165 protein-coding genes, 1 tRNA gene, 22 pseudogenes and 1 other annotated feature are annotated in these 168546 nt (G+C 40.6%); of the genes and pseudogenes, 161 read left to right on the forward strand and 27 right to left on the reverse strand.

Annotation, left to right across the window (positions count from 1 at the left end; all coding sequences use genetic code 11):
- From JCM10991_RS11870 to JCM10991_RS00115, 22 genes and pseudogenes are all read left to right on the forward strand, one after another.
- On the forward strand, window positions 1-297 hold a 297-nt coding region (locus tag JCM10991_RS11870), incomplete at its 5' end, for an LPXTG cell wall anchor domain-containing protein (protein WP_035187678.1).
- A 141-nt stretch (window positions 298-438) separates the two neighbouring features.
- Window positions 439-621 (forward strand): hypothetical protein, encoded by a 183-nt coding sequence (locus JCM10991_RS15595; RefSeq protein WP_025020202.1) that lies wholly within the window; start codon window positions 439-441, stop codon window positions 619-621.
- Between the two features lie 46 nt (window positions 622-667).
- Window positions 668-960, forward strand: a pseudogene (tnpB, locus tag JCM10991_RS11875) (IS66 family insertion sequence element accessory protein TnpB).
- A gap of 55 nt (window positions 961-1015) precedes the next feature.
- Window positions 1016-1248: pseudogene (locus tag JCM10991_RS15060) on the forward strand (transposase domain-containing protein).
- Window positions 1205-2152: pseudogene (gene tnpC / locus JCM10991_RS11885) on the forward strand (IS66 family transposase); the annotation flags it as partial. The pseudogenes JCM10991_RS15060 and tnpC, both read left to right, overlap by 44 nt.
- Window positions 2152-2637: a GmrSD restriction endonuclease domain-containing protein gene (locus JCM10991_RS11890; RefSeq protein ID WP_035191247.1), complete on the forward strand. Its 486-nt coding sequence runs from the start codon at window positions 2152-2154 to the stop codon at window positions 2635-2637. The pseudogene tnpC and the gene JCM10991_RS11890, both read left to right, overlap by 1 nt.
- Window positions 2615-2860: a hypothetical protein gene (locus tag JCM10991_RS00035; RefSeq protein ID WP_023860170.1), complete on the forward strand. Its 246-nt coding sequence runs from the start codon at window positions 2615-2617 to the stop codon at window positions 2858-2860. The genes JCM10991_RS11890 and JCM10991_RS00035 overlap by 23 nt, the downstream gene beginning before the upstream one ends.
- Window positions 2861-2876: 16 nt before the next feature.
- On the forward strand, window positions 2877-4184 hold the full coding sequence (locus JCM10991_RS00040) for a nucleotide-binding domain-containing protein (RefSeq protein ID WP_023860169.1): 1308 nt from the start codon (window positions 2877-2879) through the stop codon (window positions 4182-4184).
- 341 nt (window positions 4185-4525) lie between these two features.
- Window positions 4526-4732 carry a hypothetical protein gene (locus JCM10991_RS00045; protein ID WP_023860168.1) on the forward strand — a complete coding sequence of 69 codons (207 nt, stop codon included), beginning with the start codon at window positions 4526-4528 and terminating at the stop codon, window positions 4730-4732.
- Between the two features lie 554 nt (window positions 4733-5286).
- Window positions 5287-5679: an IS110 family transposase gene (locus JCM10991_RS00055; protein WP_023860167.1), complete on the forward strand. Its 393-nt coding sequence runs from the start codon at window positions 5287-5289 to the stop codon at window positions 5677-5679.
- A 243-nt stretch (window positions 5680-5922) separates the two neighbouring features.
- Entirely contained in the window at window positions 5923-6234 is a 312-nt protein-coding gene (locus JCM10991_RS00060) for a hypothetical protein (RefSeq protein ID WP_025020205.1), read from the forward strand.
- A gap of 205 nt (window positions 6235-6439) precedes the next feature.
- Window positions 6440-7399: an acyltransferase family protein gene (locus tag JCM10991_RS00065; RefSeq protein WP_162149478.1), complete on the forward strand. Its 960-nt coding sequence runs from the start codon at window positions 6440-6442 to the stop codon at window positions 7397-7399.
- Window positions 7400-7469: 70 nt separating this feature from the next.
- Window positions 7470-8081 (forward strand): DUF1349 domain-containing protein, encoded by a 612-nt coding sequence (locus JCM10991_RS00070; protein ID WP_025020207.1) that lies wholly within the window; start codon window positions 7470-7472, stop codon window positions 8079-8081.
- Window positions 8082-8219: 138 nt separating this feature from the next.
- A complete protein-coding gene (zwf, locus tag JCM10991_RS00075) occupies window positions 8220-9686 on the forward strand; it encodes a glucose-6-phosphate dehydrogenase (RefSeq protein ID WP_023860162.1) in 1467 nt (488 codons plus the stop codon).
- A gap of 41 nt (window positions 9687-9727) precedes the next feature.
- Window positions 9728-10813, forward strand: coding sequence for a DNA polymerase IV (gene dinB / locus JCM10991_RS00080; protein ID WP_025020208.1), 1086 nt, complete (start codon window positions 9728-9730; stop codon window positions 10811-10813).
- A 79-nt stretch (window positions 10814-10892) separates the two neighbouring features.
- Window positions 10893-12239 carry a DEAD/DEAH box helicase gene (locus JCM10991_RS00085; protein WP_025020209.1) on the forward strand — a complete coding sequence of 449 codons (1347 nt, stop codon included), beginning with the start codon at window positions 10893-10895 and terminating at the stop codon, window positions 12237-12239.
- A 257-nt stretch (window positions 12240-12496) separates the two neighbouring features.
- Window positions 12497-15141 (forward strand): annotated as a pseudogene (alaS, locus tag JCM10991_RS11895) (alanine--tRNA ligase).
- Between the two features lie 38 nt (window positions 15142-15179).
- The gene (locus JCM10991_RS00095) at window positions 15180-15446 is read left to right on the forward strand and encodes a hypothetical protein (RefSeq protein ID WP_025020210.1); all 267 of its coding nucleotides are present in this window, start codon (window positions 15180-15182) and stop codon (window positions 15444-15446) included.
- Between the two features lie 112 nt (window positions 15447-15558).
- Window positions 15559-16482, forward strand: coding sequence for an L-lactate dehydrogenase (locus JCM10991_RS00100; protein WP_025020211.1), 924 nt, complete (start codon window positions 15559-15561; stop codon window positions 16480-16482).
- Window positions 16483-16582: 100 nt separating this feature from the next.
- Window positions 16583-16954 (forward strand): TetR/AcrR family transcriptional regulator, encoded by a 372-nt coding sequence (locus tag JCM10991_RS00105; protein WP_025020212.1) that lies wholly within the window; start codon window positions 16583-16585, stop codon window positions 16952-16954.
- Entirely contained in the window at window positions 16944-17294 is a 351-nt protein-coding gene (locus JCM10991_RS00110; protein ID WP_025020213.1) for a PH domain-containing protein, read from the forward strand. Before JCM10991_RS00105 ends, JCM10991_RS00110 begins: the two co-directional genes overlap by 11 nt.
- A 73-nt stretch (window positions 17295-17367) precedes the next feature.
- Window positions 17368-18279 (forward strand): DMT family transporter, encoded by a 912-nt coding sequence (locus JCM10991_RS00115; RefSeq protein ID WP_025020214.1) that lies wholly within the window; start codon window positions 17368-17370, stop codon window positions 18277-18279.
- A 149-nt stretch (window positions 18280-18428) separates the two neighbouring features.
- Here JCM10991_RS00115 and JCM10991_RS00120 read toward each other — a convergent pair whose 3' ends face one another.
- Window positions 18429-18803 carry a DUF4828 domain-containing protein gene (locus JCM10991_RS00120; RefSeq protein ID WP_023860153.1) on the reverse strand — a complete coding sequence of 125 codons (375 nt, stop codon included), beginning with the start codon at window positions 18801-18803 and terminating at the stop codon, window positions 18429-18431.
- Between the two features lie 226 nt (window positions 18804-19029).
- Between JCM10991_RS00120 and JCM10991_RS00125 the strand changes: the two genes are divergently transcribed.
- From JCM10991_RS00125 to JCM10991_RS00135, 3 genes are all read left to right on the forward strand, one after another.
- Window positions 19030-20031: a Gfo/Idh/MocA family protein gene (locus JCM10991_RS00125; RefSeq protein WP_025020215.1), complete on the forward strand. Its 1002-nt coding sequence runs from the start codon at window positions 19030-19032 to the stop codon at window positions 20029-20031.
- 24 nt (window positions 20032-20055) lie between these two features.
- Window positions 20056-21360: a DEAD/DEAH box helicase gene (locus JCM10991_RS00130; RefSeq protein WP_025020216.1), complete on the forward strand. Its 1305-nt coding sequence runs from the start codon at window positions 20056-20058 to the stop codon at window positions 21358-21360.
- A gap of 49 nt (window positions 21361-21409) precedes the next feature.
- Window positions 21410-21483: transfer RNA gene (locus JCM10991_RS00135), tRNA-Arg, on the forward strand.
- A gap of 70 nt (window positions 21484-21553) precedes the next feature.
- Here the strand turns inward: JCM10991_RS00135 and JCM10991_RS11900 are convergent.
- A pseudogene (locus JCM10991_RS11900) lies at window positions 21554-22788 on the reverse strand (aminopeptidase).
- A gap of 113 nt (window positions 22789-22901) precedes the next feature.
- On the opposite strand from JCM10991_RS11900, the pseudogene wecB reads away from it, so the two are divergent.
- Window positions 22902-24043, forward strand: a pseudogene (wecB, locus tag JCM10991_RS11905) (non-hydrolyzing UDP-N-acetylglucosamine 2-epimerase).
- Between the two features lie 47 nt (window positions 24044-24090).
- On the opposite strand, the gene JCM10991_RS00150 reads toward wecB, so the two are convergent.
- From JCM10991_RS00150 to JCM10991_RS00160, 5 genes are all read right to left on the reverse strand, one after another.
- Window positions 24091-24573: a GNAT family N-acetyltransferase gene (locus JCM10991_RS00150; protein ID WP_025020217.1), complete on the reverse strand. Its 483-nt coding sequence runs from the start codon at window positions 24571-24573 to the stop codon at window positions 24091-24093.
- Between the two features lie 63 nt (window positions 24574-24636).
- On the reverse strand, window positions 24637-26016 hold the full coding sequence (locus tag JCM10991_RS16325; protein ID WP_369384670.1) for a YfhO family protein: 1380 nt from the start codon (window positions 26014-26016) through the stop codon (window positions 24637-24639).
- Window positions 26001-26489: a hypothetical protein gene (locus JCM10991_RS16330; RefSeq protein ID WP_369384671.1), complete on the reverse strand. Its 489-nt coding sequence runs from the start codon at window positions 26487-26489 to the stop codon at window positions 26001-26003. The genes JCM10991_RS16325 and JCM10991_RS16330 overlap by 16 nt, the downstream gene beginning before the upstream one ends.
- A gap of 107 nt (window positions 26490-26596) precedes the next feature.
- Entirely contained in the window at window positions 26597-27529 is a 933-nt protein-coding gene (locus JCM10991_RS16335) for a YfhO family protein (protein WP_369384672.1), read from the reverse strand.
- Between the two features lie 86 nt (window positions 27530-27615).
- Entirely contained in the window at window positions 27616-28065 is a 450-nt protein-coding gene (locus JCM10991_RS00160; protein ID WP_025020218.1) for a flavodoxin, read from the reverse strand.
- Window positions 28066-28198: 133 nt separating this feature from the next.
- Between JCM10991_RS00160 and map the strand changes: the two genes are divergently transcribed.
- Window positions 28199-28996, forward strand: coding sequence for a type I methionyl aminopeptidase (gene map, locus JCM10991_RS00165; RefSeq protein ID WP_025020219.1), 798 nt, complete (start codon window positions 28199-28201; stop codon window positions 28994-28996).
- A gap of 274 nt (window positions 28997-29270) precedes the next feature.
- Window positions 29271-30143: a UTP--glucose-1-phosphate uridylyltransferase GalU gene (galU, locus tag JCM10991_RS00170; RefSeq protein ID WP_023860144.1), complete on the forward strand. Its 873-nt coding sequence runs from the start codon at window positions 29271-29273 to the stop codon at window positions 30141-30143.
- Window positions 30144-30181: 38 nt separating this feature from the next.
- On the opposite strand, the gene JCM10991_RS00175 is transcribed toward galU, so the two are convergent.
- Window positions 30182-30940, reverse strand: a complete 759-nt coding sequence (locus JCM10991_RS00175; RefSeq protein WP_025020220.1) for a carboxymuconolactone decarboxylase family protein — start codon at window positions 30938-30940, stop codon at window positions 30182-30184.
- Between the two features lie 161 nt (window positions 30941-31101).
- On the opposite strand from JCM10991_RS00175, the gene JCM10991_RS00180 reads away from it, so the two are divergent.
- From JCM10991_RS00180 to JCM10991_RS11915, 3 genes and pseudogenes are all read left to right on the forward strand, one after another.
- The gene (locus tag JCM10991_RS00180) at window positions 31102-31665 is read left to right on the forward strand and encodes a TetR/AcrR family transcriptional regulator (protein WP_025020221.1); all 564 of its coding nucleotides are present in this window, start codon (window positions 31102-31104) and stop codon (window positions 31663-31665) included.
- Between the two features lie 9 nt (window positions 31666-31674).
- On the forward strand, window positions 31675-31854 hold the full coding sequence (locus JCM10991_RS15340; protein WP_156409488.1) for a hypothetical protein: 180 nt from the start codon (window positions 31675-31677) through the stop codon (window positions 31852-31854).
- Window positions 31827-32231, forward strand: a pseudogene (locus tag JCM10991_RS11915) (aldo/keto reductase); the annotation flags it as partial. The gene JCM10991_RS15340 and the pseudogene JCM10991_RS11915, both read left to right, overlap by 28 nt.
- A gap of 77 nt (window positions 32232-32308) precedes the next feature.
- On the opposite strand, the pseudogene JCM10991_RS11920 reads toward JCM10991_RS11915, so the two are convergent.
- A pseudogene (locus tag JCM10991_RS11920) lies at window positions 32309-33038 on the reverse strand (DUF554 domain-containing protein).
- A gap of 304 nt (window positions 33039-33342) precedes the next feature.
- Between JCM10991_RS11920 and JCM10991_RS11925 the strand changes: the two are divergent.
- The 26 genes and pseudogenes from JCM10991_RS11925 to JCM10991_RS00315 all read left to right on the forward strand — a co-directional run bounded on the left by JCM10991_RS11925 (window position 33343) and on the right by JCM10991_RS00315 (window position 53112).
- Window positions 33343-33590 (forward strand): annotated as a pseudogene (locus tag JCM10991_RS11925) (IreB family regulatory phosphoprotein).
- 12 nt (window positions 33591-33602) lie between these two features.
- Window positions 33603-34046 (forward strand): Holliday junction resolvase RuvX, encoded by a 444-nt coding sequence (gene ruvX / locus JCM10991_RS00200; RefSeq protein ID WP_023858983.1) that lies wholly within the window; start codon window positions 33603-33605, stop codon window positions 34044-34046.
- A gap of 11 nt (window positions 34047-34057) precedes the next feature.
- Entirely contained in the window at window positions 34058-34351 is a 294-nt protein-coding gene (locus tag JCM10991_RS00205; RefSeq protein ID WP_023858982.1) for a DUF1292 domain-containing protein, read from the forward strand.
- Between the two features lie 56 nt (window positions 34352-34407).
- Window positions 34408-34653 (forward strand): DUF1292 domain-containing protein, encoded by a 246-nt coding sequence (locus JCM10991_RS00210; RefSeq protein ID WP_025020222.1) that lies wholly within the window; start codon window positions 34408-34410, stop codon window positions 34651-34653.
- 63 nt (window positions 34654-34716) lie between these two features.
- Window positions 34717-34998: a cell division protein ZapA gene (gene zapA, locus JCM10991_RS00215; protein ID WP_023858980.1), complete on the forward strand. Its 282-nt coding sequence runs from the start codon at window positions 34717-34719 to the stop codon at window positions 34996-34998.
- Window positions 34998-37358, forward strand: coding sequence for an endonuclease MutS2 (locus JCM10991_RS00220; protein ID WP_025020223.1), 2361 nt, complete (start codon window positions 34998-35000; stop codon window positions 37356-37358). Before zapA ends, JCM10991_RS00220 begins: the two co-directional genes overlap by 1 nt.
- Window positions 37359-37569: 211 nt before the next feature.
- Window positions 37570-37803 carry a DUF1146 family protein gene (locus JCM10991_RS00225; RefSeq protein WP_025020224.1) on the forward strand — a complete coding sequence of 78 codons (234 nt, stop codon included), beginning with the start codon at window positions 37570-37572 and terminating at the stop codon, window positions 37801-37803.
- Window positions 37804-37821: 18 nt separating this feature from the next.
- Complete coding sequence (gene murA / locus JCM10991_RS00230) at window positions 37822-39126, forward strand: UDP-N-acetylglucosamine 1-carboxyvinyltransferase (protein WP_025020225.1); 1305 nt, start codon at window positions 37822-37824, stop codon at window positions 39124-39126.
- A gap of 136 nt (window positions 39127-39262) precedes the next feature.
- Window positions 39263-40252: a rod shape-determining protein gene (locus JCM10991_RS00235; protein WP_025020226.1), complete on the forward strand. Its 990-nt coding sequence runs from the start codon at window positions 39263-39265 to the stop codon at window positions 40250-40252.
- Window positions 40253-40262: 10 nt separating this feature from the next.
- Window positions 40263-40511 (forward strand): membrane protein insertion efficiency factor YidD, encoded by a 249-nt coding sequence (gene yidD / locus JCM10991_RS14740; RefSeq protein ID WP_173391348.1) that lies wholly within the window; start codon window positions 40263-40265, stop codon window positions 40509-40511.
- A gap of 23 nt (window positions 40512-40534) precedes the next feature.
- Window positions 40535-40759, forward strand: coding sequence for a DUF2969 domain-containing protein (locus JCM10991_RS00240; RefSeq protein ID WP_023858974.1), 225 nt, complete (start codon window positions 40535-40537; stop codon window positions 40757-40759).
- A 149-nt stretch (window positions 40760-40908) separates the two neighbouring features.
- Window positions 40909-42068: pseudogene (locus tag JCM10991_RS11930) on the forward strand (FtsW/RodA/SpoVE family cell cycle protein).
- Window positions 42069-42078: 10 nt separating this feature from the next.
- Entirely contained in the window at window positions 42079-42435 is a 357-nt protein-coding gene (locus JCM10991_RS00250; RefSeq protein WP_023858972.1) for an arsenate reductase family protein, read from the forward strand.
- Window positions 42436-42524: 89 nt separating this feature from the next.
- Window positions 42525-43844, forward strand: a complete 1320-nt coding sequence (locus tag JCM10991_RS00255; protein WP_025020227.1) for a bifunctional folylpolyglutamate synthase/dihydrofolate synthase — start codon at window positions 42525-42527, stop codon at window positions 43842-43844.
- Window positions 43837-44496: an HAD family hydrolase gene (locus tag JCM10991_RS00260; RefSeq protein WP_023858970.1), complete on the forward strand. Its 660-nt coding sequence runs from the start codon at window positions 43837-43839 to the stop codon at window positions 44494-44496. Before JCM10991_RS00255 ends, JCM10991_RS00260 begins: the two co-directional genes overlap by 8 nt.
- Before the next feature lie 49 nt (window positions 44497-44545).
- Complete coding sequence (gene radC, locus JCM10991_RS00265; protein WP_023858969.1) at window positions 44546-45223, forward strand: RadC family protein; 678 nt, start codon at window positions 44546-44548, stop codon at window positions 45221-45223.
- 83 nt (window positions 45224-45306) lie between these two features.
- Window positions 45307-45516, forward strand: a complete 210-nt coding sequence (locus JCM10991_RS00270) for a cold-shock protein (RefSeq protein WP_025020228.1) — start codon at window positions 45307-45309, stop codon at window positions 45514-45516.
- 162 nt (window positions 45517-45678) lie between these two features.
- The gene (locus JCM10991_RS00275; protein ID WP_025020229.1) at window positions 45679-46683 is read left to right on the forward strand and encodes a rod shape-determining protein; all 1005 of its coding nucleotides are present in this window, start codon (window positions 45679-45681) and stop codon (window positions 46681-46683) included.
- Window positions 46684-46759: 76 nt separating this feature from the next.
- Window positions 46760-47611, forward strand: coding sequence for a rod shape-determining protein MreC (mreC, locus tag JCM10991_RS00280; RefSeq protein WP_025020230.1), 852 nt, complete (start codon window positions 46760-46762; stop codon window positions 47609-47611).
- 10 nt (window positions 47612-47621) lie between these two features.
- Window positions 47622-48134 (forward strand): rod shape-determining protein MreD, encoded by a 513-nt coding sequence (gene mreD, locus JCM10991_RS00285; protein ID WP_023858965.1) that lies wholly within the window; start codon window positions 47622-47624, stop codon window positions 48132-48134.
- Window positions 48135-48150: 16 nt separating this feature from the next.
- Window positions 48151-48828: a septum site-determining protein MinC gene (locus tag JCM10991_RS00290; RefSeq protein WP_023858964.1), complete on the forward strand. Its 678-nt coding sequence runs from the start codon at window positions 48151-48153 to the stop codon at window positions 48826-48828.
- A 19-nt stretch (window positions 48829-48847) separates the two neighbouring features.
- Window positions 48848-49657: a septum site-determining protein MinD gene (gene minD, locus JCM10991_RS00295; RefSeq protein WP_023858963.1), complete on the forward strand. Its 810-nt coding sequence runs from the start codon at window positions 48848-48850 to the stop codon at window positions 49655-49657.
- 52 nt (window positions 49658-49709) lie between these two features.
- Window positions 49710-49954: a binding site (T-box leader), on the forward strand.
- Window positions 49955-49995: 41 nt separating this feature from the next.
- Window positions 49996-50648, forward strand: a pseudogene (locus tag JCM10991_RS11935) (amino acid ABC transporter permease).
- A 17-nt stretch (window positions 50649-50665) separates the two neighbouring features.
- Window positions 50666-51307 (forward strand): amino acid ABC transporter ATP-binding protein, encoded by a 642-nt coding sequence (locus JCM10991_RS00305; protein ID WP_023858961.1) that lies wholly within the window; start codon window positions 50666-50668, stop codon window positions 51305-51307.
- A 14-nt stretch (window positions 51308-51321) separates the two neighbouring features.
- Window positions 51322-52165 (forward strand): annotated as a pseudogene (locus JCM10991_RS11940) (amino acid ABC transporter substrate-binding protein).
- A 17-nt stretch (window positions 52166-52182) separates the two neighbouring features.
- Window positions 52183-53112, forward strand: coding sequence for an alpha/beta hydrolase (locus tag JCM10991_RS00315; protein ID WP_025020231.1), 930 nt, complete (start codon window positions 52183-52185; stop codon window positions 53110-53112).
- Window positions 53113-53225: 113 nt separating this feature from the next.
- On the opposite strand, the gene JCM10991_RS14745 is transcribed toward JCM10991_RS00315, so the two are convergent.
- Window positions 53226-53303, reverse strand: coding sequence for a hypothetical protein (locus JCM10991_RS14745; protein ID WP_420323915.1), 78 nt, complete (start codon window positions 53301-53303; stop codon window positions 53226-53228).
- A gap of 209 nt (window positions 53304-53512) precedes the next feature.
- Here JCM10991_RS14745 and JCM10991_RS15995 point away from each other — a divergent pair.
- The 29 genes and pseudogenes from JCM10991_RS15995 to recD2 all read left to right on the forward strand — a co-directional run.
- A pseudogene (locus JCM10991_RS15995) lies at window positions 53513-54153 on the forward strand (amino acid kinase family protein); the annotation flags it as partial.
- 390 nt (window positions 54154-54543) lie between these two features.
- Window positions 54544-54711: an ACT domain-containing protein gene (locus JCM10991_RS16000; RefSeq protein WP_263640273.1), complete on the forward strand. Its 168-nt coding sequence runs from the start codon at window positions 54544-54546 to the stop codon at window positions 54709-54711.
- Entirely contained in the window at window positions 54708-55067 is a 360-nt protein-coding gene (locus JCM10991_RS00330; protein WP_025020232.1) for a hypothetical protein, read from the forward strand. The genes JCM10991_RS16000 and JCM10991_RS00330 overlap by 4 nt, the downstream gene beginning before the upstream one ends.
- 163 nt (window positions 55068-55230) lie before the next feature.
- The gene (gene mraZ, locus JCM10991_RS00335) at window positions 55231-55656 is read left to right on the forward strand and encodes a division/cell wall cluster transcriptional repressor MraZ (RefSeq protein ID WP_023858956.1); all 426 of its coding nucleotides are present in this window, start codon (window positions 55231-55233) and stop codon (window positions 55654-55656) included.
- A 9-nt stretch (window positions 55657-55665) separates the two neighbouring features.
- Window positions 55666-56619: a 16S rRNA (cytosine(1402)-N(4))-methyltransferase RsmH gene (rsmH, locus tag JCM10991_RS00340; protein ID WP_023858955.1), complete on the forward strand. Its 954-nt coding sequence runs from the start codon at window positions 55666-55668 to the stop codon at window positions 56617-56619.
- A gap of 14 nt (window positions 56620-56633) precedes the next feature.
- Window positions 56634-57002: a hypothetical protein gene (locus JCM10991_RS14215; protein ID WP_025020233.1), complete on the forward strand. Its 369-nt coding sequence runs from the start codon at window positions 56634-56636 to the stop codon at window positions 57000-57002.
- Window positions 56999-59140: a PASTA domain-containing penicillin-binding protein gene (locus JCM10991_RS00350; protein WP_025020234.1), complete on the forward strand. Its 2142-nt coding sequence runs from the start codon at window positions 56999-57001 to the stop codon at window positions 59138-59140. Before JCM10991_RS14215 ends, JCM10991_RS00350 begins: the two co-directional genes overlap by 4 nt.
- Before the next feature lie 17 nt (window positions 59141-59157).
- A complete protein-coding gene (mraY, locus tag JCM10991_RS00355) occupies window positions 59158-60126 on the forward strand; it encodes a phospho-N-acetylmuramoyl-pentapeptide-transferase (protein ID WP_023858952.1) in 969 nt (322 codons plus the stop codon).
- Window positions 60127-60151: 25 nt separating this feature from the next.
- On the forward strand, window positions 60152-61519 hold the full coding sequence (murD, locus tag JCM10991_RS00360) for a UDP-N-acetylmuramoyl-L-alanine--D-glutamate ligase (RefSeq protein WP_023858951.1): 1368 nt from the start codon (window positions 60152-60154) through the stop codon (window positions 61517-61519).
- A pseudogene (murG, locus tag JCM10991_RS11955) lies at window positions 61520-62613 on the forward strand (undecaprenyldiphospho-muramoylpentapeptide beta-N-acetylglucosaminyltransferase).
- 19 nt (window positions 62614-62632) lie between these two features.
- Window positions 62633-63499, forward strand: coding sequence for a cell division protein FtsQ/DivIB (locus JCM10991_RS00370; protein ID WP_025020235.1), 867 nt, complete (start codon window positions 62633-62635; stop codon window positions 63497-63499).
- A 155-nt stretch (window positions 63500-63654) separates the two neighbouring features.
- Window positions 63655-65022 carry a cell division protein FtsA gene (gene ftsA / locus JCM10991_RS00375; RefSeq protein ID WP_025020236.1) on the forward strand — a complete coding sequence of 456 codons (1368 nt, stop codon included), beginning with the start codon at window positions 63655-63657 and terminating at the stop codon, window positions 65020-65022.
- A gap of 17 nt (window positions 65023-65039) precedes the next feature.
- Window positions 65040-66266, forward strand: coding sequence for a cell division protein FtsZ (ftsZ, locus tag JCM10991_RS00380; protein WP_023858947.1), 1227 nt, complete (start codon window positions 65040-65042; stop codon window positions 66264-66266).
- 29 nt (window positions 66267-66295) lie between these two features.
- On the forward strand, window positions 66296-66778 hold the full coding sequence (locus JCM10991_RS14220) for a cell division protein SepF (protein ID WP_023858946.1): 483 nt from the start codon (window positions 66296-66298) through the stop codon (window positions 66776-66778).
- The gene (locus JCM10991_RS00390) at window positions 66775-67032 is read left to right on the forward strand and encodes a YggT family protein (RefSeq protein ID WP_025020237.1); all 258 of its coding nucleotides are present in this window, start codon (window positions 66775-66777) and stop codon (window positions 67030-67032) included. The genes JCM10991_RS14220 and JCM10991_RS00390 overlap by 4 nt, the downstream gene beginning before the upstream one ends.
- Before the next feature lie 17 nt (window positions 67033-67049).
- Entirely contained in the window at window positions 67050-67838 is a 789-nt protein-coding gene (locus tag JCM10991_RS00395; protein ID WP_023858945.1) for a YlmH family RNA-binding protein, read from the forward strand.
- A gap of 31 nt (window positions 67839-67869) precedes the next feature.
- A complete protein-coding gene (locus tag JCM10991_RS00400) occupies window positions 67870-68595 on the forward strand; it encodes a DivIVA domain-containing protein (RefSeq protein ID WP_023858944.1) in 726 nt (241 codons plus the stop codon).
- 290 nt (window positions 68596-68885) lie between these two features.
- Window positions 68886-71677, forward strand: a pseudogene (gene ileS, locus JCM10991_RS11965) (isoleucine--tRNA ligase).
- A 116-nt stretch (window positions 71678-71793) separates the two neighbouring features.
- Window positions 71794-72774 (forward strand): diaminopimelate epimerase, encoded by a 981-nt coding sequence (gene dapF, locus JCM10991_RS00410; RefSeq protein ID WP_023858942.1) that lies wholly within the window; start codon window positions 71794-71796, stop codon window positions 72772-72774.
- A 1-nt stretch (window position 72775) separates the two neighbouring features.
- Window positions 72776-72910 carry a hypothetical protein gene (locus JCM10991_RS16340; RefSeq protein WP_369384673.1) on the forward strand — a complete coding sequence of 45 codons (135 nt, stop codon included), beginning with the start codon at window positions 72776-72778 and terminating at the stop codon, window positions 72908-72910.
- Window positions 72911-72915: 5 nt separating this feature from the next.
- A complete protein-coding gene (locus JCM10991_RS11970) occupies window positions 72916-73311 on the forward strand; it encodes an NUDIX hydrolase (RefSeq protein ID WP_369384674.1) in 396 nt (131 codons plus the stop codon).
- A gap of 9 nt (window positions 73312-73320) precedes the next feature.
- On the forward strand, window positions 73321-73524 hold the full coding sequence (locus JCM10991_RS00420; RefSeq protein WP_025020238.1) for a hypothetical protein: 204 nt from the start codon (window positions 73321-73323) through the stop codon (window positions 73522-73524).
- Window positions 73525-73541: 17 nt separating this feature from the next.
- Window positions 73542-74231 carry a 5'-methylthioadenosine/adenosylhomocysteine nucleosidase gene (locus tag JCM10991_RS00425; protein WP_025020239.1) on the forward strand — a complete coding sequence of 230 codons (690 nt, stop codon included), beginning with the start codon at window positions 73542-73544 and terminating at the stop codon, window positions 74229-74231.
- Between the two features lie 81 nt (window positions 74232-74312).
- The gene (locus JCM10991_RS00430; protein WP_025020240.1) at window positions 74313-75476 is read left to right on the forward strand and encodes a cysteine desulfurase family protein; all 1164 of its coding nucleotides are present in this window, start codon (window positions 74313-74315) and stop codon (window positions 75474-75476) included.
- A complete protein-coding gene (locus JCM10991_RS00435) occupies window positions 75476-75820 on the forward strand; it encodes a DUF1831 domain-containing protein (RefSeq protein WP_023858937.1) in 345 nt (114 codons plus the stop codon). The genes JCM10991_RS00430 and JCM10991_RS00435 overlap by 1 nt, the downstream gene beginning before the upstream one ends.
- Before the next feature lie 124 nt (window positions 75821-75944).
- On the forward strand, window positions 75945-77072 hold the full coding sequence (mnmA, locus tag JCM10991_RS00440; RefSeq protein ID WP_025020241.1) for a tRNA 2-thiouridine(34) synthase MnmA: 1128 nt from the start codon (window positions 75945-75947) through the stop codon (window positions 77070-77072).
- Window positions 77073-77189: 117 nt separating this feature from the next.
- The gene (locus JCM10991_RS00445) at window positions 77190-77843 is read left to right on the forward strand and encodes a histidine phosphatase family protein (protein WP_025020242.1); all 654 of its coding nucleotides are present in this window, start codon (window positions 77190-77192) and stop codon (window positions 77841-77843) included.
- Complete coding sequence (locus JCM10991_RS00450) at window positions 77843-78502, forward strand: tetratricopeptide repeat protein (RefSeq protein ID WP_023858934.1); 660 nt, start codon at window positions 77843-77845, stop codon at window positions 78500-78502. Before JCM10991_RS00445 ends, JCM10991_RS00450 begins: the two co-directional genes overlap by 1 nt.
- An 11-nt stretch (window positions 78503-78513) precedes the next feature.
- Window positions 78514-80946, forward strand: a complete 2433-nt coding sequence (recD2, locus tag JCM10991_RS00455; RefSeq protein WP_023858933.1) for an SF1B family DNA helicase RecD2 — start codon at window positions 78514-78516, stop codon at window positions 80944-80946.
- Window positions 80947-81122: 176 nt separating this feature from the next.
- Here the strand turns inward: recD2 and JCM10991_RS00460 are convergent, their stop codons facing one another.
- From JCM10991_RS00460 to JCM10991_RS00470, 3 genes are all read right to left on the reverse strand, one after another.
- Entirely contained in the window at window positions 81123-82067 is a 945-nt protein-coding gene (locus JCM10991_RS00460; protein WP_025020243.1) for a diacylglycerol/lipid kinase family protein, read from the reverse strand.
- Between the two features lie 140 nt (window positions 82068-82207).
- Entirely contained in the window at window positions 82208-83884 is a 1677-nt protein-coding gene (gene rnjA, locus JCM10991_RS00465; protein WP_025020244.1) for a ribonuclease J1, read from the reverse strand.
- A gap of 1 nt (window position 83885) precedes the next feature.
- Window positions 83886-84098, reverse strand: coding sequence for a DNA-directed RNA polymerase subunit epsilon (locus JCM10991_RS00470; protein ID WP_023858930.1), 213 nt, complete (start codon window positions 84096-84098; stop codon window positions 83886-83888).
- 189 nt (window positions 84099-84287) lie between these two features.
- On the opposite strand from JCM10991_RS00470, the gene JCM10991_RS00475 reads away from it, so the two are divergent.
- Window positions 84288-84758, forward strand: coding sequence for a hypothetical protein (locus JCM10991_RS00475; RefSeq protein WP_025020245.1), 471 nt, complete (start codon window positions 84288-84290; stop codon window positions 84756-84758).
- A 39-nt stretch (window positions 84759-84797) separates the two neighbouring features.
- Here the strand turns inward: JCM10991_RS00475 and def are convergent, their stop codons facing one another.
- Window positions 84798-85358, reverse strand: coding sequence for a peptide deformylase (gene def / locus JCM10991_RS00480; protein ID WP_025020246.1), 561 nt, complete (start codon window positions 85356-85358; stop codon window positions 84798-84800).
- Between the two features lie 93 nt (window positions 85359-85451).
- Between def and JCM10991_RS00485 the strand changes: the two genes are divergently transcribed.
- From JCM10991_RS00485 to JCM10991_RS11980, 12 genes and pseudogenes are all read left to right on the forward strand, one after another.
- The gene (locus JCM10991_RS00485; protein ID WP_025020247.1) at window positions 85452-85727 is read left to right on the forward strand and encodes a UPF0223 family protein; all 276 of its coding nucleotides are present in this window, start codon (window positions 85452-85454) and stop codon (window positions 85725-85727) included.
- A gap of 14 nt (window positions 85728-85741) precedes the next feature.
- On the forward strand, window positions 85742-86518 hold the full coding sequence (locus JCM10991_RS00490; RefSeq protein WP_025020248.1) for an inositol monophosphatase family protein: 777 nt from the start codon (window positions 85742-85744) through the stop codon (window positions 86516-86518).
- Between the two features lie 113 nt (window positions 86519-86631).
- Window positions 86632-88473 (forward strand): translational GTPase TypA, encoded by a 1842-nt coding sequence (gene typA / locus JCM10991_RS00495; RefSeq protein ID WP_025020249.1) that lies wholly within the window; start codon window positions 86632-86634, stop codon window positions 88471-88473.
- Window positions 88474-88602: 129 nt separating this feature from the next.
- A complete protein-coding gene (locus JCM10991_RS00500) occupies window positions 88603-89859 on the forward strand; it encodes an FtsW/RodA/SpoVE family cell cycle protein (RefSeq protein WP_051527925.1) in 1257 nt (418 codons plus the stop codon).
- 123 nt (window positions 89860-89982) lie between these two features.
- A pseudogene (locus JCM10991_RS11975) lies at window positions 89983-93413 on the forward strand (pyruvate carboxylase).
- 3 nt (window positions 93414-93416) lie between these two features.
- On the forward strand, window positions 93417-93740 hold the full coding sequence (locus tag JCM10991_RS00510; protein WP_025020251.1) for a YlbG family protein: 324 nt from the start codon (window positions 93417-93419) through the stop codon (window positions 93738-93740).
- A complete protein-coding gene (gene rsmD, locus JCM10991_RS00515) occupies window positions 93737-94300 on the forward strand; it encodes a 16S rRNA (guanine(966)-N(2))-methyltransferase RsmD (protein WP_023858921.1) in 564 nt (187 codons plus the stop codon). The genes JCM10991_RS00510 and rsmD overlap by 4 nt, the downstream gene beginning before the upstream one ends.
- The gene (gene coaD, locus JCM10991_RS00520; protein WP_023858920.1) at window positions 94300-94788 is read left to right on the forward strand and encodes a pantetheine-phosphate adenylyltransferase; all 489 of its coding nucleotides are present in this window, start codon (window positions 94300-94302) and stop codon (window positions 94786-94788) included. The genes rsmD and coaD overlap by 1 nt, the downstream gene beginning before the upstream one ends.
- A 318-nt stretch (window positions 94789-95106) precedes the next feature.
- Window positions 95107-96042 carry a ribonuclease Z gene (gene rnz / locus JCM10991_RS00525; protein ID WP_023858919.1) on the forward strand — a complete coding sequence of 312 codons (936 nt, stop codon included), beginning with the start codon at window positions 95107-95109 and terminating at the stop codon, window positions 96040-96042.
- 12 nt (window positions 96043-96054) lie between these two features.
- Window positions 96055-96861, forward strand: coding sequence for an SDR family NAD(P)-dependent oxidoreductase (locus tag JCM10991_RS00530; protein ID WP_023858918.1), 807 nt, complete (start codon window positions 96055-96057; stop codon window positions 96859-96861).
- Between the two features lie 18 nt (window positions 96862-96879).
- A complete protein-coding gene (gene recJ, locus JCM10991_RS00535; RefSeq protein WP_025020252.1) occupies window positions 96880-99243 on the forward strand; it encodes a single-stranded-DNA-specific exonuclease RecJ in 2364 nt (787 codons plus the stop codon).
- A gap of 17 nt (window positions 99244-99260) precedes the next feature.
- Window positions 99261-99778, forward strand: a pseudogene (locus tag JCM10991_RS11980) (adenine phosphoribosyltransferase).
- Window positions 99779-99845: 67 nt separating this feature from the next.
- Here JCM10991_RS11980 and JCM10991_RS16345 read toward each other — a convergent pair.
- Window positions 99846-100811 carry a YfhO family protein gene (locus JCM10991_RS16345; RefSeq protein ID WP_369384675.1) on the reverse strand — a complete coding sequence of 322 codons (966 nt, stop codon included), beginning with the start codon at window positions 100809-100811 and terminating at the stop codon, window positions 99846-99848.
- A gap of 49 nt (window positions 100812-100860) precedes the next feature.
- Window positions 100861-102476, reverse strand: a pseudogene (locus JCM10991_RS16350) (YfhO family protein).
- Between the two features lie 210 nt (window positions 102477-102686).
- Between JCM10991_RS16350 and JCM10991_RS11990 the strand changes: the two are divergent.
- From JCM10991_RS11990 to JCM10991_RS12010, 9 genes and pseudogenes are all read left to right on the forward strand, one after another.
- Window positions 102687-104749, forward strand: a pseudogene (locus JCM10991_RS11990) (peptidoglycan D,D-transpeptidase FtsI family protein).
- A 105-nt stretch (window positions 104750-104854) separates the two neighbouring features.
- Entirely contained in the window at window positions 104855-105619 is a 765-nt protein-coding gene (locus JCM10991_RS11995; RefSeq protein WP_035187692.1) for a YveK family protein, read from the forward strand.
- 11 nt (window positions 105620-105630) lie between these two features.
- On the forward strand, window positions 105631-106350 hold the full coding sequence (locus JCM10991_RS12000) for a CpsD/CapB family tyrosine-protein kinase (protein WP_035187695.1): 720 nt from the start codon (window positions 105631-105633) through the stop codon (window positions 106348-106350).
- 110 nt (window positions 106351-106460) lie between these two features.
- The gene (rpmG, locus tag JCM10991_RS00565; RefSeq protein WP_023858911.1) at window positions 106461-106610 is read left to right on the forward strand and encodes a 50S ribosomal protein L33; all 150 of its coding nucleotides are present in this window, start codon (window positions 106461-106463) and stop codon (window positions 106608-106610) included.
- A 53-nt stretch (window positions 106611-106663) separates the two neighbouring features.
- A complete protein-coding gene (locus JCM10991_RS00570; protein ID WP_023858910.1) occupies window positions 106664-107212 on the forward strand; it encodes a 5-formyltetrahydrofolate cyclo-ligase in 549 nt (182 codons plus the stop codon).
- 1 nt (window position 107213) lies between these two features.
- A complete protein-coding gene (locus JCM10991_RS00575) occupies window positions 107214-107876 on the forward strand; it encodes a rhomboid family intramembrane serine protease (protein WP_035187699.1) in 663 nt (220 codons plus the stop codon).
- Between the two features lie 33 nt (window positions 107877-107909).
- Window positions 107910-108119 (forward strand): YqgQ family protein, encoded by a 210-nt coding sequence (locus JCM10991_RS12005; protein WP_023858908.1) that lies wholly within the window; start codon window positions 107910-107912, stop codon window positions 108117-108119.
- 24 nt (window positions 108120-108143) lie between these two features.
- Entirely contained in the window at window positions 108144-109100 is a 957-nt protein-coding gene (locus JCM10991_RS00585; RefSeq protein WP_025020254.1) for an ROK family glucokinase, read from the forward strand.
- 31 nt (window positions 109101-109131) lie between these two features.
- Window positions 109132-109461 (forward strand): rhodanese-like domain-containing protein, encoded by a 330-nt coding sequence (locus tag JCM10991_RS12010; protein WP_369384676.1) that lies wholly within the window; start codon window positions 109132-109134, stop codon window positions 109459-109461.
- Window positions 109462-109640: 179 nt separating this feature from the next.
- Here the strand turns inward: JCM10991_RS12010 and JCM10991_RS14750 are convergent, their stop codons facing one another.
- Window positions 109641-109817 (reverse strand): DUF3042 family protein, encoded by a 177-nt coding sequence (locus JCM10991_RS14750; RefSeq protein ID WP_023858905.1) that lies wholly within the window; start codon window positions 109815-109817, stop codon window positions 109641-109643.
- A gap of 157 nt (window positions 109818-109974) precedes the next feature.
- Between JCM10991_RS14750 and miaA the strand changes: the two genes are divergently transcribed.
- From miaA to holA, 10 genes and pseudogenes are all read left to right on the forward strand, one after another.
- Window positions 109975-110913, forward strand: coding sequence for a tRNA (adenosine(37)-N6)-dimethylallyltransferase MiaA (gene miaA / locus JCM10991_RS00600; protein ID WP_025020255.1), 939 nt, complete (start codon window positions 109975-109977; stop codon window positions 110911-110913).
- 1 nt (window position 110914) lies between these two features.
- Window positions 110915-112185: pseudogene (locus tag JCM10991_RS12015) on the forward strand (methionine gamma-lyase family protein).
- A 78-nt stretch (window positions 112186-112263) separates the two neighbouring features.
- Window positions 112264-112650, forward strand: a complete 387-nt coding sequence (locus JCM10991_RS00610; RefSeq protein ID WP_023858902.1) for a MerR family transcriptional regulator — start codon at window positions 112264-112266, stop codon at window positions 112648-112650.
- Between the two features lie 29 nt (window positions 112651-112679).
- Window positions 112680-114023, forward strand: coding sequence for a type I glutamate--ammonia ligase (gene glnA / locus JCM10991_RS00615; protein WP_023858901.1), 1344 nt, complete (start codon window positions 112680-112682; stop codon window positions 114021-114023).
- Between the two features lie 114 nt (window positions 114024-114137).
- The gene (locus JCM10991_RS00620) at window positions 114138-114860 is read left to right on the forward strand and encodes a helix-hairpin-helix domain-containing protein (protein WP_025020256.1); all 723 of its coding nucleotides are present in this window, start codon (window positions 114138-114140) and stop codon (window positions 114858-114860) included.
- A gap of 39 nt (window positions 114861-114899) precedes the next feature.
- Window positions 114900-115373: a ComE operon protein 2 gene (locus JCM10991_RS00625; RefSeq protein ID WP_035187701.1), complete on the forward strand. Its 474-nt coding sequence runs from the start codon at window positions 114900-114902 to the stop codon at window positions 115371-115373.
- Between the two features lie 9 nt (window positions 115374-115382).
- Window positions 115383-115661 (forward strand): hypothetical protein, encoded by a 279-nt coding sequence (locus JCM10991_RS12020; RefSeq protein WP_035187703.1) that lies wholly within the window; start codon window positions 115383-115385, stop codon window positions 115659-115661.
- Window positions 115607-116302: a ComEC/Rec2 family competence protein gene (locus JCM10991_RS14225; RefSeq protein WP_051527926.1), complete on the forward strand. Its 696-nt coding sequence runs from the start codon at window positions 115607-115609 to the stop codon at window positions 116300-116302. The genes JCM10991_RS12020 and JCM10991_RS14225 overlap by 55 nt, the downstream gene beginning before the upstream one ends.
- Window positions 116303-116438: 136 nt before the next feature.
- The gene (locus JCM10991_RS14230) at window positions 116439-117605 is read left to right on the forward strand and encodes a ComEC/Rec2 family competence protein (RefSeq protein ID WP_162149479.1); all 1167 of its coding nucleotides are present in this window, start codon (window positions 116439-116441) and stop codon (window positions 117603-117605) included.
- Window positions 117606-117637: 32 nt separating this feature from the next.
- Window positions 117638-118669 (forward strand): DNA polymerase III subunit delta, encoded by a 1032-nt coding sequence (gene holA, locus JCM10991_RS00635; protein WP_023858897.1) that lies wholly within the window; start codon window positions 117638-117640, stop codon window positions 118667-118669.
- A gap of 38 nt (window positions 118670-118707) precedes the next feature.
- On the opposite strand, the gene rpsT is transcribed toward holA, so the two are convergent.
- Window positions 118708-118962: a 30S ribosomal protein S20 gene (rpsT, locus tag JCM10991_RS00640; RefSeq protein ID WP_023858896.1), complete on the reverse strand. Its 255-nt coding sequence runs from the start codon at window positions 118960-118962 to the stop codon at window positions 118708-118710.
- A gap of 277 nt (window positions 118963-119239) precedes the next feature.
- Between rpsT and rpsO the strand changes: the two genes are divergently transcribed.
- The 10 genes from rpsO to JCM10991_RS00690 all read left to right on the forward strand — a co-directional run bounded on the left by rpsO (window position 119240) and on the right by JCM10991_RS00690 (window position 131546).
- Entirely contained in the window at window positions 119240-119503 is a 264-nt protein-coding gene (gene rpsO, locus JCM10991_RS00645; protein WP_023858895.1) for a 30S ribosomal protein S15, read from the forward strand.
- Window positions 119504-119754: 251 nt separating this feature from the next.
- Window positions 119755-120627, forward strand: a complete 873-nt coding sequence (gene dapA / locus JCM10991_RS00650) for a 4-hydroxy-tetrahydrodipicolinate synthase (RefSeq protein WP_023858894.1) — start codon at window positions 119755-119757, stop codon at window positions 120625-120627.
- An 11-nt stretch (window positions 120628-120638) separates the two neighbouring features.
- Window positions 120639-122450 (forward strand): ribonuclease J, encoded by a 1812-nt coding sequence (locus tag JCM10991_RS00655; RefSeq protein ID WP_023858893.1) that lies wholly within the window; start codon window positions 120639-120641, stop codon window positions 122448-122450.
- A gap of 46 nt (window positions 122451-122496) precedes the next feature.
- Window positions 122497-123393 carry a hypothetical protein gene (locus JCM10991_RS00660; protein WP_025020260.1) on the forward strand — a complete coding sequence of 299 codons (897 nt, stop codon included), beginning with the start codon at window positions 122497-122499 and terminating at the stop codon, window positions 123391-123393.
- Between the two features lie 200 nt (window positions 123394-123593).
- Window positions 123594-124781 carry an elongation factor Tu gene (gene tuf / locus JCM10991_RS00665; protein ID WP_023858891.1) on the forward strand — a complete coding sequence of 396 codons (1188 nt, stop codon included), beginning with the start codon at window positions 123594-123596 and terminating at the stop codon, window positions 124779-124781.
- Window positions 124782-124957: 176 nt separating this feature from the next.
- A complete protein-coding gene (tig, locus tag JCM10991_RS00670; protein ID WP_025020261.1) occupies window positions 124958-126262 on the forward strand; it encodes a trigger factor in 1305 nt (434 codons plus the stop codon).
- Between the two features lie 133 nt (window positions 126263-126395).
- Window positions 126396-127625 carry an ATP-dependent Clp protease ATP-binding subunit ClpX gene (gene clpX, locus JCM10991_RS00675; RefSeq protein WP_025020262.1) on the forward strand — a complete coding sequence of 410 codons (1230 nt, stop codon included), beginning with the start codon at window positions 126396-126398 and terminating at the stop codon, window positions 127623-127625.
- 78 nt (window positions 127626-127703) lie between these two features.
- Window positions 127704-129125 carry an NADP-dependent phosphogluconate dehydrogenase gene (gene gnd / locus JCM10991_RS00680; RefSeq protein ID WP_025020263.1) on the forward strand — a complete coding sequence of 474 codons (1422 nt, stop codon included), beginning with the start codon at window positions 127704-127706 and terminating at the stop codon, window positions 129123-129125.
- 206 nt (window positions 129126-129331) lie between these two features.
- Window positions 129332-130018 carry a response regulator transcription factor gene (locus JCM10991_RS00685; protein WP_023858887.1) on the forward strand — a complete coding sequence of 229 codons (687 nt, stop codon included), beginning with the start codon at window positions 129332-129334 and terminating at the stop codon, window positions 130016-130018.
- Window positions 130019-130079: 61 nt separating this feature from the next.
- Window positions 130080-131546, forward strand: coding sequence for a sensor histidine kinase (locus tag JCM10991_RS00690; protein WP_439645934.1), 1467 nt, complete (start codon window positions 130080-130082; stop codon window positions 131544-131546).
- Between the two features lie 190 nt (window positions 131547-131736).
- Here the strand turns inward: JCM10991_RS00690 and yidC are convergent, their stop codons facing one another.
- Both yidC and JCM10991_RS00700 read right to left on the reverse strand, forming a co-directional pair.
- On the reverse strand, window positions 131737-132675 hold the full coding sequence (yidC, locus tag JCM10991_RS00695; protein WP_023858885.1) for a membrane protein insertase YidC: 939 nt from the start codon (window positions 132673-132675) through the stop codon (window positions 131737-131739).
- Between the two features lie 86 nt (window positions 132676-132761).
- Entirely contained in the window at window positions 132762-133046 is a 285-nt protein-coding gene (locus tag JCM10991_RS00700) for an acylphosphatase (protein WP_023858884.1), read from the reverse strand.
- 109 nt (window positions 133047-133155) lie between these two features.
- Here JCM10991_RS00700 and JCM10991_RS00705 point away from each other — a divergent pair, with 109 nt between their 5' ends.
- The 15 genes from JCM10991_RS00705 to recN all read left to right on the forward strand — a co-directional run bounded on the left by JCM10991_RS00705 (window position 133156) and on the right by recN (window position 145702).
- Window positions 133156-134316: a hydroxymethylglutaryl-CoA synthase gene (locus JCM10991_RS00705; protein ID WP_023858883.1), complete on the forward strand. Its 1161-nt coding sequence runs from the start codon at window positions 133156-133158 to the stop codon at window positions 134314-134316.
- 81 nt (window positions 134317-134397) lie between these two features.
- Window positions 134398-135270, forward strand: a complete 873-nt coding sequence (locus tag JCM10991_RS00710) for a hypothetical protein (protein WP_023858882.1) — start codon at window positions 134398-134400, stop codon at window positions 135268-135270.
- Window positions 135271-135280: 10 nt separating this feature from the next.
- Window positions 135281-136264, forward strand: coding sequence for a hypothetical protein (locus tag JCM10991_RS00715; protein ID WP_025020265.1), 984 nt, complete (start codon window positions 135281-135283; stop codon window positions 136262-136264).
- A gap of 17 nt (window positions 136265-136281) precedes the next feature.
- Window positions 136282-136734, forward strand: a complete 453-nt coding sequence (locus JCM10991_RS00720) for a hypothetical protein (RefSeq protein WP_025020266.1) — start codon at window positions 136282-136284, stop codon at window positions 136732-136734.
- 4 nt (window positions 136735-136738) lie between these two features.
- Window positions 136739-137800, forward strand: a complete 1062-nt coding sequence (locus JCM10991_RS00725; RefSeq protein WP_025020267.1) for a M24 family metallopeptidase — start codon at window positions 136739-136741, stop codon at window positions 137798-137800.
- 72 nt (window positions 137801-137872) lie between these two features.
- Complete coding sequence (efp, locus tag JCM10991_RS00730; protein WP_023858878.1) at window positions 137873-138430, forward strand: elongation factor P; 558 nt, start codon at window positions 137873-137875, stop codon at window positions 138428-138430.
- A gap of 23 nt (window positions 138431-138453) precedes the next feature.
- The gene (locus JCM10991_RS00735; protein WP_023858877.1) at window positions 138454-138885 is read left to right on the forward strand and encodes an Asp23/Gls24 family envelope stress response protein; all 432 of its coding nucleotides are present in this window, start codon (window positions 138454-138456) and stop codon (window positions 138883-138885) included.
- Window positions 138885-139289 (forward strand): transcription antitermination factor NusB, encoded by a 405-nt coding sequence (gene nusB / locus JCM10991_RS00740; RefSeq protein ID WP_023858876.1) that lies wholly within the window; start codon window positions 138885-138887, stop codon window positions 139287-139289. Before JCM10991_RS00735 ends, nusB begins: the two co-directional genes overlap by 1 nt.
- Window positions 139290-139385: 96 nt before the next feature.
- Complete coding sequence (gene folD, locus JCM10991_RS00745) at window positions 139386-140219, forward strand: bifunctional methylenetetrahydrofolate dehydrogenase/methenyltetrahydrofolate cyclohydrolase FolD (RefSeq protein WP_025020268.1); 834 nt, start codon at window positions 139386-139388, stop codon at window positions 140217-140219.
- Window positions 140220-140223: 4 nt separating this feature from the next.
- Complete coding sequence (gene xseA / locus JCM10991_RS00750; RefSeq protein WP_025020269.1) at window positions 140224-141564, forward strand: exodeoxyribonuclease VII large subunit; 1341 nt, start codon at window positions 140224-140226, stop codon at window positions 141562-141564.
- 1 nt (window position 141565) lies between these two features.
- The gene (locus JCM10991_RS00755) at window positions 141566-141784 is read left to right on the forward strand and encodes an exodeoxyribonuclease VII small subunit (RefSeq protein ID WP_025020270.1); all 219 of its coding nucleotides are present in this window, start codon (window positions 141566-141568) and stop codon (window positions 141782-141784) included.
- Between the two features lie 2 nt (window positions 141785-141786).
- The gene (locus JCM10991_RS00760) at window positions 141787-142671 is read left to right on the forward strand and encodes a polyprenyl synthetase family protein (RefSeq protein WP_025020271.1); all 885 of its coding nucleotides are present in this window, start codon (window positions 141787-141789) and stop codon (window positions 142669-142671) included.
- A gap of 19 nt (window positions 142672-142690) precedes the next feature.
- Complete coding sequence (locus JCM10991_RS00765) at window positions 142691-143524, forward strand: TlyA family RNA methyltransferase (protein WP_023858871.1); 834 nt, start codon at window positions 142691-142693, stop codon at window positions 143522-143524.
- A 13-nt stretch (window positions 143525-143537) separates the two neighbouring features.
- Entirely contained in the window at window positions 143538-143990 is a 453-nt protein-coding gene (locus tag JCM10991_RS00770; RefSeq protein WP_025020272.1) for an arginine repressor, read from the forward strand.
- Window positions 143991-144013: 23 nt separating this feature from the next.
- Window positions 144014-145702, forward strand: coding sequence for a DNA repair protein RecN (gene recN / locus JCM10991_RS00775; RefSeq protein ID WP_025020273.1), 1689 nt, complete (start codon window positions 144014-144016; stop codon window positions 145700-145702).
- A 78-nt stretch (window positions 145703-145780) separates the two neighbouring features.
- Here the strand turns inward: recN and JCM10991_RS00780 are convergent, their stop codons facing one another.
- The gene (locus JCM10991_RS00780) at window positions 145781-146434 is read right to left on the reverse strand and encodes a LexA family protein (RefSeq protein WP_025020274.1); all 654 of its coding nucleotides are present in this window, start codon (window positions 146432-146434) and stop codon (window positions 145781-145783) included.
- 226 nt (window positions 146435-146660) lie between these two features.
- On the opposite strand from JCM10991_RS00780, the gene JCM10991_RS00785 reads away from it, so the two are divergent.
- Window positions 146661-146924 carry a DUF896 domain-containing protein gene (locus JCM10991_RS00785; RefSeq protein WP_023858867.1) on the forward strand — a complete coding sequence of 88 codons (264 nt, stop codon included), beginning with the start codon at window positions 146661-146663 and terminating at the stop codon, window positions 146922-146924.
- A 92-nt stretch (window positions 146925-147016) separates the two neighbouring features.
- On the forward strand, window positions 147017-147241 hold the full coding sequence (locus JCM10991_RS00790) for a YneF family protein (protein WP_023858866.1): 225 nt from the start codon (window positions 147017-147019) through the stop codon (window positions 147239-147241).
- A gap of 35 nt (window positions 147242-147276) precedes the next feature.
- Here the strand turns inward: JCM10991_RS00790 and JCM10991_RS00795 are convergent, their stop codons facing one another.
- The gene (locus JCM10991_RS00795; RefSeq protein WP_025020275.1) at window positions 147277-147918 is read right to left on the reverse strand and encodes a lysophospholipid acyltransferase family protein; all 642 of its coding nucleotides are present in this window, start codon (window positions 147916-147918) and stop codon (window positions 147277-147279) included.
- 93 nt (window positions 147919-148011) lie between these two features.
- Here JCM10991_RS00795 and JCM10991_RS00800 point away from each other — a divergent pair, with 93 nt between their 5' ends.
- From JCM10991_RS00800 to JCM10991_RS00825, 6 genes are all read left to right on the forward strand, one after another.
- A complete protein-coding gene (locus JCM10991_RS00800) occupies window positions 148012-148767 on the forward strand; it encodes a tRNA1(Val) (adenine(37)-N6)-methyltransferase (protein ID WP_025020276.1) in 756 nt (251 codons plus the stop codon).
- Window positions 148754-149053, forward strand: coding sequence for a GIY-YIG nuclease family protein (locus JCM10991_RS00805; RefSeq protein WP_025020277.1), 300 nt, complete (start codon window positions 148754-148756; stop codon window positions 149051-149053). The genes JCM10991_RS00800 and JCM10991_RS00805 overlap by 14 nt, the downstream gene beginning before the upstream one ends.
- 79 nt (window positions 149054-149132) lie before the next feature.
- Window positions 149133-150128: a D-2-hydroxyacid dehydrogenase gene (locus JCM10991_RS00810; RefSeq protein ID WP_025020278.1), complete on the forward strand. Its 996-nt coding sequence runs from the start codon at window positions 149133-149135 to the stop codon at window positions 150126-150128.
- Between the two features lie 172 nt (window positions 150129-150300).
- Window positions 150301-151089, forward strand: coding sequence for a 30S ribosomal protein S2 (gene rpsB, locus JCM10991_RS00815; RefSeq protein WP_023858861.1), 789 nt, complete (start codon window positions 150301-150303; stop codon window positions 151087-151089).
- A 97-nt stretch (window positions 151090-151186) separates the two neighbouring features.
- The gene (gene tsf / locus JCM10991_RS00820; protein WP_023858860.1) at window positions 151187-152215 is read left to right on the forward strand and encodes a translation elongation factor Ts; all 1029 of its coding nucleotides are present in this window, start codon (window positions 151187-151189) and stop codon (window positions 152213-152215) included.
- Between the two features lie 73 nt (window positions 152216-152288).
- Window positions 152289-152741: an ASCH domain-containing protein gene (locus JCM10991_RS00825; protein WP_023858859.1), complete on the forward strand. Its 453-nt coding sequence runs from the start codon at window positions 152289-152291 to the stop codon at window positions 152739-152741.
- 59 nt (window positions 152742-152800) lie between these two features.
- On the opposite strand, the gene JCM10991_RS00830 is transcribed toward JCM10991_RS00825, so the two are convergent.
- Window positions 152801-153268, reverse strand: coding sequence for a universal stress protein (locus JCM10991_RS00830; RefSeq protein WP_023858858.1), 468 nt, complete (start codon window positions 153266-153268; stop codon window positions 152801-152803).
- Window positions 153269-153281: 13 nt separating this feature from the next.
- Window positions 153282-154853 (reverse strand): Nramp family divalent metal transporter, encoded by a 1572-nt coding sequence (locus JCM10991_RS00835; RefSeq protein ID WP_025020279.1) that lies wholly within the window; start codon window positions 154851-154853, stop codon window positions 153282-153284.
- Window positions 154854-155044: 191 nt separating this feature from the next.
- On the opposite strand from JCM10991_RS00835, the gene JCM10991_RS14235 reads away from it, so the two are divergent.
- The 8 genes from JCM10991_RS14235 to JCM10991_RS00875 all read left to right on the forward strand — a co-directional run bounded on the left by JCM10991_RS14235 (window position 155045) and on the right by JCM10991_RS00875 (window position 163380).
- Window positions 155045-156103: a helix-turn-helix domain-containing protein gene (locus tag JCM10991_RS14235; RefSeq protein WP_025020280.1), complete on the forward strand. Its 1059-nt coding sequence runs from the start codon at window positions 155045-155047 to the stop codon at window positions 156101-156103.
- The gene (locus tag JCM10991_RS00845; RefSeq protein WP_025020281.1) at window positions 156072-157541 is read left to right on the forward strand and encodes a RecQ family ATP-dependent DNA helicase; all 1470 of its coding nucleotides are present in this window, start codon (window positions 156072-156074) and stop codon (window positions 157539-157541) included. The genes JCM10991_RS14235 and JCM10991_RS00845 overlap by 32 nt, the downstream gene beginning before the upstream one ends.
- 101 nt (window positions 157542-157642) lie before the next feature.
- The gene (locus JCM10991_RS00850) at window positions 157643-158203 is read left to right on the forward strand and encodes an SAG1386/EF1546 family surface-associated protein (RefSeq protein ID WP_023858854.1); all 561 of its coding nucleotides are present in this window, start codon (window positions 157643-157645) and stop codon (window positions 158201-158203) included.
- Window positions 158204-158254: 51 nt separating this feature from the next.
- The gene (gene cmk / locus JCM10991_RS00855) at window positions 158255-158929 is read left to right on the forward strand and encodes a (d)CMP kinase (protein WP_023858853.1); all 675 of its coding nucleotides are present in this window, start codon (window positions 158255-158257) and stop codon (window positions 158927-158929) included.
- 87 nt (window positions 158930-159016) lie between these two features.
- On the forward strand, window positions 159017-160192 hold the full coding sequence (gene rpsA, locus JCM10991_RS00860; protein ID WP_023858852.1) for a 30S ribosomal protein S1: 1176 nt from the start codon (window positions 159017-159019) through the stop codon (window positions 160190-160192).
- Between the two features lie 98 nt (window positions 160193-160290).
- Complete coding sequence (gene der, locus JCM10991_RS00865) at window positions 160291-161601, forward strand: ribosome biogenesis GTPase Der (protein ID WP_023858851.1); 1311 nt, start codon at window positions 160291-160293, stop codon at window positions 161599-161601.
- Window positions 161602-161772: 171 nt separating this feature from the next.
- Window positions 161773-162048 carry a non-specific DNA-binding protein Hbs gene (hbs, locus tag JCM10991_RS00870; RefSeq protein WP_023858850.1) on the forward strand — a complete coding sequence of 92 codons (276 nt, stop codon included), beginning with the start codon at window positions 161773-161775 and terminating at the stop codon, window positions 162046-162048.
- Window positions 162049-162114: 66 nt separating this feature from the next.
- Window positions 162115-163380 carry a tetratricopeptide repeat protein gene (locus JCM10991_RS00875; RefSeq protein WP_025020283.1) on the forward strand — a complete coding sequence of 422 codons (1266 nt, stop codon included), beginning with the start codon at window positions 162115-162117 and terminating at the stop codon, window positions 163378-163380.
- 15 nt (window positions 163381-163395) lie between these two features.
- Here JCM10991_RS00875 and JCM10991_RS00880 read toward each other — a convergent pair whose 3' ends face one another.
- The 3 genes and pseudogenes from JCM10991_RS00880 to JCM10991_RS12035 form a co-directional block, all read right to left on the reverse strand.
- The gene (locus JCM10991_RS00880; protein WP_023858848.1) at window positions 163396-164223 is read right to left on the reverse strand and encodes a site-specific integrase; all 828 of its coding nucleotides are present in this window, start codon (window positions 164221-164223) and stop codon (window positions 163396-163398) included.
- Window positions 164224-164356: 133 nt separating this feature from the next.
- The gene (locus JCM10991_RS00885) at window positions 164357-165148 is read right to left on the reverse strand and encodes a hypothetical protein (RefSeq protein WP_023858847.1); all 792 of its coding nucleotides are present in this window, start codon (window positions 165146-165148) and stop codon (window positions 164357-164359) included.
- Between the two features lie 12 nt (window positions 165149-165160).
- Window positions 165161-166587 (reverse strand): annotated as a pseudogene (locus tag JCM10991_RS12035) (C69 family dipeptidase).
- 144 nt (window positions 166588-166731) lie between these two features.
- Between JCM10991_RS12035 and thmT the strand changes: the two are divergent.
- Together thmT and lysA are read left to right on the forward strand one after the other, a co-directional pair.
- Window positions 166732-166923, forward strand: a pseudogene (gene thmT, locus JCM10991_RS00895) (2-hydroxymuconate tautomerase); the annotation flags it as partial.
- A 59-nt stretch (window positions 166924-166982) separates the two neighbouring features.
- Window positions 166983-168281 (forward strand): diaminopimelate decarboxylase, encoded by a 1299-nt coding sequence (gene lysA / locus JCM10991_RS00900; protein WP_025020284.1) that lies wholly within the window; start codon window positions 166983-166985, stop codon window positions 168279-168281.
- Window positions 168282-168546: the final 265 nt, after the last annotated feature.

Here is a 168546-nt window from a genome sequence, read left to right on the forward strand (position 1 = left end):
TACTTAACCGATGATGAAAAGAGTCAGGTTAAGGACAATGTCCAAAAGAGTAATTCGAATGGCAAAGTTACTAACGTTGACGATCAAGGCAATACTACGATTGAACCGGCCAAGATGGTCAGCGTCAAGGAAGCTGCGCCTGCTGAAATGACTGCCCAAAAGGCTGCGCAAGCTCAAGACCAGCTGCCGCAAACCGGTGAAGACAATTCCAAGGCCGCCTTTGGCTTAGGACTTGCTTCTATTCTTGGCGGGATCGGCATCCTGGGTGCTTTCAAGCGCAAGAAGAAGGAAAACTAAATAAACCCGAAAAAGGCAGATAATCTCAAGAATTGAGGCATCCGCCTTTTTTTCGTAAGCGCCCAATAACACGGTATCTATTACCCGCCGGCCAATAGTCATATACTGTTCTTAACAATTGAATAGGAGGAACACGATATTATGACTAAACATCCAATCGTACCGCTCGAGTTGCCGAAGGACAGAATCAGGCCCAGGAATAAGCTTCCAAAGAACAGGCTTGTCCTTAATCTGAAGTCCAATGGGGTTGAGCTGTCATTTTACAGTGATGCCACTAGAGAGCTTATGCTCGAAGTCGTAGACAGGTTCTTGAGCCATGATTAATCTGGCTGAATTAGGTCGAGTGTTCATTGTTTGCGGTAAGACCGACATGCGACGAGGAATTGATTCGCTTGCTTACATAGTTAAGAAGAGCTTCAATCTCGATCCATTCTCCGGATGCGTCTTCTCTTCTGCGGCAGCCGAAGAGATCGCTTTAAAGCACTTTATTGGGACGGCCAGGGCTTCTGTCTGCTCTATAAGCGCTTCGAGAACGGGAAGCTGGCCTGGCCAAACAATGAAGACGAAGTTCGAGAGTTGTCCGATGAACAAGTCATGCGCTTGATGCAGGGCTTTACCATTGATCCTAAAATTAATATCGCAAGAGCTCGTGAATTGTATTGATTTCACGAGCTTTTCTGGTATTCTCATGATTATGAATCAAGGAGGGACAATAACCATGACCGAAAAAGAAACCTTAGCTTTAATCGAAACGCTTAAAGCAAATAACGAAGAATTGCTCAAGCAGGTTGCCCTTCTTACTGAACAAGTTGCTTATTTGACTAATAAGCTTTACGGCAAGTCTTCCGAAAAGAGAGCTGTCAACCCAGATTAGCTGAGCCTCTTTGAAGAAGACAACGCTCCCAAGATGACGAGGACTTGCCCTCGCATTACCGAAACTATTACCTATAAGAGACGCAAGCAAGTCGGCAGAAAGCAAGATATCTTAGACTCTCTGCCGGGCGAGGAGGTTCATTACCAGTTGGATGACCTTACCTGCCCAGACTGCCAGCACGAACTGAAAGAGATCGGCAGCTTCTGTGCTAGACAAGAGCTACTCTACATTCCAGCCCAAGTTAAGAGAATCGATCATATCCAGCACTCTTACAAGTGCCAGCACTGCAGTGATAAAGCACCAGCCGACAAGATTATCAAAGCTCCTGTACCCAAGGCTCCGTTAACCAACAGTCCTGGCTCAGCTTCTTTGATCGCTGATACGATCTATCAGAAGTATGTTCTCAAGGTTCCTGCCTACCGACAGGAGAAGGACTTGCGGCGTATGGGCCTTCCGCTTGATCACAAGACGGTTTCGAATTGGCATATCAAGGTTTGTGAGTACTACCTCTCCAGCCTATACGAGCTCTTGAGAAAAGAGCCGCTAAAGCTGGATGTCATTCACGCAGATGAGACACCATATCGAGTCTTGGATAGCGAGAGGGCCAAAGACTACATTTGGACCTTCTTGTCAGGCAAGCATGCCGAGAAGCCGATTGTCCTACATCACCATGGATCACGAAAAGGCGCGGAAGCGTGGGATTTCCTCACAGGCTTCAGCGGATACCTTCATTGTGATTAATATCCTGGCTATTTACGATTAAGCCAGCAAGATGTGACTCTTGTTGGCTGTATGGCTCATGCAAGGCGGAAGTTCCATGATTCCTTGCCTAAAAGAGAATCCGACGCGACTTCGGTGGCTAATCAAGGGATCCATTACTGTAATCAAATGTTTAGCCTAGAGCGCGCCTGGGAAGACCTTTCCGCCGAAGAGAGGTACGAGAAGCGTCAGTCCGAATTAAGACCTCTGCTAGAGAAGTATTGCGTCATATTAATGCCATGGACAGTCGAGTGGTTTATCCTTACTTTTTCACGATGCTGGAGATGGCTTCAACGGGTGAAGTTAGTCAGGATAATGTGGTTGAAGTTGCTCGGATCATGGAAAGCTATCTTTTCCGACTGAAGGTCTGTCAACTCCCTACTAATGGGTTAAATCGCACAGTAATTGCCTTGTGTGATAAGACAAAGGCAGCTGGCGATTATCGGGCAAGGTTAGTTTCATTACTGAATGCTTCCTTCCCGGATGATAAAAAATTTGCGGACAGTTTGATGAATGTTAACTTGTACAGTTTACGAAATAATCTAGCTAAATTAGCATTAGTAGTTCTAGAAGAATCGCGAACTAAGGAAACCATCGACTTTGATGATGCTCAGGTTGAACACATTATGCCACAACGGCTAAACAATGACTGGCGAATTGAGCTCCCTAATGCTAACCGGATTAATGAAGATATGGAAGATACGTGAGGAATATATTTCATTATTAACTGATTTTACATCGTTATCTGAGTCAGTAATAATAGATAAAAGAGATGCTTTATTATTAAAAACTGCAGAAATATATGATGCTCAATTACAAATATCAGATGAAGCGTATAATCGAGCACAAAAAGCTTTAAAAGATGATGAAGAGCAATTCTTTACACAGATAGAACTTAATAAGATGCTTCCTAAACATCTTAGAAAATAGGAGCTGATAGCTGAAGATGTCCTTAGCAAATGATTTTGAAAGTTTTTGTAACTCTAAAAATTTTGAGTTATCTGACGAGATGGATACTACAATTAAGGAGATAACTAAAAAATTAAATTCAAAATACTATGATTTGAGCAGTGAAGAAAAAGATCATATGTACATTGTAGGTTCGATGGGGAGAATGACGGCTGTTAAAAATAGCAGTGATCTGGATCTATTATTCGATTTACCGAATTCACTTTTTTCAAAATATGATAGTTATGAATCAAATGGTCAATCTGAATTGCTACAGAATGTGAAAGAAATACTGAAGGAACGTTATCCTAAAACTTTTATAAAAGGTGATGGACAAGTTGTAGTTATTGAATTTACGAAATACACTGTTGAATTAGTTCCAGCTTTCAAGCAATCGAATGGAAGATTTAAATATCCCGATACACATAATGGTGGAAGTTGGAAATATACTGATCCGTTAAGTGAACAAAAAGAATGTATGGAATCCTCCAAGAAGTCTTCTGGGGCATTTATTAATTTTTGTCACATTATTCGTGAGTGGAAGAATAATGAGGGATTTAAATTTGGTGGTCTATTAATTGATACATTTGTATTTAACTATCTTAATAGTTGTACGTTTGAGGATGACTATTCTTTTGATAATTATTTAGAAATTTTCAAGAGTATTTTAGATTATGTAGGAAAATTAGATAAAAATCAAAGTTACTGGTATGCGTTAGGTAGTAATCAGAAAATTTTTAATAATAGCAAGGGTAATTTTGTATCAAAAGCAAAAAAAACATTAAAGCAGATTCAAGATGCCGAGAGCAATGAAGATGATATGAATAATGTTCTTAGGGAAATATTAGGTAATGATTTTCCTAAGTCTGAGAGTTCAAAATTTCTAACTGAAGAATCGCTAGCGTTCAAAAAAGCATATGATAATACAGAAGAATTTATTGAAGATGTATTTCCGGTTGATATACGTTATTCACTTCAAATTGATTGTCGTATTTCTCAAAACGGTTTTAGAACGTTCTGGCTACGTAAATCTCCAAATATGTATATTGGTATCAAAAAAGAGCTAAGGTTCTCAGTAACTAGTACCGATTGTCGAGATTATGATGTTTTTTGGAAGGTTAGGAATGTTGGAAACGAAGCAATTAGAAGAAATTGTATTAGAGGGCAAATAGTAAAAGGAAATAATCAAAAGATAGAACATTCACAATTCAATGGGAACCACTACGTTGAATGTTATCTCGTAAAAAATGAAGTATGTGTTGCACGGTCTAGAATAGATGTTCCAATCAGTACATTATTTAATTGACTGTTTCCCTCAATCCGATATAAACCAAATTGGTCCATCAGACACAAGTGTGTTCGTGATGGGCCAATTGTGGGTATTAGCGGTAAAAAGTTGAGTGATGCTAGGAACGTTGATTTGGCAGCTTTCGGTAATGTCTTAGGCTAGACGGCAAGGGTACCGGGACACGTTAAATCCGTAACCGTCCTCGAACGCACACAATTTGATTAAAAATTGGTGAGGGGTTGAATGGCCCACTGTAACATATATCCAGTTAATGCTGATGTTGAGGCACAGTGATTTGTCTATTATCACTAGTGTCGCATTAAAATAAAGCACTTCAAGGGCGCAAGCAAATTATAACCATGCTAATGAGGCGTTATGCTACCCAAGATGCAGTCAAAAAAGCACAAGCAGATTTAGAAGTTAAACAAGCATATCTTGACAGTTTGGCAAATGCGAAGGACTATAACAAAATAGTACAAGCCCAGCTAGCAACAGCTCAAGTGGCTAAACCAATTTTGAAACAAGTAGCCCAAGTAGCTACAAAGAAGTCGTTTTCTAAGCAATGACCGCAAACTGTTGAAGCAAAAGTAAGTAGTTTAGTTGTCGTCTACTTACTTACTTTAACAACGATGTTTGCAACTACTTTTGGTTGGCATAAAGACGAGAAAGAATAGTCTTTAGAATTAAAAATTCTATTATACAATGATGACAAAAAAGCTGAAAACTAAAAAAGGCGCTACCCTAAGGATAGCACCCAGCACTTAATTAGTCTTCAAGCCAAGACTTGAGTAACTTCTTAAGTACCTTTTTGATTGTACCAACTGGCACAATGATGAATAAAACGTAAATTGACATCAGGAGTTTTCCTCCTCCCTAGTGCTACGGGTTGGTTAGACCTAACGCACAAATGGTTGGGCTGGTTACCTAACTGTAAGCGTGGGGACTAGCGAAAGTTAGTCCTTTTTTTGTGTCTAGTTACTTAAAGCCAATATGACGTGCAACAAAAAAATATATATTTTAAGCAGCTAAGATATGAGTTCGGTAATCAATCCGTGAAATCAGGCCATTAAAGAAATCTATCAAAGAGTTTGACAAGGCGATTGAAGACCTTGTACAAACAATGTCAGAATACAAGTGTCTGGAAAGTATCCCGGGCGTAGGCCCGGTTTACGCAGGTGGTATTCTAGCTGAAATTGGTCAAATTGATCGATTCGCAGACCAAGCCAACTTAGCGAAATATACTGGATTAACCTGGAAAAAACACAATTCAGGTAAGCGTCAATCAGAAAATACTCCCCTTATGCGAACGGGTAACCATTTCCTGTGGTATTACTTAGTTGAGGCCGCAAACTCGGTTATAAGGTATGTGCCGGAGTATAAGGCATTCTATCAAAAGGAAGCAGACGAAGTCACCCGCAATAAATACAAACTAGCAGTCACAATGACCGCAAGGAAATTTACGCGCTTGGTGTACACTCTACTAAGTGAACACCAACTCTATGTGCCAAAGTAGGTGAATGGAGATAAGAACTAATTTCTTATGCGTATAACTCCTTAATCAGTTCATAAAAGCGCTTTTTACGGCTGATCTTATTTGAGTGCACCCTAATTTAGGTTTTACTTTCAAAAATAAGTTAAACTTTTTCTTGACTTATTACTGATGTGCTTACCCAATGCTATTCGCTAAACTTAATGACATTGTATGTAGTAGTTGGTGTATAATAAAGGCAAAAATAATTGAAAGGATAACATATTTATGGAACTTAAAGATTTTACCGAAAAAGAGCAAGAACAAATAAAAACGGGATTATCGACGGCGGTGATTGATGATAAGGAAGCGGCTGATAAAATTTTAGCGTTGGTTCCAGCAGGCTGGATTAGAAAAATTCCTTTCTTTGTCCGCAAACATGCGACGACTAAAACAGTTGAAAGAATTAAGAACCAGAATCCGGAACTATATGCTGTTGCTAAACGACCTGGCGAATTACCAGAGAAAGAACGTGAAGAGCTTCGGCAAATTATTACCGGGATTTTTGAAGAAAAGATGAATAAACACAAGATTAAGTAAATAACGAAACTTAGAAAAGTTTTGCAATTTAAAGCCTTAAGAAATTATATTTTCGAAAATATTGATTTCTTAAGGTTTTTGTCATTGCTAGTTCTAAAAATTATTGGAAAAGCTAATTATTTCCAGTTTCTAGTTGGCTAGAAGGTAGTTTATTTGGAACTATGGTAAAATGGAAAAGATTATTAGCGATTGGAAGGAAAAAGTAATGCATAAAAAAGAAAGAATAGAATGGGTCGATATGGCCAAGGCGCTTGCAATTTTGGGGATGATTGCCGGTCACGAGCTAAATTCAGAAGGATTCTTGGCGTCTTTGATTTATTGTTTCCACATGCCAATCTTTTTTATTTTATCAGGCTATACCTCACGGCCAGTAACAACTTGGGCGGCTTGGGGTAAGAAATTCTGGAAATCTTTTAAGAAAATCTATTTGTTGGCGGTCATAGTGCTCTTAGTGCAAATGGTTTTAGCTAACATAGTTGGTCATGGCGATTGGGCACAACTGAGTCAATCTTTTTTGCGGAATTGGTATTGGGCCTCGAATAATAACCAAGTGGCGAGTGTAGGAGTTATGTGGTTCCTATTTGCGTTTTTCTATGGAATTTTGGTTTATGATGGTGTCGGCGTCTTAGTTTCAAACTATCGGTATGCCGGTCTAGTGTACCTAGTTTTATCTGCACTCGGGATGGCGATAGCGTTTAAAGTGTGGCTACCTCAAGATTTGGATTTAGCGTTAGTAATTCCTTTCTTCATGTGGTTTGGTCGCTGGCTGAGGGAAAGTCATTTTATTGGGTCGAAGTTAGCACGTTATGTGTTAGTAATTTCTACTGTGATTTGGATTTTAGCGGGACAGCAAAGATTTCACATTGAAATTTCTATTCGTCATTATCCAGGCTTTTTCCTATCAGTATTAGTGGCATTGCTAAGTAGTTTGGTAATTATCTACGTGTCACGGGGAATTTTATGCTTACCTTATGGTTCAAAATTATTAGTTTTTGGGCGCCATACACTCCTATTGATGTGTATCCACTCCCTTGATTTGTACTGGACCTGGTGGGGCGTTTGGGTTAATGGACCTTGGAAGTTAATTCTACGTGTGGCATTAGATTTAATGATATTTACGCTTATTTTAGGTTTTCGTCAGCTTTGGCAACGGAAAATTAAATAAAACTAATGCAAATTGTGTTATAAAAATTATTGCTTGGTAAAATCAAATAACTAATTTGGGAGGAAAAAGTTTGAAAATTAAAGCAACAGAATGGTACTGGATACGGGCGCCACGGGAATATGAAATTACCGATGAAAAAATTAAAATTGTAACCGAACCGGGGACGGATTTGTGGCAACGGACTTATTATCATTTCCGTAATGATAATGCACCGGTTTTACAGGTGAAGACTACTGAAAAAATTTTTTCTTTTGTGGTGAAGACTAATTTTGCCAGTCATCACCGTTTCGATCAATGTGGTGTAGTTATGTATTTGGATAGCGATAACTGGTTGAAGGCCTCAATCGAATATGAAAGCGCAGACTTTCAACATCTTGGTAGCGTTGTAACTAATCAAGGTTATTCGGATTGGGCCACGACTGAGATTCCTGCGAATATTAAATCTATGTGGTATCGTTTCAGTCGCCGAGGGGCTGATTTTCGCTTGGAATGCTCGGAAGATGGAGTGACTTTCAAGCAAATGCGGATTTGTCACATGTCTCAAGTTAAAAATGAAATTAGTTTTGGAGTGTATGCTTGCAGTCCAGAAGATTCATCTTTTGTAGCGGAATTTACCAATTTTGAAATCATGGATTGTCAATGGTTAGCTCACGATGGTCAGGCCCCTGATGTGGAACAATAAATTTATTAATATTTTGGTAAGTAACTCATGGGGACTTTGAGCTAAATTACTTGTTTTATTAAGAGATAATTAGTAAAATAAAAGTTAGATTTAGCCAGTAATGGTAGCAATAAAAACAGAAAGTGGTGCTTGATTACTATGAGAAAAGAAGAAAAGGCGCTCATCGTTATCTTTGGGGGGACGGGCGACTTAGCGCAACGCAAGTTATACCCTTCCTTATTTAATTTGTATAAACGGGGCTTTTTAAAAGATAATTTCGCAGTAATTGGAACGGCACGCCGTCCTTGGAGTGATGACTACTACCGTGAAATTATTATCAATGCGGTGGGGGATGCCGAAGATATCAATGGCCAAGCAACAGACTTTGCCAGCCACTTTTACTACCAATCACATAATGTCAATGATACAGAACACTATGCAACTTTAAAGCAATTGGCTGATAAGTTGGATGATAAGTACCAAATCGGTGGTAATCGCGTCTTTTACTTAGCGATGTCACCAAGTTTCTTTGGGACGATTGCCGCACACCTCAAGTCCCAAAACCTAAAGACAACGACCGGTTACAACCGTGTGATTGTTGAAAAACCATTTGGCCACGATTATGAAAGTGCCATGGTCTTAAACGAAGAAATCGCCCAAGCTTTCCCCGAAGAGGAAGTTTACCGTATTGACCATTACTTGGGTAAGGAAATGGTGCAAAATATTCCTGCTATTCGTTTTGGAAATAATATTTTCAATGCCTTGTGGAATAACCGCTATATCAGTAACATCCAAGTAACCTTGTCAGAATCCTTAGGGGTCGAAGAACGGGGCGGTTACTATGATACGGCGGGGGCTTTACGCGACATGATTCAAAATCACACCTTGCAAATTGTGTCCTTGCTGACCATGTCAGCGCCTGTCAGCTTCACGGATACCGATATTCGTAATGCTAAAATCAATGCTTTAAAGTCTTTACGAGTTTACAAGCCGGAAGAAGTAGCGCAAAACTTCGTCCGTGGTCAGTATGGTCCCGGTTCTGATAAACCTGGCTATCGCCAAGAAGATATGGTGGATGCAGACTCTATGACCGAAACTTTTGTAGCTGGGAAATTGGAAGTCAACACTATGGATATGGCTGGAGTACCGATTTATGTTCGGACTGGGAAGCGGATGCGTGAAAAAGCAACCCGCGTGGATGTAGTCTTCAAACAAGTACCAAATAATGTCTTTGGTGAAGGTGATAATACCTTACGTCACGATGTCTTGCACATCATGATTGATCCAGAACCGAAGTTGAGCTTACAACTCAACTCAAAGACCATTGGTCACTCTTATGAATATGATACGAATAGTTTGAACTTAAATTACAGTGTGCCTGCCGAGCAAAGGGCCAACATTCCAGAAGCTTATGAAAAATTAATCTTGGATGTTTTACAAGGCAAAGCCTCAAATTTTGCTTCTTCCAAGGAATTGGAATACTCCTGGAAGTTCATTGATTCTGTGCGTCAAGCTTGGGATAAGAATATCGATGATATGATTTTTCCTAACTATTCATGTGGGAGTATGGGGCCAAAAGCAGCAGATGCGCTCTTAGAAAAAGATGGTAACCATTGGGAATTTTAAGGTAAAGCCGGCCGCAGGGTCGGTTTTTTTTGGAGGAAAAATTGGAAACTCGAAAAATTATTCATGTGGATATGGACTCCTTTTATGCAGCTGTCGAGATGCGGGATAACCCGGTTTTATTTCAAAAACCTCTGGTAATTGGGCGTGATCCCAAACATTCCAATGGTCGTGGTGTAGTGGCGACAGCCAACTATGTAGCCCGGGCCTACGGGGTTCATTCAGCCATGTCAACAGCTCAGGCTGCCAAGCTCTGTCCGGATGCCGTTTTTTTAAACCCAGATTTTGAAAAATACCGTCAAATTTCCCAGGAAATTCATGCGATTTTCCACAGCTTTACCGATGTCATTGAACCGGTAGCTTTGGATGAAGCCTATCTGGATGTGACTCATAATAAGCGTCAGCTTGACTCACCGGTAGTTTTAGCCCATCAATTACAACAAGAAATTTATCAAAGTCTGCGCTTGACTTGTTCGGTAGGGGTGGCCCCTAATAAGTTTTTGGCCAAGTTAGCTAGTGAATACAATAAACCTATGGGTTTTACCATGATTTCTCAAGAAGATATTGATGCTTTTCTCTTGCCTTTGCCGATTGGAAAGTTCCGCGGAGTGGGGGCTAAAACTAAAGAGAAAATGGAAAAACTAGGCATTGAAGACGGAGCGGATTTACGGGCCCAAGACTTAAACTTCTTAACGCAACATTTTGGTAAACAAGGCTTCTTCTTTTACAATTGTGCGCGTGGGATTGATGATCGGCCAGTCCAGGCCCAGCGACAGCGTAAATCTCTTGGATATGAACGGACCTTTGATCAGGGTTTAACGACCTTGGTGGAGGTTAATGACTTTTTTAAGCGTGCAGCTAGCAAGATTGTTGCCAAGTTAGAGGAAAAGAAGTTACGAGCCCAAAGCTTGGTGGTAAAAGTGCGTAACAGCAATTTTGAAACGATGACTAAGCGTTATAGTCAAAAAGATTTTCTGGAAAACGATGTCGAAATCCTGGTTGCCCGAGCAGAGACGCTCTTTGAAGAAATTCAGGTTAGTGAACCTTACGATGTCCGCCTTTTGGGTTTAACAGCAACTGGTTTAGAAGAAAAGCAAATTGAAAACATTACCTTAGACCTTTGGGGCTAGCTTGAAATCTGGGGCTTTTTTGGGTAAAATTAATTAGTTAGAGTAAAAAGAACGAAAGTAGATATATAAGGAGTAAACATTGAAATTTACAGAATTTAATTTAAAGCCGTTCATTAACGAGGCTTTACAAGCGATTGGCTTTAGCGAGCCTACACCGGTGCAAGAACGCTTGATTCCTATGATTCGCAAAGGAAAAAGTGTAGTCGGTCAATCCCAAACCGGTAGTGGGAAGACTCACACCTTCTTATTACCCATCTTCAACAATATTGATGAAGATTTAAATAAAGTTCAAGCCGTTATCACAACACCAAGTCGGGAATTAGCCTACCAAATCTACGAGGCTGCTAAGCAGATTGCAGCCCATAATGATAAAATTTCGGTTCACAACTATGTGGGGGGGACGGACAAGAAACGGCAAATTGAAAAACTCAAGCACAGTCAACCTCAAATCGTGATTGGAACACCGGGACGGATTTTAGATTTGGTGCGGGAAAATGCTCTAGATATTCACAATGCCCACTACTTGGTTGTGGATGAAGCGGATATGACTTTGGACCTAGGATTTTTGAAGGAAACGGATGCCATTGCGGCGACTTTACCACAAGACTTACAAATGTTGGTCTTCTCCGCTACTATTCCGGAAAAATTAAAACCTTTTTTACGGAAGTATATGTCTAATCCGGTGATTGAAGTCATTGAAAATAAGACCGTAATTTCTTCGACAATTGACAACTGGTTGATTTCTACCAAGGGTCGTGACAAGAATCAATTAATTTACCAGCTCTTAACGATGGGAGAACCTTATTTGGCTTTAATTTTCGCCAATACCAAGACTAGAGCAGATGAGCTAACAGATTATCTGCGTAAACAAGGGCTCAAGGTTGCCAAGATTCATGGGGGTATTCAACCACGAGAAAGAAAACGAATCATGAAAGCTGTGCAAAACTTGGAATACCAATACGTGGTTGCCACTGACTTGGCGGCCCGCGGGATTGATATCGAAGGGGTTTCTCACGTGATTAATGATGACTTGCCTGAAGACTTGGAGTTTTTCGTGCACAGGGTAGGGCGGACCGGTCGGAATGGTATGTCCGGAATTGCCATGACTTTATATGCGCCTAATGAAGAAGATTTGATTGAAGAACTCGAAGAGATGGGGGTTAACTTCAAGCCTAAGAAATTAGTCAACGGTGAAGTGGTGGATTCTTATGATCGTAACCGTCGGGAAAAACGTCGGACTCGTAAGCAAAGTGTGGCCGGAGAGCTGAAAGGAATGATTTCCAAGGCTAAGAAGAAGAAAAAGCCAGGTTACAAGAATAAGATTAAGCGCGCCATCAAGAAGAATGAACAACAACGGCGTCGGATTGAACGACGTCAAGAGATGCGTGCTATTCGTAAGAAAAATAAAGCAGAAAATCGTTACTAAAAGAATTGACAGTGAGCGGATTTTTTTCTATACTTGACTGTATTGTAAGACATGTTAATTAAAGTATGGCCTTCAAGAAAGGGTTCGGTTGCTGTGAGAACCTAGGCGCCTTAGTTAATGCTCCTTACCTAGTAAATATGTAAATAAAAAGCTTAAAGAGGCAAACGAAACATCGTTGGCAAGTAAGGTGGTACCGCGCTTAGGCGTCCTTACTTTTCAACGGTGTTTTTTCTTTTTAAGTCCAGAAAGGAAATATCATGAAACAATTAACCAGTGCCCAAATTCGGCAAATGTACCTTGATTTCTTTAAAACTAAGGGTCACGACATCATGCCTTCTGCACCTTTAGTGCCTAAGGATGACCCAACTTTACTTTGGATTAACTCCGGAGTTGCCACGATGAAGAAGTACTTCGACGGTTCTGTTGTACCTAAGAACCATCGGATGACTTCTTCCCAAAAATCAATTCGGACTAACGATATTGAAAATGTAGGCCACACTGCTCGCCACCATACTTTATTTGAAATGTTGGGGAACTTCTCCATTGGCGATTACTTCAAAAAAGAAGCCATCACTTGGGCTTGGGAACTCTTAACTAGTCCAGACTGGTATGCTATTGAACCAGAAAAACTTTACGTGACCGTTTATCCTAAAGATACGGATGCTAAGCGTATTTGGTTAGAGGAAGTTGGCTTGCCTGAAGACCATATTGTGGAAATGGAAGATAATTTCTGGGATATTGGGGAAGGTCCTTCTGGTCCCGACTCCGAAATTTTCTTTGACCGTGGGCAAGAATTCTCTGACGTGGCTGAAGATGACCCTGAAAACTATCCTGGTGGTGAAAACGAGCGTTATTTAGAAATTTGGAACATCGTCTTCTCCCAATTTAACCACAAGCCAGATGGTACTTACGAAGATCTTCCTCACAAAAATATTGATACGGGGATGGGACTTGAACGGGTGGTTTCTGTCTTCCAACACGCTAAGACTAATTTTGAAACTGACTTGTTCTTACCAATCATTGACAAGACGGCTGAATTATCTGCAGGTAAGCACTATGGGGATGATGCTACTGCTGACGTGTCCTTTAAGGTGATTGCCGACCACGCGCGGGCGGTGACATTTGCCATCGGCGATGGGGCTTACCTTCCAATGAAGGTCGCGGTTACGTTATCCGGCGTTTAATCCGTCGTGCTGTGATGCACGGGCAAAAGTTAGGCATTAACGGGGCTTTCTTATACCAATTAGTACCTGTCGTTGGTAAGATTATGGAATCAGCTTACCCAGAAGTCTTACGTGATGCGGAATACATTCAAAAGGTGATTCGCATGGAAGAAGACCGTTTCCAAGAAACCTTAAAAGATGGGGTTGCGATGTTAGATGACTTAATTGCTAAAACCAAGGAAGCCGGTCAATCCGTTTTACCAGGTAAGCCAGTCTTCAAGTTATACGATACTTACGGATTCCCATTTGAATTAACAGAAGAATATGCTAATGACGCAGGTTTAACGGTGGCTAAAGATGAATTTGACGCCGAAATGCAAGCACAAAAAGACCGGGCCCGCGCTGCACGTTCTTCAGCGAAGTCCATGGGTGTCCAAAATGCCCTCTTGACTGATATCACCACGCCTTCTGAATACGTAGGTTACAGCAAGTTAGCTTGCGATGGTATCTTAGAAGACATTATCTTTGAAGATGAATTAGTGGACAGCTTAGCTGCTGGCCAAAAAGCGCAAGTCATTTTTGATAAGACTCCATTTTATGCTGAAATGGGGGGACAAGTGGCTGACACTGGTTTTATTAAGAATGCTGAAGGTAAGACTGTTGCTCAAGTTGAAGACGTGCAACACGCACCAAACGGGCAAAACATGCACACAATTATGGCGTTAGCTGATATGACTAAGAAGTCCAGCTACCGCTTAGAAGTAAATGTAGAACGCCACGACAAGGTGAAAAAGAATCACACGGCAACCCACCTCCTAGACCAAGTTTTACGCGACGTCTTAGGGAGTCACACCCACCAAGCTGGTTCTTTAGTGGAACCAACTTACTTGCGTTTTGATTTCACTAATTTAGGAGCCGTAACGGAAGAACAATTAGCCAAAGTTGAAGCTATTGTCAACGAAAAAATCTGGGCGAATATGGCTGTGGAAACGGTTGTAACTGACTTAGAATCCGCCAAGAAGATGGGGGCAATTGCCTTATTTGACGATAAGTATGGTGATGAAGTGCGCGTCGTGAAGGCTGGCGACTACTCTATGGAATTCTGTGGGGGAAACCACGTGGATAACACCAATGAACTTGGTTTATTCAAGATTGTTTCTGAATCAGGGGTCGGCGCTGGTGTCCGTCGGATTGAAGCCGTAACTTCCAAGGAGGCTTATGAATTCTTAGAAGGCCGTAATCATTTACTCCAAGAAGCCGCTACGCTAATGAAGGTTGCACAAATTAAGGAAGTGCCTAACAAGGTTCAAGCCTTACAAGCCCAAATCAAGGAATTGGAAGCTACGAAGCAAGCTTTGGAAGACAAGTTTGCCAGCCAACAGGCCAAGTCCGTCTTTGAAAATGTGCAAACGATTGGTACTTACAGTTTGATTGCTTCCCAAGTTAACGTTTCTGGGATGAGCCAATTACGTCAATTGGCTGATCAATGGAAGAGCCAAGGTTTGTCTGATGTCTTAGTCTTAGCGACTGCTGTAGATGGCAAGGTGAACTTGATTGCTGCGGTGCAAGATGAGGCTGTTAAGGCTGGTTTAAAGGCCGGTGACTTAATCAAGACCATTGCACCACTTGTTGGTGGTGGCGGTGGGGGTCGTCCTAACATGGCCCAAGCCGGTGGTAAGAAACCAGAAGGAATTGACCAAGCTCTAGCCAAAGCTAGTGAATGGTTAGCAGAAAAATAAAAATTATTATGGGAAGAGTCCTTGGGGGCTCTTTTCGTATGAAAGGACAAAAGATGAAGCCAGAAGAATTATCACAAAAGTTACAATACCAAACCCAAAAAGAAGTCGATGAATTACAAACAATTTTGAACAAGTTAAATGGGATGAGCTTGGTTTTAAGTAAGGCCATGAAAAATGGGGTCGTGGTTGATAAAAAAGCTTACAATGACTTCGCCCAAAAATATAATGATTTAGTTAAGGCGGTTGATTTTGATTTAAAACGCGCTAAATTACGTCAAGCCAAGACTTTTGACTTGGAAAAATAAATTTTTGCATCCTGGCTTACGCGGGATTTTTTATTAAATGAGAAAAATTTATTGTTTTATGATAAAAATGAGTGTATTATGAGATAAACTAAAAGAAAGAGGAGTGATTTAGATGGCACGAAAAATTGGTGTAATCGGAATGGGAAACGTAGGGGCTGCGGTGGCTCATTATGTTGTGTCTGCTGGCTTTGTGGACGAACTCGTTTTAATTGATAAGAACAGCGCTAAGGTGGAGGCTGACGCCCTAGATTTTCGGGATGCCATGGCTAATCTTCCTCACCGGATGGATATTTACACGAATGATTATCAAAAACTTGCCGATGCGGATGTAGTAATTTCCGCCCTGGGGAACATTAAATTGCAGGACAATGCTGGTGATGATCGTTTCGTCGAATTACCTTTTACCAGCAAGAACGCCCAGGAAGTAGCTCAAAAACTTAAGGCGGTTAATTATCAAGGTAAGATTATTGTCATCACTAATCCAGTCGATGTAATTACTTCTATCTTTCAAGAAGTAACAGGCTTACCTAAAAATCACGTGATTGGGACGGGGACGCTTCTTGATTCAGCCCGGATGCGACGAGCCGTTTCCGAACAATTAGGGATTGATTCACGTTCCGTGGTGGGTTACAACTTAGGAGAACACGGAAATTCCCAATTTACTGCCTGGTCTACAGTGCGAGTTTTAGGGCAGCCTATTACTGAACTTGCCCAAGGTCGGGGCTTGGATTTGGATGCTTTGGATCATGAAGCTAAAGTCGGGGGCCATACGGTCTTCCACGGTAAAAAGTACACCAACTATGGGGTGGCAACGGCAGCTGTTCGCTTGGCCAACACCATCATGTCCAATGCCATGACTGAATTGCCAGTTTCCAACTATCGGGAAGAGTATGGATGTTACCTCTCATATCCTGCTATTGTGGGAGCCGACGGGGTGGTGGAACAACTCCAGCTTGATTTAACAGCGGAGGAATTGAAAAAACTTCAAGTTTCTGCGGATTACATCAAGACCAAGTATCAAGAATCTATGGCTTAGGCCAGAATGAAGTCAGTTACGGCTGGCTTTTTTATGTGAATTTTTATTTATTTGTTCAACAAAAATTGACTGACTGGTCAATAAATAATACCATTGATTTATGGGAAGAAAGAAAAAATTTGATCAAAACTTGGTTTTAAAACAAATCACGCAGGTCTTTGTCCGGTATGGATATGAGGCGACCTCTATGGATAATTTAGTTCAGGCCACGGGTGTCTTGCGGGGAAGCTTATACGCTGCTTTTGGCAGTAAATTGGGTATGTTTCGGGCGGCTTTAGCTTGGGAGGAGAACGAATTAAGCGACCAATTGATTCTAATTGCTATGATGGAGTTGAGTGCTCGTGACTCCCAAATTAAACGGATGGTTCAAATATGGTACCAAAAACAAAATGCGACCCAAGTGACCATGAAGTTAGGGCAACTGATTTTAGCCCGCAGTCAAATCTTAGGAGTTGATAGTGATGAAGAATAAAGTTGACATTCAAGGTGATAAATTAATCGTGGCACCGCAAGGATTGCATAAAATCTGGGCTTTAAAAGGCCAAATCACGTTGCCACTCAGTCATGTCAGGGGGGCAACTTTAGATAATGGTATGCTCTTAGAAAAGAGGGGGCTACGTCTGGGCGGAACGGCTATTGGGGGATATTATGCCGGAACTTTTGTGAAAGCTGGTGAAAAAGTTTTCTATAATGCAAATCTAAAAGACCAAGTGGTGGTCATTACTTTGCGTGATGAGGACTATACCTCTCTGGTTTTAGGGGTAGAAAATCCTCGAAAATTGGTGGATGAAATCAATAGTCAGCTAACTTAAAGTGCGTTATACTAAGAAGGCCGGGTTATAAACGCGGCTTTTTTGAATTGGTGAGAAAGGATGAAAATAACTTGTGAAAAAACTCAAAGGAATTTTGATTTTGCTATTAGTAGCTTTGATTTGGGGTGTGGCCTTTGTCGCCCAGGATAAGGCCGGAGATGTCATTGGGGCCTTTACCTTTAATGCGTCCCGGAATTTCTTAGCGGTTGCCTTTCTAGGAATTTTTCTCTTAAAGCGTAAGAGTCATGGCCAATTACCTCCGGCTAGCAAGCAATTGTGGTTAGGAGGACTTTGGATTGGACTGGTCTTGTTCATTGCCGAAAGTTTCCAACAATCAGCGATTGCTTCCTACCCAGCGACCGCTGCGGTTTCAGGACGTTCTGGCTTTTTAGCCTCAACCTATGTAATTTTTGTGGCTGTAATGGCTTGGATTGTCGGACGCAACCGAAATTTTTTAACTGCGGTTGCTGTAGTTTTAAGTATCTGTGGGATGTACTTTTTATGTTTGACCCGAGGCTTAAATGAAATTTATTTTGGCGATATTTTAAATGTCGCCTCGGCCTTCTTCTTTGCCCTCCATATCCTGGTTATTGACCGCTATCGCAGGTTGGACAGCTTGATGATTTCTTGTCTCCAGTTTGTGGTGGCTGGGAGTCTAGCTCTACTTTGTGCCTTAGTTTTTGATAGTTTGACTTGGGCTAACTTCCTCGAAGCTTTAGTTCCAATTATTTATGCCGGAGTTATTTCTAGTGGTGTGGGTTATACCTTGCAGATTGTGGGGCAAAAATATGCTGATCCAGCTTCCTCAGCCTTGGTTCTAAGCTTAGAGTCGGTTTTTGCGGCCTTAGCGGGCTTTATTCTTTTAGGGGAAGTATTAACAGGCCGTGAATTTTTCGGAGGTATTCTGGTTTTTCTAGCAGTGATTTGCGCCCAAATACCGGATATCCTGATGGTTTATCGCAATCAAAAAAATATGCCAAGATAAAAGGCTGAAAGTTACGTTTTTAGCGTTCTTTCAGCCTTTTGGTAATTCCAATAACTACGGGGAGGGAGCTTGTTTTTCGCAACTGCAATTTATTTCTACCGTCATAGCGAATACTTGCAAGCAAAATAAAAAAGCCAGCAATTGCTGACTTAAGCTAAAGGTGAATCTCCTAGCTGGTAGACGCGATTATCGGCTTCATCGTAAACACTAATGGGATGATTATCTACGGCATCAATTCGTAGTTGGTAGCCGTAGTTATCTAAAAAAACAAGTTCTTTGTTATCAATACTAATGACTTTTCCGGCGAGTTGACGTCGGTCTAAAGAAATCGTTAAATCGGCGCTTATTTCTAAGTGATGTTGGCGTCCATTTTCTTCATCAGTAAAAACCCAGTTACCAACATAAATTAGAGGTATAGTGGCTACAGTAATTTTAGCAACGTGCTTATTAGAACGGTGCAACACGTTTTTAATATGTTCTAAAAAAGGTACTCTAGCCACGACAATACCGCCTTTCTCTTCCATCAATAAATCCCCCTGTGTCCATAAATGGTTATGTACTAATTCTAAAATTATTTATACCTATCATATACCACTTGTCTTCGAAGCAAAAGGGGGGAACGTTTTTTTAGCAATAATGAAACTTTGTCATAAAATTGACATTGAAACCGCTTTATATAATAAAAGATTTTAGTGGGAATTTCTGTTATAATTTAGCTGAAGAACTTTTTTGAATAGTGAGGTTAAATCTATGGTAAAATTAGGAGTTATCGGAACAGGAGCAATTGCCTTAAGCTTTGTGAAAGCTGCTAGAAGTGCAGATTATTATAAATTAACAGCGGTATATTCCCGGCGCCAGGAAAGCGGTCAAGCCTTCGTTGAAAAGACAGGATACCCAGCGCAAACGTATACTAGTATACAGGAATTTTTCCAAAAAGGTGATTTTTCAGTGGTTTACATTGCTTCACCCAACAGCTTGCACTTTGAACAAATCAAGTTGGCCTTGGAAGCAGGTAAAGATGTGATTGTAGAAAAACCAATGGTAATTAACCCAAAGCAAATGGCGGCCGTAAAGGATCTATTAGCCCAACATCCTGAAAACTACCTTTTTGAAGCTGCTCGACATCTACATGAACCAGCCTTTCAAGTGGTTCAAGAAGCCGTGGCGAGCCTCGAAATGAAGCAAGGGGGGCACTTAACGTATATGAAATATTCCTCCAAGTATGATGCCTATTTAGCTGGAGAAGAACCTAACGTCTTTACCACTAAATTTGCCGGAGGAGCTCTCCAAGACCTGGGGATTTACTTAGTTTATGATGCTGTGGCTTGGTTCGGTAAACCGGCTAGTGTGGAATACAAGGCCCACATGTTGAAATCGGGCGTGGATGGTAGTGGGGAGGCTATCTTACACTATCCTGACTTTGATTTGATTTTACATGTTGGTAAGACGATGAACTCCTACCTTCCTGGTGAGATTTATGGTCGCAAGGAAACGATTGTTATGGATAATGCGGCTGAATTGACGGACGTTAAGTTAGTAGGTCCACGGGCTGAAGTTAAAATTGGAGGTCGATTAGTGGATGAAAATCCGCTCTTAGCTGAAGCAATGGTTTTTGGAAAAATTTTAGTTAACCGAGATCAACCTGAAAATCGTCAGAAAGCAGCCCAATGGTTGGCTTTAGCAGAAGAAGTCAATCAGGTTCTTTATGACCTTCGGCAAAGTGCCGGCATTGTCTTCGATGACGAAAAATAGAGAGAAAAGGATATATTAAATATAATGAATCCAAAATTTGAAGCAAAATTTACTGCGGAAGGTTTTACGCGCCTAGCGCCTATTCAAACCGCCGTCTATGATGACTTACGACAAGGTAAAGATGTCTTGGGTCTAGCGCCGACGGGATCGGGGAAGACTTTGGCATATACCTGGCCTTTATTAGAGCAAATCTTGCCGGGTGATGGAGTGCAATTATTGATTTTAGCGCCATCCCAAGAATTGGCCAGTCAGATTACCCAAGTAGTACGGACTTGGGCCCAAGTCTTAGACTTAAGTGTCTTAGCTATTATTGGGGGTGCTAATGTTAAACGGCAACAAGAAAAGCTTAAAAAACGCCCCGAAATTATTGTAGGGACACCAGGGCGCTTGTTGAACTTAGCCAATGACAAAAAGTTAAAGCTTCACAAGCTTCAAGCGGTCGTAGTTGATGAAGCCGATGAAATGTTGGCGCAAAAGGAAACCTTGGCTGATGTGCGGGATTTAGTAAGTCGCGGTCCCGCAGATAGTCAATTAGCTTTCTTCTCAGCCACTACCACGCCGGTTTTAGATGAATTACATCGTTGGTTTGGTGTTGATGTAGTAGTTAAAGATGTACGCAAAATTGACGACACTCAAGGTGAAGTAATGCACTATTTGATTGAAACTCCCGTACGTAAGCGGACAGATGCCTTGCGGCGTTTAGCCAACTTGGATGACTTTGCGGGGTTAGTCTTTGTTAAGCAAACGTCAACCTTAAAAGAAGTAACCGATAAGTTACGGCATCATAAAGTACCGGTAGCTTCTTTATCAGGTGAAGGTCGGCAAGTTGAACGTCAACAAGCCTTAGCAGCTTTAAAAAGTCGCAAAATTAAGCTTTTGATTACCACAGATATTGCTGCCCGCGGGCTGGATATTCCTAATTTACCCGCTGTGATTAATTATGATTTACCGCGTGACATTAATACTTACATTCACCGTAGTGGACGAACTGGCCGGATGGGCGCGACCGGGATGGTGATTAATCTAGGAAATGAGCATGCTTTGCGGAACTTTCGGCAAATTTTGCGGACTGGTGACTATCGCGTTAGTCCGGCTTTCTTAATGGCAGGACATCTGGCCCTCCGAGATGAGATTGGATACTTGGACGCCCGTACAGGTGATCCATTAGACTTGCAAACGCAAACCTCCAAGCCAGCCATCAAAAAAAACAAGGTTAAAAATAAGGCCCAAGTTGATACCAAGATTGCGGAAGTCAAGCCTAAGCGTAAGAAAAAGCGCAAGCGGGACCAAAAGAATAAAGGGATGCGTCGTAAAAAACAAACAGACTAAACCTTGACTTTAAAAAGAAAAATTTTTATACTATAAGAGATAATAGTATGTATCTGTAGCTCAGCAGGATAGAGCAACCGCCTCCTAAGCGGTAGGTCATCGGTTCAATTCCGATCAGGTACATTGATTATTTCTGGTTAAATACAAAAAAGCTATCCGTTGAATGGATAGCTTTTTGTGTAGGCAATTTTATTTAAACCCAGTCCCCATTACGAAAGACCGGGATGATAGTACCATCTTTTTTGATACCGTCAATGTTCATTTGGGCAGACCCCACCATGAAGTCGACGTGAGTTTCTGAAACGTTAAGACCGTGCTCCATTAACGTTTTATCATCCATTTTCGTCCCACCTTGGACATTAGTTGGGTAGGCGGATCCCAAAGCGAGATGGTCACTAGCATTTTCATCAAAGAGGGTGTTGAAGAAGGTAATCCCTGATTGCGAAATTGGAGAAGGATCAGGAACTAGGGAACTTCCCCTAAGCTTTTGGCCCCCGGAATTGTTAAGAGGTGATCGAGAACTGCTTGGCCTTTTTCAGCCGTGGCTTTGATAATTTGACCATCCTTAAATTCAAAACGCATGCCTTCTAAGACAGAACCTGCGTAAGAAAGGGGTTTAGTAGAGCAGATATAACCATCGATGCGATGGCAATCGGCAGCGGTGAAGACTTCTTCAGTTGGCATATTGGCCATAAATTCAACACCGTCACTGTTCAAGGAACCAGCAGCTTCCCAAATGTGATTTTCAGGTAAACCAACTGTGAAGTCAGCCGTTGGTGCGGTGTAGTGGAGGGCGGAGAACTGTTCTTGGTTCAACCATTCAGCTTTAGAACGTAATTTTTGGTCGTGGGCTTGCCAAACAGCGACGGGGTCGTCACCTTCATTGAGGTGGCAAGTCTTAAAAATTTCTTCCCAGAGTCGGTCGACACTTTCTTTTGGACTAAGGTCGGGGAAGACTTTTTGAGCCCATTCTTGACCAGCAGCGGCCACGACGGTCCAGCTCAAATCATTGTTTTGGGTAGCCTTGCGGACAGGTAAGTTTGCCTTGCCAAGGGCTTTTTGGTAGGCACCAATGCGACTAGCCTCGACACCCCCTAAAGCGTTAGGATCATCAGACATAACTGAAATCCGAGCAGCTTTGTGTTCGGCGATGTATTGAGCTTCAGCTTTTTGGTAGTCAGGAATATTGGTCAAAAATTCTTCCGGGGCGTTAGTCAAGAATTGGCGGGTGTTAAAGGAATCAGACCATTTCACAATCACCTTACCAGCGCCCAATTTGTAGGCTTCTTCAACAATTAAGTGAGCTAATTTTTGTTGGCTCACAGAAATGTAAAGGATGACCACTTGCTGGGGTTGGATGTTAACCCCAACTTTGGTAATCAGTTGGGCGTATTTAACTAGTTTTTCATCAAAATTAGGAATAGACATGAAATCACTCACTTTAATTTAATTGTTTGTCTAATTAAATATATCATGAAAGCGCGCATTTTGGCAATAAGCTTGCTATAATAAAGACAATAGTAAATACGGAGGAATTTCTGATGCAGAAAATTAAAGTAATGACGGTCTTTGGGACTCGTCCGGAAGCCATCAAGATGGCCCCTATTGTCAAAGCGCTTCAAGAAGATGAACGTTTTGAGGCTATTACCACGGTGACCGGCCAACACCGCGAAATGTTAGACCAAGTCTTAAAAATCTTTGCTATCCAACCTGATTATGATTTAGATATCATGCACCATCAACAAACATTAACAGATATTACGGCTAACGTCTTAATCAAGCTTCAAGCAGTCTTGCAAGAAGCTAAGCCTGATATAGTCTTAGTTCACGGGGATACAACGACGACCTTTGCTGCTAGTGTGGCTGCTTTTTATCAACAAATTCCCTTGGGTCATGTGGAAGCGGGCTTACGAACTTGGGATAAGTATGCACCTTATCCGGAGGAAATGAATCGGCAAATGACGGATGTGTTAACGGATTTGTACTTTGCACCAACTAGTTTGAGCCAAGAAAACTTGCTCAAAGAAGGTCACTATCGAGATAATATTTATGTTACAGGGAACACAGCTATTGATGCCCTGAAACAAACGGTTAGTGCTGATTATCAGCATCAAATTTTAACAAACTTAGATCCTCAAAAGAAGTTGGTCTTAGTAACTATGCACCGGCGGGAAAATCAAGGCACACCAATGGAAAGGGTCCTAACGGCTTTACGTCAAGAAGTGGAAGCCCATCCTGAAATTGAAGTTGTTTATCCGGTTCACCTTAGCCCAGTTGTCCAAGAAGTCGCTCACCGTGTGTTAGGTAATCATCCTCGAATTCATTTGATCGAACCGCTCGATGTTTTAGATTTCCATAATCTTGCGGCTCATGCTTACCTGATTATGACGGATTCTGGTGGGGTCCAAGAAGAAGCCCCTTCCTTAGGCAAGCCGGTTTTGGTCTTGCGGGACACTACTGAACGACCAGAAGGGGTAGCGGCTGGAACTTTGAAAGTCGTGGGAACCCAACCCGATAAGGTCAAAACTGCTCTAGAAGGGCTTTTAAATGATGAAGTGGCTTACCAAAAGATGGCCCAAGCAAGAATCCTTACGGAGATGGCCAAGCTTCTACACGCATTTTACAAGCGATAGCTCACTACTTTAATAGGCGAGAGCCGGCTCCTAACGCTTTTGAAATTTAAGTAAAAACAGGAAGGTTATGCAGACCTTCCTGTTTTTGGGTTACTGATTAAGTTAAATTTTTCAGAAAAAAGTAGTCCATAGTTGGGTGGACTGTTTTTTGTAAGGGCCTTTCAAGTTCGCTAAAGCCTAGCTTGCGGTAGAGGTGCAGAGCTATCTGAAGGTTGGAATGAGTTTCCAGGTAAAGTTGTTGGTAGCCGGCACTCTGCGCTGCATTCATGACATATTCCATTAAGATATAGCTAAGTCCTTGACCACTAACCGCAGGGTCGAGGTAGAGCTTCTGTAATTCAGCAATATGATGATGCGTATCATAAGCGGCAAACCCCGCTCCGCCACAAACCTGTCCCATTTCATCGCAGATAACAAAATAAGCACGATCAGCTGTGACCTGGTAGAAGCGACTAAGATGGTCGAGTTCGGAATCGAAATAGGCTGTTCCGGGGATATCTAAATGATGTTTTTTCAATTGTTGGCGGATGATGGCGGCCATGGCAGCATCATCATTAGCCGTGATAGGACGAATAAGCATAAAATTAAATTCCTCCACAGATTTTTAGCTTTATTCTAAGAAATATGTGTACAAATAGCAAGGCTAAACTGATTTTCTTCTACGGTTAAACAGACTAATCAAAGCGCTGATGGCTAAGAGTATTAGCCCCAAGCCACTGAGATAGAAGCCGGCCTTCAATCCAGGAATGGTGTAACTAAATTGCACTCGGTGTTTTCCTGGTTTTAACTTCACGCCAACAAAGGCTTGGTTGGTTTTAAGCACTGTTTGCTTGTGGTTGTCTACCTTAACTTGCCAGGCAGGACTGTAAGGAATAGAGGAAGTTAAAATTCCCGCATGATTAATGGTGATATTTCCTGAGAAGCCAGTTGGTGTAACCTTAAAGTTTTGGAGACTATGTCTTTGAATGGCCTGGACTTGTTTTTGGTAGCTGGAGTTTTCTCCTAATGGCAAGGCCACAAGTTTAAGTTTGAAGTCGTAGTGGCCGAGTTTGGACGGTGTAAAAGTGATACTACTTGGTAATTCACTAAAGGATCCAAGGTTGACGGTCCCGTTTTTAATAACTTGGTAAAAGGAGGTTGAACTTTGTTTTCTTTGCACGATTTCTTCCGTTCCATTACGAGTTTCAAAGGCTAATGTGTAACTAGGGTCAGGTGAGCCCTGTAAGATGTGGTAGTGGAAGTATTTATATCTTAATGCCAAAAGATTTTGGTCCATGAATCCATTGGTTTGGGCGTAGTAGTTGTTACGCTTTTCTAAAGCCAATTGTTCTTGGAGACTGAAAGGATGGTATTTAATATTGGTCACTTCGAGATGAATTTCACTGTTGGCCAATTTTTTTAAGAGCTCTTGGCGATCTTTAGCGCTGAAGTCTTTTGAAGTTGGTGCCACTAAGATTTGATAGCGTTCATTAGTATCTTCTTTAATGAGGTCTTGGCTACTGATACGGTTGCCACGACTCGAAACAATTTTGATAGGAACTTCGATAACTTGTGATGTTACATCTTTTAAGTTTTTCTTAGGTAAATTTTGGCTTGCCTTTTGACTCACCAGGACTCCTTCAGCCAAGGCCCGTTCCTTTTGCGAGGCTGTTAATTGGCGGTAGTGTTGAGGCGTGAAAACTTGGTTTTGGAAGTAAACCAAAGGGAAGGCTAGGTTTGTGCGATAACGGCGGGTTTGTTGGTCATGACTACTTTGACCATTAACATCTGTAATTTTCCGGCTCGTGCGATCTAAAAAGTAATTGGCTGGGACTTTTTGGGAGTTATCACGGTTGATTTTACTAAAGATATATTGGACTCCTAAGAAGTTGTTCAAAATGCTACGGTCATCGACTTGTTGAGTCGGCCGGGTCGCTTCGTATTGAATGTTTTGTAAGGACCGCATGAAGTTACCTAGATACTTGTTTTGTAAGGAGTAGTAGGAAGTGATACTGTGTACACTGGCATTTAGTGTGTTATACATATCATAGTTAGCTCCCAAATAGTAGTTGTGGAGATGGTTGATACTCGGTAGTTATCTGAAGCAGTAAGGTCGCTGTCTAAGCCATCGTAACGGTTATTGGCGAGTTTTTCGTAAGTTCCAGTGGCTAAGGCCTCGTCAGTGAAACCACCGTTATAAGGTGCTTCGTAGTAGACGATGTTAAGCAGTAGGTTAATCAAAACCAAACCGGTTAAGGTCTGGGGGTGTCTATTTATCTGGTAAGCTTGAGCGTAAAGAAAGCCAAGGGTCACTAAGAGGAAAATAATCGGAATAAAGATTTTTTGATCATTGTCAAAGAAATAATTTCCACTAATCCAGATAAGATAAACTAGGGTTGCCAGACTAAAAATTTTTAAGGTTCGAGCTGATAAGTTTGGTGCTTCTTCTAGTAAGAGACAGACCGCCAATGCCATAGGTAAGCACAGCATTAAAGACCAACGATTGGAAGGCGACATGCCTCCGTTGAAAAGGGCTCCAAAGAATGGTAAGAGAAACATAACTAAACTTAAAGCGAAACTCGCACATAAAATTGGATAGCGCTTGGCGTGGATAACAACATAGGTTACGGCATAAAAGGCGATACTGGCAAAGCTAGAGCAGACCAGAAGTAAAAGTCTCGATTGCCCCCATTAATAAGCTGGCTTGGTAAGGCCAGGTAGTAATAGAGTGGATAAAATGTCAAACCATTAGCAAAAGAGGCCGCTGCCCGCGTTGAGGAAGTCACCGCGTATAACTCGGGAATGAGTAAGCCTGCCGCTAGTAAGAGGGCAATGATAGTTGCCCAAGCGAGTTTGGCGAAAACCTGCGGGTAATTTAAAGTGTGCCGGTAAGTGAAGCCCACGCGCAAAGCCAGGTATAAAAGTGCCCCAATACCTAACATAAAAGCAAAGTAAAAGTTACTGATTAACATCCAGGTAAAAACTGCCAAGAGGGGCCAGGCTGACTTCTTTTGTAGGACCCGCTCAATCCCCCAAATTAAGAGAGGAAAAATGATAAAGGGTGTTGTAAAGAAGGGGTGGGCAACACTGGCGTAAAGGACGAAGGCGTTAAAGAGATAAACCCCAGCTCCGGCTATTAGATTACGTTTTTGAAAATTAAAATGGCTGGCCACAAAAATAAAGGACAAGCCGGCAAAATACAGGCGCAAGCCGATTAAAGCCTGATAGGCCACTACTAAGAATTTGGCCGGAATTAACAAGGTTAAATAATTAAATAGGTCGCCAATTACGTAGTAGGAGTAGACTTGGAAGGTATCTGATCCCAGTCCCATCTTTAACGACCAGGTGGTCAGATTGGGATGCTTCCAAAAGTCTAGGACTAGTTGTCGGTAGCTTTCCAGTAAGGGCAGGTGCTGGTTAGCCGCATCAATATCCCAAATTAAAGCATGACCGGTAATTAAGTAAGTTCCATACATAAAAAAAGCCCCAACTAAAAAGAAGAGGGTGTAACTTAGATAAAGTTTGGAACGCTTCTTTTTCTCAAATGAAAAATGCACAAAAAAACCTCCTCGTGAGTTTGTTTTCATTTTAACCTAAAATAGGTCAGAAGAAAACTTAGGGGAGGTTAAAAAAGCATTAATTCTTAAGCGTCTACAGCTTGGGCTAATTTGTGGGCGAAAGCTTCCAAAGCGTCGATGTCTTCTTGATCGGCTTCTAAGTTAATCTTGACGGCGTCAGCTCCCTTAGTGGCTCCAGTTTTGGCTAAGGCTTCGTCAAACAAATCAACAGCAGTACAGTAGTATTCTTCATAGAAAACGTCACCAGAACCAGCAACACCGTAAACTTTACCGGTTAAGTCAATGTCAGCTAGGTCTTCATAATAGTCTAACCCTTCATCAGGTAAGGCCCCTTCATCATAAGTGTAGGGGCAAATCACAACCAAATCAAACGCTTCTAAATCAGCGGGATCTTCTTGGGAAATTTCTTGCATGTCGACGTCTAGGCCTTCGTTTTCTAAGGCTTCGGAAATAATATCAGCGACGTCTTCGTTATTACCAGTGATGGTCGCGTATAAAACTTTGGCACTTGCCATGTAAATCCTTCTTTCTTTTCAAAAACTTGTACTTCCATTTTATATTGTTTACTGTAAAAATGAAAGGTGCCACTTTCTAAAAATTAGGTTATAATAATAGATGAGTTTTAAAAATCAGAAGGGAAGAGAAAGTATGATTACAATCAAATCACCACGTGAAATTGATGAAATGGCAAAGTCAGGTGCGATTTTAGCTGGTATGCATCGTGGTTTACGTGAAATTATCAAGCCTGGCATGTCTTCATGGGAAATTGAAGAATTCGCTCGTAACTATATTGAAAGTCATGATGCGATTTGTGAGCAAATCGGTTTTGAAGGGTATGAATATGCTACTTGTGTGAGTGTAAATGATGAAATTTGTCATGGTTTTCCTCGCAAAAACCTTATTCTAAAAGATGGTGACTTAATCAAGGTAGACACGGTGGTTAACTATCACGGTGCTATGAGCGACTCTTGCTGGTCATATGTAGTGGGTAAGTCCACGCCAGAAATCGATCGCTTAATGGAAGTAACTAAAAAAGCCTTATACTTAGGAATCGATCAAGCTCAAGTTGGTAACCGTATTGGTGATATTGGGGCAGCTATTCAAAAGTATACTGAAGAAGAAAATGGTTATGGTGATGTCCGTGATTTTATTGGTCATGGTATTGGGCCTACCATGCACGAAAGTCCTAATGTACCGCACTATGGGGTTGCTGGTAAAGGTCTGCGTCTGCGTGAAGGAATGACTATCACGATTGAACCCATGATTAACACTGGTACTTACGAAATTGCTATGGATGACCCTAGTGGTTGGGTGGCCCGCACGGCAGATGGTGGCCTATCTTGCCAATTTGAACACACCATTGTTATTACTAAAGATGGTCCTAAAATTTTGACCTCCCAAGATCCAGAAATGGATGCCAAATACCTTTGGAAACCAGCAGAATAATCATCCCATGATTAATCTTTAAATAATAACGTATTATTAAGTTAACCAATTTTAGCATGAAGTAAAAAAGCTGAGATTGGTTTTTGTTGTTTATATAAAACAATAAAAGAAGTTGCTGAAGAGTAAAAATATGGCTCCTTTAAAGTAGTGAAGAATAAGTGAAATGCTTATTCGAGGTAAGGAAACGCTTATAAAAAACTTGTTATTACCGAAAAATTTGGCTATAATGAATAGGGTTTAAAGCCAATTAGTTTGTTAAAGGAGTACATAATTAATGAAAGTTAGAAAAGCTGTGATTCCAGCTGCGGGGTTAGGAACACGATTTTTACCTGGGACTAAAGCCCTCGCTAAGGAAATGTTCCCAATTATCGATAAGCCAACCATTCAATTTATTGTTGAAGAAGCTAAAAAATCAGGGATTGAAGATATTTTGGTGGTTACTGGGAAGGGGAAACGTCCCATTGAAGACCACTTTGATTCTGTACCTGAACTGGAACAAAACTTGAAAGAAAAAGGTAAAGATGACCTCTTGGAATTAGTCCAACAAACAACTGACATCAACCTCTACTTCATTCGTCAATCTCACCCACGTGGTTTAGGGGATGCTGTTTTGATGGCGAAGGACTTTGTGGGTGACGAACCTTTTGTGGTTATGTTAGGTGATGATGTCATGGATGACAAGGTTCCTTTGACCAAGCAATTGATTGACCGTTATGAAGATACGCACGCTTCAACTTTAGCAGTGATGAAAGTACCTCACGAAGAAGTGAACAAATACGGGGTTATTGACCCAATTTCTGAACCAAAATCTGGTTTATTTGATGTGAAACAATTCGTCGAAAAACCAGATGTAGATAAGGCTCCATCTGATTTAGCCATCATTGGGCGCTATTTATTAACTCCAGAAATTTTTGAAATGTTAGAAACCCAAGCACCAGGGGCAGGAAATGAAATTCAATTAACGGATGCTATTGATCGTCTTAACAAGATTCAACGTGTCTTTGCTCATGAATTCAAGGGTGACCGCTATGATGTGGGCTACAAGTTTGGTTACTTAAAGACGTCTATCCAATACGGTTTAACACATCCTGAAGTTAAAGACGAATTGAAAGCTTACATTAAAGAAATCGCAAGTCAGTTAGATTAAAAAAATCCTCCTAGTTTTTGACTGGGAGGATTTTTTATTTAGGCTAATTGATTGTAATCAGCGTCAGAGACAGGTTCTAACCATTCATTGCTGGTGTTTCTTCCATCAATTTCAAAGGCTAAGTGGCTGAACCAGGAATCTTTAGCGGCACCGTGCCAGTGTTTAACGTTAGCAGGAATGTGAATAACATCACCAGGTCGCATTTCGATGGCTTTTTTACCGGCTTCTTGGTAGTAGCCACGCCCACCGACACAGACAAGCATTTGCCCCCCGCCTTGGTCGGCTTTGTGAATGTGCCAGTTATTACGACAGCCCGGTTCAAAGGTAACGTTAAAAATTGGTACTTGTTGGTCAGAAACTGTAGCGAGGTAGCTTTGGCCGACAAAGTATTGGGCATAGGCATCGTTGGGATCTCCAATAGGGAAAAAGATTGAGGCTTGGTATTGATCTTTAGCGCTTGGGGTAGCAGCATCTTCTTGCCAGACTTCTTTAGCTAAATTGAAGGTGGCCCAACCCTTAGGCCAGCCACAATACATGGTAGCATGGGTGATAATTGCTGCAATTTCTGCTTTCGTAACACCATTTTTCTTGGCATTTTCAAGGTGGTATTTTAGCGAAGAATCTGTAATGCCAGAGGCCATTAAAGTGACTACGGTGATGATGCAACGAGTCTTTGAATCAATCGTAGCCTCATTCCAAACTTGGCCGAATAAGATATCATCATTCAGGGAGGCAAATTGTGGGGCAAAGTCCCCTAATTGGTCCCGTCCTGCAGTTTGCACGATTTTTTTCGTCATAACAAAACATCCTTTCCAAAAAATAATACCCACGTGTTGCTTTTCTTTGTCGTCTTAACTATAATGCAAATTGAAGAAAAGAACAATTGCCAAATTTTAAAAGATGGGGTTTATACCACGTTTTAAAGAAAATGGATATTATTTACGTGAAAGGAAAAAATATGAGTAAGACAGATTTAAGGATTGTTAAAACGCAAAAAGCAATTAAGGAAAGTTTCAAAGTTTTAGTCTGTCAGGAAGGGATTACCAAAATCACGGTAAAAGAGCTCGCGGCTAAGGCCAAGATTCACCGCAAGACTTTTTATCTGCATTATGCGAATTTAGATGCATTGTATGAAGAAGTAGTACAGGAGCTGGCCCAAGCTTATTATGCAGAAATTGATCGCTTACCAGTTGGTGCAGATTTTACCGAAGTGAACCGGGTTTTTTTTGAATTTGTTTGTCAGCAAGATAAGTATGCAGAAAAGTTGCTTTGCGACCCGGGTTACCGTCAGTTTGCAGATCAACTATTTACCATGACGCTTTCTCATAATCGCCAGCGTCACAATCCTTACCAAAAGTATCGTACTCTCGAGCAAAATATTATCAACAACTTTTTGGCTTTGACGTCGTTAAATTTGTATCGTCAATGGGTCAAAGATGGTAAACAGTTAGCGGTTGAAGATTTAATTGCTTTGTCGGGGCAGTTATTTACACAGGGAATTTCCAGTTTGAATTTAGTTTAGGGAGTAGTAATGAAAAAGCTAAGTTGGACTAATTTTTTAGTTAGGATATTTAATCGCCCCTGTACTTGGTCGGTTTTAGCCCAGCAAGTTGAGCAATTACTGGCTGAAGGCTGGGATATTCGTGCAGTTTGGACCTACATTATGTGCGATCGCCAAGACAGTTTACGCCTAACCACTTGGAGGAACTAATTGCTGATAGTAAAATTAAGCCCATGGTGAACCAAATTGAAGTTCACCCAGGTTGGCCTCAAATGGAAACTATCCAATATTGTCAAGCCCATGACATTCTAGTTGAAGCTTGGGCTCCATTAGGGGAAGCTGCCTCCTTGAATAATGAAATTATCGTTCAAATTGCTGCTAAGTACGGCCACACCCCAGCTCAAGTATGCTTACGTTGGGGGATTCAACAAGGAATTTTACCATTGCCTAAGACAGTACACCAAGGTCGCATGGAAGAAAATACCAAGATTTTTGATTTTGAATTGACCGATGCTGAAATGGCGATTATTGGTTCTTTACGGAACTTAGGTGGTCAATGCAAGGTTCCAGATCAAGTCGACTTCTAGACAAAAATAGAATAATAATTACTAGCTAGCAAAAAAGTAGTGGAAATGTTGGACTTCCACTACTTTTTTTATAAATTTTAGCTAGCTAAGGCCGGTAGAATAAACGTGGTCCATAACCAGGTGAAAGGCATGACTAGGACCATGGCTGGAATCATATCAGCAATCGGGAATATTTTGATTTTGGCCATGCGAAAACCAGTCGCTAACATTAAAAAGCCACCACAGGCCTTGAAATCTGTAATCATATCGCCACTGGTCAAAGGAAAGATGAACTGGGCCAAAATGAAGAGAGCGAATAAAACGATAAATTGGGGTAAGGCAACCAAAGAAACTACATAGCCTAAATTGCAGGCAAAGATTGCGGCGGTGAATAAATCTAAAATTGCCTTAGAAATTAAAATCGAATTATCGCCAGTCATTCCGGCAGTTAAAGCTCCGTAAATTCCCGTCCCGCTCGTACAGAAAATTACGATGGCAGTTACTAACTGGTTAACAAAGTCATATTCATTGAGACCGAGTTTTTCGGTGTGGATAAACTTGGTAACCGGTGTTTGCAAGAGGAGAGCTCCTTTATCGAAAAGTTGTCCCAAGTGGGAAATTAGTCCGATGGCAGTCCCTAAAATTAGGGCAAAAATGACTGCAGGCATATTCTTCATGGGTGCAATCGCCATAATACCCATGCCCATAGCGCAAATCCCAAAAATTAAATTTAAATTACGTTTAAAATCTTCACTTAAGTGTGGCCACCCCAAGCTCCTAGGAGCCTCCGAGTAAGACTGCTATCGTATCAATGATGACACCTACCATATTTAGCTACCTCCCAAATTGTTTACAACTAATGTAGCAAAGTTTCCGTATCCAAAGCAATTCAAATTTTCGTGCTAAGCATTGAAAAAATAAAAGAAAGCCCCTGACGTGGTGTGCTTTGAGGGGATGCTAAGTACTTACATAAAGAGAAGAGGCAACTATCTGGCGGTGCTGAAGGCGTGCTAGGTTGGAAGTTAGGTAATTCTAAATAATTACAAGTTGGTTACAAGGAGACTTTTTAATTGTTACAAGGCGAAGATTTTAGTAGAATAAAAGGTGGAATTTAAAAATGGGGGTGCGTACAATGAGTTCATTAGATGAGACAATGTATTTTGATTATAATGATAAACGTGAAAAAGATGTTCGCGAAACATTAGAAACTGTATATACCGCTTTGGAAGAAAAGGGTTATAACCCAATTAATCAAATTGTTGGTTACCTCTTATCGGGAGATCCAGCCTACATTCCTCGCTCAACAACGCCCGTAATTTAATCAGAAAGCATGAGCGTGACGAAATCGTTGAAGAATTAGTCCGTTCCTACTTAAAATAAGGAGCAAGTTAGATGGGACGTTTGATGGGTTTAGATGTCGGTTCTCGCACGGTCGGAGTCGCCGTCAGTGATTTATTGGGCTGGACTGCTCAAGGAGTCGAGATTATTCCAATTGATGAAGAAAATCAAATTTTCGGTTTAGACCGGGTGGCAGAATTAGTCAAAGAACACAACATTAGTGGTTTTGTCTTGGGTTTACCTAAGAATATGAATAATAGTCTAGGTCCACGGGCTGAAGCTAGTCAAGCTTACGGCCAAATGTTGACAGAAAGATTTGGCTTGCCCATTGATTTTCAAGATGAGCGCTTGACCACCGTACAAGCTGAAAGAATGTTAGTTGAAAAAGCTGACACTTCACGTAAAAAAAGAAAAAAAGTTATCGACAAGTTAGCCGCCGGGTTGATTTTACAAAATTACCTCGACAGTCAGGGTAAACTTGTTGATTTGATAAAATAAGGAGATTTTCTATGGCACAAGCAAATAATGATAACGAAATGATTACTTTAGTTGATGATGAGGGTAACGAAACTTTATTTCAAGTTTTATTTACATTCACTTCAGAAGAATACAACAAATCATACATTTTATTAGTTCCTGCCGGTTCTGAGCCTGATGAACAAGTCGACGTGCTGGCTTTCTCATTTAATCCAGAACAAGACGGAACAGCAACGGAAGCTGATTTATTTGATATCGAAGATGATGAAGAATGGGCCATGGTAGAAAACGCCTTAGACCAATTCTTAGAAGAAGAAAGTAAATAACATGGCAGAAAAATTATTGACTGGTACGGGATAAAAATAAGGACGGTTTAGTTACTTTGGTTAGCGATCAAGGAGAAAAACAAGATTTTCAAGAAGTCTTTACTTTTGCTTCCGACCAACATGGGAAGTCATACATTTTATTAACTGCTTTAGAAGAAGATGCTGAAATCTTAGCCTTTGCTTTTGCGGATACCGAAAGTTGGCAAGAACAAGAAGCCGATCTCTTCGAAATCGAAAGTGAAGAAGAATGGCAAATGGTCGAAGATGTAATGACCACCATTTTAAACGGTGAAAATCTGTAATATGACGGGTCTCCTTTTTAGGGGACCTTTTGCATTATTTAAACGAGATAAGGATAGGTAATCATGACAGAAAATAAGCGACGTTTTAAAGTAGAAATTGATGGACAAACATATACTATTATCGGGAAAAGTAGCCCTGAACATATGCAGGCAGTCATAAAACTGGTTGAAGAGCAATTAGGGGCTTTGAAGGAAATGATGCCATCATTAACGAAGGAGAAAGCGGCGGTGCTATTAGCAATTAATGCGGTCTCAGACCAATTAAAGAAACAAGCGGAATTAGAAGAACTTAAGACCTATCTGGCAAGTCTCGAAAAGCTGAATAATGAGGAGGTTAGTGATTAGTGAATCAAAAAGTTTTAGCTACGTTGGAATATTACAAAATTCGGGAATTTTTAAGTGCTAAAACCACCACCGAAATGGGCCAAAATCTGGCTAATCACCTGGTTCCAAGCCAAGACTATGATTTAATTTGTGAAAATCTTGCCCAAACCAAGGAAGGGGCTGATATTTTACGTCTCAAGGGTGGTATCCCTTTGGCAAATTTAAAGACCGTTACCCCCCAGCTTAAACGACTCAAAATTGGGGCAGTTTTGAATGGAAAAGAATTAGCAGCCATTGGGAAAATTTTGCGTTCGACCAGTGAAATACGCCGTTTCTTCAAGGAAATTACTACACCCGAAGTACCTTTGCCTACGTTAAACCAATTATTAATACGTCTAGAAAGTTTGCCTGAATTAACCAAAGTGTTGAATCTTTCCTTGGAAGATGATGGGTATGTGCGCGATGAGGCTTCACCTTTATTACGGTCATTGCGTCGACAAATTTCAGGTACTGAAGATGAAATTCGCCAGCGCCTGGTTTCCTTTACCAAGGGCAGTCAAGCTAAGTACTTGACCAATGCTGTTGTTACCATGCGTGATGATCGCTATGTAATTCCGGTTAAGACCGAGTATAAGAAGCATTTTGGGGGGATGGTCCATGACCAATCTGCTTCAGGAGCGACAGTTTTCGTAGAACCTAAGGCAATTGTGGAGTTGAATAACCGTTTACGCCAACAACAAGCCAAGGAACATGAAGAAATTTTGCGAGTTTTGCGGGAATTATCCCAAGCAGTTGCACCATATACTGAAGAAATTGATCAAAATATGCGTATTTTAGGTCAATTAGACTTTGTGAATGCTAAAGCCCGCTATGCTGCAGACCTCAAGGCAACACAACCAGAATTATCTGCAGAAAATGACATTTACCTCCGTCAAGTCTGGCACCCCTTATTGGATGCCAAAAAGGCGGTCAAAAATGATCTAGCCATTGGAAAAGATTATAAAGCAATCGTGATTACCGGACCTAACACTGGGGGAAAGACGATTACTTTGAAGACCTTGGGCTTAATCCAATTAATGGGACAATCTGGGCTCTTTATTCCGGCTGGTGAACATAGTCGGATTGGGGTCTTTACTGAAATTTTTGCGGATATTGGGGATGAACAATCAATTGAACAGAGCTTATCCACTTTCTCTTCCCACATGGTTAATATTGTAGAAATACTTAAACATGTCGATGATAAATCCTTAGTTCTCTTTGACGAATTGGGGGCTGGAACCGATCCGCAAGAAGGGGCCGCTTTGGCTATTTCGATTCTGGATGCTGTTGGGGCTAAAGGTTCTTATGTGGTGGCGACTACCCACTATCCTGAACTTAAGGCCTATGGTTTTGAAAGACCAGAGACGATTAATGCCTCTATGGAATTTGATGTAGAGACCCTTCAGCCCACTTACCGGCTTTTACTCGGAATTCCTGGTCGTTCTAATGCTTTGGAAATCTCTCTACGCTTGGGTTTAGATACTATGGTCGTGGAAGCGGCTCGCCAATTGACCAGTCAGTCCAGTCAAGATCTCAATGAAATGATTGCGGACTTGGTCGAAAAACGTCATACGGCTGAAGAAGAAGCCATCAGTCTGAATAAGTATCTAACTGAAGCCGAGAAATTACACAATGATTTACGCAAAGCTTACAATAATTTTGTCTCTCAAAGGGATAGCCTTTTGAACCAAGCCAAGGCAAAAGCTAATGAAATCGTGGAAAATACGCGTAAACAAACGGCAGATGTGATTTCCGACTTGCATAAGATGCAACAAAGCGCCGGTAATGGGGTTAAAGAAAATGAACTAATTGATGCCAAGACTAGGTTGAACAAATTGGAACAACCCATCCATCTCCAGAAAAATAAGGTTTTACAAAGAGCGAAAGCCAAAAAAATCTTTAAAGAAGGTGACGAGGTTCTTGTCAAGTCCTATGGTCAACGGGGAACGCTGATGAAAAAGGCTGGTAATCACGTTTGGGAAGTACAAATTGGGATTTTGAAGATGAAGCTTGATGAAGCTGACTTAGAAAAAATTGCAGAAGAAAAACCACAAAAGACGGTTAACCGTGCTAGTGTAAAGCGTAGTCGTTCAGTGCGGACTTCAGCGAGCTTAGATTTGCGGGGTAAACGCTATGAAGAAGCTATGAATGAAGTCGACCGCTACATTGACGAAGCTATTATGGCAGGCTTCCCTTCTGTGACAATTATTCATGGCAAGGGGACCGGAGCTTTACGGAAGGGAATTACTGAGTATCTACAGTCTAACCGTGCTGTCAAACACTTTGAATATGCACCGCCAAACGCAGGGGGCAATGGTGCTACGATTGTTTCTTTTAAATAAGTTGATAACCCTTGAACAGTAGGGATGCTGTTTGAGGGTTATTTGTTACAAATGTTTGATATGAGTCTAATCTTTTAAAGATACTAGAAATTAAAGCACTTTATGTTGTGGGCGATATTTAAATATTAAAGTTTGAAAAAGATTTAAAAATTATAAACTGACGAACTAGGGAAAATATGCTATGATTAGGATGATTTGGAGTGAAAATATTATGCAGTATCAAGGAATAACCGCACTGATGACTCTCGTGAGTCATTTTGCATTTATTTTACTAGCTTTTAGGGGATTTCAGGCATTACGTTTTGATCGTTATGTCAATCAAGAAAAACAAGACCACTTTAAAGTGGTGATTGTGTTGGTGTCTGTAGCAATTGGATTTTTATGTAGTTCATTCTTTTTAAGTGTGATTGAAAATATTAAAAATCTGGGTTATTTAATCAAGTAGAGGTCGGAGGATTTTTCTTTGGAAAAAATTATTGTAAGAGGTGGTAATCGTCTTGAAGGGACTGTCGAAATTGAAGGGGCCAAAAATGCGGTTTTACCAATTTTAGCAGCGGCGATTTTACCTAGTGAAGGACGCACAACTTTAATCAATGTGCCCATTTTATCTGATGTATACACGATGAATAATGTGATTCGGTTCTTAAATGTTGAGGTGGGTTTTGATGAAGCTAACAAAACTATCGAACTGGATGCTAGTGGTAAGTTATCTTATGAAGCGCCATTTAAGTATGTTTCGAAGATGCGTGCTTCTATCGTGGTCTTAGGCCCGCTTTTGGCGCGCTTGAAGCACGCCAAAGTCGCCATGCCCGGGGGATGTGCGATTGGCTCAAGGCCAGTGGACTTGCATCTCAAAGGTTTAGAGGCCTTAGGAGCGGAAATTGAACAACACGATGGTTTTATCGAAGCTAAAACCACAGGCTTAAAAGGGGCCAACATTTACTTGGACTTCCCAAGTGTGGGGGCAACCCAAAATATTATGATGGCTGCGACCTTAGCCGAAGGTGAAACTATCATTGAAAATGCTGCACGTGAACCCGAGATTGTAGACTTAGCAAATATTTTAAATAAGATGGGTGCCGATGTCCGTGGCGCTGGAACTGAGACCTTAAAAATTCGTGGGGTTAAGCAACTTCACGGGGTTAAACACGCGGTGGTACAAGATCGGATTGAAGCTGGGACCTTTATGGTTGCTGCGGCCGTAACTCAAGGAAATGTTTTAATCAAGGATGCAATCTTAGAGCACAACATTCCTTTGATTTCGAAAATGGAAGAAATGGGGATCCAAGTTATTGAAGAAGAAGCTGGTTTACGAGTAATTGGACCTGAAAAGCTCAAGCCTGTTGCGGTCAAGACTTTGCCACACCCCGGCTTTCCAACGGATATGCAACCACAAATGTCAATCTTACAATTGTGTGCTGAGGGGGCTAGTTTATTGACAGAAACTGTTTTTGAAAACCGCTTCATGCACTTGGAAGAAATGCGGCGTATGAATGCAAACTTCAAGGTCGAAGGCAACAGTGTCTTACTTTACGGTCCTGCTAAGCTTGGAGGAGCAGAGGTTGCTGCCACTGATTTACGAGCAGCAGCGGCTTTAGTGATTGCTGGTTTAGTGGCTAAGGGAATCACGCAAGTTACCCATTTGGAATACTTGGATCGTGGTTACTATAATTTTCATGGGAAATTAGCGGCTTTAGGTGCACAAGTTAAGCGAGTTAATGATATTACTGCCGAAGGTGAATATATCGTTAATAAACAAAGGGTTTAGTTAGGAGGGGTGATGAAAAATCAGCCCTTTTTTACTCAGTTCATGTTATAATAATATGATGTAATGAAAATAGTGTATGCTTAAAGAAAATTGCAAGAAAGGAAGGCTACCTGAAAGACTGGTAGTAAGGAGTAATATGGCAAATGATATTGGAATTGATTTAGGAACTGCCAACGTCCTAATCAACGTTCAAGGTAAGGGAATTGTCCTTGATGAACCATCCGTGGTGGCAATTGATACTAAAACGAATAAAGTCCTCGCCGTAGGTTCAGAAGCCTACAAGATGGTCGGACGGACTCCAGGAAGTATTCGTGCAATTCGACCTTTAAAAGATGGGGTAATTGCGGATTTTGATATGACCGAACAAATGTTAACTTACTTTATCAAAAAGTTAAACGTCAAAGGCTTCATGTCAAAACCTAATGTGTTAATCTGTTGTCCAACTAATACCACGGATATTGAAAGAAAAGCTATCCGTCAGGCCGCTGAAAAAGCTAACGGTGGGGGAAAAATTTACTTAGAAGAAGAACCAAAGGTTGCTGCTGTGGGGGCTGGTTTAGATATTTTCCGTCCTTACGGTTCCATGGTGATTGATATTGGTGGTGGAACGAGTGACATAGCCGTCCTTTCCATGGGTGATATCGTTGTATCTCGTTCTTTGCGGATTGCGGGGGATCGTTTAAACCAGGATATTGCTAACTATATCCGTAAAGAACGGGGACTAATCATTGGTGAAAATACCGCTGAAAAGGTAAAAAAGACGATTGGAACAGTTTTAAAGGGGCATCGCAATGAAGAAATGGAAGTGCGAGGTCGGGACATGGTTAATGGTTTACCACAAGCGATTAAGGTCACATCTGATGAAATCGAAGTTGCCTTACACGATACTATGATGGCGGTTGTTTCTGCAACACATGATGTTTTAAGTGAGACGCCACCGGAATTAGCTGCCGATATTATCGATAGTGGGATTGTTTTAACTGGTGGAGGTGCAATGATTGATGGCGCCGCTGAACTGTTATCAGATGCCTTAAGTATTCCTGTTAATGTAGCTGAAACACCACTAGATGATGTAGCTGTTGGTACGGGGATTTTGTTAGAACAAATTCAAAGTGGTAAGCAATAAGATGAGGTTATTGCGACAATTTCTGATTTTACCAGTGCGGTTTTATCAAAAATGTATTTCACCATTGACACCACCATCATGTCGTTATTACCCGACTTGTTCAAATTACATGGTAGTGGCAATTGAAAAACATGGCTTTTTAGGGCTTATTATGGGATTAAGTCGGATTCTACGTTGTAATCCTTTTGTCAGAGGTGGAATTGATTATGTACCAGAACATTTTTCTTTGGTACGTAATCCTAATAAAGAAGAGAAGTAAGGTTAATGAGGAGGACTTTTTAAGTGTCAAGAAGAGAAAAAAATGTTGAAATTACTGAAACAGAAACTGTTGGAGTGGATGGTAATCCAGCGACAGAATTGAAGTTGGGCACTGAATCGTTAGGTTTGGTGACAGAAGATGGGGGTAAGACGGTTGCGGTCTTACCTTCGGGAGAAAAATTTCGCGTTTCTTCTCAAAGTGAAGCCATAACTTTATTAATTCGCGATTTTCACTTACACCGCGGGTAAAAATATTCTTAAGTTTGCCGACTGTTCCTTCTTTTCAGTCGGCTCTTATGTATAATTAACTTAAAATTTTGTCGTGTGCATCTATGCATAAAGGAGTTTTTTTAGTGAATACCAAAAATTTACATCGCGTTAAGGATGACGATGTTGAAATGCGTATTGACTGGGGGATAGTCTTTTGTATCCTGGTCTTAGCTGTAATTGGGATGGTTTCCCTTTATGTGGCTTTAAAACATGGGACTAGTACAGTTTCGATTTCGCGAACTGTTATTTCACAACTGATTTGGTATACATTAGGGGCTATTATGGTGGCTATCATAATGCAATTTGATGCTGAACAGCTTTGGAAGATAGCTCCTTTGGCTTACGGAATCGGGATTACCCTCTTAATATTAGTACTGTTTTTTTATAGTCGTTCTTATGCTGCTAACACGGGGGCTAAGTCTTGGTTTGCTTTAGGACCTTTTACTTTCCAGCCGTCCGAAGTTATGAAACCAGCCTTTATTTTAATGTTGGGGCGAGTCGTCACGCAACATAATTCCGAGTATGAGCATAGTTGGGAGTCCGACTGGTTGTTAATTGGAAAAATGTTAGCTTGGACTGCACCGATTGCCATCTTATTAAAGCTTCAAAATGACTTTGGGACTATGTTGGTGTTTATTGCTATCTTAGGTGGGGTCATTTTGATGTCGGGGATTACCTGGAAGATTATCGTACCAGGTTTTGCCGGAGCTTCAATTATCGGCGGTTTAGCTATTTTCTTAGTAGTTTATGACCGTACGCTCTTGGAAAAAATTGGCTTTGCAACTTACCAGTTTAAGCGAATTGACTCTTGGTTAAATCCTGCTGGTAGTACCAGTGGGGATAGCTATCAGTTATGGCAAAGTATGAAGCCATTGGTTCTGGCCAACTGTTGGGTAAAGGATTTAATGTTTCTAATGTCTACGTACCTGTACGAGAATCAGATATGATTTTCTCTGTAATTGGCGAAAATTTTGGCTTTATTGGCTCTTGTCTCTTGATTTTCATTTATCTTTTATTGATTTTCCAAATGATTCAAGTGACCTTTGATACCAAAAATGAATTTTATGCTTATATTTCAACTGGGGTTATCATGATGATTTTATTCCATGTTTTTGAAAATATTGGGATGAATATTGGTCTGTTACCTCTAACTGGGATTCCTTTACCTTTTGTCAGCCAAGGGGGGTCAGCCCTTTTGGGAAATATGTTGGGGATTGGTTTCATTATGTCGATGCGTTATCACTATAAGAGCTATATGTTCTCAAATAATGAGATTGAGTTTAGATAGGGGGGTTCTTATGACGATGTTTTACTGTTATAAGCGTTGTTCGACGTGTAAAAAAGCCCAAAAGTGGTTAGATGACCACCAAGTGAGCTATGAAAGTCAAGATTTGGTGGATTTTCCCCCAAAAAAAGCTGATTTAATTGCTTGGATGACCAAGTATCAAGACCGAGGAATCCGTTACTTTTTTAATACCAGTGGTCAAGATTATCGCAAATTAGGTCTCAAAGACCGAGTAACGGAGATGACCATAGAAGAAGCAGCGGAAATGATGGCGCAAAATGGTAAACTTATCAAGCGTCCTCTGATGGTCAATGAGCACGCCTTAACTTGTGGTTTTAAGGAAGAAATTTATCAAGCGACCTGGTTATAAGAAAGAGAAGTCTAGGAATTCTAGGCTTCTTTTTTGCACTTTGGTAAGCTATCCAGTAGAATTAAGAATTAAGAATGGATGGTGATAGCATGTTTGTAAGAGATTATCAAGCTGCTTTGGATTTTATTCATGGTCGCACAAAATTTAAGAAGAAACCAACCTTGACGACTATGAAATTACTCATGGAAAGATTGGGGAATCCGCAAGAACAGTTGAAGGTTATTCACGTGACAGGAACCAACGGGAAGGGATCGACGACCGCTTTTATTCGGGAGCTACTCTTAGCTCACGGCTTTGAAGTTGGGACCTTTACTTCGCCTTTTATTGTAAAATTTAACGAAAGAATTGCCTTAAATGGTCAGATGATTAATGATGAGACGCTAGTGACTTTGGTGAATCAAGTCGGTCCTGTGGTAGCTGAGTTAGATGCTGAGCTTGGTGAACAGGGGCCGACCGAATTTGAAATCATTACTGCTCTAATGTTTACCTATTTTGGTCAGATAAAACCAGATTATGTTGTGGTTGAAGTGGGACTTGGAGGCTTGTTGGACTCAACAAACATTATTCAGCAGCCACTGGTTTCTGTAATTACCACAGTTGGCTATGATCATGCACAAATTCTAGGGTCAACCTTGCCGGAGATTGCTCAGCAAAAAGCGGGAATTATCAAGGCGAGTTGTCCTCTTGTTTTGGGTAAGGTTAGTCCTGAAGTCGCTCAAGTGATTAAAGCAGTCGCACGTGAGAAAAAAGCACCATACTATCAATTAGGCCAAGCATTTAAAAATCAAGCAACGGGGCTTAAAGATGGGCAAGAAAGCTTTATTTACAGTGATGATAGTTTTCATAAATTAGCCTTAGCGAGTGGTTTGTTGGGAGCTTACCAAGTTGATAATGCAACTTGTGCGCTTAAAGCCGTGAGTTTAGTAGCACAAGCGGAAAATTTTCAGCTTCAAACTAAACTTGTGAAGTTGGCCTTAGCACAGACAGCTTGGCCAGCACGGATGGAAAAAATCTTTACTCAGCCGCTAGTCTTTTTGGATGGAGCTCATAATCTAGCGGCTTTTGAAGAATTAGCAACAATGATTAAAAGTCATTTTAATGCCAATCACGTCTTCTTGATTTTAGGAATCTTAGCTGATAAAGAGCCCGAAAAAATGTTGACGATGATGGCTAAATTACCGAATGTCCAGTTGATTTTGACGGATTTTGATGCTTATCGTCAAGTTGCTGACCCGCAAAAATTAGCCACAAAATTACCACAGGCACAAGCCATCAGTCCGTGGAAAATTGCTTTTAAAACAGTGGTAACCGAACTTTTAGCAGATGAAAGTGATGTGATTATCTTTGCGGGTTCGCTATACTTTGTTTCAGAGGTACGTGCTTTTTTCAAGGAGGAAATGGATGAATAATTTAAAATTAATGTTATTTGACATGGATGGGGTCGTCTTTGATTCTGAGACTTTGTACTTTAACGCTAATCGAAATGTGGCTAAAAAGCTTAACATGTCTGGCTTTAACCTTGATTATTACCAACAATTTATTGGCGGTGGTGATGGTATGATGGTTGAGCAGATGACCCAGGATTATGGTAGTCGCGATTTGATTGAAGAGTTCATGGAACTTAGTCGTCAAGAAGTTTACTCTTTGGTAGAAATGGGACAACTCGCAGTAAAGCCTGGGGTTCGAGAATTGGTGACAGCTTTAAGGGAACATGAGATTCCGGCCATTATCGCTTCTAGTAATAATTTATCGGAAGTCAATTTTTTTATGGAGCATACCCAAACCACAAAATTATTTGATGATATTGTGACTGCAGATGATGTGGAAAAGACCAAGCCGGCACCTGACATTTTTTTAAAAGCTTGGCAAAAAGGTGGGCAACCGAATAAAGAGCATACCTTAATCTTGGAAGATTCTCTAAATGGGGTTAAGGCCGCCAATAATGCTCAGATTCCAGTAGTTATGATTCCGGATTACATTCAACCGAATGACTATGTGAAGCGACATACCGTTCAGGTTCTGGAAAATATGTACGTTTTAAAAAAATTTTTACAAATTTAACAAGTTTTACTCCCTTTTTGCGTATTTATATAATAAGGGGGTATTTTTAATGACGTTAATTAATGCATATCGACAAGATGATGTTGTTACCAAATTAACCAAGTGGGGTAGTGATTCTCTTAGCCAAAAAGAAATTTTACATTTTTTACTGGAAACCATGATGCCCAAACGTGTTGCTGCTAAAGTTGTGGCTAATTATTTTGAAAACTACAGTCACATTGCTCAACTACGAAATTTTACACCAGCTATGTGGCGTGGATTGATTGATGATGATCGTTACTGGCCGGTGCTAGCTATTTTACAAGCTTTTGCTCAAGCTTATCAAAAGCGACCTAAAGTCTCTTTGGGTGAAGTTTGTTCTAGTCGCGAAGTTGGCAAGTATATGAGTGAACGTTATGGTTTTGAAAAGCAAGAGCATTTGGTGGGACTATATTTAGACACTAAGAATCAAGTGATTGCCGAAAAAGTTATTTTTATTGGAACTCTGAATTCTGCTACAGTCCATCCCCGTGAAATTTTCCGAGAGGCTTTGGCGCATAGTGCAGCCCATGTGCTTATTGTGCATAATCATCCTTCGGGTAAGGTCACACCTTCAAAAAACGATTTACACTTAACCAAGCGCCTGGTGGATTGTGGGGAACTGTTGGGAATTGATCTTTTGGATCATATTATCGTTGGTGATAGTGACTATCTCAGCTTACGAGAAGAAGGAATTATAAAAAGTTAGTAAATCTTACAAATTCTGAGATTTTTTATGCAAAATCTGCTAAACTATAACCTGAAGTCTAAGAATGTTGCGAGGAAAATAAAATGTTAACAGGAACTGTAAGTCGCTTTAACTCAGATAAAGGTTTTGGGTTTATTGAGCTTGACGGAAATAAAGCTAATCCCATTTTTGTATATCGTAGTGCGATTATGACAGCTACCCGAACTTTAGCTAAAGGACAAAAAGTTAGTTTTCAAGTTGTACGTGGTTTAAAGAACGTGCAAGCCGTAATGGTCAAACCGATTGAGGATTAAATAATCATTAAGATTTGCGCCAAAAAAGACACAGAGACTGTTTATTTAGTATGCTTAGAATTGAGCTAAAAATAGTCTCAGTCACCACCTTAAGTGTGGTATAATTAATCTAGTATAAAGTGAAATAGTGCCATAATAGGCCTTGTGAAGGGATGGGAAACATTGTTCGGATTAGGAACAAAAAATATCGGAATTGATTTGGGTACTGCAAATACGATTGTCTACGTTGAAGGCAAAGGGATTGTTTTACGTGAACCTTCCGTGGTAGCAAAAAATGTTAGAACAGGTGAGATTTTAGCTGTTGGTTCAGATGCTCGGGATATGATTGGGCGGACACCTGGCGATATTGTCGCAATTCGTCCTATGAAAGATGGGGTTATCGCAGATTACGATACCACGATTGCAATGATGCGTTACTACATGGAAAAAGCCCTAGGAAACCGGGCAATGCACCCATATGTAATGGTGTGTGTGCCAAGCGGTGTTACTGAAGTTGAGAAGCGAGCCGTCATTGATGCTACTAAGGTAGCCGGGGCGCGTGATGCTTTTGTTATCGAGGAACCATTTGCGGCTGCTGTCGGGGCTGGTTTACCAGTAATGGATCCTACGGGGAGTATGGTTGTAGATATCGGTGGGGGGACTACTGATGTGGCGACTATTTCTTTAGGTGGGATTGTGTCTAGTCGTTCTATTCGGATTGCAGGTGACAAAATTGATGAAGCTATCACTTACTATGTACGTAAAACCTATAACCTTTTAATCGGTGAAAGAACGACTGAACAATTAAAGATTGACGTAGCTTCAGCTTCAGTAGATGCAGCTAAGGAATTAGAAGCGCAATCTATTCGGGGACGTGACTTGTTGACAGGGTTACCTAAAACTATTGAAATTCAACCGGTTGATGTGGCAGAAGCTATTCAAGAATTTGTGCAAGAAATTATTACAGCTGTCAAGGAAACTTTAGAGGAAACATCTCCAGAAATTTCCGCTGATGTGATTGACCACGGAATTGTCTTAACTGGTGGGGGAGCACTTTTACGTAACTTACCAGAAGTGATTGGTGAAGCTACTGAAGTACCAGTTTTCGTTGCGACTGATCCACTTGATTGTGTGGCCATTGGGACTGGTGAATCTCTCAAGAGTATCGAAGTTATGCGAAATAAGTAAGACTGGCGATTAGTCATGGCAATTAAGAGGTTGGAAAATCGTCCAGCCTCTTAATTTTTTGAATGGAGACTAAAAAATGCAAAAATCTTTTTTTAATAGAAATTTGGTCGTAATTTTAGTAGCGCTTATTTTCTCTTTCTTACTCATTGCTTTTTCGATTGGGATGAGAAATAATAGCGCTGCTCCTAGTTTTATCCAGTCTTTTGGAAATGACGCGAGTGCTGTGGTTGATCGGGTTGTCACGTGGCCGATTGCAAAGGTCAAAAATGTGGGGACTACGCTTTCGAGTTTAACAGATACTTATCAAGAAAATAAGCATTTGAAAAGCCAATTGAATACGCTAGCGCAGACCAAAGCGGAAAATCAAACATTACGGCAAGAAAATAAAAATCTAAAAAAACAAGTTAACCTTAACCGGACTTTGACCGACTATGGCCGGATTTCTGCTTATGTAATTACACGGAGTCCAAGTAGTTGGCAAAATCAAATTGTAATTAGCGAGGGTTCTAACGCTGGTGTTACAAAAAACTCTGCTGTCATGGTGGATCAAGGTCTGATTGGTCGGGTGGTAGAAGTTAATAAGTTGAGTAGTAAAGTGGAGCTGATTTCGACCACCAATGATAGCGCCAACCGTTTTGCCGTCCAATTGACCAATAGTGAAGGTCAAGTAGTCAATGGTTTAGTCACAGACTACGATAAGGACAAAGGGCAAATTGTGATGGGGCAAGTTACCCGCAATGTAAAAATAAAAAAGGGCACACGAGTGATTACCTCAGGTTTAGGTGGTACTACACCTAAAGGACTATATGTTGGTAAGGTAGTTCGAGTTTCTCAAGCAGGCGACAGTTCGAATACTAAAATTTACATTCAGCCAGCGGCCGATTTAAATAATTTGTCTGCAGTAACGGTTGCCAAAAGAGCAGATTAGGTGGGATAATATGAAATTAAAAATGTCTTATGTTTTTCCTTTAGGCCTCTTTTTGGCGCTTTTCTTGGATGGGAGTTTAAGTTATGTGGCCTCGGACACGCTATTTAATACCCAAGTTGAGATAGAAAGTCGCTTTATTTTATTATGGTTGGTCTTAGCAATTTGTTTTGTTCCTGATCTGGCTCATCCATATTTTTGGGCAACATTTGCGGGTTTGGTATTTGACAGTTATTATACTAGTATTTTAGGGATTATGACCGTGATTTTACCATTGGTAGTTTACCTTACTAAGGAGACGATGGCTTTTTTTAAAACCTCATTTTGGGTAGTTTGTTTGATGTATTTTATTGATGTTACCGTTGTTTCATTAGGTTTTTATTTATTCAATAACTTGATTGGTTTTACAGCGGGTAGTCAAGCAGACTATATTTTAAAGGTTTTGTGGCCAACCTTGACCTATAACATGGTCTGTTTTTTATTCTTATACTGGCCACTAAAAGAATTATTTACAAGGGTTAAGTAAGTGAAGAAGGTGCAAAATGAAGGCAGTTGTTTTAAAAGGCCGGACCGACGGCTATGAAATAAAAATCGCGCCCACTGCGGAATTTAAAATGGTAGTTGTTGAGTTAGAAGAGTTATTAGCGCACCTGGCTCAGGAAAATCGGACCAAGGATGGAATTTTAACTTTCCAAATTACCACGGGGCAGCGTTTATTCTTACCAGAAGAAAATCAGCAAATTGAAGCAGTTTTTGCGAAGTATGATAATTTGAAAATTCATAAGATTTCAGCTGATGTAATTCGCAAAGAAGATGCCTTAGAATTTATCGAAAAGCGTAATATTAAGCTAAATGGTGATACGGTCCGCAATGGCCAAGTGCTTGATTTACAGGGTGATGTCCTATTTGTGGGACAGGTACACCAAGGGGGGCTTTTACGAACAACGGGTAGCTTGTACATTTTAGGTAAAATCGAAGGGATTGTCCATGCAGGGTTTAGCGATAACTCAGCGGCGGTAATTATCGGTGAACTGGGATCTGCGCAACAAATACGAATTGCGGATTTGGTGGAAATCGTTGCCGACCATCCCCAAGAAAATTATGCGAAGAAGCAAGTAATCTACGTATCTGACTTACATAGTTTTGAAAGAACGGAGATTAGTGAATTAAGGACGCTCCGACCAAAGTCTTTTGTGACGATTGGTGCGTTGACGTTCTGAATTATGAGGAGGCCATTTTATGGGAAGAGCAATTGTTGTTACATCAGGTAAAGGTGGTGTAGGTAAGACGACCACTACGGCTAATGTGGGGACGGCTTTAGCCTTAATGGGCAAACGGGTCTGTTTAGTCGATTTAGATATTGGTTTACGTAATTTAGATGTGGTTTTAGGCCTAGATAACCGCATTATCTACGATATCATGGACGTAATTGAACAAAGAGCAAAATTACGTCAAGCTTTAGTTAAAGATAAGCGTTTCGAAGATAAATTATATCTCTTACCAGCAGCACAAAATACTGATAAAGATGCCTTGCAACCGGATGAGGTGAAGGCGATTGTTGATGAATTAAAAGAAGAATTTGATTATGTCTTACTTGATTGTCCTGCCGGGATTGAGCAAGGATTTGCTAATGCAGTTGTCGGGGCGGATGAAGCTATTGTGGTTTCAACTGCGGAAATTCCTTCCGTGCGGGATGCCGACCGTGTTGTTGGGCTGTTAGAAAAGTACAACTTAAAGGCTGCGCCAATGTTGGTTATTAGTCGGATTAAACGTCACATGGTAAAAAATGGTGAAATGATGGATGTTGATGAGATTACTCAACATCTTGGAATTCGCCTTTTGGGGATGGTCTTTGATGACGAAGGTGTGATTAAGGCTACTAATACCGGGGAACCTGTAGTGATGGATGAACAAAACATGGCTTCCCAAGGATTCCGGAATATTGCCCGGCGTTTAGAAGGTGAAACCGTCCCTTTAATGACAATGAAGGAAGAAGAGAAACAGCAGAGCTTCTTCGGTAAGTTGACAAGTTGGTTTAAACGAAACTAAATGTTGACAAAAGCAAAAATTGTCGGTAAGATTGACTTAATAAAAAATTCAGACAAAGACATCGAATAGAAGAGTAGTAGGACCGCTATTAGACTAGAGAATTCTGATCACCGGCTGTAAGTCAGAAATAATATGTGCTATGAACCACATCTAGGAGTTGTTAATTTGAACTTTAGTAGGATTGACCGGTCGTGCCCGTTACTACACAGACTTATCGCCAATGGCTGATAAGTTACTGAGCCTATTTTCGTGAGAAGATAGGGCATTGAGGTGGTACCGTGCGTTTGCGCCCTCTTGAGGAAACTCAAGGGGGCCTTTTTGTTTAGGAGGAGATTAAGATGAATTTAACATATATTTGGGAAATTTTGCCTTCACTGTTAAGTGGGGCAAGCTTAACCTTGCAATTATTTTTATGGACCTTAGTGGGATCAGTACCGTTGGGATTAATCGTGGCCTTAGGTTTAATGTCCAAATTCACCCCCTTGCGTGAATTATTAAAATTCTATGTGTGGTTAATCCGTGGGACGCCACTTTTATTACAATTGATTTTTGTCTTTTATGGTCTACCGATTCTTTCTAGCGCCCTAACCTTACCTCGTTATGAGGCAGCGGTAGTAACCTTCATTATCAATTACGCTGCTTACTTTGCGGAAATTTTCCGGGGAGGTTTACAATCGATTGATAAGGGGCAATACGAAAGTGCCAAGGTTTTACGCTTAAACTACTGGCAAACAATTCACAAAATTGTAGCCCCCAAGTCTTTAAAATTGTCTTACCTTCCGTAGGTAACGAAGTTATTAATCTGGTTAAGGATTCTAGTTTAGTTTATGTTATTGGTTTGGGAGATTTATTACGGGCCGGAAATGTAGCCACAACCCGAGATGTAACCTTGGTACCTTACATTGTAGTCGCAATTATGTATCTTTTAATGACGGCGATTTTATCTTACCTCTTGCGGAAGATTGAACAACGTTATAGCTATTGGAAATAAGAAATGAGGTGGACCGAATGTTAGAGTTACGCGAAATTGTGAAAAAATATGGTGATCGTACCATTATCGACCACCTTAATTTAGAAGTCAAAGATGGTGAAATTTTAACCATTGTGGGTGAATCCGGTGGTGGAAAGACGACTTTGTTACGGTGCATTAGTGGCTTAGAAAAAATTAACAGTGGGCAGATTTTAATTGATGGTCAAAATTTTGACCCTTACCAAGCTAGTGATGATTCCGTGATTGGAGTCGTTTTCCAAGATTATAACCTTTTCCCTCACATGACAGTGCTAGAAAATATTGCTTTAGCGCCAATAATGGTTCTCAAAAAAAATAAAGCCATAGCTCACCAAGAAGCTCAAGAACTATTGGAACGTTTATCTTTGGGGGATAAGGGGCAGCTTTATCCTTATCAATTATCTGGGGGCCAAAAACAACGGGTTGCGATTGCGCGAGCCTTGGCTATGAAACCCAAGATTCTTTGTTATGACGAACCAACTAGTGCCTTGGATCCTAATTTAACCAAGGCGGTGGAAGAAATTATTTTAGACTTGAAAAAATCGGGGATGACCCAAATTATTATCACGCACGATTGGGATTTTGCTGAAAGAGTTTCTGATGAAACCTTAACCGTGAAACCACTCAAATTTGCTGACTAAGTGGGGTGGATAAAATGCAAGTAAAAATCAAAAAAATCATCTGTGCGCTGGTGCTCCTAGCTCTGACAGTTACACTAGCTGCTTGTAGTGATGTAACTAAGCGGCTGATAACACTGATACCTGGTCCAAAATTGAAAAGCGGGGCAAGGTAGTTATTGGTTTAGATGATAGTTTTGTCCCTATGGGTTTTCGGCAAAAAGATGGTCGCCTAGTGGGCTTTGACGTTGAGTTAGCACGTGCCGTTTTCAAACGCCTTGATCTCAAGGTTTCTTTCCAAACCATTGACTGGTCTATGAAAGAAACTGAATTGCGTAATGGGACGATTGACATGATTTGGAATGGTTATACTAAAACCAAGGCTCGGGAGAAAAATGCGACTTTTTCACATACTTACCTTAATGATGAACAGTATCTTGTGGTTAAAAATAACAGTCATATTACCAACCTCGAGGAATGAAGGGGAAAATTTTAGGGGTGCAAACTGGTTCATCTGGTTATCAAGCTTACACGGATTATCCTAACTTATTGAAAAAATACGTGGGTTCAACTGTGCAGTATGACAGTTATAACAATGCCTTTTTAGATTTGAATGCCAAGCGAATTCAAGGGCTCTTGATTGACAGTGTTTACGCTAATTACTATATTGCTCACCAAAAAGATGCCTCCAGTTATCGGAAAATAAAAGTGGGTTACCCTAAAGAGGAATTTGCCGTGGGAATGCGTAAAGGCGATGAAACATTAGAAAAAAAGGTTAATCGAGAGTTGCAGCGGATGGCCCAAGATGGTAGCCTAAAAAAATTAGCCCAAAAATGGTTTGGTTCCTCCAAAGAAGTAGCTTATCAGGATTTATTAAAATAAAGTAAGAGAGGAAAAACATCGTGAAAAATAAATGGTGGCGCTATTTATTGGGTGCTTTGGTAATAATTTTGTTGGGGGGTCTGGCTTACGGTAGTAACTACCTTGTGGATTTTGCTTTTACACGTAAAGATCCAACGCCGAGTATTGCTAAGAAAGAACGGGTCTTGGTTAGAGATCAGGCTTGGTTAAAAAAAGTTAGGAAGCAGACCTGGACCCAAATGGCAGCAAACAGTGATTTAAAACTCAAGGCAACTTATGTGCCAGCGACCAAAAAGACCAATAAAACGATTGTTGTAGCGCATGGCTATCATGAAAATCATGGGCGCATGGCCTCATATATCCGTATGTTTCATAATTTAGGCTATAATGTCTTAGCTCCTGATGATCGGGGGGCAGGACAAAGTCAAGGAAAGTACACAACTTTTGGTTGGTTAGACCGTTTGGACTATGTGAAGTGGATACAGCTGGTAGTCAAAAAGACTGGACAAGATGCGCAAATCGGTCTTTTTGGAGTTTCGATGGGTGGTGCTACCGTCATGATGACTAGTGGGGAAAGACTTCCTCGGCAAGTAAAGGCGATCATTGAAGATTGTGGTTATGACAGTGTGGAAAATGAATTGACATATCAATTAAAAAATTTGTTCGCTTTACCCAAGCAACCACTTATTACCACGGCTTCTTGGGTGGCGCGGTTTAAAGTTGGTTTTGACTTTTTACACGCTTCAGCAGCCGAACAATTAAAGCACAATCATTTGCCAATTTTCTTTATCCACGGTGACCAGGATAAATATGTACCAACCAAGATGGTTTATCAAAATTACCGCGCAAGCCAAGGACCAAAGCAACTATGGATTACCAAAAAGACTGCACATGCTATGTCTTACTATAATTATCCTCATGTTTACCGTACGAAAACAGCTGCGTTTTTTGCCAAATATCTAAATTAAAAAATCACCTGGTTTGAGTGCCAGGTGATTTTTGTGTCTTTTAGTATCATGGCAGTATCTGACTGCCAGTGCTAGAAGCTCGGTACTTCAGCACCGAGTTCATTCACGATGGTTTAGAAACCAAGGGTTTGTGCTAGTGGTAAGAGTGCGGCTAATAGAGTGATTAAAATCATTACCCACACGAAAACCATAGTAATTTTTTGAAAAGTAGATTTCTTCTTTTTTTTCACGGTGCTGTCCCCAATCGTAGATTTAGATTGTTTTTAGTATAACATAGAAAGAAAAAAATTCAAAAAATAGTCTGGATTAATAGGTGAACTATTGACAGCGATAGGCTAGTAATGAGAAAATTATTTCGTATTAATGAGATTTTAATTTAAGCAGAGAAGAGGGATGGCAGATGAAGATTATTGTCAAAAAATTTGGTGGTACTTCAGTTCAAGATGATGAGGCGCGCAAGCAAGCCCTAAAACATGTGGCTTATGCTGTGGATGAGGGTTATAAAGTTGCCGTTGTTGTTTCAGCAATTGGACGACAAGGTGCGCCTTATGCGACGGATTCTTTACTGCAATTAGTCGGCGGTAAGGCCACCAAGTTAGATAATCGAGAATTGGACATGGTGGTTTCGATTGGTGAAGTTATTTCCGCAGCAGTTTTCACCCAATTGGTGAAAAAGAGCGGATTTAAAGCGACGGCTTTAACTGGTTCGGAAGCGGGAATTCGTACGAATAATGATTACCAAAACGCTAAGGTGCTAAATGTTGAAGTTCAAAACGTCATGGAAGCGTTCGAGGATCATGATGTAGTAGTGATTGCTGGTTTCCAGGGGCTTTCCAATGAAGGACATGTGACAACCTTGGGGCGTGGGGGTCGGATACGTCAGCAGCTTTATTAGGTGTGGCTTTGCAAGCTAAGCGTTGTGATATCTTTACGGATGTTTCGGGAATGATGACCGGAGACCCCCGAATTGTGGAAAGAGCTCGTTATCTTAAGGAAGTTTCTTATGACGAAGTGGTTAACATGGCTCATGAAGGGGCTAAAGTTATCCACCCGCGGGCTGTTCAAGTCGCCCAGCAGGGACATTTACCGTTAACCATACGTTCGACTTGGGATGCTGTTGATGAAATGGGGACTTTAATTTCTGATCACAGTCTCGGAATTCAGCATTACCGTTCGGTTACTGGGGTAGCCCATCAAACTGGTTTAACGCAATTTAAAGTTTCGACTCAAGCACACACGAGTCAAGAAATTTTTAAGCTTTTGGCGGATAACCACTTAAGCGTGGATTTTATCAATATTAATTTAGATGGCATTGTCTTTAATTTAACGGAAAAAGAAGCGCAAAAAGCCATCGATTTATTTACCCAAGCAAATATTGAAGCAACTTATACAGAACACTGTGCCAAAGTTTCGATTATTGGAGCCGGGATTATGGGGACTCCGGGGATTACGGCTAAGATGGTCCAAGCTTTAGCACAAAATCGAGTAAAAATTTTACAAACGACGGATAGTTACACAACGATTTGGGTCCTAGTCCACGAAGATCAACTGGTGGCAGCGGTTAATGCCCTTCATGATTCATTCTTGGTGGAAGCATGATTATTGATTGGTATTTGAGTGCTCTTAGTTTAATTATTGCGTATCTTTTGACCAAGCTGGTCTTGCCTAATTTTAGATTCTGGCCGCGGTGGTTACAACCGTTGGATAGCTTAGGGGCAGCGAGCCTCATTATCTATTTTATATTGGCACCGACTTTTTTTGGCTTTTTAGCCCATGCAATTTTAGTATTGGCAGCGAGTGTGTGGGGGATTTTTTTGACCCTCTTTACAGCTCTTAGTCAAGGGGATGTTATTTATCATCGTTTTTGGTTTGCTTATTGGCGAACTATGTCGTTACTTTTGTTAATTAATGCGTTAGTCATGATTATCACGAAAGCAATTCTTTTTTATTTATAATTTCTAAATGTTAAGAAATCACTGATGTTTGAGTCAGTGATTTTTTGCATTTTAGTAAAAAAAGTGTAACAGCGGAATGTTTTTGGGGAAATGCGGTGGTTAAAAGTGGGGAAATGTGGTAAGATTTAGATATTAATTTTAGTTTATAAGGGGAAGACCGGCTATGATGGGTGAATTTCAACATAACATGGATCAAAAGGGCCGGTTAATTATCCCGGCAATTATCCGCCAGGAAGTGGGGACACAGGTTGTTTTGACTCGTGGCATGGATGGTTGCTTGTATGGTTACCCTGCTAGTGAATGGGAAAAATTATCTCAACAGCTGGCAGAGCTTCCGCTAACATCTAAACAAAATCGAGCCTTTGTCCGCTTTTTTTATGCAGCCGCAGTAGAAAGCGAGTTTGATAAGCAGGGCCGAGTCATTATTTCCCAGGCCTTAAGGACTTATGCCGGCCTGGAAAAAGAATGTATTGTCGTGGGAATGTTCAATCATTTAGAAATATGGTCTAAATCAAGATGGGACGAATTTAACCGGCAGACTGCAGCTAGTTTTGATGAGCTGGCAGAAAATATGGAATTTAATCTATAAGGAGTAGAAATGGCAGATTTTGAACACATAACTGTACTATTAGCAGAAACAGTCGATAATTTAAAAATTAAGCCAGCCGGTGTATATGTGGACTGTACCTTAGGAGGCGGGGGCCACACTCAAAGAATCTTAAGTCAACTGGGACCAAAGGGACGCTTGTTTTCTTTTGACCAGGATCAAACTGCCTTGGATTACAATCAAATTCAATTAGCTGATGAGATTGCTAGTGGACGTTTGACCTTGGTCAAAAGTAATTTTAAAGACTTACAAGCGCAGTTAGCTTTGCAGGGGATTAGTCAAGTTGATGGGATTATCTATGATTTAGGAGTTTCATCACCACAATTTGATGTTGCCGACCGAGGTTTTTCTTATAAATATGATGCGGTCTTGGACATGCGAATGAACCAAGAGCAAGCTTTAACTGCTAAGGAAATTGTCAATCAATGGTCATATGAAGAGTTGGTGCGAATTTTCTTCCGTTATGGAGAAGAAAAGTTTGCCAAATCAATCGCTCGTCGAATTGAACAAGCCCGTCAAAACGAAGAAATTGTGACTACCGGGCAATTAGTGGAATTAATTAAAGCTGGGATTCCTGCAAAAGCACGGCGTAAGGGAGGACATCCTGCTAAACGGGTCTTCCAGGCTTTGCGGATTGCAGTTAATAATGAATTAGGGGTTCTTGAGGAGTCTTTGGCACAGGCTTTAGATATTTTAGCCTTGGATGGGCGGATTTCGGTGATTACTTTTCAGTCTTTGGAAGATCGTTTAGTTAAATCGATGTTTAAAGAAAAGTCGTCTTTACCAGATTTACCTAGTGGTTTGCCGGTAATTCCTGAGGAGTATCAACCTGAATATAAATTAATCACGCGTAAGCCAATCGTACCAAGTAAAGAAGAATTAGCTGCCAATCATCGGGCACATTCAGCTAAGTTACGCGTTATTCAACGAGTTAAGGTGAAGTAAGGAGAGGGAAAACTATGTCACAGCAAGCGGCAAGGAAGTTAAATCAGCAGCCACAGCAATCAGCGAACGTTAAATTTCAGAAAAAACATATTAAAGGAGAAACAATCGTATCACGCTATCTAGTTCCGAATACGTTCCTTTTTGTAACTGTACTAGCGGTAAGTGTGGCATTAGCGATTTGGACAGTATGTTTAAGTGCTCAATTGACTAGTGCCCAAAGTAGTTTACAAGCAGTTACACAAAAAACGATTCAGTTACATGAAAAAAATGTAACGACGAGTCAAACGGTCAGTGAACTATCTAGTCGTGCTCGACTCGAAAAGATTGCCAAAAAAGCGGGCTTATCGATGAAAGAAAATAGTACGAGGAACGTGACTAAATGAATAAGAAAATGAAGCGAACAGTTGAAATCGAACAAACCAAAACACAAAAAGTATCCGTAGGAATTGTGCTTCTCTTGTGTGTGTTAGTAGTTTTTTTGATTTTTATCTGTCGTTTTTTTTATATTGCTACCACACATAAGGTAAACCGACATAATTTAACGACAGAAACAAGACAACTCTACACCTCCAAAGAAGATCTCCAGGCTAAGCGGGGAACAATTTATGATGCCAATGGTAATCCGATTGCCCAAGCTACGACAACTTACTCTTTATACGTCGTTTTATCCCACAAGGCTAAAGAAGGTAATAAGATTTTCTATTTACCTCAAAGTAAGAAGAAAGAAGCCGCAAAAGTGATTTCACGCTATATTGATTTGCCTTATAAGCGTGTTTATAAGCTCTTAAATCCAAAAAATAAGAATATCTACCAGGTGGAGTTTGGAAATGCCGGAAAAAATTTAACGCAAAAAACCAAGAAAAAAATTGAAGCTGCCGGTTTAACGGGGATTAGCTTTGATGCCCAACAGTCTCGCCTTTATCCGAACGGTATTTTTGCGTCACATATGATCGGTTATACGACCACGATTGATGAAACTATTACTGGTACGATGGGAATTGAAAAGATTTTTGATAAGGAACTAAGTGGAACTAATGGGATTAAATTCTCTAATAGTGTAAATGATAAACAAGCTAAAAATAAGTCAAAGGTGGCCCAAGATGGCTCGGATGTTTACACAACCTTAGATACTCAGCTACAAACTAGCTTGGAAAATCTTATGACTAAGGCACAAAAGAAGTATCAACCTAAGCAAATGGTGGCAATATTAATGGAAGCTAAGACCGGGAAAATCGTCGCAGTTTCTCAACGACCATCTTTTAATGCCCAAACTAAAGTCGGCTTAAGTGAGATGTGGCGGAATTTAATTTTAAATGATACTTATGAACCTGGTTCAGTCATGAAAATTTTTACCACGGCTGCAGCGATTAATAGTGGAAATTATAATGGTAATGCTTATTATAATTCAGGTACTCTACAGATTGGTAATTCACGAGTTTACGACTGGAATCGCGTTGGTTGGGGAGCAATTACTTATGATCAAGCTTTTATTCGTTCGTCGAATGTCGGGATGGCCATGCTAGAAAAAGCCATGGGTAAGAGTTTATGGTTGAAATACATTAAGAAGTTTGGCTTTTTAAAGCAAACTGACTTTAAGATGGGGACTCAAAGTAGTGGTTCCATTGCTTATAAGTATGGATTTGATCAAGCAAGTACCTCCTATGGACAGGCGATTAATGTAACTCCTATTCAAATTATGCGAGCGTTAACAGCTATTTCCAATAATGGGGTGGAATTAGAACCTTATATGCTTGAAAAAATGGTTAACCCTAATACCAAAAAGGTCACGCAAATTGGTAAAAAGACGATTTATGGACGTCCGATTACCAAGACAACCGCTAAAGAGGTCAGGAATTTAATGGCCCAAGTCGTGACTGACAAAAATGGTACGGGGCAAGCTTACGCATCTGAAGATTTCCAAGTTGGAGTTAAAACTGGGACAGCCCAAATTCCTGCCTCAAGTGGGACGGGGTATTTAAGTGGGGATTTAAATTATGTTTTCTCCGTAGCAGGAATGGCACCCATCGACAATCCACGTTATGTCTTGTATGTTGCCATGAAACAACCGCAAACTTTTGCGGGTAAAGGGGCAACTAACATGTTAGCATCTATTTTTAATCCGCTAATGTCTCAAGCAATTGGTAAGACAAAAACCATTAATCAAGAGGCCACTGTGGCGGTAAAAGATGTTCGAGGCTTAAATACTAGTCAGGCTCAAAAGGCGCTGACTACGCAAGGTCTGACAGTTTCTGTAGTTGGTCAAGGACGCCATATTGTGAGTCAATCAGTAGCTGCTGAAACTAATTTAGTAAAAAATGGCCGGGTAATTTTAGTTACGAATGGTCCCAAAACCATGCCGGACTTGAAAGGGTGGTCACGTAAAGATGTAGCAACTTTAGCTAAGATTTTGAAACTTAAAGTTACTTACTATGGTAGTGGGTATGTGAATGAACAAAATATCTCAGAAGGAACTGAAATTAATAGTAAAGATGAGTTAGTCGTAAACTTAAATAATGATTAGGGATAAAGGAGAACAAAATGACTTTGACACAAATTGTCGTGCCGTTACTAGTAAGTTTTATTTTAACGGCCATATTTTTACCAATTTTTATTAATTATGCACATCGTAAAAAACAAGGACAAATGATTCGAGACGAAGGTCCCAAGTGGCATGCTCAAAAATCAGGGACACCAACCATGGGAGGTTTTGTTTTTAACCTGGTAATCTTTATGACTGCTATTGTGGTACCAATGATTTTTCACCAATTGAGTAGTCAATTATTAATTTTGGATTTTATTCTCTTGATGTATGGTTTTATTGGTTTTTGGGATGATTCCATTAAACTTTGGAAAAAGCAAAACGAAGGTTTTAAACCTTGGCAAAAATTACTTGGTCAAATTATTGGGGGTCTCATTTTTTTAGTGGTTTACTGGCATGAGAATCTACCATTTTCCTTAAATTTCTTTGGTTTTGAATTACCTTTAGGTATTTTTTATGGAATCTTTGTTTTATTTTGGCTAGTTGGCTTTTCTAATGCTGTAAACTTGACGGACGGCTTAGATGGTCTGGTGGCTGGACAAGCAAGTATTGCTTTTGCTGCTTACGGAGTGATTGCTTACTTCCAAGCGCAATATGACGTCTTACTCTTCTGTGTGACAGTGATTGGAGCATTGTTAGCCTTCCTAATTTTTAACCATAAACCAGCTAAAGTTTTCATGGGTGATATGGGGTCTTTAGCTTTAGGGGGGGCTTTGGCAGCAGTTTCGATTCTTTTACATCAAGAATTATCTCTACTTTTTATTGGGATTATCTTTGTGTGCGAAACAGCTAGCGTTATGTTACAAGTGAGCTACTTTAAATTGACGGGTGGTAAGCGTCTCTTTAAGATGAGTCCGATTCACCACCACTTTGAATTATGTGGCTGGAGCGAATGGCGTATTGATTTAACTTTCTGGGCCGTAGGTTTGCTTTTTGCCTTAATTACTGATTGGATTATCTTGCACTAGGTGCAGTAGAAAGAAGTTTTTGGAAATGAAAAAAGTAACAAAATATCAAGATAAAAAAGTACTAGTTATCGGCTTGGGTAAAAGTGGTTTAAATGCAGCTAAGTTACTCTTACGTTTAGGAGCTCAGGTAACCGTTAACGATAAGAAGGAAGCTAGTCCGGAAGTGCAAACTCAGCTAACTCAAATGGGGGTTAGAGTCGTGACTGGTAGTCATCCCTTGAGTTTATTAGATGGCTGTGACTTAATTGTTAAAAACCCTGGGATTCCTTATCGCAACGAGTTAGTGGCAGCTGCTCAAGCACAGGGTCTACCGATTTTGACTGAACCCCAATTGGCTGCGGATATTTTAGAAGGTCAATTAGTTGCCATTACGGGGACCAACGGTAAAACTACTACGACAACCATGATTACCGAAATGTTGAATCAAGCGCGTCCTAACCACGCCTTTAAAGCTGGAAACATTGGGATTGCCGCTAGTCAAGTTGCTCAAGAAATTGGAGCGGATGATGTGATGGTAACGGAACTTTCCAGTTTTCAATTATTGGGGATTACTGATTTACACCCGCATATTGCGGTGTTAAATAACCTGTACGAAGCTCATACTGATTACCATGGTAGTCGCGAGGAATACGTGAAGGCTAAGATGCGGATTACCATGAATCAAACTGCTGATGACTATTTTGTGGTTAACTGGGATCAGGAAGAATGGCGAACTTTAAGCCAAGCATCTTCGGCGCAAGTCGTGCCATTTTCGCGGCAAAATCTCAGTCAAGCGGGAGCTTATGTCAAAGATGGAACCATCTATTTTCGTGATGAGGCCATTATGCCAGTAACGGATGTGAAATTACCAGGTGAACATAATCTTGAAAATGCTTTAGCAGCAACAGCCGTGGCGAAGTTAATGGGGGTTAGTGCTCAAGCAATTCGCCAAGTCTTAATGAATTTTGGTGGGGTAAGGCACCGAACACAATATGTGGCAACATTTAAAGAGCGAAAGTTTTACAATGATTCTAAGGCAACCAATATGGAGGCCACTGAAAAAGCTTTATCCGGCTTCAAACAACCAGTTGTTTTATTAGCAGGTGGTTTAGACCGAGGCTTTAGCTTTGAAGCTTTAGAACCATATTTCAAAAATTTACGAGGGATTGTTTTATTTGGTGAAACTGCTGACCTTTTGGAAGAAGCAGCCCAAGATGCCGGAGTTTTAAATATTGTGAAAACGGAAAATGCGGTGACAGCAGTACCTCTGGCTTACCAAATGAGTCAACCTGGTGATGTAATCTTATTATCACCGGCTTGTGCTAGTTGGGATCAATGGCCTACTTTTGAGGTCCGTGGTGATCGTTATATTGAGGCGGTTGAAGAACTGATAAAGAAAGAGAGCGAAAAATAAATGCGTTTGTTAGTATCCGGTGGGGGAACGGGAGGTCACATTTACCCAGCCTTGCATTAATTGAGGATTTAAAAAAACAAGATCCAGATGCGGAGGTCCTGTATGTCGGGACTGACCGTGGTTTAGAAACTAAAATTGTGCCTGCTGCGGGAATTAAACTCAAAACTCTACACATTCAAGGTTTCAAGCGTTCCTTGTCCGTAGACAACCTTAAGACCATTTACCTCTTTTTAAAGAGTGTGCGTGAGTCCAAAAAAATTATCAAAGAATTTAGACCTGATGCTGTTATTGGTACTGGAGGGTATGTTTGTGGGGCAGTAGTCTATGCTGCTGCCAAACTTAAAATTCCTACAATGATTCATGAGCAAAATAGTGTGGCTGGGGTGACTAATAAATTCTTGAGCCATTTTGTTGACAAAGTTGGGATTTGTTTTGATGATGCTAAAAAAGCTTTTCCGGCAACTAAGGTGGTTATGACTGGTAACCCCCGAGCACAACAAGTAGCACAAATGCAGGCGACAGGTCGGTTAGTCAGTGAATATGGCTTAGCTGCTAATAAAAAGACCGTCTTAATTTTTGGCGGATCACAAGGAGCGCCTAAAATTAATGAAGCAAGCTTGCAAGCGTTAGAGTACTTTGCCGATAAAGAATATCAAGTACTGTTTGTCACGGGTCAGAAACGCTATGATCAGATTATGGCTGATAATCGGACTCAAGATTTACCAGCGAATGTCTTCATTGTACCTTATATTGCAGATATGCCAGCTATCTTACCTGAATTATCCTTGATTGTGGGGCGTGCCGGGGCTACAAGTTTAGCTGAAATTACGGCTTTAGGTTTACCGTCAATTTTAATTCCAAGTCCGTATGTAACGGCGGATCACCAAACCAAAAATGCGCAAAGCTTAGTTAATAAACAGGCAGCTTTAATGATTCGTGAAGATGACTTGAATGGTGAAACCCTTGCGCAAACAATTGACCGACTCTTACAAGATGAAAAACAAAGAAAGCAAATGGCGCAAAATGCTTACCAAGTTGGTGTAAGGGATGCTAGTGACCGAGTTTTACAAGTCTTAACGTCAATTAAAAAGTAAAAAGGGGAGAATAACTGAGGTGCGAAAAAAAAATAAGGATGATGACTTGTTGCGTAGCGAAGATGATTTGTCTCCCTGGGAAAAGGCGCGATTATCCCATGCAGAAAAAGAGTCATTGCAGAAAGTTACGAGAAAAAAGCATTACAAAATTTCTTCACCACAGCTAGCGGAGTTCCATTTACCTAAATTTGGGGCACTAAAGGAGAGACGTCTAAAAGAGGGAAGTAAGCGTTTATTAATTTTGTTTCTTTCTTTAACGCTATTAGCCCTATTATATATTTTACCAATTTTTCGAGTGGAAAAAGTAACGGTTAAGGGAAATACTATGCAGTCTGATGCAATGGTAATAAAAGAGGCTCAGCTAATTCCGAAAATGTCATTATTTGAAGTGTTGTTCAGAGAAGGTAAGATTGCTAGCAATCTCAAGCAGGCCTTTCCAACCATTGAGACAGCTAATCTAACTATAGGGTTAGGACAAGTGCAGGTTGTTTTGAAAGAAAAAAAGACCGTTGGTTATATGGTTAAAGCTAGTAAATTATATCCAATAGTTGAGAAGGGGATAGTTGCTTCTAAGGCTTTACCAGATCAGCCGGCCTCCTTACCAATGTATTATGGTTTTAAAAAGGAAATTGCATTACAAAAAGTGGTGCTAGAGGTGCAAAAATTCAAGCCCAATATTTTAAATTTAGTTTCTGAAGTACATGCTAGTCCGACTAAATCTGATCCAGATCGTTTGAAACTTTACATGAGTGATGGTAATCAAGTGGTAGCGACTCGCAAAACCATGGCTCAAAAAATGAAATATTATGCTAAAATTGCTAGCCAGATGGATCAAGCTGGGGTAATTAATTTTCAAGTTGGGGCATACTCTTATTCTTATCATTAAAATTGTATAAAATAAGTAAGATTTTAGCTTTGCAAATTGATAAAAATTGGTAAAATAACCAGTAAATGTGGTAAAATCTAAGTATTAGGATTATGCTAATTATTGAAAATAAAAATTTATGAAAAAAACTTTTATTCGAGTAGGAGGCCGAGTTAGTGAGTAATACTAATATGTACGTAGGGTTGGATATCGGGACTACTTCGATTAAGGTCATTGTTGCTGAAGACGTTAAAGGTCAACTTAATGTGATTAGTTATGGCAATGTTCGCTCTAAGGGGCTGAGTCGAGGGGTAATTGTCGATATCGACCAAGTTGTTGGGGCGATGAAAGAAGCAATCAAAGACGCCGAAGAAAAGGCTAATGTTTCTATTGATGAAGTAATTGTTGGGATTCCAGCTAATATGCTTCAAATTGAGCAATGTCGTGGAATGATTACCTTAAGCGATAACAATAATCGGTCACGTGAAATCACGGAAGATGATGTGCGCGCAGTGGTACAAGCTGCTATGACGCAAAGCCTTCCACCTGAAAGGGCAGTAATTGATGTGGTTCCGGATGAATTTATCATTGATGATTACAGTGTAACTGACCCCCGCGAGATGCAGGGGATGCGCCTGGAAATGAAAGGTGTCTTGTACACTGGTTCAGCAACTATTATTCATAACATTCGGAAGTCAGTCGAAAAAGCGGGAGTACGGATTAATGAAATTGTTGTGGCACCAATAGCTAGTGCCCAAGTTGCTTTATCAGAAGATGAGCGTAATTTCGGGTCCATTTTAATTGACTTAGGAAGTGGGCAGACCACCGCAGCAGTGATTCATGATCATAAGTTGAAGTATACTTATGTTGATCAAGAAGGCGGTAATTATATTACCCGTGATATTTCCGTGGTTTTAAATACTTCTCCTGCTAATGCGGAAAGATTAAAAACAACTTATGGTTATGCTTTGGCTTCGATGGCAGAAACAGAAGAATCTTTTTCTGTCCAAGTTGTGGGTCAGCAAGAACCTGAAATGATTACAGAAGAATATCTAGCACAAATTATTGAGGCTCGTTTACGGCAAATTTTTGGTAAAATTTACCAAGCTTTAGATGGAATTAATGCCTTATCAATGCCAGGGGGAATTGTGCTGACCGGTGGTGGTGCTGATATTTGGGGAATTAAGGAATTAGCTGAAGAAATTTTTGGTGTCAGGGTGAAAATTTACCGTCCTGAAGAAATGGGCTTACGTACACCAACTTTCACACAGGTTATTGGTTTGATTGAATATGGTGTTCGCCAAAGTGAAATTAACCATCTGGTAAGAAGTGTGGTGCATAACACTTCCTACAGACCAAACATCAAATCAGAGCCGGTGGATGATAGTAATCAGGAGTTAGTTCATTACCAAGAAGAACCAGAAGTTGACTATATAGCTTCACCTGCTGACGAAGAATTTCAAGCAATAGATGATGACAATCTAGCCAAGAAGGGTATCCGTGATTGGAAGTTCTTCAAATGGTTCTCAGAATTATTTAAATAAATCAAGGAGGTAAATTGATGGGTATGGAAGGTTTTGAATACACATTAGATGCAAATGAAGAAAATCAAGCAGTTATTAAAGTTATTGGGGTCGGCGGTGCTGGCGGTAACGCCGTAAATCGGATGATTGCAGATAACGTACAAGGAGTCGAGTTTATTGCTGCTAACACTGACGTACAAGCTTTAAAAAATTCTAACGCTGAAGTAAAAATTCAACTTGGACCTAAATTAACTCGCGGTTTAGGAGCGGGTTCAAATCCTGAAGTTGGACAAAAAGCTGCCCAAGAAAGTGAAGAAGCTTTAGCCGAAGCTTTAGCTGGTGCCGACATGATTTTCGTAACTGCCGGTATGGGTGGTGGTACTGGGACCGGGGCGGCACCAGTGATCGCTAAAATTGCTAAAGAACAAGGGGCGTTAACGGTTGGGGTCGTAACGCGTCCATTTATGTTTGAGGGTCCTAAGCGTGCGCGCTTTGCTGCTGAAGGTGTGGCCCAAATGAAAGAACATGTGGATACCTTAGTGATTATCGCTAACGACCGCTTGTTAGAAATCGTGGATAAGAATACACCAATGTTGGAAGCCTTCAAAGAAGCCGACAATGTCTTACGTCAAGGGGTACAAGGAATTTCTGACTTGATTACTTCTCCAGGTTACGTTAACTTAGACTTTGCTGACGTAAAGACTGTGATGGAAAACCAAGGTTCAGCCTTGATGGGGATTGGCCACGGTGAAGGTGAAAATCGGGTAGAAGATGCCACTAAGAAGGCCATTTCTTCACCATTATTGGAAGTTTCTATCGATGGTGCGGAACAAGTCCTCTTAAACATCACAGGGGGCTCAGACTTCTCCTTAATTGAAGTTCAAACGGCTTCATCCATTGTTTCACAAGCTGCAACTAGTGACGTTAACATTATCTTCGGGACTTCCATTAATGAAGACTTGGGCGATGGTGTGATTGTAACGGTGATTGCTACAGGAATTGACAAGGAACATAAAAAACCAGTTAAAAAAGAAGTACCGGTAAGACGTCCGCGTCCAAGTCAAGCTCAAGCTAGCCAAGACCCATTGAGTGATTGGGATTTAAGTCGTGTTAACAACCAAGCCTCTAACCGTCCTCAAAGAGACGCTGATTTCCAAAACATTGAAAAGCAACAATTCAATGTTTTTGGTACTAGTTCTTCTCAAGAAGATGAAGCAACGCAAGGTGATGACGTTGATACACCACCATTCTTCAACCACCGCTAAACTGGTGGTGCTAGAAAGGATGCGATAAGATGGCTAGTATATGGAATAGAGTTAGTAACTGGATGTCAGGAAGTAACAACTATGATGATGGGTATGACCAATTTGAAGAAGTGGAGGCTGCAGATCCTACACCAATTTTTACTAATCAACCCGACCTTAAGGTGAATCATAGTGAAAGTCGCATGATGATTCATAGTAAAGAAAACAATAAAAAAGTAATGCAAAATATTAAATTATTTGAACCAAGGGTCTTTGAAGACATAAAAGGCGTTGCTAACTACGTTATTAAAGGTCAAGCTGCAATTGTTAGTGTACGAAAAGTTGATGCGCCAGTAGCACACCGTCTTCTAGATTTTTTGAATGGCGCGGTATTTGCGATTGATGGGAAGGTAACGCGTCTGAATGATGAAATTTTCCTATGTACACCAAGCAACTATATGGTTGAAGGTGATATGAATCGTGAAACGCAAAGACATATTCGTGAGTTGAGAGCAAATGGAGGAATACGTTGATACTATTATTAGTGGCATATTTTTTCCGTTTTTATGAACTTGCAATTGTTGCTTATGTGCTTTTATCTTGGTTTCCCGGCGCATATCAAACCACCTTTGGACGAATTTTAACCAAGTTGTGTGAACCATATTTGAGTATTTTTCGGTTTATTCCACCAATCCTTGGTTTAGATTTTTCACCCTGGGTGGCCTTGATAGCTTTGCAGTTTGTGCAAATGGGAGCAGTTGGACTTTTGACAGGATTTGGACTGTAGCATTAAAGGCAAGATAAATGGAAATAGCAGTTAAGCAACATTATCGAAAAGAAGAGGAACCATTGCTTGAGGAGTTAAGTGAACAACTCAAACGGGCACAGGATGAATACCGCCCTATTTTGACACGTTTCCTTAATCCGCGGGAGCGGTTCATATTGGAGCAACTAAAAGGGCGTTTTAGCGATGTTAAGGTAGCTTATGCAGGAGGATATCCGGAGGCGGAACGGAAACGAGCTTTGCTATATCCGGAATATTATCAACCAGTAGTTTCCGACTTTGAATTGGCGTTAATTGAGGTGGATTATCCAACTAAATTTGCACAACTGAGTCACGGTCAAGTTTTAGGTAGCTTAGTTAACATTGGATTAGAACGTCAGGTTCTGGGGGATATCATCACAGATGGTTTACGTTATCAATTTGTAACTCAAGCAAATTTGGCTAGTTACTTTTGTAATCAGGTCCAAGCTATTGGAAAGGTTAAAGTACGTCTTAAGGAAGTTGCTCTAGAAACCTTGGTAACTGCTCTGGACGAGTGGCAGGCTGAAACAATGACCGTGACGACAATTCGTTTAGACGCAGTAATTTCGCATGCATATCATTTTAGTCGTCAGGTGGCGAAGGAAATGATTAAGCAAAAAAAAGTTCAAGTTAACTGGATGATGGTAGAAAAACCGGACTATGTTCTAGCGCAGGCCGATATTATTTCAGTTCGTGGCTTTGGTCGGATTCGTCTCGATCAACTAATGGGACCTACCAAAAAAGCTAAGCAACGCTTAGCAATTTCAATTTTAAAAAAGAAAAAGTAAAAAAGTTTAAATACGATGGAGGTGTTAGGGAATGGCACTTACTCCCTTAGATATTCATAATAAAGAGTTTCATGTTAAATTACGTGGTTACGATCAAGACGAAGTTAATGATTTCTTAGATCAAATCATCAAGGATTATGAATTAACTTTAAAGGAAAATGACCGTTTAACAGAAAGTTTAAAGCAAAACCAAGAAAAATTGAAGTACTTCAATGATTTGAAGGATTCCTTGAATCAATCAATTATCGTGGCACAAGAAGCTGCTGATAAGGTTAAGGCTAACTCTCAAAGAGAAGCGGAAATCATTAACCGTGAAGCTCAAAAGCAAGGGCAAGATATTATTGACGAAGCCAATGAAAAAGCTCGCCAAATTGTTGATGAAGCTTCAACTAAAGCTAAGAAGTTAGCTGTTGAAACTGATGACTTACGTAAGCAAGCCCGCATCTTCCGTCAAAAGTTACAAGTCATGATGGAATCACAATTAGAAGTGGTGAAAGGTAGCGAATGGGACGAAATTCTCAAGCAAGGTGATACCAGTAATTACCAAGAAATTCGGGAAGCAATTCGTAACGATGAAAGTCTTGACAACTTAGATGAAGACGCGGTAAAATCAATGGCAAGTGATGTTGTGGTTAACAGTGGCGATGATTTTGCCCCTGAAGCAGCAGACAATGAAACTGTCGTCGTCTTTCCAGAAGGCAGTGATGACCAAGTCGATACCGGCTTTGCCGACGAGGACGTCATCGTTAAAAACTAAAAAATAAACGGTACTATGAACGCGAAATGAAACGCATAATTCAAGCGAGCTGGTGAGGGTGAAAGACTGGCAATTCCCTGTGTGATTTTTATCATCATAGTGAAACTGCTGGACTGAACCGAAGTAAGTTCAAACGATTAATTGGCGTTAACAATTGCAAAGGAAGCTTTGTTAGGTAACTGAGAAAGCTTTGAATTTGGGTGGTACCACGAAAATCTCGTCCCTGTATGGGGAGGAGATTTTTTTAGTTTTAGCTGGAAATCCAAATTTAAAAGAAAGAAGGAAAATTGATGAAAATCAAAGAAACCCTTAACTTGGGTAAAACTAAGTTCCCAATGCGTGGTAATCTTCCGGTTAAGGAATTAGAACGCGAAAACCTTTGGGAAGAAAACAAAGTCTACGAACAAAGACAAAAATTAAACGAAGGCAAACCAACTTTCGTCTTACATGATGGCCCTCCATACGCCAATGGTAACATTCACATGGGTCACGCCATGAACAAGATTTCCAAAGATATCATTGTCCGTTCTAAATCAATGATGGGCTTCCGCTCGCCATACGTTCCTGGTTGGGATACTCACGGTTTACCAATCGAACAACAATTACAAAAATCAGGGGTTGACCGCAAGTCAATGTCTGTTAACGAATTCCGTGAATTATGTCGTAAGTATGCTTTAGAACAAGTCGACAAGCAAAGAAAAGACTTTAAACGTTTAGGGGTAGCCGGTGAATGGGATAACCCATACTTGACCTTGAATCCTGAGTTTGAAGCACAACAAATTCGGACTTTCGGTAAGATGGCGGAAAAGGGTTTGATCTACAAGGGGCTTAAGCCAGTTTACTGGTCATGGTCATCTGAATCAGCTTTAGCCGAAGCCGAAGTTGAATATCAAGACCTTTCCTCCCCAACTGCTTTCTACGGGGAACAAGTCGTAGATGGTAAGGGTCTTTTTGACGAAAATACTTACTTTACAGTGTGGACAACGACTCCATGGACCATCCCTGCTTCTGAAGGGATTACGGTTGATGCTGATTTCGACTATGTTGTAGTTAAACCAGCCGGTATGGACAAGAAGTTTGTCTTTGCTTCCGAATTAGTGGATGCTTGTGCTGAAAAATTTGGTTGGGAAAACTTTGAAGTAGTGCAAACCGTTAAGGGGCGCGATATGGAATACATGACCGCCCAACACCCATTCAACCCTGACGTGAAACTCTTGGTGATGTTAGGTGATTTTGTGACTACTGACTCTGGGACTGGTTTGGTTCATACGGCGCCAGGTTATGGGGAAGATGACTACAATGTTGGGATGAAGTACGACTTACCAATCTTTGCACCAGTTGATAATAAGGGTTACTTAACTAAGGAAGCTGGAGCAGATTTTGAAGGGGTCTTCTACGAAGATGCCAACCAAGTGGCTCTAAAGAAGCTTGAAGACGCTGGTCTTTTAATTTTACAAGAAGACTTAGTGCACTCCTACCCATGTGACTGGCGGACTAAGAAACCAATTATCTTCCGAGCAACCCCACAATGGTTTGCTTCGGTGGACAAGATTCGCCAAAACATTTTAGATGCCATTGATGAAGTACAATTCTTCCTGGTTGGGGTCAAAAGCGTCTTCACAACATGATTCGTGACCGGGGCGACTGGGTTATCTCTAGACAACGTGTTTGGGGTGTGCCATTACCAATCTTCTATGCTGAAGATGGTGAAGCAATCTTAGATAAAGATGTTATTGCTCACGTGGCTGACTTGGTGGAAAAACATGGTTCTAACATTTGGTTTGAAAAGGATGCTAAGGACCTCTTGCCTGAAGGTTACACCAATGAACACTCACCAAATGGGATTTTTACGAAGGAAATGGACATTATGGATGTGTGGTTTGACTCTGGTTCATCCCACCAAGGTGTCTTAGCGCAACGTGATTATCTGACACATCCAGCTGATATGTACTTGGAAGGTTCTGATCAATATCGTGGTTGGTTCAACTCTTCCTTGATTACTTCCGTGGCTGTAACTAATCACGCGCCATATAAGCAAGTCTTATCACAAGGTTTCACTTTAGATGGTCAAGGTCGAAAGATGTCCAAGTCTTTAGGAAATACCATCGTACCGAGTGAAATTATTGACAAGATGGGAGCCGAAATTATTCGTCTCTGGATTTTATCTGTTGATACTTCTGCTGACGTACGAGTTTCAATGGATAGCTTTACGCAAATTTCTGAAAGCTACCGGAAATTCCGGAACACTATGCGGTTCATGTTAGGTAATACTACCGACTTCAACCCTGAAACTGACCGGGTAGCCTACGAAGATATGGAAGCCGTTGACAAGTACATGACCATTAAGTTAAATCAATTTACTAAGGAAATCTTGGATGCTTATGCAAACTACGAATTCATGTCCATCTACAAGCGTTTGATGAACTTCTTAAACGTTGATTTATCAGCTTTCTACCTGGATGTAGCTAAAGACGTGGTTTACATTGAAGCGGAAAATTCCAAGAAACGTCGCTCTATGCAAACGGTTCTTTACGATGTTTTGGTTAACTTAGATAAGTTAATGACCCCTGTTTTACCACACACGACTGAAGAAATTTGGCCATTCCTGAAGGAAGCCGAAGAATTCGTGCAATTATCAGAAATGCCAGAAGTTAAGCACTACGATGGAGAAGCCCAAATTTTAGCCAATTGGACCAAGTTCTTCGAATTACGTTCAAACGCTATGAAGGCTTTAGAAGAAGCCCGCGATGCGAAGTTAATCGGGAAGTCTTTCGAAGCTTCTCTTAACCTTTACGTTTCTGACGAAGTGAAGGCAGAACTTGAAGCCTTAGATACTGATGTGCGTCAAGCCTTAATTGTGTCTAGCTTAAATGTCTTACCATTAGACCAAGCACCAGCTGAAGCGAGTGACTTTGAAGACGTAAAAATTTTAGTGGAACACGCGGAAGGTGAGGTTTGTCCACGTTGTCGGATGATTAAGACTGACGTTGGTTCAGATGCTGATTTAGCAACGCTTTGTGCCCACTGTGCTCACATTGTTCGTGAAAACTACCCTGAAGCCGTTGCTGAAGGTTTAGAATAAAATTATAGAAATCCTACCCTTGAGGGTGGGATTTTTTTGAGGAGTTAAATTCGCAATTTAAGGCTATTTTTGGTATGATTAAAACATTGAAATAAGTAGAATTGAGGGTGAAAATAATGGAATTTGTAAAGGTTCATGGTTCGAATAACGACTTCTTTATCTTAGATGAAGAATTGCCTGGTCAAAAAATCAGCGACCAAAAATTACGGCAATTGGCCCAAAAAATCTGTGATCGTCAAACGGGTTTACACGGTGGGGCCGATGGAATTTTAGATATTACCGCTGGTCACGTTGGCACTCAAGGTCGCATGCGGGTCATTAATGCTGATGGGAGTGAAGCTAGCATGTGTGGTAATGGTTTACGAACCGTTGCCCGTTACCTCGCTCAAAAGAAGGCACAAGATGAATTCAAGATTCAAACTATGTATGCGGACCTTGACGTCAAGGCAGCTGGTGAATTTTACCCTGGAGTACCCGCTTATGATGCCGAAATTTCGCCTGTTTCCTTTAAGGCGGAAGACTTAGGAATGCACCTAGGTCAGGACAAGTTAATTGATCAAGTGGTACCCGAATTTGATCCAGAACTACGCTTTTCAGCAGTGGCCGTACCTAATCCACACTTGATTGCCTTTGTGGACCATAAAACAGTCATAGGTAATAAGTTAGGTGAATTGGCTTCTTACCTCAATGATGGTCAAAACCCTTATTTTCCAGATGGAGTCAACGTTTCCTTTGTAGAAGTTTTAGCTCCAGGAAAGATTTTTGTCCGGACTTATGAACGGGGAGTTGGTTACACTAATGCCTGTGGAACGGCCATGTCAGCTTCAAGTTTGATGTATGTGCTCTTATTTGGTGAACAAGTTCAATTAGAAGAAAGAATTACCGTGTTAAATCCTGGGGGAATGGTTAACACCATTGTCCACCAAAAGGAGAGTGGGACTTACTACATGTCCTTGATAGGTAATGCAACTGAAGTCGCCCAAGTCGAAGTAGATTTAGCCGCAGCCTTAGCGGGTGACTTTAGCCAGGCTAAATGGAAAGCCACCGGTGAACAAGCCCAATATGAAGCTTTTGTTAAAGAGGTCACGGAGGGATAAGATGGAATTTGAAGAAAAAGTTATCGACGTGGAACATATTTTTGATGGCCACATCGTGGATTTAGATGTTGAAACGGTCCTGACTCCTGAAGCCAGAAAGCCACCCGAGAAATTGCTTACCATGCCAATGCGGTAGGGGTAGTGATTGTTTCTGAGGACAACAAGATGCTGTTAGTGCGACAATGGCGGGCACCTTTACGGCAAGAAACTTTGGAAATTATTGCGGGCAAGTTGGAACCCGGTGAAAATGAAGCGAGTGCCGTGGTACGGGAATTAAACGAAGAAGCCCGCCTCCAAGCTCAAAGTGTGGAAAAGCTAACCAGTTTTTATGTTTCACCAGGCTTTACCAATGAAAAATTAACGCTATACCATGCTAGCGGCTTGAGCCCTGTAAGTGAGAAATTACCTCAAGATGAGGGCGAAATTCTTAACTTGGAATGGTTAGATATTAAGGAAGTCCAAGTAGCGATTGCTAAGGGCGAAATCTGTGATGCTAAGACTATCATGGCTGTGATGCTATGGCAAAGCTTACAGTAGGTAACGCGGATGGAAGAAAGAAGAACGCGTCGCTACCAAGAACAGGCGGAAATTAATGAGCCGCTTAATCGGACCGAAAGTCGGCGTCAAAATAGATTGCGCAGTGAAGAAGAAAAGACCCAAATTTTAAAGCGGAAACTTGATATTGTAATTGGAATTTTGAGTTTACTCATCATCTTAACTTGGCTCTTTATGCGCTTTATTAATTTTTAGAAATAGAGGAAGAAAAAGTGAAATACGGAATTATTTGTGCCATGGAAGAAGAAATTAAAGAACTGTGTGCGCACCTTGAAAATAGTCAAGTCAAAGACATTGGTGGCAGTGAATTTTACACGGGCCAAATTGAAAATCAAGAAATTGTCTTAGTTCGGGCGGGAATTGGTAAGGTTCAAGCCGGGGTTACCACGGCCTTGTTAATTGTCGAGTTTGGAGTTGACTGTGTGATTAACTCGGGTTCTGCCGGTGGGATTGGCCAAGGCCTACACGTCGGGGACTTAGTGGTTTCAACGGGGGCAGCCTATCACGATGCCATGGCGACGGTCTTTGGTTACGAACCGGGGCAATTACCACAACAACCACGCATTTTTACCGCCGATGAAGTTTTAGTCGCGCGGGTTATCCAAGCGGCTCAAACTACGGGTTTAACGGTTAAAGAAGGTTTGATTGTTACTGGGGATCAATTTATTTCTAGTCAAGATCAAATTGACCAAATTAAGGATATCTACCCTGAGGCTTTGAGTTGTGAAATGGAAGGAGCAGCAGTGGCTCAAGTTGCTTACCAATACCATAAGCCTTTTGCTATCATTCGTGCGATGTCAGACGTAGGTGATGAGGAAGCGGGCCAAAGTTTTGATGAATTTATTGTTGATGCCGGTAAGCGTTCAGCCAAGATGACTTTGGCTTTACTTGCCCAAAATTAAGAAATTAGCTATAATATTGGCACTGAATAAACGACCTTTAATCGTGGCTTTCAGCAATTTAGCTTAGTAAGGAAGTTTAAAATGGAACACATTTATTTTGATAATGCCGGGACGACACCTATGCACCCGGAAGTTATTGCAACTATGACCAAGGCAATGACGGAAAATTTTGGCAATGCTTCGGCGGTGAACTTTTACGGTCGCCAGGCTCGGGGGCTTTTAGATCAAAGTCGCCACACCATTGCTCAGTCAATTAACGCCCAAAAGGATACTGAAATTGTCTTTACCAGTGGGGGAACGGAAAGCGATAATACTGCCATTACCCAAGTGGCACATGCACGCAAGGCAGCGGGACGGCACATTATCACCAGTCAAATTGAGCACGAGGCTGTGCTCAAACCCTTAGAAGCTTTGGAAGAGGAGGGCTTTGAAGTAACCTACTTACCTGTGGATGAAAACGGGGTAATTTCTTTAGAACAATTGAAGCAAGCTTTGCGGCCGGATACTATTTTGGTGACAATTATGATGGGAAATAACGAGGTTGGTAGTCAGCAATCAATCCAAGCGATTGGGGAAATTGTGGCGGAATCTAACGCTCTCTTCCATACCGATGCGGTGCAAGCTTATGGGGTGTCAGAAATTGATGTGCAAGCGATGCACATTGACTTGCTATCAACTTCTGCACATAAAATTCAAGGGCCTAAGTTTTTAGGCTTCCTTTATCGGCGGGATGGTATTAACTTCAAACCGTTACTCAAGGGGGGCGACCAAGAATTAAAACGGCGGGCAGGAACAGAAAATGTACCGGCTATTGTTGCCTTTGCCAAGGCGGTTGAAATTGCCCAAACTGAAAAACAAGCTCACATTGCTCACTACCGGAACTTAAAACAAACCTTGGTTGATGGTTTGCAAACAGCGGGAGTGGACTTTGAAATTAACGGTCACTACCAAAATGGTGAGTTACCCCAAATCATCAGTTTATGGTTTAAGGATTGCCCAAGCGATTCACTTTTAACGAATCTCGATTTAGGTGGGGTGATTGCTGCTGCCGGTTCTGCATGTACGGCTGGTTCGCTCGAACCTTCCCATGTTTTAGCAGCCATGTATGGTAAAAATAGTCCACGTGTAGGTGAAACGTTACGCTTCTCCTTCGGAGCGCAAAATACCGTGGCAGAAGTTGAACAAGCGGTTGCTGCCTTAGTCAAGGTAACGACGCGTTTGAAGCAAAGAAAGGAAAGAAGATAATGGCATATGGTAAAGAAGCAAGTGTCTTAGGTAGTCAAGATAAGTATCGCCTAAGTGATAATATCAAAAAATATAGTTTGTTAGATGTGGGATTCATGCAAAGTAAAGGGGGAAAGTTCCAATTAGAACGTTCCTTAGATCCTTTTTCTCCTTATAACCAAGGTTACAAGTTAAAAGTAGTGATTGCTGCCGATATGCAAACTTTTAAACTGGCAACCGTGACTGCCAATGGGATGCGTGAAGTTAATATCTACAAGTCTAAAGAGCGTGAAGAAAGTGAAAAACAATTAAACTTTATCTTAGCTGAATTATTAGATAGAAAGATTTTAGAGAAAGTTAACTAATGCTTCTTAAAAGTAAGTAAATAAGGTTGCACTCTTTATAAAAAGCACGTATAATATCAAGTACTGAATAAACGACCTTCAAATCGTGGATTTCAGAATCTTATTGAAATGATGGTGAATATTTATGACAGATAACAGCAACACGCGTGTTGTTGTCGGAATGAGTGGTGGGGTCGACTCTAGTGTGACGGCCTATCTACTCAAGCAACAAGGTTATGATGTGGTTGGCGTTTTCATGAAAAATTGGGACGACCAAAACGATAGCGGGGTATGTACCGTAACCGAGGATTATCAAGATGTAGCCAAGGTGGCTAATCAGTTAGGAATTCCTTACTACTCAGTAAACTTTGAAAAAGAATACTGGGATCGGGTGTTCACTTACTTCTTGGATGAATACCGCGCGGGTCGCACTCCTAACCCTGATGTAATGTGTAATAAAGAAGTTAAGTTTAAGGCCTTCTTAGATTATGCGATGGAACTGGATGCTGACTACATCGCCATGGGTCACTACGCTCAAGTTAAGCGCGATGAAGATGGTACGGTGCACTTGATGCGTGGAGCCGATAACAACAAGGACCAAACTTACTTTTTGAGCCAATTGTCTCAAGAACAACTCCAAAGAGCTATGTTTCCTATTGGAAATATGGAAAAATCTGAGGTACGGCGCATTGCAGAAGAAACCGGTTTAGCTACAGCTAAGAAAAAGGACTCAACTGGAATTTGTTTTATTGGTGAAAGAAACTTTACCAAGTTCTTGAGCGAATTCTTACCAGCCCAACCTGGCAAAATGATGACCGTTGATGGTGAAGAGAAAGGTGAACACTTTGGTTTGATGAACTACACCATTGGTCAAAGAAAAGGTCTTGGTATCGGGGGAGATGCTAAAAGTAACGAACCCTGGTTTGTTGTCGGTAAGGACCTTGAAACTAACACTTTGTTAGTAGGGCAAGGTTACCATAATGACCACCTTTATGCCACAAGCTTAGATGCTAGCAAGTTGAGTTTCGTGACCGATATTACCAATCGTGGTCAAGAATTCCACTGTACGGCTAAATTCCGTTACCGCCAAGTTGATAGCGGTGTAACGGTGAAATTTAACGATGACCGGACTGTTGCGGAAGTTGTCTTTGATGAACCAGTGCGGGCTATCACTCCTGGTCAAGAAGTGGTCTTTTACGATGGCCAAGAATGTTTAGGTTCTGGTACGATTGACCATGCTTACATGAACGGTGAATTACGTCAATACGTTTAATACTTTAACGAGGTTGGAGCAATCTGGCCTCTTTTTTATATGGTTTTTAGCTTGTCGCTAGCCCTTTTTTTTGTAATAATGAAAGAGAATAATTAAAAATTAGAAGGGGACTTTATAGTGACAAAACTATTTTTTGTACGGCATGGAAAAACTGAATGGAACCTTGAGCGTCGCTATCAAGGCGCTCGGGGCGATTCTCCTTTGCTTGACCAAAGTTATCAAGAAATTAAAGAATTAAGTCAATATCTGCAACAGTTTGAATTTACTAAGGTCTATGCAAGTCCAATCAAGCGTGCGCGGATTACAGCTCAAGAAATCCTTAAGCATCTTAATAATCCACCACGGTTACAACTTGACGATGCTTTTAAAGAGTTTAACTTGGGAAAAATGGAAGGAATGAAGTTTAGTGATGTTAAACGTGAATTTCCCCATGAATACCAGGCCTTTCGTCATGATCCTAGTAAATATCGGGCTGAAGTTGTTGGTGGTGAAAGTTTCCAAGATGTTTTTAATCGCATGACCCCCAAGATTCAAGAGATTTGTCGCCGTTACCCTGAAGCTAATATCTTAATTGTTAGCCATGGGGCGGCCTTAGGAGCTGAAATCCGTCACTTGTTGGGTTATTCTTTAGAACATTTGCGGGACAAAGGAGGACTTAGTAATACTAGCACTACGATTTTAGAAAGTCATGACGGGCAAAGTTTTACTTGTTTAGCCTGGGATAAGGTAGACTATTTAAGTCGGCAGTTAGGAAAGGATGATAAGGTCTAATGGTGAGAAAAGAAAAACAGCAAAAAGCTGAAACTTTAGTGCATGAGCTAATTGGTAAAATTGACGCGGATCCAGAAAACGCGCAAAATTACTATAATTTAGGCAGTGCTTTAGTTGAAATGCAAAGTTTTCCGCAAGCCGAAGAATTATTCCGCCGGGCGTTAAGCCATTTTACAGATGCTAAAGACCGTGATTTATTAACTTATGGCCTTGGGAATGTCTTGTATGCGGCGGAATTTTATGTGGAGGCTAACCAAGAGTTTGCTAAAATTCAAGATAAGAAACTTAAATTAGATGCTCAACTGATGCAAGCCCAAGGTTTCTATGCCCAAAAGCACTACCAACAAGCCTTTGCCTATGCTTTAACGGTTAGTGAACAAGCACCTAAAAATGAAGTGGCCTTACTACTTTTAGGAGATTCTTTATTAGCTCTAGGACAATTAAATCAAGCTCAAGAGTATTACCAAAAAGTTTGGAACCTAAATTCCCAAAGTGCACCGGCAGCTTTTCATCTCGGTTTGATTTTAGTGACGCAAGGAAAAATTCAAGCAGGACAAGCGTATTTTGCTAAGGCCAAGGAGTTGGATGGTCTTTATTATCAAAAGCAAGAAGGTCGTCTTGCAGATTTAGAAAAGGTTATGCAAAAAAATCAGCTATAGGGGGAAAGAAAATGGTAATAACTGAACCCAAGCAGTCTCAAGTTGTCGGCACAATTAGTCGCATGATTTTTGAGTCTAAGGACAATTTTTTTAAGATATTAGTTGTAGACATCAAAGAAGTAAATTTTGAATGGTCACTGCCAACAATTACTGTGACAGGGAGTTTTCCTGAAATCGAAGCCCAAAGAGAATACGTTTTTTACGGTGCTTTAGTGGAACACGGTCGTTATGGCCTGCAACTCCAGGTTCAGGGTTATGAAGAGAGTCTCCCTAAAACTAAGGATGGCCTCATAGCTTATTTAAGTAGTGATGAATTTCCAGGGATTGGGAGGAAGACTGCGCAAAAAGTCGTTACAGTTCTTGGAGAGCAAGCTATTCAAAAAATTCGTCAGGACTATCAAGTTTTGGCGCAAGTTGACATTTCTCCTGCTCAGGCACAGGCGTTAACTGAGGGACTTAATAAGTTGGACGATAGCTTTAGTGAAATTTTATTGTACTTAAATGGTTTAGGGGTTTCTACACGGATGGTTGAAAAAATCTATAACCACTATCATACAGAAAGCCTTAGTGTGGTAAAGGATGATCCTTACCGCTTAGTGCGTGATATCAAAGGTTTTGGTTTTAAGTCTGCCGATGACCTTGCCTATGCTCAAGGAATTCAAGAAACAGACCCTGTACGTTTACGTGGGGGGTTACTGCAAACCTTGTTTGAGACGTGCCATACCAGTGGTGATACTTATTTGATGGCTGAAGAACTTCTAGATAAAGGGGCTGAATTATTAGCAACAACCATGCCACCTGAAAAGATGTATCCAAAGTTAGCGCAGGAATTGGCACAAATGCAAGAAGCTGGGGATGTAGTTTTGACAGAAGATCAAAAAGTATATCTTAAGACTTATTATATTAGCGAAAAAGAAATAGCTCTAAACCTACAGGAACAAGTTCGTCGTCTCCAAGATACTGATTTTCCTAGCCAAGAAGAAATTACAGACCTAGTAGCTGATTTTGAAGCAGAACAAGGGCTTGCTTATGGTGATGAACAAAAGCAAGCTATCTATCAAGCCTTAACAAGTCCAATCTTTCTTTTAACTGGTGGTCCTGGAACAGGAAAGACGACGATTATTAATGGGATTGTCCATTGTTACCAAAAACTCCACCCTCAAGCTGAATTAGCTTTAGCAGCACCAACTGGTCGGGCAGCTAAACGGATGGCTGAAACAACCGGTTACAAGGCGAGCACCATTCACCGGTTGTTAGGGTTGGGTCTAACCTCTAACCAGCGACAAGATTTGGAGGAAGAGGAACAAAATTTAGTGACAGAACCATTTTTGATTATTGATGAAAGCTCGATGATTGACACCCACCTGATGCGGACTTTGACCAGTAATCTTGGTGAAAAAACCCAACTTTTATTTGTGGGAGACAAAGATCAATTACCCTCAGTCGGTCCTGGACAAGTTTTTGCGGATTTACTGGCCAGTGACATTTTTCCTAAAGTTGAACTACGTCAAATTTACCGTCAAAAAGAAGAATCAACGATTCCGGTGTTAGCTCAAGCTATTCAAGCGGGTAAGTTACCGGAGAATTTTACTCAGACGCAAGTTGACCGGTCTTTTTTGGCTAATAGTGCGGGGCTGATTCCTGTACGTTTGAAGAAAGTTATTGAACGAGCTTTGCAAAGTCAGCTAAAGGCAGATGATATTCAAGTATTAGCGCCCATGTATCGTTCGGAGGCAGGAATTGATAATCTGAATCATGAGCTACAAGAGATTATTAATCCGCGTCAATCGTCGGGACAAGGTCAGCTGAAAAAAGAAGTGGAAATTAATAATTTTATCTTGCGGATTGGGGATCGTGTTTTACAAAAGGTTAACCAACCGGAAAAAGGTGTTTATAATGGCGATATTGGTAAAGTAGTGGGAATTGAACTGGCGGAAGATCACCAAACTGCTAAGCAGATTACGGTGGACTTTGATCAAAATGAAGTGGAGTACAAGCCTAATGAATTTTCTGAATTAACTTTGGCATATTGTTTATCGATTCATAAGGCGCAGGGAAGTGAATTTCCGGTTGTAATTTTGGTAATGGTAGATGAGTTTAGTCGCATGCTAAATCGCAATCTCCTTTATACCGGAATTACGCGTGCCAAGAATAAATTAGTCATGATGGGACAATTATCAGCTTACCAAAGAAGTGTGTCCACAACAACTGGTCAAAGAAAAACCGGATTGATAGCTAAATTACAGCAGATTTTTAACGGTGAATTGGCTCTGACTACAGGACAAAAGCAGGTTCAAAAAGTAGTGGTTACTCCTATTCAAGAGGGAGTTGATCCTGTAGTTGAGTTACAAGCGGAAGAATATTGTTTGACGCCTGCGTTGGCTATGTCAGAACAAATTGACCCTATGATTGGGATGGAAGGTTTAACCCCGGAAAATTGTTAACTAAAATGAGGCTTTTACTATTTTGGTTATTTCCATACACGCCAACTTATCAGTTCAACTTTAGAAGTATTGTTCACAGTTATCATATCAATAGAAAATAACCTTGTTGCATTTTTATCGGCAACAAGGTTATTTTTTAAAGATTTTAGATTATATCATAGTTACAATTGAGTGGGTTAACTTTGTGAGGAAAACCAAAATGGGTAGTAATCAATTTCAAAATTTAGGTCATAGTAACGATTGGATTCCTCTTGTCCGTCGATTTCTCCAAATTCAAGGGAGTTAATGATGAGATGTGCACGTTTACTGGTAAATTGTTTGAGAGAAGGTAATCTAACATGTTTGTTCATACGGGCCATTAGTGCTAAAAAGAGAAATTTGAAGATATTCATCTTTTCAGCTACTAAGAACTCCAACTGCCCATCGTTAGCGTGACCCAAGGGTACCTGTAGGTGAGTACGTGGATCAAAGCAAGGTTGGTGAGTGTGGACACTTACCAGGTAAGCTTTCTTGAAAAATTCGTATTGACCATTGATACGTAAAGTAACCGAGAAACTTTCCTGGTTCATATAAGTCTTAAGTAAATTATATAAATAACCGATTAATCCGAGATGCAATTTGTTAAAAAATAAATTTTCTTGGGCATTAAGACTAGCAAAATAAGCTTCCAGTCCGATGTTGTAGCTACTTAAAAAATAACCTTCAGTTTTATGGGTTGTTTCTATATAACTGCCGATATCATAGTTGATAGCTTGTTGGGTAGTTATAATTTGCTTGAAAGCAGTTGAAGGGTTGAGAGAAATTCCCATATTTTTAGCAAAGGAATTATTTTTACCAGCCGGAATTAAGGCCAATGGCAATTGTCTTTGACTGTGTTTTTTCAGGGCGTTAAGACTATCATGTAGGGTGCCGTTTCCCCCAATCACCAAGCAAATCGTTTGCTCAAGTTGATAATCAGTTTTTTTGAGGAAAGAGCGCACTAAAAAATCAATATTATGGTTACATAAGACCGCTTGATACATGTAATTGCCACTTTGTAAAAGGGGTTCAATCTTTTCCCAAGTTTTTTGACCTAGACCGTGATTGGCCTGGGGGTTAACAATGATAAAAAATGATTTCACGGGTGGTTAGGTATCTAGGTGATACCACTCCTCCTTTCTAGCGTAAATACTTCCTTTAACATTATAGCGAAAAAACATGAAAAAAGAAGTAATTATTAGAAATAATTAGAAAAAACCAGCAACGTGGCTGGTTTTGAAATTTATAAAGTAATCAACATTGGTAAAATCATGGGGTGACGTTCGGTTTGTTCGAATAAGAAAGCCTGTAAGTCATTTATGATAGCTTCTTTTAAAATTGCTTCTGAAACCCTATCGGCCTTTAAAACTCGGTTAATGGTTCGAAATAAGCGACGTCGTCCATGATTGATTAATTCCCCTGATTCACGCATATAGATAAATCCACGAGAGAGGAGATCTGGTCCGGCTAAGATTTCGCGTTTTTTCATATCAATGGTTGCAACGACTACCACTAAGCCTTCTTCTGAAAGTATACGCCGGTCGCGTAAGACGATATTACCGATGTCACCGATTCCGGAACCATCAACATAGACATCACCGGCTTGGATGTGCCCAGCTACGCGAGCTGAGTCCTTAGTAAGGGCTAAAACGTCCCCATTTTCCAAAATGAAGGAATTTTCTTTTGGTACGTCACATTTTTCAGCTAATTCAGTGTGAATTTTTAGCATTCGGTATTCTCCGTGAACAGGCATGAAAAATTTAGGTTTCATTAAACGAAGCATTAGCTTTTGTTCTTCTTGACCACCGTGACCGGAAGCGTGAATATTGTTAACTTTTCCGTGGATAACAGTCGCACCGGCTTCTTCCAATTCATTAATCACCTTGTTTACACTTAAAGTATTCCCAGGAATTGGTGAGGAAGAAAAGACTACCGTATCACCAGGTTGAATGTTAACCTGACGGTGAGTTCCGTTAGCAATTCGACTTAAAGCAGCCATTGGTTCACCTTGCGAACCAGTACATAGAATCATGACTTGGTTCGCAGGTAGACTATTGATTTCGCGGGCATCCACTAAGGAATCATCCGGAATATCAAGGTAGCCTAATTCTCGTCCATTAACAATCGCAGCTTCCATGGAGCGTCCAAAGACGGCAATTTTGCGACCTTTAGCGATAGCGGCTTCTGTAGCTTGTTGGACTCGAGAAATATTAGAAGCAAACGTGGCAAAGATAATGCGACCTTCAACTTCTTCGAAAATGCGACGAATAGAGCGTCCTACCCAACGTTCAGACTTAGTGAAGTTTGGTACTTCGGCATTGGTTGAGTCAGATAGTAAACATAAGACACCTTCGGCTCCTAACTTAGCCATTTTTTGTAAATTAGGTGGTTGATTTGTCACAGGTGTTAAGTCAAATTTGTAGTCTCCTGTAGCAACAATCGTTCCAGAGGGAGTCCTAATAGCCGCTCCTAAAGTATCAGGGATGGAGTGTGTCGTGCGGAAAAATGAAACACTGGTTTTACGGAACTTCAAGACGCTATCTTCGTTAATTTCATGAAGTTCAGTAGTTCTCAATAAACCGTGTTCCTCAAGCTTGCTTTTAATTAAAGCTAAAGCTAAGGGACCAGCATAAATGGGCATGTTAACTTGTTTTAAAAGATAGGGAATCCCACCAATATGGTCTTCATGTCCGTGCGTAATCACCAATGCTTTAATCTTGCTTTGATTATTGATGAGGTATTGGTAATCAGGAATTACGTAATCAATTCCCAAAAGGTCATCTTCAGGAAACTTAATTCCCGCATCTACCACGATAATTTCGTCTTGGAATTGAATGGCGTAAGTATTTTTTCCGATTTCCCCCAAACCACCTAAAGCAAAAACGGCGGTTTCGTTATTTTTTACGTTCAGCTTTTTCATATTAAAGCTCCGTAATCTTGAAGTTAGGGCTTTCCTTTTCGTAATTTAAAGTATCTTCGTCTAAACCTTCAATGAATTCCACATTGTATTCAGTTTTAGATTCTACTAAAAGGCGCGCGTTGACTTTGCTATCTGTATCTAAATATAAAACCTCAGTATTTTCACGGCGAGGATTAATCCGTTTGCTTGGTTGGTAGTAAACTTTAAAAATCATGTCTAGTTAAAAACTCCTTTAAAAATATGGTTTTAGGCTAAAAGCCTAGGTCCGCACGAGTCAAGTGACTCCACAATGTTAATTTTTATTTTAGCACAGTTTAGCTATTAAGTATAGAAGTTAGCTAAAAAGATGGCATCTCTTGTAAAAGATAGTATAATAAAATTAAGAAAATGTGGGGTGGTAAAGATGCAAGCAGTAATTGCGCTGGTTTTGGTGGGTGTCTTCGTTTTTTGGTTAATAACCGTCTGGCGAGTAAAAAAACGCAAGCAATCCTTATTAATCATTAAGGCTCAAAGTAGACAAGAAACAATTCCCGCAGTGGAGCAAGCTTTTGTGGCGACAATTGCTCAGCTCAACATGGAAAGGGACGTTTTATCTTCTTTAGCTCAAAGTCAAGATGTTGCTAAGATCTGGGGGCTACGGGTTTTGGCCTTCGAATTTGAGTGTGAGGTGTCTCCAAACTTTGAAAAACATCTCACGCAGTTTAGCGAACTTCTTGAAGCACAACTTAAAACACAAAAAGTTGCCATACCTGCTTTTAAGAGCTTTGCTTTAACCGATATTTGGCTACGTGACGGGAGGTTACATTTTGATGTCGCCGAAAATAAAAATGAAGATACTGCTGCCTACATTCGTGATGTTAAACGCGTAGATTAGAGTAAAGAAAAAAGACCGCCAAAGCGGCAGTCTTTTTCTTTATTCAAGAATTAACATATCTTTAGGTGCTTGCAAAGGATTTTCCTTGTTAATGTGATCGTAGAAGAGAATTCCATTTAAGTGGTCAATTTCGTGTTGTAACACAATAGCAGGGTAATCGCGGAGACGTTCGATGTGCTCATTGCCATCGAGGTCGTACCAGCGCACCTTAATACGATCGTGACGGGGTACATAACCCGGCACTTCACGGTCGACAGATAAGCAACCTTCACCTTCGCCTAAGGCCACCATTTGGACGGATTCACTGAGGATGGTTGGGTTGACTAAGACGTCTTTGAAAATTGGTTCATCGCCGGCTTCAATTCCGGGAATCAAAACCGCCGTCATGCGGATTGATTTGTCAATTTGAGGGGCGGCTAAACCAACGCCAGCACGTAAGTGGTATTTAGCCGCGATTTCTTCATCTTGGCTATTTTCAAGAAATTCCATCATTTCATGGGCGGTTTGCTTAATCTCATCACTGAGTGGGAAAATTAGCTTTTCGGCCCGTGCCCGCAAGGTAGGGTTACCTTCGCGGATAATATTGTCCATTGTAATCAAAGTAATTACCTCCCGTTTTTTCTTCTCAATCATAGCATATTTTCATAAAAAATGTGAGTAAATATACTTAAGTAATTTAAAGGAGTGATTTTTATGACAGACAGTTTTGCATATCCCTTGCGTCCCGAGTGGACCACCGCCGAAATTATTACGGTGAGCGCTTTTTATACCGCAGTAGAAAAAGCTTATACACAAGGCATTAATCAAGAAGAATTTATGACTAAGTACCAAGCCTACCGGCAAGTCGTCCCCGCAATCATGGATCAAAAGCAACTAGATCGGGAATTTTTGGAAAATTCAGGTTTTAGTATCTATCAAGCGACGAAGGTAGCCCAAAGTAATACGAAGAAAACTCTACGGTTAAGTTAGAAAGAGCGACTTTTATGAAAGAAGATTTTCAAAAAATTAATGCGCAAATTATTATCATGATGAAAGCAGGACGAAAAAAAATCCTCGCTAAACAAGCTAATCCGAATGTAGCCACTAAAAGCTCGCGTTTAGATTTGGTAACTGACATCGATCGAATGATTGAAAAGTTTTATGAAAATGAAATTCACCGTCATTTTCCCGCTGCTAAAATTTTAGGGGAAGAAGGCCTCAGACAAGAGGGAATGTTAGAGTATTCGGGGTTATTTTTCGTCATTGATCCTATTGATGGCACTATGAATTTTGTAAAACAAAAAGAGCACTATGCTAGTATGGTGGCGGTTTATGCTGGAGGCCAGCCTGCATTGGCCTACATTTATGACATTGTTAATGATAAGCTTCTTTCTGGTGGTCCGGCTTTAGGTGGCGTTTTTTGTAATGGTGAGAAGATTACAGCGCCCGCAGATTTACCGTTAAGTGAAGGTTTATTTGGGGGATCGTGGCCTATGGTGATCAATAATTATCATGGTGTGCAAGCAGCCATTAAGCAGAGTAGTGGTTTGCGTATTTACGGTAGTGCTGGCATTGAATATCTACATGTCATTTTAGGTCAATGTGTTTGTTATTTATCGCATTTACGTCCCTGGGATTTTTTACCGGGAAAAATTTTAGCAGAAAGCTTGGGCTTAAGCGTGGTAAATATTGACGGCAGTGAGGTAAATGTGTTATCATCAAATGATGTATTAGTGGCGCCAAAGCGTGTGTGTGAAGAAGTTTTGCAGCTTCTTTCATAAAGACCAAGGCCCGCCTGAACTTGCTTTCAAGTGATTCGGCGGGGATTTTTATAAAAAATAGTGAAAGCACGTTAGGCAGCCAAAAGTTCTGAATATTGAAAGGAAGAAAAACAGTGAAAACACGTGATGACATTCGCAACGTTGCGATTATCGCTCACGTTGACCACGGTAAAACAACCTTGGTTAACGAATTGTTGAAGCAATCAGATACTTTAGATGAACACATGGAAATTGGCGATCGGGCCTTAGACTCCAATGATATTGAAAAGGAACGTGGGATCACTATCCTTTCCAAGAACACCGCGGTTCGTTACCAAGGTAAGCAAATCAACATCTTAGATACTCCAGGACACGCCGATTTCGGTGGGGAAGTGGAACGGATTATGAAGATGGTTGATGGAGTGTTATTGATTGTCGATGCTTTTGAGGGTACCATGCCACAAACGCGTTTTGTGTTAAAGAAGGCTTTAGACCAACACTTAACCCCAATTGTAATTATTAACAAGGTTGACCGTCCGGGTGCTCGTCCTGATGAAGTAGTTGATGAAGTACTTGACTTATTCATCGAATTAGGGGCTGACGAAGACCAATTAGAATTCCCAGTGATTTACGCTTCAGCAATGAATGGGACTTCATCACTTGACTCTGACTTGGCAACCCAAGAACATACTATGGATCCAATCTTTACCACAATTTTGGACACAATTCCAGCTCCAGTGGATAACTCAGACGAACCATTGCAATTCCAAGTGGCCATGCTCGATTATAACGAATTCGTTGGTCGGGTTGGTATTGGTCGTGTCTTCCGTGGAAAGGTTAAGGTTGGGGACCAAGTTACCGTTATGAAACTTGACGGTTCTCAACAAAACTTCCGGGTTACAAAACTCTTTGGTTTCTTTGGTTTACAACGGGTTGAAATTGAAGAAGCTAAGGCCGGTGACTTAATTGCCGTTTCCGGAATGGAGGACATCTTCGTTGGGGAAACTGTTTGTCCGGTTGATAATCCAGAAGCTTTACCAGTTTTACGGATTGACCCACCTACTTTACAAATGACATTCATGACTAACACTAGTCCATTTGTTGGTCGTGAAGGTGATCACGTGACAGCGCGTAAGTTAGAAGATCGTTTGAAGATGCAATTGCACACAGATGTTTCCTTACGTGTTGAAGATACAGAATCTCCAGATGCTTGGGTGGTTTCTGGTCGTGGGGAATTACACTTATCTATCTTAATTGAAACTTTACGGCGTGAAGGCTTCGAGTTAGCCGTATCTCGCCCTAAGGTTATCTACCGAGAAATTGATGGGGTTTTATCTGAACCGTTTGAAAGTGTAATTATTGACACACCAGATGAATACTCTGGGGCAATTATCGATTCCATGGCTCAACGTAAGGGTGAAATGACCAACATGGAAACTGGTAACAACGGTCAAACACGGATTACTTTCTCAACACCAACGCGTGGTTTGATTGGTTACGACAACCAATTCTTATCGATGACACGTGGTTATGGAATTTTGAACCATACTTTTGAAGAATACAAGCCAGTGATTCGCAACTGGGAACCAGGTCGTCGTAATGGTGCCTTAGTTTCAATCAACCAAGGTAAAGCAACGACTTACGCGATTATGGGGATTGAAGGTCGTGGTGTGATTTACGTTGATCCAGGTACAGAAGTTTATGAAGGGATGATTGTCGGACAATCATCACGAGAACGTGATATTTCCGTTAATATTACTAAGGGTAAAAACATGACAAACGTCCGTTCTTCTAACAAGGACCAAACTGCCACGATCAAGAAGCCAACACACTTGACTTTGGAAGAATCCTTGGAATTCTTAAATGAAGACGAATTGTTGGAAATTACGCCAGAAAGCATCCGTTTACGTAAGCGTATCTTAGAGACCAACGCGCGTGAAAAGGCAGCTAAGGCGGCTAAACGTGCTAATAGCTAAGACTTTTAAAGAAAACCGTTCTCAATATGAGAGCGGTTTTTTGTGGTGGGAAGATACTGGCTTATGATATACTTAAAAAAGAGTCTAATTTGACGTAAAAGAGATTGATAATGTAAGGTGTTAAAATTTATGAAACAAATTAAACCGGATTTCAAACGTGTTAAATATAGTGATTTTTGGCTCATTGGAATGATGATCATTTTAATGTTTATTGGTCTGGTGATGATTTATTCTGCCAGCTCGGGTCAATTAGCTTTGGCGAAAGAATCACCGACAACTTATTTAAGAAAACAAGCAGGATGGATGGCAATGTCTTTGGTAATTTTTGTTATTGCCTCGTATCGTCCTCAAAATTTTCGTGGGCGTTTTCCACTTAACTTTCTTTTAGTTATTTGTCTGACGGCTTTACAATTAGGGTTGGATCTTATTGGTCCACGAATTAATGGGGCAGCTGGTTGGGTTGCCCTGGGACCTATTAGTTTTCAGCCTGCTGAATTTTTAAAACTGATTAATGTAATTTATTTTGCAGAAGTTCTACTAGGTAAAAGTAAAAATATGAAATGGTTAACCTTAGGGATTTTTGTTATGCAAATGATTGCTATTTTAGCGGCCCCCGATTTAGGCGGATTGGCAATTAATTTGATGATTTATCTAGTTATGTTAATAGCTGCGCTTAAAATTATTTTTCGCTGGCGCTTTATGTGGGGAGTAATTCCGGTGATTATAATGATTTATATTGCGACTTATATTGCATCGGTGAAAAAGTTCGTGCCATTTATCCCAGCTTACCAAGCTGAGCGCATCAAAAATTTTACTAATCCTTTTGACTATGTGCAAACTTCAGGTCGACAGTTAGTTCACTCCTATTATGCTATTAGCAATGGTGGCTGGACGGGTGTCGGTATTGGCAATTCGATTGAAAAGCAAGGATATTTGCCCGAACCATATACTGATTTTATCTTGTCTATTATCAGTGAAGAATGGGGGGTAATTGGGGTAAGTCTGATTTTATTACTTCTTGCGGGACTCATTTGTCGCATTATTATTCTGGGTTCACGCACCAGAAGTCTCTATAATACTCTAGTTTGCTATGGGATAGCCACCTTTATTTTTACCGGAGCGGTTTTTAATATCGGTGGAATGTTAGGAATGCTGCCTTTAACTGGGGTGACGTTACCTTTTATTTCTTACGGAGGGTCGAGTTTGTTTGTATTAACGTTGAGCCTTGGAATTGTTAATAAGATTGCGATTCAAACTAAATTAGGTGAAGATGAGCTTGAACAAAGAGAAATATTAAGATCGCTTCGCCCTCAAGGTACTCAAATGTCAGTAAAACGTCGGCCACAAAGACCGGTTAACCCGAGTCAAGGACCAACACGACGTTAGAAATAAATACTTCTTAGTAGGAGAATTTATTTTGCTAGGACTACAAGAAGATGAGTTTATAAATTGAATTGTAAAGGAGGTGTAGGGTAACTTATCATTTTTTTGGTAAGAACCCTGTGAACGATGAAAAAAATTTTAATTGCTAATCGTGGCGAAATTGCGGTCCGCATTATTCGTGCCTGCCAAGAGCTAGGTTTACCAACTGTAGCGGTTTATGCTAAGGAAGATGAGTACGGAATGCACCGTTTTAAAGCAGACGAAGCTTATCTCATTGGGGAAGGGAAAAAACCTACAGAAGCCTATCTCGATATTGATGAAATTATTCGGGTAGCGAAACAAACCGGTGCGGATGCAATTCACCCTGGCTATGGTTTCTTATCTGAAAATGCGGAATTTTTAAAGAAATGTGTTGCTAATAATATTACCTTTATTGGACCTGATTTAAAACACCTCGAAATTTTTGGAGATAAATTAATTGCTAAGCAAGCAGCTCATGCAGCTGGATTAAAGACTATTCCTGGAAGTCAAGATCCGGTTAAATCTGTCAATGATGTTCGTGATTTTGGAAGAAAACATGGTTACCCTATTATGATTAAAGCTGCTCTTGGTGGTGGGGGCCGAGGAATGCGAATTATTCACAGTGAGGCCGAACTAGCGGAAAGCTATGATCGGGCTCGGAGTGAAGCTATGCAATCATTTGGGGATGATGAACTCTATATTGAAAAGTACTTGGTTAACCCTAAGCACATTGAAGTACAAATCTTGGCTGATAGGTATGGCAATACCTTACACCTTTTTGAACGTGATTGTTCGGTGCAAAGACGGAACCAAAAAGTGATTGAATTTGCTCCTAGTGTCTTACCAGATAAACGTCGGCAAGAAATTTGTCAAGCAGCTGTAACTTTAGCTAAAAGTGTGGGTTATTACAATGCGGGAACGGTTGAATTCTTAGTTACAGATGATGATTTTTACTTTGTAGAAGTTAATCCTCGGATTCAAGTTGAACATACGGTAACGGAAATGATTACTGATATTGACATTGTTCAAGCCCAAATTCAAATTGCTGCAGGAAAAATTTATTTACTGAGATTGGTTTACCACACCAAGTAGATTTGAGTTACCGAGGAGCAGCTATCCAATGTCGGATTACAACTGAAGACGCGGCGAATAACTTTTTACCAGATACTGGAACGATTGAAACCTACCGTTCACCAGGTGGCTTTGGAGTTCGGTTAGATGGGGGAAATGCCTACACTGGAGCGGTTATTACGCCTTACTTTGATTCCTTATTAGTCAAGGCTTGTGTACATGCGTTGACTTTTCCTGATACTGTGGCGAAAATGCGTCGGGTTCTACAGGAATTTCAAATTCGGGGGGTTAAAACTAACATTACCTTTATGGAAAAAGTGTTAGAAAATTCTGAATTTATTAACGGGCAAGCCACTACAACCTTTATTGACCAAACTCCTGAGCTTTTTCAAGCTACAGAGTTGGAAGAAGAGGAAAAAGAACAAGATAGATTCATTGATTATATCAGTGATGTTACAGTAAATGGCTTTCCAGGTGTTAAAGCACGACCAAAATTAGAAATTCCTGAAGTCCACTTTGAAACGGATTTTGTTAGGTTAAATACTACACCAACAGCTAAGGATATCTTGGCCCAAGAAGGCGCTGAAAGCATGGTAGCTTGGATTAAAAATCAAGACAAAGTGCTCCTAACAGACACGACTATGCGGGATGCTCACCAAAGTCTTTTTGCAACACGGATGCGAACAAAAGATATGTTGCCAGCAATTGAAAATTATGAAAAAGCTTTCCCTAAACTTTTCTCGGCTGAAGTTTGGGGAGGTGCGACCTTTGACGTGGCTTATCGTTTCTTGAGTGAAGACCCTTGGAAACGGTTAAAGACGATGCGTAAAAAAATGCCACACACACTCCTACAGATGCTTTTACGGGGGTCTAACGGGGTAGGATATATGAACTATCCTGATAATGTTTTGCAACGCTTCATTGAGAAGGCTGCTGCTGATGGGGTAGATGTTTTCCGAATTTTTGACAGTTTAAACTGGATTGATCAAATGGAAAAACCACTGGCGTTTGCTCGGAAGACAGGTAAGATAGCTGAAGGGGCGATGTGTTACACTGGTGATCTTTTATCGCCAAATGAAACGAAGTACACCTTGGATTACTACCGTCACTTAGCAAAGCAGCTAGTTGATGCTGGGGCACAAATTGTAGCGATTAAAGACATGGCTGGTCTTTTGAAGCCACAAGCAGCCTTTGAATTGGTGGGACAATTAAAGACGGATTTGGATGTGCCGGTTCATGTCCACACCCATGATACGACAGGTAATGGGGTAGCTACTTTGGTGGAAGCAAGCAAAGCTGGTGCTGATATTGTAGACGTTGCTTCTTCGGCCTTGGCAGGAACCACGAGTCAACCAAGTATGGCGTCCTTCTACTATGCTATGGAAGGCAATGTAAGGCAACCAGAGCTAGCAATTGACAATATCGAAAAGATTAACCAATATTGGTCACAAATCAAGCCACTTTACAAAGATTTTTCTAATAATGTGACAGCACCACAAACGGATATTTACCAAACTCAAATGCCGGGGGGACAATACTCTAATTTGCAACAACAAGCGAAATCCTTGGGGATTGACAACTTTGAAGTTGTAAAGAGGAAGTATCAAGAAGTTAACGAGCTTCTCGGTAATATTATTAAGGTAACCCCTAGTTCCAAAGTGGTAGGTGATCTAGCCTTATTTATGTTACAAAATGATCTAAATAAAGAAACTATTTATGAGAAGGGGAAGACAATAGATTTCCCTAAATCAGTGGTAGATTTCTTTGCCGGTGATTTAGGTCAACCGGTAGGTGGTTTTCCAACCGAACTGCAAGCACTGGTCTTAAAAGGTAAACAGCCAATTACGGTCCGGCCAGGTAGTCTAGCACAACCCTACAATTTTGATGAAGGTAAGCGAGAATTAGAAGAATTTTTGAAACGTCCAGCTAGCGAAGAAGAAGTATTATCTTATGCTCTGTACCCTGAAGTATTCAAGACTTATATTACCAACAAGCGGCGTTTTGGCCAAATCCAGCGTCTAGATACGACCACTTTTTATCAAGGAATGCGAGTTGGTGAAACTATGCACTTTGAAATGGGGCCAGGCAAGACTATGTTGATTACTCTGGATTCAATTTCTGAACCTGACGAAAAAGGGATGCGTAATATGTTCTATTCTGTTAACGGTCAAGTCTTACAAGCCACGGTGAAGGATCAAAGCCAAAAAGTTACTGAAAATGCGATTCCTAAGGCAGATTTGAGTGATGAAAGTCAAATCGCAGCTACTTTAAGTGGATCGGTCTTGAAAGTACAAGTTCAAGAAGGTGAAAAGGTCAAGTTAGGCCAAGAATTAATTATTACTGAAGCCATGAAGATGGAAACGGCGATTAAAGCCCCATTTGCTGGGATAGTAAAACGGATTTATGTTAAAAATGGTGATACGTTGGCGAGCCAAGACCTCTTAATGGAAGTTCAAAAGGATTAGGATGTGGAACTTTTGGAAGAATTTGTAGCCCAAAAAAGACGGGGAATCTTTGTTTACTTACAGCATCTCAAGCAAAGTAAGCAGATGCGTCGTTTCGGTGCTATTCAATATGTTTCTCGTAAGATGAAATATGTCTTACTTTATGTAAATGAAGAAGACGTCGAGAAAACCGTAGCGCAACTACGTAAGCTACGTTATGTTAAGGATATCATTTTGTCACCACGTCCAGAGTTGGTGACGGATTTTGAAAAAATGATTGGGACCTTCAAATTAACCGCAGAAGATCAAGAAAAATTTGTAAATAAAGGTGAGAAGAAAGAATCATGAGAGTAATCGCTGGAAAATATGGTGGACGCCGCCTCAAGGCGGTACCGGGGATGCAAACCCGTCCCACAACCGATAAGGTCAAAGAATCAATGTTTAATATTATGGGACCTTATTTTGCGGGTGGGAAGTCGTTAGACTTATTTGCCGGCTCTGGTGGCTTGTCAATCGAAGCTGTTTCCCGCGGAATTGACCACGCAACTCTGATTGACCGTCAATACCAAGCTGTTAAAACGATTAAGGAAAATATCGCCGTTACCAAGGAAGAAGATTGCTTTCAGGTGTTTAAAGGTGATGCTTTTAAGGTCATGGAACGTTTGGCTTTGGCTGGAAAAAGTTATGATTTGGTCTTCTTAGATCCACCTTACAAGAAGCAGCAAATTCTAGTCACCATTGAAAAATTGGTGACCTTAAACTTGTTAAATGAGGATGCAATAATTGTTTGTGAAACCGATGAAGACGCTCATTTACCAGGTGAATTAACCGGTTTTGAATGTTTCAAACAGGTTAATTATGGAATTACCTACTTAACTTATTATCGGTATTTAGGTGGTGAAGTTTAGTGAAAGCTATTTTTCCAGGAAGCTTTGATCCTTTAACTAATGGCCACTTAGATTTAATCAAACGGGCAAGTCAGCTTTATGATCAACTTTTAGTTGTTGTGGGCAATAATACCAGTAAAAAAGCGTGGTTTAGTCCGACAGAAAAACTTGTCTTGTTACAAGAAGCCTGTCAAGGGTTAGATAATGTGTCTATTCAAATTTTACCGGCAGACTTAACCGTAAACTTGGCCCGCGAAGTCGAGGCTCAAGTGATTATACGTGGAGTTCGCAATCACCAGGATTTTGAGTACGAACAAACGATTGCTAACTTAAATAAGAAATTAGCGCCTGAAATCGAAACACTCTTGTTATTTGCAGATGAAAAGTATACGGCCTTATCTTCCTCGATGCTCAAGGAGATTGCCCGTTTTGGGGGTGATATTTCTGAATTAGTGCCTTCCGTGGTTGTTAAAGCCATGCAGGCCAAGCTATCGGGAATGGAAGTTTAATGTAATGGGTTAATTGTAGAATCCTGTGGTCAACCCCTAAATGACAATTTTTAGTCAAGTTTAATCAATCTAAGAATTAAGCCAAAATTCTTAGATTGTTTTTTAATACATTTAAATATTTGAATTGATAAAAAGGGGAAATTTACCCAGAAAAATGCATAAAATAACCCCTTTAAATTATATTTAAAAAATTAAATTTATAGAACCATAAAATTTCGTTAAAGAATTTAATTGGCATATTACGTGGGAAAAATGGTAAAATATAATGTGATGCGTTTTGCGTAGAGAAATCCTTTAGAAAGTGTAGGAGAATATCTAATGGAATTAGAATTTTTAGGAACTGGGGCTGGCTCACCCGCTAAATTTCGGAATGTGACTTCAATTGCTTTGAAACTTCTAGATGAAAGTAATGAAATTTGGCTCTTCGATGTCGGTGAGGGCACCCAACACCAAATTTTAAAAACAACAATTCGGCCACGAAAGGTTGATCGAATTTTCATCACGCACTTACATGGAGATCACTTGTTTGGTTTGCCTGGCTTTTTAAGCAGTCGTTCCTTTCAAGGTGGCGATCAAATGGGGCCACTAACGATTTATGGGCCTAAAGGGGTCAAAGAGTTTGTGCAAACGAGTTTACGCATTTCCCAAAGTAAGTTATCTTACCCCATTAATTATGTTGAATTAGAAGATGAAGGGGTCATTTTAGATACGGACCGTTTCACCGTGGAATTTAAGAATTTAGAACATCGGATTCAAAGTGTCGGTTACCGTGTGGTGGAAAAAGATTATCCTGGCGAACTTTTAGTTGATAAGTTGCGTGCCGACCAAGTTCCTGCCGGCCCGCTTTACGGGCAATTGAAGGCAGGAAAGACTGTGACTCTACCAGACGGCCGTGTTTTGGATGGTAAGGACTACTTAGGTGCAAACAAGAAAGGTCGAATTATTACCATCTTAGGTGATACTCGTCAAGTACCCAATATCGAAACTTTGGCTCAAGATGCCGATATTTTGGTGCATGAAAGTACTTTTGGAAAAGGTGAGGGTAAGTTAGCGCGTAACTACTACCACTCAACTTCCGTTCAAGCCGCAACCGTTGCCCAAAAGGCTGGCGTCAAACAGTTGTTACTGACGCACATTTCTGCTCGGTATGTGGGGCCTTTGGTGCATCGGTTAGAAAAAGATGCTCAAGCGATCTTCGCTAATACCAAGGTGGTACGTGACTTTGATGTTTACCAGGTGCCGTTTCCCAAATAGAAAGGAAAGACAATGACATATCGACAGTTAAAAGATTTGACCAACCGTGTGGCGTTGGTCACTGGAGCTTCAGGGGGCTTGGGCGAACAAATTGCCTATGAATTAGCTCAAAGAGGCGCTATTGTGGTGGCCTGTGCCCGCCGGATGGAACAGTTAGAAAATGTAGTTGCCAATTGCCAGGCCTTATCTGGAAAGTTGGCTTTTGCTTACCAATTAGATGTAAGTAATCCTGAACAAATTGAATCCGTGGTGACCAAGGTGGAGGCTAAAGTCGGTCCAATTGACGTTTTGGTTAATAATGCCGGCTTTGGAATGATGGAAACTGCCTTAGATTTTGACATGAGCATTGCAGAAGAAATGTTTCGGGTCAATGTCTTAGGTCTTATGTATATGACCAAATACACAGCCTTACAGATGGCAAGTCGTCAGCGTGGGGCAATTGTCAACATTGCCTCCATGGCTGGGAAAATTGCCACTCCTAAGGCCAGTGTTTATTCCGCTAGTAAGTTTGCGGTTTTAGGTTATTCCAATGCTTTGCGCTTGGAACTTAAACCCTTAGGAATTTCCGTTTTAACCGTAAATCCAGGACCAATCAAGACACATTTTTTCGACCGAGCTGATCGCTCTGGTAACTACTTGAAAAGTTTGGGGAGTTATGTACTTGACCCGCAAGTGGTGGCCCACAAAATTGTCAAAGCTATTGGGACAAATAAGCGTGAAATCAACCTCCCTAAGAGTATGAATGTCGCACATCATCTCTACCAGGTTTTCCCACATATAGGTGATCATTTAACTGGGGGAGTTTTTAATAAAAAATAACGAGAGGGGATGCTTTGGGTGGAAGCAAAATATACGTGGAAGATAATGTCAGCTAACCAAGACCAAGCCAATGAACTAAGCCGTGAGTTAGGGCTTGATCCTATTATTGCCCAACTATTGGTTGCGCGGGGTTACGAGGATGTAGCTAGTGCGCAGGCCTTTTTAAAGCCGTCACCGGACGGTTTTTACGATCCATTCTTATTACATGACATGGATCAAGCTGTAAAACGGATTCAAATAGCTGCGGAAAAGGGCGAAAAGGTTGTTGTCTATGGGGATTACGATGTTGATGGTTTGACCAGTACGGCCATTGTTTATGAAGTGCTCAAGGAAATGTTGGGGATGGATGTCTCTTACTACATTCCAGACCGTTTTCAAGATGGTTACGGACCTAACCTTGCAGTTTACGAGCGACTGATTGATGAAGGTAACCAGCTAATTATCACTGTGGATAACGGGATTACGGGAAGTCAAGCCGTAGCCTATGCCAAAAGTCGCAACGTTGATGTGATTGTGACTGATCACCACGAATTACCCGCCCAATTGCCTGAGGCTTACGCTGTGGTACACCCTCGTTATCCGGAAAGTGAATATCCGTTTGGTGGCCTGTCTGGGGCCGGGGTGGCTTTCAAATTAGCTTCTGCCCTCTTAGATGAAATTCCGGAAGATTTCTTGGACTTGGCGGCCTTAGGAACTGTCGCGGATTTGGTGGAACTTAAGGATGAAAACCGACTTTTGGTAACTTTTGGGCTTCAAGCTTTAAACTTAGGGCAAAGACCGGGACTGGCTTATCTAGTATCGGAAATGGGTAAACACCTCGGGGACCTGACGGAAAGCGATATTGGCTTTGGTTTGGGTCCGCGCTTAAATGCTCTCGGGCGGATGGGTAATGCTCAAGAAGGAGTCGAATTTCTGACGACTTTAGATGATCAAAGAGCCCAAGAACTAGCTAAGAAGCTGCAAGCCTTGAATACTAAACGGCAAGAAGTCGTGGAACAAATTGAAGCTGAAGCTTTGCAAAATTTGGAAGATAGTCATTTGGTGAACCTGGTGGCTGGTCCTGACTGGAATGAAGGCGTGGTCGGCATTGTGGCTAGTCGCCTGGTGGAAAAGACGGGGAAACCAAGTCTAGTTCTTAGTCTTAAAGATGATATTGCCAAAGGTTCGGGGCGGTCGGTGACAGCCTTTAACCTCTTTGAGGCTTTGGATGGACATCGGGACATCATGGAAAAATTTGGGGGGCACCACATGGCTTGTGGCCTGACAATTAAGGAAGAAAATTTGCCCAAACTTCAAGAAATCTTAGATCAAGCGGCCCAAGCTGTTAACCTCGAGCAGGCTAGGAAGCCTGAATTAACTCTAGCCGGAATTTTACCCTTGGCTAGTGTGAATTTTGAATTGGTGGATAGCCTCAAAGCTTTAGCACCATTTGGAGTAGGTAACGAACAACCCTATTTCGGCTTAACAGATTATCAGGTTCAAAGTACTCGTCAGTTAAGTGAGGGAAAACACCTTAAGCTACAATTGGCGAGTGCAAATCCGCTTAAACCTGCTCAAATGGATGTCATGTTCTTCAAGGTGGCTGACCAAATTGAAGCCATGACCAGTCAGGTTGATCAACTAGAATTTGTCGGTCAATTGGAAATCAACGAATGGCAAGGGCGACGCAGTTTACAAATGTTAGCAACTGATTGGCAAATTGCGACAGAAACGGCCATTAGTCTCAAGGAAGATACTAGCATATCAGAAACTGGGGTGCGCGTCGTAGACGGCCGAATGGCTTCCGGGCAAGATTTACTTGAAATTTTGCAAGCAGGAGGTAATTTTTTGATTTTTGATACTAAATTGCTGGAACGTTCTCGCCAGGTCGTAACGAATAACCAAAGTTTTATGGTGGGCCCCAGTGAAATTGCTCAACTAACAGAGGCTAAAGGAGTGACTTTCGTGGATTGTCCGCCCGATTTAGCTACCTTAAGTGAGGTTTTGGGTCAGTTAAAGTGTCAACAAATTAACCTAATTTTTTATAGTAAGGATAATTTAGCCAATTATCAGTTACCACAGCACGCAGAATTTGGTATGATGTATAAGTACCTGCTCCGGCATGGCGAAATTTATCGTCAAAGTCTAAATCAACACGCCCGAGCGTTGAAGATGTCACGTTCAAGATTAAATTTCATCTTAAACGTGTTTTTTGACGCCGGATTTGTTAAAATAAGACAGGACAGAAATTCTTTTTGGATTGAACCTAGTGAAACCAAAAAAGATTTAATTCAGACCAATGTATATCAACAGCAATTAGCACGGATCAAAGTCCACCAACAATTGCTAGCAAGTACTAGTCAAGACCTAGAAAATTGGGTCTTGGCACAGATGGCGAAATAAAGGAGAAATTTCAATCTATGGCAGTAGATTTACACAATTATGTCGCAAGTATTCCTGATTACCCCGAAAAAGGTGTTGTTTTTCGGGACTTATCCCCATTAATGGCTGATGGCCAAGCTTACAAGCAAGCCACTGACCAAATCGTTCAATTCGCACGGGACAAAGGTGTTGAAATGATTGTGGGACCTGAAGCGCGCGGTTTTATCGTGGGTTGTCCGGTTGCGTATGATTTAGGTGTTGGTTTTGCGCCAGCTCGTAAGAAGGGTAAGTTACCACGGGAAACTGTTAAGGCAGAATATGCTTTAGAGTACGGGACTTCCGAACTTCATATGCACAAAGATGCCGTGAAACCGGGTCAAAAAGTGCTCATCACCGACGACCTTTTGGCTACAGGTGGACTATTAAAGCCACTATTGATTTAGTAGAAAGCCTCGGGGGAATCGTCGTGGGTTGTGCCTTTTTAATCGAATTAGATGCCTTAAACGGTCGTGACAAGCTTGAAGGCTACGACGTTCTAAGTTTAATGCACTACTAAAATTAGACTCCTTCGAGTCGTAAAAGAAAAAGCTATGTTGTCTAGATTGGCAACATAGCTTTTTAAATTAGAATTTATGGACAGGTCGGGCTAAAAGTAGAAGTATCATCCAAGCACAAAGGCTAAGGGCCAGGCCTAAGTTGAGGTAAGGTGGCCAGTATTTAAGAGTAACGGTATGCTTCCCCTTGCCGATGTCGAAGGCTAAAAAGGTATCTTGAACCTTGTAAGTGTTAACCTGTTTACCATCAACATAGGCTTGCCAACCTTTAGAGTAAGGGATGGTAGTTGTGAAAATTTGGTCATTGTCTAAAATTTTGACTGAACCGGTGAGGTAACGTTGGTTGTATTTCTTAATATGCCAAGCTTGTTTTTGAACTTGCTTAAGCTTGGCGGTAACGGTTTGTTTGTCCAAAGAATAGAGGACAAAGTTGTTCAAGTAGAGATTATTCTTCTTGAGGCGAGCAGTAATGGTAACTTCTTGATTTTTTTGAAGGTTTCCCACGTTAAGAACCACTACATGGCGGAAGGTTTCGTAATGGTTGAGCTTGCGGTTACCTAGATAAAAGTCAACGTAATCACTACTAAGTCCGTTACCTAGGGTTAAGTAGTAAGGATCGTCACTCTTAGGGATGAATTTGAAGATAATTTGGGCATTTTTGCTTTTGTCCAGTCGTGAAATTTTCGCTCCGGTTAGGGTAGTAGCAGTGTTAGTGTTTTGGAAGATAACTTCCGAGAAGTTCTGAGCTTGGAAGTAGGCTGTTGTAGGCCACGCTCCAGTCACAGCATTAAGCCAGCTCGTTTGGTAAGTGATAGGGGCGTTATAGAAAGGTTTGAGTTGCTTCAAGGCTTTATTAGCCCCGTAACCAAGCGAGGTAGCATAAGGGTTTTGATAGATGGCTGTTTGATTTAAATCAGCGACTGGTTTATAATCTTTGAGATTGTAACTTTCAGTCAAAGGGTCGAGGTCAACATGACTATCGTTACTTTGATTACGATCATTTTTTTGGTGGAAGTAGTATTTCATATCCAGCAAACCATCGCTAATTAAGGTGCCATTAGCGTAAGTTACATAATTATCCCCGTCAGTTTCCGATTTGACCGAAGAAGTCGGGGATGGCTTTTTCTAAGGCCGAGGAGAAGTAAGCTCCCCCGTTGAAGCCTTGAGCCAGTCCGTCATTTTTCGTTCGAGCATAGGTTTGCCCCGTGCGATATAGGCCGGTATCAAGTTCTTTGAGTTTTCGACTATCTGCTTGGAGGGCCGCGCTAGGTACGCTGTATTCGGCAACACTGAGGTAACTGAGGTTGTTCAAAGAAAAGACGGCGTTAAGCATCATTTCCGTGATCACCACGATATATAAGCAGGCATTACGCTGCTGGCTAGCGCGCCGATTTTCTGGCTGAATTGAAAAAATTAAGAGAACAATCACAGCTAGGAGCGCCGAAAAAATCAAAGTTGTTGTCGTAGCATAGGAGAACTTCTTGAGTTGATCCCAGGTGTAAAGAACAATACCGGCTTCCAGAAAGAAGGCGAGCCAAATTAACATGTAATGTGGCGCAAAGTTTGGCTTAACAAAAGTCTTGGCCGCCAGGTAAATCATCCAAAAGGATAAGAGATAGCTGAAGCGGTAAGGGTACCAGACTGGAAATTGCATTCCGTGCCAAAAAAGGTCTAAGGGTTCAAAGAACATAGAAACCACCAAGAAGACAGAAATTAAAAAGGCACAGATTCTTTCCCGATAACTGAAACGCTTGCTAAAAAAGTAGGTCACAAATAAAAAGAGGACCAAAGATCCGACGAAAATATTGGGGTAACCAGAAGGCATCTGTTTGAAGTTAAAGGATCCTAGCGTTAACTTAGATAAAATTTTCAGGGGGTTATACTCAATTTTAGCGTGGATAACACTCTGGGAGTATTGTCCCTTGCTGGCTTGGAGTGAAAAGAAGGTTGGTAACAAGACCAAGGCCGCACTGGCACCTGCAAGTAAGGAACGACTGGCAAAAAGCCAAAATTGTCGGAAACTATTTTTCAAATTTTGGAAATGCGCGACTTCATAGTAAATAAAGAAGAGCACCAAGAAAATGGCAATCATGTAGCCCATGTAATAGTTGGCAACCAACATTAAGGCTAACCACCAGGCATAGGCTACCCCATGATCGCGGTCTAGTAAGTTTAATAAGCCTAGTATAATTAAAGGTAAAAAGACTAGCGCATCGAGCCACAAGAGATTTAATTGGTTGGCAATCCCCCAGCCCATCAAGGCATAAGAGGTCGCAAAGACCGGTACCAGGATACCACTTTGGATTTGTCTTTGCACTAAAAGGCGACCAAAGGTATAACCAGCCGTGGCGTATTTGAGTAAGGTCAAGACCATGACTCCGGCCATAATGCTTTTGTCTGGGAAAAAGAGTAGGACTAAGTTGAAAGGTGACAACATATAATAAGCCACTCGCCCAGCATCTCACCTCCGATAGCTTTGGAAAAAGAGTAGAAAAGACCACTGGGGTCATGGAGGATGGTTTGACGATAATATTGGAAGAAGTCGACATATTGTTGACCTAAATCAACAGTTAAGAGACTTTCTTTTCCAAAAGGATACATTTGACGGTAAACAAAATAGCCTAGCATAAGCACCAAAGGCCCCCAAAAGCTCAAAAGGAGCGGGTAATTCCGGCTAAAATATGTACGCAATTTCGACATAAAAACACCTCAAAAAATCATAACATAAAAATTTATTACTTTAAGGATAGCACATTCTTTACTATTTGCGTCCTAAGAATTTCGTAAGAGCGAATTAAGAATTTTAGAGTTTTTTAAGGGCAAAAGCTATAACACCTGGTGCGGTTTGTGGTAGGATAGTAGAGAGTAAGAAGACTCAAAACATGTTTTGAGAAAGATTGGAGAAAGAACGTGAAATTTTTTACGAACAAACCCAAAGACGGAAGACGCCAAAATCCGAACCGTTCCCACATTCCCTTCCGGCTTAACTTTTTGTTTTTAATTGTCTTCTTGTTATTTGCCGCCTTAATTGGGCAATTGGCCTACCTCCAAATCCTCCATGGAGCCATGTTTGAAAATGAGGTAACAAGTGCGACAACAGAAACAGAGACACAAAATGTGCAACGGGGGCAAATTTATGATGCCACCGGGCGGGTCTTAGTTAGCAATAAGTCCTCTCGCGCCATTGTTTATACTAAGCCCACCCACGTGACGTCCGAGCAGTTGTATGCGATTGCCACAGATTTAACCAAGTATATCACTGTGGATACCGATGATTTGTCTGAATCTTACAAGGTCGATTATTATTTAGTGAAACACGAAAAACAAGTTAATAAGCATATTCCGAGGGCAGATAGTTTGAAGGCTAGTGACTTATATCGGGCTCAAAGTAAATATATTCGTGAGGCCAACCTAGTTGATGACCTCAGTCCTAAGCAAAGAGAAGTAGCCCTTTTGTATGGAAAGATGAATGGCGCTTACTCCTTATCTTCTGTCTATTTGAAGACGTCTGGTGTGACTTCCAAAGAAATGGCTTTGGTTGGTGAGCACCAATCAGAAATGGCTGGTATTAGCGTTGGAACTAGCTGGAAACGTAACTATCCTAATGGTAAGGCAGTTCAATCTGTGATTGGGACGGTGACAAGTGAAAAGTCTGGTTTACCAGATAATTCCTTAAATCAGCTTCTAGCCCAAGGTTATGCCCGTAATGATAGTGTAGGTTCAACCTACATTGAATCCAAGTACGAAAATGTTTTAAAAGGAACCAAAAAGACTATCATGGCTGAAACTCGTAATGGGGAACTCTTAAAAAAGACTACCCAATACGGGGGAAAAAAGGGGGATGATATCGTCTTGACCATCAACTCTAAGTTCCAAAAGGAAGTCCAAGATATTGTTGAAACGCAGGTAAAAAATAACTTGGGAGGCAACCCTTATATGAACGGGGGCTATGCCGTAGTTATGAATCCTTATAACGGGAATATTTTGGCCTTAGCTGGCGCAACCCACAATATTAAAAAAGGGACCGTGACTGAGGATGCTTTAGGGACGATTAATAAATCATTTGTTATGGGATCAGTTGTCAAGGGAGCTATGGTGATGGGGGGCTTGACCTCTGGAGTTATCACACCTAATAATAGTTCCTTAGTTGATTCACCGATTAAGATCGCGGGGACCCTGCGAAATCATCTTGGTTTAACAAGTCTGGTTCCGCTACGATGCCTTTGACTGCCTCCCAAGCCTTGGCGGTATCCTCGAACGTTTACATGATGAAGTTAGCCATGTTAGAAGCCGGTTTTGACTATCAACCAGGAACGGCTTTGACAATGAGTCCCAAGATTTTCCAAAAATTACGTCAAAACTTTAAGCAGTTTGGCTTGGGGATTAAGACTGGAATAGATATTCCCGGTGAAACTTCGGGCTACGAAGGACCGGGCGGAAAAGCTAATATCGGGAAGGCTTTGGATATGTCCTTTGGGAACTATGATGCCTATACTACGATTCAATTAGCCCAATATGTTGCCATGATTGCTAATGGTGGTTATCGTATCCAACCACATATTCTTCAAGCCATCCGTGAATCTAGCAAGAGTGGGAAGTTAGGTCGCACAGTTTACCAACACGGGCCCAATGTCTTAGGTTCTTATACAGCTAGCAAGGATGAATGGGATGTCGTTAAAAGTGGGCTCTACCAAGTTGTGCACTCTAGTTTGACTTATCGGACAGGTGGGGCTTTAGCAGATATTAAACCGGAAGTTTCGGCCAAAACCGGGACAGCTCAAACTTTTTATGGTCAAAATGAAACAACAACTTTGAGTGCAGTTTCCTATGCACCGTCAGAGAATCCGCAAGTCGTCGTAGTAGTTGCTTATCCGGGGATTAGTGCTGAATCTTCCGGAATCAATACCACCACGGTTAAGCAAATTTATGAAGCTTACTGGAAAGATGTTCAAGATACGAAGAATCTTGATTAAAAAAGATAGACAAGATTGTCTATCTTTTTTTGATACTTGCGAAGATTTATGCTAAAATTGAATAGTTAGTTACTACGTGAAATTAATAATTAGGAGAGAATTTTAATGAAAGACAATACTAGTCAAGAAACAGTTATTGACTTGTCGCAAATTATTAAAGCCCTCAAAGATGATTTAGCCAAAATCATCGCCTGGGCGGTGGCAGGACTCTTAGTCGCTATCGTGGTGGTGACTTTCTTTATTACCCCTAAGTATAGCGCTACGATTGATTTGTTAGTTAACCAAAAGGCCGACAACACTGCGACCCAATATACGGCCCAACAAGCTGACTTGCAAGCTATCAATACATACCAAGATGTTTTGAAAAAGTCGGTGATTTTAACACCCGTTTTAAAACAAGTCCGCAAGACCGATAACTACAAGGGGAACCTTGGGAGTTTACAAAGTTCAGTGACTGTATCCAATACGACCAACTCTCAAGTGGTTTCAGTTACAGTAGAAGATACGAATGCTTATACGGCAGCTGATATTGCTAACACTATTGGAGATGTCTTTACGGAAAAAATTAAGAAGATGATGAAAGTTGACAATGTAACCATTGTTACCAAGGCTAAAGCTAATACCAACGCAACTTTCCCTAATAAGAAGCTTTTTGCAGCGGTAGGTTTAGTTATAGGGGCCTTAATCGGGATGGCCATTGCTGTAATTAAGGAATTAACTAATACCACGGTTAAAGATTCTGACTTCTTAACAGATGATTTAGAATTAGTTAATTTAGGGACAGTTTACCATATGGATAGCGAACGGAACTTATTCAATGTATCCTCAATTAAGGGTAGTGAATACACGAGTTCTAATCGTCGGGTATAAAGGAGTTTATGATGGCGTTTTTTAAGAAAAATAAAGATAAAATCGATAATACCAGTATGGAAAAGGGGGTTAAATTGATCACCGTGGCGGAACCGAACTCTGTCATTACGGAACAATTTAACACCATTCGGACTAACATCCAATTCTCTAGCGTAGATAAATCCTTCAAGACCTTGATGATTACCTCATCATTGATGTCTGAAGGGAAGTCTACTGTTTCGGCTAATGTGGCGGCTTCCTTTGCTAAGCAAGGTTTACGTGTGCTCTTGGTGGATGCAGACTTACGTCGGCCGACGATTGCCTCAACCTTTGGGATTTCTAGTCCCCAAGGTTTAACCAATTACTTGACGGAACAAAACTTTAATATTAATAATATTATCTATGAAACATCTGTGGATAACCTTTTCGTAATGCCTTCGGGTCCTATTCCACCTAATCCATCAGAATTGATTGGTTCTAATAAGATGCAACACTTGGTGGCGGTTTTGGCTGATCAACTAGACTTGGTTATTTTTGATGCCCCACCAGTCTTATCTGTGACGGATGCTCAAATTCTCTCCACTTGTGTGGATGGAACCATCTTGGTGACACGCGCTGAAAGGTCTGAAAAAGATGCAGTGCGCAAAGCAGTTGAATCTATCAAGCATGTTCAAGGCCACATTATTGGTGCTATCTTAAATGATGTGCATGGTAGTGATGGTGCCTACGGTTATGGTTACTACGCCAAGTAAAAAAGACAAAAAAATACTGGTAATAAAGATTAAAAAATGATATAGTATTTATGTTAGAGCCGAAGTTTTTACTTCGTGCGAATTAGTAAGTATAAGGGAGGTCAGAACAGATGCGTAACAACATTACTTTAGAATGTACAGAATGTCACGAACAAACATACCTTACAAATAAGAACAAACGTAACAACCCAGATCGTTTAGAACTTAAGAAGTACTGCCCACGCGATCGTAAGGTTACTTTACACCGTGAAACAAAATAATTAACAGCAGGCTTTGGTCCTGCTTTTTTTATTGATAACAATGAGGTGGTTATATGGAAAAAAAGCAAATTCGGCAAGTCCAACTTCAAAAACTAGGCCAAGCTGCTAACTCTTGGGCTAAAACTGCCCAGGAATTGGATTTATATCAACAGTTACTACAGACGCCGGAATGGCAAGCGGCCCAAAGTGTCGGTTTAGTTTTAAGTGAAAAAGTCGAAATCGATACTAAACCGCTAATTTTAGCAGCGCAAAGCCAGGGCAAAAAGGTCGGTGTGCCGAAAACCTATCCTGATTTTCAGATGGAATTTATTTATTTAGAAAAGACGACGGAAATTATCCGCACTAAATTTGGCGTACTCGAACCTAAGGACGGGCAGATTATTCCTAAAGATCAGTTAGATTTAATTATTGTACCAGGGCTTTTATTTACTAAACAAGGTGATCGAGTTAGTTTTGGAGGAGGCTTTTATGATCGCTACCTCCAAGATTATCCCGGTCATACTATTGCTTTAGCTGAAGATTTACGTTTGACAAACCAAATTATCTGGCCGGTAGAAACCACTGATATACAGATTCACAAAATTTTAACAGTAGGTGATTAGAATGCGACCTAGTAAAACAATTTGGGTGACCCAAAGTTTGATTGTTCTCAATCTTTTAGTTTATTTAGCCGTTTTGATTTTCTCTAACTTTCACCTTTCGACTTTGGCTTTGATTACCGCCGGAGCTAAGTATGGTCCTTCCATCTACCAGGGTCAATGGTGGCGGTTGGTGACTGCCGTTTTCCTGCATGGAAATTTGGAACACCTCTTGATGAATATGTTGACCCTTTATTTTATGGGGGGCTATATCGAACGTTTCTTTGGACACATCAAAATGTTAGCCCTTTATTTTATCGGCGGAATTGCCGGCAACATTGCGAGTTTGTCTTTTAGTCCGTTGACCGTGTCAGTGGGGGCTAGCGGGGCGGTTTTTGCCTTATTTGGGGCCTTTCTCATGTATGGTCAGTTTCATCGTGATAATGGACCACTATGGTCTTTGACCCGCCAGTTTGGACTTTTGATACTCTTGAACTTTATCTTCATCGGAGCCAATATCGACTGGCAAGCCCATCTAGGTGGTTTATTGGCCGGATACCTGACGGCTTATGTTTTATCATATCCTGACTTGATAAGTAATTGTCCCCCTAAAAATCAGCGTATACTTGCCGGACTTGTACTAATAATAATTTATCTACTTTTGTACATCAAAGGTTTAAATTATTGAGAAAATCCAGTATAATTGAGAGGTGACGTGTTCATGAAGGACTTGTATGATGTACAGCAATTGCTGAAAAGTTTTGGAATTTTTGTTTATGTTGGCAAAAGAATGTGGGATATTGAATTGATTGCCTTAGAACTCGACCACTTACATGATTCTCAGGTGATTGATGATCAAACTTTTGTGACGGCCAAGATGATTTTGGCGCGTGAACACCGCAAAGAAGAACAGCGTGAGAAACGCAAGTAAAAGATAATAAGGAGTAAATAGCTGATGGATAAGAAGTTAATTGGGGTTGACCTTGGTGGGACAACTATTAAATTTGCCATTTTGACAGAAAATGGTGACATTCAACAAAAGTGGAGTGTTGAAACAAATATCTTAGATGAAGGTAGCCACATCGTGCCTGATATCGTAGCTTCCATTAACCATCACCTTGACCTCTACAAGATGGACAAGGACCAATTTATCGGAATCGGGATGGGGACTCCCGGGACGGTTGACGTGGAAAAAGGGACGGTCGTTGGGGCCTACAACTTGAACTGGAAGACCCTCCAAAATGTTAAAGCCGAAATTGAAGCTGGCACAGGCATTAAATTTGCGGTTGACAACGATGCCAACTCAGCTGCTTTAGGTGAAAGCTGGAAGGGTGCTGGTGACAATGCCAAAGAAGTAGTCTTTGTAACCTTAGGGACTGGTGTTGGTGGCGGGGTTGTCACTGACGGAAAATTAGTCCACGGGATGGGTGCCGGTGGTGAAATCGGCCACATTAATGTTCACCCAGGTGGTTTCGAATGTACTTGTGGAAACAAAGGTTGTTTAGAAACTTATGCTTCCGCAACCGGGGTGGTCCGGGTAGCGCGTGCGATGGCGGAAGAATTCGCTGGTAAATCCCACCTTAAAGAAGCTGTCGACAACGGTGAAGAAGTAACTTCAAAATTAGTCTTCGATTTGGCTAAGGATGGAGACAAGTTAGCGGATATGGTTGTTGACCGTGTATGTTACTACTTAGGTTTAGCTGCGGCTAACTTAGGTTCAACCTTAAACTCAATACATTGTTATCGGGGTGGGGTATCTGCGGCAGGTCGTTTCTTATTAGACCGTGTAGATAAGTATTTCCAAGAATTTGCCTTCCCGACGGTACGGACTTCAACAACTTTGAAGTTGGCTGAATTAGGAAATGATGCTGGGGTTATTGGAGCCGCTTCATTAGCCTTACAATTTAAGTAAAAAAGTTTATTAAGCAAAGGGAGGTGGAATTGTGTTTGCAGCAATTTCAACAATAACGGCCCTAACGATTGTCTTATGGTTAATTTTAGCTTGGATTATCGGAGTCCAAATTTACAATTGGTTGGTCGGTCGTAAAGTTTCAAAAGTGGTAGAAAACGAAGAGTTCAAGGCGGGTTTACGCAAAGGTCAAGTTGTCGACATCCGTGAAAGTGCCGATTTTGAAGCTGGTCATATTTTAGGGGCGCGCAGCATGCCGTATAGCCAATTTGCCCTTTATGAAAATGCCTTACGCAAGGATAAGCCGGTTTATATTTACGATCAAAACCGCTCCCTTTGCGTTCGAATTGCTAAGCGTCTTTAATAAAAAAGGTTTCAATGAAATCTACATTTTAAAAGGTGGCTATGCCAAGTGGGATGGCAAGACCAAAAAAGCTAAATACTAAACTGAAAGTCAGGATGAGCCTATCTTGGCTTTTTTGGTTATCATTGGTAATTAAACAAAGCCAGACTTCACAAATGAGTCTGGCTTTGTCTAGTTTTTTAACCTTGGTGAGCGGAGCGGCTCTTGCGTAAGGCACGCCGCCGGTGTTGGTCTAAGATTTCTTCTCTTTCTTCAATTGGTTCAACCACTGACTTTTTGAATGCGTAAAGGCAACCAGCTAAAGTCCCGAGTGTAGCTGCTACACCGAAAAGAGCACCACGAGTAAAGTTTTTCATACTTTTTTCCTCCTTCGAGTTATTACTTTTATTATAAAACGATTCCACCTTGAATAGCTAGAGAAAACCGTTAATTTTTCCCAAAGATTTCTGCCCAAAAAGCTAGAAAAATGCTACAATAAGTAACGATTATATCCACTGAGAAAGGAAAGAAAAATTGAAACAAAAAATTGTTTTAATCGTGGGCCCAACCGCCGTGGGGAAGACGGCCTTATCTTTGAAATTGGCCAGGCATTTCTCTGGCCAAATTATTTCCGGCGACTCCATGCAGGTTTACCGCGGTTTAGATATTGGCACAGCTAAGGCTACTCCCGCCGAACAAGCTCAGGTCCAACACTATCTTATCGACTGTCAGGAGATTGACCAACGTTGGTCGGTGGCCGATTTTATCCAAGCGACAGAAGAACTAACGGCTCAAATTAGTCAAGCCGGCGACTTGCCTCTCTTAGTTGGGGGGACGGGTTTTTATCTCCAGGCGTTACTAGATGGTTACCAACTCGGTGGTGATAAATTCGACCAAACGGACCTGGCTTATCGTGAAAAATGGCAGGCTTTCGCTGAAGAAAAGGGCAGTCAAGCTCTTTGGGACAAACTCGATGAAATCGATCCACAAGCTGCCGCTAAGATACCGGTGCGCAACCGCAGTCGGATTATTCGGGCGTTGGAAGTCTATGAAAAGACCGGGCAACGCTTTTCAGACCAAGCAGACCAACCCAATCCTCACTTTGAGGCATTTATTATCGGACTTAATACTGATCGCGCCTTACTTTATGAGCGCATCAATCAAAGAGTGGATCAGATGTTTGCAGCAGGTCTCCTGGAAGAAGCTCGGAGACTTTACGAAGCGGGGGGCTTAGCCTTGCCTGCTGGTAAGGGAATTGGCTACAAGGAACTGTATCCTTATTTTGAAGGTCACATCAGCTTAGAAGAAGCCAAGGCGGACATCAAACAAAATTCTCGCCGTTATGCCAAGCGACAATTGACTTGGTTTAGAAACAAGATGCAGGTTAACTGGTATGACCTGGTCTTACACCCAGAAGATGAAAATAAAATTATTAAGGATTTAACGGCTTGGTTAAATCCAAAGGAAGGATAATATGCAAACAATTAGTTGGAAACAAGATTTACCCCAAGAATTACAAGTTAAGGTGGCGGAAGTCGAAAACCAAATCGCACCGCGCTTAGAAGAAATGGACCAAGTGGCCCTCTATAACCAACAACGTGTCCTCCGTCTCTTTCGCAAACACCGTGTATCAGAAGAAGACTTAGTTGGCTCGACGGGGTATGGTTACGATGATATAGGTCGCGAAAAGATTGAAAAAATCTACGCAGACTATTTTAAGACGGAAGATGCCTATGTGCGGCCGCAAATGGTATCAGGGACCCACGCCATTCATACGGCCTTTTACACGACCTTACGCCCTGGTGACACTCTTTACTACTTAACGGGAACACCTTATGACACCATCCAAGAAGTTATCGGGATTGCCGGCGATAATCCTGGGACGATGAAGGAATTTGGAATTAATTTCAAGGCCACCGAATTACTAGATAATGGTCAAGTAGACTATGAGAATGCCCGTAAGGTTTTGGAAACAGACCAATCCATAAAAATGGTCGCTATTCAACGTTCCCGTGGTTACTCCACTCGTGATAGTTTTGTGGTGGCTGAAGTTGCAAGATGATTAAGTTCGTTAAGGAGATTAACCCCAATTTGGTAGTCTTCATTGACAATTGCTATGGTGAATTTACTGAATACGAAGAACCAACCTTTTATGGGGCTGATCTCATGGCTGGTTCTCTCTTTAAAAATGCCGGGGCTGGTATTGCCAAAGGGGGAGCATTCCTAGTTGGACGGGCGGACTTGATTCAAGCCGCCGCCGCGCGTTTAGTGGCTCCTGGGGTTGGTAAGGGCGAAGGTCCAACTTGGGGTTACATGCGTGATATCTACCAAGGTTTCTTTATGGCGCCACATACCACTGTACAGGCTATTAAGGGGTCCATTTACACAGCTGCGCTTTTAGAAAAGGTCGGCATGGAAGTCTCACCAGCCTGGGATGCGCCACGGACAGATTTGGTACAAACGGTAATTTTTCACGAGCGTGACGCTATGATTAATTTCTGTGCGGCCATCCAACACTACTCAGCGATGAACTCCTACGTTGATCCGGTACCGTCCTTTATGGAAGGTTATGAAGACGAAATCATTATGGCTTCGGGGAGTTTTATTGAAGGTTCTACGGTCGAATTATCTTCCGACGGTCCTTTGCGTGAACCATTTGCCCTTTATATTCAGGGGGGCTTATCGTACGAACATGTGAAATTAGCCATTACCAACGCCGTGAACGAAACATTTTATACTATGTAAGAAAACGTTACATGAAACGCTTGACAAGTATTGGTCTGCTTGTTATGATAAGCATGTAATTCAGTAAGGAGTGCAGATATGAAGGAAAAAGAGCTTCGACGCTCACAGGCTGTCTTACCCATTGGTACAGTAATGAAATTGACGGACCTTAGTGCGCGTCAGATTCGTTATTATGAAGAACAAGGTTTGGTGGTTCCCCCTAGAAGTGAGGGTAACCGTCGCATGTATTCATTGAACGATATTGATAAATTGTTAGAAATCAAGGATTACCTGGCTGAAGGCATCAATATGGCGGGCATTAAGGAAATCTATGCCCAAGAAGCTGCCAAAAAGGCAAAGCTTCAAGAAGAAGCTAAAAACCGGGTGATGACGGATGCTGAAATGCGTCGCGTTTTGCAAAAAGAGTTTATTAATGTTAGTGGGTTGGGCAAGCCAACGACTTTTCCGCATAATCAACATCTCTAAGTCAACTTATTACGCAAGGAGCAATTATAATGGCAAAGAAAGTTTTTACTAAGGACGAGATTCGTCAAGATGTTAAGGAGAAACATGTTAAATTCCTACGGTTAATGTTTACTGACCTTTATGGAACGATTAAAAATGTGGAAGTACCTATCAGTCAATTAGACAAGGTCTTGGATAACAAAATGATGTTTGATGGTTCTTCGATTGACGGTTTTGTTCGGATTGAAGAAAGTGATATGTGGTTATACCCTGATCTTTCCACATGGATGATTTTCCCATGGGGAAACGAACATGGAACAGTGGCGCGCTTAATTTGTGAAGTTTACAATGCGGATCGCACACCGTTTTATGGGGATCCGCGGAATAACTTAATCCGTATTTTAGATGAAATGAAAGAATTAGGTTTCACGGACTTTAATATCGGACCTGAACCAGAATTCTTCTTATTTAAGATGGATGAAACTACCGGTCGTCCAACGACCCACTTAAATGACAAGGGGAGCTATTTTGACTTGGCTCCGATTGACTTGGGAGAAAACTGCCGGCGTGATATCGTCTTAGAATTAGAAAAACTTGGCTTTGATGTGGAAGCTTCCCACCACGAAGTCGCTCCTGGCCAACATGAAGTTGACTTTAAATATGCAGACGCCTTGACTGCATGTGACAATATCCAAACCTTTAAATTGGTTGTGAAAACTGTGGCGCGTAAGCACGGTTTACATGCAACCTTTATGCCCAAACCTTTGGAAAGAATCAATGGTTCTGGGATGCACTTAAATATGTCCTTATTTAATAAGGACGGTAATGCTTTCTTTGATGAAAATGGCGACGAACAATTATCAGATAATGCCCGTCATTTCTTAGCAGGGGTGTTGAAGCACGCCCGTAGTTACACAGCTTTGATGAATCCATTGGTGAACTCCTACAAGCGTTTAGTGCCTGGCTACGAAGCACCAGTTTACGTAGCTTGGTCTGGTCACAACCGTTCTCCATTAGTGCGGGTTCCTGTTGCTCGTGGTGCTTCTACCCGTTTGGAATTACGTTCCGTAGATCCATCTGCTAACCCATACTTAGCTGTGGCCGCTGTTTTAGCCGCTGGGTTAGATGGGTTAAAGAACAAATTAGAAGCACCATCACCGGTAGACCGCAACATCTACTCCATGACTCAAGAAGAACGGGAAGCCAACAACATTGCCGACTTGCCATCAACCTTACACAATGCCTTAAAGGAATTGCGTACTGATGATGTGATTAAGGAAGCTATGGGGCCTCACTTGTACTCGAACTTTATGGAAGCTAAGCGTCTGGAGTGGGATGCTTATCGGTTAGAAGTTTCCCAATGGGAACTTGACCAATATCTCGAAATGTACTAAAAGTAATGGAAACCTAGTCGTAACATGACGACTAGGTTTTTTTGTGCAAAAAATTGACTTTTTTGTCAAAAAATAATTTTTTTTGCGTATTTAATATATAGAGGGGGTGTTTTAATGGAAGAACTCAAAAGTAAAATTTGGGAATTTTGGCAAGCTAAGAAGTTACCGCTAATCTTAGGACTCAGTGCTATTTTCTTAGTTGGCGGATGGTTTTATCTGATTCGGAGCCCTGCGGAGAGCACGGATTATAGTCTCGCTTCAGCACAGACTGAGACATGGGGTGCTAGCGCAGAAACTAGCGTGTCAAGTTTGTCTTCAAATTCCGCTTTTCCTGTTAGTAGTGAGGTGACAGAAAGGAAAATGATTTATGTTGACGTGAAGGGGGCGGTTAAAAAGCCTGGTGTTTATAGGCTTTCGAATCTGGCTCGAGTGAGTGACGCGGTAGCCAAAGCTGGCGGGGCTACGAAGGACGCATGGTTAGATCAAGTAAATTTAGCCTATCATTTAGAAGATGAGATGTTGATTTATGTACCGACTAATGGGCAAACGGATTTGCCGGATTCGCAGGCCTTAGTGGGGCAAAATCAAGCTAATTTAGCGACAAGTAATACGGATAAAAGTAGTAATGCTAGTGATCAAACAGGTGATAAGATTAATTTGAATACTGCAAGTAAGGAACAATTAATGACTTTAAGTGGCATTGGTGATAAAAGAGCTGATGATATTATTGCTTATCGGCAAGAAAACGGGGGCTTTAAGAGCCTGGAAGATTTACAAAATGTGAGTGGTATCGGTGAAAAAACCTATGCGAAATTGGCCTCACAATTAGTAATCTAAGGGAAGTATGTTATACTTAGAAAAAACGGGGTGAAAATAATGCAAGAAAGAATTCCTTGGAATCAATATTTTATGCTACAGGCCAGTATTTTATCCATGCGCAGTACCTGTCAACGTTTAGCCGTAGGGGCGATTTTGGTACGTGACCAAAGAGTAATTGCTGGTGGCTACAATGGGGCGGTTTCGGGTGATGACCACTGTATTGATGTGGGGTGTTACATGGTAGATGGTCACTGTCAAAGAACCATCCATGCTGAAATGAACGCCGTTTTACAGTGTGCTAAGTTTGGAATTCCTACTAACGGGGCCGAAGTTTACGTGACAGATTTTCCTTGTTTGCAATGTACCAAGATGCTCTTACAAGCCGGAATTACCAAAATCCACTATTTAAGAAATTATCACAATGATTCTTACGCAATGCAGTTATTACAAAAGAAAAAGGTAACTGTGCAACAAGTTAAAATTGATGACCAATATCTAGAAGATGTTGGTCAGATTACCCAAGAAAATTAGGTAAACTAGATGCGCTGTTTTTTTAGCGCAGTTACCGCAATTATTACCTGTTTTTTCGTGATTAAGCCCCACCTCTTAATCGGGGTGATTGCCTTATTGTGGGGATTACGCGTGTTAGCTACTCGTGATAAAAAAATCATTTTGCTAGTTACGGTGACCGCTGTGGTCTTTTTAGGTGTAGGCTGGCAAGAAAAACGAACCGTTCAAAGTCAAACACCACGGGAAGTCCAAAAGTGCCAGGGAACCATTCGGTCTATGCCGATGGGGTCAAAGTTAACGGTGACTTAGCGACTTTTACGGGGGTTTGGTTAGAGAAAAAACAAAAGGTGCAACTGTACCTTTACTTGAAACAAAAATCCCAGCAGTTAGCATTAAAGAAACTAGCTAAAGGTGGGAGGTACGCTTTTACTGGTCAAGTCCAAGCTTTTAGCCCTCCTACCAATGAAAATCAATTCGATTATCAATTTTTTATGCGTAGTAAGCAAACGTATCTTAGTTTACGGGCGGATAAATTGAGACGGGTGGGTGATTTAAAGGAAAGGGGATTAACGTTAGCCACCATCCATGCTTGGCGACAAAAGAGTGCCTTGGCTTTACAAAAGCTACCGCAACCCCTGAGTTCCTTTGCTCAGTTGCTCTTAATTGGGAGTAGTGAGGTTGAATTTCAGACCACCCTTAATCAAATCAAGAAATTGGGACTTTTGTATCTCTTTTGTCTTTCTGGGATGCATGTTTTTTACGTGGTAGGGTTCTTGCGCACTCTAGCGAAATTTTTCCGGCTAAAGCCAGGGTTAGAAAATCTCCTATTAGTCGTGATGTTGCCTTTTTACGCTTTGTTAGCGGGAGCTTCAACTAGTCTTTTAAGAGCAGTGGGGATGGTATGGTTCCGGAGTTTAAGTCAGCTGGGATCTAGAAAATTATCACGCTAGAAGCCTGGAGCTTAGTTGGTTTGCTAACTTGTCTTTGGCGTCCATTAAGTGTCTTTAATCTAGGAGCCAAATGAGTTATCTTCTAACTTTACTATTAATTGTGGTCCCTGATAAAGTGGCCTGGCGGCAAAATTTAATGCTTAACTTATTTTCGATTCCCTTACTCTTATATAGTAGCTATCAATATAGTTTGTGGACAATTTTGTTGAGTTGGTTATTTGGACCGCTGTTTACCTACGGAATCTTACCGACAGTGCTCTTGGGAACTTTTCTACAACCAATACGCTCCTTTAGTAATCGTCTTTTGTGGGCTTTATGTCAATTATTTGCCAGATTAGATCAGCATGCGGGGTTAGTGACCTATGGTAAGCCTGCCTTAATTAGTGTTTGCCTTGTCCTGTTCATGCTGCTATTATTAAAAGTGCATCCTCATAAGCACTATTATCGCTGGTGCATACTTCTAGTTGTGAGTTTAAACTTTATGTGGTTGCACTATCCTTGGCACGGAGAAATTGTTTACTTTGATATTGGTCAAGGTGATTGTACTTTGATACGCACAGCTCGTAATCGGCAAGTTATTTTAGTCGATACCGGTGGTAAGGTGTCTTTTCAAAAAGAAACTTGGCAGACCCGGCAAAGTAAAACCAATGGTCAAACTGTAGTGGCTAATTATTTGTTGAGTAAAGGAATCAATCATATCGATGATTTAATTTTAACTCATCAGGACACTGATCATGTAGGGAACTTTCCTAGTATCAGCCAAGAAATCAAGGTGAAGCAAGTTTGGATTCCGGCTGGTATGGAGCAGAGCTCTTCTTTTCAGCGGCGCTTAGTGGCCAGTCGGATTCAGCCTACACAAGTCAAAGGTATCACGACTCAGCATCATTCTGGGTGGCCGGCTAATTTATCCTTATTACATCCTTTCCAACCAGGTAAAGGGAGTAATGAAGACTCTATTGCCTTTATTTACCGCTATTATGGGATTAATTGCTGGTTTTCTGGTGATTTAGACCGTAATGGTGAAAAGCAAATTTTACAGCAGCATCCTACTTTACGGGCCCAGATTTTAAAAACTGGTCACCATGGGAGTAAGACTGCTACAGATCCGAGTTTAGTTGCGGCTTTGCAACCTAAATTAGCGGTCATTTCGGCTGGCCGGAATAATCGTTATGGTCACCCCAACCAAGAAACCTTGGCAACTTTAAAAAATTATGGGGTGCCTTACTTAAATACTGCTCATAGCGGAATGATTAGTTTACGAATAGTAAAGGGTCGACCACAAGTAAGCACTTATATAAAGTAATGAATAAGTAGAAAAATTGAAGGAGGCTTTTGATGAAAGTTTGGGAATTAGCATCAGTGTTGCCAAAAGGTTCCTTGGCACCGGTGTATTTAATCTTAGGCCAAGAAGAATACTTGGCGCAAAGGGCCTATCAACTATTAATGCAGACTATCCCGGAAGAAGAACAAGATTTAAATATCGGTCAATACGACATGGAAGTTACACCGCTTTCTGAGGCAGTCAACGATGCCATGTCCATTCCTTTTTTTGGGGAACGCCGGCTCGTCTTTATTAACCGACCTTATTTTTTGACCGGGGAAAATAAAAAGGTTCCTTTTGAACAAGATATTGACAGTTTAGTCAAGTACTTACAACAACCAGAAGAGACCACAACTCTAGTCATTATGGCACCTTATGCGAAATTAGATGAGCGTAAAAAGGTTACTAAGGTTTTAAAAAAGCAAGCTGTCTTGATTGATGTTAATCCTTTACAAGAAAATGAAGTACGGAACTATTTGGATAATGAATTAATGCAAGCTGGTTATCAGATGCAACCGGTCGCTTTTCAAAGTCTCTTAGAAAGAACTGATGCTAAATTATCTTTGATTATGGCCGAGTTGCCTAAATTATTCTTGTTAGCCCAGGACGATAAGCTTATCACCCAGGATCAAGTTGAACGGATGGTCAGCCGCTCTCTCGAGCAAACTGTCTTTGACTTGGTAGAATTTGTCTTGCAAAAGCGCCTACAAGATGCTTTGACTCTATATCATGATTTGCTTTTACAAAAGGAAGAACCGCTCAAAATTAATGCAATTTTATTGGGACAATTTCGACTATTACTGCAGACGGCCGTTTTAAAGCGGAGTAATTATGACCAAGGTAGTATTGCTTCTTCCTTAAAAGTCCACCCATATCGGGTTAGTCTTGCCTTAAAAAAACTTCGCTACTTTCGAGTAGGAGATTTAAAACGGGCTTATTTAGGTTTAGTTGGTATTGAAGAACAGTTGAAATCAACTAATCAAGATCCAGAATTACTATTCCAACTGTTCTTATTAAAATACACCAATCAAAAGCAAAGCGCATAAAAAATCCCTTGCCCAACGGCAAGGGATTTTTAAGCTTATTATTTAGCTAAGCGAGCAGCCATGCGTGACTTGTCACGAGCAGCCTTGTTAGCCTTGATTAAACCTTTTGATTGTGCTTTATCAACAGCTGATACGGCTTGGTTGAATAATTCTTCAACGTTGTCGGCACCTGCAGTTTTAGCTTTTTCGAATTTCTTGATAGCAGTACGCATTTTGCTTAATTGAGCAGAATTCTTAGCGTTAGCTTTTTCGTTTGTGCGTACACGTTCGATAGCTGATTTGATGATTGGCATTAATTTCACCTCCAAGTTATGATTCCATTTTCGGTCTCACATAATTTCAACATAAATCATTATACAAGAGGCCCGCAAACATTGCAATAAAAAAATTCGGGAACTGTCAAGAAAATTTCCTTGACAGTAATTGTATAAAAAAGTTCTTGCATTTAAAGTGGAAAAACGTTACACTAAACTGGTATTAAAAATACAAACCATTAACTTAGTTTAACGACGACACCGACGTTTTACCCGGTTGATGGCAATTATTTATTTGAAAGGTGGATTTCCCATAATGGAAAACATGACTAAAACAGAAATTATGCAAAAATACGCACGTCACGAAGGCGACACAGGTTCAGCTGAAGTTCAAATCGCTGTCTTGACTGCAGATATCAACAAGTTGAACGAACACATTCGTCAACACAAGAAAGACCACGCTTCACAACGTGGTTTGATGAAGAAAATCGGTCACCGTCGTAACTTGTTAGCTTACTTACGTAAGACTGACGTACAACGTTACCGTGAATTAATTAAGAGCTTAGGCTTACGTCGTTAATTCACTGGGAGGGACTTTCCTTTAGGGAAGGTTCCTCTTTTTTTGTGATAAAATCGAAAAATCAGCCAAACTATGATATAATTAATACTCAATGTAACAGTTAAAAAATAGGGTGCTTTGAAAGGTCACACAAACGATTAGAAGGTTTCTTCAATTACTCGCTCATTACCGTCAAAATGACGGGAAGTTGATTTAATGCTTCTTTGTTTAAGGGGACTTTTAAAGTATTCCCATGAGGAAAGGTTGATAATATGGATTTTACACAAGCCAAGGTCGTTACCGCAATGGTAACGCCATTTGATGATGATAATCAGGTGAGTTTTTCCCGATTAGAAAAATTAATTAATTATTTGATTGCCACAGGCAGTCAAGGAATCTTAGTTAATGGGACAACAGGTGAAGGCCCCACCTTAAGTCACGCTGAAAAGATAGCTTTGATTGAAGCAACGGTCAAGTACGTTGCAGGACGGGTTCCGGTGATGGTTGGAACGGGGAGTAATGCTACGGCGCAAACGCTCGAATTTACCCATGAAGTAAGTCAAATTTCTGGGGTTGACGCAGTTTTAGTTGTGGTACCTTACTACAATAAACCTAACCAAGCCGGCATGTTAGCTCATTTTACTGCAGTAGCTGATGCAAGTAACTTGCCAGTCTTTATTTATAATATTCCTGGTCGGACTGGAGTTAAGATGGAAGTTGAAACGGTCGTTACTTTGGCCAAGCATCCTCGAATCGCGGGGATTAAGAGTTGTACAGGGGTAGAGGATTTAGCCTTGTTGGTAGAAGAAACGCCAGCAGATTTTCTTGTTTACTCGGGTGAAGATGCAGAAAGTTTAGCAGCAGCGGCGATTGGTGCACAAGGAATCATTTCCGTGGCGAGTCATATATATGGCTCTGAAATGGTGCAAATGTATGCAGCTTATGCCGCAAGGGAAAATGAGGTAGCGGCGCGTTTAATGCGGCAATTAACACCGAAAATGAAGTTGCTTTTCTCATATCCGTCACCAACACCGGTAAAAGCAGTCTTAAATCGATTGGAAATACCAGTGGGGAAAACACGTTTGCCTTTAGTAGATTTGACGGATGAACAAGCACAAAAGTTGATGCTTGACTTAGGATTATAAGAGGAAGTAAAATGAGCACAATAAAAATTGTCCCACTTGGCGGGGTGCGAGAAAACGCCAAGAACATGTATGCCGTCGAAATTGACGACCGAATTTTCATCTTAGATTGCGGGTTAAAATACCCTGAAAACGAACTTTTAGGGATTGATATTGTGATTCCTGATTTTGAATACTTGAAGCAAAATAAACGTCGTATTGTCGGGGTTTTCTTAACGCACGGCCACGCCGATGCTATTGGGGCCTTACCATACTTTGTTTCAGAGTTTAACGTTCCAGTCTTTGGTTCTGAATTAACTTTAGCTTTGGCCAAAATTTACTGTGAAAATGAAGGACTAACTAAGAAGTTCGGAGATTTTCATGTGATTAATGCGGAAACTGAGATTGAATTTGGTGATGTGATTGTTTCTTTCTTTAAGACGAGCCATTCGATTCCTGAATCCTTAGGGATTGTTTTGAAGACAGACGAAGGTAACATTGTTTACACTGGTGACTTTAAGTTTGACCAAACTGCGGCAAAGGGTTACCAAACTGACTTAGGGCGCTTAGCCCAAATTGGTCAAGAAGGCGTGTTAGCGCTTTTGTCTGATTCTGCCAACGCTGATAACCCGACCGAAATTGCTAATGAACAAGAAGTTTACAATTTCATTAGTGAAACTTTCGAATACCGTCCAGGACGAATCGTAGTCGCCTGTGTCGCTTCCAATATTTTGCGGGTGCAACAAATTTTAAATGCAGCTGCGGAAAATGAACGTAAGGTGGCTTTAACCGGGCATGATATCGAAAAGATTGTGCGTACAGCTATGCAAAGAAAGAAACTAACTTTGCCAAGCGATGATTTATTGATTGATATTAATAAGATTGATGACTACGCGGATGATGAATTGGTAATCTTGGAGACTGGTCGTTCGGGTGAACCACTCAAATCTTTACAGAAAATGGCTTTGGGTCGTCACCGTTATGTCAACTTACATGAAGGCGACCAAGTTTTGATTACGACCACGCCATCGCATGCCATGGATACCGCCATGGCTCGAACACGGGACTTAATTTACCGCTCTGGGGCCGATGTGCGTTCGATTTCCGAAGAATTCAATACTTCTGGTCACGCTAGTCGTAATGATTTACAGTTACTGATGAACTTGTTGAAGCCAGAATATGTCTTTCCAATTCAAGGGGAATATCGTTTGATGGCGGCTAATGGTCGTCACGCTCAAGAATTGGGAATTCCAGCCGAAAATGTTTTTCTCCTAAACAAGGGAGATGTGGCCGAATATACTAATGGCAAGATGTTAGTCGCTTCTTCCGTTGAAGTCGGGGATACAATGATTGACGGAATTGGGGTCGGTGATATTGGTAATATTGTTTTACGGGACCGGAAGATTCTTTCAGAAGATGGAATTTTTGTGGCTGTGGTAACCATCGATCGACGCAAAAAGAAGATTGTTGATACACCTAAATTGACTTCAAGAGGCTTTGTTTATGTGAAAACTAGTCGTGATCTAATGACGGAAGCCAGTGAAATTGTCAAAAAAGCTGTGCAATCTAATTTAGATAACAAGGAATTTGATTGGTCTCACTTAAAGCAGGATGTACGTGAGCAATTGAACCGGTTCTTATATGAACAAACTAAACGGCGTCCAGTAATCTTGCCAGTCATTATGGAAATTAACCAGTACCGTAACTTTGGCAAGAAAAATAGCAAGAATAACTTGGAAAGTAAGAAAAATTCCAAGATAAAAGCTAGCAAAAAAAGTATGAAAAAATCAGCCAAAGATAAAAATAAACAAGTTAAGCCCAACCGAAGTGTTAATAAGCGGGTTTAAAGTAAGTAGCTCCTAACTCAGGAGCTATTTTAAATTGGAGGAAAAAATGGATGGATTGAACGCTCGAGCCCAGGCAGCTTTGAAAGCCCAAAATTATCTACAAGCCAGTCAATTATATGCGGAACTCTATGCTAAGAAGCCCAGTTTTCGCCATAACTACCAGTTGATGGAGAGTCTTTATTTGGCTCAAGAGTATGCCCAGGCCTTTGAAATTAGTCAAGAACGCCTACAGGATTATTTGGCGGATAATGAGTTTTTGCCACGCTTTTTGAAGGTGGCAGTCGCTGCCCAACGGAATCTTTGGTTAGATATTTTATTCGCTAGTCTTAAACCTTATTTAACAGCTACTGAAGAAAGTATGTGGCAAAAAACAGTGGCTCGAAGTCGGGGTGAATTTTCTGCATCCTATCAAAGTCAACATACTACAGTGATGAAGCAACTACAATATTTGGGAGCGGAAGATATCTTTGAACAACGTGCAAGTTTACAAGCTGCGCAAAAATTAACAGGGAGCGAATTTATTGAAGCAACAAAAGGTGCACTTAGCGATTGCAACGTGGCTACCTTAATCCGGATTGAGATTTTACGTAGCTTGGTTGAACTGCAAAGTAAGCAATCAGTTAAATTTTTAACCGTGACGGGCGGCGAAAGTGAGCTGCTACCGGCAGAACTCCCTATGTTGGAGGGAATTTCTGATTATCAAGCTTTAGCCCAGCAAATTCAAAGTAGGCTTAGTCAAAAAGGTCAGAACTATCTTTGGCAAATTTTAAATCTTAAGTTGTTATTGCTGTGGCCCGAAATTGTGCAGCAAAAAATTACTTGGTTAGACCAGGCCGAAAAAGCCCTCGCGATTCTGTTGCCCGAGGAAGAAAAAATTCAGATGGAAAGTGACTTGAAACTAGCACTTTTACTTGAGAAAACACTTACAGAGTGGGAAAAATAAATTTTTTCAAAAAAAGAAGCTTTTTCTGTTTACAAAAGGAGCGAAGGTCTATATAATAATTCAAGGAAAACTTACTTAGTAATAAATTTCTCTAAACAATTTTGTTGGAATTTAGCTAGGAAAGTAGTATAATAAAATCAAAGAATTATCGGCAATTTAATTGCAGGTTATTCTTGCAAAATATCAGGAGGTTCGTTTTAATGGCAAAAGAACATTACGAAAGAACAAAACCCCACGTTAACATTGGTACTATTGGCCACGTTGACCACGGTAAAACTACATTAACTGCAGCTATCACTAAGGTGTTATCTGAAAAAGGTTTGGCTGAAGCATCTGACTACGCTTCTATTGACGCTGCTCCAGAAGAACGTGAACGTGGTATCACTATCAACACTGCTCACGTTGAATATGAAACAGAAACTCGTCACTACGCTCACATCGATGCTCCAGGACACGCTGACTACGTTAAGAACATGATCACTGGTGCCGCTCAAATGGATGGTGCAATCTTGGTTGTAGCCGCAACTGATGGTCCTATGCCACAAACTCGTGAACACATCTTATTGGCTCGTCAAGTTGGTGTTGAATACATCGTTGTGTTCTTAAACAAGTGCGACTTAGTTGACGATGAAGAATTGTTAGACTTAGTTGAAATGGAAGTTCGTGACTTATTATCAGAATACGATTTCCCTGGTGATGACATTCCTGTTGTTCGTGGTTCTGCTTTGAAAGCATTGGAAGACGATGCTGATGCAAAGGCTAAGATTCAAGAATTAATGGACATCGTTGACGAATACATCCCAACTCCAGAACGTCCAACTGACAAGCCATTCTTGATGCCTGTCGAAGACGTATTTACTATCACTGGTCGTGGTACTGTTGCTTCTGGTCGTATCGACCGTGGTACTATCGAAGTCGGTGAAGAAGTTGAAATCGTTGGTCTTAAGGACGAAGTATTGAAGACAACTGTTACAGGTGTTGAAATGTTCCGTAAGACTCTTGATAAGGGTGAAGCCGGTGACAACATCGGTGCCTTACTTCGTGGTGTTGACCGTGATCAAATCGAACGTGGTCAAGTTTTAGCTAAGCCAGGCTCAATCCAAACTCACAAGAAGTTCAAGGGTGAAGTCTACGTCTTATCTAAGGACGAAGGTGGTCGTCACACTCCATTCTTCTCAAACTACCGTCCACAATTCTACTTCCACACAACTGACGTTACTGGTGTTATCGAATTACCAGAAGGCGTTGAAATGGTTATGCCAGGGGATAACGTTACATTCACTGTTGAATTGATTGCCCCAGTTGCCATCGAAAAAGGTCTTAAGTTCACTGTTCGTGAAGGTGGCCGTACTGTTGGTGCCGGTGTGGTTTCAGAAATCGACGACTAATAGTTGTTTAAAAAAGTCCGTTTTACGGGCTTTTTTATTTTGCCTTCCAAAATAAAAGTGGTTGAAAGATGTAAAAATAGAACTGCAAATATTTACAAAAGGGCTTTTCTAGGTTAAAATTAAATAGTATGCAATTACTAAGATTGTAAAAATACAATTTTAATGGAGGAAACATAATGTCTACTAAATGGGAAAAACAAGAAGGCACTAATGAAGGTCAATTAACTTTCGAAGTGCAACCAGAAAAAATCAAGGAAGGTTTGGATATTGCGTTCAACCGGGTGAAGAAGAACTTAAACGTACCTGGCTTCCGTAAAGGTAAAGTTTCACGTCAAGTTTTCAATCGGATGTACGGTGAAGAAGCTTTATACGAAGATGCTTTGAATGCAGTTTTACCAGAAGCTTACGCTGCGGCTGTTGCTGAAGCTGATATTAAACCAGTTGACCAACCTCGTATTGATGTTGAATCAATGGAAAAAGATGCAGCTTGGGTTTTAACTGCTAAGGTGACAGTTGAACCAGAAGTTACTCTAGGTCAATACATGGACTTAGAAGTTTACCGTCAAAACACTCGTGTTTCTAAAGCTGATGTTGAAGCAGAATTGGAAAAACGTCGTAATCAGTTAGCTGAATTAGTACTTAAAGAAGATGCTGCAGCTGAAAATGGTGACACAGTGGTGATTGACTTTGAAGGTAAGGTTGATGGTGTAGCTTTTGATGGTGGTAAGAGCGAAAACTACTCACTTGAATTGGGTTCTGGTTCCTTTATCCCTGGCTTTGAAGACCAAATCGTAGGCCACAAGGCAGGCGAAACTTTCGATGTTAACGTTACTTTCCCAGAAGATTACCAAGCTGAAGATTTAGCTGGTAAGGACGCAGTCTTTGAAGTAACTGTTCACGAAGTTAAGACTAAAGAATTACCTGAATTAGACGACGAATTTGCTAAGGATGCCGACGAAGATGTTGACACTTTAGAAGAATTAAAGACTAAGATCACTGATGAATTGAAGAAACAAAAAGTTGCTGCCGCTAAAACTGCAATTCAAGATGAAGCGGTTGAATTGGCAGTGGAAAATGCTACAATTGCTGAAATTCCAGAAGCTATGATTCATGAAGACGTACACCGTCAAATGGAACAATACCTAGCTGGTATGCAACAACAAGGTATCTCACCAGAAATGTACTACCAATTAACTGGTACAACTGAAGATGACCTACACAAACAATTCGAAGATGGTGCAGAAAAGCGCGTTAAAACTAACCTTGTTTTAGAAGCTATCGTGAAGGCTGAAGGTATCGTGGCTAGCGAAGAAGAAATTGCAGCTGAAATCAAGAACTTAGCTGGTCAATTTGGTATGGAAGAAGCTGCAGTTCGCTCTGCATTATCAGACGACATGCTTCAACACGATATTGCTGTGCGTAAAGTGGTTGAAAAGATTGCTGACTCAGCAAAGCAAACTCGTAAGAAGGACGAAGAATAAAATTCTTCCCTAAAAATCACAGCGGGGCTGTCCTGCTGTGATTTTTTAAGTTAAGCAAGCTTTTTATTAGGCAATGTGACAAATATTTGTTAGAATATGCTTAACATACAAGAAGATATAAGGTGGTAAGAATATGTACGACAATCCAGATGAACAAGAAGCAGTAGTATGCTCCTTTTGTGGTAAAACTGAAGATCAAGTCAAAAGTATGATTTCCGGTCCTGGAGTTTACATTTGTAACGAATGTGTGGACTTAGCTCAGTCCATGCTTGAAACAGAAAGTCAAGAAAAAGCAACCCCATCTATGAGCGAAGTGCCAACACCCAAAGAAATTGTAGATACTTTGAACCAATATGTGATTGGGCAAGATGAAGCCAAAAAAACTTTGGCTGTAGCGGTTTACAATCACTATAAGCGTATCAATGCTAACTTAACCAGTGATGATGAAACTGAATTGCAAAAAAGTAATATTTGTTTAGTCGGGCCAACAGGTTCTGGGAAGACCTTCTTAGCTCAGAGTATGGCCAAAATTTTAAATGTGCCTTTTGCCATTGCTGATGCTACGACTTTGACCGAAGCAGGCTATGTCGGAGAAGATGTGGAAAACATCCTTTTGAAGCTTTTACAAAATGCCGATTATGATGTGGAACGTGCCCAACGGGGAATCATTTATATCGATGAAATCGATAAAATTGCTAAAAAAAGCGAAAATGTGTCTATAACTCGGGATGTTTCTGGTGAAGGGGTTCAGCAAGCTCTATTAAAAATCTTGGAAGGTACTATTGCTAATGTACCGCCTCAAGGTGGAAGAAAGCACCCCCAACAAGAATTTATTCAAATCGACACCACTAATATTTTGTTTATTGTGGGGGGAGCATTTGATGGCATTGAAACCATGGTTAAGAACCGTTTAGGAGAAAAGACCATTGGTTTTGGGACTGATAATAAGCAAGAATTTGATGAGTCTAAAAGTATTATGCAACAAATCATTTCGGAAGACTTGTTGAAGTTTGGTTTAATTCCCGAATTTATTGGACGTTTACCAATTTTAACAGCTTTAGAAAAGTTAACAGAGGCTGACTTGGTACGGATTCTAACTGAGCCACGCAATGCTCTGGTTAAGCAATACAAGAAGTTACTCGCCTTAGATGATGTGGAATTAACCTTTGAACCAGCGGCCTTAGAAGCTATGGCTAGCTTAGCTTTGGCCCGTAATACGGGGGCCCGTGGTTTACGTTCTATCATCGAAGATACCATGCGTGATGTGATGTTTGAAACACCAAGTCGTGATGATATTAAAGAAGTGGTCATCACGCCCACAACGGTTAATGAGGGGACCGCGCCAGAAGTTGTGCTCAAATAAGGCTTTACTTGAAACTATGGCAATATTATAATTAAATTTGAGTCTAAAGACTACTTAATACGCAGGAGGCAAATGCACATGGATAAACCACAAATTGGGGTTATTGGAATGGCCGTGATGGGTAAAAACCTGGCCTTAAACATTGAAAGCAGAGGATATACTGTTGCAATTTTCAACCGGACCGCTGCTAAGACGGAACAAGTGATGCAAGACCACGCTGATAAGAAGTTGGTACCTAGCTACACTTTAGAAGACTTTGTTAACTCGCTCGAAAAGCCACGTCGAATCTTATTGATGGTTAAGGCTGGGGCACCAACCGATGCCTTTATCGAAAAATTAGTGCCATTGTTGGACCAAGGTGATGTCTTAATTGATGGCGGAAATACCTACTTTGAAGATACGATTCGTCGTAATAAAGCCTTAGACAACTCTGGTATTAACTTTATCGGGATGGGTGTTTCCGGTGGGGAACTGGGCGCCCTCCAAGGTCCTTCCTTAATGCCAGGTGGTCAAAAAGATGCCTATGATTTGGTAGCGCCAATTTTAGAACAAATTTCTGCTAAGGCAGAAGATGGCAAGCCATGTGTAACCTACATTGGGCCTAACGGTGCTGGTCATTATGTCAAGATGGTTCACAACGGAATCGAGTATGGTGATATGGAATTAATTTCTGAAAGTTACAACTTATTACGGAATGTTTTAGGTTTATCTGTGGAAGAAATTTCTGACATTTTCCAAGAATGGAAACAAGGCGAATTGAGTTCTTATTTGATTGATATCACTGCAGATATCTTAACTCGTAAGGATGATTTAGGTTCAGACAAGCCGATTGTGGATATGATATTAGACCGGGCTGGTAACAAAGGAACTGGTAAGTGGTCATCACAATCTGCACTTGAATTAGGGGTGCCACAATCATTAATTACTGAATCAGTTTACGCTCGTTACATCTCAACTTTCAAGGATGAACGGGTACAAGCTAGCCAAGTATTAGCAGGTCCAGACTTCCAATTATCGGATGCCGACAAGAAGGACTTGGTTGAAAAGATTCGTCAAGCCCTTTACTTCAGTAAGATTATGTCTTATGCACAAGGGTTCGAACAATTACGAGTAGCGTCTGCTAACTACGAATGGAATTTACAATTTGGTCAATTAGCCGAAATTTGGCGTGAAGGTTGCATTATCCGAGCTCAATTCTTACAAAAGATTACGGATGCCTTTGACAAAGATAACGAATTACAAAATCTCTTGTTAGATGATTACTTCAAGGATATTGCAGCTAAATACCAAGCGGCAGTTCGTGATGTGGCAGCCTTGTCAATTAAAGCTGGGGTGGCTAGCCCAGCTTTTGCAGCAGCTATTACGTATTATGATCAATACCGTTCAGCTGTATTACCAGCTAACATGATTCAAGCTCAACGTGACTACTTTGGGGCCCACACTTATGAACGGACTGATCGTGAAGGTATGTACCACTACCCATGGTATGAAGAACAATAAGAAGTTTTTAAGGTAAAGGGACGTTTATTAAGCGTCTCTTTATTTTTTTATGAGGAGATATCTTATTATGTTCGGACGGTAAATTCTGCTTAAAATTAGGTTTTTCCCCAAATATGTATATCAAAAATAGCCAAAAAATGTTAAAATTTAATGTATAGTTTGATTAGACTGATGAAAATTTAAAAATGGAAAAGGAGCAATTATAAATGAGCAAAATTTTAATTGTCGAAGATGAAAAGAATCTTGCACGTTTTGTTGAACTTGAGTTACAACACGAAGGTTACGAAACTAAAGCCTGCAAAAATGGTCGGGAAGGGCTTGAAGCAGCTTTGGAAGAAGAATGGGATGCCATCTTGTTAGACTTAATGCTTCCAGAATTAAATGGTTTGGAAGTTTGTCGTCGTGTACGTCAAGTTAAGAATACTCCAATTATTATGATGACGGCTCGTGACTCCGTTATTGACCGTGTTTCTGGACTTGATCACGGGGCTGATGACTATATTGTGAAGCCGTTTGCAATTGAAGAACTATTAGCTCGCTTACGGGCCGTTTTACGCCGGGTTGACTTAGAAAGTGAACAAAACGCTTCTAAGCAGACAACGGTCACTTATCGTGATTTAACGATTGAAAAAGAAAATCGTGTGGTTCGTCGGGGTGATGAAATTATTGAACTGACAAAGCGTGAGTACGAATTGTTATTAGCCTTGATGGAAAATATCAACGTTGTTTTGGCTCGTGACGTTCTTTTAAAGAAAGTATGGGGTTACGAAACACAAATTGAAACTAATGTGGTGGATGTTTACATTCGTTACTTACGGAATAAGATTGATGTTCCTGGTGAAGATAGTTACATCCAAACTGTACGTGGGACTGGTTATGTTATGCGTTCCTAAATGGAAATTTGGTGATTAAGTCATGCAAAGCAATCAAGAAGAAGTCCCACTTAAGAAGTTTATGTCCTTAAAACTAAAATGGTCAGTTGGCCTAGGAACGGGTGTCTTGGTTATTTTTACAATCTTTGCTATCTTGTTGTACCAAAGTTTTGCCACTTTGCTCTTACAACAAGAAAAACAATATGCCCGTTCTGCTATTTCGACGACCGTCGTGCGGTTAGAAGCACTCAATAGTGAGCTGACCACGACTAAAGTTAAAAAAGAACTGATGGCAAATATTCAAGCCTTTACAAATGCTCGTGAGAATGAAAGTACTAAGAGTTTACCTTTTTATTCGGATTCTGTTTTTGTGAATCTGTCCCGCAAAAATATCGGGATTAGTGTTTACAATCTTTCCGGTGACGAGGTTTTTGCATCGCGGAAGGCTCAAGTTAAGTTTAATAAGAATAACGATATTCAGAGTCGTGTAATCAAGAAAAATGGTCATACCATTTATGCGACGACCGAAAAAGTTCGCTCCAAACAAACTAACCAACTTCTAGGTTATGTACAAGTGACTAACAAGCTAACTGATTATGACACCACTATGAATAAGTTGATGTTGGTCTTTATGATTTTTGGTTTGGCCGCAGCCTTGATGACGGGATTGGCATGTTACATGTTGACCAACTGGCTCTTACGTCCAGTTGATCATTTGAATGAAACAATTGAAGAAATCAAGGTGGATAAAGAAGGGGATGCTTTGGCCAAAGTGCGAGTGCCAATCTCCAGTCAAAATGATGAATTAACTCAGTTAAGTTTGATGTTTAACTCCATGTTGGATCAAATGCAAGGTTATATTGAACAACAACAGCAATTTGTCGAAGATGTTTCCCATGAATTGAGGACGCCAGTGGCAATTATTCAAGGACACTTGGATCTCTTATCACGTTGGGGGAAAGATGATCCTGAAGTGCTTGAAGAATCTATTTCTGCTTCTCTACAAGAAATTTCGCGGATGAAGAGTTTGATTCAAGAAATGTTGGATCTTTCTCGGGCTGAACAGGTGGAAATCAATTTTAAGAACGAAGAAACTGATGCCTGGGAGTTAGGGTTACAGGTTTTTAATAATTTCCGAATGATTCATCCTGATTTTACCTTTGTTTTAGATAATGACTTGAAAAAAGACACTATGGTACAAATTTATCGTAACCACTTGGAACAAATCATGATTATCCTCATGGACAATGCGGTGAAATACTCCCGTGAGCGCAAGGAAGTACATGTCTCCTTATCGCGTGATAGTAAATATGTTCAAATTGCGGTGCAAGATTTTGGAGAAGGAATTTCTGAAGAAAATCTCAAGAAAGTTTTTTCTCGCTTCTATCGAGTAGATAAAGCCCGCAGTCGTGATAAAGGGGGCAATGGACTGGGATTAGCTATTGCCCAACGTTTAGTTGAAGGTTACCATGGTAAATTAACGGTTGATAGTGTCCTTGAGCAGGGGTCTATTTTTCGAGTAACTTTACCTTTGGTGAATAAGAAATAATAACTGATATGATTTAAGAAAGCACATTTGAGAAATGTCTCAAGTGTGCTTTTATTTTGTGGGTATGTACGATTTCATTTTAGAAAAGTGCAGTGAATTAGATTCGAAAATAGCTTCAAATTATTCGATGATAGATAAATAAGTAATCAAAAAGCTCACTTTTCAAAAATGGAAAGTGAGCTTTTGGCGTCTAGCGACGGTTTTGTTTACCGGCGTTACGACGTTGATTTTGTTTTGGGTGGACACTGTTCTTGGTAGTTGTTTCCGTTACCGTCTTTTCTGTAGCCTTAATTTCTGTTCGCGCTGGGGTAGCTACTGGTTTAGGCGGATTTTTTTTCATTTCCTCTTCGATTTCCCGGCGAATGCGTGGACGCATGGCGTTGACTAAAAGGGTTTGCAAGCAAGCAATAATCCCCCCGACAAAGAAGTAGAGTCCTAAACCAGCTGGTGAGGCAAAAGTAAAAGTAGCCGTCATGATAGGGGTTAAGAACATCATGGATTTCATTTGTTGCTTTTGTTCTTCAGGAATGCCTTGCATGGACAACCAAGCTTGTAACATGTAAATCGCAAAGGTTAAGAGCACAAATGTGAAACTCCGCGAACCAAGGTTGATACCGTAGAAGTTAGTTTTAACTAATTCAGTTGAATATTGGATGGCTGCGTATAGCGCTGCAAAGATTGGCATTTGAATCAAGATTGGCAAACAGCCGATTCCGCCGGTCATAGAAATACCATTGGCTTGGTAGAGAGCCATCATTTCTTGACTGATAGCAGCTCTTTCTTCCGGAGTTTGGGCTTGTTTTTGTCGTTCTTGGATTGCTTGCATTTGCGGACGAATCCGCCCCATTTTTTCTTGTTGGATGGTAGACTTTTTCATTTGTCCCAACATTAAGGGTAATAAGCACAGGCGAACAATTAAAGTGATGATAATAATGGCCCAACCATAACTGTTACCATTACCACCCAGTAAGTTGGAAATCCATTCCAATAGATTTTGGGTAGGGACGGCCATTTTTTCGTAAATAAAGCCGTAAGGTTTACCCTCTGCTGTCCGGCGGACACAACCACTTAAAAATAAAATGATGGTCAAAAAGAGGGGGACCATAGTGAGATAACGTTTCTTTTTCATGAAAGTCTAAAAATTCCTTTCCTCTCAAAATATTCACAAACCTTACTATACTGGAAAAAGTCGGTAATTTCAACGATTATACAAAATTAACTGTAGTAATAGATAACAAAATCTTGGCGTTTTTTATCAAGCGCTAGGGGTTTTATATCAACCTGATCTACGCGCCCAGCGGGACTAGGATTGCTCTTGATGGCCGAAATAAATTGACTAACCGTTAAACTAGGTCCTTGAATTTCGATGTAAACACGACTGTCTGGGAGATTTTTAACCATCCCACTTAATTTTAACTGGTCGGCCAGCATCTTAGTCAAGTAACGAAAACCGACTCCCTGCACGTGACCATAAACGTAGAGTTGATATGCTTTTTCCATCTTGCCACCTCCTAAATTTGTAGGGCTTCTCTTACTTAAATTGTAGCACTTACCAGCAAAAAATGAGATAATAGAACTAGAAAATTTTTGAGAGGATGGAAAAATTTATATGCAAATCGGAATCGATAAAATCGGTTTTTATACCAGTAATCTTTATGTCGATATGGCTGAATTAGCTCAGGCCAGAAATGAAGAGGTCGGTAAATATTTAGTGGGGATTGGTCAAAGTAAAATGGCCGTTATCCCCCCTAGTCAAGATATTGTAACTTTAGCAGCTAATGCTGCCGCTAGAATTTTAAGTCCAATAGATAAGGAAGCCATCGATTTAGTGATTGTAGCGACTGAATCTGGTATTGATAATTCTAAGGCGGCCGCAGTCTATGTGGCTAATTTATTAGGCTTATCCCATCAAATACGAGCCGTGGAGATGAAAGAAGCTTGTTATGCAGCCACAGCAGCCTTACAGTTAGCTAAAGGTCATATTGCTTTAAATCCAAATAAGAAAGCTTTGATTATCGGTGCCGATATTGCTCGTTATGGCTTAAAAACTAAGGGCGAACCCACCCAAGGTGGTGGTGCTGTAGCGATGTTGGTAGCTAAGGACCCGCAAATTTTGGCCTTGGATGCAGAAGCAAGTTATTACAGCAAAGATATCATGGATTTTTGGCGACCTTTGGGACATAGTGAAGCTATGGTTGACGGAAAGTTTTCTACCAATGTTTACCTTGATTTCTTCAATCAGGTTTTTAGTGCTTACAGTCAGAAAACAAAACGTACGGTAGAAGATTTTGGTGCTCTTTTATTTCACTTACCTTACACCAAGCAAGGACTCAAAGGGTTACGTCAAGCAGTCGCACATGCTGATGAAGCGACCCAAGCGCGTTTGCTAGCACAATTTGAATTTGCTCGAGAATATAATCGTAATGTTGGTAACCTCTATACCGGTTCCTTATACTTGAGTTTGCTTTCTCTCTTGGAAAATAGTCAAGATTTAGTGGCGGGACAAAGGCTTGGCCTTTACAGTTACGGATCTGGGGCTCAAGCTGAGTTTTTCTCCGGAATTCTACAACCAGGTTTCCAGGATGCTTTAATTGGACATCAAGAACTTTTAGCACACAGAAAACAAGTAAGTGTGGCTGAATATGAACAGTTTTATCAAAGTGTGCTCGCAAATGAAGCTAATCGTCAGCTCGAGGTGAGTGCAGATCCAGGTCAATTTGTTTTGGCTGGAGTTAAAGACTTTAAACGCCAATACCAAAGACAAGAATAAGAAAAGTTTAAGAGTATTTTCAAGCTAGTTAAAATTGTGTAACATAGAGGTATACAGAAATAATTTAAGGGGATGTAAAGAATGGTGGATGGAAATCAGTTTGAATTGCCACAACACGACCAAGCTACTGACGATCTAACTCAGGTTTTGGTTGCAAAGATTGAATATTTAAAATCATTAGAAGATGCTGTTAAGCGGCAAGATGATCGTCTGGTTTATGAATTGATCGACACGGAACGGTATGATAAAGAAGTTGTCCAAGCACGTCATGGTCGTAAAAACCAGGGATATGACCATTTAATTAATGACAGCTATGCTTTTTTAAATGAATATTTAAGCACTAAATTGATTGCCTACTTGCGGGAAGAATATCCGTTCTTTTATTTTGAAAAGACCGATCTTGGTCAATTTCAGTTTTACTTTGGTAACTGGTGGGGCCGGCGACTTTTTGGGCAATTGGATGTATTGCATTTAGCCTTAAACTTTGACCAAGAAGAATTAGCTAAGCTTAAGGAATCTTTCGAACTTGAAGCTCAAGGTCAACGCTATAACAGTACTCGAATTCACGAATTAGCATCAGAAAACGATCGCTTACAAGCTTTAATTGATGGTCAAGATGAACGTGATGCTCAAAAGAATGAAATTCGACAAAAGATTAAAGAACTAGCGCAAGAAAAAACAAGTTTTTGGCGGTCGGGCGAACAAAAAGATGAAAAGCAAAAATTGCAAGCTCAATTAAGCGATTTAAGTGATCTTGACCAAAAAGCTAACGAAGCCTACCAAAAAATTCGTGATAATGAAAAGGTTGTTCTAGAATTATCTAAGGAAGATACCTTATTAGGTTATGAAAGAGAAAGTATCGTGACGAAATTTGGTAGTTTTGAAACTTTCCAAAAACAAGTAGCTAGTCTATATCATAACTACCTGACAAAATTAATGACGCAAAAGGGGTAGGTGAGTACAGATGACAAAAAAGCAAAAGCAAATTGATAAGAAAAAAAGTACTGGTCAAAAAGATAGTACTAAAATAGTAACGCCAACAGCCAGTGACCAACTTTTAGCTTATAGTCAACATTTAAAAGATGGGCTCAAACATGGGATGGAGTTTACCCAAATTATTGATACCTTAGTGGCAACTAAGGATTACCAAGAACTATTCAATGCCATCAGACAATTGGCGGCTTATGATTTAAATACTGCTTATGTAACTTATCCGCAACAGTATAGTAAGTCAGATTACTACCTTTTGTTCTTGAACCGTTTATCGGAATTAGCAAGAAAAAAATCGATGAATCTCCAAAGCGAAAAGGCTAAATTGGCTTTGAGCCATCAATTTCCAGGAATTGAAGACCAAAGTAATTTTGTCTTTACTAAGTTAGACCAAGCCAAGGCCTACTATACAGAAGTTCAAAGTGGGCAAGATATCTTTTATTTAGACTTTAAGGATGGAATTTTACGCTTTAATAGTGAAGCATTCACCAAACTGTTATTACAAAAGTACCAGGCTGCTGCGGTGCCCCCAAAGGTGTTGTTAAGTCTGGTGGATTATTTCTTAGACCTGGGCTTAATTTTTAAGGAACAATATGGTTTTGATGTGGACTTCAATGTCTTGGACCCTGATAACCACGGAGTCTATCCGATGATTAGTGATAAAACGCCTGAAGCCGCATTAGATCGCCTCTTTATTCAAGCACAAAAGGCTAACTATCGTTTACAAACGGATATTTATAGTCGCGCAATTTTGGAACTTAATGGGGGCATAACTTTAACTGCCTTTGATGTGGACCTGGTTGAGGAGGGCAAAGGACATCAATGGGTTTTAGGTGTAAGGGATGAAAAGCAAGAAGTTTCTTTGGTAAAACTCTTGCTTAAATATGATTTCTTACGAGACTGGTATTTGACTAATCAAGCAGAAGTGGCCATTCGTTCGGATGCCCGTTATTTTTAAATTAGGATGTGAATAATGTGGATGTATCCCAAATTTTAGTGCGAGCACGGCGACAAGAAAAAAAGAATTACCTTGTGCAAAGAGATTTTTCCGATAAAGAAATTTTAGGTCAGGCCTATATCAACTGGCAAGTTGCTCAGGCTGATTTAATTAAAGCAGTTAAAGTTGCACCTGACCAGCTTTTGGCAGCTTACGGGGAATTTTTACTGGCCTTTGCTCGCATTGCCAATCAAAGACAATGGGCATACAAATTATTGCTCGATGAAACCACAATTGCTAACTTTAAGAATAAGTGGCAAGCTCCAAGTCAAAGTAGTGTCTTTTTGATTATGAATCAATTGGTGAATAAGAGTTTTTTTAGTAATGACATGGAAGCTTTCACCCATGCTTGGCATATTATTATAAAGTTTGGTTTGGTGGAGTTGCAAATTTCCGAAACTGAGTTGGATGCGTGGATTAAAGAGGGGTGACTAGATGTATCAAACGCGCTTGAAGAAATTACGGGCTTTAATGGCCCAAATGAGTGTTGATGGTTTCTTAGTAACCAATCGCACTAATATTTATTACTTGAGTGGGTTTTTAGGTGATGATGGTTTACTTTTAATTACCGAAAAAGACCAGTATCTTATTACGGATAGCCGTTTTGAAGAACAAATTAAAAGTCAGGTGCAAGGTTATCAAGTTAAAATTACCCGCGCCTATTTGCAAGAAGCCTTAGTATGTAGTCAAAAAGATGGGGTCGTCGCGCTTGCTTTTGAAAGTGATTTAGATTATGCATCTTATGATTATTTGGATGAAAACGCTTGGTCAGATGTGGTGGCCTTAAGTGGTGTGATTCAACAATTACGTTCGGTTAAAGATACCGATGAAATCGAAAAAATTCGCCAAGCTTGTCAATTAGCGGCTCAAGGTTATGATTTTATCTTAAACCATGTACGAGCTGGAATGACAGAGATTACTTTAGCTAACGACTTGGAATACTTCATGAAACAAAAAGGAGCGAGTCAGGCTTCTTTTGAAACAATTTTGGCGAGTGGTGAAAAAACGACTTGGCCACATGGAGTTGCGGGGAATAAATTGATTCAACTAGGTGATTTAATTACATTGGATTTTGGTTTTTACAAAGACTACTACACCTCAGATGTGACCCGAACCTTTGCTTTGGGACCTCAGTCTGACGAAATTAAAAAGATCTATCAAATCGTTTTGGAAGCCAAGAATCGGACGATTGCCGCGATTAAAGCGGGGGTTAACGGACAAGAGCTTGACCAAATTGGTCGGCAATATATCGAAAGCAAAGGTTATGGTCCTTACTTTAACCATGGGATGGGGCATGGAATTGGTTTAGATATTCATGAAGGTCCGAATGTTTCTAGCCGGATTGAAGATTACTTGCAAGCTAACCAAGTTATTACCATTGAACCAGGAATTTACGTACCTGGTGTTGGTGGGGTTCGGATTGAAGATGATATTTTAGTAACTGAAAATGGTTATGAAAACTTGACAGATTTTAAGCAAGAATGGCTGGAATTGTAAAAAGAGCTTGCAATCGTGGTGAAAATATTGATATTATGGAGTGTATACTAAAATTTTGTAGGAGGATTATTCATGATTTCAGTTAATGATTTTAAAAATGGTTTAACCATCGAAGTTGATGGTGAATTATGGCGTGTCGTAGAATTTCAGCACGTTAAACCAGGGAAAGGTAGTGCCTTTGTACGTTCTAAGTTAAAGAACTTACGGACAGGTGCGGTACAAGAAAAGACTTTCCGGGCCGGAGAAAAAGTGGCTCAAGCTCAAATTGATCGTAAGAAGATGCAGTACTTATACGCTGATGGTGACAACCATGTCTTTATGGATACTGACACATACGAACAATTAGAATTACCAGGTTCCCAAATTCAAGAAGAATTGAAATTCTTAAAGGAAAACGAAATTGTTTCTATCATTATGTTCGGTGCCGAAACTTTAGGAGTAGAATTGCCTAACACTGTTGATTTAGAAGTTAAGGAAACTGAAGCTACTATTAAAGGTAATACCGCTTCTGGTGGTTCTAAACCTGCAACAATGGAAACTGGTGTTGTTGTCCAAGTTCCTTTCTTTATCAACGAAGGGGATGTTCTAACAATTAACACGGTGGATGGTTCCTACATTTCACGTGCTTAATTTTTCAAAGGGGGTTTTTGCTAATGGCTGAAGATAATTACATTGTCTTAGCGAGTGACGAACCTAGCTTAGGGACGGTGCAAATCGCACCCGAAGTTATTGAAGTGATTATTGGCATTGCTGCGCGCAAAGTAGACGGTGTTTACTCCATGCGTGGGACGCTTGCGAATAACTTTTCTGAATTATTTGGACGTCAATCGCGGGGTAAAGGTGTTAAACTTAACCAAGATGAACAAGGTTTGAAGGTTGATGTTTATGCTTACTTGAATTATGGAGTTAGTGTACCTAAGGTTGCTGAACAAATTCAAGAAAAAGTGAAACAACAAGTTATGTTCATGACCAACTTAACGCTTGATCAAGTTGATGTTCATGTGCAAGGGGTTGTACCAGAAAAAAATGATGGTCAACCTGCAATTGATCCAGATAACTTATTTGGCGAAGAGGAAGAAAAATAATGACAATCACACAACACGATAAGCGGACCTATGCGTTTCAAACTTTATTTGCAATGAGTAGTAATCCAGAAACAAATGCACAAGAAGTTTTTGCCCATTTATTAGATAATCAAACTGACGTTGAAAATGAAGTGCCAGCAGATATTAAAGAGTTGGTTGAAGGCGTACTTACTAACCGCCTGGCAATCGATGATTTAATAGGGACACACCTAAAAGCTGGGTGGTCAATCGCCCGTTTAAACAAGGCTGATTTGGCAATTCTTCGTTTAGCAGTGTATGAAATGAAGTACACTGAAACACCCGCAAAAATTGCTTTAAATGAAGCCTTACAATTAGCAAAGGAATTTTCTGATGATAAATCCCGGAAGTTTATCAACGCCGTTTTAGCAAATTTCTTAGCCTAAGAGAAAGCAGTCAATTTTGGACTGCTTTTTTATTTTGCATCATCGGGAAATATGCTAAAATTATCTTAATGATATTTAGGAACGGAGGGGTTAATTGTGACAACCCTAATGGACGGAAAAAAGTTGGCGCAAGAAATTCGGACCCAATTAAAAGACGAAGTAGCTCAAAATGGGCTTGTCCCACGCTTAGCAGTGATTTTGGTGGGGGATGATCCCGCCAGTCAAGTTTATGTGCGCAATAAGCAAAGAGCGGCTGAAAAAATTGGTATAAAAACGGTCGACCATCATTTACCGGCGACGGTGGGCCAAGAAGCACTCTTAGATTTGATTTATCAATATAATGAAGACCCTAATATTCATGGTATTTTGGTCCAATTGCCATTGCCAGACTCAATTGACGAAGCTAAGATAACGCATGCTATTTCACCTCAAAAAGACGTTGATGGTTTTCATCCGATTAATCTAGGACACTTGTTCATGAACAAACCTTACTCTTTACCATGTACCCCTCGGGGAATTATGGAACTGTTAGCGCACTACAAAATCAATCCTAGTGGTAAGGACGTAGTTATTGTGGGACGTTCTAATATTGTGGGGCGTCCGATGGCGGCTTTGATGTTGAATGCCGATGCGACCGTCACAGTGACTCATAGTCGAACACGAAATCTCGCACAAAAGACGCGCCAGGCTGATATTTTGATTGTAGCTACGGGGCAAGCACAAATGCTAGATGCCTCTTACATTAAAGAAGGAGCTGTTGTCGTGGACGTCGGGGTTAATCGTTTGGAAGACGGATCCTTGGTTGGGGATGTGGACTTTGAAAGTATGTTAGGCAAAGCTGCTTATCTAACACCTGTGCCTGGTGGGGTGGGTCCGATGACAATTGCCATGTTAATGAAACAAACGGTTGAATTTGCACAAAGAGGGTGATTTCTTGGCAGAAGAAAAGAAATATTTGACGATTAGTCAGTTAAACCACTATGTCGGCTTGAAATTTAGTAAGGATCCTTATCTCAGGCAGGTGATGGTGGTGGGAGAAATTTCTAACTTTAGGTTACGACCTAGCCACCAGTATTTTAGTTTGAAAGATGAAAACGCTGAAGTTAGTGTGACCATGTTTCGTAATGATTTTGCTCGAGTGAATTTTCAACCGGAAAACGGGATGAAGGTCTTAGTCATTGGGGATGTTGGCTTGTATGAAGGTCGGGGGCAGTATCAAATTCGTTTGACGCATATGGAACCTTTGGGAATTGGAGCTTTATACCAAGCTTTCCAACAATTACAAACTAAATTGAACCAAGAGGGATTGTTTAATCCGGCTTATAAGAAACCACTTGTACGTTATCCTAAGCGAATTGCAGTGATTACTTCGCCATCAGGAGCGGTAATTCGGGATATTATCACCACGGTTAAGCGTCGTTATCCAATTGTACAATTAGTTTTATTTCCAGCCGTGGTACAAGGCCAAAATGCAGCAGCTTCATTAGTTGGTCGTTTAAAGGAAGTTAACGCTCGTGGTGATTTCGACACTATCATTATTGGACGTGGGGGTGGCTCGCTAGAAGACCTCTGGCCATTTAATGAAGAAGCCGTGGCTCGGGAAATTTTTGCTAGCCAAATTCCTATTATCTCTTCTGTGGGGCACGAAACTGATACCACTTTAAGTGATTTGGTAGCTGATGTGCGGGCGGCTACGCCAACGGCCGCAGCGGAATTAGCTACGCCGGTTCTAGCTGAAGAGATAATGAGAATTCAACAAGCTCAATTGCGTTTGCAACAAGCCGTACGGAATACTTTAGCAGCTAAACAACAAATTTATCAAAGATTGATGCAAAGTTATGTTTTTACCAATCCTTTGCGGATTTATGAACGTCAGATACAACAGGTCGACTTTTTGAAACAAAACCTGCAACAGATTTTTGGTACAGGGTTACAGAATCGCCGTGCTTGGGTGGATAATCTATCCCAACGTTTGCAAAATCAAAGTCCGCTGACGCGGATTCACCAAGGGCAAACTAACATTGCTAATTTACAAACTCGTCTGCAAATGGCGCAAAAACGTAAAATCGAAATTAGTCAAGCTAATTGGCAACGTCAAATTGGACGGCTTGATGCTGTCTCACCGCTTAAGGTTATGCAAAGAGGTTATGCCTATGTCCAAAAGAAAGGCCAAGTGGTTCACAGTGTGGCGGAATTAGAAGTTGGTAGTCAAGTGGCCCTACAGTTAGCTGACGGGAGCGCACAAGCAAAAATTACAGAAATTAAAGGTGAATAGGATGACAGAAAGAACATTTGAACAAAACTTAGCAGAATTAGAACAAATCGTTAATCGTCTAGAACAAGGGGATGTTTCCTTAGAAGACTCACTGCAACAATTCCAAAGAGGTATGTCTTTAAGCAAGCAACTTCAAGACACTTTAACCCAAGCCGAAACGACCTTTACCAAGATGGTCAATGATAACGGCCAAGAAGAACCGTTCTCTGAGGAACTTTAGTCATGAATCAACAGGTAACGTATTTTCAAAATCTTTACTTACCCCAAATTGAGCAGACCTTAGAAGATTACTTAGGACAAATTAAAGGGCAAGCTAGCTTGAAAAAAGCTATGCAATACTCCTTAAAGGCGGGAGGGAAACGGATTCGTCCTCTTTTAATGTTAGCAAGTTTGTATGTTTTAAATGGTAAGATTGATCAAAATAGTCTTCAAGTGGCGGCTAGCTTAGAAATGGTCCATACCTATTCTTTGATTCATGATGATTTACCCGCTATGGATAATGATGATTTACGGCGGGGGAAGCCCACTAATCATAAAATTTTTGGGGAAGCTTTGGCGATTTTGGCTGGAGATGGCCTTTTGACTAATGCTTTTGATTTGATCTTAAGTACCAAGTTAAATCCGCATTTGCAGGTTAAATTGGCTCAAAATCTTAGTCGGGCTGCAGGTGTTCAAGGTATGGTCTCTGGCCAGGTAGCTGATATGGCTGGTCAAGGTAAGCAACTAAGTTTGGAATCGTTGAAGAAACTCCACAACGAAAAGACTGGGGCTTTGCTAGCCTATGCTTGTCAAGCTGGAGCACTTTTAGCTGGAGTTGATGATAATTTAGTGGCTAAACTCAGTAAATTTGGGCTTGAATTTGGCTTAGCTTTCCAAATTTATGATGATATTTTGGATGTGACCAAGACAACTGTCGAACTGGGGAAAACAGCCGGTAAGGACGTTGCAGAGGCGAAAAACACTTATGTCGCCCTCTTAGGTCTTGCCGGAGCCAAGCAAGAACTCCAGGCTACCTTGAGTCAAGCCACTGATGTTTTAGCTGACATTACTTTAATGGGTTATGATGTCACGCTATTAACAGGATTTTTAGAATATTTTGAAATTTAAGATGAAGGATTTTATTTGAATGAAAAAAGAACGTGTAGATGTATTATTGGTTGAGCAAGGACTCTTTGATACCCGGGAACAAGCTAAAAGAGCGGTGATGGCCGGGGAGATTTTAGGTGAAAATGAGGAACGCTTAGATAAGCCCGGAATGAAGATTGATGTGGCAACCAAACTTCACTTTAAAGGTACCAAAATGCCTTATGTTAGTCGTGGAGGTTTGAAACTAGAAAAAGCTTTGAAGGTTTTTCATACTTCAATTAAGAATAAAACGGTGTTGGATATCGGTTCTTCAACGGGAGGTTTTACAGATGTGGCTCTTCAAAAAGGGGCGAAGCTATCTTACGCCTTAGATGTGGGGACCAATCAATTGGCGTGGAAATTGCGACAAGACGAACGTGTAGTGGTGATGGAAAATACTAACTTTCGTTACTCTAAGTTAACCGATTTTACGTCTGGTCAACCAGATTTTGCGACTATCGATGTTTCTTTTATTTCTTTGAAATTAATTTTACCCAATCTTCATACTATTATTCAACCTGGGGGCTCTGTAGTTGCCTTGATTAAGCCGCAATTTGAAGCTGGTCGGGAACGGATTGGCAAAAATGGGATTGTTCGCGATCCAAAGGTTCATCAAGATGTTTTGGAAGAGATTCTTAATTTTGCAGCTAAAAGTGGTTACCAAGTGGCTGAGCTAGACTTTTCACCAATTACGGGTGGTGAAGGTAATATCGAATTTTTAGTCCACTTACAGGCTGTCGAAACTGGCGCCATTGCGGCCGATATTGACATTGATGCTGTTGTCAAGCAGGCTCACCAAACTTTAGAATTAAAGGATAAAAAGTTGATTAAGTAGGTGAAGTTGTAATATGAGAAAAAAAGATCGTCAAGAATTGATTAAACAAATATTGCAAAACGAGGAAATTTATCGTCAAGAAGACCTCGTTAAACGCTTGGATGAGCAAGGAATTTACGTTACTCAAGCCACGATTTCTCGGGATGTCAAAGAAATGCAATTAGTAAAAATTCCTCAAGATGATGGTGGGTATATTTATAATGTGCCGACAGAAAAAAGTAACCAATTAAGTTTGGAAAAAATTTTAAGTGACTCTTTTGTGTCTTGTGATACACATAATGAAATGTGCTTTGTGAAGGTTCTTCCGGGAAACGGACCAATTTTATCAAGCATGATTGAGCAAAATAAATTTGAAGAAGTTTTTGCGACCTTATGTGATGACAACTCGGTTATGATTTTTGCTAAATCAGTTCAAGCGGCACAACAATTAGCCAAAACCTTTTATAGTTGGGTTAAGCTCGATTAGTTTTGTTTTGAAAGGGGAATGCTATGCTACAAGAATTAAGTATTCGTGATTTTGCGTTGATTGAGCAGATGAATGTGGACTTTCAAGACGAAATGACGGTTTTAACCGGAGAAACGGGAGCTGGGAAATCAATTATTATTGATGCCTTAGGCTTACTAGCTGGTGGCCGGGGGTCGAGTGATTTCATACGTAAAGGTGAAAATAAAGCGGTTATTCAAGGTTTATTTTTAATTCCTGATAAGGCTAAGACCCTTGCCATTTTAGAAGAGGTTGGCATTGAAAATCAAGATGATGGGTTAATTTTACAAAGAGACCTTTACCGTAGCGGACGTAATGTTTGTCGGATTAACGGTAACTTAGTTAATTTGGCAACTTTACGGCGGGTAGGGGAAACTTTAATCGATATTCATGGTCAAAATGAACACCAGGAGTTAATGAGGCCTGAAAATCATATTAATTTGCTCGATTCTTATGCCAATGACTTACAACCTCTTTTACAGGAATATCAAGTAGCCTACGATGACTATCAAAAGTTAGCTACCGCCTTAGCTAAGCGAGAAGAAAACGAAAAACTATGGGCACAAAGAATGGACATGTTAGAATTTCAGGCCCAAGAAATCAAAGAAGCTAATTTGCGTGTCGATGAAGAAGTGGAACTTAAAGAAGAAAAGGACCGTTTAGATAACTACCAAGCGATCAATAAGGCCTTGCGACAAAGCTATGAATTTTTGTCAGGGGATACCCATGATGCTTTAGGAAATGTAGGTGTGGCTTTAGAAAGCATGCAAAAAATTAGTGACCTAAGCCCAAAGTTTGGAGAAATTGCTCAAAGTTTGGCCGACGCTTACTATACTTTGCAAGATGCTTCGCGGGATGTTTACGATCAATTGGATGAGATGGAATGGGATGAAAATCGCTTGAATCAGATTGAGCAACGTCTGGAATTGATTTACCAATTAAAACGTAAATATGGTGATAGTGTGGCAGAAATTCTCAGGTACTATCAAAAAATTGTAGCGGAGCTTAATGAAATGCAAGAGGGCAATGGTGATTCTGCGGCTCAAAAGCAAGCAGTGGAGTTGGCCAAACAAAAGGCCTTAAAGTTGGCTCAAGAACTGAGCCAAAAGCGCCAGGAAATTGCTCAAGATCTCCAAAGAGCAGTTCATAAACAGTTAGCTGCACTTTACATGGAAAAGGCCATTTTTGAAGTTAAATTTAAAAAGGGTTCAACTTTGAACAGTCATGGTTTGGATAAAGTCGAGTTTTACTTGCAAGCTAACCCAGGAGAATCTATGGGCCCTCTAGCTAAAATTGCATCCGGAGGAGAATTATCTCGAATTATGTTGGCTCTAAAAACCATCTTTTCCCAACAACAAGGGGTTACGTCGATTATTTTTGATGAAGTAGATACTGGGGTTTCAGGTCGGGTTGCTGAAGGAATTGCTGAAAAAATTAGTCAGGTAGCACGCAATTCTCAAGTTTTATGTATCACCCACCTTCCGCAAGTGGCAGCCATTGCGCAACATCAATACTTCATCGCCAAACACGTTCATGATGGCCGTACGGAAACGAGCCTAGAAATTTTAGCTGATGAAGCGCGGGTAAAGGAAATTGCACGGATGTTAGCCGGAAGTGAGATTACGGATTTAGCCTTACAACATGCCAAGGAATTACTCAAACTTTCTGCTAAAATCCGTCAACAGATTAAATAGTGGCGAGAAAAATCCTTATAACTTAAAAAACTTAAGAAATTACGCGGATAAGAACGTTAACTTCTTAAGTTTTTTTGTTTACAAAATACGATAGACGGAGAGAACTTTGCCTAAAATAGGGGGAATTTCTTCTAAATAATAGCCATTAGCTGTTGGGTTTTCAGCTACTAAGTGTACTTTTTCCGATTTATAACGGTATCGGCGACAGGTTAGAAGGTTTTGGGGACCAAGGACAAGCACAATATCACCGTCCTTGAAATTTTCTTGTTTTCGGACAATTACCAAATCATCTTTGAGTAAGTGGGCATCAAGCATGGCATCATCTGCCAAGGCAACCATAAAAAGTGGATCGGTGCGGTCCAGATTTGGTGGAATGGGAAAGTAGGTCCGTCCCGACTTATCCCCCAGTTCAATAACTGGAGAAGTGATTTCTTCGGTTAGAAGGGGAATGTGGTTACGGTTCAATCCTCGTCCAAGAAAACTGGCTCCAGAAGCTGTGACGGTCACATTCCGTGATTTACGTCGCAAACTGTTATCTTCACCTTGATCCTTGGCTAAGAAACCTTTTTTAACAAGCTCATTGAGATGTTTATGGACGGTTGCCGGAGACTTGATTAAAAGTCCCGCTTGGATTTCTCGTATACTAGGGGAATAGTTTTTAGCCTCTAGATAATTATAAATAAAGGATAGAATGTCTCTTTGTTTTTTTTCGTTTTGTGCTTGGCGACTCATGTGACCACCTCCTCGTGGCATTGTAGCATAGTTTTTCCCGTAGTCGCAAGTTACAGAAAAATCAAGAAATTAGAGTGGATTGCTTGTCAAAAAAGATAAAATGACTTAAAATTTAGGTGAAGATTAAGTAGTGTAACAAGAAGCTGGCTCTGAGCGCAGCTTTTTTGATGTTTCATCTTAAATCGAGGGCTAAGGTCCAATTACAAGTGAAAATAAGGAGAAAGATATGAATAAAAAAGTTCAAGCGGGTGCAATTCCTCAAGAATTAATTGACCGCATCAATGAATTAGCCAAGAAGAAAAAGACGGTTGGCTTGACTGATGTTGAACGTCAAGAACAAGCAACATTACGTGAAACTTACTTGGCTATGTTTCGTGAAAATTTCCGTAGTCATGTCGAAATGTTACAGGTTTACGATAAAAATGGTAAGGAAGTTACTCCGCAAAAGGTTATTGATATCCAAAGAAAACGTGGTTTACGTGACAATTAATTAACCTAAGGGGCTTTATCTTTGTCTTCTTTTTGTGTAAACTATTTAAGAGACCTAGTTTAACCTAGGATTCAGTAGAAGGGAGATATCTAATGACAACAGGTGTATGGATTTTAATCGTTATTTTGGCCTTAGTCTTAGGGCTTGTTGGTGGTTTCTTTGCTGCTCGTAAGTACATGGAAGATTACTTGAAAAAGAATCCTCCTATCAACGAACAAATGTTGAAAACAATGATGGCTCAAATGGGACAAAAACCTTCTGAAAAGAAGCTTCACCAAATGATGGCCTCAATGAAAGCTAGCTACGGTAAAAAGTAGTCTAAAAAGGTCGCCCCGATGTTGAGCGACCTTTTTTATTTTTCTGCATTTTTTTTAGTCTCAGCTGGATCGAGATAGACGAAGTTGGGGTCAACTTCGTGGTCAATTTTTTCAAAAGCTTGGTCCATTTGAGCTAGAATTTCAGCCTGATATTCTTCGGTTAATTTAACCCGGCGATCAATCATAATGGGTTCGCCAAAGCTAACAGTGATTTTTTGACGCTTTAAGAGGCCACCGAATGTTACCGGACCTTGGTAAACAGCTGGTACAATTGGCACACCCGCCATTTTGGCGATTAAAAGCACGCCCCCTTTGAGTTCTTGAGAGTGGCGAGTTCCCGAAGGAAACATAATCAAGGATAAATCTTTTTTACGCAAGTTTTTAACCGGTGTCTTAATAACTGACGGACCAGGATTAGCCCGATCGACTGGAAAAGCGTTAGCGTGTACTAAGATGTAACGCAAGATGGGATTTTTAAAAAGTTCTTGCTTGGCCATAAAGGAAAACTTTTTTGGTGCACCAGCTAAGGCAAAGTAAATGGGATCCCACCAGGTCCGATGTGGCCCCACGAGGATATAATTTCCTTCGGGTAAGCGGTCTTTATTGAGGTAGTGGGCATTTCCATTTAAAATAAATACAACGATGCGTGCAACTACGCGGATAAATGAATAAAACAAAGATAAGCTCCTTTCGTAATTTAGCTATCTGCTTAAGTATGCAGAATTTTACGCACAATTTCAAGAAATAATTTAGATAAAGAGGAAATTTAGATGACCAAATCAGTTTTATATGCTGGGGAAAGAATTGATGCTTTGTATGCCAATGACATTAAAATCATTCAATCTCCCCAAGTTTTTTCATTTTCATTAGATGCCGTCCTACTCGCGCACTTTGCTCAGCCTATTCGAAAGCCCAGAGGGTTAGTAGTTGACCTATGTGCAGGTAACGGGGCGGTGGCCTTGTTTATGGCCCATAAAACGCAGGCTCATATTATGGCTGTAGAACTTCAGGAAAGGTTAGCCGATATGGCTCAGCGCTCCGTGCAACTTAACAATTTGCAAGATCAAATTGAAGTGCGTAATGCGGACTTAAAAGACGCGTTTAATTATTTAACTAAGGACACAGTTGACACGATTACGTGTAATCCGCCGTATTTTCCTTTAGAGGTGGAAAGCAAGCGTAATCCTAATGAACATCTGGCCTTAGCACGCCATGAAATTGCGGTTAATTTTGCTGAAATTTGTCAAATTAGTTCGGGACTTCTGAAGATGGGTGGAAAGTTGTACTTAGTTCATCGTCCCGATCGTTTACCGGAACTAATCACCACCTTGGTGGAAAATCGTTTGGCACCTAAGCGGATACAATTTATCCACCCCAAACCAGGTCAAGAAGCCAACATGGTTTTGATTGAAGCTATTAAGGACGGTAAACCGAATGGAGTTCGAGTTTTACCGGCGATTGTCGCTGCTGATGAAGCCGGGAACTATACGGGGATAGTGAAAGAGTTGCTATATGGTAAAGAATGACTCTAAAAAATATTACTTCTATGTACTTTTATGTCGGGATGGGAGTTTCTACGGTGGCTTTACCACTGATTTAGTCAAACGAGTGGCGGCTCATAATGCTGGTAAAGGTGCCAAATATACCAGGACGCATAGACCAGTAGAACTCATTTACCATGAAGAATTTGCTGATAAAAGTCGGGCCTTAAAGGCGGAGTATGCTTTCAAACATCAAAGTCGTATCCAAAAAGAAAACTATCTTAAACGAAAGGGGCTTAAAGCTAGTGCTTGGCAGCTAAAAAAGTCTTAAGCTTTAGCAAAGTAATAGTCTGAAAGTTCTTACTTAGGTTATAATAAAATAGATAAAATTTAAATGAAGGGTGATCAAAGTGAAAATTATAGCATATGCTGTACGTGAAGATGAAAAAGCCGCTTTTGCTCAATGGCAGGGAGAAAATCCAGATATTGAAGTGAAGTTAGTATCGACAGAGTTAACGGTTGCAAGTTTAGAAGAGGCTCGAGGTTTTGATGCTATTGTAGCTTTCCAAACTGGTGAATATCCAGCAGACCTTTTTGACCGCATGCAGGCTATGGGAATTAAGGACCTGTCAGTTCGTAATGTTGGGGTAGATAACCTCAACTTAGCAAGTGCCAAGCAAAATGGGATTACCATCACCAACGTTCCAGCTTACTCACCAAATGCCGTGGCAGAATTTGCAGTGAGCCAAGTTTTGAAATTATTACGGAATGCTAAGGTTTACGATCGTAAAATTAGTCAGCATGACTTTCGGTGGGCTCCCAATGTAGCTGGTGAAATTAATGGTAAAACGGTAGGTGTCTTAGGCACTGGTCGAATTGGCCAAGTTATGATTAAAATTATGCAAGGTTTCGGAGCTAAGATTGTGGCTTATGATCCATTCCCCAATCCTGACCTCGCTAAGCAAGGTATCTACTTGGATAGTCCGGATGATGTGCTTAAACAAGCCGATATCGTTTCCTTACATGTACCAGCCACTAAGGATAATTTCCACTTGATTAATCAAGATACGATTGCTGAAATGCGTGATGGAGCTATTATCGTTAATGTTTCTCGAGGTGCTTTAATTGACACGCCAGCATTAGTGACTGCTGTGAAAAACGGTAAGTTAGCCGGGGCAGTGCTTGATACTTATGAAAATGAAGCCTCATTTTTTAACCATGATTTACGTGGTCAAACACTAAGCGATCCTCTATTGACAGAAATGTTAAGTATGGATGAAATTCTTTTAACACCACACATTGCCTTTTACACGGATATTGCGGTGGGTAATATGGTGAGGGTTTCTTTAGATTCTGCTAAGGATGTTTTAACTACGGGGACAGCACCGACCGTGGTTGTTGGCTAAAATCGTGAAAAAGCTATTGCAATTTAAACCTAGATGGGCTAAAATAATAAAAGTGCTGTAAAGGTACAATTCACACTTTGGGCGATAGACAAAAGAGTGCTCTTTTGAGTCTTTTGGCAGTTGAACCCAGAGGAGGAAATTAAAAACTATTTACATGGAGGTTAATTGAATCATGGCAGTTATTTCTATGAAACAATTACTTGAAGCTGGTGTCCACTTTGGTCACCAAACACGTCGTTGGAACCCTAAAATGAAGGAATACATCTTTACTGAACGTAATGGTATCTACATCATTGACTTGCAAAAGACTGTTAAGTTGATTGATGATGCATACGACTTCATGAAAGATGCAGCTGCTGACGATGGTGTTGTATTGTTCGTTGGTACTAAGAAGCAAGCTCAAGATGCAATTGCTGAAGAAGCTAAGCGTGCAGGTCAATACTATGTGAACCACCGTTGGTTGGGTGGTACTTTGACTAACTGGAATACTATCCAAACACGTATTAAGCGTCTTAAAGAAATCAAGGCAATGGAAGAAGATGGAACATTTGACCGTCTTCCTAAGAAGGAAGTTGCTTTATTACAAAAGCAACGTGACCGTCTTGAAAAGTTCTTGGGTGGTATCGAAGACATGCCTCGTATTCCAGATGTATTGTTTATCGTAGACCCACGCAAGGAACGTATTGCTGTTAAGGAAGCTCAAAAGCTTAACATTCCTATCGTTGCTATGGTTGATACAAACGCTGACCCAGACGAAATCGATGTTAAGATTCCTTCTAACGACGATGCTATCCGTGCCGTTCGTTTGATTACTGCTAAGATGGCAGATGCTGTTATCGAAGGTAACCAAGGTCAAGATAACGCTGAAGTATCAGAAGCAGACTTCGCGGCCGAAGCAAAGGTTGACTCAATCGAAGATATTGTTGAAGCTGTTGAAGGCGACAACAAAGATGCTGAATAGTTAATAAAACTAGGCTGTCTCAAGTCAGGCGCAAAGCTTGGTTTGTGACAGCCTTTTTTAAAATTTTTAATCAAATCCAAGGAGGTTCTTTAGAACTATGGCAGAAATTACAGCAAAACTTGTTAAAGAATTGCGTGAAAAGTCAGGTGCCGGTGTTATGGACGCTAAGAAGGCACTTGTAGAAACTGATGGCGACATGGAAAAGGCTATCGAATTCCTTCGTGAAAAAGGAATGGCAAAGGCGGCTAAGAAGGCTGACCGTGTGGCTGCTGAAGGTTTAACAGGGGTTTACGTTGATGGTAACGTTGCCGCTGTGGTTGAAGTTAACTCAGAAACTGACTTTGTGGCTAAGAACGCTCAGTTCGTTGAATTAGTTAAGGCAACAGCTAAGGTCGTTGCTGAAAACAAGCCAGCTAACAACGAAGAAGCCCTTGCCTTAGTAATGCCTTCTGGCGAAACTATGGAAAAAGAATACGTAAATGCAACTGCTACTATCGGGGAAAAAATTTCTTTCCGTCGTTTCCAAGTTGTTGAAAAGACAGATGCACAACACTTTGGTGCTTACCAACACAATGGTGGTCGAATCGGGGTTATCTCTGTCATCGAAGGTGGCGATGATGCTTTAGCTAAGCAAATTTCAATGCACATTGCTGCTATGAAGCCAACTGTTTTATCATACAAGGACTTAGAGGCTGAATTTGTAGCTGACCAATTAGCACAAATGAACCACAAGATTGATCAAGATAATGAAGCTCGTGCTATGGTTGATAAGCCAGCATTGCCACACTTACAATACGGTTCCAAGGCACAATTGACAGACGAAGTTGTGGCTAAGGCTGAAGAAGATATCAAGGCTGAATTAGCTGCTGAAGGCAAACCAGAAAAGATTTGGGACAAGATTATCCCAGGTAAGATGAACCGCTTCATGTTGGACAACACTAAGGTTGACCAAGAATTCACTTTACTTGCACAAGTTTACATCATGGATGACAGCAAGACTGTGGAACAATACATGGAATCAGTTGATGCCTCTGTTGTAACATTTGTACGTTACGAAGTTGGTGAAGGTATCGAAAAGCAAGAAAGTGACTTTGCTGCTGAAGTTGCTGCTCAAATCAACGGCTAAGAAGAGTTAGTTGTTGAATGAAAGAAATGTCAATTAGCGTTGCTAGTTGGCGTTTTTTTGTACGAAAAGGAAAATGGAAAAGAAAATTAAAGAATTTTGGCAAGTATTTTGTCAAAAACGGGGGATTAACCCACAATGTCATGTTGAAGTTTATGCTTTTGGGATGGATGCTAGGCAAGCTGATGATTTAGCAACTTTAGTAAATCAAGGAATTAAAACGGCAACCACGTCAGCTTACGATATGTATGCTCCAGAAGAAAGATTTCCGCAAGTTGGCGATTATAACATAATTCTAGATGGGCAGGACCAGCCGGTTTGTGTTACGCGCACGGTAGTTACCGAAACGGTTGCTTATGCCAATATTTCGGCCGAACATGCTTACCATGAAGGAGAAGGTGATCGCTCCTTGGCTTATTGGAAAGCTGTCCACGAGGAATTCTTCCAAGAAGAATACGCGCAAGCTGGGCAAGTTTTTGACCCACAAACTGCGCGTTGTTATTGTGAAGTTTTTGAAAAAATCGAATAAGTTAGATACTAAAAATCCGCCTAGCAATTGCCAGACGGATTTTTAACTTAATTACTTACTTAACGAATTACGCTAACGGAGCAAGGAGCATTTTGCGCGAGCGCACTAGCTTGCGAACCGATAAAAACGTGCCCGTGATGTTTGTTAGTTTCAGAACCGCAAACCAAGAGGTCAGGTTGGAACTGTGGAATAATTTCGTTAATGATAACCTTAGCGGGAACACCTTCACCAGTAAAGGAAGTAACATCTTCAACCCCGAAACTTTTGGCTTTGTTAACATAACGTGCTAAATCTCTTTGGATAGTGTCACGATGTAAGTCGTAAACCTCATGTGTCAAGGCATCGAAGACGTTGAATTCATTAATTTCCATCACGGAAACAATTCCCAAGGGAATATTAAGCCGCTTGGCCGTAGTTACGGCATAGTTAAAGGCGCGGATTGATGAAATAGAATCATCTTCATCGACAGCGACCAAAATTTTTGAAAATGTTAATGGCTTAATTTCAAAGTTTGCAAGTGTTGGCATTATAAATTCCTCCCTAAGCTTTTTGACTTTGATGTTTCTTAGCGATTTCTTTATCTTTTTTAGCAACTTCGTAAGTTGTCCAGAAGAGTAAGATTAAAATGGCGATAATTAAAGTGTAGGCAATCCAGTTAGCAAGGTTAATTTCATTGGCACTAGGATTACTACCAAAGAAATCAAGGACCGCATCAGGTAACCCCCTAAGGTTTAGGAAAATTAAACCAATAACAGAAATCCAACCAAAAAACTGTATCCAAAATCCGTTTTTAAATTTACCCATAGTATTTTTACTATTGGTCATAACTAATAGAGGTAACATTGAGAATGGCAAGGCAAAAGATAAGAAAATTTGCGAGTCATTCATTAAGCGATTTAAGGCTTCATGTTGTTGAATATCTGATTGTCCTTTAGTTAAAGAAACGGCAATTAAAACTGGTGCCACAGAAAGTAGACGCGTCACTAAACGTCGAGCCCAAAGTGGCATGCGCATGTGGATGAACCCTTCCATAATAACTTGCCCAGTTAAAGTTCCGGTAATTGTGGAGTTTTGCCCAGAGGCTAGTAAAGCTACCGCGAACAAGGTTGATAAAATTCCAGAACGGGCAATGCTTGCTAAAACACCGTTACCTAATTTGCTTGGGTCGGATAAAGCATCATAAAGACCAAAGAAGGATGGGTCTTGTACAGTTCCAGATTTAAAGACTGCGACCCCAACGATTAGAAGTAAACAATTAACGATGAAGGCAGCTGATAATTGGATGTTAGAATCCCAAGTGGTAAAGCGGACCGCATTAGTAACTTCTTGTTCGTTGTTATGGTCAATCTTTCGGGTCTGAGAGATAGCGGAGTGCAAGTAGAAGTTGTGAGGCATTACAGTAGCTCCGATAATACCTAAGGAACCACTTAAAGGAGTCATACCGTTCACTGCATGGTGAGTAGAGAAAGTTTCTCCAGTTGGAACAAATCCTTTGAAGACATCGCCCCAGTTAGGGTTAGATAAAATTACTTGGTAAGTAAAAACGAATAAAATTACTAAAATTAAAGCAACAACAATCCCTTCGATTTTTCTAAAACCGACTTTCATTAATAAAAGTAAGACGAAAACATCAACAACGGTAATGAAAACGGCAATAATTAAAGGAATATCGAATAAAAGATATAAGGCAATGGCAGCCCCAATAACTTCAGCGATATCGGTGGCCATGATGGCGAGCTCAGTCATAATCCAAAGGACAATTCCTAAACCTTTACCGGTTCTTTCACGAATGGCTTGGGCTAAGTCAAGTTGGGTCACAATTCCAAGTTTAGCGGCCATATATTGCAGTAACATCGCAACTAAACTTGAAATTAAGATAATTGACATTAGCATGTACTGGAAGTTTTGACCACCAGTAATTGAGGTAGACCAGTTACCTGGATCCATGTAGCCAACAGCTACTAAAGCACCTGGTCCCGAGTAGGCGAGTAAAGTATGCCAGAAGCTTTTTCCCTTAGGAACTTCCACTGTTCCGTTAATTTCCTCTAAAGAAACACCGTTGGCTCGTGAAACCAACTTGTGTGGGTTTGCGTTTTTTTCTACGTTTGTCACTAGAAAAAACTCCTTTCTTATTTGGTACTCATGTATTGTAACGTAAAATTTTCAATCTGAAAAGAGTTTTTTTAGGTGTACCGTAAAAAAAGTTTGATTAACCTAAAAATAAATCATGAGTAAGCGTTTTAGGGAAATTTTTGAGAAATTCGTAGTATAATAAAAAGAAAAAAGAAAGGGTGCTGTCAATTATGGAGGAAAAGTGGCTCCGTTATTTTGACCAGCAACAAGCTCGGAGGCCGGCAGTTTTAAGGCAGTTAATGCTTGGTAAAGTAACCTCGTCAGTTGCTTTTTGGGCTTGGACTTACGACTGGCTTAAGTACTATTATTTGAACCCGCATTTAAAGAAAGAGATTTTCGATCAAGAAATTAAAAACTTACAAAAAAAAGGTTACCTGAGTGAAGGTGAGGCAGGGATGGTGCTCACAAATCAGGGACAAGCTTTTTTGGCGGCTACGCAAACTGGAATTTGCATTCAAAAGCCTGAACTTTTTGGGCGCATCAATATGAAGCTTTGGCCTGAAGCCTTGGCCTTATGGGTACAGGTGTGTTCTGAACTTAGTTATAGTAATTCTCATTACCGGGTTTTGAGCCAGAGAATTTTCCTGCAAAATCAAGTTAAAATGGTTTTGCAACAGGTAGATAAGGCTCAGTTCGTGGTGGATTTTAGTCAAGCTTTGGATGCTTTTTTAGCACAAGAAAAACCACAAGCGGCCCTGGCCTTCGCTTTATTATTAGCTGGTCACCAGCAGACGGGTTTTACTCAAACACAGGTTGCAAAAAAAGTGGGGTGGACACCCAAACAAGTTGAAGTAAATTATCTTGATATGGTCAGTCGGTTGGGGGAATACTTTTTACAGGCAAATGATAAGTTAAAGTGTCTAGTTGAACCTTATTTACGACGAAATGTACTTTTTTCTGAACCAGCTCAGGAAAGTTACCGGCTTTTTTTAAAAGGTTATTCACGACAAAAAATTGCCCAACTAAGGGGGGTTAAAATCAGTACAGTTAATGATCATCTTCTCTTAGCGGCTATTTTATATCCTGATTTTGACCGTAAACAAGCCTTTGTTCAAGCTGCTGATCGGGAGATTTTAAGACAGTATTATCATGGTTCGCCGGAAAAATGGCGCTATAAGGATATGCAGCAAAAGCGAGTAGATGTTGAGTTTATTAAATTTCGAATTTATCAAATTCAAAAAATGCGTGAGGTAGGCTATGGACAAACTACAACAATTTTTACAAACTAATTTTGGATATGAAGATTTTCATGCAGGACAAAGAGCTGTGATTGAAAGTCTTTTAGCCGAGCAAGATACCATCGCAATTTTACCGACGGGTCAAGGAAAATCTTTGTGTTATCAATTTATCGGACGTTACTTACAAAAAACGGTTGTTATTATCACTCCCTTATTATCATTGATGCAAGATCAAATTGAACAGTTGCGCTTGCAAGGAGTAAAAAAAGTGGTAGCGATTAATTCGATGCAAGACTGGGCTAGTCGGCAGTTAGTTTTGCGGAATTTGACCAGTTATCAATTCATTTTTTTAGCTCCGGAAATTTTTCAAAATTTGGAAGTTAGTACAGGTTTGGCTCAGTTAGATTTAGGTTTGTTAGTCGTCGATGAAGCTCATTGCATTTCCCAGTGGGGTCCGGATTTTCGACCGGATTATTTGCATTTGGGTCGGATAAAAAAACAAATGCATAACCCGCCGACCTTGGCTTTGACAGCCACGGCAACGCCCAGAGTGCGTGGCGATATTCAAAAAGGTTTAAATATGAAAGACCCCTTTGAAGTACGTTTATCGGTTGACCGTCCTAACATTTATTTAGCGAGTTTTGAGAGTCAAAATGAGACTGATAAACAAGTTCAACTTCAGAACTTATTAGGTAGGTTACAAGGCCCTGGTCTGGTTTACTTTTCTAGTAAGAAGAAGGCTAGTCAGATGGCTCAAGTTCTGGGGCAGATGAGTAATTTAAGGATTGGAGCTTATCATGCGGGGTTGAGTAACCAGGAACGCTTTATTATTCAGGAACAATTTTTACGTGGACATCTAGACGTCGTCTTTGCTACGAGTGCCTTTGGTATGGGGATTAATAAGAAAAATATTCGTTATGTAATTCATTACCACCTACCGGTGACATTAGAGGATTATCTTCAAGAAATTGGCCGTGCTGGGCGAGATGGTCGCCAAGCCATTGCGGTGCTTTTGTATAGTCCCGGTGATGAGCGCTTAGCCCGTTTTTTAGGGCAAGATTACTTGCCAGATCCACAAGCGATTAACTTTTATAGTCAAAATCCACAGTCGCTAAATTCAAAAGATCCCGGTCAAGCGTTATTGGCTCGCTTTTTTAATGATGGTTTTACAGCGGGGCAGTTAGAGCAAATGTGGACACAAAGAAAGCAAGAAAAGGCGCGAGCATTGCAGGAAATTTTAGAATATATTCATAGTGAAACTTGTCGTCGACAACAAATTTTAACTTACTTTCATGAGCAAGTAGTCGTTGAGCATACGACAAATTGTTGTCAATTAGGGGCGGCAACCATCCCCTTCCAGACTTTGCAACTAGAAAAAAAAGAGGACGAGGTAGATACCAACAAATTAAAAATTCAAAATTATCAGCAATGTTTAGAAGTGCTTTTTAAGGATTTTGGAAAAAATAGCGACCTTGAGCTACCGAATTAAGGTAGGGTGTGATAAAATAAGATGTATTAAGGTCAGGGAAAAAGGCCAAGTTCACGATAGAAGGGAGTTTACCTCGGTAATCATTACGAGGGCAGAACATTATGAGTGATCATCAAAAGAAACCATGGAATAATACATTTGAAGATGATAAAGATGATAAGGGGAATCTTTCACGAACAGCTAGTCGGAAAAGTAATAAGAAAAATAATATGTTGACAACTGGTTTATTAGTAATTTTTGTTGTCCTTATTGTAGGGGTGATTGGACTGTACTTTGTCTCTCAAAATACCTCTAATCCTACGGGTAGCTCCGATAACGAAGTGACCATAGCATCCTCAAGTAGTGAAAAGTCAAGTAAAGTCAAAACTTCTTCTAAAAAGAAAGCTACGTCTAAAAGTGAAAAAGAAGAGTCAGCTAGTGAAGCTGTCTCTAGTGAAGAAACAATGACTACGACAGAAGAATCTGTTACATCGGAATCCTCTGAAAGTGAAAGTGCGCAAGCATCTGATGAAACAGCTAGTTATGCTACGGTGGCAGCAGGACAGGGAATTTATCGGGTAGCTGCCAACCACGGGTTATCAGTCAGTGAATTAATTCAGTTAAATCCTGGTTTATCTGCGAACAGCAATTTAACACCGGGACAACAGTTAAGAGTAAAATAAAACAAAATTGTGGCTTTGGGCCACAATTTTTGTGTGTAAAGGAAGTATTAAATGATGAAGAAAATGCAAATTGCTATTGATGGTCCGGCAAGTGCGGGTAAAAGTACAGTAGCTAAACTTGTAGCTAAAAAATTAGGTTACATTTATTGTGATACGGGTGCTATGTATCGAGCGGTTACCTGGGCGGCACTGCAAAAAGGTATCGCCGTGACTGATGACCTCGCTTTAGCGAAGTTATTACAAGATTTTAGTTTAGAGTTTGTCCCTGCAGAACCAGAACAGAAGGTTTTAGTAAATGGTCAAGATGTTACTAAAGCTATCCGTATGCCGGAAGTAGCTAACAATGTTTCAGCAGTGGCGGCTCAAGCTAGTGTTCGCACTGATTTAACTCAAAGGCAAAGAGATATTGCGCAAACTGGAGGCATCGTTATGGATGGTCGTGATATTGGGACCACGGTTTTACCGCAAGCGGAAGTTAAAATCTTCCTGATCGCTTCAGTAGCTGAACGAGCTTTACGTCGCCACAAGGAAAATCTTGAAAAAGGTATTCCTTCCAATTTGAAGATTTTAGAAGATGAAATTGCTCAAAGAGATTACAAAGATTCACATCGAGAAATTTCGCCTCTAGTCAAGGCCGTAGATGCTACTGAGGTAGATACTACGAGTTTAAATATTGATGAAGTAGTCGCAGTGATTATGGATTTGGTGGCTCAAAAAGAAAAATAATCGATAAAAATAAATTTTTTACTGGTATTTTAAGTAGTAATAGTATAAAATGTAATTTAGAGTTAGTCGTTAAGGAGGACATAGTCCATGAGTGAAACAGAAGCAAACAAGGATTTATTGGAAGCTTTAAACAGCGTACAAGATGTTAAAGTTGGTGACGTTGTCAAAGGGGAAGTTTTAGCCTTTGATGATGACCGTCAAGTGATCGTTGGAATTGAAAACGCCGGTGTTGAAGGTGTAGTTCCTGCGCGTGAATTGAGCAACGATGCTGAATTATCAGTTGGTGACGTGCTTGATTTAGTGGTGGTTTCTAAAATCGGTTCTGACAAAGAAGGCGGTAGCTACCTCTTGTCACAACGTCGCCTTGCTGAACGCAAAGTTTGGGAAGACATCGAAAAGAAATTTGAAGCAGGCGAAACAATTACAGCCCCAGTTAACCAAATTGTTAAGGGTGGTTTAGTTGTTGATGCAGGCGTACGCGGCTTCGTACCAGCTTCGATGGTTTCCGACCGCTTCGTAGAAGACTTGAAGCAATTCAAGGGTCAAACATTAGAATTTAAGATTGTTGAAATTGAACCAAGCGAAAACCGTTTGATTCTTTCACGTAAAGAATTAGTTGCACAAGAACGTGAAGCTAAGAAGAAGGAAGTTATGGACAAACTTGTTGTCGGCGATGTTGTCGAAGGTAAGGTTGCTCGTTTAACTAACTTTGGTGCTTTTGTTGACTTGGGTGGTGTTGATGGTTTAGTTCACGTTTCAGAAATTTCCTTCGAACGGATTGACAAACCTGCCGATGCTTTGAAGGTCGGTCAAGAAGTTAACGTTAAAGTTTTAGCTGTTGACGAAGAACGTGACCGCATTTCATTGTCAATCAAGCAAACATTACCACAACCATGGGACAAGGTTGCCCAAGAAGTTGCCGAAGGTGATGTTTTAGAAGGTACTGTTAAACGTTTAACTACTTTCGGGGCCTTTGTTGAAGTTTTCCCTGGAGTAGAAGGTTTAGTGCACATTTCACAAATTTCACACAAGCACATTGCAACACCAAACGAAGTATTGAATTCTGGTGAAACTGTACAAGTTAAGGTTTTAAGTGTTGATGTTGCTGCTCACCGTTTAGCATTATCAATCAAGGCTTTACAAGAAAAGCCAGTTGCTGAAAAGAAAGAAGTAGCTCCAGCACCTGAAAAAGTTGAAGTTCCAGAAGAAGAAACTGGGTTCACTTTAGGTGATGTAATTGGTGACCAATTAAAACAAGACTAAGTTAGTCAACTTTGAAACTGACCCAAAAGTCATACTTTTGGGTCAGTTTTTGCTGAAAAATGATAAAAAAGAACTGATTTAAGAAAAGAGGTAAGGATATGGCAAAACCAATTGTGGCGATTGTTGGACGTCCTAATGTTGGGAAATCAACTATTTTCAACCGGATTGCCGGTGAAAGAATCTCAATTGTGGAAGATACGCCAGGGGTTACTCGGGATCGAATCTATACTAGTTCAGAATGGATGGGACAAAAATTTAATTTGATTGATACCGGTGGGATTGATATGGGGAACGAACCGTTTGTAACCCAAATTACGGAACAAGCCCAAATTGCGATTGATGAAGCGGATGTCATTGTTTTCGTAACATCTGGACGTGAAGGGGTAACAGACGCCGATGAAAAAGTTGCACGGATTTTATATCAAACAGATAAACCTGTAATTTTAGCCGTTAATAAAGTTGATAATCCGGAAATGCGGGCGGAAATCTATGATTTCTACGCTTTGGGTTTCGGTGATCCACTCCCAATTTCTGGGACTCATGGAATTGGAACCGGGGATTTATTAGACTTGATTTGCCAGAATTTCCCGGAAAAAATTACTGATGAAGAAGATGGCTCTATCAAGTTCTCCTTTATAGGTCGGCCGAATGTAGGTAAGTCTTCTTTGGTTAATGCCATTCTAGGAGAAAATCGGGTGATTGTTTCCAATATTGAAGGGACGACCCGTGATGCGATTGATACCAAGTTTGTCACAGAAACCGGTGATGAATACACTATGATTGATACGGCTGGGATTCGGAAAAAAGGTAAGGTTTACGAAAGTACTGAAAAATATTCTGTTTTACGAGCTATGCAAGCGATTGATCGTTCTGATGTGGTTTGTGTGGTATTAAACGCTGAAGAAGGAATTCGGGAGCAAGATAAGCACGTGGCGGGCTACGCCCATGAGGCCGGGCGAGGCATTATTATCGTGGTTAATAAGTGGGATACTCTGAAAAAGGACAATAAGACCATGAAGGATTTCGAAAATTTGATTCGTCAAGAATTCCAATATCTTTCCTATGCGCCAATTGTCTTTGTATCAGCTAAAACTAAACAAAGATTAGACCGCTTGCCAACGATGATTAAGAAGGTTAATGAAAACCACTCACAACGGATTTCTTCTGCGGTCTTAAACGATGTCTTAATGGATGCTATTGCTCACAACCCAACGCCAACTGACAATGGTAAGCGACTACGGGTTTACTATGGAACCCAAGTAGCGGTTAAGCCACCAACTTTCGTAATTTTCGTTAATGATCCGGATTTGATGCACTTTTCTTATGAACGTTTCTTAGAAAATCAAATCCGAGCAGCCTTTGATTTTGAAGGAACGCCAATTCACTTAATTGAAAGAAGAAGAAAGTAAAAAATCCCTGAAGCTGAGCAAAAATTCGGGGCAAAAAGCTTGCTATATCAAGCTTTATATGGTATTTTATTAAGTGAGCAATGATTTTGTGAGTCATTGTTTTTACCTGTAGCATCAGGTAAGCAAGGCTGTCTTTGGCAGTCGATCTCTTTAGAGGAGGTGAAATTACACATGGCAAACAAAGCACAATTAATCGATACTGTTGCAGAAAAGACAGGTTTGACTAAGAAGGACGCAACTGTTGCAGTTGACGCAGTTTTTGGTTCAATTCAAGACTTTTTAGCAGAAGGTGAAAAGGTACAATTAATCGGCTTCGGTAACTTCGAAGTACGTGACCGTGCTGCTCGTAAGGGTCGTAACCCACAAACAGGTGAAGAAATTCAAATTCCTGCAAGCAAGGTTCCTGCATTCAAGCCAGGTAAAGCTTTAAAGGATGCTGTTAAATAAGCTTGTTTAACACAAAGACCGGGACTTTGTCTCGGTCTTTTTGCTGGAAAAGAAAAGGAAGATAACATGACATTTGCAGAAGAAATGCTCCAAGCCCTCAGTGATGGTGACTTGGATTTAGCCAAGAAAAAATTTATTTGGTCTCTACGTAAGGATAGTCCTGAAATGGTCTATTCTATGGCAGAAGAACTCTATGCTTTAGGTTTGAATGATATGGCCAAACGTGCCTACCAAAAGCTCTTAGCGGATTTTCCGAATGAAGATGATTTGAAAACTGCTTTGGCAGATATTGCCATTAATGATGGTCAAGATGGAGAAGCTTTGAATTATCTAGCAGACATTAGTCCAGACTCACCGGCATATATTTCTAGCCTTTTAGTAGCAGCTGACTTGTACCAAACCCAAGCGATGTTTGAAGTCAGTGAGCAAAAACTCTTAGAAGCTTATCGCTTAGCGCCTGATGAAGAAGTAATTCAATTCGCCTTGGCAGAGCTATATTTCAATATGAAGAAATACCCACAAGCGGCGGAATACTACCTAGACTTAATCAAGTCTGGAGTTATCAACTATTCCCGGGTGAACTTAGTGCAACGCTTAGGGATGGCCTATGCTTTAGCTGGAAAGTTTGAAAAAGCTTTGGCTTACTTAGAACAGATTCACGAAGAAGATTTGGATGCCGATACGCGTTTCCAATTGGCCTTTACCCAAGCACAATTAGGTCAAGAAGAAGAGGCTATCAAAAACTACACTAAGTTGAAGGAAGAAAAGGCGGATTATGCGACGACTTATCCGGCCTTAGCTGAACTGCAAGCAAAACACGGTGATTATGCCGATGCCTTGATTACGGTACAGGAAGGTTTAGCAGTCGATGAATATAATGTCCTGTTATACCAATTAGCGGCCCGCTATGCGACAGCTTTGGGTCAACCGCAAAAGGCGGAAAAATATATTCAAGAAGCTCTGGAACAAGATCCTGATAACCTAACTCTAGTCCTGGAATTAAGTAATCTTTACCTTACTAACCAAAAGGACCAAGAAAACATCGACTTTTTGACCACTTATCTGAAGAATGATGAAATTGATGCTCAAATTTACTGGAATTTGGGACAATCATACGCACGTTTAGATGACTATGAAAGAGCAGTGGAGAACTATGTTGCTGCTAAGCCCGTTTTGGAATCTAATCCTGATTACTTACGGGATGCGGCTTACTTCTTTAGAAATGCAGGGGAACGGCAATTAGCACGCGAATGTGTGAACTTATTCTTACAGGATAATGAAAATGATGCCGAAATGATTGAATTGGCTGATCAATTAAATGATTTCTACTAAAAAATGCGCTGAATCTCAGCGCATTTTTTTGAGGATTAAATTACGATAGTAAGCTAAGGATTGAGGAGGAAGATGCATAATATTCATCAATTGGGTATCACTTAAGCTTTGATTTTGGATGATAAAGTTCATGACCGCAGCTTGTAACATTTCACGGGGGGCAGGCTTAAATCCTAAAGTTGCAGTATCTTTGTTAAGATATTTATGCAGGGCATAGATGGTTAAACGTGGGGCATCAGGTCGGATGTGTTGCTTCAAAAAGAGGTCATCACAGGCTTGACGCAAGCGCATGGTTGCTTGTCTTTGACGAAAATCTTGATAAAAAGTGGCTTGACTAGGGGTGAAGTCTTCATGTTCTAAGACGCGATAGAAACCTTCTGCCATCATTTCTTTGACGGAATAAAATCGTGCAGTTAGCAACATAATTAGGCGTGTATAGTCGGTAAGTCTTTCGTCGGCTAGATAAGTTTCCAAATCATCGGTCCAATTAAGGGGGACGGCGAGTTCAGTAGAACGTTTTTTGCCGTGAATATTAATGGTTGGTAAGTCCGCTGAGGCTTTAATGGTGAAAAGGAAAATGAAGTAAATATTTAGATGAGAGAGCACCTTATTATAGGTGGTATTTTTATATTCACGCTTAATTGATAGCATTTCGAGATAGTCACGAACGTCATTTTCGCTGAGGACTTTGACCAGTCCAATTTCTTGGTAGGTACGATTAAAGTGGGATTCGTAATTAAAAAAGTCGGTTAAGTCATTATAGAAATCGGCAATGGTTGAATCTTTGAGTTTTTTAACATCTTTTAGATAACGTTCGAATTGTTCTTGATAAGGGTAATCCATAGTAATAGACCTCCTGATTAGTTATGTTAACTTTAGTATAACACATTTCATCAGCTAATGATGAGGAAGAAGTGTTTTGTGATAATAAAAAGGAATTACTGACATTCGTCTTGGAATGTTAGTGATTCCTCTTCTAAAAGTAAATAGTTTTTTGGGCGGCAATTACGTGGACGACTTCTCTGAGTTCGGCCGGTGTCATAGTGGCGGTAAGATTTAAATCGTAACCTAAGGTTAAGTCCGCTTGGCTAACTTGTTCTAACTGTCCAACCGATGAAAAATCGTGATAAAGGTCAAAAGCCTGGAGGTATGCCTGGAAGTCAGGTTGCCAGTTTAGGGGGTGACCTTGTTTTTGAGCTAGGTCATCAAGTCTCAATAAGAGCTCGGGACTGTAGGGATATGCCGCAAAGGAAGACGCTGTTGCCAGTTGCGTAGTAAAATACTTGGTTAGTTGTTTATAGTTTAGGGCGGGTTGCTCAGTGGCCATACTTTGAGCAATTAAGAGTATATCTAGTTGTGCGGCGTTTAAGTGCTTTTTTAATTTTTTAATGCGCGTTTTGTGGATACCTTGTGGTAAAAAGCTAGGGAGGTAACCAATTTTTTGACCATCTTTTTCCAAGATAAGGGCAATGGCTCCAAGATAGCCATTATCACTAGCTAAGGCAGTTACCGTATAAGGTCCGATGGTAGTGGGATAACCCAAGGGTAAAGTTTTCATATTTGATGGATAGGTAGCTAAGATACCTAAGCGTGTCATTTTTTGTAATAGCATGAATAAATCAAGACTGAGGTAAAAGTCATGGTCAGGATATTTGGTCAAAAGATCGAGGTTGCTTTGACTAAGGTGAGTTAAAATCGTGGTTTGTCCTAAAGTGTCTAAGCCTAAATCAGGGAGTAAGACCCCGGTGGGATAGGTTTGTATATTCATTGGTTAACACTCCTATAAGTTGGCGTCAGTTTTGAAATTTAAAGGTGATTTATCGGTGGCTAAGGTAATTAATTTATGGGACAATTGTTGGTAAGCCTCAATTCCCTTAGCTTGCCACGTAATGTTTTTTTCAGTTAAAAAATTGGTTAGATCTTGTCCTTCAAGTTTAAGAGCTTGTATGTCGCTGGCATGAACTTCATAACGGTAGTAAATATTTAATTTTTCTTGCACTTCTTTGACTAAAGGCATGAATTCGTGGTAGTGAGCGTCAGCTAAGACCCCGACGTGTTTGTAGATCCAGTAAGCAGAATCTGGTTGGTATTCTTCTTGCCCTATCTTGTAAGCTGGATGAACGTCACTTGCTCCAGGATAAATAGGAACAAAAACGCTTTGCGCTGCGACTCCCATAGCTAACCATTGGATACCAGCAATTGCTGGTGGTAAGTTGGGCCGAATTTGTAAAACATGAGCCTCTTGGGTTTTGGCTAAAGAAATAGGTCGGAACTTGTGTTTTTGGGTGGAGCTGCCTTGACCGACAGGATCATATTCTGTCCCTTGATAGTGGGAGCTCAGAAAGTCAGTAGCATCTTTTAAATCTAAAAGTCGAGAGGCTTTGCGTATAAAGGGGAGTTCTTCGCTCATTGGGTCTTGACTAATTTCAGGGTTGAACATTTTTTGACCATACCAAACCCGAGGAGTGCTATAAATCTCATCGCTTAAAGTTTGAGTTCCAAAAATTTGGCGGAAGTTAAAACCATTAGGGTGAGGGTTTAAGTGGTTTTGAGCTACAAATTCTTGAATCCCCGGAGCAAACAAGAAGTTGTCGGGATCTTCAAAGTCGATTTCTTGAATTGCTAATTGATTAGCTACGACGGCATAAGCATCGTCGGGAATGCGTTGGGCGACCCAGTAATGGCCAGAACCAACTTCCATGTACCAAACTTCGTCTTGGTCCGCAAATAAAATTCCATTAGCTTCGCTTGTTCCGTGTTCTTGGATGATTTGTCCTAAACGTAAAATTCCTTGGCGGGCGGTTTTGACGTAAGGCAAAACAACGGTCACCATGGCTTCTTCGCTTATACCTCCAGTTACGAACGGATCAGCACCGAGAACCCTTTGGTTGGCGTAAGCTGATTCGGTTGCTGACATGCTACGCCATACTCATTAATACCATCTTCTTCAAATAAACCGAATTTATCAGTCCATTCAGGTGTCGCGCTATATTTATAGGCGACTTCAGGAAGGTTAAGCTTTAAACCGGTATCGTTGGAAGTAAAAGTATGATTAGGGATTTTAGTCCGCGGGTGAATCACCAAGTGTTTTGGCCAAGCGCTTTTAGCATCTTCATTGCGTCCAATTATTGTTGAACCGTCAATAGAGGCTTTTTTCCCAATTAAAATACTGGTGCAAGCTGAAAGTTCTTGTTTTGTTACTGTCATGTAAATCCTCTTTTCTTATTTTTCACTTATTTATTCTAACAAAAAATCCGTTAAAAATTTAGGGGAAAGGTTAATAATTTATTGCCTTTTGATTATATCTTGTTTATAATGATAGCAATATAGTAAGAAGAAAAGAGGAGTCGGGTTATGCCACTTGTTCATATTGAATTAATCGAAGGTCGTTCACAAGACCAATTGAAACACTTGGTGGAAGATGTAACTAAAGCGGTCACTGCGAATACTGGTGCCCCAGCTGAACATGTCCACGTTATTTTAAATGAAATGAAAAAAGATCGCTACGCTGTAGGTGGCGTCTTAAAGAGTGACGAAAAATAGTGGGAAAAGAAGCTGGGTTTTCTGGCTTCTTTATTTTTTAAAAGAAGGGATGAAAGAACGTGTTAAAAGTACCAACAAATGAGGCTGGACATCTAACAATCGGTGGTGTGGACGCCTTACAACTAGCACAAGAATACCAAACACCTGTCATTGCCTATGATGTGACAGCGATTAAACAACAATTACGTGACTTCAAAAAGGCCTTTGTTAAAGCTGGGGTGCCTTTTCACGTTTCATATGCAAGTAAAGCCTTTTCGGCGCTGGCCATGTATCGTTTGGTTGCTAATGAAGGGGTTGGTTGTGACGTGGTTTCTGGTGGGGAACTTTATGCTGCCTTAAAAGGTGGGATGCCTGCAGAAATGATTGAATTTCACGGTAACAATAAAACACCAGAAGAATTAGAAATGGCGGTTGAAGAAAAAATTGGTCGTATTGTTATTGATAACTTCCAAGAAATTAGATTTTTAGATAAGATTTTGCGGAAACATCACACGACTATGAAAGTTCAATTACGTATTACTCCCGGGGTTGAAGCGGAAACCCACTCCTATATTTCCACTGGACAAGCGAACTCCAAATTTGGTTTTGATATTATTTCTGGTCAAGCACGGAAAGCTTTGGAAATGTTAATAGCCAATCCACGTATTGAAGTTGAAGGGTTGCATTGCCATATTGGCTCCCAGATTTTTGGAACAGCTGGCTTTGTAATGGCTGTTAAGAAGATGGTTCAAATGATGAAACAGTGGCAAGATGAACTGGGCTTCGTGACTAAGGAACTGAATATTGGTGGGGGATTTGGGATTCGCTACACTGACCAAGATCAAGTAATTGATACAGAACAGTTTTCTCACGATATTTTAGGGGCGGTTAAGGATGAAACGCAACGTCAAGGTTTAGCTATGCCAGAAATCTGGATAGAACCGGGGCGGGCCGTAGCAGGTGAAGCAGCCACAACCTTATATACAGTCGGTTCACGTAAAGATGTCGATGGGGTTTGTCACTTCTTAGCCGTGGATGGCGGGATGGGAGACAACATTCGTCCAGCTTTATACCAAGCAAAGTACGAAGCTTTCTTGGCCAAAGCTCCACAAGCCTTAAATGAACAAATTGTTACTGTAGTTGGGAAGTACTGTGAGTCTGGTGATATCCTGGTTAAAGACTGTCCTTTACCAAACACGCAACCAGGTGACATCTTAGCGATTCCGTCAACGGGGGCTTATGGTTACACGATGGCTTCTAATTATAATCGTAATGGTCGTCCAGCCGTAGTCTTTTGTGAAAATGGTAAGTCACAATTGGTGGTTCGACGTGAAACTTTCGCGGATATGTTAGCTTACGAAATTTTACCAGAAGAATAAAAGCGAGAAATCTTTAGGAAAGACCTAAAGATTTTTTGTTTAGTTTTGAAAAAAATTCGAGAAAGTTCTTGACGATTTTGGTAAAAGCAAGTATGATATTAATTGTTGCTGATTCAGGTATCAATTTTTAATTGTTTAACTCAATTAATTGAATTTGGTACAATTTTAAAAGTTATTTGAGCAGTTTAGATAAAAATATTTAAAATTAATTCTTGACAGTTTTGTTTGTTAAGGTTATGATATAGAAGTTGTCGCAAGACGGCGA

The sequence above is a fragment of the Ligilactobacillus equi DSM 15833 = JCM 10991 genome (assembly GCF_000615765.1).
Taxonomy (GTDB): domain Bacteria; phylum Bacillota; class Bacilli; order Lactobacillales; family Lactobacillaceae; genus Ligilactobacillus; species Ligilactobacillus equi.

Bases quoted from the DNA above. Each gene is read 5' to 3' on its own strand.
- JCM10991_RS15595 (WP_025020202.1), top strand. From the start codon at position 439: ATGACTAAACATCCAATCGTACCGCTCGAGTTGCCGAAGGACAGAATC.
- JCM10991_RS00035 (WP_023860170.1), top strand. From the start codon at position 2,615: ATGAAGATATGGAAGATACGTGAGGAATATATTTCATTATTAACTGAT.
- JCM10991_RS00040 (WP_023860169.1), top strand. From the start codon at position 2,877: ATGTCCTTAGCAAATGATTTTGAAAGTTTTTGTAACTCTAAAAATTTT.
- JCM10991_RS00045 (WP_023860168.1), top strand. From the start codon at position 4,526: ATGCTAATGAGGCGTTATGCTACCCAAGATGCAGTCAAAAAAGCACAA.
- JCM10991_RS00055 (WP_023860167.1), top strand. From the start codon at position 5,287: ATGTCAGAATACAAGTGTCTGGAAAGTATCCCGGGCGTAGGCCCGGTT.
- JCM10991_RS00060 (WP_025020205.1), top strand. From the start codon at position 5,923: ATGGAACTTAAAGATTTTACCGAAAAAGAGCAAGAACAAATAAAAACG.
- JCM10991_RS00065 (WP_162149478.1), top strand. From the start codon at position 6,440: ATGCATAAAAAAGAAAGAATAGAATGGGTCGATATGGCCAAGGCGCTT.
- zwf (WP_023860162.1), top strand. From the start codon at position 8,220: ATGAGAAAAGAAGAAAAGGCGCTCATCGTTATCTTTGGGGGGACGGGC.
- JCM10991_RS00095 (WP_025020210.1), top strand. From the start codon at position 15,180: ATGAAAGGACAAAAGATGAAGCCAGAAGAATTATCACAAAAGTTACAA.
- JCM10991_RS00100 (WP_025020211.1), top strand. From the start codon at position 15,559: ATGGCACGAAAAATTGGTGTAATCGGAATGGGAAACGTAGGGGCTGCG.
- JCM10991_RS00105 (WP_025020212.1), top strand. From the start codon at position 16,583: ATGGGAAGAAAGAAAAAATTTGATCAAAACTTGGTTTTAAAACAAATC.
- JCM10991_RS00110 (WP_025020213.1), top strand. From the start codon at position 16,944: ATGAAGAATAAAGTTGACATTCAAGGTGATAAATTAATCGTGGCACCG.
- JCM10991_RS00120 (WP_023860153.1), bottom strand. From the start codon at position 18,803: ATGGAAGAGAAAGGCGGTATTGTCGTGGCTAGAGTACCTTTTTTAGAA.
- JCM10991_RS00125 (WP_025020215.1), top strand. From the start codon at position 19,030: ATGGTAAAATTAGGAGTTATCGGAACAGGAGCAATTGCCTTAAGCTTT.
- JCM10991_RS00130 (WP_025020216.1), top strand. From the start codon at position 20,056: ATGAATCCAAAATTTGAAGCAAAATTTACTGCGGAAGGTTTTACGCGC.
- JCM10991_RS00150 (WP_025020217.1), bottom strand. From the start codon at position 24,573: ATGCTTATTCGTCCTATCACGGCTAATGATGATGCTGCCATGGCCGCC.
- JCM10991_RS16325 (WP_369384670.1), bottom strand. From the start codon at position 26,016: ATGTATAACACACTAAATGCCAGTGTACACAGTATCACTTCCTACTAC.
- JCM10991_RS16330 (WP_369384671.1), bottom strand. From the start codon at position 26,489: ATGTCGCCTTCCAATCGTTGGTCTTTAATGCTGTGCTTACCTATGGCA.
- JCM10991_RS00160 (WP_025020218.1), bottom strand. From the start codon at position 28,065: ATGGCAAGTGCCAAAGTTTTATACGCGACCATCACTGGTAATAACGAA.
- map (WP_025020219.1), top strand. From the start codon at position 28,199: ATGATTACAATCAAATCACCACGTGAAATTGATGAAATGGCAAAGTCA.
- galU (WP_023860144.1), top strand. From the start codon at position 29,271: ATGAAAGTTAGAAAAGCTGTGATTCCAGCTGCGGGGTTAGGAACACGA.
- JCM10991_RS00175 (WP_025020220.1), bottom strand. From the start codon at position 30,940: ATGACGAAAAAAATCGTGCAAACTGCAGGACGGGACCAATTAGGGGAC.
- JCM10991_RS00180 (WP_025020221.1), top strand. From the start codon at position 31,102: ATGAGTAAGACAGATTTAAGGATTGTTAAAACGCAAAAAGCAATTAAG.
- JCM10991_RS15340 (WP_156409488.1), top strand. From the start codon at position 31,675: ATGAAAAAGCTAAGTTGGACTAATTTTTTAGTTAGGATATTTAATCGC.
- ruvX (WP_023858983.1), top strand. From the start codon at position 33,603: ATGGGACGTTTGATGGGTTTAGATGTCGGTTCTCGCACGGTCGGAGTC.
- JCM10991_RS00205 (WP_023858982.1), top strand. From the start codon at position 34,058: ATGGCACAAGCAAATAATGATAACGAAATGATTACTTTAGTTGATGAT.
- zapA (WP_023858980.1), top strand. From the start codon at position 34,717: ATGACAGAAAATAAGCGACGTTTTAAAGTAGAAATTGATGGACAAACA.
- JCM10991_RS00225 (WP_025020224.1), top strand. From the start codon at position 37,570: ATGCAGTATCAAGGAATAACCGCACTGATGACTCTCGTGAGTCATTTT.
- JCM10991_RS00235 (WP_025020226.1), top strand. From the start codon at position 39,263: ATGGCAAATGATATTGGAATTGATTTAGGAACTGCCAACGTCCTAATC.
- JCM10991_RS00250 (WP_023858972.1), top strand. From the start codon at position 42,079: ATGACGATGTTTTACTGTTATAAGCGTTGTTCGACGTGTAAAAAAGCC.
- JCM10991_RS00255 (WP_025020227.1), top strand. From the start codon at position 42,525: ATGTTTGTAAGAGATTATCAAGCTGCTTTGGATTTTATTCATGGTCGC.
- JCM10991_RS00260 (WP_023858970.1), top strand. From the start codon at position 43,837: ATGAATAATTTAAAATTAATGTTATTTGACATGGATGGGGTCGTCTTT.
- radC (WP_023858969.1), top strand. From the start codon at position 44,546: ATGACGTTAATTAATGCATATCGACAAGATGATGTTGTTACCAAATTA.
- JCM10991_RS00270 (WP_025020228.1), top strand. From the start codon at position 45,307: ATGTTAACAGGAACTGTAAGTCGCTTTAACTCAGATAAAGGTTTTGGG.
- mreC (WP_025020230.1), top strand. From the start codon at position 46,760: ATGCAAAAATCTTTTTTTAATAGAAATTTGGTCGTAATTTTAGTAGCG.
- mreD (WP_023858965.1), top strand. From the start codon at position 47,622: ATGAAATTAAAAATGTCTTATGTTTTTCCTTTAGGCCTCTTTTTGGCG.
- JCM10991_RS00290 (WP_023858964.1), top strand. From the start codon at position 48,151: ATGAAGGCAGTTGTTTTAAAAGGCCGGACCGACGGCTATGAAATAAAA.
- minD (WP_023858963.1), top strand. From the start codon at position 48,848: ATGGGAAGAGCAATTGTTGTTACATCAGGTAAAGGTGGTGTAGGTAAG.
- JCM10991_RS00305 (WP_023858961.1), top strand. From the start codon at position 50,666: ATGTTAGAGTTACGCGAAATTGTGAAAAAATATGGTGATCGTACCATT.
- JCM10991_RS14745 (WP_420323915.1), bottom strand. From the start codon at position 53,303: ATGGTTTTCGTGTGGGTAATGATTTTAATCACTCTATTAGCCGCACTC.
- JCM10991_RS16000 (WP_263640273.1), top strand. From the start codon at position 54,544: ATGGGGACTCCGGGGATTACGGCTAAGATGGTCCAAGCTTTAGCACAA.
- JCM10991_RS00330 (WP_025020232.1), top strand. From the start codon at position 54,708: ATGATTATTGATTGGTATTTGAGTGCTCTTAGTTTAATTATTGCGTAT.
- mraZ (WP_023858956.1), top strand. From the start codon at position 55,231: ATGATGGGTGAATTTCAACATAACATGGATCAAAAGGGCCGGTTAATT.
- rsmH (WP_023858955.1), top strand. From the start codon at position 55,666: ATGGCAGATTTTGAACACATAACTGTACTATTAGCAGAAACAGTCGAT.
- JCM10991_RS14215 (WP_025020233.1), top strand. From the start codon at position 56,634: ATGTCACAGCAAGCGGCAAGGAAGTTAAATCAGCAGCCACAGCAATCA.
- JCM10991_RS00350 (WP_025020234.1), top strand. From the start codon at position 56,999: ATGAATAAGAAAATGAAGCGAACAGTTGAAATCGAACAAACCAAAACA.
- mraY (WP_023858952.1), top strand. From the start codon at position 59,158: ATGACTTTGACACAAATTGTCGTGCCGTTACTAGTAAGTTTTATTTTA.
- murD (WP_023858951.1), top strand. From the start codon at position 60,152: ATGAAAAAAGTAACAAAATATCAAGATAAAAAAGTACTAGTTATCGGC.
- ftsZ (WP_023858947.1), top strand. From the start codon at position 65,040: ATGGGTATGGAAGGTTTTGAATACACATTAGATGCAAATGAAGAAAAT.
- JCM10991_RS14220 (WP_023858946.1), top strand. From the start codon at position 66,296: ATGGCTAGTATATGGAATAGAGTTAGTAACTGGATGTCAGGAAGTAAC.
- JCM10991_RS00395 (WP_023858945.1), top strand. From the start codon at position 67,050: ATGGAAATAGCAGTTAAGCAACATTATCGAAAAGAAGAGGAACCATTG.
- JCM10991_RS00400 (WP_023858944.1), top strand. From the start codon at position 67,870: ATGGCACTTACTCCCTTAGATATTCATAATAAAGAGTTTCATGTTAAA.
- dapF (WP_023858942.1), top strand. From the start codon at position 71,794: ATGGAATTTGTAAAGGTTCATGGTTCGAATAACGACTTCTTTATCTTA.
- JCM10991_RS16340 (WP_369384673.1), top strand. From the start codon at position 72,776: ATGGAATTTGAAGAAAAAGTTATCGACGTGGAACATATTTTTGATGGC.
- JCM10991_RS00420 (WP_025020238.1), top strand. From the start codon at position 73,321: ATGGAAGAAAGAAGAACGCGTCGCTACCAAGAACAGGCGGAAATTAAT.
- JCM10991_RS00430 (WP_025020240.1), top strand. From the start codon at position 74,313: ATGGAACACATTTATTTTGATAATGCCGGGACGACACCTATGCACCCG.
- JCM10991_RS00435 (WP_023858937.1), top strand. From the start codon at position 75,476: ATGGCATATGGTAAAGAAGCAAGTGTCTTAGGTAGTCAAGATAAGTAT.
- mnmA (WP_025020241.1), top strand. From the start codon at position 75,945: ATGACAGATAACAGCAACACGCGTGTTGTTGTCGGAATGAGTGGTGGG.
- JCM10991_RS00450 (WP_023858934.1), top strand. From the start codon at position 77,843: ATGGTGAGAAAAGAAAAACAGCAAAAAGCTGAAACTTTAGTGCATGAG.
- recD2 (WP_023858933.1), top strand. From the start codon at position 78,514: ATGGTAATAACTGAACCCAAGCAGTCTCAAGTTGTCGGCACAATTAGT.
- rnjA (WP_025020244.1), bottom strand. From the start codon at position 83,884: ATGAAAAAGCTGAACGTAAAAAATAACGAAACCGCCGTTTTTGCTTTA.
- JCM10991_RS00470 (WP_023858930.1), bottom strand. From the start codon at position 84,098: ATGATTTTTAAAGTTTACTACCAACCAAGCAAACGGATTAATCCTCGC.
- JCM10991_RS00475 (WP_025020245.1), top strand. From the start codon at position 84,288: ATGCAAGCAGTAATTGCGCTGGTTTTGGTGGGTGTCTTCGTTTTTTGG.
- JCM10991_RS00485 (WP_025020247.1), top strand. From the start codon at position 85,452: ATGACAGACAGTTTTGCATATCCCTTGCGTCCCGAGTGGACCACCGCC.
- JCM10991_RS00490 (WP_025020248.1), top strand. From the start codon at position 85,742: ATGAAAGAAGATTTTCAAAAAATTAATGCGCAAATTATTATCATGATG.
- JCM10991_RS00500 (WP_051527925.1), top strand. From the start codon at position 88,603: ATGAAACAAATTAAACCGGATTTCAAACGTGTTAAATATAGTGATTTT.
- rsmD (WP_023858921.1), top strand. From the start codon at position 93,737: ATGAGAGTAATCGCTGGAAAATATGGTGGACGCCGCCTCAAGGCGGTA.
- rnz (WP_023858919.1), top strand. From the start codon at position 95,107: ATGGAATTAGAATTTTTAGGAACTGGGGCTGGCTCACCCGCTAAATTT.
- JCM10991_RS00530 (WP_023858918.1), top strand. From the start codon at position 96,055: ATGACATATCGACAGTTAAAAGATTTGACCAACCGTGTGGCGTTGGTC.
- JCM10991_RS11995 (WP_035187692.1), top strand. From the start codon at position 104,855: ATGAAAGACAATACTAGTCAAGAAACAGTTATTGACTTGTCGCAAATT.
- JCM10991_RS12000 (WP_035187695.1), top strand. From the start codon at position 105,631: ATGGCGTTTTTTAAGAAAAATAAAGATAAAATCGATAATACCAGTATG.
- rpmG (WP_023858911.1), top strand. From the start codon at position 106,461: ATGCGTAACAACATTACTTTAGAATGTACAGAATGTCACGAACAAACA.
- JCM10991_RS00570 (WP_023858910.1), top strand. From the start codon at position 106,664: ATGGAAAAAAAGCAAATTCGGCAAGTCCAACTTCAAAAACTAGGCCAA.
- JCM10991_RS00575 (WP_035187699.1), top strand. From the start codon at position 107,214: ATGCGACCTAGTAAAACAATTTGGGTGACCCAAAGTTTGATTGTTCTC.
- JCM10991_RS12005 (WP_023858908.1), top strand. From the start codon at position 107,910: ATGAAGGACTTGTATGATGTACAGCAATTGCTGAAAAGTTTTGGAATT.
- JCM10991_RS00585 (WP_025020254.1), top strand. From the start codon at position 108,144: ATGGATAAGAAGTTAATTGGGGTTGACCTTGGTGGGACAACTATTAAA.
- JCM10991_RS14750 (WP_023858905.1), bottom strand. From the start codon at position 109,817: ATGAAAAACTTTACTCGTGGTGCTCTTTTCGGTGTAGCAGCTACACTC.
- JCM10991_RS00610 (WP_023858902.1), top strand. From the start codon at position 112,264: ATGAAGGAAAAAGAGCTTCGACGCTCACAGGCTGTCTTACCCATTGGT.
- glnA (WP_023858901.1), top strand. From the start codon at position 112,680: ATGGCAAAGAAAGTTTTTACTAAGGACGAGATTCGTCAAGATGTTAAG.
- JCM10991_RS00620 (WP_025020256.1), top strand. From the start codon at position 114,138: ATGGAAGAACTCAAAAGTAAAATTTGGGAATTTTGGCAAGCTAAGAAG.
- JCM10991_RS00625 (WP_035187701.1), top strand. From the start codon at position 114,900: ATGCAAGAAAGAATTCCTTGGAATCAATATTTTATGCTACAGGCCAGT.
- JCM10991_RS12020 (WP_035187703.1), top strand. From the start codon at position 115,383: ATGCGCTGTTTTTTTAGCGCAGTTACCGCAATTATTACCTGTTTTTTC.
- JCM10991_RS14230 (WP_162149479.1), top strand. From the start codon at position 116,439: ATGCTTAACTTATTTTCGATTCCCTTACTCTTATATAGTAGCTATCAA.
- holA (WP_023858897.1), top strand. From the start codon at position 117,638: ATGAAAGTTTGGGAATTAGCATCAGTGTTGCCAAAAGGTTCCTTGGCA.
- rpsT (WP_023858896.1), bottom strand. From the start codon at position 118,962: ATGCCAATCATCAAATCAGCTATCGAACGTGTACGCACAAACGAAAAA.
- rpsO (WP_023858895.1), top strand. From the start codon at position 119,240: ATGGAAAACATGACTAAAACAGAAATTATGCAAAAATACGCACGTCAC.
- dapA (WP_023858894.1), top strand. From the start codon at position 119,755: ATGGATTTTACACAAGCCAAGGTCGTTACCGCAATGGTAACGCCATTT.
- JCM10991_RS00655 (WP_023858893.1), top strand. From the start codon at position 120,639: ATGAGCACAATAAAAATTGTCCCACTTGGCGGGGTGCGAGAAAACGCC.
- JCM10991_RS00660 (WP_025020260.1), top strand. From the start codon at position 122,497: ATGGATGGATTGAACGCTCGAGCCCAGGCAGCTTTGAAAGCCCAAAAT.
- tuf (WP_023858891.1), top strand. From the start codon at position 123,594: ATGGCAAAAGAACATTACGAAAGAACAAAACCCCACGTTAACATTGGT.
- tig (WP_025020261.1), top strand. From the start codon at position 124,958: ATGTCTACTAAATGGGAAAAACAAGAAGGCACTAATGAAGGTCAATTA.
- clpX (WP_025020262.1), top strand. From the start codon at position 126,396: ATGTACGACAATCCAGATGAACAAGAAGCAGTAGTATGCTCCTTTTGT.
- gnd (WP_025020263.1), top strand. From the start codon at position 127,704: ATGGATAAACCACAAATTGGGGTTATTGGAATGGCCGTGATGGGTAAA.
- JCM10991_RS00685 (WP_023858887.1), top strand. From the start codon at position 129,332: ATGAGCAAAATTTTAATTGTCGAAGATGAAAAGAATCTTGCACGTTTT.
- JCM10991_RS00690 (WP_439645934.1), top strand. From the start codon at position 130,080: ATGTCCTTAAAACTAAAATGGTCAGTTGGCCTAGGAACGGGTGTCTTG.
- yidC (WP_023858885.1), bottom strand. From the start codon at position 132,675: ATGAAAAAGAAACGTTATCTCACTATGGTCCCCCTCTTTTTGACCATC.
- JCM10991_RS00700 (WP_023858884.1), bottom strand. From the start codon at position 133,046: ATGGAAAAAGCATATCAACTCTACGTTTATGGTCACGTGCAGGGAGTC.
- JCM10991_RS00705 (WP_023858883.1), top strand. From the start codon at position 133,156: ATGCAAATCGGAATCGATAAAATCGGTTTTTATACCAGTAATCTTTAT.
- JCM10991_RS00710 (WP_023858882.1), top strand. From the start codon at position 134,398: ATGGTGGATGGAAATCAGTTTGAATTGCCACAACACGACCAAGCTACT.
- JCM10991_RS00715 (WP_025020265.1), top strand. From the start codon at position 135,281: ATGACAAAAAAGCAAAAGCAAATTGATAAGAAAAAAAGTACTGGTCAA.
- JCM10991_RS00725 (WP_025020267.1), top strand. From the start codon at position 136,739: ATGTATCAAACGCGCTTGAAGAAATTACGGGCTTTAATGGCCCAAATG.
- efp (WP_023858878.1), top strand. From the start codon at position 137,873: ATGATTTCAGTTAATGATTTTAAAAATGGTTTAACCATCGAAGTTGAT.
- JCM10991_RS00735 (WP_023858877.1), top strand. From the start codon at position 138,454: ATGGCTGAAGATAATTACATTGTCTTAGCGAGTGACGAACCTAGCTTA.
- nusB (WP_023858876.1), top strand. From the start codon at position 138,885: ATGACAATCACACAACACGATAAGCGGACCTATGCGTTTCAAACTTTA.
- JCM10991_RS00755 (WP_025020270.1), top strand. From the start codon at position 141,566: ATGACAGAAAGAACATTTGAACAAAACTTAGCAGAATTAGAACAAATC.
- JCM10991_RS00760 (WP_025020271.1), top strand. From the start codon at position 141,787: ATGAATCAACAGGTAACGTATTTTCAAAATCTTTACTTACCCCAAATT.
- JCM10991_RS00765 (WP_023858871.1), top strand. From the start codon at position 142,691: ATGAAAAAAGAACGTGTAGATGTATTATTGGTTGAGCAAGGACTCTTT.
- JCM10991_RS00770 (WP_025020272.1), top strand. From the start codon at position 143,538: ATGAGAAAAAAAGATCGTCAAGAATTGATTAAACAAATATTGCAAAAC.
- recN (WP_025020273.1), top strand. From the start codon at position 144,014: ATGCTACAAGAATTAAGTATTCGTGATTTTGCGTTGATTGAGCAGATG.
- JCM10991_RS00780 (WP_025020274.1), bottom strand. From the start codon at position 146,434: ATGAGTCGCCAAGCACAAAACGAAAAAAAACAAAGAGACATTCTATCC.
- JCM10991_RS00785 (WP_023858867.1), top strand. From the start codon at position 146,661: ATGAATAAAAAAGTTCAAGCGGGTGCAATTCCTCAAGAATTAATTGAC.
- JCM10991_RS00790 (WP_023858866.1), top strand. From the start codon at position 147,017: ATGACAACAGGTGTATGGATTTTAATCGTTATTTTGGCCTTAGTCTTA.
- JCM10991_RS00800 (WP_025020276.1), top strand. From the start codon at position 148,012: ATGACCAAATCAGTTTTATATGCTGGGGAAAGAATTGATGCTTTGTAT.
- JCM10991_RS00805 (WP_025020277.1), top strand. From the start codon at position 148,754: ATGGTAAAGAATGACTCTAAAAAATATTACTTCTATGTACTTTTATGT.
- rpsB (WP_023858861.1), top strand. From the start codon at position 150,301: ATGGCAGTTATTTCTATGAAACAATTACTTGAAGCTGGTGTCCACTTT.
- tsf (WP_023858860.1), top strand. From the start codon at position 151,187: ATGGCAGAAATTACAGCAAAACTTGTTAAAGAATTGCGTGAAAAGTCA.
- JCM10991_RS00825 (WP_023858859.1), top strand. From the start codon at position 152,289: ATGGAAAAGAAAATTAAAGAATTTTGGCAAGTATTTTGTCAAAAACGG.
- JCM10991_RS00830 (WP_023858858.1), bottom strand. From the start codon at position 153,268: ATGCCAACACTTGCAAACTTTGAAATTAAGCCATTAACATTTTCAAAA.
- JCM10991_RS14235 (WP_025020280.1), top strand. From the start codon at position 155,045: ATGGAGGAAAAGTGGCTCCGTTATTTTGACCAGCAACAAGCTCGGAGG.
- JCM10991_RS00845 (WP_025020281.1), top strand. From the start codon at position 156,072: ATGGACAAACTACAACAATTTTTACAAACTAATTTTGGATATGAAGAT.
- JCM10991_RS00850 (WP_023858854.1), top strand. From the start codon at position 157,643: ATGAGTGATCATCAAAAGAAACCATGGAATAATACATTTGAAGATGAT.
- cmk (WP_023858853.1), top strand. From the start codon at position 158,255: ATGATGAAGAAAATGCAAATTGCTATTGATGGTCCGGCAAGTGCGGGT.
- rpsA (WP_023858852.1), top strand. From the start codon at position 159,017: ATGAGTGAAACAGAAGCAAACAAGGATTTATTGGAAGCTTTAAACAGC.
- der (WP_023858851.1), top strand. From the start codon at position 160,291: ATGGCAAAACCAATTGTGGCGATTGTTGGACGTCCTAATGTTGGGAAA.
- hbs (WP_023858850.1), top strand. From the start codon at position 161,773: ATGGCAAACAAAGCACAATTAATCGATACTGTTGCAGAAAAGACAGGT.
- JCM10991_RS00875 (WP_025020283.1), top strand. From the start codon at position 162,115: ATGACATTTGCAGAAGAAATGCTCCAAGCCCTCAGTGATGGTGACTTG.
- JCM10991_RS00880 (WP_023858848.1), bottom strand. From the start codon at position 164,223: ATGGATTACCCTTATCAAGAACAATTCGAACGTTATCTAAAAGATGTT.
- JCM10991_RS00885 (WP_023858847.1), bottom strand. From the start codon at position 165,148: ATGAATATACAAACCTATCCCACCGGGGTCTTACTCCCTGATTTAGGC.